The organism is Niallia taxi, assembly GCF_032818155.1.
Taxonomy (GTDB): domain Bacteria; phylum Bacillota; class Bacilli; order Bacillales; family Cytobacillaceae; genus Niallia; species Niallia taxi_A.
On sequence record NZ_CP102590.1, the window covers coordinates 1,210,246 to 1,440,931 of the forward strand.

Genomic DNA, 230,686 nt, shown 5'->3' on the forward strand with positions numbered 1-230,686 from the left:
AATAGAAGAAGCTGATTTTGATAACATTAATCATAAACTTCAAAAGTTGGATGTGAATATTCTTTCTGGTCGTCCAAGAGCCGAAGAGGATGAAAATTCCATATACTTTACAGATCCAGATGGACATAAGTTTGAATTTCATACAGGTACATTACAAGATAGGCTAGACTATTATAAAAGAGAGAAAGCACATATGGAATTTCCTATTGAATAGGAACAAGAGCAAAAACCCGATAAAGATTTTTGCTCTTATTTGTTCTGGAAGCAATCCTATATTAAGTGAGTACTTGCTTATAGAACAAACGTGGCAGCATTCCTGTAATAATTGAACACTAGCTTAAGGAAGAAAAAGGGCAGCATTCCTGTAATAAATGTCAACTAACTTATGGTAGAAAAGTGGCAGGTTAGCATTCCTGTAGAGCGTTATTTTTCAACTTTGAAAAAAATAGGGCTCCTCAGTAAGGAGTCGGCTTTTTTTAAGTCTTTCCCTTATAATACTTGTTTTCTTTATTTTAATTGTTATTCAATAGTATGATTAGGCGCAGCTATAAATATATGAAAAAAAGCTTATAGCAGAAAATTATATATAGTAAATATATTTGCGTGTATAAATTGGTATTAAGTAATAAACAACTGAGAATATAATAACTATTTCCTCAGTTGTTTTCATTACAGGAATATCAATCTAAATTATTTAGAGCTATTACTAATGGATTATAATCTGATAATACTTCAATTACTTCATCACGTGTAATATAAACATGATGTTCTAAATTTGGATGAGTCGAACTATTGAAAAGGGGATTTTGATTATCAAACCAATTAATGTATTCTTAGTTTTTAATTTTAAAAAAGTATGCTTTTCCTTTTTCTTTTAAACTTGATTCATCAACATCTAAATTATATAAGCCAAATCTTCCGATTTCTGTTGTGTATCTAAAGGACCAAACATAATATTCCATAGGCCCGTTTAATTGGTTATAGACAATTTCAGTAATATTGTCATCATAATCTTCCAGTATTATTTTAAAATAGTCATTATGTTTATCTATCCCTTTTAAAAGAATATTAATAGGATGATCAGAGTTTAGGTTTGTTTGTGGCTGCCAAATTTTTAGACTCTCAATGTGCATATGTTGTTCTCCTCTCCTTATTATTCATATCTAATTTTATCCCATGATTTTCCATTACTTGCTGGATATCTTAATGTTGGTTTCTCAGTACTTGTTGACTTCGGATAATAAGTCAATGTTTTCCCTTCAAAAGTTTTTATTAGTACTTCACCACCTCCAGATCGAGATGTTCCTGGCATTCTTGCAAAGTCAAAGCAGCAACAACATTATATGAACTGGCATCGAAAAAAGTTTATTAAAAAGGTTAATGCGCTTGAGTTAGATAACTGACACTGTGAATTTAGAGGATAATATGGATTAGCTAGTTTTCTAGAAGGAAATTTAAGCTAACCAAAATGCATTGTATAAATATACTCAGGTTCCCACACCATTAATGTTCAACCTAAAGATTATTTGCTACTAACTGTAATTAGAGTATGTAATAAATATTCATTTATAAAACAACTAAGAACCTTACAATCATTGAACTGTAAGGTTTTTTATATATTAGTATAGTTAATAATTAGGTCTGTTTTACTTTTATTATGAAGAATTTTAAACTGATTCAGTGGTTCATTAGTACCTTCATCAATTACCTAGCTGTTCTTGAAAGGTTCCTCTTTCACCTTCATTCTTTTGTTCGTAAGCACGTCTTTGTTTTTATTACATAATTCATAATGCAAAAGAGGGGCATTAATTGTAAAACTCTAACCTCTTCTTCCGTTGCGTCTAAAAATTAACTTCAAACTGGTCACTTGCACGTTACCTACTACTGTTCAGTATATCTTCAGTACGCTTAATTCTGTATTTTTTGAATAAATACCAATTCAACAACTATCATACTTGGAGTATCTGAAATCATTCTAGTTTCTGTTTCGTCTAATGGATAAGTGGTAACCTAATCATAAGTGTCCTTTTGTCTTCCTACTCATTACGCAAACCTTATCACCGATAAAAAGTAAAAGTTAAATTTATTCAATCATAAATAATTAAACGAGACTAGTTTACGTTCCTACATAAATCTTACTAAAGTATTCTTCCTATCATGCAAGAATTTAAGTGAATGTGTCATATATTATTAATCTGTTAAACTTCAAGTAGCTTGAGCTAGAATTTTTAGTGGTATTGAGATAGGACCCGTATGCTCTAAGATATTCTGAAACAGGAGTTATGACGGAACTTAAAAAAGATCTGCACTCAACCTTAGTAAATCTTGGCTATTTAATACGTTTACTTCTTTAGGAAAATAATTATCTGAGGAACAGACTGAAAAACTATAATTATCGTCTAAATTATATTGTTGGAAGTAAAACTCCTCTAAACAACTATTCTCATTTTCTAACTGGAAGAAGAATTTTGAGTTTGAATATTTAATGATTGAAAAAGAATTGAGTGGGATAGAAAGCCCTCTGCCTCTAAATTTAATGTAACTCTCCTTTAGTGTCCATAAATCATAGAAACAATTAATCTGTGCCGCTTTACTTCCCAATGAGCATAAATGTTCATATTCCATTGTAGTGAAATAATTTTTAGCTAGTTCAGTGTCCAAATTCTTAATTTTTTCTATATCTATTCCTACTTCAGAATTATTGTATGCTACAACTACCCAATTGCCAGAGTGAGAAATATTAAAAAAGTAGGGGGATTCCAATTCAACTCTTGGTTTACCATATTTATTATATTGAAACACTATTCTATTATTATCAATTTCATGAATTTTACATATATGTAGCCTAATCATGATTTCTCCAATTAAAGTCAGATAAGAGTCTAATTTGTTTTTATATTTAGCAATCTTTAACTTTTTTTCATTAGAGACAAACTGTAGCAAATATTCATATAAGTTTTGTTCCATTTGAGACGGAATATAAAAAGCGTGGATTTCTAGCATTGATTATTTCTCCCATAAGTGTTAAAAATTAGTAAAAATTACTTATTCTTATTTACATAAATGTATATATATGTTAATTATTATAATAGTGTTTTTAATAAGTTGCTATTAATAGATTTAAAATTATTTGTAAATACCGACAATATTAACTACATTCACATAATTTCGACTAATAATACTTTTAAAAATAATTATTAGTTGATTAGCTGTTTCTATTGAAAGAGATTGGAGCAAAACATTATGGAGAAATGCATATTATATTGTATTCCTAACGCAGGGGCATCTTCCGTTATGTATCTTAAGTGGAGAAAGTATCTTAGTGAGCATATAGCACTTCAACCATTGGAGATATCTGGGAAAGGTGAGAGGTTTAAAGAACCATTACTTAATAGTATAAGTGACATTGTGAATGATCTATATGATCAGATAAAGAATAAATTAGATAAAAGTCCATATGCTCTATTTGGCTATAGTATGGGGAGCTTAGTTAGTTTTGAGTTATACCGCAAAATTAAGAAAAATGGACATAAGCTACCAATTCACTTTTTTGCATCCTCTTTTGAAGCTCCACAATATATCTTCAGAAAGTTGCACACTTACAACCTTCCGGACCCTGAGTTTAAGAAAGAAGTATTAAAATACAATGGTTTTCCAAAAGAATTCATGAATGATGAATCCTTTCTAGACTATTACTTAAGAATTTTAAGATCAGATTTCCAGGCAATTGAAACATATAAGTATAAGCCTTCAGATGGCTTGCTAGAATCAAATACTACTGTTTTTTTTGGAGAAAACGATAAAACAGCAACCTACTACAAACTAGAGGGGTGGAGATATTTAACTGACAAGAAGTTTCAAATTTATAGGTTTAGTGGAGATCATTTTTTTATTGATGATTTTTTAAGCGAAGTAGTAACAATTGTAAACAATACATTATATCCATATTAATTATTTACTTTAGGTAAAGTGCTAACTTGTAAATGTAATTCCAATATTTTACTTAAGTGGAATAATATGAACGGAAGGTATGCAGATGATAGAAAATAATAAAATTACTACACTTACAGATATTGTAAAAAATAACAGAAACAACATGAAGCAAGGTATTGTGTTCATAGAAGGTAGCAAAAATGAGAAATTCTTATCTTATCACGATTTATATACTAACTCTTTTTTAGTACTAAATACATTGCAAAATTCTGGTTTAAGACCTGGAGATGAATTGATACTTCAGGTAAATGACAATGAGAATTTTCTCTCTATTTTTTGGGCTTGTTTATTAGGCAGAATTATTCCAGTACCTGTGTCTGTGGGGAATAATAACGAGCATAAAGCAAAGTTGTTTAAAATATGGAAAACATTAAATAACCCGTATTTAATTACGGATCAAAAAACGATTGAGGGTTTAAAACATTTTAATGAAAGCAATTTTGAAATACAGTTTAAAGAAATACTAGACAAAACAATTCTAACTGATGAACATTTGTATGCATCGCAAAAAGGACAAGAATACGAAGCACATCCAGAAAACATAGCTTTTATACAATTTTCTTCTGGATCAACAGGTGATCCTAAAGGAGTGGTTTTAACACATGATAATTTAGTAACCAATATATTTCAAATGATAAAAGGCTCTAATGCTAATAAGGATGATTGTTTCTTAAGCTGGATGCCTCTTACACATGATATGGGAATAATAGGAATGCATCTTGTTCCTTCCATGTTAGGAGCCCTACAGTATTTAATGCCAACATCAGTATTTATTAGACGTCCAACTTTGTGGTTAGCAAAAGTTGATGAACATAATATAACCATAACTTCATCCCCGAATTTTGGATACAGTTACTTTTTAATGCATTTTAAACCTGAAATTGCGAAGCATTGGGATTTATCTCATGTAAGACTTATTTTAAATGGGGCAGAGCCTATCTCTCCTAATCTATGTAAACAATTTTTAGATGCTTTATCTATTTACAAACTCAGTAGAACGGCTATGTTCCCAGTATATGGTTTAGCAGAAGCATCATTAGGCGTAACTTTTCCACCTTTAGAAGAGGTGCTTACTACAAAAACAATTAAGAGACAACACCTGAATATTGGTGAAAAAATAATTAGCAACTCTGATAATATGGAGGGCACTGTAGATTTTGTTGATGTAGGTTATCCTTTAGAAGGTTTAGAAGTTTCAATAACAGATGTAAATGGTGCAAAGCTCGAGGAATGTACTATTGGTAATATTCAAATCAAAGGTAAAAATGTAACAAGAGGTTATTATAATAACACTGAAAAGACATCAGAAACCATCCAAAATGGCTGGTTAAAAACAGGAGACATAGGTTTTATAGAAAATGGTCGCCTTGTAATTACTGGTCGGGCAAAAGATATTATTTTTGTAAACGGTCAAAATATTTATCCGCATGATATTGAAAGAGTAGCTGAATCATTGGAAGAAATTAAATTAGGTTATATTGCGGCTTGTGGAGTGGTTAACGAGCATATACAAAGTGACCAAATTATTTTATTTGTTTTACATAAAAAGGACTTAGCAAGTTTTATACCATTAATAAAAGAATTAAAAGGCCTTATTAGCAAGGAAATGGGAATTAATATTCATAAAATTATACCAGTTAAAAAATTGCCGAAAACGACTAGTGGAAAAATAGAAAGATATAAGTTAGGAAAGGCGTATTCAAATGGTGAATTTAAAGAAATAATTAATCAATTAGATCAGTTGAGTAATAAAATCGAGCATTCAACAGGAATTGATAACATAATTCCAAAAGAAAATAATAACATTCAAGGTATTCTGTTGCAGTTATTAAAGGAAACATTTGAAGTTGAACACGTGAATATTTATGAAAACTTCTTCGAGCTTGGCGGAAATTCACTTCTTTTGACCCGCTTACATGAAAGAATCGAACGGATATATCCAGGAAAGATTCAGATTACCGATCTTTTTACGTATACAAATGTGGATAAACTCGCAAAATATCTGGAAAGTAAAGATGAATCAATGGATATTGAATTTTCACCTATTAAACTGCCTTCTTACTTTTTAAATGCTGAGCATATAAAAAGTGAAAACACATTATTCCAATATGACTTCGATAATACTATGAGTAACGTAATAGTGGAAATTTGTAAGGAAAATGAAGTAACTATATATGAACTGTTTTTATCTTTATACATTTCCCTTTTAGCAAAAGTATCAAATCAAAACGAAATTATGGTACAAGCAATTCTTGCTAAAGATGAAGTTGCACATTCATTAAAAGTAGAATTGAAGGAGAATATTGATTTTTTAGACTTACTTAACTCAATAAAATTAAGAGATGAAAATATTAAACTAATAACAACGTATTCGATTGAGCAAGTACTAAAAATGAAGAATAGTAAAGATTCATCAGGAATAATCCCGTTATTTTCAAAGAGGAATGTACTTTCAACTAAGTATGCTTTGTTAAATTTATATGGTCTTATATTGTATGTGCATCAAGATAATAAAAATATCAATTTAACCCTTGAATATAACAGTTCAATCCTAAACAAAGATTCAATGAGATCTTTTTTCAACAACTATATTAAGCTAGTTACCTTTTTTACTACCAAATATATAGATAAAACGAAAGGTGTGATGAAGTAAGATGACTAAAATAGCTATGCTTTTTCCTGGACAAGGCTCCCAAATAATAGGAATGGGAAAAGAGTTATATCAAGAATATGATATCGCTAAAAAAACATTTGATGAAGCGAATGATATATTAGATTTTAATCTAAAAAGATTGTGCTTTGAGGGAGATTTAATTGAATTAACCAAAACAGAAAATGCTCAACCAGCATTACTTACCACTAGTGTGGCAATGTTTAGAGTATTTATAAATGAGATTGATATAGAACCTTCATTACTCGCTGGGCACAGCTTAGGGGAATACTCAGCTTTAACATGTAGTAATGTTCTTTCGTTTTCGGACACTTTAAAAATTGTAAGAAAACGTGGGTTATTAATGCAGCAAGCAAATCAATTAAGTAAGGGGAAAATGGTAGCTGTAAATGGTATAGCTTTTGAAAGATTAGAAGAGGAGATAAAAATAGCATCTACTGAAGAAGCACCAATTGTAATTGCTTGTCATAACTCACATAGCCAGAATGTAATTTCTGGACAAATAGATGCGGTCGATAGATTTTCAAAGAGACTAGAACATTTAGGTGCTATTGTCATACCATTAAAAGTAAGTGCTGCTTTTCATAGCCCTATGATGAAATATGCTGCTGAAGATTTAAATTTGGAATTAAAAAAATATTCCTATAGAAAACCTGATTGGGAAGTTATTTCAAATGTAAATGGCTTACCTTATGGTGACAGCGATAATGTAATCGAATATTTGACAAAACAAATGACGTATCCTGTATTGTGGGACGAATCAATGAATTATATTAAAAAGCAAGGTGTTGATCTTGCTATAGAATTAGGGCCGAAAACAGTGCTGAAAAATCTTTTAGATACATCCAAAGATAGGTTACCTGTTTTTCAATTCCAAAACAAAAATGAAATCCAGAAATTAAAACATTCAATTGATAATATGGCTAAGCTGCAAAACAAAACTATTACTATAAACAAACTTTGGATTATTTCCCAATGTATAGCTTCGGCGGTAAGTACAAAAAATTTAAATTGGGATTTAAATTCTTATAATCAAGATGTGAGTATGCCTCTTAAAAAACTCAAGAATATGTATGAATCGTTCCAGGAGAATAAAAAAGAACCTTTAAATGAGGATATTATGGTTGCCTTGGATACTTTACGTACCATTCTAGATACAAAGAGAGTATCAACAACGGAACAAGAATGCATCTTTTCTAACATACTTAACAAAATACAGTCTTTAGATTTGCCATCTTATATAAAGAACTATAATGCAAAATGTAATGAAAGCGAGGTATATACAAGTGTTTAAGTTAGATGAATTTGTACTTGATGAGCATGTATCATCTGAATTTTCGGAAATACAAGAGGTTTCAGATAAAGATGTTGCGATAATTGGGATTTCTTTAAAATTCCCTAAAGCAGATACAGTTAATAAATATTGGGATAATCTCAAAGAAGGAATTGATTGTATAGATGAACTATCGGATGAGAGAAAAAAAGATGCTGTTTCTTACCTGAATTCAATAGGTATCGATGAAAATGTAAAGTTTGGTAAAGGTGCCTATATAGATGATATAGATAAATTTGATTTTAAATTCTTTAATATATCTCCCAAAGAAGCGGAATTAATGCATCCAAATCAGAGGTTGTTCTTACAAACCGTATGGAGAGCTATTGAAGATGCCGGTTATAGTGGAAAGCGAATAAGAGGAACAAATACAGGGGTATTTCTTGGGCATAGCGTTGCACCATTTGTAGATACTTTCTATGATTATTCAAGATTTATTATGGAAGAAAATCCATCACTCATATCAATGGCTATTCCAGGGAATTTAAATTCACTAATAGCAAGTAGGATTTCCTATTTATTAGATTTAAAAGGGCCAAGTTTATTAATAGATACTGCCTGTTCCTCTTCACTTGTTGCTATACACACAGCATGTCAAAGTATTAAAAATGGTGAATGTGACATGGCCATTGCTGGTGGGTTAAAGCTGCATTTGTTTCCATTAGAAGATGATCATTACAAACTTGGGATAGAATCATCTGATGATAGAGCCAAAACTTTTGATGACAGTTCCGATGGCACTGGTAAAGGGGAAGGAATTGCTGCAGTAATATTAAAACCATTAAGTAAGGCTGTAAAAGATAGAGACAACATTTATGCGGTAATTAAGGGAAGTGCAATAAATCAAGATGGCAGTTCTGTTGGAATTACAGCTCCTAATGCCTTAAGACAAGAGGAAGTAATTATTGAAGCAATTGAAGATGCTGGAATCAATCCAGAAACAATAGGTTATATTGAAGCACATGGTACTGGTACAAAGTTAGGTGATCCTATTGAAATTACAGGGATCACCAGAGCTTATCAAAGGTATACAGATAGAAAGCAGTTTTGTGCAATTGGATCAGTTAAAACAAATATAGGCCATCTTGATGCTGCAGCAGGAATAGCGGGCTTGGTCAAATCAATACTTGCGTTAAAATACAAAAAGTTACCACCAACACTACATTTTGAATATCCCAACAAGAAAATCGATTTTGAGGATTCCCCAGTTTATCTTAATAATACATTAAGGGAATGGGAGTATGAAGGGTATCCAAGGAGATGTGGAGTAAGTTCTTTTGGCCTAAGTGGGACCAACTGCCACCTCATTTTAGAAGAGGCACCAAATATGGAGACTAGTCAAAAAGTTTATAGTGATGAAAGTTATATCTTCACAGCATCTGCAAAAAGCAAAGACTCTTTAAAAATGTTAATTAATGATTATAAACAATTTCTTGAACAAGAAGAAGAAATTAGCTTAGTTAATCTTTGTTACACCGCAAGTTTAGGAAGAGAGCACTATAATCATAGGTTGGCGATAATAGTTAAAAGTATAGACGATTTAAAAGAAAAACTTTCAATTGTTAACTCAAATAACTTTGACAATAATGATTATATATATATGAATACATTAAATGCTACAAAGAGTAAAATACCAACTTTTGATGAAAAAGCCCCCTTATTAAGCAATAAGATTGATGAAAATATGAAGGGATTATCTACCTTTAATAACGGAAATAACGAATTACTCGAGAAAATATGCTATTCATATACAATGGGAGCAGATATTGATTGGGAGTACTTTTATAAAGATAACTTATTAAATAAAATAGCTTTACCTACATATCCTTTTGAGAAAGAACGTTGTTGGTTTGAAGTTAGTAGAATAAAGAAGGAATTAATAACTTTAGATACTAATAAAATTGAAAACAAAGCAATTGTACATCTTTTAGGAAAGAAAAGAGAAGATTATACAGAAATTGAATTAAAAGTAGCTCAAGTCTGGGGTGAATTCCTAGGATTTAAGGAATTGCGTTTAGAAGATAACTTCTATGAATTAGGTGGAGATTCTATAATTGCCTCTAAGATTGTAAATAGTATTAATAAATTACTTGGCAGCAAATTAGAAGTAACTAGTTTATTAAGGTATTCCACCTTAAAAGATTTCCTTAACTATATTGCAAATAATACAGAAGTAAAAGATGAATATAGCAAAGATATCTTTGTAATAGAGGGTACAGAATATAGAGAGTATTACCCTATTACTCCAATTCAAAGACAAGTATTCACACAAGCTCAATTTAAAGGGATTGGAACCGCACTTAATACTCCAGTAGTGATAGAATTTGAAGGGTTAATCGATCGACATAAATTGGAAGTTGCCTTTAATGAACTTATTCATAGACATGAATCGCTAAGAACAAGTTTTACTATTGCAAATGGAGAAATAGTGCAACAAATTCATAATAATGTTTATTTAAATATAAAACATTTAAATGTTACGGAGAAAGATATAGATGTCGTAATCAATCAACAAATTCAACCGTTTGATTTGCAAAAGGCTCCTTTAGTGAGAGTATCTCTTTTAAGGACGGATAAAAAAGATCGTTTATTCGTAGACTTACACCACATAATTTCAGATGGTACTTCTTACGATATTCTGATAAAAGATCTTATAGACTTATATGAATGTAAGTTGCTATCTCCAGTAGATATTCAGTATAAGGACTATGTTGTTTGGCATGAGAATTTTAAGACCACGCCATATATGCTAAAACAGAAAAATTATTGGAAGATGGTATTGGAAAAGGATATTCCGGAGTTAGAACTTCCTTTAGATTATGAGAGAAAGAAAAATCGCTCTTTCATAGGTAAGACAGTTTCATTTGACATATCAAAAGAAGTTATCGAATCATTGAATAAACTAACAAGAGAATTAAATGTAACTTTAAATACAGTATTATTTGGAGCATACACACTATTACTAAATCAATATAATAATCAACAAGATATAGTAGTAGGCACAGTCGTTTCTGGTAGGACTAATAAGCAAGTAGAGAGTGTATTAGGTGCTTTTATTAATCTTTTACCAATTAGAAATATTGTTAATCCAAATGACAAGTTGAAGTCGTTTATTCAAACTTGTAATGAAAATCTATTACTTGCTTATGACAATCAGGATTATCATTACACAAGTATGATAGAGGATTTCAAAATTAAATTAGACAAGACAAGAAATCCGCTTTTCGATACAGCACTTATTTTTCATAATGAGTATAATCAGAATAAAATATTTGAAATAGATCATTTACCGTTTTCTGTAAATCCAGTGACTACCAACCAATCCCAGTTGGATTTAAAATTAGACTTTTTTATGGATGATGCTCAAGGGTTAAGAGGAATGATGGAATATAAAACAGATCTATTTTCAGAAGAAACTATAAATGAACTGTTGGAGAACTATCAATTTATCTTAAAAGAATTAATAACAAAGTCAGACCATTCAATTAAGAACATATCCATACCTTCAAAAAATAAGATTTCACAATCAAATAGTATAAAGGTAATTGAGGATACTGGTGATGATAAAACAATAGATGTTACTGTTAGTGCTACATTTACTGCAGAACTGATAGAAGAACATATAACATGGTGGGGAAATTCCTTTGATATGAACTTGAATGTGAAATTTGCCCCATATAACCAGGTGTTTATGGAACTACTTCAACCTAACAGCCTTTTATCAACAAATACAGGCGTTAATTTAATTTTAATTCGATTTGAAGATTGGATAAGAGCTGATATGGCAGCAACTGACCATAAAAAGTGTGAAAGCTTACAAAGGAATTATAATGATTTAATTGAAATGCTAAATACTAAACAAAATAATATACCTTACTTTTTTGGTCTTTTCCCTGTATCGACCCATCTTGACTTAAGTTCTATGGTGGTAGAGTTTATCGAAAGCTTGAATTTACAATTGATAAAAGACATAGAGACATTAGAGAACATCTATGTTGTTGATTTCAGAAAGATAAATAAGTTATACAACATTCGAGATGTATTCGATCCTTTAAAAGATAAGGAAGGACATATTCCATTTACAAATGAATTTTATGCAGCACTTGGTGCAACAGTATTTCGGAAAATACATTCTTGGAAAAAACAAACTTTTAAAGTTATTGTATTAGATTGTGATAATACGCTTTGGAAGGGAGTTTGCGGAGAAGATGGTTACCTTGGGGTAGAAGTAGATGAATATTTTACTAAGATTCAAAAGTTTATGCTTCAAAAATATAATGAAGGAATGCTTCTGACGCTATGTAGCAAAAATAACGAACAAGATGTTTGGGACGTTTTTTCAAAAAATCCAGGCATGAAACTGAAAAAAGAACATTTTGTTCATCATAAAATTAATTGGTCCTCAAAATCAGAAAATATAAAAGCATTAGCAGAAGAACTTAACTTAGGTTTGGATAGTTTCATCTTTATTGATGATAATGCAGCTGAGTGTTCGGAAGTAATGACTAATCTTCCTGAGGTACTTACTTTACATTTACCTGTAGATATAAGCCAAATCCCTTATTTTTTACAGCATTCTTGGGCTTTTGATCGCTTACAAGTAACTGAAGAAGATAGAAAACGTTCGCAAATGTATATGTCAGAACAAAAGAGAAAGAGTGTACAAAAATATGCTCAAACTCTTCCCGATTACCTTAAAGGGCTAGAGTTAAAAATGAGCATGAACAAAGTTAAACAATCACAAATTGCTAGGATATCACAGTTAACAAATAGAACAAATCAATTTAACCTTAGTACAAAAAGAAGGTCAGAAGTAGAAATTGAAGATTTAATGAATAGTCCCGATGTAACTGTTTGGGCTATAGAAGTCTCAGATCGTTTTGGAGACTATGGATTAGTAGGAGTAGTTATTTCTAAAGAAAATGGTAAAACTCTTTTCATTGATACTTTGCTATTGAGCTGCAGAGTATTAGGCCGGAATGTTGAGGATGCTATTTTATGTGGGCTGAAGGAGTTTTGTAAAGAAAAGAATTTAAACAAAATAGAAGCAAAATTCTATCCAACAGAAAAGAATATTCCATTTTTGAATTTTATTGAAAAATCCAAGTGGAAGATAAAAAGTAGAGAAGAAAGCTACACTCTCTATCAATTGCAATTAGATGTCATTCCTCCTGTAGATACAATAGAATGTTATTTTAATAGTTGGTATAAATCAGAAGAACATACACTAACTACAAATGACTCAGGAGAATTAAGTAATGGAAATAAAGTGGCGAAATTTGAAGATAAAAAGGATATTCTCCAATCCAATCTAAGCTGGGAAGTTCTAATTACAAATGAAGCAAATTTAATACATCGAAGATTTTTGCTACCCCTGCAAAATTATACAGGTGAATTACTACTGCAGCTAACTCAAGATATCCAACAAAAAAATATTGAAAGGGTTGGAGAATATATTGCGCCAAAAACAGAAGCTGAAAAAATGATTGCTAAAGTTTGGCAAGATGTTTTAGGAGTGGAAAAAGTTAGTATTACTGATAATTTCTTTGAACTTGGTGGTACTTCCTTAGATGGAATACAAGTTATCTCTAAGCTATCAATGGATTTTGAAGCACAGTTAAATGACATTTTTGAATATGATACAATAGAAAGTTTTGCAAAAAATATTTCCTTTAATAAAAATTACTTAATGTCTTTACTTAATAAAAAAGAAAATATCGCCAAATCAAAAGGAAATCACTCTTTTGATTTAGATAGTGAAATACAACTAAAAACAGAGTGGTACGACAGACAAATTACCACATATGAAAATTTAGATGTCTCGGAAAGGGTTGATTATAGGAATATTTTACTAACAGGTTCGACTGGTTACTTAGGTGCTCATTTGTTACATGATCTTTTAATTGAAACAAGCTGTGATATACATGTAATTATTAGAGGTGCAGATGTTCATGAATCGAAAAATAGATTAGAGCAAAAATTATCTTTCTATTTTACTGCTTCTTTATATGAGCAATATAAACATAGAATTTTTGTATATAATGGTGACCTTTCAAAGTCATTTATGGGATTAACAGAATCTATTTATAATGAATTAGCAGATAAGATAGATTGTGTTATTAATCCAGCAGCAAATGTTAATCATTACGGTAAATTTGAAGACTCTTATGAAATCAATGTAAAAGGAACAGAAAGCCTAATTAAGTTTGCCTCCACTGGTATACAAAAGGATATAAATCATATATCTACGCCATTAGTAGCCTTTGGAAGTATTCCGGGGATTGATAATTTCTTATTTACAGAATTTGATTATGATGTAGGGCAAGAAGATGAAAATATTTACTTTAGAACAAAACTAGAAGCAGAAAAATTAATCGTTAAAGCAAGAGAAAGCGGATTGAACGCTAATATATATAGAGTGGGAAATCTTAACTACAATTCAAATACATTAAAATTCCAAGAAAATATATCAAGTAATGCCTTTTATTCGGTAGTTAAGTCATTTATTAAAATTAACATGATCCCAGCATTCGAGGAAAAAGTAATTGATTTTTCTTTTGTGAATGATGTAAGTAAAGCGATAACTTTATTGTTTAATAGAAAGAACTTGAAAAATGAAACACATCATGTATACAACTATAATGGAATCAGTAGTATAGAATTAGGAGAGTTTTTACAGAGGGAAGGTTATTCTGACCTGAAAATATGCGATATAAATGAACTATTTGCCAATTATGAAAATCCTGAATTGCAAGAGCATATAATGAAGATTGTTATTCATGCAGGATTAATGGGGAATATAAGGGATACAAATTTCCGGATGGTCTTTGCAAAAACTAAAGTGCTTTTAGATAAAGTTGGATTTGAATGGCCAGGTATCAATCAGAAAAACATCGCTAATATGTTAAATTATTCTAAAGAAGTACAATTTATTTAATTTATATTCCCGATTATTTAAGTAGAGAAACAGGATGAGAATCAGTTAAATAGTTCTCTTCCTGTTTCTAATAATAAGAGAGAAAATATGCAACATAGCCCTCACTATATTTAATTTAGAAAGAGGAAAACAAATGAAAATTTTAATATTTGGATCTGGTGTTATTGGAAGTATATATGGATACATACTTAAGGAAGCTGGATTCGATATAACTCATTATGTACGATCTAATACGCTAAGGGAAATAGAAAAGGGGATTTCTTTAAATCTATTAGATACACGGAAACGAAAAAAGAGTAATATATCTAAAACATATTTAATGAAAACTGTAGAAGACTTACCTTCTTTTGATAACTTTGATTTAGTAATAGTTAGTGTAAGACACTATCAACTAGATTCTGTATTACCATTACTTTCTAAAAAAATTGGAAGAGCGGATATCTTATTTTTTAATCATTTATGGACTGATTTTGAAACTATAAATAGATATATTCCTAAGGAAAAGTATTTGTGGGGATTCCCTAGTGCGGGTGGAGGATTTGTTGAAAATAATAATTTAAATGGTGTGATAATGAATCAGATTTCATTAGGGGAAGTAACAGGTGAATTGACACCAAGATTAGAGAAAATGAAAAGTATTTTTAAAAAGGCAAATATTGAGGTTAAATGTCAAAAAAACATGCAACATTGGCTCTGGAAACAATTTGCACTTAATGCAGGTATAAGTAGTATGATTGCGAAGTCAGGAGGGGCCGATAAATTTTTAAATAACTTATCAAATTTACATCAAGGTGTTTTATGTATACGTGAAAACTTAACTATCTGTAAACTTAGAGGAATAGAAATAAAAGAGTTCGGAGATGCAAAAGCATTCTTTTTACCTTCCTGGTTAGCAACCTTTGGATTATGGGTTATGATGAAAAAGGATATAGCACAAAGAACTATTTTTCAACTTTACAATGGAGCAGATGAAATAAAAAAGATTTATTCTCATGTAATGGAAAAGGGGAACGAGTTAAATATTAATATGCCTCAAATGAGCTCATTAAAAAAATATATAGATCATGTCGAGGATATTTATCGTTAATAGGCGATAAAAAAGGAGATTACTGAACATGGAGAAAGAATTTAGTAATGTAGATTCAAGCGCAATTCTTGGAGAATTTCCAACTTGTGGGCAGGATTGGGCTAATCATATAGCTGGATTTTATACTGCGGATACACAGTTAAAAGTAGTATTGGAAATGGACGGAAGAATACAGGCGGATAAAATGATTAAAGCTGTGAGACAATCAATTGATGTGGAATCTATCTTAGGATGTTATTTACAAGAAACTGATAGAGACCCAATATGGAAGAGATTTGAACACATTGATGATATGAAATGGTGTTTAGTAGAAGAATGTAAGGATAAGGATTTGGCTCTAAAGAAATTCTTTTCCTCTTTACTTTCTCCGAGTTCAAGACAACTTCAAGCTTATATTTTTCAAACCAATATTAATGATATTCTATGTCTAACATTTAACCATTCATGTACAGACGTTTCTGGTATAAAAGGTTATTTGCATATTTTGTCTAACATTTATAGACAATTATGTAGTAATATAGATTACTATCCCGAATTAAAAAATAATACCAATAGAAGCATTGATCAAATATTTCAAAACCTAGGAATTACAGATCTTAAGAAAGCCTGGAATTCAAAACAAGACAATTCAAAAGCTAACTGGGCTTTTCCATTTACTAATGAAGGTAGACATAAACAACTAGTCTCTATTAGGAAAATTCTTAAAGATGAATTTGAAGAGATCCTTTCTTATATTAAAAGTAATAATGCTACTGTTAATGATTTTATGATGACTGCTTACTATAGAACATTATATAGTCTTATTAAACCTAAAACTTTAGAACCGAAGGAAATTACAACAACAGTTGATTTACGCCGATATCTTCATTCACATAACACAGCAGCTATTTGTAGTAATATGTCTGTAAAAATCAATTCAGTACTCGATTGGATAGAGGGAGAGTCATTTACGACTACCTTAAAACGTGTATCTACCATGATGAAGAAACTTAAACAAGATAATCCAGGAATAAATAGTGCGATTGCAATGGAACTCATCAGAGATATGGGATACAAGAATGTTAAGTCTTTTTTTGGAAATACCAGTAAACTAGCTGTAAAAAGTAGAAAGTCCTCCCCTTTATTAACAAATATGGGTGTTATTGCGGATTACCCGTTTTGTATTGGAGAGACTGCTGTGAAAGATGCCTATATTGTTTCACCAGCAGGGTACGCCCCTAATTTTATACTTGGATTTAGTAGTTATAATAATAATCTAACAATGACGGTGCATTACTTTGAACCAGAGACTAGTTCAAAAGATGTTGATTCCTTTTTTGATTTATTAATAAACGAAATAAGAGTTTTTCAATTATCATCATAATGTTAAAAAAATACTAAGTTATTAAATATCCTAATACAATGGCACTTCTAACACCAATGGAAGCAAATGGTGCTAGAAGTGCCATTGTGACGAGGAACTATTAGTGCAAAAATTTTTAAAAACATAAACTGAATAGAGTAGAAGCCCTTCTCATATGTATGTTAGAGCGTGTTAGAAATTAATTCAATTAGAGAAGTCCAGATATTACGCTGATTGGACAAAGAAGCACTGAATAATAGTACTATCATTGGATTGGTAGATTGATAGTTGGAGTTGCCTCTAAGAGCGTAAATTCAGAGAATACTTTTATGAAAAAAAAGGAGAAGTTCCTAATTTCTTCCTAACTATTGACTAATAAAGAGGTGGAAACATGGCAGAAACAGAAAGTATATGGACTTAATTAAATGTATTTTAGAATGAAGGGGGATGATTTCATCTCCATTTTGGAAAATATCGCAGACGAAAAAGGATATTGAGATGAGTTTACGTGGTTTGTCTTTGCAAGGAGCTATGCTGAATGGGAAGATGAATACTTTGGAGAAGAAGGAGTTTGCTTTTACATCGCTTCTCTATCTGTAAAACAAGACATCGAATCCATTCTAAATTACAATGAATTTTATTGGAAAATGTTGTTAGTTATCTGGAAAAATTTCCTTCTAACCGAGATAAAGTAGAAGATCTGTTGGAGGAGATTAGAAGTAAGTACAATATTTTTATCTTATGAAAGTTTGGGACATACTTGTATATGAAGAAGCTAGAAACAAATGATAAGAGCACCTATGAAATAGGCAAGGTTTTTGTCCCAACATCCTTATTTTAATAGGAATTGTCGATTAAACTGCACTGCTTATTTTTCATATGATTGAATAAGTCTTGTAAGCGCATTTGTACTATATTTAGTTATATAGACATATAACCGTTTTAAAATGATATTCCCTTTAAAGGATTTATTATCTGTAAAAAAACAAAAAAGTTAGTAACCACTATTCCTATCATTAATACTTTACCTTCGTTTTTTCCCTTGTTAATTATACGTACATGCTGTTGTAAAAGCCTCTATACTCATTAGCAGCTACACACTCCTTTCAATTAACGATGAACAATCTAATAGTTTCGTTCTAAGACAATGTTATAGGCTTATTTACACATCGTGCAATCGGTATTAAAGAACCAAAAAAAGGGATTTTGCCCCAATTCCACTTCTTCATTTGGTATAATATGGACAAATTACATACATTTGGGAACTTTAAGTGAAAAAGAAATTAGTAACATCACTAGTATTAGCATCTGGCTTAATTCTTGCTGCTTGTGGCAAGCTCAAGAGCAGGAATGAAAAGACAAGCAGAATATGCCCAGTTTGGCGGTCAGTATATGACTATCTTTAAAGAATCGTTCCCGCTTTTTATTCCATATTTATTCCAGAACCCAAACTAGCATAATGTCCATTCTAGCGCATAGACAAAAGCAGCTGTTATTTATGACATTATGAAACAAGTAGGAAGCTCAGAATCCATCGTGACGTGCGAAACGGATGGTAACACGCAAAAGGTACTCGATTTGGTCCGGTATATCTTAGACGCTTAATTATAATTGGTTGAGCACCGTAAAATTATAAAAACGGTGCTTGTCCCCTAAATTTTGGCAGGTGAATCGTTGTTACATGTAGAATAACTGTAAATTGAAAAGTTTTTGACGATGATTATATAGGGAGAATAATAGATAAAAACTAAATTATTATGGAAAAAAACTTGATGAAGAACTTCTTAGTGATTAAACATGACACGTTTTCAGACTTTTTCCATTCGGTTATAAAGGCAGAATCACTAGACGATGCCTCTACTAAATTCATAGCCTCTAATGATTATGAAGCTTCAATGGCATATTCCGTCTATCCTCTAGTAAACTATACATTTAATGAAAATTATAGGGTATCAGTTCCAGAAAACACACCTAGCAGTTTTGTCTTTACTGTACAAACAGGTAATGATGAACATTATAAGCAAGATGGCATTACTAATCGAGCTTAAAACATAGACCTTAGCCAAACGGAATGGCTTCTCATCATATTAGTACTTTTGCAATGGTAAGATTGCTAATAATTATTTTAAGCATACACAAAGGTTGTCTAACTTAGGTAGAACTATAGATTCTTTAGCTTAGGTTAGTTGATAATTTCCAACCAATTCCCTATTTAAACACCCCTTCATCTTTTTTACAATAAAAGGATATGGGATATACTGGCCATTTATTAACTAAAGGACCTATTATCCGTGTAAAAGAGAGGCGAAAAAATGAAAGTTTTAGATGCATCTAGTTTACGTGATACAATGAAAGGAAGGGCTAAGCACTATAAAGAGCTGCGCACACAGTTTACACAGCTGCACAAAGCCTTCCAGGAGATTGTTCATTTAGATGATTTTGAAGGAAAAGGTGCCGAAGCAATTAAAGGTTTTTATCAGGGCCAGCTGGAAGTAGTAGAAGCATGGCAGCGGCTGATTGACAGACAGATTGCATTCTTTGAAGGAGTAAGCTCAAGGTTAGAAGATAAAGACTTAGGTGGCCATTCTCGTGTGGAAACATCTTTTTTAGAAGAGGAGCTTGCATATAAAGAACGTCAGGCAGACGAAATGATTAGTGAACAACGAAGAGCGCTGGAGCAAATTTTTAGAGACATTGATGATCTAGTGTCTTTAACGCCTTATTCCCGTTCCCAGTTTGACGATCTGATGATGGATGTAAGAAAAAAACGGACCAAAACGATCGATGCAGTTGGGGAAGTCGACCAAGAGTTAAAAGATGAATACCTCTCTTCAGAAGGAGAAGAGCACTATGTTCAAGCTCTTTTCCAATCTTTAATGGAAGCAACAAGACAAGGCAGCAGTATTTCACCCATCCATTTTGATGCAGAAGCCTATCAATCGAGTGATGCATATCAGTCCATGGTAGAAGCAAAGACACAAACTAACAGCTACCTCTCCTATAAAAAGGAAGAGAAAGAAGCAAGGGAAATAGCAAACCGCCCATGGTATGAAGACCTATGGGAGGGTACCAAAACCTTCGCCGGCGAATTAACTGGTTATTATGACTATATACGAGCTAAAGACGGAGTCGACCCCGTTACAGGTGTAAAGCTGACGGAAGGACAACGAGTAGCAGCTGGCGCAATGGCAGCCGCAGGCTTTATTCCAATTGTCGGATGGGCAGGAAGAGCCCTTAAAGGTGGTAAAGGCATCTATTCAGCAACGAAAGCGATTCATACAGCTGATCATGCGCTTGACGCTTATAAAAATGTCCGCACCTTCACGAAACTAGAACAAACAGAAATGGGCATATATGGCCTTATTTCAGCAAATGGACTATCGGAATATATAACAGGAAAAGATATGTTCGGCAACAAGCTCACTAATGAACAGCGCCAAGCAAGTATTACCCAAAGCATGATTGGAGCAATACCATTTGTCCCATATGCCCCTAGCATGATAAAAGAAGGCGTTCGAATTAGTGAAATACCAGTCAATAAAACATACCAGCTAGTGCAAACTGGATTAAGCAAAAGCCAATTAAAATATAAAGGATTCCTGACAAATATATATCAATCTAACAGCCAACTCTCTCCACTTGGTCCAAGTTTGGCTATGTTTAAGTCAGACAATGTAAACAATAACGTAAAGCAAGTTTCCAATCACTCCGTTAAAAGCACCAGCAGAGTAAACACCACTAAGAAAACCGCTGGCAAAACAGAAGTGAAGTATGACTTCAGTCAATACGAGAAAAAGCTCGTAGGCAATACATGGGTCCTCAGCAAAAACGATCGCACAGATCAAGATGCAGCCAAAGCAAGCCTAGCATATAATGAGGCTATAAAAAAGGGAGAAATCAAGTTAGACAACGAGCCTGATTCAGATATTTACCTAGAACAAATCCAAGCAGCAAAAGACGGATACAATCTCTGGACTGGAGAAGAGTTATCGAAGCTAGAATCTAATTCGATTATCTTTAGCAGTTTAATTGGGAGTGTTTATGGTTTTAGAGGTGGGAAGATTACTAGTAGGTCGATTAAGGTTTCTAAGGGTGATTTGAGGAAGATAAAAGAGAAGGTAAAGGGAAATAAGGCTAATACTAAAATTACTAAGGGTACGGTTAATAATAGTAAGCCAGTCAGCGGAGCTAAATCAATTATCACACCTGAAATGAAGGAAAAAATCCTTTTGGGACAGAGAAAGAACCCTAATAAAAATGAAATTATTGGGGGACATTCATCAAACATTAATAATAGCCATTCTAACTATGCTACAGAATCTATTAAAATCAACCCTGATGGTACAAAAGATATCAAATATATAACTCAATTTCCTGATGGGAAACTTTCGAAAATAAAAAATAGTACAATATTTCCTGAAGGTTGGAGTGATATTAAAATCTTAGATAGTATAACTGATATTGGTAATTCTCCTCCAATAAGTATTAGAGGTAGAGATGGAGCAACTTTCCATAGGGGGATTGTTGATGGTGTAGAAATTGATGTTATTAAAATAGGTGATACGGTAGTTAGCGGCTACCCAACAGGACAAATTAATGCTCCATTACCAGGTGGTTTTAGTAAATAGAGGAGGAAAGTGAATGTACGAAAAAGTAGATGAAGTATTATCTGAAAATAGCGCAGATAATTATTTTTATGACGATGAATTTATGTATGTGCAAGAATTGATGAGTGAGTTTACTAATATTGATTGGGAGAATTTAATTCGAGGATTAAAAGATAAAGATGATAAATATAAAATTAGATTAGCCTACTGTATAGATGAAGATAACGGAGTATATGGATTTAATTTATTATTAGATTTACTTAATGAGAGTGATGAAGTAGCTGAATATGCAATAGATTCTTTACGTTCTTTTGATGGTGAAGAGTATAAAAAAATAATTGCTTCTAATAAGCAAATAAAGGACAAAGTAGAGAAATTACTAAAAAATGCTAGTTTACCTATTGAAAGGATTTTAGTAGCATTTTTACAACAAAACAAATTATAAAAATTCGTAAATATTATTAAACTTAAAAAATGTACAAAATCACTTGATTTCCTATAATTTGGGGTGAATTGTAGCTTTATGGTGAAATGTCTCAAATCTTGTGAAAGCTAAAAAGTCATACTATATTATTGAAAAATTAGATGATTATATAGTGAAATTAATTGATAAGCATTATGAAAAAATAGACATAGGTGACTAGTATCTGAGTCAATAAATCTTAATACAATTCTTAAACCTTGATTGGCTAAATGCCTTTCAAGGTTTTTACTTTAATTTATATTAAATCAGCTAATATTTGAGTGAGACAATAAGAAGATGATTTGTTTGAGAATCGAGAGCTCATGATTACCAAAGAAAATTAAAAGAAAGCAAAACAAAGGGCCAAGCATTGGTTTGTATCATGAGAAGGATTGTGAACATTGTTTAGCATGATGAAGCAGTAAACAGCCTATAAATTGCCGTGCACGAGAAAGAAGTAGTTTGATAGGGTGGTAAAATGGCAAAATTTTTTATATTTAGCTTTTAAGATTACAACAAAGGGTACGGATTAATCCGGGCCAGACAATATCGATTACATGCTACATACAAGGAAGTTCTTAAAGTTACTGAGTCAGCTAATCAAAACAAGATAAACTTATATTGGATGTGAGTGCAGTTCAAAATTCAACTGATTTTCATTATTTGTTAAAAAAGAATCTTGATTTACCCGATTTTTATGGAATGAATTGGGATGCATTTTGGGATGCAATTACTGGACTAATTGAATTACCTGAAACTTTGATTTTTGAGGGATGGAGCAACGTTGAAGAGAGGCTACCAAAAGATTCTAAAATCTTCATTAACCTCTTATATGATTTTAACGAACAAAATCCACATTGGAAATGTAAAGTCGTTTATAAATAATATTTTAAAACCTTGATTGGCTAAATGCTTTTCAAGGTTTTTTACTTTAGTTTAGATTAAATTGGCTAATATTTGGATGAGACAATAAGAAAATGGTTAGTTTGAGAATCGAGAGCTTATGTTGGTGGTACCATCAAGGAGTCTTATTTAATACTGGCTAGAAATAATGGTAGAGGAATTATCCATACCTTCGTTGATACCTATATAAAATAATAAATAAGTAAGCAAGAACCATTCTAATAACAATTCGTAATAATTGTTCGTATAATACATATTAACGCTTCATAGATTTCTAATTATAAACGGCTAAAACCTGTGATACATAAGGTTTAGCAGTTTTCTTTTTATACCATATTTAAGGTTAAGAAGGATTAACGCTTATTTAGGGGTTAACGCTTATTTACTGCGTGAAACCTGTATATTTTAGAGATAAGTGTTTGTTTATTGAGGGAGTTTTGTTTGCTAACCATAAAAATAACCCCTACAAATGTTAGGAACTAACCAAATAAACCAATTATTATCTTCAATATATTTTCAAATACCGTTTGGGTTATTTCTATTTGTTTTCATATTTTGCTATAAAAAAGACTCTATAATAAACTAAACTCTTGCAGCAAAGTGCTTTTATTGTTAAATTATTATTAGATAATTTTAGTTAATTTAACTAAAAATAAAAAGGTGATAAATATGGTAACATTAAAGGACATAGCGAGACTTTCCAATGTATCAACTGCAACTGTTTCAAGGATTATTAATAATGACCCTACTCTATCGGTAACAGAGGAAACGAGAAGTAGAGTTATTAGTATAGTTAACGAATTAGATTATAAACCGTTAAGGAAGAAGAGTTCAAAACTAGTAAAGCAAGCTGATGAATTTCATATTGGTCTTATTATGTTAAATGATGAAAATATTGATCCGTATTTTTATTCTATTCGGAATGGGATAGAAAATAGCTGTCAGCAGTATGGCTTAACAATTGTTTCAACTATGATGGTAGGTAAAAATAATATCTCATCTGAAAGTTTAAATGGGTTGGATGGACTGATTGTCATAGGTGATATTGAAATTGACGATCTAAGGAAAATTTATAATAAAAATAATAATATTGTTGCAGTAGATTATCTACCCTTAGATACAAATGTTGATGTTGTTATCTCTGATTTTGAGGGTGCAACCAATCAAGTAATGGAGTTTTTATTTTCACTTGGCCATACCGATATAGTTTATTTAGGCGGTAAAGGTAATGTATATGAATTAGTAGAAACAAAGATAAGGAAAAAAGAGGATATTCGTAAAATTACTTTTGAAAAAAACATGAAAGGAAAAAACTTGTATAACCCTGCTAAAGTCTTAGAAGGTGATTGGGGGACTACAAGTGGATATAATTTAACAAAACAACTAATTGAAAGTAAACTTCTTGGAAGTGCCATTGTAGTGGGGAGCGATCCAATGGCGATTGGAGTACTCCGAGCTTTGCATGAAGCTGATATCGTAGTACCTGATTCAGTTTCTGTTTTTAGTTTTGATGATATTGAGGCTGCTGCATTTATGAATCCTCCTCTTTCTTCTGTTAGAGTACAAGGGGATGAAATGGGGAAAACGGCTGTGAAATTGCTTTTCGATCGAATAAAAGGAAGGGAAATACCATTAAAGGTTATTCTTCCTGCACAATTAATCTATCGAGATAGTGTTGGTGAATGTATTAAATAATTATCTTTAATCTTAATATATATAATGGGTAATATCCTATATAATTTGAGCAGTGTGGTACTACTATAGTATTTATAGAGACAGGAAGGACTTTAGCGACAAAGTCCTTCCTGTTTTTTCATTTATACACAATCAATTCAACAATATAATGTTTCGAAAAATAAGTAATCATTTAACTAATATTTATCAAATTATTATAAAAATAAAAAATATATTGTACGTAAGCGCTTTTTTTGGTAAATTATAAATACGATACTTTACTTAAATTAACTAGTTAACTTAAGTAAAGTGAAAATTTTTCGTATTGTATTTTGGCAAAAGAATAACTTTTAAAGGATTTTGCTGAAAGGGATGTTTTCTATTAAATGAAACCGTTACCAACAATATGGAAATACCAATGGTAAACTTAACGTAATTTTACTAAAAATGTGGAGGGGTTCTAATGAAGAAAACAATCTCATTACTAACGGCAGGGGCATTATCAATCTCATTACTTGCAGGATGTGGTGGAAAAAATGCAAATGGGCAAGATGGAAAGGTTGAAATTGAATTTTTTCATTATAAGCGTGAAGGTATGGAAACGTTTGATAAATTGATTGAGAAATTCGAAAAAGAAAATCCAAATATCGATGTGGAACAAACTAGTCCACCAGAAGCTACTACTGTTTTACGTACAAGAGTATCAAAATCAGATATTCCAGATGTTATGGGAATTGGGGGAGATATAACTTATAAAGATCTATCTGAAACAGGTGTATTCACAGATGTATCAAAAGATAAAAATCTTGAGAACATTCAGCAGGCATATATACAAATGCTAAAAGATGTATCTAACGAGGAAAAAGTTTATGGAATTCCTTATGCAGCTAATGCTGTTGGAGTTATCTATAATAAATCAATTTTTAAGGAGTTGAACCTGGAGATACCAGAAACATGGGATGATTTCATTGCTGTAGCCAAGAAGGTACAGGATTCAGGGCAAATTCCTTTCTATCATACATATAAGGATTCTTGGACCATTTTATCGGCATTTAATGCTCTTGCTGCTAACACTCAGGGAGAAGACTTCTATACTCAGTTAAATAAAGGGAAAATTCTTGCAGGAGAAAGATATAAAGAGGCAGCTGAGAAAATAGTTGATTTAGCTAATTATGGTCACAATAACCAACAGGGTGTTGGTTATAATGATGGGAATACTGCGTTTGCCAATGGAGAGGCTGCTATGTATTTACAAGGTATCTGGGCAATTCCCGAAATAAAGAAAGCTAACCAAAACATTGATTTAGGAGTATTTCCATTTCCAGCAACAAATAATCCAGATGAGACAAAGTTAGTATCTGGTGTAGACTTAATGCTTGCTACGTCAGCATCATCAAAACACCCTGAAGAAGCACAAAAATTTATTGAATTCCTTCTGAAAGAAGAAAATGCCAAGCAATATATTGGTGAACAGAATGCGTTTTCAGCACTTGAAGGAATAACTCAGGATGACCCAACTGTTGCTGAACTAAAAGATAGCTTTGAAAAAGGAGCATTAGCAGACTTTCCGGATCACTACATTCCAAATGGAGTAGCACCTGATAAAACATTACAGACATTGGTAATGGATAAAGATGTAGATGCTTTTCTTGATAAGATACAAAAAGATTGGAAAAAAGTTCAAAATCGTCAGTAGTTTTTTAATAGGGGACTGTCTTTAAGAAGCTATTACTATATATGTTTAATAAAAATGTAATAGCTTATGGGACAGTTCCAACCTTTAAAAAGGAGTGCAACTTTAATGAAAAATAATGAATCGATGGTTGGAAAACTACAAACTTCTACGCCAAACTCTAAACCAGTGATAATTCGTAAGAAGAAAATAAATTCGAGAATGATTACTTTTTATTTAATGGTTATACCTGCAGCCTTGCTTTTCTTTGCTTTTCATACTCTTCCGGCATTAAAGGGGATTTATTATTCATTCACTAATTGGAACGGAATTGCGCTGGATTATGATTTTGTAGGTTTTAAAAACTATATTAACTTATTTAAAGATCAGGCAATTCTAGATTCATATGGGTTTACCTTTAAATTTGCTGTTGTAGGTGCTATTCTTATCAATTTATTCAGTCTAGTTCTAGCAGTTGGATTGAATGCAAAAATTAAAGGTAAAAACTTTTTTAGAGCGGTTTATTTTTTACCGAATATATTAAGTGTATTAATCGTCGGATTTATTTTCAATTTTTTCTTTACTAGTATTCTTCCAGACATCGGAGAAAAATATGGGATTGGGTTTCTAACCCAAAATATACTTGGAAATGCTGATCTTGCTTGGATTGGTATATTGCTTGTTTTTTTATGGCAATCATGTGCTTTTAATATCATTTTGTATTTATCAGGTCTGCAAACTGTGCCAACGGAATTATATGAAGCTTCAAGTCTAGATGGTGCAAATAGATGGCAGCAATTTTGGAAAGTAACGTTTCCGGTAATTGCACCGTTCTTTACGATTAATATGGTGTTATCAATGAAAAATTCACTGATGGTTTTTGATCAGATAGTAGCAATGACAAATGGAGGCCCTGGTTACTCAACCACTTCTATTGCCTTGTTAATCTATAATGGAGGATTTAGCGGCGGGGAGTTTGCCTATCAATCTGCAAACGCTGTAATTTACTTCATTGTCATCATGGCCATTTCTGTGTTCCAGCTTAAAGTACTACAAAAAAGGGAGATGAATATGTAATGAACCAACGTGTGAACTGGCCTATAACAATTCTAATTGCTTTAGGATCGTTAATAATACTTTTCCCATTGTATATTACCATCTCTATTGCGTTAAAAAGTCCGCAGGAATTAGCAGAGTCGGCATTATCGTTTCCTCTTAATTTTCATTGGGACAACTTTACAAGAGCAATTGAAGCAACCAACTTCTTTGCTGCTTTCAAAAATAGTGCACTAATCACTTTCTTTACCTTAGTATTTACTATTCTATCTAATTCACTTGTAGCTTATGCGATTGCTAGGAATATGCATAGAAAGCTTTTTAGAATGTTATATTACTACTTTGTTAGTGCTTTATTTATCCCATTTCCAATTATCATGTTACCTATTGTGAAACAAACCTCTGCAATTGGATTAAATAATCCTATTGGTTTAACTATTCTGTATGTGGTTTATGGTATGGCAATGAATATCTTCATTTATGTCGGATACATCCGTTCTATTCCTGTAGAGTTAGAGGAGGCAGCCATAATGGATGGAAGTAGTACATGGGGAGTATTTTGGAAGGTCATCTTTCCTCTTTTAACACCAATTAACGCAACAATCGGTATTTTGACTTGTTTATGGGCATGGAATGATTTCTTGCTTCCTTTAGTAATTTTGAGCGATTCGGCAGATTACACGCTTCCACTAGTACAGTACGTGTTCCAGACTGAATTTGGTACAGACTATAATTTGGCCTTCGCATCCTATATTTTATCCATGGCTCCAATGGTAATTATCTACTTATTTGCTCAGAGATGGATTATTGGTGGAGTTGTCAAGGGTGCCATTAAATAATTAAACATTAAACATCCAACGCTATCCTATCTAAAATTTTTAGAAGAAAAGTAGTTGCGTATAATAGAGCATTGGAGTTGTGAAAAATGGGGATTTATTATCAAGCATCAGAAAGAACATTTCATTTAAAAGCAAAGGATACAAGTTATGTAATAGGTATCCTACGTGATGGTTACCTTGTGCATTATTATTGGGGGAAAGGGATAGCGAAATATAATTTCGCAAACTATCTTCAATATCAAGACAGGGGTTTTTCCGGTAATCCATATGAGCACAGAAATGACAGAGTATTCTCTTTAGATACGTTACCGCAAGAATATCCACAGTATGGGAACTCTGATTTCCGTAAGCCAGCTTATCAAATTCAATTGGAGAATGGATCAACGATATCAGATTTAAGATATATTTCACATAAGATTTTTAAAGGTAAGCCTAAACTTAATGGGCTGCCCTCAACATATGTTGAAAAAGATAATGAAGCAGAAACACTTGAGATTACAATGGAAGACTCAATAATAGGATTAAAAGTTATATTGTGCTATACCGTTTTCGAACATCTTAACGTAATAACACGTTCTGTACGCTTCGATAATAAGGGAAATGAGTCGGTTACATTGCTTAGTGCCCAGAGTGTTTGTGTTGATTTTAGAAATGCAGATTTCGACTTCTTGCATCTCCACGGTGCACATGTAAAAGAAAGACATATTGAGCGCAAACCGTTGCGGCATGGAATTCAATCTATTGAAAGCACAAGAGGTGCAAGCAGCCATCAGCATAATCCGTTTATTGCACTTCTGAAAAAAGATACTACTGAAGATAGCGGTGAAGTGTTTGCCTTTAACTTCGTGTATAGCGGGAATTTCTTGGCACAAGCAGAGGTAGATCAGTTTAGTAATACACGAGTAACAATGGGGATTAATCCATTTGATTTTCGCTGGAAATTAGAAGGGGGAGAAAGTTTCCAAACGCCTGAAGTAGTTATGGTATATTCATCTGAAGGTATTGGGGAGATGTCAAGAACGTTTCATGAATTGTACCGTAACCGCTTAGTGCGAGGATTATACAGAGATAAGGAGCGACCTATTCTAATAAATAACTGGGAAGCAACATATTTTGACTTCAATTCGCAAAAAATTCTTGAAATTGCTGAAACAGGGCGTAAATTAGGGATAGAATTATTTGTACTTGATGATGGATGGTATGGAAAGCGGGATAATGATAATTCGTCCTTGGGAGATTGGTTCGTTGATCAGAAAAAGCTACCAAATGGATTGGATCAACTTGCACATAGTGTTAAGGATATGGGGATGGAATTTGGTCTCTGGGTTGAACCAGAAATGATTTCTGCTGACAGTGAATTGTATCGACAGCATCCAGATTGGTGCCTACATGTTCCAAATCGAAGTAGGTCTGAAAGTCGCAATCAACTTATACTAGACTTTTCTAGAGAAGATGTTTGTGATGAAATAACGAAACGGATTAGTGATATTCTATCAAGTGCGCCGATTTCCTATGTTAAATGGGATATGAATCGTCATATGACAGAAATTGGTTCTGCTATATTACCAGCTGAGAGGCAAAGAGAAACAGCACACCGTTATATGCTTGGTCTTTATAAAGTCATGGAAAGTATTGTTTCGGATTTTCCGCACATTCTGTTTGAAAGCTGTTCTGGAGGAGGTGGGAGATTTGATCCTGGTATGTTGTATTATATGCCACAGACCTGGACAAGCGACAATACAGATGCTATATCACGTTTGAAGATTCAATATGGCACAAGTCTCGTGTATCCAATTGTTTCAATGGGTGCTCATGTCTCTGCAGTTCCAAACCATCAGGTACATCGCTATACTTCGTTAGAAATGCGTGGAAACGTGGCTATGTCAGGTAATTTAGGCTACGAACTAAATTTGGTAAAACTCTCAAACGAAGAAAAAGAAATGGTTAAAGAGCAGGTGTCAGAATATAAAGAAATTCGTCAATTAATCCAATTTGGTGATTTTTACCGCTTGCAAAGCCCGTTCGAAGGCAATGAAACGTCTTGGTTGTTTACAACGAAAGATAAAACTGAAATTATAGTCTTCTATTTCCGAGTATTAGCTGAACCAGCTGCTCCTTTTACCTTTATAAAGTTAAAAGGAATTGACCCATTTAAGCAATACCAGGTTGTGGGAACAGATAAAGTGTATGGTGGAGACGAGCTTACTTACGCTGGAATTAGTATCCCAGCTGAAATAAAAGGAGATTTCCAAAGTTATGTTTTTAGATTAAAAGAGAGTAAATCCTAAAAAGAGTAAATCTGCTATTACAACGTAATAACCCAGAAGGGTGAAAATCAAGAAAACGTGATGGGAATCGATAAAACATCATTTCCATCATTTTTTTTAGTATGTGTTTTAAATCATTTATTTTATAAGATGGTGGAGGAGATGTAATTGAAAAAACTAAATAAGAGTTATTGGCTTTTCGGAACATTCTTTTTATTATATTTCTTTATTTGGGCTGCATGTACAATGTTTTTATCATTGTGGCTTACCAACATAGGTGGTTTAAGTTCAACAGAAACAGGAATTATATTTTCAGCTATTTCTATATCCGCTATTTGTTACCAGCCCTTTTTTGGAATAATTTCAGATAAGTTAGGTTTGAGAAAGAACTTACTATGGTTTTTTGTTGGATTACTAGTCTTTATTGGGCCATTTTTTGTTTATATACTTCCTGTTCTACTAAAAACAAATATTATTTTGGCGGCTATAATTGGTGGCGCTTACCTGGGCGCTGTTTTTAATGGCGGTGTAGGTGCTATTGAAGCATACATTGAAAGAGTAAGTCACCTAAATAACTTTGAATATGGACGTGTAAGGGTATTTGGTAACATAGGTGCGGCAATTAGTTCTTTTGTTACAGGCCATTTATTTACCTCTAATCCAGACTTGATTTTTTGGATTAGTAGTATGGCAGCTGTTTTATTAGCGATTGTTTTAAGTTTTGCAAAATTAGATAATAATCTCCAAAAAGGTACTAGAAACATTGAATCGCAGGTACCAAAGGGTTCAACCATTGCTTTATTTAAAAATAAAAAATTTTGGTTTTTTGTACTATACGTTTTGGGGGTAGGGTGTATTTATGATGTGTATGATCAACAATTCCCGGTATATTTTACTCACTTCTTTGCAACAGCAGAAAAGGGTACTGAGGTGTTTGGGAATCTTGTAACCCTTCAAATTTTTCTTGAAGCTATTGTTATGATACTAGCTCCATTTATTATTAATAAATTTGGGGCGAAGAAGGCTCTTATTTATGCTGGGTTTGTTATGTCATTCAGAATTTTAGGGTCCGGCATTGCGGACGGCCCTATCTTCATTAGTTTATTAAAATTAATGCATGCCATTGAGGTACCCATTTTATTAGTAGCTGTATTTAAATTTATTTCAGCAAATTTTGATATGAGATTGTCGGCTACCATTTATTTAATCGGATTTCAGTTTTCAAAGCAAGTTGGTTCGATCTTTTTATCGACTATCGCTGGTAATATGTATGATACAGTCGGTTTTAAGAGTGCATATTTGTTACTAGGTAGCATTGCTCTGATCTTTACAATTTTGTCTATGTTTACATTACCAAATAAAACTTCCATAAAAAGTTTAAGAGTAGAAAATATCATCTGAAGTTGATAGTTCAACTGCACCACATAATATGTAGCTTCTCAATAAGATATCACCTAAGCAGAAGTGATAAAGAAATGCCAAATACCCAAACGGACTTTCCATATGCTTTCCCATTCAATCTTATATGTAAAGATATGAAGTATAACTAGTCACTGATAGTAAAGAAAGGCAACTAACTCTTGAACTGCACTGTAAATATTAGTTGCCCTATAGTATTTTTATATTTATACAGTTAATACTCTACTCGTTATATGAACGAAATTTGTTTAGGATCTTCAAACTTTGGAATCCAGTTACCGTGAGCTTCGATTAAATCGTCGCACATCGCAATGATGTCATCTATTGATAATTCGGCAGAAGTATGAGGATCAAGCATGGCTGCCTGATAAATATGTTCTTTCTTTTTCGTTACCGCAGCTTCAATTGTTAAAAGCTGTGTATTAATATTTGAACGGTTAAGTGCAGCCAACTGTTCTGGAAGATCCCCTACATAACAAGGTGTGATTCCGCTCCGATCAGCAATACAAGATACTTCAACAACGGCTTTTTCCGGTAAATTACTAATTAAGCGCCCTGTATTTAAGATGTTTCCGCCAAATTTAAACGGAATATTCGTCTCTATCGCTTCAATAATACGGGAACCGTATTCGTGCGAACGGGTATGGGTTAAATGCTTATTAAAGACCATCTCGTCGCGCATTTTGTCCCATCGTTCAATTTGTTCTATACATCGACGCGGATACTCATCGAGTGGAATGTTAAATTTCTCGATTAAATGCGGATAATTACGTTTAATGAAATACGGATGGTACTCAGCATTATGTTCAGAGGATTCAGTTACATAGTATCCAAATTTGTCCATTAATTCGAAGCGAACCATATCATTATGTTTTGTTTGTTGTTTTTCCCTCGCACGGCGTTTAATTTCCGGATATAAGTCCTTGCCGTCGCGTTTGATTTCAAGAAGCCATGCCAGATGGTTAATACCAGCAATTTTTTCTTCTACTCCTTCGTGATCCATACCTAAGGATTTAAGGAGGTGTTCACTGCAAACTTGCACACTATGGCATAATCCAACAGTCTTAACATTTGTATAGCGCAGCATTGCTCCCGTTAATGTTGCCATTGGATTAGTATAGTTTAAAAGCAGGGCATCCGGACAAACCTCTTCAATATCCTTAGCGAAATCCCACATAACCGGAATGGTGCGAAGAGAACGAAAAATTCCGCCAATCCCGATTGTATCAGCAATTGTTTGACGAAGGCCATACTTTTTAGGTATTTCAAAATCTATGATCGTACTTGGTTTGTAGCCACCAACTTGAATAGCATTAATAATGTATTTTGCTCCTCGCAATGCTTCTTTGCGATTTGAATAGGCTTTCACAACGATGTTTGCCTGTAACCCTTGTTTTAAATTATTTAACATATTTTCCGAGTCTTTTAAGCGTTGGTTGTCTATATCAAATAATGCGAACTCGAAACCAGCTAATGCAGGAACATACATGCAGTCACCTAGAACATTTTTTGCAAAAACTGTACTCCCTGCTCCAATAAACGTAATTTTCGACATTAATTAACCTCCTGTTATAGGGCGACTGATTAAATTTTTTAAAAGAAAAAATTGCTTTAAAAAATAAAAAAAGTGGCCCGTATTCAACTTTATATTTTTGTTGTTATAATAATGATAAACCGCTTACATAACTGTATCAATGGTAAGTTAGTGCGATAGGAGGGTGAAATATTGTCCTTAATTTATAGGGGGAAAGCTGTGAAGGATTATCAGACGTACGGTTTTCGTTTTCAAGATGTGGTTCATATGGCAAATATTTTAGTGCTTGGCCGTGAAGAGATAATGCCTGGAGCAGTTTATGATTGGCATGGGTTAAAGCGGAAAGACGTAGGAACTTTTGTTTTTCAATATACTTTGTCAGGAACGGGTAGGATTGATGTAATGGGCAAAAGTTATACAGTGAAGGCAGGAGAAGCCTTTATTGTCGAGATTCCCAGTGATCATCGATATTACTTTCCAAAGGAAAGTGAGGGTTGGGAGTTTCTTTTTATTACATTAGTAGGAAGAGAAGCCTCCGATTGTTGGCGGCTAATGCAAGAACTGAGTGGTCCTGTCTTGAAAGTACCTCCAGATTCAAAGTTAATCCGGCTTTTGCTGAAAATCTATCAAGAAACATCTGAACAAAAGGTTACAGATGCGTATTATGCCTCAGCGAAGGCTTATGAGTTTGTGATGGAATGTTACCGTTTCATAAGGAATATTGAAAAAACAGCGAAAGGTTTCTCTAGCCAGATTACAGAGGCATTAACCTTTATTCAAACACATTATCATGAACCAATCACACTCGACGAAATAGCAGGCGTATCCGGTTTTTCAAGATATTACTTTATTAAGCAGTTTCAGCACCAACTAAATATGACACCTATGCAATACCTTACCAAAATAAGAATTCAAAAGGCAGTAGAGCTTCTTCGTTCAACAAGAACCCCTGTAACAGACATTGCTACCCAAGTAGGTTATGCAAATGCCAACTATTTTAACAAAGTGTTTCGAAAAGCAGTTGGTGTATCAGCCGGGACATTTCGAGAGAGTAAAGACATTGTTGGAATTGATCATTTAATCATTGATTAAGAGTATATCATTTGATTAGTTTAAAAGAGAAATACCGTTTTAATAAGGGCAAACTATTGTGGAAAGAAGAAGTAAATGATGAGAGCAGATTTATCTAGCACATCTCTCATTTGGTTAGAAGAAACAGGGGAGGTGTTGCCTTTAATAATGGGTGACGCCTTATTAGAATCTGCCTTGTTCAAGAGATGCCTAAATATTTAAAGTTGCTAAGGAATACTGAGGAATTATAATTACAAACAAAATAAGCAACCTTACATCAATTGATAATGAAATAAGGCTGCTTAATACCTTTATTAGTGTCAACCTGGCAGGGAAAAGAGGACCTTCCTTATACTCTTAACCTTATAATGTACACCTTCAATTAAGGTAAGATTATTGAGGAATATTTACAGTAAATCTTCTTCGTTTATTTTTTTGTCTTTATGATAATATTTCATATCATTCTCATTGATTTTTCTAAGTACCCTGCAAGGGCTTCCAATTGCTACTACATTAGGCGGAATATCCTTCGTAACTACACTACCGGCTCCAATTACTGTGTTTTCCCCAATACGAACCCCTGGTAAAATAATTGCTCCAGCACCAATCCAAACATTATCCTCAATTACCACAGGCAGGTTATACTGTGCTGCTTTTCTCCGTAATTCGGGATGAATGGGATGAGTTCCAGCATCAATCGTTACATTAGGGCCAATTAATACATTATTTCCTATATAAATATCGGTGTCATCTACCAATGTCAGGTTGAAATTTGCGTAGACATCATTTCCTAAATGTGTGTGTCTTCCCCAGTTTGCATGAAGTGGTGGTTCGATATAAACATTAGTTCCTATTTCCGCAAACAATTTATGCAAAGTTTCCTTTCTTTTTTCTCGTTCAGAAGGTCTAGTGTGGTTAAAGTCATATAATAACTCTAAACCTTGCGTTTGCTCTTTCCCCAAAGCTTCATCATTGCAGAGATATAATTTCCCGCTTTTCATCTTTTCTTTAATAGACATATATATTCACTCCTATTTTCGATTCTATTTGTTAGACTAACCTTATACCGCATTTTTTTGTAAATGCTAGACTATCTTACTTGCATGTAAAGTGAAACAAGAAACCTTCTATTTTCTGAAAGGAGATAAAAAGAGATTTTAACAGGAAATGATTATTCTGTATTCCCTTTTTGTTTTGATTATTTTAATCGTAAAACGTTTACACGCTAACTACAATGGTAAGTTAGTGTGGTAGGAGGGTAAAATCTTGTCTTCCTCGCAAGATAAATTGAACCTGATCTTCACCTTTAAGCACATCCAGACTCACTGCTGGATTCATTCTAAAATCTCCTTCTCTGAATTTTTTCCAGTAGCCTCGATATCCTTAATGCAGCATCACAGCTTCGCTTGTTATACGAAATCAAGTCTCAACAAGCCTCAAACATGTTTCTAACTTTCAGAAGTTTTAACTTTACTTATCTCTTATACTGTTCAACCTACGATACTCAGAAGGGGTTAAAGTAGTTAACTTCTTGAACTGCCTCATAAAATGCACCTCATTTTCATAACCACATAAATTTGAAATTTCTCCCACCTGTGAATCTGATTCCATTAGCAGCTCCTTCGCATAAGTAATTCTACTTTTGATAACATCAGACATACAGGAGATATGGAAGGTGTTTTTATAGATATTTTGTAAATGACCACAGCTTATATGTAGCTTACTAGCCATTAATGCTATTGACCAGTTGTGTTGAGGGTTGCTGTATATTTCACTTCGAAGTTTAATTAGTTCCTCATGAACTTTTGAGCGCCAAGGTTGGAGAGTATTTGTCTCCACCATTTCTTTCGTCTTTACGAATAAAACACGCATCAAATAATCAATGGTTTGCTCCTTGTAAGAATTGATAGAATAAAATTCATTTGCTATTTTTTGGATTAAATCAGATATATATAAATGGTTTGAGATAAAAAGCGGGGTATTCAAATTAATTGGGTATTGGTCAAAAAAAGACGCATTAAGTTCAAAATGTATCCAGTCATTTTTGTATTCCGCTCCGCTCGATCTGTATTCATGAGGATAATTCTTATCAAAGATTATCAGAGTATTAGCGGGTGTAGATACTGCCTCACCATTTATTATGAAAACTGCCGGAGATTTAACAAACAAGAGAAGACACCATTCATACCCTTTGGGACGATTAACAGAAAAATTGTTGCCATGTGTAGAATTGCAACCCATGCGCAGAATTTTAAACATATCTTTAACACCTCAGTATATATCAGTTTCATCTTATTATATGTTATTGAAGATATGCCTTTAAAGTATTATATTGAAACCATTATCAAGTACTTGATGAAAAGTATGAATCTTACTTTTTATCAGTGTTAATATTTGTAGGAATTTTAAGTGATGTTAATAAAACTAATAAAAAGAAGCTTGGAGGGTCTTCATGTATACGAGGTTATTTCAAAATCACATGGTCCGTAGAGAAGTACCACTTGATCCAATATGGGATTTTCATATCTTAAGTTCATCGGAGAAAAAACAAGAGGAATACAAAATGCTTGTTCCGAGCTGCTGGGAAAGCAATCCAAATCTTGCTTCTTATAAAGGCAAGGCAGTGTATTCAAAGAGAGTAACCTTTGGGGGAAATGCCCGTCTAGTATTTAAGGGAGTCAGCCATACGGCATATGTATACCTGGACAAGAAGCAGGTTGGATACCATTATAATGCTTATACAGAATTCAATATATTATTACAGGATATACCTCATGGTGAACATTTACTGGAGATTATTGTGGATAATTCCTTTCATATGGAGTCTGCTTTGCATGTGAGCAACGATTATCATTCTTACGGTGGAATTACGCGGCCGATAGTAATGGAGGAAATTGGTGAAATGTTTATCAAAAATACTCACTTTATCCCATATCAGGAAAATGGGAAGTGGTATGCATCAATCAGAACTTTGCTAAGTAATCTTTCCAATGAGAAAAAGCTTGTAACGCTGAAAATAAAGGTTGGAGATGATGAGATTTCCTTTGTTGACAAAGTACTTCCTCCTAATGCTGAAACACTATTAGAGAATAGCTTTGAGTTTCCTGCTGCAACTACGTATACATTGGAAAATCCGAAATTATATATGCTGGAGGCAAAGCTGTTTGACAAGGGAAAAGAAGTGGACGATTTAATTGATAGAGTAGGCTTTCGTGAAGTAAAAGTCAGTGGAAAGGACATTTTGTTTAACGGAGAAAAGGTGATTATTAAAGGAGTAAATCGCCATGAAGACTATGCAGAATTTGGGTGTGCACTTCCCCTAGAAGCAATGTATCGAGATATTGAAATGATTAAGTCATTAGGTGCAAATTGTATTCGAACTAGTCACTATCCTAATGATGAGCGTTTTTTAGATTTATGTGATGAGAATGGAATACTTGTATGGGAAGAGTCTCATGCAAGAGGATTAAGTGAAGAACAGATGAGACACAAAAACTTTGAGAAACAAAGTTTGGATTGTATTAAAGAAATGATTGAAAGTCATATAAACCACCCATCTATTTATGTATGGGGGATATTAAATGAATGTGTGAGTAACACAGAGTTTGGGAGATCCTGCTACGCAAAGCAGTTTGAACTTATTAAACATTTAGATTCTAGTCGTCCGGTATCCTTTGCAAGTCTTGAAGCACATATAGGTTCAGATCTGTGCCTGGATTTGGTTGATATAGTATCTTTTAATATCTACCCGCGATGGTATCATGAAACATCAGTTAAGGATTCCTTATACAATCTTAAAAAGTTCGTTAATAGTACTTCTGGTGCAGGTAAACCATTACTAATCAGTGAAATTGGAGCTGGTGCAATTTATGGTTACAGGAATAATAATCAGGAAAAGTGGACGGAAGAATACCAGCAGTCTGCTTTAACTGAACAAGTATCTACCATATTATCGGATGAAGATTTAAGTGGAGTAATAATCTGGCAGTATGCAGATTGTAGGGTAGACAAGGGATGGTTTCATGGAAGGCCGAAATCCCAAAACAATAAAGGACTCGTAGATACTTATCGAAGAGAAAAGCTTGCTTATCATAAAGTAAAGGAAATTTTTCATTCCTATTAAGTTTTTAATCTCCAAACAGCGGTAAAAGAAACAATCATTATAAATAATCTGAATTTCATGGATAATGGACAATTGGTAAGAGTTATCCATAAGAAATATTTATCTTTAGAAAGATGTACTATCGTACAATACGGTACATTTTTTTTATAGACAAAAACCCATCCTTTAAAGAGAATAATGAATAATATATAGTGTCAGCCAGTAATTAAAATTTTCTTTTTCTTCACTAATACGATTTTTGTCAACCTTCATTGGTTGACCCTTTTACATAAATAACCCTCATCCGGTCATTCGAAATGGAAGCGATAGTGAAAAAATTCTTGTTACTTAGTTAATTAAGGTATTAAATAAGTTGCAATGGTTAATCTAATACTAAAATTATAAGGACAGGAAAATCTATGGTATTCCTTTTTATTTCGATTATTCTATTTAATGTTATAGCGTTTAAAAAAAATAAAATACCGACAATGAATAGAAAAGTAAATATATGGACATTTACCATTGCGCTTCAGGTGGTTTTTGATGTGGTGATCGAACTTAAGTTTAAAGGATACTGGTATTTTGATAAAGGCGTAGACTGGATGGGAGTTCTTGCACATACAATTCTAATTCCACCATTCAATATAATGTTATTAAGCTTGTTCCCATTTAACTCCAGTTTTGTTAAAAAAGCAATTTTTATTTCTCTTTGCACAGTAGGTATTATTATTTACGAGGCATTGGTTTTAATTCCTGAACCTTGGGGATTCTTCCATCTAGGATGGTGGAAATTATGGTACGATACATTTTGTGCTCCCATGCTTATACTAATTCTAACAGGTTATTATAGATGGATTTGTAAATTAGAAGAAAAGCTGCTTGATAATCATAAAAATTAAGCATAATGATTTGTTTTTATAATGAAGAGAGCTCACTTTTCAAGGCGAGCTCTTTCTTATGTCAAAAAAGTGGCATGTTTTTATTTGCAATTTAATTTATCTTATAGATCCGTGGGAAATTAATATAAACCTTTTGTTATTTTAGTTAATTTAGAATTAATGGAGAAAATCTTTGCATTGATACCTTTTACTCCTAAATTCACTAATCGTTTAGTGTGCATTTCTAAATAATTTGCTGCGTTTTCCTTTGTTTGAAAGCAATAGATGCCCCCAGCTTCACTTGTTTCCTGATTCTCTGTCCAAATCTTCCAAAGAAATCCTTCTTCTTTGTTAATGCTTTCCGCCAGACCAGAAAAAGCCTGAGCCATCTCCTCTCCAAAGGGACCTTGCATCCTAAAATCAACTTGTAAAATATATGCCATTTTATAATCTCCTCTAATTATTCTGCTTGTAGAAAATAGGACTCACCTAGTATTTCTTTTTTATGATAGCTCTCAGAAGAAAGTTTCTCTTTTACAAATGAAGAAACTTCTGATTGATGAATATCGTACATAACTTCAATTTCCTTCGAGAATAATAACTTTTCTTCCTTCAATAGGCCAGAAAGATTAGGCAGAACTCTAGGTTGAATATTCTCGAGATGGAGTGCTTGTTTTAAACCGTTTATATAGTATTCTAGTTGACGAGCTCCGACAATCTTGACACCTTTATTTTCTTGATTGACCATGATAATAGTGGGAAATCCTCTTACACCCAAACTAGCAGCTAGTCTGAAGTCTTCTTTGAGGAGATTCCTTCCGGTTTCCTGTTGTGCTTCCTCTAAAATGGATGCACCATCTAGGCCTAATTTATTCACTATATCAACGAGCATACCTTGATCCCCGATATTTTGATTGAATGCAAATACGGCTTCCCTTGCACGACGTAAAAACGCATTTGCTAAGGATTTACTCCTTTTTTGAATAACCTTATATACTCTAGATGGTGGGAAAGATGATTGAATGGGGTTATCCAGCCAAAGAGATCCATCTATTGGCATGCGGCTGTGTACACCAACTTCTTTCCAATGTTCTGCAACGTCGGAAGGTTTAGAAATACCATTTGCAGCGTCACCAAAGTCTTCCCATTTCTCCAACAATCCTCCCATAACAGTATGAAAATTAAAGTGGTGACCATATTGAGAGACAAGGCGGCGAAGGACGGGCTCCAGTGCCCAACAATGAGAGCAAATTGGATCTGTTACGTAATATAAATCAATTTTTTTATTGGAATTGGTTAAATCAATCATTTCCATTTCGTTATTACCAGGAACACCGCAAATTCCAGTTTCTAAATCACAAGCCATAGGATTTTTGCTCATACAAACTTCTTCACTCCTCTTATTTCTTAATTAGTTTTAAAGCAGATGACCATGAATTGGTTCATCATAAATTGTCAGGTTGTACTCTTTACGATATAACCGAATCAGCTACTTATCTCCAAGCCTTGTTTGTCTTGTGCTTCCAGTAATTATTCCTATTTCTAACCAACATATATCTCTCCTTCCAAGTCAGTTAGTAAAGTTGATTACGATATCATCTTAGTACATAATAAAAATGAACAATACCAATAGATGTTGTCATTTATCGTATATACGACATATTCGATCATTTGTCTAAAAAGGAGGAGATATAGATGACCGAAGTAAAAAAAGATTTGCGATATATTCGCACTCGAAAATCAATTATGGATGCATTTATGATGATATCCGAGAAAAAAGACTTCAAGGATATTACCGTAAAGGATATTACAACAGAGGCTAGATAAACAGGGCAACATTTTATTATCATTTTGTAGATAAATATGATTTATTGGAAAGGGTATTGTCTGAAGTATTCCTAATTAACTTAAATGATGAAATAATTAATGATTTTGTACTTAATGAAGAAGTAATAGTGAACTTATTTTTAGCTATAACTAGCTTCAATAGTTCTTTATCAAGTCGATGTCATAATGGATATGAAGACACGATAGCACGAATAATCAAGGAACAACTGGAGATTATCTTTTATAAAATGTTACAAAGGCAAAGTGAGGGAGAAGAAAGAAATAGAATTGCGTCAGTTATGTTGAGCTGTGGAATATATGGAGCTGCTATTGCTTGGAGTAAAAACAGTGAGTTACCACCGGAAGAGTATATTAAATTGGTTATTCCTTATTTAACTAGCGGATTTTATATAGAGCATAATAAGAAAGATTAATTTGACATTTAGCAAAATAAATGAAAGTATATGCTATAGCATCTATGTTTCTGCACAAATTAATTGTTATATTTTACTTAGTAATAAATAAAGGGGGTAATGTGACAACTAGTCTAATTGTTATTTACAATTGAAGAAATAATAATTGTTTGTATAATACATGCTATAGCATGTATTAATTCTATTGAAGAAAAAGGTGATTACTATCTCTATTTTAGTAAATGTTGTTCAAGTATTATTATTTATCTTTTTCATTATGACCGGAACAAAAATAATTTCTGGAAAAATGGCTGAAGAATTTAAGCGGTTTGGTTTTCCATCTATTTTTAATTTTCTTACTGGTGCTTTTGAAATAATTGGTGCAATTGGTATGTTAATTGGTATATGGGTTCCGTACGTTTCGTTATTTGCAGGATTACTATTAGGTGGAACTATGTTTGTTGCTGCTCTTACTTTAGTAGTAATAGTAAAAGATCCATTAAAAAAGGCAATCCCAGCAATAATTTTAATGATTTTAAGTTTAGGTGTAAGTTCCTTTTATATTTTTTAATATAAATATTTGCTGAAGACAGAAGAACAGTATATTCAAGAAGGGGTAGCTATTCAGGCTTATATGGTATATTTATTAATTCAGGTTTTGATAAAATGAACAGTATGGTACCCCTAAACCTACAATAAATTTAATTCAAAATTAAAGTATAGGTACCAATTCGTTAATATAATCTTTATAGAGGTGAAGTATGGAATTACATGATTTAATTGGCTATCTTGTTCATCGGACAGATGTAAAGATGACCAATTATTTTACCAAGAGATTAAAGCCCTTTGAAGTTACTCCAGAGCAATGGGGAATCATTAGTGTGCTTTGTAAGCATGAAGGGACAACACAAAAAGAATTGGCTGCAGCAATTGATAAGGATCAGACAACAGTAGCAAGAATGATACAGTCTATGGAGAAAAAAGAAATTATACAAAAAAGAAACAATGCTCAAGATAAACGTTCTCAAAACCTTTACTTAACTGAAAAGGGACACGAAATAAAAACCAAAATATTACCTGTAGTTATGGAGGCCCATCAGTCTGTAACAAGTAATTTAAGTGAGCAAGAAATACAATATTTAAAAGAACTATTAAATAAATTATGGGATACAAAATATTAATCATTTCCTTCATAAATCCTTCCATTTTGTAGTAACTCAGATATTAAATTTGTTATAAAGGATAATTTTCCATCCGTTAATTGTGACTTTTTATAAAATTATATCTAGTATGCACGATTTTTTTTGACTCTTAACAAATAGCCTAACGTTAGAATCACAGATATTGTTTTATGTTAGTTACATGGCAGCATTCATATAATTAAAGTAAATAGTCACTCTTATGTAACATTCGCAGCTGCTATGCGGAAGAAGGATTTTTTTATATCTTGGCGAATTGGTTCAATAGTATAAGAACGAGCTGCCATTTTAAGTATCAATTTTTTAGAGAGAATAGATGTTGATATGAATCAATTGCTCAGGAGGAGGTTAATTACATACATCTTGATACATATGAGATGGAACAACACATTCAGTGGATGTAAAAACATTCGAATGAAGGAAAAGAATGTTAAAGAGGGAAATAGAATTGCAATGGCATAAGTTAGACAAGTTTCTAGAGGAGAAGTAATAAATAAGAAGTGAAATTGGGTCGTAAAGTATGGAGTTCAATAAGTAAAACTAATGAATGAAACTTAAGAAAAAGGTACCGGAAGGATTCTGTTTCTAATAATATTTGGAGGAAAGAATATGACGAAAGATGAAGTACTTCAGTTAGAAAAGGAATTATCCTTTGATTCCTTCAGTAATGAAGATGCTTATAATATAGCCTTAAGTATTGTAAATAGAATAAAGAAAGACCAGTTAAAAAATATAAGAATAAGAGCTGTTTTAGATGGCGAGATAGTATTTCAGTATCTGATGAAAGGCAAAAAAGGTGATATCTGGTTAAACAGAAAACAGAATACTATTGAAAGATTCCATCATAGCGGATACTACATTTTCTTAGATAATGAAGAAAATGGTACCTATGAACAATATAAAGATGATGAAACGATTGTAATTTGCGGTGGAGGCTTTCCAATCATTGTTAAAGATGAGATAGTTGGTAGTTTTATAGTAAGTGGATTAGACCATGTTGAGGATCATCAGTTGATTGTTGATGCTTTTAGGGAATATAAAATAAAAAAAGTTGACGCTTTCATAAAGGGAGTATAAACTAATTAATTAAATAAACAAATTGGACATGTGACTGGTAATGCAGGCAGGATCTATAAATAACAAATAATACTTTTTGTATTTGTTATTTTAGGTCCTGCCTTTTTTTGTTTTAATCCAGCGACGCTACAATACTATTAAAAAGGAGTACACAGGATGAGCTACAAACAAACAGCAGCAGAGGTGTTAAAGTATGTGGGCGGGAATAAAAACGTTTCCCACCTTGAGTATTATTCGACAAGATTACGTTTTTCCTTAAATGATAATAGTAAAGCAAATGTAGATCAGTTAAAAAAGATTCCAGGTGTAATGGCGGTTAAAATGAACGCCCAATGCCAAGTTGTCATAGGTAATGAAGTAGTTGAAGTATATAACGAGGTAAAAAAACTTTTAGTACCAAATGAAGGAGACAGATGATTACATATATGGAAGGAATTAAAAAAGAAGAAATAAAAAACAAAACAATAAAAATAATCGTAAAGTGGAGCGATAACAACACTGAACATGAATCGCATAGTACCTTAAAAAAGAACAAACAGAAAACAGGCATTAAAAGTTTGAAATCTTGACTTCTATGCCTGTTTTCTATGTTTATAAGATAGTGTCTTTCAAGATGGATATATTAACTGCAGCTTAATTACTTTATGAAAAAAAAGGCACAATTTCTGTTATAAATCAAAACTAGCTTATGGAAGAAATGGGGCAGGTGTGCGGCCGAGCCTAGGTCGTACCATTGGGGATACCAGAACATGAGGATAAAATCGTACAAAAAGGCATTTCCAAAGTACTTAATGCAATTTATGAGAATGACTTTCTAAATTCTTCAGTACAATACCGTAAGGTAGAAAGGCTCTCTTCTACTCGACTAGCTCAAGAGGAAAATGAAGTGAGTTGTGCTAAAATTAAAACCAGTCTATTGTTGAGTATCAAAAGAAATGATCATTATATATTTTTTAATGGGGGATTGAAATGCTACTATTTCCTACTGGGAAACAACCAAAATTTATTATGGATTTGAAAGACATTATAGATGCTCCAAAAGAAATTTCATTACAAGTGTCACAAACAGGGCAGCATTCCTGTAATAAATGAAAACTTGTCAATGGAAAAAACATGGAAGGTTAGCTAAAGAATCAATGTAAAAAGGAGGTTAGAATGTTCTAATCTCCTTTTTTATTAACCATTTTTTCTGCTATTAGTTTAAAATCTTTTTCGCTTATTTCTATATGACCATATCGAAAGGAATAACCCCAGTATTTTGTATTTTTAATAAATGACAGTTTTAAAATTAGTGGTTTAATGGGTGTTTCAATGCTAGGAATAAAATCAATATTTCTTCGGAAAGGTACAAAATCATTCCCCATATTCACCTGATAAACATCTTCATCAATAATTTTTCCAATAGCAGTAAATTTTTGATGAGGAGCACTTTCTTTATAATTAACCTTGGGAGAGTAATAAATTATCCAATCACCAGTGCTCATCTTTCTTAAAGGCGCATGTTTGCCATGACAAAGCTGAGCGAATCCACCTTGGACTGCATTTAAAACATGATCACGAGAAGCAACACCAATCCAGTACCTTTTTTCATTATGCATTAGAGTTAGCATCCACAATTATCAGATGGATTAACATTTAGAGGAGCATCTGAGACAGGAAAATTCATTTCTTTCCACGCAGCTATCCCACCAGACAACTCTTTTACTTTATAACCACGCTCTAACAAAAATACTGCTACTTTAGCTGCTGTATTACACCAGACATCCCAACAGTAAACAATAATTTCTTTATTTTTAGGAATTTCATGTATTCGCTCTTGCAACTCTTGTTGAGGAATAATATTAGCATTTTTTATTGTTAGACTTCTTACATGTTCAGGACCGTTTCTTACATCAATTAAGAAGTATCTTTCTGGATCGACTTGTGCCAATCTTAAATAATCCATAGGACTAACAGTTGCTTCCAGACGTGCTTTAAAATAATCGAGTGCATTCATAAATAAATTCCTCCAGTTTTATAGTTAGTTCCAAATTTTTACAAGTAACTCCTTAAGCAATTGTTTTTCTTGATTGTTTAAAGGGGTGAGTACTTCTAATTCCGTTTCAATTAGAAATTCCCAACGTGAATCTAAAACTTGAGTCCCTTTTGATGTGATTAAAAGACTATAGGATCTTCTATCATTAGGATTTCTAGTTCTCTCTACAAATCCTAAAGTTTCTAGGTGATCGATATGGCTAACCATAGTCGTCCGATCAATTTGTAGATTTTCGGAAATATCCTTTTGTGAAGAATAAGGGTTTCCGCTAATAAATAAAAGGACTCCATATTGTCTAGCATTAATTTTATAAGGGGTCAGTCCTTCAGCAAATTTAGTTTCCATTTGTTGAAGAACTTTTCCTAGTAAAAAGCCATAAGATTGATTCCATTTTTCCAAGTGTAATATTCACCTCCTGTATTAATCAGTTTTACTAATAATCAGCATAACTGATTAATTGTTAAAATTCAAGTACTTACGTTCGTATAAAAAATAAATAGTCAGTTAAAGTTTTCCTTTTATCAAATAAAGTTTTTAAGATAAGGTATTTTAACTAGGGGGGACGACTTCTGATTCTCTTTTTTAGGTCATTAAATGACGAAAAAGTATAAATTTGTGAACGATTTCACTTAAACAAACGGGGGCTTTAGTAAAAGAAGAAAGGGATTTACATATAATTCAACTGGCCATAAAAGAAAAGTTAGTTGATGATATATCTTTAATAGTTGTTCCAACATTATTAGGTGTTGGATTGCAGTTATTTAAAGAAAGTGACTTTCAATTAGACTTAACACTTATAAACACAAGAGTCTCTAATCAATTTGTGCAACTAAATTATAAAGTTAAGTAGTGGAACTCACTATTTCCTATATTAAGAGCCCTTGCAGTTGCAAGGGCTTTTTTTTGAGTGTTCTAAGCAAGACTAATCCCTGCTATGGTGGGCCATCGACAAACGGCTAAAAAGGAAGTAGGTTTTTATACCTTTCTTTTCATTGGTCCATTCTTGCGGGACAGATGAGAATCTGCTGAACAACGTACATAAATCAAGAAATCAACCCTCTATTTGCAGAGCCTCTGGGAGCATTAATCAAAAAGAGATTATAGTTCTTTTGTTTGCGAAATAACTCCAAAAGTGACGCTCATCTAGAGTTAGGATGAATTAGTCATTAAATAAGTGATTTTAAATAATTATGATTACGATTATCAATTGAGTATATAGAACTATTAATATTGGTTCATAAATGGCGAAAAAATAGTAGGGGATAAATATACCAACGTTGTTTTTAATTAGTAATGTAAGAAGAATTTGTATGTGAATTTAGGAGTAATAGTGGACTTTGTGCGCGCCGAAGTCCCTTTACATAAATACTTTCTTATTTAGGAGGATACGTTTTGGGTTTCAACAATATATCTAGAAAAATTTTTGCATTTTTATTACTGATCATCCTATCAGTAACTTCTGTTTTACCTAGTAATACTGCTCAGGCAGCTTCTGAACCAAGACAAATGGAGAAATTGGGTAGAGGTGTGGTTGCTGTACGTGATGGTTCAGATGTATTTATCAGTTGGCGCTTGCTTGCTTTGGAACCAACTGAAGTTGGTTTTAATATCTATCGTACTACGAGTGGTGAGAAAGAAATAAAACTTAATTCTTCTGTTCTAACAGAAGGTACCAATTTTACAGATACTAGTGCAGATTTAACCAGGGAACATGATTATACGGTTAAGCCTGTTATCAATGGAAAGGAACAAGAGGAAGATACTGCAAGTTCATCCTTTACTTTTAAAGCTAACACAGCGGATGGGCCTTACTTAACAGTCCCATTAAAAAGTGGAGGACCAATTCGTAATGTTTGGGTTGGGGATTTTGATGGAGACGGTGAATACGATTATTTTGTTAGTCGTCATAAAGAAACACATCAAATAGTGGAAGCATACAAACGTGATGGAACATTCCTGTGGTCTGCAAACCTCGGGCCAAATAGTGAAAATAAAAATAGAATCTCTCCTGGTTCTGCTACATTAGATACCGGCATGTGGGATGGTGCAACGGTTTACGATTTAGATGGTGATGGAAAAGCAGAAGTAATTCTTAAAATTGCCAATGGTGTCACATTAGGAGACGGCCAAGTTTGGAATGATAGTAATAATAATAAGCAGTGGATTGCCGTTCTTGATGGAATGACAGGAAAGATAGAAGCTTCTCACCCACTTCCTGATGATTATCTTTCCATTGGACCTCTGGCAACTCAATTAGGAGTTGGTTATGTGAATGGAAAAACACCAAGTATTGTTGTTTTCGCAAAAAACCGTAACAAGGATAAAACCTTTAATTTAGTTGTTTCTACATACAGCTATAACGGTTCTAATATGAAGATGGATTGGAAATGGTTGCGTGGATCACAGGAAACCATTGACGGACATCAAATGAGGATCGCTGATTTAGATGGCGATGGGAAAGATGAGATAAATGAAGTCGGTTTTGCACTCAACAGTGATGGTAGCTTGCGATATACATTAGCCGACAGTAATGTTAGACATGGAGACCGTTTTTATATTGGGAAATTTGATCCAAACTCTCCTGGTCTTCAAGGATATGGTGTTCAACAGAATAACAAAACTGGTATACTTGAGCATTATTATGATGCTACAACAGGCTTCATGCATTGGCAACATATAGATGAGGCAACAGCTGGATTACAAGATATAGGACGTGGTGATATCGGAGATTTGGACCCTCGATACCCTGGATTTGAGGTATGGTCTTTTTCTGGAATTTATAATGGCCCTACCAATACCCAAATTACAACAAAAGAAAATCAACCATATCCTTCTTTCCGTTTATGGTGGGATGGAGATCTTTTAAGTGAAAGTTGGAATGATGGGAAAATTGAAAAGTGGAACTATGAAACGAGTAAGGTTTCACGACTGGTCACAAATTATAAATTCGAGAATGCTAAAGTTAATGATCGCAGAGCACCTGCTTTTTATGGAGACATTTTCGGAGATTGGAGAGAAGAAGTTGTGATGACAAATAACGACTATTCCAAGCTTGTTATATTCACCACATCTACACCAAGCAATACACGTCTATATACGCTTGCTCAAAATCCAATGTATCGAAATAGCATGACAATAAAGGGATATTATCAATCACACTTACCTGACTACTATCTTGGTAGTGAAATGACTATTCCTTCAAAACCTAATATCTATTTAGCAGAATAGTAAAGTAGTGTAGGTTCACTTTTAGGTGCAGGCCTTGGCCTTGGCCTACATCTGTCAAATCAAACTAAACATGAAGAAAATGAAAAGAGCTTAAGATACTAACTATTTCTTTAGGATAAATCTTGTTAAGGAATATAGTTAATAAGCAAAGACATTAATCATATATGGTTATTGTCTTTTTTTGGAGTTTTATATAAAAAGTTATAAGAAGGATAAAGTGGTTGAAATTGTGAAAGGTTACACTTATAATACGAACGGGGGCATTAATCCAATAAGGGATAATGCCCTTTTTGGCTATGGTACTAACGTGGCAGTTTAGCATAATAAGGATGCTAATAATCCAGGAGACCTTATTTTTCTTTTATTAGTGAGAAAGTCCTCTTGTTTTTTTACCTAACGGTAGGTAAAATTATATCAATTGGGATTTATTTACTGCTAAGGAGTGATACTTATCAATAAAAAAGAATTAACCTCTACTCAAATTCTTGAAGCAGCATTAAGTCTTTTTAAAAACTTCGGTATAGAGAAGACAAGTTTAGCGATGATAGCAAAAGAAGTAGGGATTACAAAACCTTCAATTTACTATCATTTTTCGTCGAAGGAAGAGTTAGTAGAACACTCTTTTAATCATACTCTTAGGAACTATAAATTTAATGCATTTTTCCATATTAATGAACTAAATAAAGATAACTATGGTGAAAAACTGTATCAATTTGGATTAGACTTATTACCAACTACAGTGGATGACAACTATGAATTAGTAAAGGTTTTAAATGAATTCACATTATTATCCAGTCGGAATTCTAATTTTAAACAGCGTCTTGTAAGTGTACAATTCGAGTTTATTAACGGATTTAGAAATATTTTATTAAAAGGAATTGATGAAGGAGTTATTAAAGTTTCTAATGTTGATAATTATGCTCAAATTCTAGCATTAGTCATTGATAATATAGCGAGGAGTATAATGATGGGCTTTGATATTGATTACAAGGAAGTTTGGAAAGAAACAGTTAATAGTTTATTAAAAGAGGAAGAGAGAATATAGGTAATTAAATATTTGAAAGAGAGGTATCTAAATGAGGTATTTTATTATAACGGGAACTTCTAGAGGTATTGGAGAATCATTGGCAAGGATATTGTTAAATGATGAGAATAATCAGGTTATATGTATTTCAAGAGGTATGAGTGAAAATTTAAATTTTCAATCAGGATTAAAACCAGTTAATGTATTTAATTTTTCTTTTGACCTTAATAATTTATCGGATATTGAATCCCTTTTTCAAAGTGTATTTAGTTTTATTAATGAAGATAATGTTGATTCTATTTATTTAATCAATAATGCAGGTATTCTTTCCCCTATTGGACCGATTGAAGAAACTATTAGTGAAGATGTCATTAGAAATATTAATGTAAACTTAATTGCTCCAATTTTGCTAACATCTCATTTTATTAAGTACACAAAAAATTGGAAAATAGACAAAAGAGTATTAAACATCTCTTCTGGTTCTGCAAAATATTTGCTTCCTTCACAAAGCCCTTATAGTACAGCAAAAGCTGGGCTAGATTCGTTTACAAAAAGTATTTATATAGAACAAAAAGAAGAACCTTTTCCAGTAAAAGTTGCATCAGTTTATCCAGGTGTAATTGATACAAAATTACAAACTGAAATACGGTCAACAAGTAAGGAAAAGTTCCCATATGTTGAATTGTTTAATCAATTATATGTAGAAGGAAAGTTACAAACACCTTTAGAGACTGCTGAAAAACTAATTCAACTATTAATGAGTAGTGATTACGGTAAAGAGACTTTAGTAGAAGAATTAACACAAATGTAATTTACATAAGTAAAGCATAATATGGTACTGAATATATTTTGAAGGCAGTTAGAACGTGAAGGAATGAACTTAAACTAACGGGGGCGTTTGTTCCATAAGAGAACTTCAAAATGGTAAATATGTCGTTACATGTGACCTAGTTTTGGATATGTCTCCAAGTCAATTAGCTTAATAATTGCTAATTAAAAAAGTTTGTGGAATACTTATAGAAGTCCTATAAGGACTGATTTTTAGGAGGTACATATATGAACAAAACAGAACTTATTAATGCAGTAGCTGAAAACTCTGAACTATCAAAAAAAGACTCAACTAGAGTAGTTGACTCCTTAATGGAAACAATCACAACAGCATTAAAAAATGGTGAAAAAGTAGAGATTCTAGGATTTGGATCTTTTTCTGTTAGTGAACGTGCTGCAAGAAAAGGACGTAATCCTCAAACTGGTGAAGAAATAGAAATTGCAGCAAGCAAAGCACCAACTTTTAAAGCTGGAAAAAACTTAAAAGATGCTGTGAAAGAATAAGAGCTTTAGTATATGGTAGGGGATTAATCCTCTACCTCTTTTTATATGCCTTTTAATTTCTTTAAGTATTAATTTTTAGTCAGTTTGCTCCGAGTAGCAAAACTAAATATTTATATAACCAGGTGGAATGTTATGACTGGTTCCAAGAACGAATGATTATAGTACCAATTGGAGAAATTAAAACTGCCTAGAAATAGACTGGAGTTTCATTAACGGACAAGAGAAGAAGTATAAACAATTAATATACGAATATATAAATCTGCGTTAATTTCTTATTAACGCTTAATAAATTTTGGTTGAAAGTGCGTCTAATTCCTTGATTTATAAGGGGTTAGGCGTTTTTTTGTTATTTTCAATTTCATACTAAGAGGGATTAACGCTTATATTAGGAGTTAACGCTCATTTCCTTTGTGAAACTGAGTATTTACGAGATAAGTGGTTTGTTTATTGAGGGAGATTAGTTAAGAAGGAAACTAATAAGCGGATACAGTGTATCGTATCCGCTTATTTCTAAAAAAGTTCTAAGGTAAGGGGTATTTGAAGATGGGAGTATTTAATTTTAACTCTTCGGCAAATCATACATTTAAGTCCTTATGCTTTTGTAACTAGACGTTTTTTTTTATATCATGCTTTATCAATGTTTGTCGGTTAAAAAATTTTTCAAAAAGAATTCCTGTTATATAGTAAAACACGAGGCCAAAACAAATATGAATAAGAGTAAATTTAGAGCCAAATGAAGTGATTTCATAGACTATAACTGGTAATTTTACTGTTGACCAAGCACCTAAGAAAAACACTATATAGCGGACGCTGGCTCCTTTTTTTAATAATAGTACTGCAATTGGAAAGGCAATATAAAGAGGGCCTGCAGCCACCGTTGCTAATAATAAGGTGAAGAAAACTCCATATATACCTGATTTTTCCCCCATATACCGAATAAGTGATTCTTTCTTTACCCATTGATCTAATAATCCCACTAAAATGAATATAGGAGGAAGAAGGAATAACATATCTAAAATACTTTTCCCAGTAATCTGAATGGTTTTTAAAGCAATAGAGTGATTAATAAACGCAATTATAAGTAGCCCTAATAATAAAAAGGAAAAGAACCGATATTTTTTTAGCATTGTCATGTCATTGTCACCCCAATAATCAATGCGAATAGAAGAGACATTACTATGGCAGATATATTTCGAGCATAAGCAAATCTTCTTCCAAAAGTTTTTTGTTCCATAGATAAAGTTACAAGTCCTACTGACATCATTGTTGACATTAATACGGCTACTTGTGGAAGCGCAGCACCATTTTGAATTAATGTATTTCCAAGAGGAAAGACAATAAAGCTTGGTACTAAAGCAATAGAGCCGATGATTGTTGAGTAAATGATACCTAGTAACCCGGAACTTTCACCAATAATCGATGAGATAAAAGTCGGTGTAAATAACGATAATGCTAGCCCAATAAAAAGCATAATGGCCAATAAATCCGGTAAAACATTGCAGAACATTTTCCATGAACTCAAAAGGGCAACCTTTGTTTTATGTTTGTCTTTTATGAAAGAAATACCTAAATAAATAGTGGCAATAGTATAGAGAATAATTCCACTAATCATCATATTAATCGTTCCATTCTTTATATCTTTCTAGGAAAAACGATAAATTTTTTATTTTTTCTTCAATATCGATTTGAAACTTCTCTAATTTCCTTTTACCTAGATTAGTGATTTTGTACATCCTTATTGGTTTATCTCGATCAGATACATCAAGATAAGACTCTACAGCACCTTCTTCCTCTAATTTTTTTAGTGTGCGATATAATATCGAACTATCAATTGGATTAATGGGAAGTTCTTCCTCACATTTTTGTAGGAGTTTCCCACCATAGTTATCGCCCTCTGTTAAAAACAGCAATAGAAATGCACCTGTATGTCTCCCTGTATGTTTCATAAATTATATACCTCCCTTTTATCAATAACATAGTACTGTTAATAACAGTATGCTGTAATTAACAGTTCTGTGTCAATTTTTTCTTTATTGAGAATTAAAAACTTTATTTGAAGTATGAAAAGGGGAAAGGGTTAGCCTCAATGAATTTACAAAGTTTTAACTGAGGTGGCAGCATTCCTGTATTAAATAAGAACTAGCTTATGGTAGAAACATGGCACGTTAGTGAAAGATAAATTGTTAAAAGTCCACCTGTATTAAATACCATTAATTTACAAACCGGATGGGGGATTATTGTACTTACTGTCTCGTTAACAATATATCAATAAAAAGGGCAGTGCCCTTTTTTTATTGCGATTTTTTCAATTGTTTACTATATATTTTTGTTGGTCTAACTGGGTGGCTCCTTTAATATAAGGTATCCCTTTTCATATTTTGCTAAAAGGGCAACATTCCTGTAATATCTGAAAATGTGGTTTGAAAGGAAAAAGACCTCTTGATAAGATAAATGTGTCCTGAGCTGGCCAGCAAAAAGGAACAATATATCTATTCGGAGGTCTCACCATGAATTATAACCAAAAACATAAAATAGCTTAAATTACACCTAAAACCTTAGTGATTGGTATTGGTATTGCCAAACATCATCACGTAGCTAGAGCGCAGGATTATCGTGAAATAGAGCTAGGTTCTACTTGTTTGTTTAATAATAATCATGAAGGATTCAGGACTTTTATTAATTGGATTAATCAAATAAAAGAGTCATGTGGAATGGAGTCTGTCATTACTAGAATGAAGCCAACAGGCCATTATTGGCTTAATTTACATATTCTAAAGGAGCAACAGATTAAGCTCGTAACAGTCAAGCATAGTAAGGAGCTAAACGATAACTCTCCAACTAAAAATAATGTCAAAGACGCAAAAGTCATTGCACAACTAGTCAAAGATTGTAGATACGTCGAACCAACGATCAGTTACATATCTTGTACCTGAATTACTTCCGGTGACACTGAGGAAATGCATAATTTTTGTAATAGTAAGTGTGAGATACAAAACATCGAAGTCTAGACTGCGGAACAATTGCTTCTTTCATCATAGGATGCTTTCTTGATGTAAGCCCGGAAGGTGTAGTATGTGTCTAAGTCTAAATTCATTGAAGAGGATCGTAAAAACAAGATAAAAAGGGGAGATTCATAAAATGTATATTTGGGAATGTATGAAATATTATACGTATTTAATGAATGATTTTATATGGTGTCCTATTTTATGTGCATAGTGTGGGTGGAAAATAGGAGTTGTTTTATGTGTGAGATTATTGTTACAAAATGCGTATATTGTGCAAGATGATTTACATTACAATATAAAGATAGAATATTCACTGGGTGTGAAATAAAAACACCCATAGTCATGAAGTGAACCAATTACATATAACAATTGACGTCCATTCATCTAGCTATGGGTGTTTTTCTTTTATATCTTAAATCGCTGAATTAATGATTGTAACTCTGTTGCTAAATTTGCTAGGGTAGTGGCGGATGCGGAGATTTCCTCCATTGATGCCACTTGTTCTTCTGTTGCAGCTGAAATATTACCTGTTTTTGATGCAGCATCTCCAGCCATGTGACTCACTTCCTGTACAGAGTCATTAATCATATTCGTATTGTCTTTTAATTGTTGTAAGGAACCAAATACTTCTTCAATTAAAAGAACTAATTCCCTTACCGAACTTTCAACATGTTTAAAGGATTCTCCCGCTTCATTCACGATAGATAACCCTGATTGTACGTCTGATGTCGCTGTATCCATGGAAGCAGAAGTGGTTTTTGTATCTTCTTGTATTTGAGCAATAAGTGTTGAGATTTGTTCCGCAGATTGAGAAGACTTTTCTGCTAATTTTCTTACTTCCTCTGCAACTACTGCAAACCCTTTTCCTTGCTCACCAGCTCTCGCCGCTTCTATAGCAGCATTTAAAGCTAATAAATTGGTCTGAGAAGAGATATCCGTAATAACTTTCGTAATATCTCCGATTTCATTCGTACGTGATTCTAAGGAACTTACGGATTTCGCTAGATTAATAACATTTAAATTAATAGAGTTCATTTGTTTAGTAGCTTCAATCATGCTTTCTGCACCTTTAGCGGATATCTTAGATGCTTCCTCTGCTGTTACGACTACTTTCTCTGCATGGTGTGTAATAGTAGTTGTGCTATCAGATATTTTGTTGATACCTTCGGAGCTAGAGCCAATTTGCTGCATTTGATTCTCAGAACCAGCTGCTAGTTCTTGGATGGTTTCAGATATGTGTTCACTAGCTCTCGTATTTTCTTCCGCACTTGCACTTAATTCTTCTGAAGAAGCCGCTAATTGTTGTGATGATTCATTAATCGTTTTGACTACTTCTCGTATACCTTCTGACATCCCGTTGAAACTCACTGCCAAGGAACCGATTTCATCTTTAGCATCGTAAGTAGACAGTTCGGTGAAATCGCCATTTTTTCCTTTTTCCATTAATACTTCTAATGTTTTTAGTGGCTTGGTAATCATTCTAGAAATATAAATACCTATAAAGACAGTCACTGCAATAGCTATGATCATGATAATAACAAATGTAATTAAGGCTTTTTGTGCTTCTTCTTTGTTCTCTTTTGCGATTATTTCTGCTGTGTCTAAGTTTATTTTTTGCAAGGCATTCAGTTTTTCATCAATAACTTGCTTTTTAGCTTTTACCTCCGTGTTATAGAGTTTAAAAGCCTCCTCATTTTTATTTTGCATTCCTAATTTAATTGCTGTTAATCTTGCTTCTCTAAAATCATCTAATATTTCATTGTAAGTTTCTAAAGCAGAATGTTCCTCATTGGATAAATCTAGTTTTTCTATTTTACTCTTATACAAATCTATTTCTTCTGTTGATGCGTTAAAAGCATCCATAATATTATTATTTTCTTCTTCACTCTTTGTATTGAATAATTCAAGAACATAAGCATCATTCTGAGTGTTGTTTAGTTGCATTTTAGCTATCCAAGTATTAGGAATAAGTCTATCTTTATACATAGCATTTGTATTCTTTGACATTTGTTGCAACCCATTAACTCCATAAATACCTACAATCAAAAGAAAAATACTACTAAGAATAATTAGTATGAATATTTTTTGCGATACTTTCCTGTTTTTCATAAAATTCATTTCACTATCTCCTTTAATATAATAACTTAGGCCATATGGCAATAATCTCTGTTTCATACTGTCACTTGGTGTGCTTGGTGCATGTGCCAGCATGACCTAAGCGTTTGGAGAGTATGTCCGTAGAAATGAACCAAAACCTTTCTATTGATTTATCGGTAGATTACCCTTGAAAAACAAATGGTAATATTACGCATTAAAGGGATTTTTTATAGGGGGTAAACAGGAGTTTACGCAGCTAATAAAAAAAGGACAAGCATTATAGCTGTCCAATATGTCGGGGTGACCTACTCTATGTAAAACATACATATCTGTAGTCGTTTCAAATATCAACCGAGTATCTTTGTTCACATATACTTCTTGATATGACGTGCTTTTTACAATGTGACACCGCAAAGAAGGTTTTTATTAATCCGTTTACAATTGATAGGGTAGTAACAATCGAGCTTTCATCACCTTCAAGAAGTAGAATGATCGGCATATAAACGAGGTACCCTTTAATTTTTGATTTCACGATGAAGGGGGAGCAATACTCTTTTGGTGTACGTTTATGAGATTGTTCTGGTTCACGAGTAAGTAAGGCTGCTTTATTCATTAAGTGATTATAAAAATCTGGTTTAGGAACGCACTTCGTTTTTTCTATATTTCGTCATCAGAGGGAGGAATGAATCCTGTCCGCATATTAGGCATAATATTATGTAGGGTACACGTAATCACCGGTGTTTACATTCGTTACATACGCAATGACCCCTTGGTAATAAGGAGATCTATCCATGGTCTTGCTCCTTTTCTAAATGTCTTTTTATTATATCGGATGAAATTGGGAAGGTTTTTGTACTTTATAAGGCATAGCGCATTGGCGATATGTCTAATAGGAATAAGTATGTAAACAAAAGGTTTTGTAATTGGAAAAACAATACCAAAGAAGGTGTTGTTATTTGTAATAATTTGGTACCTTAGTATTCTGGTACAAGATTTTTTACAATAGGGAGGAAATACAATGTTTTTTATGCCTTTTTATATGGGTATTACAGTCGGTCTCATCATTTACTTACTAGCATTTATTTTCAGAAAGAACAAAAAGTCAAGTATCGCACTAATCCCTGGATATATTGGTGTTATAGCAGGACTCGTACTATTTTTATATGGCTATATGTTTATCAGAGGATTTGAGGGAGCTGCATACTCCATGATGGGTGTTCCGATCCTCATTATTTCAATTATTTCTATCTTTAGTAAAAAACCAAAAACCGAACCCCATCAGCATTGAGAGTGATTCGTTATTTTTAATAAATTTATAATTTTATCTTATTCATCCTTCTTTCCAATGCAGTTATATTGTCTATCTTTTACCCTAGTAGATGGTTGCGTTAATAAAAAAAACAACGTGGATATACCGCGTTGTTTTTTGCGTAGTTAATTAAGCTTGGTTCCAGAAGTACATTGAGATAAGAGGAATAACACCTGTTACAAGAAGGATAAGGCTATTCCCGATAATCCCTGTTATTTTTAATGATTTAACTTTAGTCCCAATTCCAAGGAACAAGCCAAGTACAGGTAAACCAATACATAGCAGAATCATTACTGGACCAAAGAATAGGTCTCCGCCAGCCATTGAAACTACATACACTACTATTGGAATAATAAAGAAAATGATTGATAGAATTCCTGTTTTCATAATTTTTCCTTTCCACATTAATGTAAAATTATCACGTATTTAGAAAAGTTAAAAAATAGGAAAATAAGGATATATCTTAAAATAGGAATCCTTTTTATTTATACTTTATATTCCTTTCTCCCAGTATCTATTTATGCTGCTGCAGCTTTCCCCAGTATATGTTCCACTGCTTCATTTATGCCATTGCGGTGTATTGATTGATATTACTGACAGCACGACAAATGTAGCGACCACTCGAATATTGAGCGTGAAAGACTAAACCTAAGAAGATGGAAAAAATAACGGGCCTTACAGCATCCGAATATGAAACCGCGTAAATAGAGAAAATGTGGTGGGACCGGAAGCGGCTCAAATAGCAAAGGAATACTATCAAGCAAATAAAGAGACGTTTGTAAAAATCCTGGGCGAAGATACCCTGGACGAGGATTTCTTAAAAGGGATTGACGATAGTATTTATAAATATGATACCGTGCTGAAGAATTTAGCGGATAAATAACAAAAGGTGAACCGATATGGTTCACCTTTTGTTATTGTGAATTACATTAATCAAGCAATAAACCTATTTTCTAGACAGGTAATATAAAGATAACAAACATAAGGAGCTTAATGGTCGTTTTTCTTTTGAAACATACTAGTATTTTAACAAAATTGAAAAGGCAGGTAAAAACATGACGATTGAATGGACAGACCATAATAAAGTTAGTTATTTAGTATAATTATCTCCAGTTTAACCTTACATCGTAGATTAAGATTAGTTATATTTGTATGATTCAAAAAGTATGAACTCATTCAAGCCAAGTTTGAAGAGCTTGAGCAAACTCTGGATACACTACTTCAAGATTTTCCAGGCATTGATCAAATGTTAGAGATAACAGGAATTGGACGCGATACGGTGGCGGGTTTCTTCGCTGAAGTAGGCGATTTGAGTGAATACAATCATCCTCGCCAGATACCCAAACTGGCAGGACTCAGCTTAAAAGAAAATACATCAGGTAAGCATAAAGGGAGGACCAGAATAACCAAACGTGGTCGAAAGAAATTACGAGCATTGTTATTCCCGGCATCTATGATTCTAGTAGCCAAGAATAAAGCCTTTAAAGCCCTACATCTTAACTACACAACGAGACCTGACAATCCGTTGAAAAAGATGCAGTCTATAATTGCTTTGTGTAATAAGCTCAAATGCATTCTATTCTCTATTGGTAAGAAACAGTTTGTATTTCAAGAGGAGAAGATGTTGAAGGACATCCCTCATATGCAGGCATTTATCCAAGAACCAATAGCTGCTTAATCACTATAAAACTAACTTTTAATAAATAGATTTGGAAAGATGAACGGACAAAATCAGCATGGGATTAGTCGGCAATGCAACTAACGTAAGGACTTAGATTCTGCGTGGCAGCATGACCGACATCGACCTTATAGAAAGGTTGAACGAAGGAATGTAGGAGCGTAGACTCTGTGAGACTTGGGAGGGTAGACCCCCGTAAGAGATGTGGATATCCATTGGTGCGTACATACCTATTTATCCAACTTTTTGAAATTAACCAAAGGTTGGCTAGTTTCTTACGCTCATTTTCTTCGTAAACTGCTTAATTGTGTTCTTTTCTCTCTAATCAAATCTGTAAAGTAAAACAAGTTAGATAGCAATATGGTGAAAAACTGCGTAATTAAGAGATACGTGTTTGTTTATTGAGGGAGGATAGTGGAATAAGAAATTCAATGAGATTATGTATCCAAAGAAGAAGATTAGAGCTATAATACCAAGCATAGAGAAGATACTCAACATAGTAAGGTGAAAGACAAATGATGTTACCAGATCTATACTCAAAGTTAGCAATAGCACCTTTATATATTCTTGTATTGATAATGGCTATTCTTTATTTGTTATTAAAGTTTAAAGACAAAGGTTTCTTTGCATTTATGCTTAAAATCTATGCAGTATTTCTTATTGTCAATTATGTAATAGCACTGTATTTTCGTTTCATAGGTTTAAATAAACTGTTTTAATGACCACCTGTAGGTGGTTTTTTCTTTTTACAAAAGTTTTAATCCGATAAGAGGTTGGTCTTTTTTCCATTTATACCTTAGATTATAGAAGGTCATAAAAATCTAATATTTTTCAAACCAAATGAAGGTTAGCTACGTCTATTATATGTGAGAGGGTGATAACAAGATGAATGGACTAAAACAACTGGCGGTGACAGATGAAAGTATGTTGCTTGAGAGAGAGGAAATAATTGATCAATTAATGCAAGAATATAGCGATGATATCCTGCATCTCGTATATACATATGTAAAAAATCGAACGACAGCAGAAGATTTAACACAGGAGATATTTTTAAAATGTTATGAAAAGTTAAATCAGTTTAATCAGCAGGCAACACTAAAAACATGGGTATATAGTATTGCTAGTAATCATTGTAAGGACTACTTAAGAAGCTGGCATTATCGCAAAATAACGCTTAGCGATAAAATTTTGGATTATATACCGTCGAAATCAAAACAGGTTGAAGAAGAGATTATCGCGAATAGTGAAGGAAACATCTTAACAAATGCTGTCATGAATTTACCTCTAAAGTACAGAGAAGTAGTATTTCTGCATTATTATGAAGAACTATCTTTAGCCGAAATAAGTAAGATTACGGCAGTAAATATAAATACAATAAAAACTAGGTTAAAACGTGCAAAAGAATTATTAAAAGACAAGATGATTGAGGAGGTTTAGGAGATGAATGATCCATTTACTAACCTGAAGAGTTCGATGAAAAAATCAATTTTCAAGGATTTTTCTTTTTCCAATGAAAGAAAAAATGCGGTGAAAGAAACCATTCGTATGAGACAATCTCAATCACAATTTCATTCCTGGAAAATAGAAACCATCATAGCTATATTAGAATCGGTTCAGCATGAATCAAAGGATGGCTACAATATTTCTACCCAACTTTTTCAAAAAAGTGAACATACTTTCCAAAAAAATGAAGGGCAGCTTTATTCACTTTTACATCTACTAGAAAATAAAGAAATTCTTATTTCAAAATGGATAAACAAAAAGAAATATTACTCCTTAAATTCCAAAGGGGGAAAATACTTAGCTACCTATAAACAAGATAAATCAAAACAAGAGTTATTCCTTAAACACTTACTAGAGGAGGCGTCCTTATGAGTTCTCCCAAATTTGAAGAATTTTTAAGTAAAGTAACTTCCAAAGTGAAATCTAAGGAAGCCCACAACATGATAAAAAAAGAGCTTATTCATCATCTTCAAGAGTTAAGTCAATCTTACAAAAAGAGAGGGTTTTTTAAAGAGGATGCAGAGGAAAAAGCGATTCAAGAAATGGGAAATCCATTTACTATTGGGGAGAGATTAAATCCTCTACATAAGCCGAAAATGGATTGGGTTCTAATTGTGTTATTTGTTCTTTTTGCTGGTATTAGTTTTCTCCCGTTAGTTGGTGGGATTCCTGAATTTTCACTATCAGGTACCTATTTTATGGGGAGACAGACAATTTGGTACACCCTGGCTATTCTTGTAATCATTGGATTCCTTTTCTTTGATTACCAAAAATTAAAGAACGGATGGATATACTTTTATGCGATAGGCCTATTGATCCATATATATCTTCATCTTTTTGGAATTATGACCAACGGAGCAAAGAAGTGGGTTTCCCTCCCAGGCCTGATGGTCGATGGAACCATGATGAGCTTATTTTTCTTTTTTCTTGCATGGGCTGGTATTTTTAACAAAATAAATGAGTTTCGGAGTTGGAAAAAACAAGGTTTACTTTTTGTATTATTTTGGATTCCCATCTCGCTCTACATGATGGTGCCAGACTTTATGGTTAGTATTATTTACTTCTGCTGCATACTTGGGATGTTTGCTTTCGCTCGAATCCATAAGAAATTAGCTGTAAATTTGATCCTAACAAATCTATTGGCTGGTATTATTTTCATTATTATGTTCTACATGACCTCACGTCAAAGTTATTTGTTAACTAGATTATCTGCTTTTATAAACCCTACTGCCGATTCAAATGGAGCAGGATATATGTATAAAGCGGTTAGGAATGTCCTTTCAGAAGCGGGATGGTTCGGTAACGGACTTTCCAACGAGTTGAATTTTCAATTGTTACCAGAATCACATACAGATTTTGCTTTTCCCTTCCTCGTCTATTCTCTTGGTTGGGCTTTCGGATTCGTTCTATGTTTGATCCTACTGATATTTATTTCAAGGATCTCAAAAAATGCGTTTAAAACACAGGACCTCTATGGGAGATTGATTGTAATAGGTGGTGCTACATTGTTTGCGGTTCCTACTACCTGGAACATCCTGATGAGCTTTGGAGTCGTGCCTATAATGGGAATTTCTCTGCCTTTTATTAGTTATGGAGGCAGTGCGATACTCTTTTACGCTGCTGTTTTAGGACTCATTTTAAATGTTTATCGAAGAAAAGATCTTGTAGAACCCACGATTGCAGATGAAATTAAAAGTTAAAGTCGAACATGTAATTGCTTAAAAAGGGCGACAGCTAAAGTAATAGTTGTCGTCCTTCCTTATTGAACTATTGGGTAGGAATGTCAACAACAAACTGGACAACTTTTATAAGGCCCTTCTCTTGAATTCTACTGGTGTTAAGTAACCGAGTGTTCCATGAATTCGAATATGGTTAAACCAATGAACATAATCATTCCATTCCAGGTTTAGCTGTTCAAGAGAAGTAATATGGGCTCCATTTGCGAATTCCGTTTTGAAGACTTTGAACATGGCTTCGGCGACCGCGTTATCGTATGGACATCCCTTTGTACTCAAAGATCTTTGAATCCCAAATGTTTCTAAAGCCTCTGAAAGTAGTTTATTATCAAACTCTTTTCCTCGGTCTGTATGAAACATTTGAATGTTATGCAAGTTACCTTTAATGCTTGCCAATGCTTTATAATGATTTTCTTTGCGCAATCTCATTAACTCATTCTCTTCCTCTGTACGATTATCTTTCGCAGAAAAGGATCCAGTTTCTTGATGATTTTTAATCCAACGATCTAATGCGGATGGTGTGATTTCATACTCTCGACAGATATCCGCACGGGACTTTCCATTTTCATATGGCTTTACTAATTGAAGCTTAAATTCGCCTGTAAAAGTTCTACGTTGGCGCGGCATTCTACCAATCTCCTTCCGTCCAACTTAATGTAACCTATTCAAGGGAAGAGTTTTTTAGTAAGAGAGGATAGTTATATAAGCTGCTGTAAATTTTATAATCTAAACTTGACTCTCCCCTTTAGGGTAGACATTAAGCTTTATTTGTAAGCTAATTCTAAAGGAGGAAGTTAAAATGAACGTAGTGATTAGAGACATAAGAAAAGAGGATATAGAACCTATTAAAGCAATTATTGCAGATACTTGGAACGCAAAGGATTTTATTGAGTATGATGGCATAATAAATGCAGCAGTTACCATGATGTTTATTAGTCCTATATTAAATAAAAGTACTTTTGGGAGAGTGGCTACATTTGAAGGTGAGGTCATTGGTGTAATATTTGGATCTAGAGATGGTGAAAAACCATCTTATAGATTGCTACAAGAAGATTATACAAGTGAAATGCTACGACTATTAACTTTAAATGACATTGAAAGAAAAGTATTTGTTGAACTCACCTCTATGACTAATGAGGCATATAGCAAATTAATGGGAGGAAAGGAAAATGACTTTCAGGGTTGTTTAGAATTCTTCGCTGTTTCTGAGGAAGCTAGAGGAAAAAAGGTAGGAAAAAAATTGTTTAATGAGCTTATGTCATACTTTAGAGATACAAAAGTAAATAAGATATACGTGTATACAGATACAATGAGTAATTATGGATTTTATGAACATAATGGATTTGTCCGGCTTGATCAGGAAGTGACTGTTTTTAATCTACCTAACGGCAAACTCGAAAACAATAATTTTATTTATGAATACAAACTTTAAGCTAAACGTCAGTCCATCTCATTTATGAGGCGGACTTTAGACTTATTTGATATTGAGAGAAATGGTTATATTGATTAAAAACATCTGTCATTAAATAAAAAAGATATATCTTATCACACGATAAACTATTTTTCTCCAAATATGTTTTTACTGATTGAAATGTTTCCAATTCAGTATTTTTCGTACAATTAACAGTTAAATATTCTCCCTTTGGTAGTACGGAAACATTAGGAGTATCTTTAAGTAATAAATAATCTTCAGTAGTTATAAGACGAAACACATCACTGATTATCCAGTTATCATAATGCCGTGAATGTATTAATCCATACTGAAACGTATTGCTTGAAAATGCATCTAATGTTTCATCTAATTTATCAAATGACTTTATCTCATTAATTTCGCCACCTTGTGTAGGTGAACTGAAGAAATACCTTTCTTCAAAAGTTTGCATATTAAATCCAGTTTTCATAAGTTCATTTTCCGATAAATAGATAGCCTTTTTTAATGTTTCTATTTGTTTATTAAGATGCTTTAATTTCTTTATTTCTTTATAAATATCTTCATTTTTTTGTTCTAGATAAAGCTTAAGGGAATTCGTATCAGCTTTCGCAAATAAATCTTTAATTTCTTTAATACTTACATTACTTTGCCTACAAACCTTTATTATATCCAGGTAGAGGAATTGATTAATTGTATAGAAGCGATAACCGTTATCAGGATTAATATGTGCAGGTATTAATAAGCCAATATTATGATAATAACGTAAGGCTTTTATCGTAACATTTTTTAACTTAGATACTTCTCCAATTGAAAAAAATCTTTTATCCATAAATCCTCCAATAATTTTTGAAAGTCATTCTCTAATAAAAACCTTACCCATCTAATAAATCAAAATTTATTATTACGCTTTATTTTGGAGATACATTGATTTTTTTAATAGTGGATCTATCCAGTGTAAAAGCTAATTGCACAATTGATTAAAGCTATAAGAATAAAAGTTAACAATAAAACCTGTTAAAACGTAATAATTACGTTTTATATATACTAAAATAGTATAAGTCAACCATTGTTAGTGAGTCAAGCTGTAATAGTAAGCATTAGAACTTAATTTACCAATCTTGCTTTGAGCGTGTTAGTCAATTAAAGCAAGTAGCCTCTAATGTTTACTTTTAGGAATGTTAAAATAGAATTTAAATAAATGTAGTATCTAAACTATAGCCTTTTTTGTAATTCAATGTGGTGGTGGAAAAGTGAAGTCCATACTCCTAGAGGAATGTTTTTGGGGTATTAATCTTTTTTATTAACCCCAGTTATTTTTATAGTATTGTAATTTAATATTTAAAGATACACTTGACAGGCAGTAAAGTAATTGGTAAATTATAAATCGTAATAATTTCGATTTACATATAAAAAATTAGGAGGGGAAAAAATGAAAAGATCACTTTTCATCTTATTAAACATTATGCTGCTTTCTATATTTTTAGTAGCATGTGCGGGAACTAAAAATCAGGAGCAAGTAACAGGGTCAGGGGAAACAGACTCAGAAGTACAAGAGAAAAAAGAAGTTAGTAGCGATGAAGTGGATATAAAGAATCTGGATGCACCTGAAGATATAAAAGTTGAAGGGTTAGCAGACCATTATCATACTGGTGACAAAATTAAGTTAACTGCTGTTTTAGATGGAGAGACAGAACAAGACCATTGGCACTGGTACAGTAGAGAAAATCCAAATGAGGATTGGAAGGCAGTAGAAGGACAGGAAGCAAAAGAATTTACAGGTGAAGCATCAGTTAATGGTTTAGAATTAAAGGTTGTCTTGTTTAATAATGACGACAAACCTAGTGCTCAATCTGCATCAGTTAAAATTCTTATTAATGATCACGGACAGGATGAAGTAAGCAAGCTAATATATAAAGGAATTTTTGAAGATAGCCAAGTTAAAGATCGCCCATTGTCTGATTGGGAAGGTGATTGGCAGTCCATTTATCCATATCTATTATCTGGAGATTTAGATGAAGTGTTTGAACATAAAGCAGAAAGTGGAGATATGACTGCAGAAGAATACAAAGACTACTACACTGTAGGGTATAAAACAGACCTTGAACGCATAGTGATTAAAGATAATTCTGTAACATTTTTTGAAAATGGACAGGAATATACCGGGAAGTACGAGTCAGATGGTTACGAAATACTTACCTATGAAAAAGGTAATAGAGGTGTACGCTTTATTTTTAAATTAGTAGATGGCACTGAGAACATGCCTAAATACATTCAGTTTAGTGATCATGGTATATTCCCTGCTGATTCGTATCATTTCCACCTATATTGGGGTGATGACCGTGAGAAACTGTTAGAAGAAGTAACTCATTGGCCAACATATTATCCTAGCAATCTAGATGCTAATGGCATCGTAAATGAACTGTTAGCTCATTAATACTGATTAGCTAACAAAAGTGAAATTCAGTTTTATACAGTACTTAAAGTTAATTAGATTTGGAACGAATGCTAGATTATAAATCGTAATTACTACGCTTTAAGGGAAGTTTTTGGAGGGTGAAAACAAACATGAAAAAAGGCTGGTTGGTTTTCATTTTAATGATATCCACGATTCTATTTGGGTGTCAAAATGGAGAAAAACAAAATGCATCAGAAAAGGTTTCTGTTGTAACATCATTTTATCCAATGTATGAATTTACTAGACAGGTCGCAGGTGATCAAGCAGATGTCACTTTGATGTTATCATCTGGAGAAGATGCACATCATTATGAACCAAGTGCTAAGGATGTCGCTCGAGTCAATAAAGCTGACGTATTTGTCTATAGTAGTGAAGAAATGGAATATTGGGTAGATAGCTTATTAAAAACGATTAACAACGATAAATTAATTGTAGCCCGTACGGCAGATGGTATTGAACCAGACCATCATCATGAACAGGATACAGAAGATAATGATGCAACAGATGCAGCTAATACAGATGATGAAAATGTTAGTGAAGAAGAACTAGAGCACAGCCATGAAGATGGAGAGAAAACTTCGCAAACAAAACAAGTAGAATTGAAGGGATTAGCAGATCATTATCATACAGGTGATGTTGTGACTCTCGCTGCAGAGCTTCAAGAAGAAACTAACTATGATCATTGGCATTGGTATTCACGTGATGATCATAATGAGGAATGGGAATTGGTAACTGGACAAGAGACAGACCATTTTGAATACAAAACAACTGGGAAAAGCTTTGAAGTAAAAGCAGTATTATTGGATGATAAAGATAATACTTATGCTGAATCAGAGTCAGTATCGGTTTTAATTGATAATCATGAAAATCATGATCCACATATTTGGTTAGATCCAGTATTAGCACAGGAGCAGGTTAATATTATTCGTGACTCGCTCATTAAAGCAGATCCAAATGGAAAAGATATCTATGAAAAAAATGCAGAAACCTTTAAAAAAGAACTTCAAAAATTGCATGAAGAATATCAAGATACTCTAGAGAATGCGAAGAACCGTATATTTGTAGTGCAGCACCAAGCCTTCGGATATCTTGCAGAAAGATATAATTTAGAGCAGATTTCTATTGGTGGCTTATCTACAGAAGTAGAACCAAGTGCATCACGAGTTGCCGAGATTGGAAACTTGGTCAAGGTATATAATGTACCAGTAATCTATTATCAACAAGGTGCCAACTCAGCAATTGCAGAAACAGTTGCTGCAGAAACAGGAACAAAAACAGCCAAACTGTATGACTTAGAGGTTTTGTCTAAAGAATTCGAAGATGAAAAATTAGGTTATATAGCTGCAATGCGTGAAAACTTAAAATCCTTACAGCAAAGTATTCAGTAAAAAGAGATAAGTATTAGGTTAAATACTATCGGAGTGTAAATGATTAGAATTTATTTATATCTGATATGTAATGTAATTTAGTAATCTATAGTAAAAATTATGTAGAATAGCAAGAGCATTAATCCTATTTAGATTAATGCTCTTTCCAAATGTTCCTGGTTATTATATTTAGCAATAAAGGGTATGGAGATTAAATAAATTTATTTGCAATTTCTTAGATAATGTCAGGAATTAATTTGATGCATAAGAGAAGAGAATATTTTTAATGGAATTAATGGTAAATAGTAATGATGCATTTCGCCAAAAAATTATATCGAGAAGCAGTATTCAGGTATTAGGATAGACACTTTATCTAGAACTTTGTATAAAGAGAGAAAGTAAGCACTACCAACTGGCTGCTAGCCTTCATTAGATAATGATTATTGGAATTACAGGCGGTTAATTTGAATTATTATATAAGATATGGTTTAATAATAATTGTACTAACAAAACGTAATGATAACTATTATCATTACTGTATATTGTTCCATATCATATTTAAAAAGCATTAAACAAAGGAGATATTAATTATGAAAAAAGGTATACATCCCGAATATCAGAAAGTTGTATTTATGGATACAGTTAGTGGTTTTAAATTTTTGTCAGCTTCTACAAAGAAAAGTAAAGAGACGATTGAATGGGAAGACGGAAAAGTATATCCCTTATTAAAAGTTGAGACAAGTTCAGATACACATCCATTTTATACTGGAGTACAAAAGTTTGGTGAAAGAGGAGGAAGAGCAGAGAGGTTCAATAAGAAGTATAATATTAAGTAATTTGTACTTAAGTCACTTTAAAAGTGGTAATAAAACCACCTAAGCCCTGTTGAATAAGGGATTAGGTGGTTTTTATTTTCTTTAAGAAGGTAGAACGCTTTATATTAGGAGCTAAAACTATTTTAAGAGATAAGTATTTGTTTATTGAGGGTGTATAAGTAGCTTCCTGTAATATATAAAAGGCGCGACCGATTTGGAAGGGCAATGTTTGTTGTTTTTTTGATAATTCTTTCCTAATAGGTGCAAGCGGTGGTTGTTCTAACCATTTATGTTATATGATAAAATCAAACCATTTTTTTGTCACTAAAAGATTTTGTAGAATAGTCTGCTCATAAGTGGCTTCAAGATCTGTCCTCATGGCTGAAGCTAAACCAGCGCCATGATAATTTTGAGCAGATGAAACAAAAAACCATATGAAAAAGAATTAACTTATCAGAGAATAAGCATACAAATGATATAGAAGTATAAATGGGATAAAATTTAACATTTATTCCCTTTTTCTGAAAAACAAATTGCATATAGCCAACTTGTTTTTTTAATTGTTAAAGGTGTCGGTTTTGTTAATTATGTAGCAACACTTTAGATATTGCTTTACCATGGAAAGCCACGAAAGTAAGACAAACAGAATTCAAGAAGCCTTAATTGCTGCCAGCTACATTTGGCAGCATGAACGAATGAGTTTAGCACCAAAAGGGGAAGGATTCTGAGGATAATAAATCAAAAACACCATAAAATAATAGGAGTTATTTAAGTTCTTATTGGGAGTACGAGACATGTCTTGGTCAAAAATAATTATCTTCATCAGTTTACCTTCCTTATTAACAGGCTGTTTGGATAGGAGAGAGTTAATACATGTTTCCTTTAATTCAGAGATTAAAAGAAATGGTTTAAGGAAAGATCGGGTTATTTATAAAGAAGAAAATAAAGTGAGTGCTTCATATTTGCCAGATTGGAAACATGAAGCAATTGAGAAAAAATTTTAATTAACTATGTAAATGGACAGACATAGTTACAATTATGTGGATGTTAATATACATTGATAATAATGGGCTTACCCAAAGCGTTTTAAGTAAATAACTTTAAGTCGGCAGGGAGTATTACTGCCACTGCTCAAAAATGCGGGCGTGCTAAATGGATTTTTCTGTAACTTTACATATCTTACAGGAAATGTTATAGTTAAATAGAATTATTTTTGTTCGGTGTAAAAGTTTATTTTAACTTTACATCTTGATGAACTGAGAGCAAGGATAGTATTACATTGTGTGTATTAACACACTAGGAGGCAATACAAATGGAAAAAGGTAATGTAAAATGGTTTAATGGCGAAAAAGGCTTCGGATTCATCGAACGTGAAGGTGGAGAAGATGTATTCGTTCATTTCTCAGCGATTCAAGGTGAAGGTTACAAAACTTTAGAAGAAGGTCAAGCAGTGACTTTTGATGTGGAGCAAGGTCAACGTGGACCTCAAGCTTCAAACGTACGTAAAGCTTCTTAATTTCACACAAAAAAAGGCAGGCTCTTTTATGGAGTCTGCTTTTTTTCTGTGAAAGAGGAACACCCACTCGTAAAAAAGCAGGAAAATGAAAACAGTAAATCAAATGGTAAACCAAGTGTAGCATGTAATCAAGGATTATCCTAATTTAATGAGAGTGGCTTTTAAAAATGGCTTTTATTTTTATGAACTACTTGAAGGGTATTTTTCTGGTTGAATGCTAATGGACCCTCAAGGTATATGAAGTAAAACAAAAATTGTAATGAATTGCACTTAAGGTAACGTGCGTGATTGTTGAACAAGGTAATGGATTTTTCTGTTATTTTCGTAGGAAGGTATTATATAGAAATATAATATTAAGGTTAATAGAGGTTTCAACATATATACAGGGAGTGAAATTAAACATCCTTTATTAGTAATCCGACGCGATTCCTATTTTTTAAAAATTTTTTTAAAAGTAATTGACTTAGAAAATAAATTTATGGTATTATTATAAATTTGATAAAAAATAGTATATGTGTTAAGGTTAAGAAAGTTATTAAATATGGAGGTGGATTATTTGTTTCAAATTGGTGAAAACATTTTTTATCCAATGCAAGGAGTAGGTATAATTAAAGCCATAGAGGAAAAGGAAATCTCCGGAGTAAAACAACAATATTATGTCATAAACATGGTTATCAGTAATATGGAAGTCTTGATTCCTACAGATAAAATATTGACCTCAAATATACGCCCTATTACAGATATAACTGCATTAAAATACATCATAAACAGTTTTCATTATGGAGAATCAGATGGATTACTGTCTTGGAAACAAAGGTATAAAGTGAACATGGCCAAAATTAAAACGGGTAAAATACAAGAATGTACTGAAGTTGTACGTGATTTAATGCGAATGAAGAAAGAAAAACCACTTATTGCAAGCGAAAAAAAAATGTTAGATAGCGCGCATGAATTTTTAATTAGTGAACTGAGACTAATTAAAGGGATTACAGAAAATCAAATAAACAGTTTCTGTTAAGGTTAATTTGAGATAATGTATTAAACACTCTCGTTTAATATTAATAGTAAATCTATTCAAAGACATTTAAAATTCTCCAACTCACCTTTAGAGTAATAACCTCTTTTTTCTATTATTCCATCTATTCCATTTTATTTTTTACAAATGTCGGAAGTTTTTATTGAATAACTCGATAAAATAGTCCGCTTGATTTTTGAAAACCTGATTCACACTGGCACGGACAAGGATCCGTAAGGATGAAAGAGAGGTAGGGCTTTCATTGTTTTAGGTATACAAGTATACAATAAATTATTTAAGTCATTATATCTAGAAGAAAAAACAATCAATCTCATCTCATCTTCTTTAAGTATTCTTCCATCTTACGAGTTAGTGAATAGTAATTGTTTATCTTCTTTACGTAAAAGAGAATAACGAATAGGTAGCACCATATGGCCAACTACAAAATGGTTTTCAATTTTAGGAAACCATTTTTTGGCGTATACAGTTAGTTAGCGGGCCGAAAGCCATATGGTTGATACAATATGTTACAGGGTATGCATATAACGTACTTCTTTAATGCCTATATTGTGCACCAAATCATTTACGATACCATAGCAAGGCGCATTATATGTGACATAGGATAAAGATAAAAGTCGTGATACGGTACAACATATGATGCATATAACGTGTGCGTGAAATACGATATAAAAGTCACGTCGTATAGGCTTTGAGAAGTTATGTCGAAATTTAAGTGTAAACTTTTACGTCCTGGTATAACGTACGGTGTAAGAATAGAATAAGCAACTACTGTTTGTAACGCAGTAAGAATCGAATAACTCAAAATTCGAAAAGAAACAGCATAATCGAAATAGCTTATACTTGGTTGTCGTTTCTTAAAACTAACAGATTCGTATCTGCTTGATTGAAAACCAGACCGTCTCTCTTACAGATAGAAAAACACTCTCCTGACAACGAAACGAAGGCTTTTAAGGCAAATCCCTTTTTTTGGTCAGTGGTTCCTAAATAGCGGCGGTGAGAGAACGGTTTTACCTAATAGATCACTTGTCTATTGGGTAAGGTGGAGAAATTACAAATTCTTGAATCAGCTTTCTCACGTTCGTTTATATCGCGTGCTACGATTAATTTAGATAGAAAAGGAGTGTTCAACAATGGCTCATATTAATTTTAAAGCAGAATCAAGAACTGAAAGTATTGGAGCTTCTGGAAAACCAAAACTTATAATGGATGTAATAGTCACTGTTGAGGTATTAGGCTTTACATTTCCAGTAACAGCTAGTTATGAAGATGGATTTGTATATTACGATAAAGAATATGTAAGAAAGCAACTTCGGGATGCAAGACTTTCCGCTCTGTTCCGTCCATCCCTCCGTGAATGGATGGAGAAACAACAATAAAATTTTTTTGGTCGCTAGCGAGTTCATACTTGAAATTAAAATTGGTTTGATGGAAGGGATAAAAACTTGGGGAAAATGGAATGACTGGTTCATGGTTGTTTATTGTATATAGATAAAAACTGAATGGATATGAAAGCAAATACCTCAAAGACTGCAATAGCTCCTTTAAAACTTACTGAAAAAAACTGGGCCGTGATTATGATGTCGAATTAAAATCAGCACCTTTTTCTAAGGTTTTTGCATAAAATAAAGAGGATGGATATAAACTACTTTTACAGCTTAGAACTTCTTAGCCCTACTCTTTTGAGTGGGGCAATTTTCATTGCGCTCAAATTCAATTAGCCGAATAAGATAGACTATTTAACAAAAAAATATCCGTAAGTCATGGAACAGGTTCATAAAAGCAGGAAAATGGATTTACTCCATTATTATGGTACTAACGGGAAAGCATTCCTGTAATAAATGAAAAAATAGCCTTTGGAAGAAACAGGGCAGTATAGTTGTGCGAAATGTTCCTAGTTTAAATGGAGGATGGATACATTACTCCGGTAAAGATTAGGCAGTTCCTTTCGGAACTGAAGGGTTATATCAAAGAATCAAATGATGAGGTAACGCTCGGAAGGGTTCTCTCTTAGTCGAATAGCACTGATTTAGTAAGGATGAAAGTGTTATAAGCTCGATGAAAAGGCATGAGAAATTACCGTATCAGTTCGGCTGACGAAAGCCTACTCGATGGAGTGGTGTAATTCATGGTGCTTGAGTTGAATGAATATGGTGAGAATGCGAAAAAACCTAAAAGTAAAGGTTAAGCTGACAAATTTCTGAATGTACGGGTCTATAACTGCGATACATAGAAATGTGTATATCACCAAATTGTGAGGTTAGCTGTGGGTGAGTAAGAATAACTAATATAAAAACCCATGATACGTTACAGGCGTATGAACGTTAACAGGCTTAAAGGAAGCACCTAAGTTCATTCTATAATAGATATAACTCAACGTTGTAAACTGATAACGTGGAGGACTTACTTCTAATGAAACGATGACAAGGAAAGCAATAATGATACTAGTTACTGCATAACTTGTCTTTATATCAGTGAAAGTGGTGGCACAGTACCTATGAAATGTCTAATCCACATGGAGGGATAGCCACTAGACTAATAAAGATTTATTGAACCAAGTAAGGCAGTTCTTTATCGATTAATAAGGTTCTCGTAAGACTAAAAGAGGTTTAACTCCGAAAGGAGTCACCAACTTATTGAAACGGAAGAAATTGAGGCACAGCGAGTATTATAGTATGCAAGATTGTTTTGACAGACTATATTCTCAAAGTGTCAGTGGTCATAGCTTCTATGAATTAACAGAATTAATGAGTTCTCAAGATAATATACGACTTGCCTACCGGAACATTAAAAGGAACACTGGTAGTAAAACTGGTGGAACTGACAAGTTAACAATTAATGATATTTTGCATTTAACAGTAGAAGATGTAATAGCAAAGGTTCAATCTATGTTTAAAAGGTATGAACCACAAACAGTAAGGCGCGTATTTATTCCAAAAGGAAATGGGAAAACTAGACCTTTGGGTATTCCAACCATATGGGATAGAATTTTTCAACAGTGCATACTTCAAATTTTAGAGCCAATTTGCGAAGCAAAATTCCATAAACATAGTTATGGATTTAGACCGAATCGCAGCACGCATCATGCCAAAGCCAGACTTGAGTTTCTCATTAACCAATCGGGCCTATATCATTGTGTTGATGTGGATATTAAAGGATTCTTTGATAACGTTAATCATAGCAAGCTTTTGAAGCAAATGTGGTCTATAGGTATTAGGGATAAATCACTTCTTTCCATTATATCTAGGCTACTTAAAGCAGAGATTGAAGGGGAAGGAGTACCTATTAAAGGTACTCCGCAAGGAGGTATACTGTCACCTTTATTATCTAACATTGTGTTAAATGAATTAGATTGGTGGGTTAGTGACCAATGGGAAACGTTTGAAAGCAGATATACCTATTCCACCTCTGGTAATAAATATCAGCAGCTAAAGAAAACGTCGTTAAAAGAATGTTTTATCATCCGTTATGCGGACGATTTTAAGGTACTGTGCAGAACTAGGTCACAAGCAATAAGAATGAATTACGCATTGAGAGATTTCTTGAGAAAAAGACTGCAGTTGGAAACTAGCGAGGAGAAATCGAAAGTAATAAATCTAAAGAAAAACTCTTCCGAGTTCCTTGGATTCTTAATAAAGGCTGTAAGGAAAGGAAAAACAAGGTTTGGTTATGTAGCGAGGTCTGATATGTCCAAAAAGGCTAAAGAAAATACCTCCCGACAGATTAAAAAGGCTATAAAAGTAGTCAAAAGAAAACCTTGTGCTGAAACTGTTTGGAATTTCAATACTGTCGTTATGGGTATCCAAAACTATTACGCTTTCGCAACAAACATTACTATTAATCTTAATCAGTTAAACGCTCATCTTCGTAAATCGATATATAATCAATTAAAGAACATTAGAACAGAGGCAAGTATTCATGATATGACAAAAACCTTACAGAAGAGGTACAAGGGTTATAATGTGAGACTATTTAAGATACAACAGATGGTATTTGTCCCCATACATGCCCAGCGTTGGAGAACTCCACTGTGTTTCTCGCAAACGATTTGTAACTTTACTACCGAAGGTAGAGATAAAATACACAATAGCCTGAAAGCTATTGATAAAACAACGCTCTCTTATATCATGAAAAACTACATTCCAAACAGAACAATTGAGTACAATGACAACAGAATCAGTAAGTTTATCGCACAATATGGAAAATGTGCCATATTAGATGAAAAGTTAGGAATTAATGAATGGCACTGCCATCATATAACTCCTTTTTCACTGTCCAGAGATGACAGTTATTCAAACTTGATTGTTGTTCATAAAGCAATACATCAGTTGATACATCTAAGAGACAAAGTTAAAATAAAAAATCTTTTACAATCTTTAAATCTAGATAGAAAGCAGAAAGAAAAAGTAAATAAACTACGATTAAAATGTCAAAATGAAATTATCTAACATTGGAATCCAGCACTCTAACTGCTTAAATACATAGAAAACAATAAATTGGTTTAGTTGGAACGCCGTATGCGGTGAAAGTCGCACGTACGGTGTGAACAGGGGGAAAAGGGAGCGATAACCTCAAACCCTTACCTATCTGTATTAAGTGGAAATATTCGCAATATTGTCAGGAGTATAGAATGGTGATTTTAAACTTTATTTCTACTTCACACGATATTCTTATCAATGTAAAGTAGAAATAAACTTTTGATGGAATTAGTTAATAAAACCAGCCATTAATTCTTTAACAATTTCCTCACAGCTCTTTTTTTCTGTAAATCAATAGCCGTGTTTACTGAAATAATTCCCTCATCCATCCGTCCTTCCAGCATCCCTGTGCGAAGGCCGCCATTCTCACTTAACTTTTTATCTACTTGGTTAGAAGTATACATATTCTCAAATTCTTGAGCTGCATTATTAGGTATGGAGTGTTGGGTTGACGATACTGTAAGAAGGTCTGCACCTTTTGAATGAATGATATGTTGTTTTGTAACATCTGAAGCAGGACATTCATTCGAAACAATAAAACGAGTTCCTACATAAACTCCTTCAGCACCAAGAGCAAAAGCAGCCCTAACACCACGAATATCATTGATTCCACCTGTACTATCTACTATTGGTACACCAGTTCACTATATACTACTAAGTGCGGAGATCCCTATTTGTGAAGATATGAGAAACCTACAAGCACTACCACCTAGTGATTTTACCATAACAGCTGTTCTCCAGCAGTAGTGTTTTATAACGTATACAATAAATATAAATCTATATTAAGAAAGGTTTAATTTGGAAAGGGTTCACTTAAACTAGAGGTCTTTAGTTGAATACGGAAAAAGAAAATCACAATAATTAATAGTGTAAGTTTATGCTTTTTTATGTAATAATTATTTTGTAGAAATGTAATGTTACATTTCATACATAATGAAGGTGGGGATCATAATGGCAACGGGAACGCATTCTGTAGTAGTTCCAGTAGATGTACAAGCAGTTTGGGATTATGTCAGTGATCTTGAAAAATGGGCAACGACAGTTCCAGCCTATAAAGAACATCAAATCATAAATGACAAGCAATCGATTTGGACGTTTGAAGGTAGTGTGAAAGGCATTAAAAAAACAATACAAGCACAGGTAGATATTACCGAATGGAATGAGCCTTCAAATATTAAGTTTGAACTAAAAGGTCTATCAGATAATTTTACTGGAAGCGGTCACTTTACTGCAGAAGATGCTAACGGTGAAACAGTAATGACTTGTACTGTGGAAATCCATGCAGGCGGATTATCTGGTGTGGTGTTAACACCAATTATTAAATTGGCTGTTCCAAAAGTAGCATCTCGTTTAACAGAATCTATTGCGCATAAAATAGCCGTATTCTCTTAGTTTAAAAGATTGAGAGCTACTTTTTTTGGTGGTACCTTTTCTGAAGTATAGATGTTTATATGAAGTGAAAATAATGGTAGCAAGCATTACTAGAAATTTAATAATTAGCAAAAAGAGGTTGTCCAGAAAAGGATGGCCTCTTTTTTAATGTTTTAGAATCACTTTTCTTATGAACTGACAAGGCAGTGAAAGGATGAAATAGATAAAAAACTGTGTTTAACCACAGATCTTAAAACTTGACTACATTATTCATTATATTACTTATTGCCATACACTTAAACGAAAGGGGGTGGTAGTTTAAGTACAAAAAAATACTTATTAAAAAAAGGTACGAACTTTTAGATAAGTTGATACCTTTTTTAGTTATCCTTTGCAAATATCTTATAGGCACAGCTTACTTCTTACGCTATTTCTTTTTACTATTGACTTAAGGCCAATATTTATCTTCTTTTTCTTCTTTTTTTTCAATAACTGTTGGTATTGAATTCTTTAATTTTTTATTAATGCTGTTTAATACAAATAATATTCTTATGATAATTCCAATCACTATACCAGTAATTATGATAGGTCCTTCACCTTGACCTAAAAAATAAATAATGTATAAACTAATTGTTGATAATACTATTGACAATAATAGATACAATTCCAAAAACCTCCTGAAAATATATATTATTCCATAATACAAATATAGCTTAATATAAACTTTTCATCTATACATCTTATTTTTATGGTTAATTACTAACCAGACTGTATTCTGTAATAAACAAACTGTATAAATTTGATTCCAGGAGCGGCATTCCAAGAGTGGATAACGTCCTTTTTTGTTTAGAATTTAACTGGACGTATTTTTATATTAAAATTCGATAGCTTATTCTTCTGAAACGAACGAGGTAGCATTCTGTAATAAATAAACTGTAAAGCTTTCCACTACCAAGCTATTCAATAAATTCAAGATAATAGATATTATGAGCTTGTATATGATGGAAGTTAAAGAAGGGATTCAGGTTTTAATAAAGAACTTATTAATTTAAGAATAGCTATTCTTTATGACGTCCTAAAAGATTGAAAATGACAGTTTGATATGGAGTTATCTCAAAATCTATAAAAAAAGCAATTACTATACCTAAAGACACTTTTAGTGAGTCAGCCTTTGTACTAAAAAAAGACAAATAGTAGTTAACAAAAATTATTACTTTAACTGTTTAAAATATTGAAAGCGTTTTATTTTTAGGGAGTTAAGAGAAGAATGCCTTAAAAAAGGAAAATAAATTAGAGGTGGGAATATGAGCAAAATGCATGACAATGAATTGGATGTTAATTTAAGTTTAGCTAGATTTCTAATCAATGAGCAATTCCCTCAATTCTCTATGCTGCCGATAACTCCAGTAAATACAGTTGGAACGGTGAATCATGTATACAGGCTGGGGCAAGAGCTTTATATTCGGCTGCCAAGGGTTAAGGAATGGGCGCATATAGAAAAAGAGTGGAAATGGATTTCCTATCTTGCTCCCAGCTTGTCACTAAAAATACCTAAACCGATTGCTTTAGGAAAACCAACTGCTTCTTACCCTGTGAACTGGGCAATATACAAATGGATTGAAGGCAATAACTATTGTGAGGAGTTAATTCATGACGAAACTGAAGCAGCTAAGGATTTAGCGGATTTTGTAAATGAGCTGCATTCACTTGATGTGCCGGCTGATGCGCCTAAAGCAGGACGATTACCTTTGCTTGAGTTAAATCAAAAAACATTAGAAAGCATTAATGAGGCTGGTGATTTGCTGGACAAAGACAGAGTATTAGCAGCATGGGAGGATGCGTGTAAAGCCTCTGTTTGGAACGGTATACCAGTTTGGATACATGCTGATTTGCTTAGACCAAATCTTTTGGTTCATTCCGGAAGATTGGCTGCAATTATTGACTTCGGAGGAGTTGGAATTGGAGATCCGGCGTTCGACCTCATACCAGCTTGGAGTATATTCAACTCCCAAGGGCGGAAAGTCTTTCAAAATTCGATCAATGCGGATAAAGATACTTGGCTTCGTGCCAGAGGGTATGCACTTCATCAAGCAGTGCTTATTATTCCATACTACCGAGTAACCAACCCTGAATTTGTTACCCAAGCAAAAAGAACTGTGGATGAAATTTTAGCAGATATAGATACAGAGAATAATAAAATTAAATGAAGATATTTAGACTTTTTGACGATGTGCATTAATCTTTGAGCTTACAAGTCCCGTAGCATTCCGCCTTTCTTAAACTTCATGTATCAAAATAATTCCCTGTCAAGTGTTGTCTTGGCAGGGATTTTCTGTTGGGGTAATTATTTAATGAGAAGAATTTAGAGGGAATTCCAACTGTGATAACTATTTTGAGGAGAAGAATATACATCATTTTTTAAAGTTGGAGTGTTTTCTATTGCAATTACAATAGAAACTGAAAAATTGTTTAACCTAGGTAAAAAGATTACTTGTTAAAAAATTAACTTGGCTTAAAACAGGATATCTATCCTTTTTTTAGTACAATATTCTTATTTTTCTACAAAAAGTGACAAAAATCTGTCTTTTTTTTAGTGAATGACTTCACATTTGGTACATATTACCGATATAAAGGAAAAGTGCATATGGAGGAGATTGTTTTATGAATTCTACGATTCAGTCAGTAGTCAATATTGCCCCGATTATAAAAGATACACTTGGACCAACAGCCGCAATGGGTGTGCTGGATACGGAAAAGTTTGTATTTTTCGCCCCATCAACGCTATTAAATCTGGACATTCAAGTCGGAAGGTCAAGACTGGATGAACACGATGTTTATCTGCAAGCACTCAGGGGTGAACATATTATTTCCAAAACAGAAGATGTAAAAATATTCGGTGCGCCAGTCGTAACTTCCATCACGCCAATTAGGGATATTGAAACAAATGAAATCGTTGGACTGTTATCATTATCACGAACATTAGAGCACCAAGATAAGCTAGATAAAGAGCTTAGCAAAATTAATGAGGTAATTGATGCATTGCAAGGTAAGGTACAGTATGTAGCCGCTCAAGCTGAAGAGCTTTCTGCAACTAGCAGTGATATTAATGATCAAGCAAAAAGTGCAAATCAAAACTCCCGCCAAATAGGCGAAGTAGTTCAATTGATTGAACAAATTTCTACGCAGACAAATCTGCTTGGATTGAATGCAGCTATTGAAGCAGCTCGTTCTGGTGAAGCAGGAAGAGGCTTCGGTGTTGTGGCAGATGAAATTAGAAAATTATCTAACAATACAAAGGACGCGGTGAAGACAATTGGTAAATCCTTAACTGAAATCCGGTCCAGCATTGAAAATCTGACCCTTAGTATTAATGAAGTGTCCACGTCGTCAGATGAGCAGTCTGTCATCATGGTCGAATTCATGGATGAAATTAAAGCTTTGGATGAAAAAAGTAAACAAATAATTGAAAATATGAAGAAAGTAACTAACCAGGAATAGGAGCGTATATTATGCATTTAACACTACAAGCGTTGGTTAAACTAGCGCCTGAAATCAAAAAAAACCTTGGTGAAAATTGTGCTGTTGTCGTTACAGATACAGAGAATTTTATTTTCTCTTCTCAGTCAAAAGATTTGGATTATAGTGTTAAGGTCGGTGACTTTGCCTTTACTGAAGATAACGATATACTTCGACAAGCACTTAATGGAAAAAAAATAAAGATACATATTCCAAAAGAACGCTATGGCGTTGGTATGCACTATACGGCCAATCCAATTCGTGATGAAAACGGTGAGATTGTCGGTGTGTTCCAAATAACGAAAACATTGAAGGATGAAGAAATTTTAGATAAGGATTTGGATGAGTTACGTACTATTGTCAGCAGTCTGCAGGGCAAAGTACAGCAAGTTGCCGCTCAAGCGGAGGAACTTTCCGCAACCAGCACGGATATAGATGGCCAAGCAGCACATGCTAATGCGAATTCTCAGGAAATTAGCAAGGTTGTTAAATTGATTGAAGACATCTCAGCACAGACGAACTTGCTAGGTTTGAATGCTGCAATTGAAGCAGCACGTTCTGGCGAAGCAGGTAGAGGCTTCGGTGTCGTGGCAGATGAAATACGCAAGCTTTCCATCGGAACGAAGGATGCCGTTGGCACGATCGGTAAATCACTGCAAGAAATCCAAACAAATATGGAAAATTTGACAGTGAGTATTGGTGAAGTATCTACTGCATCTGCAGAGCAATCTCGTGTAATGGTAGAGTTTATGGAGGATATCCAAAACCTAAATGACCAAAGCAATGAGATCGGACAATACATTAAAACTATTACTTCTTAAAAAGAGTTTTAGATACGTAGGGTTCTATTTGTCTAAAAAATCAATACGCACCGATAGTTATAAGAAGTATGTGACTGGCTAGTCGTATGCTTCTATATAATTACTGTTTTAAAGGAGAAAAATCCTGGTTAACATAATTATTTGCACTGTAAGCGAAAGCTTACAGTGCTTCTAGAACTACTAGTAGTCTGCAGTAATTTTTGAATAATAGATAAACTAGTATTTTTAAGTAAGAGCATGTTAGTTGTATTGAGTAATTTGGTTACATATAATAAGTAAGTATGACTATAGTTAGAAGCGGTAGTCATGGATGGTACGAGGAACAGTTAATAGCATACTCTACTATTTTATGATTACAACTAGTTACTGAGAATGGGGGATAAATAAATGAAGTCTTTGGTCTATTATGGTTCGAAGGATGTAAGAATGGAGGAAGTTTCTTCACCTGAAGTTACAGAAGGAACTGTTAAAGTAAAAGTTAAATTCGCAGGTATATGTGGTACAGATTTACATGAATATTTACATAAAACCTTTGTAACAGAAGATAAAATGATTTTAGGTCATGAATTTACTGGAGAAATTGTGGAAGTTGGCAGTAATGTAACTAAATTTAAAGCTGGCGACAGAGTTGCTATTGAACCTATTTGGGGCTGTGGTGAGTGTGATACATGTAAAACAGGGAATTATAATATTTGTCCTGATATGAAATCATATGGCATTCACGAAAACGGCGGCTTCGCTGAATATGTTGTAGTGAAAGAGGCTAATGTATTTTTATTGCCTGATACACTAAGCTATGAATTTGCAGCTTTAGTAGAACCACTTGCTGTTGTATTGCAGGCAATTAGGAAAAGCAAGTTCAAAATTGGTGATAGTGTCGCTCTTTTTGGGGCAGGACCAATCGGACTACTGTTATCTGAAAGCTTAAGAGCAGCAGGAGCTAGTAAGATTTTCGTAGCGGAGGTTAGTGAGGAACGCAGAAATTTAGCACTGAAAATGGGGGCAGATGTTGTAATCAATCCGCTGGAAGAGGATGCCGTTCAAGTTATTAAAGAACAAACAAACGGTGGAGTGGATGTTTCCTTTGACGTTGCTGGTGTGGAAGCTACCTTCAACCAATCACTTGACTGCATCAAACCTAATGGTGAGTTCATGATTGTAAGTGTGTTCGCTAATCCAATTACGTATCACCCGACAACTCAAGTAGTCAGTGAGAAAAAAATCAATTCCTCTCTAGGTTATAATAATATTTTTGCCCAAGCGATTGATTTGTTATCGAAGGGTTCATTGAATGTTGAACCAGTCATCACAAGTATTATAGAGTTAGATAATATTGTGGAAGACGGTTTTGAGAAACTGATAAGTGATAAAAAAGAATGTAAAATTTTAGTTCGTCCGAGCTAATGAACATAAGTATATAAATCTAGGTTAAAACTGAACTATTTTCTCGAATATCGAATAATAGTTCAGTTTTTTTGATATTTTTAATCTCGAATTCATAATTTATTAAAGTTAGAAAAAATAATTTATTATTCATGTTTAGATAGGGATAGGCTGTATTTTCGTTTCGTCCCAGCTTCTTTTTTATATTGTTTTTTATACAAAAATAAGTGTAATAAATATATTGACTATGTAAAATAGCATAGAAAGTAAGAGGGAATTTAATACCCTTTTCGTTTTGTAAATCAAAAGTATAAAAATAATTGTTACGCTAAGTAAAACTAGGGGATTTAAATATAAAGAAAGCAGTAGATTTTTGCTGATCATTTCTTGTATTAACACTTGAAATGCAGTAATGATAAGATTTATAGAAACTAAATAGTACACAAAATGGGCATTTAACTGTAAATTTAAAACTTTATTGGCTATTATTAAATTAAATTTAATAGAAAAGTAAACAAAAAATAGAACAGTTGCTATTATAAATAGGATTATCATTAACAAGGCAAGTTTATAATAAATATCTGATTGGAACAATTTTATGAAATGATAATATTCATCTTCATCAATTAGCTTATACCTATAACCTAACATAAAGAATTGACATCCCATTAATAGGACAAATATTAAAATATTAGATAATTTTTTCATTTTTTCACCTACCTATTTCCCATTATAGGGATAAATAAAAAAAGATAAATACTTCACTTAGAATGTTTTGAATATTGTCAATCTTTCAAGGACTTTTACTCTAATGTTTAATATTTTTAATGATATTTTAAGACTACTTTCTAGAAAGAGGGCTTTTTCCTTTTAGTTGACTACGCTATTAAAAGGGCATTAACCTAGATTACTTGATTGTATGATAAGGGTTTACTTGCTATGTAGGCAGATGGGATCTATTGGATTCATAGATTATTTAGGAATTGAATGTATTGTTAATTAAAAGTCCTCTTAGAATTGATAATAAATATATTATCTGACAATGTTTTTGTGGAGAATTTGTGAAGAAATGTATTAAAAAATGATAAATTACAAAAAGAGAAAAGAAAAAACACTGTTTCTTTTACAGAAAGGAAAAAGTATATATGAATCTATAAATTAGCATGTAATTTTGGTGATTTGGACATTTTAAATAAAAATAAAAAGCCTTGAAAATCAAGGCTTGTGCATGTTTTAAAAAGGAGACGAACCTCCAACCTACAATCTTTGGAATAGTTACCTTAAGAATACGCTGATTGAAATCAAAGATATAAAAATACGTAAGCTATCTCTTTAATTATCTTGCTATTCCCCAGCATTGCATCAATTGGTGTATGCCTTCCTCGATTTTCTCAAATGGGATGCCGCCAAATCCTAACAAAAACGTTGGATACTTGTATTCTATTGGCTTTAACAGATAATCAGTTACAGGGTAAATGGCAATAGAGCTTTCTGCTGCAATTGTTTGTAGCTCTTTTTCACTTTTTTGGAGGGGAAGGGAAATTAAAATATGCATCCCGGCCTGATCTCCAGTGATGATAACTTCTGGATAATCTGTATGAAAGATATGGGTCAGTTTATCGAGCTTTTTACGATAAATTTTCCGCATTCGGTTTAAGTGTTTGGAAAAATAACCGTCTCTCATGAAGCTTGCTACTATATGCTGATCGAATCTTGGAACTGTTGCTGAATAATAACTGAATGTTTCCTTATATTTTTTCAGCAATGTGGAAGGCAAAACAAAATAGGCAACTCGTAATGAAGGCATTAATGACTTCGTAAATGTACTCAGATAAATCACCTTATCGTTTTGATCCATTCCTTGCAGGGCGGGAATGGGTTTTCCGGTGTATCGAAATTCACTGTCATAATCGTCTTCAATGATGTAGCGATTTTCGAGCTTTGCTGCCCAATGCATTAGCTGTGTTCTTCTTGTGGCGGACAGGACAGCACCAGTTGGAAACTGGTGGGATGGCGTGATGTAAACCACATTTGCATTTGTTTTTTCCAGTTCATCGACAATCAATCCATCTTCATCAACTGGTATCGGAATTGCTTTATTTTGCAATTGAATTCGAGGGATGGCCGAATAGCCAGGATTTTCAAGGGCAAAGTTTGAATCATTTTCAAGCAGTCTTAAAATCATCGGAAGGAGCTGTTCTGTTCCCGAGCCAATGACAATTTGCTCTGGTTTACACACAATTCCCCGTGATTGATACAGGTATTTTGCTATTTCAGTCCTTAATGTGTATTCCCCTTGAGGTTCTCCATTCTGTAACAATTCCTTAGAAGGAAGATCATATAAATTTTTTGCGTATTTTCTCCACACTGGAAAAGGAAAGGAGTCTGTATCAACTTTTCCTGGATGAAAGTCAAATTGAATATTTTGATTTTCTGCATGCTCCACAGGCAACTCAACCTGTTCTGTTTCAATATAAGGTAATTCATTAATATCCTCTACAAAATAACCAATCCGCGGTTTTGACACAATAAAGCCCTCTGCAATCAGCTGAGCATACGATACCTCAATGGTTGTTTGGCTGATGTTCAAAAATTCGGCCAACTTTTTTTTGGAGGGAAGTTTTGTGCCAACTTCAATTTGTTGCCGCAAAATAGCAGTTTTGATACCAATATAAAGCTGTTCATACAAGGGTTTTGTTGTGTTTTTATTCAGTTCAAACATAAGCATATCCATTTGGAACCCTCCGTTCTGACCATGTTATTTTTTGAAAAAGTGGCACTTTTTATATTGTCAGATTTCATTATACTAGTAATCATTAAAGAAGTGGAAATTCTTTTTATAAATTGGAATACAACCATGTGGAAATGACAAGGGGGATTTACATGTTCACGACAGAACAAAACAAAACAAGAATTCTGGTTCTCAATGCACTATTTATTACTTTAACGTTTCTGGCTACAATGTTTATCAATATCAGGCTGCCGCTGATGGGTAATGGGGGACTTATTCATTTGGGTAACGTACCGCTTTTGATTGCTGCCTTTGTTTTTGGCAAAAAATCAGGCGCAATAGTAGGCGCCTTCGGAATGGCTCTGTTCGATATTGTTTCAGGCTGGACATTATGGGCTCCATTTACATTTGTTATCGTTGGAGCAATGGGCTATGTAGCAGGCCTTATTGCTGAAAAGATGCCAGGCAAAAAGGTTTACGTACATGTACTGGCAGTAGCTGTCGCCCTAATTATCAAAGTTGTCGGCTACTATTTTACAGAAGTTGTCCTTTACGGAAACTGGATTCAGCCATTCGGCTCCATCCCAGGTAACATCATGCAGCTCGTCCTTGCTGGAGTCATTGTTGTGCCACTTGCAAATGGATTTATGAAAAGGGTTGGGCGTTCAAATTCCATATAATTAACAGGAATTTATCAAAGTTTTTTTGGGCCTATTTTATACAGGTTTATTTGTAAATCTTCTATAAAAATAATATGGTAATCGAGGGCATAAATCCGACAAGGATTAATGCCCTCTTGCATCCATCCTCTCAATTTAACAGTAATCATTTAGTATTCAATTTGGAATTATACTGAAAATAAACAAGAGAAAAGTACGCGAAACGAGTACTTTTCTCTTGTTTTTATTCGGTTTTATTATTATACTTACATTCTTGTTTGCGAAATGCGACCATGTACTTAAAATTCATCTAGGAGGTATTTCAGATTTTATGGACAATTTTACTTATCGTAATCCCACTAAATTAATCTTTGGAAAAAATCAGCTTGAAGCATTAGCAGAGGAACTTCCTAAATACGGAAAAAATATTTTACTTGTTTACGGTGGAGGAAGCATTAAGCGAAACGGATTATATAATCAAGTTGTTACGTTATTAAAAGATTTAAATGTTAATGTGCTAGAGTTAGCTGGAGTAGAACCGAATCCGAGATTATCTACGGTGAAAAAAGGAATTGCTATCTGTCAAAATGAAAATATTGATTTCTTATTAGCTGTTGGTGGAGGGAGTGTTATTGATTGTACAAAAGCTATCGCTGCTGGTGCACTGTATGACGGTGATGTTTGGGATATCATCAACAAAAAAGTAATAGCTACAAAAGCGCTACCGTTTGGAACAGTCTTAACACTAGCAGCAACCGGCTCTGAAATGAACCCGGATTCTGTAATTACTAATTGGGAAACAAATGAAAAATATGTGTGGGGAAGTGATGTAACACACTCTTCATTTTCCATTTTAGACCCTGTTAATACTAAGTCTGTTCCAAGAGATCAAACAGTTTATGGTATGGTAGACATGATGAGTCACGTATTTGAGCAATATTTCCACAATGTGAAAAACACACCATTACAAGACCGTATGTGCTACTCCGTATTACAAACAGTGATTGAAACAGCACCAAAATTGCTGGAGGATTTACAAAGCTACGAACACCGAGAAACAATTCTATATTCAGGGACAATCGCATTAAATGGCACACTTCAAATGGGTTACTTCGGCGACTGGGCTTCTCATACTATTGAACATGCTGTATCAGCAGTTTATGATATTCCCCATGCAGGCGGATTGGCAATTTTATTCCCAAATTGGATGAGACACGTTCTAGATAAAGATATAGTTCGTATGAAGCGTCTAATGTTGAGTATGTTTGATATTGATACAACAGGAAAAAGTGACAGAGAAATTGCTTTAGAGGGAATTGATAAGCTAAGTGCTTTCTGGTCAAGCCTTGGGGCACCATCAAGATTAGCTGATTACGATATCGGAGAAGAAAGACTTGAAGAAATAGCAGAAATAGCTGCTCGTGAGATGGAGCATGGAGGCTTTGGCAACTTTAAAAAGTTAAATAAGGCAGATATTTTATCTATCCTACAAGCTTCTTTGTAAAATAAGAAATAGAAAAGCAGTAGACATATGTCTGCAGATTTTTTGTGGATATGCAATAGAAATTAAGTGGAAAAAGAGTGTAGGAAAAGCCCTGGCAAATCGAAATAACTAAACTATTTATATAATAGGCTATTCACTAATTAAGGCTAGGTGATAATATGAAACGAATGGGTTTAAGCGTACTTTTTGTAGTAATAATAGTTATCGTAATCCTATTAATTCTTCAACATAATTCTCCTGAAAAATTTTCAGTTTGGGGATTCTTATAATAACCTTGTAAGAATGTGATAACAATGACAGCATTTCCTTTTTTTTAGAATGAAACCGGTAAAGGTGTTTGCAGTAAAAATCAAAAAAAAATGATATAAGCAGCTTAATAAAAAGGGATAGTTAGTTCGGAATAGGAGCTAATTATCCCTTTTTATTTACAGCACAATACTTATGTTTTTTCATCAATCTCAAATTTTCTGAAACCAGAACTTTCTCTCTTGCGTCTTAATATTGGTATGAAAGAAAGAAGAAATTAATTTTTTAATAAAAAAGAGAAAGAGATTTGGATAGGAGAATTGGATTGGCAAGCAGAGATAGAAACAACTTTGATTATTCCTTATTGTTCATCATTATTTTACTTATGGCTATAAGTATTATTAACATTCACAGTGCACAGAAGTACCTGCCATACCATAAAGACTTTGCGGGCATGCAATTATTTTGGTATGCCGTTGGATTGATTGTTACAGCGGTTATTTATTATTTTGATTTGGAGCAGATTAAGAAATTGTCTTTATATATATATTTGTTTGGAGTATTTTTGTTGGTAGTTTTGTTTTTTGCTCCAGAATCAATAGCTCCGTCAACAAAAGGAATTAAGGCATGGTTTAGCATAAAAGGAGTTGGCTCCGTCCAGCCTTCGGAGTTCATGAAAATCTTTTTAATCATGTTTTTAGCTAAAATTACTGTCGACCATAATGATAAAAATATTCATCGTACGATTTCAACAGATATGATATTAATTGGAAAGATAGTAGGAATAACGCTAGTTCCTCTTTTGTTTATCCTTTTGCAACCAGATGCAGGTACGGCTATGGTCATACTTGTAATCATGTTTGGTGTCATTTTTTTATCAGGAGTAAACTGGAAGATACTTACGATATTTTTCTCCACTGTATTGTCGGCTATAGGTGCCTTGGTTGTTATTTATATTTATTATCCGGATACATTGTTGCTGGTATTAGACCAATATCAATTAAATAGAATACATTCTTGGTTAGACCCATTTGAATATAGTGGAGGTATTGGTTATCAGTTAAGTCAATCAATATTAGCGATTGGATCAGGCACCAATTACGGAAAAGGCTATATGAAAGGAGAAGTAAACATTCCAGAAGCACATTCAGATTTCATCTTTTCTGTGGTAGGGGAGGAATACGGATTTCTCGGAGCAAGTGTTGTCGTAACTTTGTATTTTCTCCTTATCTATCGAATAATCGTTATCGCCATAAAAAGTAAAGGAGAATATGAAAGCTTAATAGCTGCAGGTGTTGTTTCTATGCTGACATTTCATATATTTGAAAATGTGGGAATGGTAATAGGATTAGTTCCTATTACCGGTATACCGTTACCTCTATTAAGCTATGGAGGCAGCTCCATCCTAGCCAATATGTTGTCATTAACCTTAATTTTAAATATCTCTGCCAAAACAAAAAACTATATGTTTGAGGGAAATAAATATGCGTGACAGTTTAAGGTTAAGAGTGAAGGTATTTGCTGCTATATGTCTTGGAGCCATTGCTTTTGTTGGTGTACTGGCAATTATAGCAATTGTGAGAGGTGGATAGAGGATATAAGTATTGTTTAAATATATTTATCTAAAGGAAATATACAGAACAGCATGGCAGTGACTTAGTTAAATTGGTCAGAGATATGGAGAAAATACTAGTACATCTTTTGCAGTCGTATTAATGAAGAACCAAACATAAATAAACAGGGGCTTCCTTATGTAATTGGAAGCCTTTTTCACTATTTGAGAGAGTTGATGAAACTAGCAAACTTGAGTAAATAGTAGTGCTACTATGCCATTCCCATTCGATTACTATGGAGAGGGACCATTAGTAATATCACTTTAAATAATGATGCTGGTTCGCTAATCTAAAAATGTTATTTCTGATTCGTGTACTAATATAAACTGAAAGTATTCTAAGGTTTTTAACTCACAATAACCAGTATCATATTTGTGAACTACTATATATTCTTTCCCTTGATACATGACTCTTTTTCCGTTCACTAAAAACACTCCCTTTTGGACAATTTTTAATAAATTAAAACTAGGAAAGTAGGAAATAAGAAATAATATATAATTGTTTTCGGTTTGTGAATAAAGATGGAAAGAAAGAGTTTTATAATTTGAGGTGAAATACTTTAATTTCTTTGAACAAAATAAGCTTAATCAGGACAAAGTAAATTAAGACAAGTAAAGCTGAAAAGGGTAGAAGTATTTATAGAATTTCTAAGGTGGATTTAAGCGGATACTGTCAATTTATACATTGTTTCTTAACATGAGGACAATCTAAGTATGCTTGCTTCCTTCCTTATTAAGGATCTAAAAGGTTATAAGTCCATTCTCCAATCTTAATAAGTTATTTAGTTATTCCACTAACTTTTTAATTTAAAACCAAAGTCCCAAATATTTAAAAGAGAGCTTGTTCAAGTGTCATTGGAATAGAATTTTGATGTTTTTAGGCTTCTTTGCTTGCCAAGTCTGTTTTCGAGTTATTACACTAATACTTATCAATATTAATTCATTTATTTAATAAAAGGAGATTACATGACATGATAGTACTCACAGCAAATTATCAATGTAAGGCTGGTATGTCAGATACAGTTGAACAAGCATTGAAAGAAATGATTTTGTTAGTTAAGGAAGAGAAAGGATGTATTAACTATCTAGTTAACCGCTCGAAAGATGACCCAGATTCTTTTTTATTGTTTGAACAATATGAAGACGAACAAGCACTTGCCGACCACTCAGAAACACCATACTTTAAGCGGATTGTATTAGATACAATCGTCCCCTTACTCGAAAAACGGGAGCGTACTTTTTATACGCCTGTTACGAATCCTTCTTAACTACAACTAGCTGTAGTGGGCTGATAACTAGACTCTGATTACAAAAGTATAGACACTAAAAATATGATTTTATAAATATACGTTAAAACATTTATTTAAACCTAAAGAGCCGTTTAACTGTACCCACCGCTCCCCGAAGTTTGATTTTTACATTAAGTTTCGGGGCAAGGAGGGGAAACAGAATTAGACGGTTTTTTATTTTCTTTAATACGATCGGGGGAGATAGTTAAACAACAGGATCATTAAGTCTTATTTATTATGCAGCACCAGAGAATGCAAGATGCATAAAACAGAAACAAATATTTATTGTATCAACAGAGGAAAGTAAAGTTACCTACAAGGTAAATGCAGCTTCTTATCAAGGCTTTATAAATATGAAAGTAAAACGACTAAATTCTTGGAATATAAGTGTTTAGTCGCATTTTCCATCATTCAATCTAGGAAGGAAGAATGGTTCATTTTTTAATAAACCTAAAAGAGAATAAAAGTGTGTCTGAAAGGACTTGGGAGGATCGAAAGTAAACTCAGTAACATTTAACTAGTATGTCCATAAAGTTTTGATAGTTATCTGCGGTGAGAAGTTCTGATATATTTCCATCTTCGGTCAATATAGTGGCGAGTGAATCGAATATCTCGTGAAAAAGTTTTCGATCATCCTTATTAACGGATATTAGTATAACTAAGTTTACTCTAAAATCCCCCCATTGGATACCATTCTTACTAATTAGAACAAACATACCAGTCTTCGTTGCATTCATTTTTATTGCATGCGGTATGGCAATCCGTCCAAAAGCGGTGGTGGACATTGCCTCACGTTCCATTACATTCAAAACAAAACCAGAATCAACATATTCATATTGTTCCATGATTTCACACATTCTCTTCAAGGCATCTTCTTGGGTTAAAAACTGTTCGGTGTTTTCAAACAGCAGTTTGTCCATAATTCTACTAATATTTTGCTTGAATGAATCTCGCCTTTTCAATTCTTTCAGCTCATTGATTTTATTAGCAACCTTAAAGATATCACCACTAGAAAAAAGAGGATTGATTAGCACAAACGGAACCTTTGGTACTGAATTTAACTGCACAGCTGAGATGATAAGTTCGCTATTTAATGCGTTTAACTCGCTTTCATTTGTGACAACATGTTGAACTAAAAGATCCTCATTAAAGTGTTTTTTTAGTTTGTCCATTAGCTGGGCGTTGAAATTATAATAGAAAGGGAACAAAATGGAACAAGTAATTTTTAAATTGGCTTGCTTTTGCATTTCTAAAGCGTATCCTAAATGAAAAGCAATATAGGCAATCTCATCATCATTTAATGTGAATCCAGTTTCCTTTTTTATAGTAATCGAAACATGCACAGCACAGTCATAAATGGAGGGGGCATTTTGCTTTAATGTTGAAGTTAACGGGTTCTTACTAGTAAATTTATTCTCTAATCGTAATAGTAAATTTTTAATATGAAGAGTAAACCGTATTAAAAAATCTGTATCTTCTATGTCAATATAATAATTATTCCGCAAATCCTCTAAAATCTTTTGTATCAAATTAATACACCGTATTCCTACAACTTCCTCTAATTCTGATAGCTGTAAATGCATAAAGTTGATACTTGTTCCACTGCTTGATATAAGTAGTGCTAGGTCTCTGATTTCACTTTCTGAATACTTTACGCCAAAATTTCTTTCAAGACGGTCGGCAATGATCCGCGCTATGTCATTTTCCGTGTCAAGGTTTGCTGTCCCATCCATTTGCTCTGTAAAGATAAATCCATTTTTCATTCGGTCAATCGCAATCGCAATATGTAAAACAACATTAGTCAGAGCATAGTCGTTAGTGAAAAAATGACAGGTTGAAAATACTTCTGCTATAACATTACGAATACAGTCAATATCAAAACCTTCAAAAGACGCTTTTAGTTTATCAATATCTAAGAAACTATCATTGGCCTCACGATAAAGAAGGGAGCTCATTAATTTTCGTTTATTTTTTTCGTTTCCACTAATTTGAATGGTTTTCCCAGACATATTTAATTCTAATCGGTGTTCTGTTAAGCGCTTTCTTGCTTTGCGTAAATCATTCTTTAATGTAATCTCACTGACAAATAATTCATCACTTAAATCATAAAGATCAAGCGGAACATCTGAATTTACCAGACGCTTTAACAAATAAACGGTACGCTCGCTCGGAGACTGTGGAATGACGTCATTTGTATACACGAAAAAGGAATTTAATTTTTTTAAATCCACTTTATACCCCTTTTTCGATGCAATAATCAAACCTTCTGCCATGGAATTAATATCTGCAATATAGGTTTTCACACTTCGTTTAGAGATGCCATTTGTTTTGGCAAGCTGGGTGGAAGGAGTCCAGTCAGATTGCATACTTAATTGTCGAAGAATATTTCTATATTTAACATTCAACACGTTAACCTCCTTGTAAAGGTTTTAATATTTTTTTATCGTAATATTTATTCACCAAAAGAGACCATACAACTGTTTGCACCATTATAGTGTAAATCGATATTTGAGAGTTGTCGAGAAACAATTTATAGTAATAGCAAGGAATAAAACGCTTACAATTATAGAAGGTGGAGGGAGTAAACATGGTGAAATTAAACGTATTACTGGTGTGTGGGTCTGGAGCTAGTTCAGGTTTTATGGCGGCAAACATCCGTAAAGCAGCCGCAAAGCGGAATCTTGACATTAACATTAAGGCCCGTGGTGAAGCAGAAATTGAAAACTATATTGATGAGATTGATGCCTTAATGGTAGGTCCTCACCTGGCTTATATATTGGATGAAATCGAAGACTATATTGGTGAAACGAATGTGAAGGTTTTGTTGATGAAACCTACCTATTATTCCACTCTTGATGGAGATGCGGCGTTAGAAGATCTTTTAAAGGAATTCTAAATTAATAAGGTCGGGGGGTTAGAGAATGGATAAAATGATTAAATGGCTTGAAAATGATTTTTCCCCAAAAATGAGCAAAGTTAATCATAATGTGTGGGTCGTAACCCTAAAAGATTCGATAATGCAATTACTCCCGTTTATCCTATTAGGTTCTGTATTTTGTTTACTTACCATCCCTGGTGACGTATTCAAGATAAATAATTACCCGAATTTCTGGACATTATTCGGCTGGACAATGGGAGTACTATCCTTATTAATCTCATTCTTAATACCTTTTAACCTAATGGAAAAGAAACGATTGCGTAAACAACGTTTTATTGCAGGTTGTTCAGGTCTTATTACATTTTTAATCACTGTAACTCCTCAAATAGTTGCGGATAAAACAGTTGGTTTTGGCCATGCATCCTTAGGTGCTGGTGGTATGTTCGTCGCGATAGTTGCAGGTGTTTTTACTGGTTGGATAATGGGGATTTTTGGGAGTTTTTCATTCTTTAAAGAGGAATCTATTATCCCTGATTTTGTAAGAGCCTGGTTTGATGCGATGCTTCCTATTGGAGTTGTAATCGTCGCTGCTTGGTTAGTAGTTGATATAGCAGGTTTTGATTTATACAACTCGATTTTAGGCTTCTTTATGCCATTGGCAAACATCATTGAAACACCATGGGGATTCGTACTTGTTAGTTTTATTACCTGTTTCTTATATACAATGGGTATTTCATCTTGGGTGCTTACGCCGGTAACAAAGCCCGTTTTTCTAGCAGCTATTACCGCAAATGCAACAGCTGGCGCTAGCTTCCTTGTTACTTCTGAAACAATCTTTTCTGCTTATCTATGGATAGGTGGTATCGGTGCAACATTACCTTTGGTTATCATGATGGCCTTCTCAAAAAATGCAAAACTGAAAGCACTTGGAAGAGCAAGTATCACTCCTGGTATCTTTAATATTAATGAACCGATAGTCTTTGGAGCGATTGCTTGGAATCCGATTATGATGCTTCCAATGTGGATTATCTCCATTGTATTGCCAACAATCATTTGGATTGGAACAAAAGTAATCAACTTTGCGCCAATTCCTAAAATTGTATTTGACTTATGGTATGTTCCCTTCCCTATTTCTACATGGGTTACAACTGGAACGATTACAGGAATACTATTAATGCTAATTTGCTTAGTTGCAGCTACGTTCATTTGGTATCCATTTTTTAAAGTATATGAACAACAGGAAATGCAAAATGAAACAAAAGAAGAAAAAGCATCACTACGCCCAGCAAAATAATATTTCGAGGAGATTTGAACATGCTTGAAGAAAAAAAGGCTCAAGATGCAATGCAAATCATTCTCCATGCAGGAGATGCACGTCTTCATTGTATGAACGGTTTAAAAGCGATTGAAAACAGTGATTTTAATAAAGCAAAAGACGAAATAAAACGTGCAAATGATGAAATCGTTAAAGCACATAGGATTCAAACAAAATGCATTACAAACGAAACTCAAGGGGAGGCTGGGGAATATTCTGTGCTCTTTGCCCATGCTCAGGATACTTTAATGACAATTTATAGTGAGATTAATATTGCTAAACGTATGATCAAAATATTTGAAGCATATGATGCTCGTTTAACTATATTAGAAAGGTTAAAAAGGGTGAATGAACATGAGTAGAGTACCGACTGGATTTCCAACAGATTTTTTATGGGGTGGAGCTATTGCGGCAAACCAAGCGGAGGGTGCGTATGATGTAGACGGAAAGGGACTAAGTGTTGCAGATATTAACGAATTTCGCGCAGATATTCCTATTGATCAAAAATCAAATAGAGAGCTTGATACAAAATTCATTGAGAATTCTATAAAAAGCACAAATCATATTTTTCCTAAACGTTGGGGAATTAATTTCTATCATACGTACAAAGAAGATTTAAAACTATTGGCAGGCATGGGCCTTAAAACATTCAGGACATCTATTGCCTGGACTCGTATTTTTCCAAATGGGGACGAATTGGAACCGAATGAAGCAGGTTTAAAATTCTATGATGACCTAATTGATGAAATCATAAAAAATGGGATGATCCCAATGATTACTGTTTCTCACTATGAAATGCCATTACACTTAACAACGGCTTACAAAGGCTGGTATTCTCGTGAATTGATTGAATTCTTTACTCGTTTCTGTAATGTGTTGTTTGATCGATATCATACTAAGGTGAAATATTGGATTATCATAAACCAAATTAATTTAATCGGTCACGAATCATTTAACCATTTAGGAATTGCCGAAGATAAAGTTGAAAACCTGATGGAAGCAAAATATCAAGGTGTTCACAATGAAATGGTTGCATGTGGTCATGCGACAAGATACGCTCACGAAAACTATCCGAATTTACAAATCGGAATGATGTTATGTGGTGGTCCGGCATATCCAGCTACAGCTAAACCAGAAGATGTTTTCGCAACTGTGCGTCATAATCAAATGGAATACTTCTTTGCAGACGTATTGCTTCGCGGGCACTATCCTGGTTATGCTTTTCGATATTTTGATGATAGTGGAATAAATATCGAATTCGGTGAAGGTGATGAAGATGCACTGAAAAATACAGCCGACTTTATGTCGTTCTCCTACTATTATACTCGTATTTGTGATGCCGATAGTTTTGCCAATGGTAATGAAAACCATCGTAATCCTCAATTGGATGCAAATCCATGGGGGTGGTCCATTGATCCTGTTGGACTACGAACCTATCTAAATCTTTTCTATGACCGTTATCAATGTCCGATTTATATTACAGAAAATGGTGTTGGGTACTATGACAAATTAGAAGATGGTAAAATTCATGATACTTACCGAATTGACTATCTTCGTTCCCATATTGAACAAATGAAAGAAGCCATCAAAGATGGTGTGGATCTGCGTGGCTATTATGCATGGGGACCTATTGATATTATCAGCTGCTCCTCCTCGGAAATGTCAAAACGCTATGGCTTTATATTTGTAGATCAAGATGACTACGGAGAGGGCACCCAGCAACGCATACTTAAAGACAGCTATTATTGGTATAAAAAAGTAATTGAAACAAATGGAGAAGTATAAGTCGTAGTTCTTTTCTGCTAAGTAGAAGGAAATGAGAAGTTATATAAAATTTAATAATCGAAGATCCAAATGGAATGTTACCTTAATAGGGCGTAACCTGAACTGATATGAGACGCTAAATAATTGCGTCTACTTATTAGGTCGGGTTTTTTTATTGAGATTGTGTGAGGCTTTGTGATTTTCCAAAGTCTTTATCAATAAATATATTGAAATTGGAGGAATAAAAATGAAAAGGAAGTTTTTTTGTGTCATTTTAATGCTAGTAATGATGTTTAGTTTAGCAGCTTGTGCAAGTACAAATCAAAATGTAAACGAGAAATCAAATGAGGAGAATCAAACAGCAGAAGAGCAAAAAGAACCAGGAAATGCAACCATTTATCTTGTGCGCCATGGTAAAACAATTTTAAATAACACCGACCGCGCTCAAGGTTGGGCGGACGGACCCTTAATTCCTGAGGGTGAAGAATTAATTAAAAATGTGGGGAAAGGATTGGCTGAAATTCCATTCATTGCTGCTTATTCAAGCGACAGTGGAAGAGCAGTACAAACAGCTAACTTGATTTTAGCAGAAAATAAAACGGATGCAAAAAGCATAGAATTAGTTCAAAAACAAGGAATTCGTGAAGGTTATTTTGGGACATATGAAGGAGAAAAAAATGAAGTCATGTGGGGAGATGCGGCTAAGCACTTGGGTTTCGATAACCAAGAAGAGCTTTTAGCTAGTGGTGGCAATATTATCGAAAAAATAATGAATGCCGTTGCGGAAATTGATTCTTCTGAAGAAGCAGAAAGCTATGAAGAATTGAAAGAAAGATCGTTCTCGGAGTTTGAATCAATAGCAAATGAAGCCTATGAAAATGGTGGTGGTGATGTATTAGTAGTCTCCCACGGAATAACAATGGGAACAATCCTTGCTCAAATTGACACTAGTATAGTACCAGCAGAAGGGTTTGCTAATGGTAGTGTAACAAAGTTGGAGTTTGATGGAAAGGTTTGGAAGGTGATAGAGGTGAATGAATTGAAGTATGCAGAAGAGGGAAAATCTAGATAGTAAGATGGTTTTCTAGCAGAACTTGAAATTAGCAATGTTTTTTTACTTACCTACTTTAAGCTAGGATATGGTATATAAATGGGTAGGCATTAAAGATAAAGGCCAATATTATAACCAATTATGCTATAAAATCAAGGGCTTTCCTTAATAACAGGAAGTCCTTTTCTTGTGGGAAAACCTGTAAGTTTTATGTAATAAGACTTAATGGTGCAATATTATGCTAATTTTACTTGAAAAGCGTAAATTTTAAACATTTATATTATATGAATTTTGGAATTGTTAAATTATTCGAGTTCGATTGTTGGTTATTTAAAATAACCTATGTTATTATTGATTTGAGATATCGCAATTCAATATATATAAAAGGGGAATGGAAAATGAATTTTCAAGATAAAGTTATTATAGTTACAGGAGCAGCAGGCGGTATAGGGAAAGAAGTAGTGAAGAAAGTAGTTAGTGGCGGGGCGAAGGTCGTACTAGTTGATTTAAACAAAGAAGCAATTGAATCTGTACAATCAGAGCTTCAATTAACTCAAGATAATAGTTTAGTTGTACAAACTGACGTATCGAATGAAGAGAATGTAAAAAATTATGTTGATCAAACAATAGCTAAATTTGGTCGAATTGATGGTTTTGTTAATAATGCAGGAGTTGAAGGACCAGCAAAACCAATCGAAGAAATCACAGAAAAAGAATTTGATTTTGTTTATGGCATTAATGTAAAAGGCGTATTATTTGGTCTAAAACATGTATTGCCTGTGATGAAACAACAGAATGCTGGCTCCATTGTTAATACATCCTCAGTTGCTGGGTTAACTGGAGCACCAAGTATGGTTTTATATAATTCATCCAAACATGCTGTAATGGGTATTAATAAAGTAGCAGCTTTAGAAGCAGCAACTTATAATGTACGTGTGAATACTGTTAATCCAGGTGTCATTAATACGCAAATGATGCGTAATATTGAAGCAAATGTTTCAGAAGATGCTGAAGCAGCAAAACATGCTTATAATGATGCTGTTCCGATGAAACGATATGGTGAACCGGAAGAAGTGGCAAATGTTATTGCCTTTTTACTATCTGATGAATCTTCTTATGTTACGTCATCCTCTTATACTATTGATGGTGGTTTATTTAACGTTTAATATTAATTATCGAAAAATCAAGCAAAAAGGAGTAGTATTTCTACTCCTTTTTTGCGTAGGAAATTTCTTGGGTTTATTAAACACCCTGTCATTGGTATCATTTTAAAAGTTTCATTGATAGGAAGTTTATGGCACAAACAAGGCATTATTCGTAATAAGGAAGCTATGAGTTAGTAGTATAATGAGGATACACAGAGAAATGGTTAATGATACATGGAACAAAATCAGAAGATTTGAGATGTATATGGTTAAAAAATTTAGATAACACAAGAAATATCAAAAAGTAGAGATAAATACTTCTTATTATTTAAATAGGAGTATTACTCTTCACAAGAAGCGTATAGCAGAGCTTTTAAAAATATTTTCGGCATCAATCCCAAAGAATATCAGGTCAACAAGTTTTCTGTTCAATCAGTTGTTAAAACTCACTCTTAATAAAAATGGGGAGTTGTTTAAGATGGATATATCTAAAAAAATGGAGATTGAAAAGTTACGGCATAAGCAAAGTGATCTGCTTGATAAAGACGTATTTCATCTATTGAATGGGCAAGTTATGTATGAGGAATTTAAAGATAACAATCTAATGGGAAATGCTGATTATGCTCCATTTAACGAAGCAATGTGTATAAACAAAACTACTGAGCAAATTTTTGATAAAGAGTTTATAAATATTCGTTCTACTGGTCATCATGACTCAGTAGAAGGATATATGGAAAAAGTTATAGTGCCTTTAGACAATCTATTTAAAAAAGAGTATAAATGTATCGTATTGTGGTTTGGAGAAGATATGTTTTGTCAAATGAATCTACTCACCATACTATCTCATTTGGAACAGTCAGGCTACCAGGGAAAAGTGTTCTTGAATAGTTTCAGAGAGGATGAATTTAAAGTTAATCAAACGGAACTTAAATTAGGTCGTTATTATTCGGTATATAAAGAAGTGTTAGTTAATCATACTAAACCATCTATAGAACTAGTCCCGGTTATGTATCAAGCAATAAGCATTTATTTAGAAATGCTAAAAGAAGATAATGAAGTAGTAAAATATATCAAAAAAAATAAAGATATATCAACAAAAGAGCTAATCCAGAAATTGTTTAATCTATTTCCGACAATAGGTTATGGAGATACACAATATAAAGAGCTAATTAGTAAGATTAGATAAAATAAGAACCAGTAGCAATAACAAAATTAAATAAACTAATTTTTTATATTTATGGGGCTTTCTTTATTAAAAGGAAAGTTCTTTTATTTGTACTTCTTAAGCACGATAGGGGTAAGTTAGTTTATGTGCATTTATTTTTAAAGATATAAAAGTACCTGTGAAACCTGACAAGATATACCTCACAACATAAAAACGCCGATTGACTTTGACATCAATCGACTAAGTTAAAAGGTATGTGAAATTATCCAGTCAGTACCATGTATATTTCTATTATTTGCCCATACGAATATTTTTAACTGTTTTTCTTTCAATGCTTAAGTTTTCATAAATCCTCTTTCCACCACTTCCCAATGGTGCTTGTGCAAGTAATCCTACTTTAACAATTTCATCAACTGGCAAATTGAAAAATCTCATCATAAAATAATTTTCACCGTCTGTAGAATAGTGGAATGCAAAAGATCTTCCACTTCTGCAAATTTGCAGCCAAACAGTATTATTGTCAATATTGGGTCCATTCGCATCATCAGATTCTTCCTTTGTTACAACACTCACTACTGCATGCGTATTAAAATCGGTTAATTCAAAACACGCCTTTGCCCAATTTGTCATATCCTTCATTACCATAATCGAGGCAGAATCGTAAGTATCCTTGAAATCGTGAGAAACTTTTACTCTCATAACAAAATCTCCTGCCACCTCTGTATAATAAAAGGGTGCATTACATAATGATTCTGGAGTAATTCCTTCTTCTCCGATTGCACCATTGTTGCAGAAAAAATCAGTTTCTTTAGGCGCATATAATTCTATTCTTCCATCCTCTTCCGAAATAACGCTTTCATTAATCCAATTGAATTTTAACATGTTACATACCTCCCTAAATCTTAGTTTTATATCTTTGTACTAATAACCATTAATCTCGGACTGTATCTAACTTATATTTTAAATAAGCACATTACTTGAAACAAGTGAAAAAACAGACATAAATTTGTATTTTTTCTATATTTTGAAAAAATATTTCATTCTTGTTTAAATTCGGCATTAAAAATTCTACGTTGACAGGGCATTGTACCAAGCTCATTAGGTAGTATGTTTAGTGAGCTAGCCCTTATAGATTCTGTCCAACTTAGTGTAGCTGATTCAGTCTAATAGGTTAATTGGTGTAAAGGGACTTCAGCTATTTTAAAAGTCCCTTAAAAAGGGGGACTTAAGGTACATTTAACTAACATATTTAATAAATTGGGGGTTAACTCTAGGACTGAAGCAGTGGCAGTTGCTATAGAAAGAGGATATTTAAAGAATAATTGCCCAATCGTACATTTGGATATGCCCTTGTGTACGATTTTTTCTGTTAAAGACTATTTTATACTTAATTTATAAACAAACAGTCATATTATTTTAGAAAATTATGATGTTAGTGTAGGAGGAATTTAAACATGAGAAATAAAACTTTTTATGGCATTGTATTTTCTGGTTCTGTCGTGGCTGGTTTATTTTTGTACTTTGCAGAGAAGAGATACAAAAAAAATCGTAAGAATAATGATTTAGGGAAGAGCTTGGATTAAATAAAAAGAAAGTGTTAATGTTGTACGCTAATAATGCTCAGGTTACAAGTTGGTATTTGAAATACCGAGTGGATGTATATAAATATATAAATTCTCTTGTTTTGGAACCTACTTTAGCCGAGGATCTAATGCAAGAAACTTTTGTAAAAGCATTTTTATATTCTAGTACCTTTGAAGGAAGATCAAGTGTAAAAACATGGTTATACAGTATAGCTTACAATCTAACTATGGACTTTTATAAAAAAAAGCAATCCTTTCAGAAATTTAAAAATAATTATATTAAGAATCAAAATTGGAACAAAGTATTATTGGATATAACGAATTGGGAGGAGTATACAGAATTAATTGATACATTAAATAACCTAAAGGATTCTTATAAGCAAGTAATAATTTTACGAAAGCTTCAGGGATATTCTGTGAAAGAAACAGGAGAAATACTAAACTGGTCAGAGAATAAAGTGAAGGTTACATTAAGCAGAGCAATTCGTTCTTTACGTAACCAATTAATTTAAACTTTCTTAATCTAAGATATAAGACTTTCAAAGAACTTATAAATTTAAAATATGCCCTTTCGTACATGTAGTGATGAACTAATGTACGATTCTTTTTTGCTTTATAACACCTATAATTTGTTATGAGTTAACTATTCAAATAACTATTAAAGGAGAATGAAAATTGAAAAAAGCCCGTCATATACTAGGAACTACAATTATGCTGCCTCTTGCCCGGTGTGACTTGGATAAGGATGTAATAAAACTATTGTAGTAAAAGAAAAGAATTGTCTGAAATGGGAACGGGGGATGAGGAGAATAGTAATGAAAAATTTTCTTATGTTACCAAGATGAGTGGACTTTTGTTTTTTTTGTGAAGGAATATTAAGTGGAAGTATCCTCGTTTCCATAATATAACGATTCTGGAGTAAATATAATGAAAAATAGAATAATAGAGCAACTTGTTTTTTTTATGTCATCTGTACCGAGTGTCAGATTAATTATATCCGTTTGTAACAAAGATAAGTGAGTCGAATCTTAACTCAATATAGCTATCGAAAGTAGAGAGAGCGTGTTCTTTGATATTAAGTTTAAGAATTGGAATCAGTGCACTGCCTTATTAGGCCATGAAGAATAAGGACAAATTAGCAGAATATCTCTTGAAAATAGTGAGTCATGGAATGTCCATAGTTAAAATTACAATGTTTTTTTAAAAAAATTCTCATTTATTTTAAAAATTTTCCCTATTGTACATGGAACTTTGCCTTAAAGTACGATTTTATTAATTACAGATTTTAATACAATAAAAGAAACCAACTGATTAGCCATTTTTTAATTTTAGGAGAAGGTGATAAATATGAAAAACAAAATATTGTGCGTAATGGTATATAGCGCTGCAGCAGTGGCAAGGTTTATTTTATTTTTTGCAGAAAAAAGATATAGCAAGGAGTATAGGGGTAACAATCATAATGTTATTTATAAATAACATTATGTAGTATTTGATTTTACAAAAGGAATCTTTTCTAGTCTAAAAACACTACGTTTTTTTAATTTCTTACAAAAAGCTTAGCAGTAATTATTTGATTAAGTATTGGGAATAGTCTAGAATTTTAATTGTGCATATTTATCACAATTAAAATCTTGGAGGTGAAAATGTAGGTTGATTAAATTAAACGTCAGACTTTACTTTAAATACTGCGGCCGATAGAAGGAATCAGATGTACCTCGAGTTTTTCCAAAAGGTTGAGTAAAATACATTCAATGTTATGCATTTGTCATCAGATGATTTAATACAAGTTAGAGGTGGTTTAATGCAAATATGTCATGGACATTCAGTTCAGCATTTAGAAAAGGATAATGGAGTATTTACTATTCATACTGATAAATAAATATTCAAAATCTATCATTATAACAGCAGGAAACAATGCGTTTCAGCCTAGAAAATCACCTATTAATGTTCCCCAGAAAATAGAAGATAAGGTCCATTCCTTTATCAATGATTTTAGTAAATTCCTAGATAGAAAGGTGCTATCTTCGGTGGAGGGGATTCGGCAGTTGATTGGGCCTTTATGATTGAGCCAATTGCTGAAAAAGTCACTATTGTCCATCGTAGAGATAAATTCCGTGCCCATGAACATAGTGTCACTCTCCTTGGAAAATCTAGAGGGTGTTGTTACGTTACAAAAAGTAATACTTTAAGAATTCAAAGCATTTTTATAAAGGGAAAATTCTTTATAAAATTTAACTTTGAACATTGAGAAGGGATGATTTATATGAACCATACAGAGCAAACAGCAATAGGCCAGGACATACTAGGAGTACTAGGAGGGAAAAATGTAGAGACTGCTTTTCAAATTTTTGCAAAAAGTAGGAAAGTAGGATCAGTGGTACGCCTCCCTTTTCCAATGGAGAATTCTGATAATCAAGCGTGGGCAGTTACACATTTGGATGAGGCGATGAAAGTACTTAAAGATCAGGAACATTTTTGTGTTGATCCAAAGTCAATTGATAAAAGCAGTAATATCAAACAATCTTTGATCGGTAAAAACTCAGATTCATCCAATTCTAGTCTATTTCTATCTAATTCCTTAAATGCGATCGATGAACCTGATCATCGACGACTACGTACTTTAGTATCCAAAGCATTCACACCAAGATATATGGAAAGCTTACGTCCCCGTGTTCAAAGATTAGCTGATGAGTTACTCGACAAGGTTCAAGAAAAAGGAAAGATGGATCTTGTAAAAGACTATGCAAACCCCTTGCCAATCAATGTTATTTCTGACATGATTGGTGTTCCTAAATCGGATCATTTAAAAATACATGAGTGGTCAGAAGGCATCGCTAATGGTCTTGGATTAGGAACATCCAACCCGGAAACAGCAGAAAACCTTAAAGATTTTGGAAACTATATTAAGGAGCTAGTTTTCCATAAACGTAAAAATCCCTCAGAAGATTTAATCAGCCAATTGATCTTAATTGAAGAGGAAGGAAATCGATTGGATGAAATAGAGCTCATATCGATGATTCAATTACTTATTTTTGCTGGGCATGAAACTACCTCTACACTAATATCAACTGGTACCTTAATATTACTCGATAATCCAGATCAATTGGAACTTCTTAAAGGTGACTATAGTTTAGTTCCATCAGCAGTAGAGGAATTGTTGCGTTTTAATGGCCCTTCTACAACTGCGGGTCCCCGATATGCTTTAAAGGACATTGAGCTTGGTGGGGAACAGATTAAAAAGGGTGATATGATTTTTCCATTATTAAAATCAGCAAACCGAGATGAGAAGCATTTTACAATTTCTGAAGAACTAGACATAACACGTAAAATTAAACGGCATCTCGCATTTGGCCAAGGGGTCCATATGTGTTTAGGTGCACCTCTCGCTCGTGTGGAAGGTGATATAGCATTTACTACTTTATTAAAGCGAATGCCAAATCTTCAACTTAGCATCCCACGAGAGGATGTTAACTGGAAATTCAAACTGGCTGCTCAAGGCTTAACCTCACTTCCAATTTCCTTTTAAATGATTAGTATAGACTTGAGTAAATGAGATAAACTAGAATAGTTTATTTTATTATCAACTCTTCAAACTAGTGAGACAAATGATTAAATCCATTTATATACTTAGCTTTAAATAAATATTGAACATAAATTAGAAAAATGAAGAGCTACAATTTAGAGGAATATAGATTATTTAAAATTCAAGATTACAAGAGGTAAAATATGAATATGAAATATACTCTTATTAATCAAGAGACGTGTATTGCTTGTGGTGCATGTGGAGCTGCCGCACCTGATATTTATGATTTTGATGATGAAGGTATTGCTTTTGTATTGTTAGATGATAATAGAGGAACATGTAAAGTACCTGAGGAATTACGAGATGAGATGATTGAAGCTTTCGAGGATTGTCCAACTGATTCTGTTAAAATATCCAGTCGTCCTTTCACTCAAGTAGAGTGAAACTCTAATATATTCTTTAAATATAGAGACTAAAGGATGCAACTTTGGAGGTTGCAATGATGTACAAAGAAATGATAGATATTCAAAAGATAACTAATTTTCAATCTAGGGCTGAAGAATTTTTCCCTTTGAATTGGTACAAAAAAATGCTAGCTAATGATCCTATATACTATCATCAGGAAACGGATACATGGAATGTTTTCAAATATGCAGATGTAAAAGTGGTATTAAGTAAACATGAATATTTCTCAAGTGTAGGAAAAAGAACAACGACTGCGGTAGGTGCTAATAATAAAGAAGGATCGATTCCAGAAAAAATAAATATCTCCGGAATCGATCCGCCCAATCATAAAAAAAATCGTTCTCTATTGTCGGCAGCATTTACTCCACGTAGCCTGAAACTCTGGGAGCCGCGAATTCAGCAAATTGCCAATAATCTTTTAGATAATCTGGAGGCAAACGGTAATATTGATATTGTTAAGCAATTCTCCAGCCTTTTTCCAACAATGGTAATGGCAGATCTCATTGGCGTCCCTTCAACAGATAGTCTTATGTATAAAAAATGGGTTGATGTTCTGTTTCAACCATATATTAGAGGACAAGAAAAAGAAATAGATGAGCAAAAACAAACCGCTGCAAAAGAATACTTTGAATATCTATATCCTTTGGTTGTTCAAAAACATGCAAATCCAGCTGATGATATTATTACGGACTTAATAAATGTTGATATAAATGGAGAAAAATTCACTGATGATGAGATTGTTAGAACAACAATGCTTTTGTTAGGGGCTGGGATTGAAACAACCGGTCATATGATTTCAAGTATGTTTTATTCTTTATTGTATGATGATACAACATTGTACAATCAATTACAAAACAACCTTGCAATCGTTCCGAATGCTGTGGAAGAAATGCTTCGTTACCGATTCCATATATCTAAAAGAGAGCGTTTCGTAAAAGAGGACAACAATCTATTAGGTGTAGATTTAAAAAAAGGGGATGTTGTTATCTCATGGATGAGTGCAGCCAATATGGATGAAACAGTATTTGAAAATCCATTTGAACTACAAATTAATCGCCCTAACAGCAAAAAACACTTAACATTTGGTAATGGACCACATTTTTGTCTGGGAGCACCACTTGCAAGATTGGAATTGAATATTGCTTTAAAAACCTTTTTACAAAAGTTTTCACGTATAGAACCTGTTGAAACCTTTAATCTGGAAGAAAATTTGACAGAGTCAGCAGTAGGGCAATCTTTGGTTTATTTACCTTTAAACTTATACAAATAATAGATATTATTTTCTTTTATTAGCCTAAATTCTACCCGAATATGCAGGTAATATTCGGGTTACTATTCTATATAAAGTGTAAATCTAGACGAACAACATACATAGCTTTGTTTTACATGTATATAATAGAAATTACTCATTCCTACTAACTAAGGTTATTGAATTCATATGAAGGAATAGTTCATGTATCAGCGAATATTATGTTCATGTAAATTTGGAAGGTCGAACATTTAATTGTAATGTTAGCATGTTGAGAAGGAGGAGTAATAATCCTGGTTATTCACGTCAAAATCGGAAGGGGAGTTTATTCCTTTTTAGAAGCTAGGGTCATGATGTTTAGTTGTAATCATAGAGATGGTGGCTATAGTTTCTGTATGGAAACCATCAAATACATGTTCAAAAGTTCTTTTTTAAGGTGATAATAATTGAGCGCGAGTAGGAAAAATGAGTTCAGTCACTCTTTTCCTTTTTGATTAAGATGCTCTTCCTATTTAATATTACAAACAAGAACAAGTATAGGCAGTTTTAATCATAATAAGTATTCTTTATGTCCTCGATGGTATATTTATTTAAGACTTTACTAAATTGACCTTCCGCTTCTAAGATAATTTGTGCTATTAATTGATCGGTTTTATTTTGTAATAATATTTTTTCTTTAATATAACTATTTTTTGTTAAAGCAAGATATACTTCATAAATAGTAGTTTCAGAAGGATTTACCATAATTTTATATCCCCCGTATCGACCACCATATCCTTCAACTAAGTTTGCATCTATTAATTTAGTTAGCACTTTTCTAATAAAACTAGATTCTACCCCTAGTTCTATAGCTAATGTACTACTTGTAATTAGTCCTTTCGTAGAAGCCATAATTGCTAATGATTTAATTGATGTATTAAACCAAGTAGGACCAAGTTCACCGTATTGTGCTACCTCCTGCATAATCTTTTCACCCTAACCTAATATAATAATTATATTGCTTTAAATAGTTTATACCAAAATACTTATGAATCCAATAGTGATGAATTGAAAAATAAATAGTCTAATTTCAAATGAGGTATATAATCACAATTAAAAGGAAGCTTTAACATGGGATGTAACAATAAAGTGCTACTTAGTTAAATAGAGATATAGATTAAATGTAGTAACATATTTGTATAATGAGTAACATAATTCATAAATAACACATTTTAAAACCATTTCTACTATATACAGTGGAGAATAATTTTATTTTACTAAGAAGGTTAAAAAAATTATTTAAAATAGTTTAAATTCTTATATTATGAATATAAGATTTCTAGTATACTTATTACCTATATGGGATTACTCATTTAGTATAAAATGAATGCGGTTACATACTAAGTGCGTACGTATTATATTAATTTAGCATGCGAAATAGCTTACTACAGGTACTTAAATAATATTCATCTATACTTACCAAGGAGAGAGAATGAGATGTATCAAGAACAAATACAGTACCAGGCTGACTTGCCTGTTAAAATATTCACGCAAACTGTAGACAGCTTTCCATATCATTGGCATGAGGATTCGGAAATTTTACTTGTTCTGGAAGGAGAGTTAGAAATACGAATTGATCAAAAGAAATACACCTTATCCTCTGGTGATATTTTTTTAGTTAATGCAAACGAACTTCATTTCACTAATTCGCTTACTGGGTATGAAAATACTCAGGTTTTAGTACTTCAAATGGAGAATAAGTACTTAATAGAACATGGTATAGATATGGAGAAAAGGCGTTTTTATATAAATTCTAGAGAAGAAAGTAATACAGACAAATTGGATGAAATTAAATATATCCTTGCTAAAATGATGGAATTAATAATAAACAAAAGAAGTTACTATAACCTAAAAGTAAAGAAGTTGGTTTTAGAACTTGTAGTAAATCTTATTGAATACTTTGAAATACCACCCATAACAGACTTAAAACAATTAGATAGTGATCAGAGATTATTAGAAATATTAAAGTACATGAATAATAACTGTATGAAAACAAGCTTGAGTTTAAGGGATATTGCAGAGAAATTTGCTTTAAACCCCCATTATCTTTCTCGATATTTTAAGGTGAAAGTAGGGGTTTCAATGAAAAAGAAGTTAGATAGTATGCGATTAAATAAGTCGTTAATGGCTTTGCGAATGACAAATGAAACAGTGACTGAAATTGCATTAAAGTTTGGATTTCCTGATAGCAAAGCATATTATAGGGTTTTCAAGGAAGTATTAGGAACTACTCCTAGCGAATTTCGAAATTTATATAAATTAGAATCAGGAGATTTTATTTCGAAAGATGAGTATCTCGGTATAAATAGCAGTGAATCTCTAGCCAATTTATTTAAGTATCTCGAATGGAAAGGCAAGCAACAAGAAATACTAAAAAAACAGAATCAAGTTGTATATTTAGATTTGTTTCAAGTTCAAAAACCAATAAATCACACATTTACAAATTTGTTGACCTTCGGTTATGCGCCACTGGCTTTAAGAAGTGATTTTAAGTCTCAATTAAATCAAATCCAACAAGAAATAAATTTTAAGTATGTCCGTTTTCATGGTATTTTTGCTGACCAGTTACATGTGTACAATGAAAATCCAGACAAATCCTTGTTTTTTAATTTTAATAATTTAGATATTATATTAGATACCTTGTATGGTGCAAAACTAAAACCTTTTATTGAAATAGGATTTATGCCGAAGGATTTAGCAACAACAGAAGATACTATTTTCTTGTGGGATGCATATATTTCACCACCAAAACAGATGAGTCATTGGAAAGCATTATTAGAGGCATTTTTTAAGCATATCATTAATCGTTATGGACTTAATGAGGTTAGAACATGGTATTTTGAATTTTGGAATGAGCCAGAGGTTCCTTACTTTTGGAAAGGGTCAAGGGAAGAGTTCTTGACATTATATGCTGAGACGTTTAAAACAATTAAATCCATTGATTCGGAAATAAAGGTAGGGGGATTTAGTAGTATTAATTTCAATAACTATCAATCCTTGATAGACGATTTTAATGTTCTTGCGAAAAAAGAGAATATAGATTTAGATTTCTTTACTTTTCATGTTTATAATCTTACTAGGAAACATAACGTTCAAGTGGAGGCTAAAAGGAAATCACTTGTTATAGAAAGTGTTACACAATTTAAAAGTATAATGCTTGGTGATGAACATAACCTTACAAAAAGTATTGATTCTATTATCGAAATTAGTAGTGGATTGCATAAAAATTTTAAGGACATCTGGATTACCGAATGGAACAGTAATAGTGATAGCAAAGACCTACTTCACGATACATGTTATACGGCTGCCTTTATTACCAAAAATGCTATTGAAAACTTTGAAAAAGTAAAAGGAATGGGGTATTGGACATTCACTGATTTATTCGAAGAGTTTAAGCAACAAAAGCACTTATTTCATGGTGGCTTTGGTCTCATGACCTATAACGGTATAAAGAAAGCTGGATATCATGCTTTTTATTTCTTAAGCAAACTTGGAAATGAGCTAATTGAAAAAAGAGAAAATATGATAATTACAAAACGAGGATCAGATTATCAAATATTAATATTTAATTACAGCCACCCTAACTATCTGTATCGTAACTTTGATTATTCACAATTATCATTGACAAATCGCTATACTGTTTTTAATGACGAAAGAGTGCTTTCATTTAAAGTCAATTTGAATGGACTTCATGGAAAATACCGCATGAAAAAACAATACGTTAATCGATTTGAAGGTTCGGCTTATGATGTATGGGCTAATATTGGAGCTCCATTGGACATAGATGAAGAGATAACTCGTTATTTAAAGGGAAAAGCAGAACCTGGAATCCATGTGGAGAATATTTTTGTTGATCAGGATTATGCTTTTACGTCGGAGCTACAGCCTCATGAGATTCAATTAATTGAGATAAAAAAATATTATTAATAAGGGATAAAAGTTACTAAAAAGCCGTTGCTATAAACTGCACCCCAATTGTTAGACTGTGCCTAACGATTAGGGTGCAGTTTTTTTATGATTAAATATACAAGTGATATAAAATTAAAAATTATCCAAGGTTAAGCCCGAAAGTAATTTCTCAAAATGAATATACAAACACACCTGTACAAACTGACCTGTTAGTTTTAAACAAGGCGTACTAAACTATATGTTTCGGTCTGGTGAAATCACTAATGAATACCGCAGCTCTCTTTAAAGTCTCTAGTTATACAATGGTGTATGGTTGGCAGAGAAAAATAAAGGTTGGCGGTATAGTTAAGGCATAAATACTCGGTTGAAGGAACTCGTAAAGCTCGTTGATATTTCACGTAGCACGTATGATGATTTAGTGAAAAAATCAATCGACAAGATGACGTAAAGGAAACTGTTACGATAATTCTGTGATGGAGAATTTCTTTGGGATTATGAAATCAGAATTCTTTTCTATAAGGAATTCGAGGATGTAGAGCATCTTAAACAAAAACTTAAAAATATATGGAATATTATAATACCAAACGGATGAAGGCAAAATTCAAAATGAGTCCGGTACAATACCGAAAATCATTTTGAGCAAGCTGCCTGATGAAATAACCTTGTCTAACTTTTAGTGGTCACTTCAGCCGCTTTTTTATATTTTTTAATGAGTAAATTATTTTAGATGATTTAATTTTTTGTGCTAAGTAAATTTTTATCAGGTTATGTACAATTAATTAAGTCAATAATCGGAATATCAAATCTTAAAAAAGGGAATGTATTCGTTTTTGTTGGATAGTATATTTGAAACAAGAGATGATAAGCGCTTTCATCATGGTGTTTTAATTGTTAGTGTTAGGAGCAAAGATTTTGAAAATGAAATGTTTGCTAATTAATAAGAAAGGAAGTTTATTTTTTTGGGTGAAATGTAAGCGTTATCGAAAGGGAAAAAACATTTTTCACTTATTGTGGCATTACTTTGACATGAATTTAAGTGTACCAAGTGGGGGGAAACATGATGTTTAAAAATTTTAAAAAAAGAAAAAAAAGAAAAAATGAAATACTGCATCAAGTTATACAAGACAAGGCAAATCGAAAAGTAAGAAGGCAGGAACTTGCCGATTTGCCAGAGTCAGAAAGAAAAGAATTAATAAAAAGTGATAAGATTTTTGCCAAAGAGCAAAGGCAACAACGAAAAGAAGAATTAAAATCTTTAAGCCGTAAAGAAAGAAAAGAGGCGAAAAGAGAAGCGAAAATATACAAAAAAATAAAAAATAGACCAATAAGGATGGCGTGCTGGTCGGTTGTATTTCTGCTGTTGCTAAGTACGGGTTTAACTGTAGGACCAGCTGTTGCAAGCATAGTTGGGAACATAACTGGAAAAAATATTACTATTGATACAACAAGTGCGGAAGGTGTCAAAGCCAGAAAAGTTGCTGATATTGTTTCAGAAGAGATTGCTAATGAAGGAATAGTGTTATTAAAAAATGAAAATAACTCACTACCATTAACAGATAAAAAAATAAATGTATTTGGTTCTACTGCTTTTAGTTTTAAATATGGCGGAGGTGGTTCTGGTGCTGCAGATCAAACCCGTGCTGTAAACTTATTTGATGCACTCAAGAATGCTGGTATTAATTATAATCAGAAATTACATGATTATTACGCTGAAATTCCAGAATTAGAAGGGATAACAAAGTCTGAAACTGGTTTTGTGCAAGTAATCAAAGGAATGTTAGGTAATGACGAGTCAGCCAGTGAACCAGATGTAACGGATGCTGCACTTGCTCAAGCGAAAGAGTACTCTGATAATGCGATGATTATTGTTCAAAGTGAAGCTGTTGAAGCATCAGATGTAAGTACTGACCAATTAAAGTTATCAGACGAAATGCATAATTTAATTGAAACAGTGGCTGAGAACTTTAGTAATGTCACCATTATTGTTAACGCTGGTAATACATTAGAATTAGGATTCGTGGATGAATATCCAAGCATCCAATCTGTTCTTTGGGTTGGAACTCCTGGACCATTTGGAACTAATTCAATCGCAAAAGTTTTATCAGGAGAAATAAATCCTTCGGGCCGGATTACTGATACGTATGTCTATGATCTTACATCATCACCCGCTAGTGAAAATTTTGGAAACTACCAATATGATAATTTAGATAAAGCTTATATTAATTATGAAGAAGGAATTTATGTAGGATACAGATTCTACGAAACTTACTATCAGGGAAATGAAGAAGGATACAGAGAAACAGTTCAATATCCTTTTGGGTCTGGTTTAAGTTATACAACATTTGATTGGAAAGTTGTTACTCAAAATTTAAACAAGGAAGCAATTGAAATTAAAGTAGAAGTAAAAAATACAGGAAAAGCTGCAGGAAAAGATGTAGTTCAAGTATACTACTCAGCTCCTTACAGATCAGGAGGAATTGAAAAGTCAGCGATTAACTTAGGTGCATTTGCTAAAACAAAAACACTAAAACCAGGAGAATCTGAAGTAGTAACTATTAAGTACGATACAAGAGATATGGCTTCTTACGATATGGTAAATGAGAATTATATCTTAGAAAAAGGATCATACCAAATTAAACTCGCAAAGAATGTTCATGAAATTATCAGGTCACTGAAGTTTGAATTGCCTGAGAATATTGTATACAAAGAAGATGCTGATACTGGTACAGAGTACAAGAATCGGTTCACTCAATCAGAAAATGAATTAACGGTTCTATCTCGTAACGATTGGGAAGGAACATACCCATCAGATAAGGATGATTCAAAAATTGCCTCTAATAAGGTAATTAAAAGAGTTCAGGAACAGGACTTTAATAATGACCTAAAAATGCCTACAACAGGAGCAAAAAATGGGCTCGAATTGGAAGATTTAAAAGGGCTAGATTACGATGATCCGAAGTGGAACCGATTCCTAGATCAATTAACGGTCGATCAAATGATCAATTATGTAGTTAATGGAGCTTATCATACAAGGGGTATGGATGAACTAGGAATTCCAAATACAGTATTAATGGATGGACCTGCTGGATTTAGTTTCTTCTTCAAAAAATTTGAAGCTGGTGCTTATCCGACGCAAATTGTCATTGCTTCAACTTGGAATAAAGCTCTAGCATACGACATGGGGGAAGCTGTTGGAAAGGAAGCAATTGCATACGGAATTCATGGATGGTATGCTCCAGGATTGAATATTCACCGTACAGCACAAGGTGGAAGAAACTTTGAGTATATGTCAGAGGACCCTGTTTTAAACGGTGCGATTGGTGCCAGCATGTCGAAAGGTGCTCAAGACCAAGATGTCACAGTATTTATGAAACACTTTGTCATGAATGACCAAGAAACAAATGCACGTTCAGGAGTTCTAGTATGGTCAAATGAACAAGCAATGCGTGAAATTTACCTACGTCCTTTCGAAATGACTGTAAAAGAAGCTGGAGTAACTGGTACAATGTCTAGTTTCTCTTATATTGATGGAAAATGGGCAAATCCAGAATTATTAAATGGAATTTTAAGAGAGGAGTGGGGATTTAAAGGTGTAGTATCTTCAGATGCGGTGTTTAATTTTATGGAATCACAAAAAGCAATTACATCTGGTAACGATTTAATGTTAGATATAACAGGAGTTTCAAAAAATAAAAAACGTTTGGAAGAAGCGTATGATGTACATCCGGAAGCTGTTACAGTAGGGCTTCGAAATAGCATGCATAACTCACTATATGCAACATTAAAAACGTACTTATTTGATGAAAAATAAAGAGGGAAGGCAGACTATGTCCGCCTTCTTACTAAAAAAATGTGGTGGTGTATGATGAAACATCAAGATTTAATTGGAAAAATGACATTGGAAGAAAAGGCATCCCTCATGTCCGGGCAAAATTTTTGGAATACCAAGGCAATTGAACGTCTAGGGATTCCATCTATTATGCTAACAGATGGACCGCACGGGCTGCGAAAACAAGGTGGGAGGGCAGATCATCTAGGACTAAACAAAAGTTTACCAGCAACATGTTACCCAACTGCGGCAACGTTAGCAAATAGTTGGGATAAATCACTTATATATGATGTTGGAAAAGATATTGGAAAGGAAGCTCGTAGTGAAAAGGTAAGTGTCTTACTTGGTCCTGGGTTAAATATTAAACGTAATCCATTATGTGGACGTAATTTTGAGTATTTTTCAGAAGACCCATACCTAACTGGTGAACTTGCTAGTGAAATGGTTAAAGGAATTCAGTCTAATGGAATTTCTGCATGCCCTAAGCATTATGCTGTAAATAGTCAGGAACATATGCGCATGACTATTGATGAAATTGTAGATGAGCGTTCGCTTAGAGAAATTTATTTAACAGGGTTTGAAAAAGTTGTCAAAGAGAGTAACCCTTATACAATAATGTCTTCCTATAATAAGGTTAATGGGGAATTTGCAAATGAAAATCAATACTTAGCTAATGACATATTGTACTCTGAGTGGGGATATGACGGTGTTGTTGTAACAGACTGGGGTGGAAATAATGACCGTGTTGCGGGCTTAAGAGCTCATAATCAGTTAGAAATGCCTTCTACTAATGGTATTACAGATAAGGAAATTGTTAATGCAATAAATGAAGGAACATTAGATGAATCAATACTAGATCAAGCAGTAGATCATTTATTATCCTTAATTTTTAAAGTACATTTAGATGATAAGGAGCCTTTGCAAGTTGATTATAACCAGCACCATAACAAGGCAGTTGAAGCAGCGAGGCAGTCAATCGTTCTCCTGAAAAATGAAAGTAACATACTTCCACTTAAAGATGGAAAAAGAGTAGCTGTTATTGGCGATTTTGCAAAAAACCCAAGATATCAAGGAGCAGGAAGTTCATTAATTAACCCTTATAAATTAAGTAACTCACTTGATTATTTACAAGGCTCTAAATTAAATATAGTTGGCTACGCACAGGGATACAAACGAATGGGTGGCAAGAGTAGTAAATTAGTACAAGAAGCAACAAGTCTTTCAAAATCTGCGGAAGTAGTGCTTTTATTTATTGGACTTGATGAAAGCACAGAAGCAGAAGGTGTAGATAGAAACGATTTAAAAATAGCTCATAATCAGTTAGAACTTGTTGAATCTATAATTCAGGTAAATGATAATGTGGTGGTAGTTTTATCTGGTGGTGGAGCACTTGAATTGCCATTTGCAGATAAGGTAAAAGGAATTATTCACACCTATCTATCCGGGCAAGGTGGGGGGGAAGCAGTCGCTGATATACTACTTGGTAATTGCAATCCAAGTGGTAAATTAAGTGAAACATTCCCATTGCATTATTCTGATGTTCCATCCTCTTCATACTATCCAGGACAACAAGCAACGAGCGAACATAAAGAAGGATTGTTTATCGGCTATAGGTACTATGAAACTGCAAATGTACCTGTGCGCTATCCATTTGGCTATGGATTATCTTATACTACATTTGAATTTAGTAATCTTATGATAGATAAATTCACCGTAAGTTTTGATTTGACAAATACAGGTGAAGTTGCTGGGGCAGAGATTGTGCAATTATATATCGAAATGCTAGATTCAAGAATTTTTCGCGCAAGAAAAGAATTAAAAGGCTTTGATAAAGTTTACCTAGACCCAGGCGAAACGAAACGAGTGACACTAACACTAACCAAACGAGATTTTTCCTTCTTTAATCCAGTAATTAATGACTGGGAGGTTGAATCAGGGAATTACAAGATTCAAATAGGTAGTTCCATTCAAAAAATTCATATGGAGGAAACAGTTCAAATGGATGGTGTTTCTCCATCGATATTTATTAAAAGTGAATTTCCACACTATTCAATTGCCGACGTAAAGCAAATTCCTGATTCAGAATTTGAAAAGATATTAGGGAGAAGACTACCATCTAAACATTGGGATTCTAATAAAGATTTAGGAATGAATGACACGATTAATCAAGCGCAATATAAAAACTGGATAGGAAAATTGTTCTATAATAGTATTATGTTCTTTCATTTTTTCTTTAAAAAGATAGGAAGACCATTAACAGCTAATAATGTATACTTTATTATAAATATGCCATTTAGACAGGTCGACCGTTTTACAGGAGGTAAAGTCAGTAAAAAGAATGTAGAGACACTCTTACGATGGATTAATAGATAAGACAATATTAATTCCTTTTCATTAAACGTATTAATATTACACATTCTCCATTCAGGTACCAACTCTGTTAAATGTAAAGAGGTTGGGACAAAACAAAAGATAACCTTTCTAAACACGAATAATAAGATTACATCTAAATTTTAAAAATGAATCACGTGACTAAATAGAATATGGGTTTAATAAGTTCGTTTCATTGCGCTACCGCCACTCGTTTTCCGCTCCATTTCACTAAGATTTCTAATCTTTGTATTAAAACTAAAAACCACAAAAACCGAACTACTTAATCGTTGGTTGATTAATAAGTTCGGTTTTTTCGCAGATTCACATACTTATGTCCCAGCCTCTATTTGTTTGCTTTCAAATATTATTAACCTACTGCTATTCCATATTGGTTTAGAATTACTTCCTCTTAAATCACTTAATATCCTTATCTCCAACTAGTGTAATTTTGTGCTTTGCACTTATGATGGACTCATGGATTTAGGAAATGCTGAATAGTACAATCACTTGCGAGCTAGTAAGGTTTATTTCTCCCTTATAAGTGACATTAGTGAATTTGGAATTCTGTTTCTTTGTCAAAAAAGTGACCACTGTTCATATTAAAGCTTAATTGTACAGTAACTCCTGTTGCCAAATTAGTTCTTGAATCAAGGCGTGCAACGAACTCTTTATTGTCATGTTTGGAATATACTAAACTATCTGCACCAGTTAGTTCAAATACGTCAACTTTTGCATCAAAGCTTGTGTTTTCAGAGCTGTCCATTAGTTGATGATGGATATCTTCAGGTCTGATGCCGAAGATTACTTCCTTGCTAATATAGTTTTGGTCGCGAAGGATTAACAATTTGTCTTCAGGGATTTTAAATGATGTTTCACCGATTATTAATTTGTTGTCAACAATTATTCCATCAAAGAAGTTCATGGCAGGAGAGCCGATAAATCCGCCTACAAATACATTTTTAGGATTCTCATAGACGTCATTTGGAGTACCGATTTGCTGGATAATGCCGTCCTTCATAACAACAAGTCTTGAAGCCATTGTCATTGCTTCAGTCTGGTCATGCGTAACATAAATAGTTGTAGTTTTTAGCTTTTGATGTAGTTTGGAGATTTCAGTACGCATATGTACGCGAAGTTTTGCATCCAGGTTGGAAAGTGGTTCATCCATAAGGAATACCTTTGCATCCCGAACAATCGCACGGCCTAGTGCCACTCTTTGACGCTGACCACCTGATAAAGCTTTTGGTTTCCTCTTTAAGTATTCTGCTAAACCCAGTATTTTAGCTGCATCATTAACTCTTTGATCAATATCAGCTTTTGGGAATTTTCGTAGCTTTAATCCAAATGCCATATTATCGTAGACGGTCATATGAGGATACAAGGCATAGTCCTGGAATACCATTGCAATATCGCGGTCTTTTGGTGGGACATCATTAACACGTTTTTCATCAATAAATAAATCTCCTTTTGAGATATCCTCCAACCCTGCAATCATTCGTAAAGTCGTTGATTTTCCACAGGCATTAATCTAATATAGATTAATGCTTTTTGGACGAAATAAATATTTTGTAAGTTTAATCAATCAAATTTAAGAGTGATTGAATGTTTTCATAAATTACCGAGCTTGTGTTTGGGGAATCTTAATCTTTAAACATTTGCCTGAATTCTAAGGAGAGTAATCTCTCTCCAAAGCGGTCATTACCAAGTCTGTCATGGAAGTCGTAACCGAATAACCCACCATTTTTCCAGAGTGTAAATAACCAGTTAACAGCCTTCTTCTAATTTAGGCGATATCTATAACTCTTTTTCTTTCATTGTGATAAAGAAGTCTCCAACACACAGGTTCTAACTTTCATCACTTTTGTCGGCTGGAGTTAGCGTGATATTTTTATGGTTATCAAAAGGATAGTATCTTTTGTCATGAGTCGTTGTAAACGGTTTAAATTCACAAAGAGACTACTCAGTATTGTTCCAGACTACTTTCTTAATATAACGGTATAAATTTCTTTATTTTCGTAACTTTCACGTTTACGGGTGGACTCTGTTTTTCGTTAGGTATGTTAATAGGTACTTCTCATACTAGTCAGTTGAAGGTACTTGCATTAAAAAACAATGTAAACGATTTAATGTTCAATATTATTTTGATAAAACAGCTAATAATAATGTTTTCGAAACTTATTGACTTACTGTAGTTCTGAAACTACTATTGATAATAGTTATCATTTTCACTTAAGAGGGAGAGTTACTAATTTATGTTAAAACGAATGGACAATAAATTGTTTTTACTTATTATTGCTTTTATTTTTATACTATCCGGCTGCTCCAATGGGTCAGTAAAAGACACAAAGTCGACTGAAAGTAATAAAGACACACTTACAGTGGCATGGCCCAGAGATATTGGTGAAATGAATCCACATATATACAATCCATCTCAATTATTTGCTCAATCTATGGTTTATGAGCCATTAGTGAGCTATGGCGATAACGGAGAACTGGTACCACATTTAGCAAAGTCATGGGACATCTCCAAAGATGGGAAAGAATATGTTTTCCATTTACGTCAGGATGTTGAATTTTCTGATGGTACTAGTTTTAATGCAGAAATTGTAAATAAGAACTTTGAAAGTATACTAAAAAACATAGATATACACAGTTGGTTAGGTTTTATTTCAAAAATTGAAAATACAGAGGTTATTGATGAATATACATTTAAATTTACTTTGACAGAACCCTACTATCCAACTATTCAAGAATTAGCCGTTGTACGTCCTGTAAGATTCCTGGGTGAGGCTGGTTTTCCTAAAGATGGAGACACTTCAAAAGGTGTAGAAAAACCTATTGGTACTGGCCCATGGATTTTAGAAGATTACAAAGTGGATGAATATGCTACTTTCAAACGGAATGATAATTATTGGGGAGATATCCCAAATGTAGAGCAAATTAAAGTTAAAATCATTCCTGATGCAGAAACACGAGTACTAGCTTTTGAGAAAGGGGATTTAGATCTGTTATATGGAGAAGGTGTAATCAGCATTGATTCATATAAGCAACTAGAGGCAACTGGTTCCTATAAGACTAGTATTTCTGAGCCTGTAGCTACGAGACAGCTTGTAATGAACACAACAGTTGAGCAGTTATCAGATGAGCGTGTACGCCAAGCATTGCATTATGGATTTAACAAAGAAGCAATGGTTGATGGTGTGACTTCTGGATTGGAAGAAAAGGCTGATTATATTTTACCGACCAACTTACCTTATACTTCAAATGTCACAGCAACAAAAGTGAACTATAATACAAAAAAAGCAGAGGCATTATTAGATGAAGCAGGGTGGAAGTTAACGAAGGGCAACACTATTCGAGAAAAAAATGGTAAACCGCTAACAATAGAGTTAATGTATAACACTGCTGAAACAATACAAAAAACTATGGCCGAAACACTTCAATCGGAATGGGCTGGAATTGGTGTGCAATTAAATATTGTAGGAGTAGATTTGACCACTCAAGTAGAAAGATTTAAAGCAAATGAATTTGAAATGAACTTCTTTAGTAATTATGGTGCACCATATGATCCTCATACTTTTGCAAATATAATTGCTACAGAAGGTTTTGGATTTAATGAAGCAATTTCAGCGTATTCAGATAAAAATGAACTACTTAACAAGATTGCTATGGTTACAAAAACAACAGATGAGCAAGAAAGACAAAAATTATATACTGAAATTTTAGGTTCATTACAAGAACAGGGTGCTATTGTTCCTATTTCATACATTAAACAAATAGGAATCTATCAAAAAAATATTTCTAACTTTACGTTCTCTGCAAATAGAGACGAAGATCCTTTTAAGGGGATTAAGAAAAACCAGCAATAAGCAGGAGGACCAAATGATTTCTTATGTTCTTAAAAGAATATTAACAGTCGTTCCCATATTTCTTTTAGCTACTCTTATTACATTTGGGATGATTAACTTGTCACCAGTGGATCCAGCTGAAGCATACTTTGCTACAGCCCATATCCAAGCAACAGATGAAATGATGGAACAAAAAAGACATGAGTTAGGTTTAGACCAGCCTTTCCTGGTTCAATATATAAAAACTGTCATTAAGATATGCCAATTTGATTTTGGCATATCTTATATTACGAATAACCCTGTTTGGGAAGAGATTAGTTCTCGGATTGTATCTACCATTCAATTAACAACTGGTAGTCTTTTTATTGCAATTTTTGTAAGCATCCCATTAGGATATCTAGCTGGAGTAAAGAAAAACAGTTTAATTGATCATTTTAGTCGGTTCCTTTCTTTTATAGGCGCTGCTATTCCATCGTTTTGGCTGGGCTATTTATTTATTTTTTTCTTTTCTGTAAAATTGGATATTTTCCCGGTAGAAGGTACAGGAACTTGGAAACATTTAATTTTGCCTTCTATTACACTGGCCTTTCCATTAATAGCCTTGTATACTCGACTGCTACGCAATAGTATTCTTGAAAATTTACAAGAACCTTATGTTCTGTTTGGAAAGACAAGAGGTATTCATGGGGGAATTATTACGGGTAAGCATGTATTAAGGATGTCTATCCCTCCAATGATTACCGGACTTGGAATGAATATAGGAAACTTAATGACTGGAGCTATCATAGTAGAAGCAGTGTTTTCATGGCCAGGTTTTGGCCGTTATTTTATTGAAGCAATTTTTAATAGGGATGTACCTGTAATTCAAGCATATGTATTATTGGCAGTATGTTTTTATCTGATAAGTAACTTATTTGTCGACCTAATACAAATGTATATTGACCCTCGTATTTCTAGAAAAGGAAGGCAGCTTTAATGATTAAGATGTTACATAGTAAACTTAAAGGTAAAAAGATAATTGCCGTTTGTTCGCTCATACTGTGTGGTTTTTTTATGGTCACATTGTTTGCCCCATGGCTAGCGCCTAATGATCCAATCACTGTTAACATAGCCCACAAACTTCAGCCTCCATCATTGGACTATCCATTAGGTACAGATCATCTAGGCAGATGTACATTTTCACGTATACTGTATGGTGCGCGTACTTCTCTTGGATATGCAATACTGATTTTTCTCTCTGCTTTAGGAATAGGTCTTGTGGTTGGGACTATCACTGGATATTTAGGCGGCTGGCTTGATCAACTTCTTATGAGAGTGGGGGAGGGTTTGATGGCTATTCCAAGCCTTCTTTTTGTCATAGGATTTGTTGGTATTTGGGGGACAGGCATTAAACAGGTTATTTTAGGGATGATACTAGTGCAATGGGTGTACTATGCAAGGGTTATTCGAGGCATGGTTTTAAGCTTGAGGGAACAGAATTATGTACTAGCTGCAAGAGTTAATGGGAGTTCTCCTTGGAAAATTATAAAAAAACATATTATACCTAATGTAATACCTTCACTAGCGGTAATGGGAACCTTAGAAATGGGTTGGGCAATAATGAATTTATCATCAATGTCATTTTTAGGCTTAGGAGTCCAACCTCCAACTCCAGAGTGGGGAGCTATGATTCTTGAAGGGAAATCGTATATTAGGACAAATCCAGAGCTGATGATATATCCTGGTTTAATGATTTTATTAATAGTTATTACTTTTAACTTATTAGGAGAAACACTATCTGAAAAATTTGGAGTAAAACGTCGTTAATAAAGAGGGCTGTTGAGGAAATGGAATTAGAAAACGATAATGTCTTAAAAATAAGTGGATTAAATGTAGCGTTGCAAACGGAGGGAGGGCCCTCAAGTCTTGTCCATAATCTTAGTTTTGGAATAAAAAAAAGGGAAATTCTAGGTATTGTTGGAGAAAGCGGTTGTGGAAAAACGGTTACTAGTATGTCTATATTGCAGCTGCATGATAAAAAAACATTGGATGTGACAGGAAGTATTACTTTGCATAATAAGGAATTAAATGGTTTAAAGGAAAGGGATATGCGAAAGATTAGAGGGAAGGAGATTGCATTTATTATGCAAAATCCAATGAATGCCTTTACTCCAGTTTTTACAATTGGCCATCAGTTTATGGAAACAATTAGAGCACATACTTCATTAAATAAAAAGCAAGCAAAAGAATTAGCTATTGATGTTATGACAAGTGTGAATTTACCTGATCCAGATAAACTATTAAAATCCTATCCCTTCCAATTAAGTGGAGGTATGCTTCAACGTGTAATGATTGCCATAGCAGTATCTTTGCAGCCTTCGGTTCTCATTGCCGATGAACCTACTACAGCGCTTGATCTTCATAGTCAACTTCTAGTACTTCGATTATTAGACGAAGTGCGTATTAAATACGGGACATCTATTTTACTTATATCTCATGATCTCGGGGTTATCTCAGAAATGGCAGATAATGTTATTGTGATGCGACAAGGGGAAATTCTAGAATCAGCCAATGTATTAGAATTATTCGATAACCCGCAACATGAATACACAAAAAAGCTGTTAAAAACAAGGCCAACTTTTTATTCTGACAAACAACCGTATACCTATATGTCATAATAGCAAAATTGCAAGGAAGTGAAACGAGTGAGTTTGTTACAGGTTAAACAGGTTTCTTTAAGCTTTCATTCAAATAAGTTTGGAATAGGAAATAAGCAAGCAAAAGAAGTACTTAAAAATATATCTTTTTCCATTGAAGAAGGTACATGTTTAGGCTTAATCGGGACAAGTGGAGCCGGTAAAAGTACATTAGGAAAAGCAATACTAGGAATTCAACCTCCACAAAATGGACAAGTTTTGTTTCAAGGATTTGATATTTATAAAGCTGATAAGCGAACTAGAGAAAAATTACGAAGGGACCTACAAGTTGTTTTTCAAGATTCCTACTCAGCGGTTAATCCTCGGATGACTGCAGAATCAATTATCAGTGAACCGTTGGAAAATTTTGAAAAATTAACATTGGAGGAAAAAAGAAGAAAAGTTATTGGACTTTTAGAAAGAGTTGGATTAAGTGAAAAGGATTTAAAAAAATACCCGCATCAATTTAGCGGAGGTCAACTGCAAAGAATTAATATAGCCAGAGCAATAGCCTTAAAACCTAAGTTAATCATACTTGACGAATCAGTAAGCAGTTTAGATATGGTCACACAAAGTTTAATATTACAGTTACTAAGTGAATTAAAAAAAGATTATTTCTTATCCTATCTTTTTATTACACACGATATTAAAGCTGCATTTTCCCTTTCGGATAAAATTGCAGTATTGGAAAAAGGAGAGTTAATTGAGCAGTATGATTCTAAGAATGAATTCTTCGCTTCAAAAAATCCTATTGTAAAACAAATGAGAGAGTCTGTTCTTTCTGAACATCCTCGATTTGGAATTATTAGACAAGGGGATGAACGTTTTGTAGCTAATGGATTACTTAAGTAAGAATAGTTTTAACCCCTTATCCGTGATCAGGGGTTAAAAACTTTCATTTTTTTCAACAAGTAAAGGATAAACATAGGGTTGTTTTGGTTCATTCACTATTTACCAATCAATAATTTTAATCAATGGAAGTTCTGTATCACTATAGGTTGTTTTACTTATTACTCCTGTTGCTTTTAACCAGGTATCTTTTTCTATCAATTCTGCTTCAGGAAATTCAGATAAGAACCCAATAACAGTAGAATCTGCAATGCAATGAGTAATCAGAAATCTTGAGATACCAATTGGTTGCTACTGAATCCTTCCTCTTTGTAAACAAATCCCTCAAATTCAATGATCTTACCTTCATAAACGTCGATATTAATTTCATCGTAATAGGTTGTAAAAACACGATCTGTCATTTTTATTTGATTACTTTCTCTTAATTTAAGCTGCAATGATTCTAAGTTCTGTTCGGAAATGGGTTTTTGATTAGCTAATTCAGAGTCCATTTCATGGTCATAAGTAGGTAACATTATTATTGAATTTTCATTTATTGTCTGCCTCATTGGCTATTCTTAAATTACTTGCTGGTTAGATAACATTAGTGTTCCGCCTTTCATTTCAGCAAATTTTGCGTCAAGATATTTTGCTGGAAGGAAATAACCGGTTACTAGTGTCCATAAAACTATACTAACTCAAAAATTTATTGAAGAGGTGTACTAAGTGAACAATAATAAAGCACTGTTCCAATCATAGTTTTTCTTACTATCTGCATTATATTTGTATTTATATTTCTTTCTTAGCATTAAGTTTATCCATATTAGCGAGAAATGGAGTGGGACAAGTAATGGAAAAAAGTGGAGTTTCATTATGCAAGAAACAGATAGAAAAAATTATCACATAGGAAAACTATATTGGAAAGGTTCGAAAAAGGAAGAACAATATATTAATATAGTCAGTTTTACATCTAAGATTGATAATAAGGTATATGATGTAATTGAGAGGGAAAGTAATGATGAAGGTGGCAATATAACGGACAAAGATGAAATGACTTTCTAAATTGTTCATTTGGGTTTCGCCCAAATAGAAACATTATTGCCCAAAAGAATCAAACCACATACTTACATCTGCAATGGAGATATATCCTGTCATATTAGTAATAATCTTTCGAAATGGATGTACACGTATTATTAAATTCCTTTTTAGTATTATAAACAGAATATGATTAAGGGCATAGGTTATTTCGCACAGTTTGTAACTATTGTGCACTACTTTAAGAAGTTTGGCAATCGGGGCCCTTAGTTCAAAAAGGATTATTGCTTTAATATCTTATATTTTTTCCGCATTTTGAACTAGTAAAATCTTATCTGTATTTACAATGTTTATATTTTAATAAGGGATTTGTTCCATAATCGTTTCAAAAGCTGGTTTATTAATGATTAGTTTTTTTGGAGAGATTATAAATTATTTTCTACCTTCACCGATTTTCCTTGAAAAATATTTATTAGTACTATATAGTACTAAATATGATGAAGAATAAATTAATGAATCGAAAGCATGTCATTGAAGTAGCAGCAATTTTATTTTTAGAAAAGGGATTTGCATACACAAGCATGGATGAATTGGTTCGAGTCAGTAAAGTGTCCAAGTCAAATGTGTATTACCATTTCTCGAACAAAGAAGAATTATTAGAAGCTGTCGTTGATTATTGGATTGCGAAATACCATTTTGCAATAGAAGAGGTGATAAACCAGCAACAATTTTCGGTCGAGCAACGAGTGACCATGTTTTTAATGCAATTAGCACAAGGTGTGCAAGTGAGGGAGTTTAAAGGAAGTTGTCCATTTATTACACTGGCAATTCAAAGCCCGGCACAAGCTACCCAACTGAAAGAAAGAATTGGCTTGTTTTTTGCTGAATTGCAATCAAAGGTCAGTTTGCTTATTGCTCAAGGAATCGAAAGAGGGGAATTTCGAAAGTCAATCCAGCCAGAAGAAATAGCATCATTATTTATCACCAATTTGGAAGGCGCATTATTTATTGCAGAAACGCAAAAGGATGCAACAATCATTACAAAAACAGCTCAACAATTTATGAAATTGCTTCATTAAAGAGGCAATTTTTTTTACACAAGATTAGGACTGAATAGTACTAAAGTGGAGGGTGAATGATGAAAAGAATTTTATTAATAGGTGGAACTGGTTTTATTGGTAAGCAATTAATGCAACAAATAGCAACGGAGCAGGTCGAGATTTTCCTGTTGGTAAGATCTAAAAGTAAGGCAATCAAGTTGTTTGAAGAAAGTGGGTATCTTCACAGAAATCTATTTCAATTTGTAGAAGGTGATTTAACTAAAAAAGGGTTAGGATTACGTGAAGAGGACCTGCAACAAGTAAAAAAGAGTGATGTAATCATTCATGCAGGTGGACCAATGAATATTAGTATCTCTGAAAAACAAGCGACGTCAGCGTTTTTAAACGGTGCAAAATATGTGAGTGAAATTGCAGAAAGCATACATGTAACAAAAGGTTTAGAACATTTTATCCATGTAGTAGGGTATATGAGTCCAATTAATGATGACAACAGCGATATAGATATTAATGTATTTCAAGATGCATACCAATATTCAGAAATAAAAAATCATTACGAACGTACAAAATTTTTAGCTGATCTCTATATGCGGCAACAGGCAAAAAAAGTAGGTTATCCTATTTCGGTTATTAATCCCCCTACAGTTGTTGGTCCTAGTCAGACTGGGAGTACAGAACAGGTGGATGGGTTAGGGTTGCTTGTAAAAAGTATGCGTAAAGGTCTTATGCCATTTGTACCTGGGGGAGGGGATTATCGACTTCCACTGATTGCAAATGATGCATTAGCAAAATTTATTATCCGAATTTTAAATCAACAGCAGCCGAAGAGCGATACATATACACTCGTCTCAGACCGTCAAATGGATCTAAATGTATCTGAATTACTTCGTATCATGGCGGAAAGTTTGAATGTAAAAGCACCTACTAAGGCTATTCCAATACAGATTATGAAATTATTACTGAATAGCGGAGGAAGTAAGATAACAGGAATTCCAGCAGATAGTTTAAACTTTTTAACGAATAAAGACTTCTCAAATGCCAAGGTGAAAAACGTAATGGGACCAGATTGGTTCCGGACGACGAGTGTAAAGAACTTTTTACCAGTTGTAATTGCAGATATAGATTATCGTATAACGTATCCTCATCAGCAATTAGATTCCAGATTTAATAGAGTACTTATCGGTAATGTCGTTGTTTATCAAACAAGCGGAGAAGGGAAGCCATTTATATTATTCCATGGTTTATTGAGTGATGGAGAAGATTTATTTCCACTAGGGATTCAGTTACATGAAAAAACAGGCCGACCTGTGTGGATTGTTGATTTGCCTGGTTTGGGACGTTCACCTTTTCAAAAGGGGAAATCTATAATGACTGCTTTGCTTCAAACAGTTAAAAATTTATTGTCGCAGGTTGTGGAAGGTGCTCACTTTATTGGTCATTCATTTGGTGCACTTGTGTTAATATCTGCATACAAAGATAATTATTTTCGTCCAGAGGATTCTGTCACACTACTTCAACCGCCTGTGATGAAGAAGGTTACGACAGAATTTCCAATCCTTATAAAAAAGTGGGCTTTAAAGACAGCAAGTTTTAGTCGGTTAGAAAAATATTGCTTGGAAACAGGATTGTTCGCCATCGCTGAGCAAATTCCTGTGCATTATATTGCAAAAGTTAAACGAAGCTTTACCTCCCCTAGAATTTTAAATACGACTGTTTTATTGGATGAGTGGTCATCGAGTAAGGAAGAAAAGGAGATGAACGTTGGTGCAAAAAGTAATCTTGAAATTATTTGGGGTAATCAGGATAAGGCTTACCAGATCCCTATCAAGCTGGGGGAAGTCAAGATGCTTCCATATGGGCATCATTTTCCACTAAGTCACCCAAATGAAACAGCACATGTCATCTTGGAAAATGTGAAAATTTGAAACATCACTTAAAAGCTATTATAAACTGATTTCAGTAAATCTGGCGGTTTATAAGTTACTATGATTATTATCTGAAGCAACTTGATTGAAACTAAAGCCGTCAGCTTTGGTTATTGTGAAAACACTACCAACTCTTTTAGATGATAAAATCGTTACTCTGTTTCAAATATTAAACTTTATTTGCAGCATTTCTTCAGTAAGTTAAGTGATAAATTGACATGTTTGTGAGGAAATATACTTAAAGTAAACCAGCTAATAGTTTGTCAATATTCTTCAAAAAAATCTTTAAATTTTTCATGTTATACTAAATATAATGTCACTTTTGACACCACATTTTGATAAGGCTCCAATTAGCTTAATAATTGCGAATTAAAAAAGTTTGTGAAATACTAATAGTGTCCTATTTGGAGGACTGATTTTTAGGAGGTACATATTTATGAACAAAACAGAACTTATTAATGCAGTAGCTGAAAGCTCTGAACTATCAAAAAAAGACTCAACTAGAGTAGTTGACTCAGTAATGGAAACAATCACAAAAGCATTGAAAAATGGTGAAAAAGTAGAAATCTTAGGATTTGGTGCTTTCTCTGTTAGCGAACGTGCAGCTAGAAAGGGTCGTAACCCGCAAACTGGTGAAGAAATAGAAATTGCAGCAAGTAAAGCACCCACTTTTAAAGCTGGAAAAAACTTAAAAGATGCTGTAAAAGAATAAATATCATAGTCTGGTAGGGGATCAGTCCTCTACCTCTTTTAATATGCTAGTATTACTGAGAATACTACGATTCGGTATAAAGAGCTTATAAATAAAGATAGGTGATTAAATGAAAAGCTTAATATGGGAGTTACTATTTGTTTGGAAAGAGCCTCAGTCTCTTCATAGGTTTGAGGTTGGGAAGTTAACCTATAAAGTGGATGATGACAAATATAGATTCTCTTATTTATCAGATGACTTACAAGGCAGTTGAGGTTGGCTTTAAGAAATATCCGAGTTTTCCTGATTTAAAAGAGCATTATGAAAGCCAAGGTCGACTCTTCCCTGGGTTGATGAATCGTTTGCCCAATAAAAACAGAACCAATTATAGTGAAATTCTTAGCAAGTATAACTTCGATATCACTAGTACTGAAATGGAGATCCTTGAAGCAACTCGTGGTCGTTTATGAACGGATAATCATTTAATGCTTAAGTAAATTTGGCAGCAAAACCGTCTATTCCCTGATATATAGGGAGTTAGACGGTTATTTTTTACGGTTTTATCGCTTTCGTACAAAGTTTTTCCTGATTAATTTATTTAATCTAGTTCTTAAGAGATATTATGTTGTCTCTTTGGTTGATCCACAATATTAAAAGAGAGAAAGTTAATTTGAATCAGAAATTAAGATTTTTTTCCTTTCCGATGTTATTTTTTATGTATTGTTTTGGTGTAAAACCTGTAAATTTTTTGAACACCTTAGTGAAATAGCTTTGATCGGTAAAATTAAGCAGGGTATATATTTCTGATAAAGAGTAATTAGAAAATATCATTAATTTTATTGCTTCATCAATTTTAGATTGCTGAATATATTCCGTAACAGAAATTCCAACCTCTTTTTTAAATAAGTTTGAAAGGTATTTTGGATTCATGGAGACATAGTCAGCAAGGACAGCGAGAGAAATATTTTCGTATATATATTTAAATATGTAATGTTTGCAATCACTTATTGTTTTGGAACTTTGCTGTCTTTTACCTTTATATACTCTTTCAGCAAATTCCAAATAGGCACTTTCAGTAAGTGTCTCAACCTCTTTAATCGTATGAAGTTCTTCAATATCTTGAATATATTTATCTCCTAACGTATAAGCAATTTCAGGATTTAAACCACCAGCAATTGCCGCTCGAGTAGCTAGCGTAATCCCTGCTATTTTTAAGTTCTTATGACTTCTAATTTCACACTGCTTTGACAATACTCCAAATTCAAAATCGGATCTTCGATGAAAGGCTTTATAATAGATGATTAAATCTTCTTTATTTCCATCCGTAATATATTGATACAATTTCTTTTCTGCAGCAGGGTCGTGATGAAAGGAGGAGTTTTGACGTAAATCTGAAATACTTTTGTCTGATACTTGGTGTTGATGGAAACTATCTATTGAATAGAGATTTATTTCCATGATTTCGCTCATATCAAATTTTTCTTTAAATAAAACATAAGAAAGAAGAATACTTGATTTAATTAACTTCCATTTACTTATAACAGGCAAGAAAGAAAAATAGTCTTTTACTTTGGGGGTTAGTTCACCTAAATCATTTGCATAAAATCTGTTGTTTAACATTGCTTCTGAAGGATTTGCGACTACCGTTGGGCCTAAGAAGATTGTCCCGATGTACGTATGGTTTTGAACAATAGGAATTAGAACGAATTGTTCTTGAAATATAGTTGAACACATTATCGGAAGTGTTTTCCCTTTTTCTGATAGATTGATGCTTTTTAAATGCTCCTCATTGGAAGAAAACATTGGATTATGAGGTAGGTTAGAAGAATAATTTAGTATCAATTTACCTTGTTTGTCTAGAACTGAGATTGGGATATTCGTTGTCTCATTAATTAGATTGCAGCCAAATTCCAAACCAATTTCTCTGAATGTTTGATCCAATATAAAATCCCCCTTAACTATTTATAGTGAAATTTGTTAAAGCACAGTTTTACGGTTAAAAACAGTTTGCTCAAACTAGGGAGAATATGAAAGAGATATTCGGTGAGAACGCAAGGTATCCTTTAAGACGGTCATGGAAAAGTAAGCCACTTGAAAAAATAGAATTTTAAAAATGATTAAGTACCATTTTAGTGGAAAATCTACCATAAAAACATTCTGAATAAATATATAATTCTAACCAATACCCCTTGTAATGCTGATTATTTTAAAATGAAAACGCATCCATTACAAGGGTATTATGTTCTAAACAATAAGGGGAGTGAGTGACAAGTGAGAAAGTATTGGTTTATTAGTTTTTTCATGATGATGTCTTTAATACTAGGTGCCTGTAGTAATAGTGCATCGAATTCTGAAGATTTGACCATTCCAGAAAACCCAGAGGATGTAAAAGGGGAAGTTACTGTATGGGCATGGGCGCTAGAAGCCAATTACTTAGAAAAAGATGTAACACCTGCATTTAACAAGATTTATCCAAATGTAAAAGTAACAGTGGAAAATTTAGGTGTAGACCAAGTGTATCAAAAACTAAGTGCTGGATTATCAAGTGGTGGTAGTGGTTTACCTGATTTAGTCCAGGTTGAAAATAATCGTGTTCATTCATTTACTAATAAATTCCCTGATGCTTTCACAAATCTTAGTAAGCTAGGTTATAGCGAGCATGAAGATAAGTTTTCGACTTCTAAGGTGGAAGGTTTGAAGGATCAAGATGGTAACATTATCGCGGCACCAAGAGACTTGGGTCCAGTAGGCGTAATTTATCGCAAAGATATTTTTGAGGAAGTAGGGATAGATCCTGAAAGTATCGAAACATGGGATGACTATATCGAAGCTGGTAAGAAAGTAGTTGCCCATACAGGCAAGGCATTTTTAGGCACTGATAGTGAGGCGCTTTTGCGGATTATGCTGCAACAACAAGGTAAATATTATTTTACGAAAGATGGAAAGTTAGATCTTACTTCACCTGAAGCAGAGAAGGCAGCTGCTATCATCCAAAAAATGAAGGATGCAGGGATTATTACCTATACAACTAACTGGGATGGTCAGGTAGCTGCTATGAAAAACAGTGAAGTTGCGTCACATCCAGGGGCTGTATGGTGGAGTGGAACTATGCTTGAACAGATGCCCGAATTGGAAGGTAAGTGGGATATGTTTAGACTTCCAGCTGTTGATGAAGGTGGAGTTAGGGCTGCAAATGATGGAGGATCTGCTTTAGCGATCCCAAGTTCGTCTGAGAATAAAGTAGCTGCTTACGTGTTTGCAGAATTTGCAACAACTGATGTGGATTCGCAAATTCTAGGTTTAACAAATAGAGGGTTATTCCCATCATTATTAGAAGCATATGATAGTCCGATTCTAACGGAAAACCAAGAGTATTTTAACAATAAACCATTCTTTAAGAATTTTTCAGATACAGTAGCAGACATTCAACCGATTAACCATGCTCCAGCTGAGCTAGAGGTTAGATCAATCATGACAAGTGAATTTCAAGCGTTTTTACTAGAAGATAAAGCGGCGAAGCAAATGTTAATTGATGGGGAAAAACAATCCAAGCAGCAAATAGGAATAGGAGTCTCAGAATAAAAAAGCTAATAGACTAGGCGGACTAGTCCTCCTAGTCTAATTCTAATTATATGGAGGAGTGATGATGTTGCAAACAGGTCGTTCTTTAAAAGAGGAGTCAGAAGCCGTTATACAGCCTAAAAAGAAGAAAAAGCTGCTTACCACTAAAAGTACACCCTATTTCTTTGTTGGGCCAGCTCTTCTGCTGTTTTTAGCTTTTACCGTTTATCCAATTATCGCTTCCTTCTTACTGAGCTTTAAGACAAAGGTTATGGGGGAGTTTACATTTTCTGGTTTGGCAAATTACACTAGACTGTTTAGTGACCCTCTATTTTATAAAGCTTTGGGAAATACATTCATTATTTTAATCGTCCAAGTTCCAATTATGTTGCTGATAGCAGTTATATTAGCTGTTTTCCTTAATTCAACATTACTAAAAATGAAAGGCTTTTACAGAGTAGCCTTCTTCACTCCAGCTGTTACTTCGTTAGTTGCAGCGTCTGTCATATTTGTTCTTATGTTAAATACAGATTATGGATTAATCAATTATTTATTAGCCTCGATTGGGTTGGAGAAGGTTGGTTGGTTAACAGATCCATTTTGGGCAAGGGTTTCCTTAATTGTCGTTACCACCTGGAGATGGACGGGGTATAATATGGTCATTCTTCTCGCAGGACTGCAAAGTATCCCCCACAGTCTTTATGAAGCGGCTAGTATTGATGGAGCAGGCTCAATTCGTAAATTTTTTACGATAACGATTCCACAACTAAAGCCAGTATTATTATTTACTTTCATCCTCTCCACAATTGGATCATTCCAATTGTTTGATGAACCTTATAATTTAACAAGCGGTGGACCAAACAACGCGACACTTACTTTAACCTACTACTTATACAACCAGGCCTTTGGTTACTTTGACTTTGGATATGCTTCTGCGATTGCTTATGTCATTGTAATTTTTATTGCATTCTTTTCTTGGATTCAATTTAAAGTAGTGAGGGATGACTAATGGGAAATCATAAATTGCTGAAAAAAACGACTTTACACATTTTTCTACTAATAGGGGTTGTCATATCTCTAGCTCCTTTTTATTGGATGGTGGTAGGAGCTACTAACCCATCTGGGGACGTGTTATCCTTTCCACCTAAATTGGTGCCAGGAAATTATTTATTTGAGAACTATAAAAACTTAAGTGAATCGATTGATATTGTTCAAGCAGTTCTAAATTCATCTGTCATTTCCATTATTTATGTATTTATGAGTTTATTAGTCTGTTCAACAGCAGGATATGCTTTTGCTAAATATAAATTCAAAGGAAATAATCTGATCTTTGCATCTTTCCTGCTTGCGATGATGATTCCATATCAAGCAACGATCATTCCATTATTCCAAGTATTTGGTTCATTAGATTGGATTAACACCTACCGAGCAGTTCTATTACCACAAATTTGTTATCCTTTTGCCATTTTTTTGATAAGGCAAAATATGAAGGGAATTCCAGATTCATTGTTAGAAGCAGCTAGGATAGATGGGGAAGGGGAATTGTATATATTTTTTAGGATAGTGTTACCAACCATGAAGCCTACTTTGGCTGCAGTCAGTATTTTCTTGTTTACACACCAATGGAATAATTTTATGTGGCCATTAATTGTCATGACAACACAAGAAAACTATACACTTCCTGTTGCTTTATCTACTCTTGCAGGACTAAATTCTATCGATTATGGACAATTGATGTTAGGTACAACTATTTCTGTGCTTCCAATTATGATAGTTTTCCTCATTCTTCAAAAGCACTTTGTATCGGGGATTCTTGGAGGGTCTATTAAGGAATAGAAGGAGTTATGCTTTTATGTAAGATAAAATTAAATCTATGGAGGAATAAATATGGAGAAAAGATTAGTAGAAGATAAATTAAAGCTTGGTGTATGCTACTATCCGGAACATTGGTCAGAGGACCTATGGGAGGATGATTTTAAGCGTATGAAAGACTTAGGTATCACTTATGTTCGTATGGGGGAATTTGCTTGGACAATATTTGAACCGGAAGAAGGGACTTTTTCCTTTAACTTATTTGATCGAGCAGTAGCTAAGGCTCAAGAATTTGGATTAAGTGTCATTATGGGAACACCAACAGCAACACCTCCAGCTTGGCTAACTGAGAAGTATCCTGACGTACTAAATGTTGCTCAAGACGGTATTTCCTATCAACATGGTGCACGGCGCCACTATAATTACAACTCTGAAAATTATCGAAAGCTATCATCGATTATCGTCACCCAAATGGCCCAACATTACAGCGGCAATCCAGCGATCGTAGGGTGGCAAATCGATAACGAATTAAATTGTGAAATTGATGTGTTTTATTCAGAAGCAGATCACAATGCGTTTAGAAAATGGGCAAAAGAGAAGTATAAAACCCTAGATAACTTAAATAATGCCTGGGGAACAGTATTTTGGAACCAAACGTATACGAATTGGAATCAAGTTTATTTAACTCGTAAAACTGTGCCGAACTCACCTAACCCTCATCATATGCTGGATGAAAAACGGTTTATTTCTGACAGTGCCATATCATATGCTGCATTACAAGCAGACATTTTACGTAAACATGCACCGAACCATTGGATTACAACGAACGGTATGTTCAAGCATATAGATAATCACAGAATGACAACTGAAATACTTGATTTCTATGCCTATGACTCTTATCCTAACTTCGGAAGGGTAATCGAAGACCATTCAGAGAAGCCATTGCGAGACAGAAAATGGAGTTGGAATTTAAGTGTTGTAAGAAGTATCTCACCAAATTATGCTATTTTTGAACAACAATCTGGTTCTGGTGGATGGACAACGAGACTTGAACAGCCCTCTCCAAAGCCAGGTCAGTTAAGACTTTGGACATATCAATCTATCGCTCATGGTGCAGATATGGTGATGTATTTCAGATGGAGAACGGCAACGAAAGGAACGGAAATATATTGGCATGGAATCAATGACTATCATAATCAACCAAACCGTCGTGTAAAAGAGGTTGAACAGGTCAGCAGCGAGGTGCAGCAAATTGGGGAGAAAATAGCAGGTTCCTCTTATCAAGCAGAGGCTGCTTTAATTTTAAATTATGATAATGAATGGGATGGAGAGTTTGATCAATGGCATGGGCCATATGCTACTAAAAGTAAGGATGCATGGATTAAAGCTTTTCAATATAACCATATCCCAGTAGATGCCTTTAACCTTAATTCAGAAACTACAGTTGTTGATTTAAAGAGATATAAAGTATTAATTTATCCACATGCCGCAATTGTCACCAAGCAACAAGCTAATCTATTTAGTGAATATGTTCAGCAAGGCGGAAACATTATATTCGGATGCCGTTCAGGCTATAAAGATGAAACGGGTCAAACATATATGAAGCAATTCCCAGGGTATCTTGCTGACTTGGTTGGCGTAACAGTAGAAGAGTTTACGAGAGTTGCTCCTTTTGAACAGGTACCGAGCATTAACTTTAAAGGAGCACATGATATTGAGGCGAATGATTTCAACGAAGTCCTGCAACTAGAAAAAGATGCTGAGGTAATCAGCACATTCTCAGGTGCACACTTTGAAGGAAAACCAGCCTTAGTCAAACGTAATGATGGATTAGGTAGTAGTTATTATTATGGTGGAGTATTTAATTTAGACTTGGCTTCCCTCTTAATCAATGAATTTGAACTTAATAACTATCAAGAAAAATTTGAGCTACCTGAAGAAATTGAGCTAGCTATTCGACAAAAGGATGGGAATGACTATACATTCTTATTAAACTATTCTGATAGACCACAAGAAATTGTTGTCAAAAAAGAGTGTAGAAATATGTTAACAGGTAATCAGGTATCGGGTAAGGTTACTTTAGAGCCTTATGATGTATTGGTGCTGGAATAGAAAGAATAATCTCAGGATAGAAGAGAGTCATAAGTTTAGCTAGTTTATAGGATGTGACTCCTATTCCCATTAGCGCTTTATAAAATAAGTTAGGAGGCCGTCGAAACCACCGTTATATATGGGATTAGACGGTTTTTTCTTTGTGAATTAATCAATCTAAGAAGGATTAACGCTCATTTCAGGAGTTAACGCTCTGTTTCTTGTGAAATTGGCTAATTGAGAGATAAAGTACGTAGGTGAAGGAGTTTTTTCTGTAAAAAGGTATGGCATTCTGTTTATGCAACTATAGTGGCAGGTTTGTTGAATAAGACATCTAATATCCATAAAGCGCATTGAATAAAGGAGGAATAATGGTGGGTTTTATTGAACACTAACTTAAAGCCATTATAGGAGTGAGATTAATGTTAGATAAAATTAAATCATTACCTGCAAAGTTAGCATTTTCGATAGGTTTAACTTTAATAATAGGTAGTCCATTATTGTTATTTTTGTTTTCATCTTTGTTCTCTATTGGTACTTGGACAATTATGATTGTTCAAGGTATTATTTTTTGTATAGCTCTACTTTTTATTGTAAGTGCTGCTGATAAGAGACATTCGTGATTAAAGATACGAATTACACTTTAATAAATGGAGGCTTTCCTTAAATAGAGGGAAGGCTTTTTTCTAATGTAGCTATAATGGCAGGATAGTAAAAAAAAGAAATGAAAAATAACGAATAAAAAAGGTCTTCTTTGACTGATTTTTTTATTCGTTATTTACTGTGTCAAAGATTTTATTGAATTGTTTACATTTGTTTACAATAAAGTTGTTTACAAATGTTTACTTAAGTGGTAATTTTAATGTAAGAGGTGTTTTAATTGTCAGAATATAGAAAGAAAATGTTTAGAGGAGCAAAGATTGAAGATTGTATTATAGATTTTATTGAAATGGAAAAAGAGTTAAGTACATCATTGGAAACCACTGATAAGCAGGAAAGACAAATGCTTCTTGGAATGAGTAAAGCACTTCGGTTAATTGTTAATCGGTTAGTAAGAGAATTTGATTACACTGTGGGAGGCGATATTGTGAATGCCAAGCTTAAGGACTTCATTAGTTCTATTGAAAGAAGAGCAAATGAGGCACACAAACAAGGCAACATTAGTATGAATGAACTTTTAAATAACATGTATTATGATGACATTCCTGATGAGGCTAAGGAAGAAATAGCTAAAATGCCAACTAACTATCAAAAAGGTTTATGGGAAGGTATGGCTTTAGGCTATGAGAAAATTATAGTTGATCTACAAGTAATCCTCCATTCTGATGCGAATAATAAGGTGTCACTGATAAAGATTAACTCTGATAAGTTTGAAGAGCTAGCGGCAATGTTTAAAGATAAATGGAAAGAGGATGAGATGGATTACAGAAGTGGATTTATGCAAGGGGAAATGTCTGCATACACGTTAATCAGCATAGAAATGAAAGAGTTTTTTTCTATATAGTTCCTAAAGTTAAAAGGTTCAAGGAGTGATTAAATGAGTTTCCTACATTGGTATGATTGGATACAACCAACAAATCCGTACGCCTCCTTTTTTTTCGGAATAATTTTTACAATTATCATGGGAATAACAGTTTGGTTTAGTACTAGAAAAAAGAAAAGTGCAGGTTTTGCAGTTTTAACAGGATTTTCTTTTTCAGCAATACTGGTATATATTTTAGTGATAATAGGATTTTATAACTAAATCAATTTTTAGTTATGCCAATAAATTAGAATAAATAGCATTTCAGTAATGAATTTTATAACTTATAAAAGATAAGTTTGTGAAGTATTACACTTAAACTAACGGGGGCGTTAGTAAAATAAGATGTTCAATATAAGAGTATTTTTATTGTAAATTAGCATTGAAATTAAATGAAAAATAACTCCTAAAGTGACAAGTATATCAGTCAGTGTCATAACTTATATCCATATAAATAAAGGAAATTATATATGGAAGCCGTGAAACCTAGCTTATTTCTGTAATTAAATAACAGCTTATGGGAGAAACGAGACAGGTTAGTTGAACAAAATATAATAGGGAGCCTTGATCCAATAGGAGCAAGGCTCTTTTAACGGGAATTCTCTAACAATCTTGGCAGGATTGGACTTGTGTTTTTTTTCTAAGAAAATGCTTTGATTTCTTGTATCTATTAATTTACAAAGAAACTTAAATAATATAGTATCAGTTTATAACATATAAACTCCTTATTTTAAACATATTTGGTTATTAAAGGTATTATTTTAGCTACTATTAACCTATCAATATTTTAAGGAGGCAATTATATGTTATATAACGCTTTTACAGGATCTTCGAGTTTAGCAGATGCAGCATGGTCAATTGCTCAATTAGCATTCAGAAAATTTAATATTGTTGGGGATGTTACTTCACTTTACAACAGCTTACTATGGAAATTTAGAGCTATATACAACTCATTTGGTGGAGACTTCTCTTGGGCTGATTTAGGCGGTGTGATTCTAGACCTAGGTGAATTCCTAGTTGGTTTTATCCCTGCTGGAAGAGTTGCTGATATTGTTACGTTCTTATGGGGAGCAGCTAATATTTTATAATTTATGAGTACAAACAAGCCTAGTTCTAAATTAAGAACTAGGCTTATTTATTTTTATTAGGAGGATTTTAAAATGGATAAGAAATATGGACAACACACTATTAAACATAAGAAAGATGCTGTAGAAGTTTATATTGATCCGAGGATGGTCCTAAGAATTAGAAAAAATAAAAAGGATCCTAGTGAGTTAACCATTGAATTACATAATACTATTAATGGACGTCTAAGCTATGATTTACCAGCATCCCTGTTAAAGAGCTTAATAAATGAAATCGAAGGATAATCTATTTAAATAAAATATACCTATTAAACAACAATTAAACTCCTTGTTTTAAATAGTTTTGGTTATTTTTGTAAAAATATCATTTACTATAAACCTATCAACTATTCAAGGAGGCAATAAAATGTTATATAACGCTTTTACAGGATCATCAAGTTTAGCAGATGCAGCATGGTCAATTGCTCAATTAGCATTCAGAAAATTTAATATTGTTGGGGATGTTACTTCACTTTACAACAGCTTACTATGGAAATTTAGAGCTATATACAACTCATTTGGAGGAGACTTCTCTTGGGCTGATTTGGGTGGTGTAATTCTAGATCTAGGTGAATTCCTAGTTGGATTCATTCCTGCTGGAAGAGTTGCTGATATTGTTACGTTCTTATGGGGAGCAGCTAATATTCTATAATACAAAAAAGTCTAGTTCTTAGAGGAACTAGACTTTTTTGTATTATAAGGCACAATATTCAATTCCATGATTAAAATGAGGATTTGATAAATTTATGTAAACATCCCTATTTAAATAAATATAAGCCATTAAATAATAGATTTAGTTCGCTTTTTGGTAGTAATTGGTTATACATCTAATAATATCAAGTACTATTAACCTATCAACTATTTAAGGAGGCAATAAAATGTTTTATAACGCTTTTACAGGATCATCAAGTTTAGCAGATGCAGCATGGTCAATTGCTCAGTTAGCATTCAGAAAATTTAATATTGTTGGGGATGTTACCTCACTTTACAACAGCTTACTATGGAAATTTAGAGCTATATACAATTCATTTGGTGGAGACTTTTCTTGGGCTGACTTAGGCGGTGTGATTTTAGACTTAGGTGAATTCCTAGTTGGTTTTATTCCTGCGGGAAGAGTCGCTGATATTGTTACGTTCTTATGGGGAGCAGCTAATATTCTATAATACGCTACAACAAGTCTAGTTCTAGAAAAGAACTAGACTTTCTTAATAACATATAAAAAGGAGTGTTAAAATGTTTTATAGCGCATTTACAGGATCAACTAGTTTAGGGAATGCTGCATGGTCAATTGCTCAAATGATTTACAGAGAGTTCAATGTGGTTGGGGATGTTACGGCCTTATATATAAGCATTTTAAATAAATTTAAACAGATTTCAAGTACATTGAATGGGGATATTTCTTGGAACGAATTAGGCTTGATTATAGGTGATTTAAGTAAGTTTTTAATTTCAATTGTACCTACAGCTAGATTATCGGATTTAGTTACTCTTCTTTGGAGTTCATCTAGCATTTTATAAGCATTAGTTCAATTCTCCAATAGTAAGAGCTCTTCCACTCTTGCTATTGGAGAAGCGAAATAAAATCAATCTAGTTGTAATTTCATTATCTTTTTTTTAACTACACTAATATATTCCTCCTTATGGGTTAATTCAAAAATTTTCTCAGCTTTTTTGTAATTAAACTTAGCTAGATCCTTCTGATTTTCTACATCATAATTTTGTCCCAGTTGATAATATAATTCTCCTAATAAATAAAGGCTCTCATTATTAATGCATATTTCTATTCCTCGTTTACTATAATAATTAGATTGTTCTATTTCCTCAATTTTACTCAAGCTTTTAGATATTCCGTAACAAAGTCTTACTTCTAATTGGAAATTTCTTAGTTCGATTAGTAAGTTTAATTCTTTAAATGCTTTATTATATATATTTATGGACTCCAAATAATCTTTTTCTTCATTGTACAAAATAGCCAAGCTATTTAAAATTGCTATACGTTGTACCTTCAAATTGAATATATTGGGGTTTATATCCATATCTATTGATTCCCTTAATAAGCGTATAGCTTCAGAAAAATTCCTTTTATTATAGTATTCTATTAAAGCCCAATGCCATAATAAGAATTGTCTATTCTGATCTACTTTAAATAATGGATTATCAAACTCATCTTTTAAAATAATTTCTACCTTTAAATAATCCCTTTCCCTTATTGCCTTCCTTACTTGTTTTTTTACTTCGGTCATATAGTCAAATCGAATATTATATGCTTGTTCATAAAAATAATTAACATTAACACCTAATTTATTTGCAAGTTCATAAAGTGTAGTACATAAGGGTAATACATTTCCTTTCTCAATATTACTTATTTGAGCCTGAGTAATAATTCCTTCCGCCAACTGAGATTGAGTTAAACCAGCTTGTTTTCTCAAATACTTAATCTGTTCTCCGATTAGTTTTATTTTATCCAAAATAATCCCTCCTAATGTTTAGAATTATTAGTATAGTTATATTTTAAACAAAAATGGCAAGATTTTGGGGAACAAATACTACTAATCACCATAATTAGCCTATTTTCGAATTTTAGGGAAATTTGTTGAAAATGGAAATCAATGTATAATTAAGAAAAAAAAGGGGGTGATGTTCATGAAGAAAATAACACTTAGTTTATTAGTTTTAGCAGCTTTTGTTATTATCCCAGGTATTGATATTTCTGCAGGTATTGAATTTGGAATTGGAACTTTAGATTTACCAAATCAACATTAATTTTAAAGGAGAAATATGATGAAAAAATCATGGATAGCTTTACTAGCTTCTTTTATATTTCCGGGTGCTGGTCATTTATACTTAGGACTAGTTAAAAAAGGGATAATATTGATATTACTTTATATTGTTTCTGTAGTCCTAACATCAGTTTTAATTGGTTTCATCCCTTTAATAATCATATGGATTTATTCAATGGTTGATTCGTATAAATTAGTTCCCAAAATAAATAATGACTATAAAAATAATGTCATAGGTTAATTATGTTTAAAAAGCAGCATATTAAGTATTTTAGCTTTTATATACTAATTTGTTTAATCATTATCTGTATAGGATCAATTACTGGAGATAATGCAAATACAAAGGTTAATGAAGTTTCCTTATTAGGGATAAAGGATGCTGTCTATATATTTATTCTAAATTCTATTCAAATAATATTCTGGTTTTTATTAGCACCATTTGGATTATCAATCCCGTTCATTCTAAAATTTATTTATAGTATGGGATTAGCCCCACATGCTACAGATTTTAATATCCTCTTATACTATTTTAGCTCTGTTACTCATGGTTTGGGAGAAATTATCATTTCGTTTATAGTACTTGTTTTTACAATAAAACATATTTATTATGCTTATCTATTCATAACCACTAAGCAGGCTGAAAAATTAATTGGTCTTTATAAAAGTTTAGTAGTTAAATATATACCTTCATCTTTAATAATTTTGTTAGTTAGTGCACTTGCTGAGGTTTATATATCAAATAGAATTGCCTATCATATGTATTATTCTATAATGCTAGGGTTAGGAGCGAAATAATGAATTATTTCTTTGTACAGCCATTATTAAAACAAACGTTAAAACCTATTGAAGTAAAAAATGAAAATGAAATTCGAGTAGGGTATATTCAAAGATTCTATAAAAATACTTTTCAAAAAATACTGGATTTTATTATTGATGGATTTTATCTACATATAAATGTAAAAGATCCAGAGTCAAATGTAGTAGTAAAAGCTGTCCAACGTTATACACTTAGAGACAGCTGGGAAATACATGAGAATACTGAAGTGTATATATTAAAAGACCAATCTAAAATTAAAACAAATCCAAGATACTTATTTGCTTATAAAGGAAAGGAATACTTAATTTATAAGGAATACTTAGATAAGTATATAAGAATTAAGGATATATCTAATAATAAAATAGTCTCTGAATTTCAATACCATAAGCTTGCTCCTCCAAGGAAAGTTTCGGTTAAATTATTTGCAAATGACATTGATTCACATTTGTCATTCTGTTTGTACACACTAATCTCTTTAAAATATTAGATAAGTGGTGAAAAAATGAAAATTGAGAAGAAGCTAGGAAAACTTATTATAACTAAAAGGAGTAAGATAATTCTGTTGAATTTGGAAGAGATATACTACATAGAGCGAACTGGAACTTTTAGTGTTATCAATACATATTCTTCAGAAATACCCCTTTATATGACTTTAAAGGAATTACAGACTGTATTGTCTGATAATTTCGTAAGGGTTCATCGTTCTTTTATAGTGAATAGATCACTATTAAGAGAATTGAATATTCTAAATGAAAATACTTATGAAGCTGTCTTTACAGAAGATAAAACTGCCTTAGTAAATAGAAAGCTTCTTAATTTAATTTGTTGATTATGACAAGGAGGTTCCATGTCTTTGCCAATTGTTAAAGTATTAAACCTTACCAAAAAAATAAAAAATAAAGAAATTGTCAAAGATGTCAACTTAGAAATTAATAAAGGTGAAATAGTTGGCTTTTTAGGTCCAAATGGATCGGGTAAAACTACTGTGATGAAAATGATAGTAGGATTAATTTCTATTAGTAGTGGTGAGGTTATTATTAATGGCCATAATATAGTTACAGAAAAGGAAGAAGCACTTAAATATGTGAGTGGTTTTATTGAATACCCTGAACTCTATAAATTTATGACCGGTTTTGATAATTTAGTTCACTTTCAGCGTATACTTGGCCCTGTAAATAAAGAAGATATAGCTCGTTTAGCAGATTTAGTTGGTTTAAAGGATGCGCTACACCAGAAGGTAAAAACATATTCTTTAGGGATGAAGCAAAGGTTAGGTATAGCACAAGCTTTGCTTTCTTCCCCTGAAGTATTAATACTGGATGAACCTACTAATGGATTAGACCCTGCAGGTATTATTGAAATTAGAGAATACTTGTTAAAAATAGCAAAAGAACAAAACATATCTATTTTTATCTCTAGTCATTTATTAAATGAAATGGAGATCCTCTGTGATCGTTTAATTTATATTCATAAGGGTGAAATTATTGATGACCAAAAGAATATAGAAACAGAAAGAGAAAGAGGAAAGGTTACTTTCTCTTTACATGTTACACCTACAGAACTAGCAAAAGAGGTACTAAAGGATGTGGTTATAGATATCAATACTCAGCAACAAACCATTATAATTCAATCCTATTTTGGCGATATTCCTTTTCTTATCAAGAAGTTAGTTGAACACGATTTGATGATTTATTCTGTCTCTCCACAAAGCAGTTCTTTAGAAAGTAAATACTTAGCTAAAATATCTGGAGATTACTAGTATGAAACAATTTATTCGTTTAGTAAAAAATGAGCATATGAAGCTCTATAAACAAAAAATGATGTGGATTATAATAGCTATTCTGATTAGTACAATTACACTTACTTTGATTGTAACATTAAATAGCGATGAAGAAGATTCGCCCTCTGATTGGAGAACCAGTCTAGAAGAAAAGAATGCTGTACTACTTAAGCAAATGGCTGATGAAACAATACCAGAAGACTACAAAAAAAATACAATCGAGAAAGAATTGCAACTGAATAATTATCGTTTAGAAAATGATATTAGCCCCTTATATAGCAATACAGCTTCAGGATTCGTTCAGGAAACAGTTGGTTTTACGGGCTTAATTACTTTGTTTATTATTATAATAGCTGCTAGCATTGTATCCCAAGAATATACATGGGGAACAATTAAGTTATTATTAATGCGCCCAGTTAATCGTTGGAAATTTATAATAGCTAAGTTTATGACTGTTGTTTTAAATGCTTTATACTTGTATATCTTATTATTCTGTTTATCCCTTATAGTAGGTACTATTGTATTTGGGTTCAGTGAACCAGGTCTACGTTATGTATTTATGGCTAATGGAGAAATTAAGGATGTTTCGATATTTTACCATTTCCTTCAATACTTTGGTTCCAAGTTTGTTGGTGTTATTATGATAGCTAGTTTTGCTTTTATGATTTCCACTATATTCAAAAAGAACACAATTGCGATAACAATTAGTATCTTTATTCAGTTTGCAGGGACTCTTACTAGTAGTGTGTTATCCTTACTAGATAAAGGTTTTGCTAAATATTTATTTTTTGCGAATACAAATTTATATCAGTATGTGGAAGGTGCTCCCCCAGAAGGCCAAACACTAACGTTTTCTATAATAAATTTAATAATATATTTTATTATCTTTAAATTTATTTCATTCTATATGTTTGAAAAAAGAGATGTAGTAACTTAAATAGATATAAATGTGAGAAGACATTTACGAGTTAAATGTCTTTTTTATAGGGGGCTTATTCGCATTCATATTTGTGAAAAGGAGTTATAGATTTGTTATTTCATAGTAAACTATTTGATCGTACACAAGATTTTCAGTTCTTTTTAGCTCTTCGTGTAGATTGCGTTTCCTTCACCATTTAATCTTTTTGCCTAGCAAATTCTCAAAATCAGCTGCTTCTTCTGGATGTAAGAGTGTATTCTTTCTCAAACCCATCTACATTTATTGAAGAGAATCCTTCTTGTGTCATAAACAGGGCAGGTTTGTTGAAGTGGAAAAGTCTATTTTATAACAAATAATAGGATGTTGAAGTTGGGATTTTGTCGTTATATGGCGAAAGAAAAGTCTTTATTGAATGCGTATACAACTGATAAAATATGTTCTTGTAAATAACAAGAAAAGGATAATGTATATGAATAATCTTTTAGACGAACAAATTAAGATATTAAGAAATAATATGATTAATGTTGGAATGACAAAAGGATTATCTGCTAAGGAAACCATATTACTAAGTAAGAGGTTAGATAATTTGGTGAATTTAAAAATGATTATACTTAGGGAGAAAAATGCTTCCTAAAAAGGAAAATGCTTAAATTATATACATTTGAGTAATCATTAAATAGTCTCGTGATATTATTGATAGTGATCCATAAATTGAGGATCGCCTTGTGTTTGTTTATTGATGGAGGATAGTGATAAAAGTATCAACACTATAGATAACAGCTGTAAAAATAAAAAAATTACCTTTCGGTTACTTAAGATATTAACGCTTTTATTTGTAATTAGTAATCCAGTTAACCAAGTGATCATAGTCGCTTGAGAATCTTATATTTTTTTTAGTATTAGATTGGTTAAAGTGATCTAAAATAACTCCTTCATCTAATAAAAAGGCAATTGCAATGGTATTTTCTAATAGATCATTCGAGAAAAACTTGTCTTTCCACATTTTTTGAACGAAGAAATGTTCTGGTGTATACCCCTTACGATTTACTAACAACTTAAATTTTTTGCCTTGGTTAATGAATACATTACATGTTTGTTCAAATGAATCAAACCACATATCTACATCTATTATAGAGATATAGCCTGTCAAATTAGTAATAATCATATCTTTCGAGATGGATGTACTCGTATTATTAACATTCAAATAAAAATCAACTCCTTATTAGTAGTATAAACCGGATATTAGTTAGGAGCATAGGTTAATTTTTTGATATGAAAGAGTACTTTATAATAATCCAATAATCCCCCGCCAATAGTGAGATCAAACATAATACCTACGGTAAATTCCCATAAGATACTCATTAATTTTATTTCTCTTTTTAACTTATTCGGAGTAAGGAAAACAAACAAATAAGCAGTTGAGTCGTTCAAGGGATGTTGTACTACCCTGAATGGGATTCAAAGGGTTTTATATGGTGCAGGATGTAAAGCTGCAGTCAAAGCACAGCCTTACACCAAATGGAGAAGCTTGCCCGAATACTTTCGCTAAGGCTTTCTAAACAACGATTAGTTAAGATTGTTATGGTTTTACTAACTGCTTATTTTAAAACTCAAACTTTTCGGGGGTGCCTCATTCTTGATCCTAAATGAATGGGTGTTGCTTATTTTTTATAAAGAATATGTCTTGTACAAGAAACTTTAAAGGTATCTCTTTAAAGTTTCTTGTAATGTGCCTCTAGTTTCAGCATCTTGTTGAAATCTTATTCCAGAATGAACCATTTTCTTCACAAGGTCAGGTCTGATTCCAGTAAGTATAGCTTTACATCCCATCATAGAAATACCAGCTAATATTTTTTCAAAGTAACCTATGACATCCATTTCCATCAATGCTATTCCTGAAAGGTCTATAACAAGTGTTTGGATTCTAGATTTAGCTATATCATTTAAAATTTTTTCCTCAATTATTTTAATCCTATACGAGTCAATGGTACCAATCAAAGGCAAAACAGAAAGTATTGAATTTACAGGAATAATCGGAACTGACAAATGTTCTACCAATTCTCTTTGTTGAAGGATCATTTTATCTTTGTAATCTGAATAACTAAGGAAAAAATTGTTTAGGAATTGATCGATTCTGTCATTTATTATTTTTTCAAGTATTGAATATTCCGTTTTCCCTGTTATTATAGCCTGTTTTTCATCTATTAAATTTATAATCTGCCATACCGTTCTTCTAATAGCTTGTACCCATTCTAATTTTAATGCCAGTGTTAAAGAGTAAGTCGCCCAGGCAATTCCCTCCTGTTTAGCAAAAGCAACTAGTTCTGAATCATTCTGTTCAACTACATAAAAAATTAATTTTCTTGCATTTTTTAATAAATCAATATTTCCCTTATCTAATATTTCTTTAATTTTTCCTGAAACGTTTGTTGCTTCAGACAATAGCATATTATCAAAAGTTTCTCCGTTTTGGTTTATATAATCTATTATATCTGTCTTAAAGATGAGTTTTGTCTCCATATTTATGCCCCCAATTTAACTACCTTATAGATACATAAAAATAACATATACCCTTTTTGTAATATTTTTAAACCACCTAGTAGGATGTAAATGATTTAATTTTTTGTTGATTAACTGAAGAAAAATATTAGAGTAAGTTCCAATTCGGTTAACAGGGCACCATACCTGTAATAAATGAAAAACTAGCTTATGGTAGAAACGGGGCAGTTTTGTTGAATATCTGATAAGTAAAATTTATCAAGGATAATAAATTATTAATAATATACTTATTGTTCGAATGATTATAAAATTAATATGAATTTAGAAATAAAAGGAAATTAAAAACATACTTTATTGGAATGAGAGGGGAGCTTTTATGATTATTGGTTTACATCATGCTCAAATAACAATTCCAAAAGGTACAGAGGAAGAGGGGAAAATTTTTATTGTGAAATTCTCGGTTTACCTGAAAAAGAAAAACCTGATTCATTGAAGGAACGTGGAGGATTTTGGATAGAAGTCGGAGATAAAGATGTACATATAGGAACTGAAGATGGCTTTGACAGATTAAAAACAAAAGCCTATTTAGCTAGCCTATCAAGTTGAGGATATTACCTTCTGGAAAAACGTTTTAGGAAAAAATAGTATACAGATAATTGAAGGAGTTCCTATACCAGGTTTTGAGCGTTTTGAATTCAGGGACCCATTTGGAAAAAGAGTGGAAATGATTGAGTGTCTTTCATAAGAAAACAGTTACCGGGGAGGTAGCTGTTTTCTTATGTCACAATAGAGTAGCATTCCTGTAATAACTAAAATAACCACTCATATGGCACAAACGGGCAGGTTATCGGAGTAAGAATAGAGCAAGCAAGTCATCTAATTAGGGAGAGATAAATTTGATTAAGCAAATAGATATTACTAATCCGAAATTCGCTAAAGATGTATTAAAAGTTCAAATACCATCTTATATAGTAGAAGCAGAGTTAATAGATTTTTATGAAATTCCACCATTAAAAGATACAATTGATAGCTTACAACAAAGTGGAGAAACTTTTTATGGCTATTACATAAGTGAAGAGTTAAGTGGAGCTATTTCAATAAAAATAGAAAATAGTGTAATGGATATACATCGACTATTTGTGCATCCCAACCATTTTAGAAAAGGTATTGCCAAGAAGTTATTAGATTTCATTCAAACCAATGGAAAAGAATTTGAAACAATTATAGTATCTACAGGCTCTAAAAATGCACCTGCGATAAATTTTTATCAAAAAAATGGATTTGCGAAGTCAAGTGATATGTTCGTAGATGAGCGTCTTTCGTTAACCATTCTAGAAAAGAAAATTAATAAGGGTTTTTCCAAAAGGGCAGCATTCCTGTAATAAAAGAACTGTAAAAAGGTTCACTTTGTAAAGAAATGTACTTAAGCTATAGGGGGCTTTTCTTAAATAGAAGGGAAGCCTTTTGTTATGTCACAATCGTGGCAGTTTACTTGTGCGAAATGTTCCTAGTTTAAATGGAGGATGGATACATTACTCCGGTAAAGATTAGGCAGTTCCTTTCGGAACTGAAGGGTTATATCAAAGAATCAAATGATGAGGTAACGCTCGGAAGGGTTCTCTCTTAGTCGAATAGCACTGATTTAGTAAGGATGAAAGTGTTATAAGCTCGATGAAAAGGCATGAGAAATTACCGTATCAGTTCGGCTGACGAAAGCCTACTCGATGGAGTGGTGTAATTCATGGTGCTTGAGTTGAATGAATATGGTGAGAATGCGAAAAAACCTAAAAGTAAAGGTTAAGCTGACAAATTTCTGAATGTACGGGTCTATAACTGCGATACATAGAAATGTGTATATCACCAAATTGTGAGGTTAGCTGTGGGTGAGTAAGAATAACTAATATAAAAACCCATGATACGTTACAGGCGTATGAACGTTAACAGGCTTAAAGGAAGCACCTAAGTTCATTCTATAATAGATATAACTCAACGTTGTAAACTGATAACGTGGAGGACTTACTTCTAATGAAACGATGACAAGGAAAGCAATAATGATACTAGTTACTGCATAACTTGTCTTTATATCAGTGAAAGTGGTGGCACAGTACCTATGAAATGTCTAATCCACATGGAGGGATAGCCACTAGACTAATAAAGATTTATTGAACCAAGTAAGGCAGTTCTTTATCGATTAATAAGGTTCTCGTAAGACTAAAAGAGGTTTAACTCCGAAAGGAGTCACCAACTTATTGAAACGGAAGAAATTGAGGCACAGCGAGTATTATAGTATGCAAGATTGTTTTGACAGACTATATTCTCAAAGTGTCAGTGGTCATAGCTTCTATGAATTAACAGAATTAATGAGTTCTCAAGATAATATACGACTTGCCTACCGGAACATTAAAAGGAACACTGGTAGTAAAACTGGTGGAACTGACAAGTTAACAATTAATGATATTTTGCATTTAACAGTAGAAGATGTAATAGCAAAGGTTCAATCTATGTTTAAAAGGTATGAACCACAAACAGTAAGGCGCGTATTTATTCCAAAAGGAAATGGGAAAACTAGACCTTTGGGTATTCCAACCATATGGGATAGAATTTTTCAACAGTGCATACTTCAAATTTTAGAGCCAATTTGCGAAGCAAAATTCCATAAACATAGTTATGGATTTAGACCGAATCGCAGCACGCATCATGCCAAAGCCAGACTTGAGTTTCTCATTAACCAATCGGGCCTATATCATTGTGTTGATGTGGATATTAAAGGATTCTTTGATAACGTTAATCATAGCAAGCTTTTGAAGCAAATGTGGTCTATAGGTATTAGGGATAAATCACTTCTTTCCATTATATCTAGGCTACTTAAAGCAGAGATTGAAGGGGAAGGAGTACCTATTAAAGGTACTCCGCAAGGAGGTATACTGTCACCTTTATTATCTAACATTGTGTTAAATGAATTAGATTGGTGGGTTAGTGACCAATGGGAAACGTTTGAAAGCAGATATACCTATTCCACCTCTGGTAATAAATATCAGCAGCTAAAGAAAACGTCGTTAAAAGAATGTTTTATCATCCGTTATGCGGACGATTTTAAGGTACTGTGCAGAACTAGGTCACAAGCAATAAGAATGAATTACGCATTGAGAGATTTCTTGAGAAAAAGACTGCAGTTGGAAACTAGCGAGGAGAAATCGAAAGTAATAAATCTAAAGAAAAACTCTTCCGAGTTCCTTGGATTCTTAATAAAGGCTGTAAGGAAAGGAAAAACAAGGTTTGGTTATGTAGCGAGGTCTGATATGTCCAAAAAGGCTAAAGAAAATACCTCCCGACAGATTAAAAAGGCTATAAAAGTAGTCAAAAGAAAACCTTGTGCTGAAACTGTTTGGAATTTCAATACTGTCGTTATGGGTATCCAAAACTATTACGCTTTCGCAACAAACATTACTATTAATCTTAATCAGTTAAACGCTCATCTTCGTAAATCGATATATAATCAATTAAAGAACATTAGAACAGAGGCAAGTATTCATGATATGACAAAAACCTTACAGAAGAGGTACAAGGGTTATAATGTGAGACTATTTAAGATACAACAGATGGTATTTGTCCCCATACATGCCCAGCGTTGGAGAACTCCACTGTGTTTCTCGCAAACGATTTGTAACTTTACTACCGAAGGTAGAGATAAAATACACAATAGCCTGAAAGCTATTGATAAAACAACGCTCTCTTATATCATGAAAAACTACATTCCAAACAGAACAATTGAGTACAATGACAACAGAATCAGTAAGTTTATCGCACAATATGGAAAATGTGCCATATTAGATGAAAAGTTAGGAATTAATGAATGGCACTGCCATCATATAACTCCTTTTTCACTGTCCAGAGATGACAGTTATTCAAACTTGATTGTTGTTCATAAAGCAATACATCAGTTGATACATCTAAGAGACAAAGTTAAAATAAAAAATCTTTTACAATCTTTAAATCTAGATAGAAAGCAGAAAGAAAAAGTAAATAAACTACGATTAAAATGTCAAAATGAAATTATCTAACATTGGAATCCAGCACTCTAACTGCTTAAATACATAGAAAACAATAAATTGGTTTAGTTGGAACGCCGTATGCGGTGAAAGTCGCACGTACGGTGTGAACAGGGGGAAAAGGGAGCGATAACCTCAAACCCTTACCTATCTGTATTAAGTACATTATTTCACATACTAGGAATTTTTAAAATGAAAATCACTGTATAATAGAGTTACTAACTATTTTAACTGGGAGAAATTATGGTTGAAGTATGGATTGTAGAATAAAAAGTTACAAACAAATTCTTAGATGATGCGTTGCCGACTAATCCCATGCTGATTTTGTCCGTTCATCTTTCCTAATCTATTTGATAATAGTTAGTTTTATAGTGATTAAGCTGCTATTGGTTCTTGGATAAATGCATACATATCGGGGATGTCCTTCAACATCTTCTCTTACCCGTTATGAAGGGCAAATATTAAAGATAAAGGAGAGTACCATGTATACAATTGGACAAGTAGCTAAATTTTTGGATGTATCTAGAGATACCTTGAAATTCTATGAGGAAAAGAAGTTAATCAAGCCTAAGCAAAATAGTGAGAATGGGTACAGACAATATAATCATTTTGATATATATGATATAACATCAGTCAATTTCTACAGAGAAATTGATATTGAAATAAAGAAAATACAAGAGTTAAAAAGAAGTAAGAGTATAGAGGGAATACAATCATTAATAGAAGAGAAAGAACAAGAGGTTTTGGAAATAATAGAATATAACAAAATGTTGTTAAAAAAGATTCAGAGTGTAAAAGAAGATTGTGAAAAAATAAGGATTTTTTTAAATACATACACAGTAAAAGCAATGAATCCTTTAGAAATAAAAGGCGAAATGAAGCATTATACCTCATATGAAGAATATGACATTCTAAAAGAAAGCACAGAAAGTTTAAAAAAAGCAGTTATTCTCACATCTTTAAGAAGAGTAATAAGTTTCAATGAAGAAGGTATTCTTGAAGATAAATTTATCATTGTAAAAAAAGTAAAAGATGGTGACAAAGCTATAGAAGGTGAAATACTATCTCATCCAAAATGTATTTATACAGTTGTTGAAGATGGAAGATGGTCAACAGGTGGAAAAAACACTGACCATAAAGTGGAAGAAAGTTTAAGGAAAGCAGCAAAAGAACAAGGGTATGAACTATTGGGGCTTGCTTATGTAAATCTATTGCTTACCACTTATGAAGATGGACTTGAACGTATTTTTTTGGAAATGTATGTACCAATAAAGTGAATTTGATTTGAGTAAACTTCATCTACATCCAGATAGAGGAACAAGCAAAGCCTATACTTACTATTATTACTGGAAGAGTCTTATTGCTCACTTATCGAATAAATAATACAAAAAATTTATTGACCTGTGCCTAACCCCTAGGTTTAAGCTGAAGATATTCGTTAATATAAGCGTTATGGTATTGGCGAAATACTTCGTTATAAGCGGGTGATCTGTATGAGTATAGAAAAGAAATTAAAAAAGCCAGTAGCAAGTTTTATTCTGCTAACCAATATCATTTTTTTACCACTTTTTTTTCTGGTAGGGACCATAAAGATATTGGGATTTCCTACATGGGTTTTTGATTTAGCACGCTGTATATCAGCTTGGTCTTCCACCTTTGCTTTTGCAATATTATTTAAAAAAATCTTTCCTGGGCAGAGCTTTATAGATTTTGTTAAAAATAAATTCAAGACTAAGATTAAATTAACTGTAATCCTCTCTGTTTGTATGATTCAATTGGCCCTATTTATGATCATTTTGTTTCTCATAATGAATAAAAGGGAAGTAGAATCTATTTTTACTATATCTTCATGGGGAATGCTGTTCTATTACTTTTTTAGAAACCTACTGTCTGGACCACTAGGTGAAGAATTAGGGTGGAGAGGTTTTGCTCAAGTTGAGCTTCAAAAGAGATTCTCGCCATTAAAAGCTTCAATTATCATCGGCTTTTGGTGGGGATTGTGGCATCTGCCTATGTGGCTGACTACAGGGTATTGGGGCATGGATTTGATTATTTATATCTTATCCTTTATGATCTCAATCATATCTACTTCAATTATCATGGCCGCATTTTATAATTTAAATCAGAATTTAATCATTCCAATCATCGTCCATCAATTCTTTAATTTTTATATTGGCTTAATAAACGGAAACTTAATCCATTTGATTACGTATAACGCAATTTTTTACTTAACAGCAGCAATAATAATTATAATTATTAACCCCAAAAAAGTTTTGTATGGCATGAATGTTCCTAGCATAAATAATGAAAAGGAATACCGTATTTAGTGATCTTATTGTTCAGTTATATGCTTTGGCTATTTTATGCTAATAATTCATGATTAGGCTGCCATTCGAAGGCGTACCAATACCAGGTTTTGAACTTTTTGAGTTCAGAGACCTCCTTCGGAAACAGAGTAGAGAAGATTCAAGATTTAGTTATTACAGGCAATTGAAGTTAGTTTTAATTTAAAAAATATAATTAAAACATAACAAATTGCATTAGAATGTTCTCTTAACTAGCAATAATTATGTATACGTTTAGACACTTAAACGAACGGGCGTTTTTACCTTAGATAATCTTTCTTATGTTGCTATAAATGGCAGGTTAGCGCCGAAAATAATTAGGTAAAAAATTGAAAAAGGTGAAAATCATGAGTGAGGTTATAAGCTATTATAATCAATATGATGAATGGGGAAGACTTGAAAGAGAGCCTATTGAATTCCAAGTGATCTGCTTCCCTAATTTAAGGAATGCCCTCTTTTGTAAAACTGTATGTATTCACAAACTATGCTTATCTCTAAATATTAATTGGCTCTATCCTTAGTCTCGGTATGTCTGCATATGTAATGATAATTCCTAATCCAAATTACTTTATAATTGGTTTTTCTTATTTAATTTCAGTCATTTTAATTGGTTGGGAAATTGCAGATATTGTTAAAAATAAAACTCAACTATACGATTAGATAACGAAATGGGACTTCTATAAACTAGAGAGTTCCGTTTCGTTATTTAATATAAACAATTAACTTAAACCGCCTTGTTATTAAGGTACTATAGTGGCAGCATTCCGTTATTAAATAATCAAAATTTTTCTTGTGTCACAAACGGGGCTGCATTCCTGTAATAAGTGAAAATGCGGTTTGAAAGAAAAAAGACCTCTTGATAAGATAAATGTGTCCTGAGCTGGCCAGCTAAAAGGGACAAAATATCTACTCGGAGGTCTCACTGTGAATTATAACCAAAATCATAAAATAGCTCAAATCACACCTAAAACCTTAGTGGTTGGTATTGATATTGCCAAACATCATCATGTAGCTAGAGCTCAGGATTATCGTGGAATGGAGCTGGGTTCTACTTGCTTTTTTGATAATACCCAAGAAGGATTTAGGACATTTATTGATTGGATTAATCAAATAAAAGAGTCATGCGAAATGGATTCTGTCATTACTGGAATGGAGCCTACAGGCCATTATTGGCTTAATTTAGCTCATATTCTAAAGGAGGAACAGATTAAGTTCGTAACGGTCAACCCTTTACACGTCAAGCACAGTAAGGAGTTAGATGATAACTCTCCAACAAAAAATGATGTAAAAGACGCAAAAGGCATTGCACAGCTAGTCAAAGATGGTAGATACGCCGAACCAACGATACCACAAGGAGTTTTTGCGGAACTACGTGTGGCTAAGAAATTACGTGATCTATTAAATGTAGACTTACACAAGGACAGGTACACAACTGGATTGATCGATACTTTCCAGAGTTCTTTACCGCTTTTAAAAGTTGGGAAGGCAAGGCAGCTTTACATTTATTAAAACTCGAAGCTTTACCTTACGAACTAGGTGAATATACAGATGAAGAACTACTGGATTATCTAAGGCAAGCAGTGAAAAAAAGTGTAGGAATAAAGAAGATTCGTGCCTTAAAAGAAGCCGCCAATCGCTCGATTGGCATTTGTCAGGGTGCCATGATGGCTAAAATGGAATTAAGAACGTTAATTCAAAAGTATGAACTCATTCAAGCCAAGTTCGAAGAGCTTGACCAAACTCTGGATACACTACTTCAAGATATTCCAGGCGTTGATCAAATGTTAGAGATAACAGGAATTGGACGCGATACAGTGGCGGGTTTCTTCGCTGAAGTAGGCGATTTGAGTGAATACAATCATCCTCGCCAGATAACCAAACTGGCAGGACTTAGCTTAAAAGAAAATACATCAGGTAAGCATAAAGGGAGGACCAGAATAACCAAACGTGGTCGAAAGAAATTACGAGCATTGTTATTCCGGGCATCTATGATTCTAGTAGCCAAGAACAAAGCCTTTAAATCCCTACATCTTTACTACACAACGAGACCTGACAATCCGTTGAAAAAGATGCAGTCTATAATTGCTTTGTGTAATAAGCTCATACGCATTCTATTCTCTATTGGTAAGAAACAGTTTGTATTTCAAGAGGAGAAGATGTTGAAGGACATCCCTCATATGCATGCATTTATCCAAGAACCAATAGCAGCTTAATCACTATAAAACTAACTTTTAATAAATAGATTTGGAAAGATAAACAGACAAAATAAGCATGGGATTAGTCGGCAATGCAACTAACGTAAGGACGTAGATCCTGTGGGGCAGCATGACCGACATCCACCTTATGGAAAGGTTGAACGAAGGAATGTAGGAGCGTAGACTCTGTGAGACTTGGGAGGGTAGACCTCAGTAAGAGATGTGGACATCCATTGGTGCGTATATACCTATTTATCCAACTTTTTGAAATAAACCGAAGGTTGGCTAGTTTCTTGCGCTCATTTTCTTCGTAACAGCTTGATTGTATTCTTTTTTCTCTAATCAAATCTATGAAGTTAAATAGGTTAGATAGCAATATGGAGAAAAACTGCGTATTTAAGAGATAATTGTTTGTTTATTGAGGGAGGTTTGTTGAAGAAGGATATTTAGCTGATATTCAATAATCGGGATACATTGTTGAATAACACTTATGAAAGGTTATTCAACAACGCTTGTAAAGAACTAAAGTGAAGCATTTGTTAAATAAATAAACAAAAGAGGGTGTATGATTTGAAATCATACACTCTCTTTTGTTTTAGAAAATCAAATTTGCAACTTTATTAGCCAAATACACCATTTTTGGTTTCATCACTTTATCATTTAACAACTCTTGATAACGCTCGAATATCAGCTGCTCTTTTTGTAAATAGTAAAAATCCCACAGTGCCTGCTCCACGGTATACTGATTTTGTATTAAAAACTTTACGTTAAAAAGTGTCTCAAACAACTGTTGTTGCTGTACAAGTAAATGCGGGTTAAGTTGGCGAAAAAATCCCTTCTCCATCCCAAATCGGTAAAATGCAATTGTCTGCTTATTTCGTTCTTCCGTTGCACGTGCTAAACGACTATGCATTTCTGGATACATATCCTTTAACTGTTGCAGAAATGAATCTGGTACAAGTAGTGCAAGTGAAGTCGATTGCTCAAACACGAGCTGGAAGTACGTCATCAGCGTTTCTTCTGTTACATCGTTTAATTGATTTGCTTCAATATACTGAATTAATCCATTCGTGAAATGTTCAAAAATATCTTCTTTATTTGCAAAATATTTATATAAAGTTGCACGACTAATGCCCATTAACTTTGCCATATCTTCCATATTCATACTAGCAAATTGCTGTTCACGAATGTTGCCAAGTACCTTCAGGATAAGTTTTTCTTGCTGTTGTTGCTTTTTTCGTTCATCCATATGAAACAGCCTCCCCATTGCCTTTATTATAGCAGAAACAAAAAATACATTAAACAAAGTAGACAATAAACACTTTATTTGTCTACTTTGTTATGTTATGATGATTTCACAAACGACAAAGGAGTTGTTCTTAGATGGAAAAACGTAAATTAGGCAATTCAGATATTGAAATTTCACCAATTGGTCTTGGCATGATGGGAATGTCACCGGGGGTATATGGAACAATTGATGACAACGAATCAATTAAAACAATCCACCGTTCATTAGAACTTGGCATTAACTTATTAGACACAGCTGACACTTACGGAAATGGTCATAATGAGGAATTACTTGGTAAAGCGTTACAAGGTGGTAAACGTGAGCAAGCAATCGTTGCTACAAAATTCACATTCGGTCCGAACTGGCAATTTATTGGTGGGCATCCAGACTACGTGAAAAAAGCGATTGATGATTCATTACGTCGTTTAAACATTGATTACATCGACATTTACTATCAACACCGTGTAGACCCAAATGTGCCGATTGAAGAAACTGTTGGCGCGATGGCGGAACTTGTACAAGCGGGTAAAGTGCGAACATTGGGTCTTTCTGAAGCGAATGCAGAACAAATTCGTCGAGCTAACAGTGTCCACCCAATCGCAGCACTGCAAACAGAATATTCACTATGGAGTCGTGACATTGAAGAAGAAATTTTACCGACAACACGTGAATTAGGCATTACGCACGTGGCATACAGTCCATTAAGCCGTGGCTTCATTTCTGGCGAATTAAAATCATTTGAGGATCTAGCCGCTGATGATATGCGACGTAGACTACCTCGCTTCCAACCTGAAAACTTCCAAGCTAATGTAGATGTTGTTACAAAACTAGAAGAAATGGCAGTTGCAAAAGGGGTTTCAGTTGCTCAAATGGCAGTTGCTTGGACAATGGCAAACGGTGCTGTACCAATTCCAGGAACAAAACGAGTGAAATATTTAGAGGAAAATGTAAAAGCAGCTGATATAAAACTAACAAATGAGGAATTAGCAGCACTTGATGCTATTAGCCCCAATGTTGCCGGGACACGTTATTAAATAATAATCAGTTCACCAATTATAAAAATATTAAATAAACCCAACCTTTTATTTAACAAAGGGCTGGGTTTATTTTGTTTGTATTCCTTGAATAGAATTAATGAGATGTTCAACAATCGGGCGTAATTCTTTAATAAGGGATTGTGCCTATTTGAATGGATAATAAAATAAAGGAATTAAGTTTATAATGTCTAAATAAGATTGTGAAGAATTGTAATTAAACTAACGGGTTTCTTTCCTTATATAAAAGGGAAGTCTTTTTCTTATGTCACTATAAGGGCAGCATTCCTGTAATAAAGGAAAGTTTGTGAAACAACGTACTTAAACAATCGGGGGCGTTTGTTTCATAAGAGCTTCCTAAGTGGTACATATTATGTTACATCTGATACTACCTTTTTAATAAGGCTCCATGTCATTAGCTTTATAATTGCGAATTAAAAAAGTTTGTGAAATACTAGTAGTGTCCTATTTGGAGAACTGATTTTTAGGAGGTACATAATTATGAACAAAACAGAACTTATTAATGCAGTAGCTGAAAGCTCTGAACTATAAAAAAAGACTCATCTAGAGTAGTTGACTCTGTAATGGAAACAATCACAACATCATTGGAAAATGGTGAAAAAGTAGAAATATTAGGATTTGGTGCTTTCTCTGTTAGCGAACGTGCAGCTAGAAAGGGCCGTAACCCGCAAACTGGTGAAGAAATAGAAATTGCAGCAAGTAAAGCACCAACTTTTAAAGCTGGAAAAAACTTAAAAGATGCAGTAAAAGAATAAGAACTTTAGTATGGTAGGGGATTAATCCGCTACCACTTTTTATATACCTTTTAATTTCTTTAAGGATTAATTTTTAGACAGAATGCTCCAAGTAGCAAAACTAAATATTTGTATAACCAGGCGGTATGTTATAGCTGGTTCCAGAACGAATGATTATAGTACCAATTGGAGAAAGTAATACTGCCTAGAAAATACAATGGAGTCTCATTAACGGACAAGAGAAGTAGTATAAACAATTATTATGCGAATATATAAGTCTGCGTTAAATTCTTATTAACGCTTAATAAACTCGGTTGAAAATACGTCTAATTCCTTGGTTTGTAAGGGGTTAGACGCTTTTTTGTTAAATTCAATTTAATTCTAAGAAGGATTAACGCTTATTTCAGGAGTTAACGCTCTGTTTCTTGTGAAATTGGCTAATTGAGAGATAAAGTACGTAGTTGAAGGTGTTTTTCTGTAAAAGGGATGGCATTCTGTTTATGCAACTATAGTGGCAGCATTCCTGTAACAAATGAAAACTTGGCTTATGGAATAAACATGCTGATTAGTGATATAAGGTTAAGGCTAATTTGTTAATATATTAAATAAAATGAATTTATTTAGAAGGTGTTTGATTATGTTTTTTAAAAAGAAAAAATTTTATGTATGTTCTGTTTGTGGTTTTGCCAGGTTAAGAGGTCCTTTATATAACAAAGACGGGTTACCTGATATAAGCCTAATTTATGGCTGTTGTGGGTTTCACCCAGGTTATGATGATGATGAATTAGGATATTCCTTTGAGACTTATCGTAATGAGTGGATACAGAATGGCATGGAATGGTTGAGGGAGGAAGAAAAGCCAACAAATTGGGATCCGAATAAACAATTGAGTAATATCAATGTTTCTTATAAAGGCTAACGGGGTGTAATCTTGAAGTAGATGGAGAGAACCTTTTTAATGTTACAAACAGGGCAGCATTCCTGTAATAAATGAAAAACTAGCTTTTGTAGGAAACATGGCAGGTTAGATAATTGAAACTAACACCTAACCTTTTTCGTAAAGTTAATGAAACCAAGTTAAATTGGGAGGTATTAATATATTGGATGTAAGTAATAAAAACCGAAAGAGGTCAGAAGTGATATGGGGAGTGTTTGGTTTAGCTTTTGGATTGGGGATTGGGGCAATATTAGGAATAATTGCTTATAATAATCAATGGTTGGGTTAAAGGAGAAACTATGCAAGTTAGTAGTTATCTGAATGGCTTTTGTTGATGAAGTTTTTTTACATATGGATGGTGCGTTGATCCAGTAGGGATTAAGGCTTCTTTATTTCAATGGTGCTAACGTAGCATTCCTGTAATATATTAACTCTAAAAGGCCGAGTTTGTGAAGAAATGTACTTAAACAAAACCAGCTAATAGTTTGTCAACATCTTTCAATAAAAACTTAAAATTTATCGTGGTATACTAAAAATATGCATGCCAAATAACCATCCTGTATCCTTAGCTTGGAAGGTTTTTCATAGTCTTGATGGGTTGGTTACTATGCTATATTTTGGAAAGTGGTTCTGTTCTTTAATAGGGCAAATATCCATTGTAAAAGTTTATGGGGGCATTGCCCTCCTTCGATTAATTTAATCAATAATGTGTCCATTTTCGACTTTTACTTTTTAGAACCATTACCGATGTCACAAGATGATATTTTTGGTTGGTAATGAAATAAAGAACTCGTATCGATATAGTGCGGGTTCTTTCTTGCTAAATACTGCGTATTATTTAATGATAAAGGGAGCAAATGCATTAAATAATAAAGGAGATATTATGTTTTTAATAATGTTTTTAATAAAATATATCACGGAGCAAGTGTATTTAAGCTCAGGGACATTACTTCTATCTATAATAGGCATTATTTTATCCTGTATAGGATTAAAAAAGAAACAATTAGGGCTGGTTGTTCAAATAAGCCGCATTTTGCTTTGTTTGGTATTACCGATTGAAAATTTCCTGATGTATTTAGGGAATTTTGATGGGAATGCTGCAGACGGTTTTGAATTCATTCCTTTTAGTGATGGGGAGAAATTAAGAGTAGCATGTCAAGTTTTCTTTATCTTCTTGCCGGAAATGATTTATGGTATTTCTAAAAGAATTAATGTGAGAACCATTAAGTGGCTACCTTGGATTTACCCTATTGGTATTATAGTTTTTCATTTACTTCTACCATTATAGAACGGAAGGGGAATGTTTCAATAAATCATTACTAGATAGTTTAACAATGTAGTATTACCATTTATGGTCATATATTCCTCTTATGAAGTATAGTTAATTGCGAGATTAGCGGATGAGCAAAGAAATAATGTAGTCCCATCAAATTCTTATATAAAAAAAGCATTAACATTTATTCATCAGCACTATGATTGCGATATCCAGGTGAAAGATATCGCTTCGATCTTGAATTTACATCCGGGATATTTTCACCGGATCTTTAAACAGCATATTGGCTGTACAGTTATGGAATATTTGTCTTCTGTACGAATGGACAAAGCCAAAATGCTCCTATCCGATACGGATATTTCAATCAGTGATGTACCTGATTACGTAGGCATCAACAGCACACAGTATTTTAGTGCACTATTTAAAAAGCATACACTGGAAACACCTTTATTATATCGGAGAAAACATCAAACAATACGCAATACGATACCGCGGGACGATGTCATTATAGAAAATTCAAGTGATAATTTTACACCATTTTGAAGTGAATACGTAAGAATTTTGATAACGGTTACGCTAGCAATTTTGTTGCGATTTTTGTAAGCAAATATAAAGGAGAGATGTATATGTCAGTGAAGGTTGCGTTTATCGGTGCGGGGAGTATTGGTTTTACCAGAGGCCTATTGAAAGACTTATTGTCAGTGCCAGAATTGCAGAATATCGAAGTGTCATTTACTGATATAAATGAGCGTAACCTGGATATGGTGACGCAATTATGCCAGAGGGACATAGATGAGAATAACTTAAATATTAAAATACATTCAACAACAGTCCGGCGGGAAGCGCTCCGCGATGCAAAGTACATTTTTTTAGTTGTACGAATTGGCGGGCTAGAAGCTTTCGAGCATGATATTGAGATTCCCCTTAAGTATGGAGTGGATCAATGTGTAGGGGACACGCTCAGTGCTGGAGGCATTATGTATGGCCAGCGCGGCATAGCGGCAGTAATGGAGTTCTGCAAAGATATTCGCGAAGTAGCTGCACCAGACTGCCTGCTCATGAATTATGCAAACCCAATGGCCATGATCACATGGGCTTGCAATAAATATGGAGGCGTGAGAACGATTGGTTTGTGTCATGGCGTACAGCACGGTCATCAGCAAATCGCAGACGTCTTGGGCCTTGAGAGAGAAGAAGTTGATATTATTTGTGCAGGTATTAATCATCAAACATGGTATGTACAGGTTAAACATAACGGTCAAGACTTAACAGGGGAACTGCTCGAAGCATTTGAAAAGCACCCTGAATATAACCAGACTGAGAAAGTTCGCATCGATATGCTACGCCGATTTGGCTACTACAGCACCGAATCAAATGGTCATTTAAGTGAATACTTGCCGTGGTATCGGAAGCGTCCGGAAGAGATTAAAGACTGGATTGACTTAGGCAGTTGGATTAATGGGGAAACGGGCGGCTACTTAAGAATTTGTACGGAAAGCAGAAATTGGTTCATGAATGACTTTCCTAACTGGATGAAGGATTCGGCGCTGGTATATGAATTAACTGACCGCAGTGAAGAGCATGGTTCATACATTGTGGAAGCGTTAGAAACAGGCAGAGTGTATAGAGGGCATTTTAACGTAATAAACAATGGCATTATTTCTAACTTACCGGATGATGCGGTTATTGAAGCGCCTGGTTATGTTGATGGGAACGGCATCAGCATGCCTACTGTAGGAGACTTGCCTTTAGGTTGCGCAGCAGTATGCAACGTCAGTATTTCTGTACAAAGGCTCGCTGTTGAAGCGGCAATCCAAGGCAATGACAATCTGCTTCGTCAAGCAATGATGATGGACCCGCTAGTTGGTGCTGTGTGCAACCCGAAAGAAATTTGGCAGATGGTTGACGAAATGCTGGTAGCCCATGAGACATGGCTACCTCAATATAGCGAGGCCATTGCTAAAGCAAAAGACCGCTTAAAAAATGAACCGCTAATCCCGACAAAACAAACGGATGGAGCGGCACGAATCCCAGTAAAATCAGTTGAAGAAATGGCTTTAAATCGCGACGAAATTAACCGAACTGCTGGAGCTGCGGATAAAGCCAAGAACAGACAACCGGCTAGTTAATAATGAGAAGGGTACAGCTTATGAGCTGTACCCTTCAGACTGTAGACAAAGTCTTCATTTAGAGGATAATGTCTGCAAATAAATTAGTAAATTATACTTTTATTATTTCTGAATTCCTCGCCAAAATACTTGCCACATTTGTTTTAGTCTTGTTTCATAATGCTCCCGAGAGTAATTGACCATATAGAGGAGCATACCATCTAGGTTGCAGAAAAAGGATACTAAAATTAAGTCTATAGATATAAATTTTTCAGCCTCAGGATTTAATATCTTAAGTAGTACTTTTTTAATTTCTTCTTCACATTCTAGACATAGTTGAACTAATTTCTCTTTAAATTGTTCTGATGGTACAATAAAATATCTATTTATGAAGTGTCCTAGCTCATTTTCAAAAAAATAATCGTTTAAAGATTTCATTAAGGCATATAAATTTTTTTCAATGGATTGATTCTCCATAATGAAGGAATGATTTTGTACAAAATTAATATAGTCCTTCATTGCAAACTCACTTACACTTATAAATAATTCTTCTTTACCTGAAAAATAAGCATAAATAGAGGGTGCTTTAATATTTACTTCTATTGCTATATCCCGAATTGATGTCTGTTCATAACCTTTAGTAGAGAATAAGCTAAGAGCACTCCTAAGTATTTTTTTTCTCGTTTCTTCACCTTTACTCACAAATTTTGCACCTCAATGCACCTCAATAAATGTGTTTAAGAGACTAGTTTTAAGCCTACTATGCTTATAATTATACCACCAACTAAAGCTAATCTTTTAATGTTTTTCGATTCTTTGAAAACGAACATTCCCAATAAAACGCTCCCAGCTGCTCCAATCCCTGTCCATATCCCATATCCAATACTAACCGGTATTTCTCTTAAGGACAAGGAAAGTAGGAAGAAACTAAGCAACATAAAGACAATTAAACCTATTGTGGGTTTGATCTTCGAAAATCCTTCCGAATACTTTAAGCATATAACTCCACCGACTTCCATCAATCCTGCTAAAACGATAAAAATCCAACTCATATTATATACTTTCCTCTCTATTAGGTTCATTAGATACAGTTATACTTTCCTCTCTGTCATGTTCATTAGATACAAACTTTAATCCGATAATACAACAAACTAAGGTTATAACAAATAGTAGTTTTAGCGGACTTACAGAATCACCTAAAAATACCATTCCTACAATTGCAGTACCAAATGAACCGAGACCAGTGAAAACGGCATATGCAGTGGATATTGGTAATAATTTCAATGATTTGGAGAAAAAGTAAAAACTGAATGCCAATAATATTAACGTGGGTATAAGAACTTCTATTTTTGTAAAACCATCAGAATAAGACAATCCTAATGCCCAACCTACCTCCAAAATACCTCCAATAATTAGATAAAACCATGCCATAAGTATTCCCCTTTCCAAGTACACTAAAAATCTAACTAACGTTAGTTAGATTTTTAGTGTAATGTAGAATAAGATTATATGCAAGTAAAAAAAAACGTTAATGAGGCTTTCCTTAAATTTTAAGGTGCCTTTTCTTATATCGCTATAGTGGCAGGATAGTTTAAGTTAAATTATTCAACAAACAAAAACTATTTTAAGGAAAATAAAACTTACCTTGATGTAGACTCGTCTATTAATTGGAAGGGAGTAAACAAAATGAAACAAGTAAGTATATGAAACATATTAAGTAATGGGGGAAAGAAGTAAAATGAAAAAAATAATAAAAGTAATTCTAAATATAAGCTTTATATTTTATTTATCAGCTTTGGTATATTTACTGTTTTTAGGCTCAAGAGGATATTTATGGCCAGAAATATCTTTGATAGAATATTTAAAGTACTCATCTAATTTTGTTCCATTTAAAACTATTAGTACGTATATTATGGCAATGTTCGACGGAAGTATGAACATGGATATACCTATAAAAAACCTTTTTGGTAACTTATTTATGTTTTTACCAATGGGTATTTATCTGCCTTATTATACAAAAAAGTTATCAAAATTATTTACTTATAGTATATCGATGACGCTATTGTTATTTTTGATTGAATTAATACAAGTAATTACAAGATTAGGAAGTTTTGATATTGATGATTTCATTCTAAATATGTTTGGTGCTTTAATGGGTTTTTGTATTTGCAATACAAAAGTTGTTCAGAAGTACTTTGCCATAGTATAGAGAATAAAACTTGAATTTAACTAGAGGGGATAATGTGATTGGGACTTAAATAGTGAATTAATTTCCTTAATAAATTAGAATCAAAAAATATATTTTACAAGCTAAACAAAGTTAGAGATCAAGCTATATGGAAATTGCAGTTCTAGGTCAACGTTGGGAAGTGGAGTTTATGATGGTACTGTAGAAATTGAAAAGTTCATTATCGATGGAGACTTTTATGATGGTAAGGAAATAGAAACCCTGATAAAAGATTTTAGTGATTAGTTCAAAACGTCATATCACTAACGTGGCAGGATAGTTGAATAAACAAAAAAGAGCATGCCTATTAAGGTGACATGCTCTTTTTTTTATTTGTTGTACTAGTATGGAAGTGTGCCTAGTTATGCCTTTTTGCTACTTTGAAAATATTGTGTACCTTTTAGAGTCGTTTAACTTTCTTTTACGAAGAAAATTTTTTTGATTTTAAAAGCTATAATTGCAACATATAGAATAATCACTGTCCATAAGTAAACTGCAGGAGTATCATCTTTAAGAAACCAGAAGATAAAGAAAACTAAAAATATAGAGTACATAAGTAAATCAAATAAATTTTGTTTTATGGATTTCATTTTAGCAATACCCCTTGTTGTTTCAATATCTAATTTTAACATATTTTGGTTTTTATGAAAATAATATGGAAAGGTTTCAAGTGAAGGTGATTATATGAAATAATGCTGTAATAAAAGTCACGTATACATGTGAATAGAGGGAAATCAGTGACATTCATCTATTTAATAACGCAGCATTATGTAATAAATAAGGTTATTAAGAAATTAGACTTATTTTCTCTGGTACAAACGTGGCAGGATAGTTGAATAACTTCGCGAATAACTCATCTATGGATTATTTACAAAGTTCTTAAATTAAATTAAAACGTTAGCTGAAAGAAGTTTAGTTTAGGAGGAGTCTATATGATATTAGAAAAAGTCATAAATAGAATTGTAATACAAAGTGAGTATAAGCATTTTGTTGATAAGTATATAGATAATATACTTATCGAATTTAATGATAAGATTCATAGCATTTATATGTGTGGCTCGATTCCAAAAGGAACTGCTAAACCTTTTAAGTCAGATGCAGATTTTACTATTGTATGTGTAAACACCAAAGATATCGATTACGAAAGGTTGTCAAATATTAAAGACAGGCTTTTGGAAGAATATCCAGTAGTAACTAAGATTGATACGATAATTTGTTCGATTGACGATGTATTAAGTAAACCGAATGAGTGGGGTTTTTGGGTTAAGATAATTTGTGTTTGCATATATGGTCGTGACGTTGGTGAAAAAGTACCACCGATAATTATTTCTCCAGAGTTCATTTTAGACTTAAATACAGAGACCAAGGCGGAAGTAAATCGTATACATAATTTCCTTTGTAATGCTAGTGATAACACAATGAAAAATAGATATATTAAAGGTTACTCTAAGAGATTAATTCGTGCATTGTACTCTTTGGTATTAGAAGATACAGGTGTATGGCAAGATGACGTTATTAAGATGAAGAATGCCATCTTAAACTATTGTGAGATTGACTCCGCTTTAGTTGATTATCTGTATGCTTGTTACTTGGATAGTAATGTACTTGTTGAAGAGTTTCTGGGAATTGCAGATAAAGTATATAGCTATTTTGAGAACGCCTTAAATGCAATGGCTGCTTCCAGAACTTCCTTCAACTAACACTTTGGATAGTTTGCGCAGTTGCCCGAAAAAAGGACCTTCAAATGTAAAAATGAAAATTATGATCCTAACGGGGGCTTTTCTTATATAAAAGGAAAGCCTATTTCTTATGGTGCTATAGTGGCAGCATTCCTGTAATAAATGAAAACATAGCTTATGGAAGAAACGTGGCAGGATAGTGTAAGTACATCACAAACTACATCATAGAACTGAAATCTCTAATAAAAAGTGCCATGCCCAAAAAGCGACCTTAATAAAAATAAGATCGCTTTTTGGCTATCTAATTGAAATAGTTTCTGCAATTTTTCTATAATAGCAGAATTTCTATAATAAATGAAAAACCCTTTTTTTAGAGTGTTAATTAGACTATACTCTTCTTCCTGGTATTATTAATCCGATTATGCTTTTTCTCCCATTTCTTTTCGATATAACCTGTCCCAAATAGAACTCCAGCTACAATAAATAAAAATCCAATTAATTGTGAAGATTCAATGGTTTCTTTTAAGAATATTGCAGAGAACACAAGACCAAAAAAAGGAACAAAGTTATTAAATATGGCTGTTTTTCCTGCTCCAATTTGCTGAATCGAAGCATTAAAAACAATATATCCAACTCCTGTTGCAACTACCCCCGACAAAATGAATAGTAAGTAAATATATATATTGGCGGAACCCATCTCACTAACGCCTTTAGGTTCGGTTATAAAACTAATAATTAATAAACCTATTGAACCTACTGAGTACATTATTGTTGTTACCTGTTTTGAATCAAGTGTTGCTGTTGCCTTTTTTACAAAAATAAAACTAATTGCTTGAACTAACATTGCAATAAATATAATCAATTCTCCGTGAGAGAATTGTATGTTATTGATTGAACCACCTTTAATAAAAAATACACCAATTATTGCGAGGATAAAACCTATCGTTCGTAGTGTGGTTAATTGTTCACCTAAAAAAAGGACAGCTAGGACTGCTGTTGTAAGCGGTACTAGTGCAAGAATTAAGGAAGCATTCGAAGCATCAATCATTGTTAAACCTACAGCTATAAGTCCATGATGAAGAATGACACTAAATAGCATTCCAAGTAGTGTATAAAGCCATTCTCTTTTCGTTAAACGACGGAAGGATTTCCCAATTGCAATTAATATTAATGCTGTAATTCCAGCCATCATAATTCGAAAAGCCGTCATGGTTTGTGGAGGTAATGCCTCCACCAAAACTTTAATTAAAACCATATTAAGTCCCCATAAAGCAGTGACAAAAACTAATAATCCATAATTTAGTAATAGTCGCTTTTGATTCATCCTATTCCTCCTTCTAACTTATTATTATTTTATCTACTTCCAATCAAATGCGAAAAAGTTTATTAGAACTAGAATTAACTATTTAGAACAACTTTTTCTTAATATTACATTTCAATAATAATAGGAATGTGCTTTGTATAGGTAAGGAAGTTATTGACAATTAAGTTTGTTTTAACTTTTAAATATCCAGTTGTCGTTCCATCACTACATCCATACCACTCGTCTAAAAGCACATCTTTATCAATAGCAACCTTAACAAGATTTTCCTGATCCATTAATACACCGAATACAGTAGCAGCCCCGACTTTTACGCCCAATATATGTTCCATTAGCTCTACTGGAGCAAAGGATACACGTGATATGCCAAGTACATTGCTGAAATTTTTTGACTTGAATGGTTTATCGGCAGTAGTAATAAATAAATAAAATTCATTTTTTTTGCTATTGCAGAGGAACAGTGTTTTTACCATTTTCATATCCAATTTGTTATTAATCTCGATACAATCATCCATTGAAATGGCTTCATCTGTATGGACTCGTTCAAATGAAATTTGTAACTTTTCCAATGATTTATAGACCTTTTCTTGAAGTGGAGTCTTATAGCTATCTGGAGCTTTTTCTATAATATCACTCACAAAAAACATCTTTATATCCCTTTCCTTTCTTAACTTGAATTATTAATAGTAATAACATATCATGTTCACATGTATTACAAAAACGAATATTTCGCATGATATGTATGACAATAACAGATGAGGTAGGGAAGAGAATGAATATCCAAAAATATAAGGCATTTGTAAAAGCTGTAGAATTTGGCAGCTTTACAAAAGCTGCCGAAGTATTGGGCTACACGCAATCTGGAATTAGCCGTATGATTAACGACTTGGAGACGGAATGGGGAGTTTCCCTATTTGAAAGAGGAAGGACTGGTATCAATTTAACAGCGGATGGATTAAAGTTACTGCCTCAATTAAAAAGGATTTGTAATGAGCATGAAATACTAATGACACAGATCGAAGACTTACTTAATATGGAGTCTGGTATGATTCGTATTGGAACAATTTCTAGCATAGCATCTCACTGGATTCCTAACATTATTAGAGTTTTTAAGAAGGATTACCCCAAAATTGATTTTGAAATTCTGCTTGGTGATTATACAGAAATTGAAAGTTGGGTTTTAAACGGTCGTGTTGACTTCGGTTTTTTGCGATTACCGTCAAAAGCAGAACTTGAAACAACTTTTTTAGAACAAGATCGATTGCTCGTGGTGATTCCGCAAGATCATCCTCTTGCTAATCAGGAAAAGTTTCCAATTGAGGAATTACTGAATAACCCTTTCATGCTATTGGAAAAGGGAGCAAAAGCAGAAATTTCCGAGATTTTTGAGAAACATCATATTTCTCCACAAATCAATTTTACCACATGGGATGATTATGCCATTATGTCAATGGTGGAAAATGGGCTAGGAATCAGTATACTACCAGAATTAATATTGAAGCGTATCCCTCATAAAATAATAGCAAAAGAGCTTGAAACTCCTGCTTTTAGAAAGATTGGTATTGCAACTAGAGAGCATAAGTCACTTTCCCGTGCGTCCAAAAAGTTTTTAGAATACTTATCATATAGAACTGTTAGTGAATAGGTGTGATGGATACAAACGTAAAATACACTTCACATTCTTAATTGTATTTAAATTAGAGAAGGTTGTTCCAGTAATGGATTAATGCTTTTTTTGAGGCACTAACGTGGCAGTTTACTTTAATAAATATAATAAATAAAGCTAAAGCAATTTATTAAAAAATCAAAAATCAGATTAATCAAATGTTACACGAAATTATGTTCCGTTCTGACAAGATAACATATAATCCCCACTAGCATGCTAGTGGGGATTATATAAGTCAAATTAATAAGATCAAGTATCATCGTGATTAAAAACTACCTCTAACAAGTTATGTGCAGGTTGTAAGAGAGTATCATTTTTTCTTGTACATAAAGAGATCGGGTTTTTTAATTTAATACCATCAATATTTACTTTTGCTAATTCTCCACGTTCTATATACTCCTTTACTTCAAGAGAGGAAACAAATGTTACTCCGTACCCTTCAATCACCGTTCTAATGGTTTCATTTAATCCATTAATCTGTACTCCAACGATTGGTTCCTGTATATTGTTCATTTTACATAGCGACACTAACTGTTCTCTTGAAAAGCTTCCTTCTTCTCGAAACACAAAAGGCTCTTTTACAATCTCAGCTAATGTAATATTTTTGGATGCAAACTTATGATCTTTATGTACTACGAACAACATATCATCTTCAAATAACTCTATACTACTAATGAGTAGATTAAACTCTTTTCTTCCACCAATAAAAGCAACTTCTGCTTCATAATTGATTAGTTGCTCTATTGCTCTTTGTGAATTAGTTGTCGTTAATCCCACTTCAACATCAGGGTATTTTTGTTTATAACGGCCAATCCACTTTGGCAATACAAAATTTGCGGGAAGATAAGTTGCTACAATACGTAGCTTTCCAACAGAACCATTTTTATAATGATTAATAAAATCTTCCACTTCTTCTTCAAGAGAAAACAATCTTTTTGCTTGCTTAGAAAGATGACGGCCAGCCTCAGTTAATAAGATACCTCTCCCTTTGGGAGCTAATAACAATAACCCGATCTCTTGTTCTAGTTTTTTTATTTGAGCTGTTACAGCAGGCTGACTTATATTTAGTTCTTCAGCCGCACGGGTAACATTTCCTTTTTCGGCAACCATATGGAATAGTCGCAATGCATGAAGATTCATTATTTCATCACTCCATTCATAAATTTAACCTATGAATACCAAAAAAATATATATTAGATTTATTAGAAAGTTTTCTCTATTCTAAAATTGTAAAAGATAATTATCAAGAAATTTATTTGTAGAGAGGTGAGAGGGCATCAAGAGCCCTGAAAATAATGAGAATAGTGTGTACTGATTGTGGTGAAAAATTATTATCCGGTATTTTTAAATATAATTGTAAGTGTGGTGGATTATTTGATGTAGTACACGATTTTAATAAATATGATACCGAATTATTGAAAAGGTTGTTTACGGAACGGCTTTCAGAACGGATGACTCCTTATGCGAGTGGAGTGTGGAGATACAAAGAACTAATTGCCCCTGAATTACCAAATGACTGTATCGTTACAAAATATGAAGGGAATACAGGACTCTACTCTTCTGAATTATTACAAAAGTATACCGGGGTAAGAAAATTATATGTAAAAGCACAAAGTGAGAACCCTAGTGGTTCATTTAAAGATAATGGAATGACTGTAGCTGTTTCTCATGGGAAATCATTAGGATATAAGAAGTTCACATGTACCTCAACAGGAAATACCTCATCTTCATTGGCTATGTATGCTTCCATTACTGGTGCAGATTCCTATGTATTTGTTCCTAATAAAGACGTTTCCTTAAATAAAGTACTACAGACCCTGGCATATGGCGCAAAAGTATTTAGCGTGGAAGGAAATTATGATGATGGGATTCAGTTTTTAGAGAAGTATAGTAGTGATCTGGGTCTATATATTTGTAACTCTGTTAATCCATTCCGAATTGAAGGACAAAAAAGTATTATTTATGAAGTAGCTCAATATTTAAACTGGAAGTTACCAGAATGGATTATCGTACCCGGAGGTGCTTTAAGTAACGCAACAGCATTAGGTAAAGGATTGCAGGATTTGTTTACGCTTGGATTTATAGATAAAATGCCGAAAGTGGCAGTTGTTCAGGCGGAGGGAGCAAGTCCATTTCATAAGATGTTCGTTCAAAAAAAACATGAACTTACCCCTGAGCGTTTCCCATACACTCGTGCTTCTGCCTTAAATATTGGTAACCCACCGAGTTGGAAAAAAGCTCTAAAAACGTTAACACAAACAAAAGGAGTTTCCATTTCGGTAACAGATGAAGAAATTCTTGACTCAAAAGCTGTAATTGACAAATGTGGCATTGGGTGTGAACCAGCGTCAGCAGCAACTATTGCAGGACTTCGTAATTTAATTTCACAGAAAGTGATAGATAAAGACGAATCGGTACTATGTATCTTAACGGGGAATATTCTAAAGGATACAGAGGTCTTGAATTATTATCATTCCAGTGAAAGTGCTACTTCAACTTTTAAAAATACGTTACAGGATGTTGTTTTATCCTATAATAATATTAAAGATTTTGTTGTATAGTGTATTCATAAATAATTGAAAGACCTTTTCTTATTAAATAATCGGAGCAGGTTAGTGCAAGCAAGAAGGATAAGCTATTTATGGTAAAATACAGGTAAAGAAGCTTAACTTTTGTTCATAAACGGGACATCTAGCGGAATAAATTTATCTATTTAAAACATTACAGGTAAGGCATCGGATTGTAAATAATGGGTTTTGAATAAATTCCAAAATGTGATTTTATTAATTCGGAGGGATTAGATGAATTTAAAATTCGATCAATACAACGTCGTTATTAAACTCTGTATGAGTGGGATGACCATGGAAGATGGCGGAAATGATGAAGGTGCAACCACAATGTTTCATCAAGCATGGCAGGAAGCAAAAGACGACTATGAAAGGTTTATTGCAGCTTATCATTTGGCTCGTATACAAAAGAGTATTACAGATAAATTGAAATGGATGGAAACCTCTTTACAGTGTGCACTAAATATAAATGATGATAATGTTAAGAGTGCATACTCAACGTTATATTTAAACATTGCCAAATGCTATGAGGAGTTATGTGATTCTGATCATGCAATAAGAAATTATGAATTATCCAACTCATATAACGGTGCACCTACTGATGAAGGACCATTTTATCATGGGACAAAGGCTGATTTACAGGTTGGTGATTTGCTGACAGCGGGTGGAAATTCAAATTACAAACCTGGGCTTAAAATGAACCACATATATTTCACTGCTAATGCCAATGGTGCAGGACTTGCAGCAGCATTAGCAAAAGGAGAAGGAAGAGAACGCGTTTATAAAATAGAACCAACAGGTGAATTTGAAAACGACCCAAATGTTACTGACAAAAAGTTCCCGGGTAACTTAACACGATCTTATCGTTCTCAAGAACCTTTAAGAATTATTAGTGAAGAAACTGAGTGGGCGAAAATGACACCTACGGAGCGAAGTGAATGGCGCAAAAATTTAGCCAAAAACAAGGGCGAAATTATTAACTGAACATATTTCAAATGAAGTGAAATAGTTATTTTTTTCAATTACCAATATTCAGCAATCGGGTGCTTATGTTTTAGAAAAGCTGCCAAACCAGGCAGCTTTTCTTATTCCATAAAAGGGGCAGGTAAGCACGAGTGAAAAGAGAAAATAGAGAAAAGATCTGTGTTTAACCACAGATCTTAAAACTTGACTACATTATTCATTATAATGCTTATTGCCTCAATAGACTTAAGTACATCGTTATCAAATTCTAAATTATGATTAGTACCTTCTATTAAAATTGGTTCGATATTTTTATTTGTTTTAATATCATTAAACTTGCTGCTATCGTAGGTTGGATCAATTCCTCCAACAATGCAAAGCCCCTTACTCTTTAAAGTTAATAAAGCATTATAAACATCATTTCTTTTAATCAATGGAGTCAACCAAATAGATTTAGCATTACTAAACTCAGGTTTTGTTATGAAATAAGATAAAGCTATTGTACCCATGGATTTAGCAATAAAAACAAAATTACTATATGTATTATCTGTTAGAGCTTTTTTTAGTACAGATTCTACATCTGAATAAAAATCTTCCTCGCTAAGATTTGCTATAATTTCTCGAGGGTAATTATAATTTACTTGCAGTATATCGTATCCTTTTTTGAAATAAATACCACAACTGTAATGAAGTAATGGAGCTTGAGCAGTATAGCCCACACCAGGAAATATAATGGCTAATGAATTTGGTTGTTCTTCGTGTTTGAAAATAGTAAATGCAACCTTTTTATTAGGAGAGGTTGCAAAATCATTAATTATTTTCATTTTTTTCACCCCTATGATAGGTATTCAATAAATTCAAAAATTATCCTTTTTATTTCCAAATTAAACTTTAAATTTAGCTATTGTGAAATAAACGGATTGAAATCCGGTAATTTAAAGGAACTGCAAATAGGAGTTTGTGAAAGAATACACTTAAACTAACGGGGGCTTTTCTTAAATATAAGGGAAGCATTTTGTTATGTCACAATCTTGGCAGTTTAGAGAAATAAGTATATTATGATTTTTACAATTTTTTCTTCACGTTTTATAATGGAAGTATTCTTTCAAATGAGGTGAGTGGAATGTCTTTCCGACATGTTCGAAGTAATTAGTTTTCGGGCTGGAAAAAACGCGTACCAGCTAAAAAGGGAGAAGTATGCCCTTTTTCAGAACTAAAACTTTGAATATTATTAGTCAGTCATTCCAATTGTTAGTCGAGTCACTGTTTGGCTTTTAAATTTGAAAGGTAGGTTCAAAAATGGATGAGTTAGAATTTTATGATAAGGTTGGAAAGTTAAACGGCTGGGATTTTAGTAAATTAAAAGTTACAACTGAAGGGATTAAGTGGGATTTTTACGAAGAAGTAACGAAGAGAGGTAAAAGTTCGGATATTCTTTTGGACGTTGGAACTGGTGGAGGAGAAAATTTATTAAGAATTGCTTCTTCATTGCTTTTTCTGGTTGGAATTGATTTCTCAAGAGGAATGATTGAAACTGCTCAATCTAATTATAAACAGTCAAAAGTGTCAAACGTTCGATTTTTCCAAATGTCTTCTGATAATTTACAATTTCCAACTGGTTTTTTTGATCTCATCTCAAACTGCCACGCACCGTTTGCTTCAATGGAAATAGCCAGGGTTATAAAAAATGAGGGCCTTTTTTTAACACAACAGGTAAGTGAAGCTGACAAATTAAATTTAAAGGAAGCTTTTGAGCGGGGTCAAGGTTTTGGAGAAGCTGATGGAGCATTAAAAGAAAGATATATAAAGGAACTCAAGTCAGCAGGTTTTACTGAAGTTCAATCTTTTGAATACGACGCTAATGAATACTATCAAAGAGCAGAGGATCTAATTTTCTTACTTAAACATACACCTATTATTCCTGATTTTGGTCAGGGAGAGAAAGACTTGGATATTCTGGGTAGTTTCATTGAAAACAATAGAACCGAAAAAGGAATCCACACAAATTCCAAAAGGTTTTTGATAATAGCAAAAAAATAAATGACAATAGAAAAGTTAAATAATAAGGTCGTCTTTTGACGACTTTATTTCATTAAGAGTAGTCTTGACTTCATATTCTATAAATTACGAATATTTTTGTGAATTGATTCACTTAAACAGACGGGGGCTTTCTTCTATATGTTTACTAGTAAATACTGATTAATAAAAAGATAGGAAATATGAATATGATTTTATCTGAAGCCTGGCAATTATATAAAGCAGATAAACAGATTCAAGGATACTCTTCCCAGACATTGAAAGCTTATAAGATTCAATCTGCCTTGTTCATAAAGCACCTAGGTAATGTTGAGATAGAAGAAATTACAACGGAAACTATCAAACTGTATCTTGGTGAAGTTGCGAGTGATTTAAAGGCATCTAGTTTTATGTCATCGCATTCGTTTTATTAAGTCGAAATATATTACTTTTAATCCAAGTACGGCAATAAAAGAACCTAAATTAGAGAGTAAAATTCCAAAGTTTTTGACGGAGGAAGAAATAGAGCTATTAAGAGAAGCATGCCTCAGTCCCTTTGAAAAAGCATTATTTGAATTTATGTATTCTACCGGTTGCAGAATAGGAGAAATGGTTAACTTAGATCGAAGTTCTATCAACTTCTCCGAGCAATCCGTTATTGTATTTGGTAAAGGGAAAAAGGAAAGAGAAGTTTATTTTAATACTCGATGTAGTATTTACTAAAAAGATATATAGAAAACCGAACAGATAGTGAAAAAGCTCTATTTGTAACGGTCCGAGCTCCACATCGAATGAGCATTGCACAGATGAGATATGTCATTAAGCAGATATCCAGAAGAGCTAATATTAATAAGTGTATCCATCCACATCAGTTAAGACACAGTTACGCAACCAATTTAATTAATAATGGAGCACCATTAGAAGTTATTCAAAATTTAATGGGCCATGAAAAAAGTGAAACTACTAGGATATATGCTTATATAAGTGGTCAATTAAGACGTGAACTTTATAATAAGTATTTCTAAAAGAACTGTAGGGAATTTACAGTTCTTTTTTGTGTAGCCTCATCCTTTGTTAGAAAGGGGACAGTTTTTTGGAATAAGAAGGATGTAAAGGTATTAGCTTTGATATTGTATATTTCAATCTCAGTTCCGTTGAATAGATGGAACTTTTTACCTTTGTACACGTATAAATTTTTGTGTGAAAATTATTAGAAGGAGTGAGATAAATGTACAACTTAGGAATTGAGATTAAAAAAACAGATATAGAACTACTTATTAAGTGGCAGCTAACTGAGGTGGCAATTCTTAATGAGGATATACTGGAAGTTGTTGAAGATGAAACTTATGCAGGAGAAGATACTAATGCTATAAGAATAGGGACACCATATGGGACAACTGATCGTATTTACATAAAAACAAAGAAACGAAATTATATACTTTATACTACTAATAAAATTGCTCTACTTAAGAAAATTAATGGATTAATATGAATAAGAAGAAAGTAATAACTAATACATTCATAACGGTTATAGCTGGTTTACTAGCACTTTTATTTTATAGTTTCCATATTAATGATAAAAATTTCTCTAATAAAATTAACATAGAAGATAGTGAAATTAATTCAATTGAAGTGACAAAAATAAGTCGTAATAGTGGTGAAAGACCAGTTATAAATGTTACTAATCAAAAAGAGATAAAAGCAATAAAGGATGTTCTTAGAGACTCAAAATGGGTTAAAGAGTCCAAGAGCTTTAAATCAGAAGATTTTTATAGTGTCATTATAAAAAAGGATAATTATACTTTGGGAGAAGTGTTTATCATTGGCAATCAGTCCTTTTTATTATCTAATAATAAGGACCTGAATAGTTATTCAGATAATTATATTTTTAAGGATAATTCATTAGTGATAGAAAACTTATTTAAGTAAGTAATATTTAAGGTTACTCTACGATTTCAAATTTTTCAAACAGGGCAATACTACCAGTGAAAATCCCCATCTTAATAGAAATGGTGATGTTAATCCATTAAGGATTACTGTTCTTTGAATGCTTAGCCACTAATATGGCAGCATTCCTGTAATAATTGAAAACTTAGCTTATGGAAGAAACAGGGCAGGATAATCACATAAGAACAGTCGGGCTCTGATGTTGCAAAGATAAAGTTTGTATGTTTAGAAAGAGTTTTTACATATATTTAGCAAGTTTACTTTTGACTTCTGGATTATTTTCATCCACAAATAAGAAAAAATGCTAAAGAAAAAGGCGTACATATAATTGTAATCGCCTCATTGGATATTCATTATGTTTATTAATTTAATTATTTTTTCATCATCATCTGTATCAACATACAATAGCTCAGTATCATTTATAAAAAAATCTATGTAAAACTGTTTACCAGCAGGATATTTTCCATCCCATCTATGAGGAACTTTGTATATGTTAATTGTTCCATCCCCGTTACTACTATAAGTAACTGAGCCATCCACTAAACGTGAACCAGATAAATGAACAACATCTTCTGGATAATTAGCACTTGTCTCATCGTTTGGGTTAATTGGTTCGCCTGCATTAATATGTGTAATATATAATTCATCGATGTCCTGATTTGGCCCGAGTTGCAACCAGATTCTAGCATATTCTATTTCTTGAGCAGAATACTTAGTCAATGTATTGGCTACCCTATTTTCAGATGTGTTATTAGGTTTTTGGGAATCATAATCTGATGTGGAATTCTGTTGAATTATATCTTTATCTTTCTTTGTATTACCTATATTTTCATCTTCTGAGGGTGTAGAAGTATCCGAAGTTGAATTAGATTCATTTATTTCAGTTTCATCATTTTTTATAGTAGATTCAGGTATTTTGGAATTATTATCAGCAGAATGCTTACTTGGATCATTTGTACAACCAAAAAGTAATAAAGTGAATAATAGCAATGATCCCTTAAGGAGATGAACTCTTTTCATTTAACCATTCCTTTCAATAAAATACATTAGAAGTATATCACACTAGTGTTGGGAAATGCTGTAATTAAATATTTAGATACTTTTAAGATCTTTTCACCATTTATAAGGTTTTAATGCTCTTTTTGCTCTGGCACTGACGTGGCAGCATTCCTGTAAGAAATGAAAAAAGATTATGGAAGAAGATGCCGGGATAGTGGAAGAATTTTATATATCTAAACAAAAACAATAAATTCAATTTTAAATAAAGGGTGATCCTCTTGAGTAAAGTGGAATTTTCATATTTCTATGGTCAAAAACTTATTGATATTGATACAGAAAAAAGGAGTTTCCTTCGATTAATTTTTAATAACTCCCAGTTATCAGTTGAATGTCCTTGGAGATTAAGAAGTAAAAAGGAAATACTTATTGGTGAATCGGATTGTATCTCAGCTCCTGATAAATTTTCTAGATTAAGCTTGAAAAAGATAATTAAGGATAAGAAAATTGTGGAAATTAAATATTATGAACACTTATTTTTGCTTACGATTGAATTGGAGAATGGCCTATACTTTGACTTGTTTCATAGCAGTAGTTATTTTGAAGGATGGGTTCTGCATGGGGATAACGGTGTAGATATATTTACTATGCCTGGGGGAGAAATTTCAGATTAACAATTTTAACTTATCATTCAATGGACTCTTTTTATTCAATACGTATTACATAAAGCAAAAAAGGAAGAACAGGCATAAATTTATATATTGTGTTAATGGAGGCTATGATCCTATAAGGATTATTGCCCTTTTGTTTTAATTTCATATGGCACTATAGTGGCAGCATTCCTGTAATAAGTGAAACCTTCTTATGGTAGAAAAAGGGAGTTTAGTTCGACAAGGATAAGTGAATTTTAAACTTTATTAGCTTATTCAGGACTAAATTGATTGCTAATGTTTATACGGAAAAGTCGGCGTTATCCAGCACAGTTTCCTTATTTTCCATAACTTAAATAATACAGCTGTATTATGAAGAAGGAGTATCGCGGTTTTTCTTGAATAAATATATAGGGGTAGATTAAACCATAAAATAAGGAGGTTTGCATGGAAATTTTCCTTTGGATAATGATTGTATTTGTGTTACTATATGAGCCAATTTACGGATATTATGATTTTCAGAAATTTAAGGTAAATGTCACAACAAATCCACATGCCAGAGAGAAGTATTATATTAATTCTATTGTAGGTTTGTGGGCTCCTACTCTCTATATCATCCTCTTAGTCCTTTTCACAGAACTTACCTTTAATCAAATAGGGTTTACCTTACCTTCCATTAACACAAATGCATTTGGCCCTATTATTACCTACACCGTATTTGCCTTAACTGGTATTTATATTCTTGCTATCCTATATTATATGATAGGATACCATGTCAGTATTAATATTCGTACAAAATTCACCGAAGCAAAAAACAGAGAAAAAGAAAAATCAGAGTACCTCGCAATAATGCCTGTAAGCAAAAGAGAGAAGAAGTTATGGAATTACGTTTCTATTACGGCTGGACTTACGGAAGAAATAATATACAGAGGCTTTTTAATCTTTGCTTTTTCTTATTTTTTCCCAAACCTGTCCGTTTGGTTTGTTGTCATTTTTGCGTCTCTTTTGTTCGGACTTGCTCATACGTATCAGGGGCTATTATCAGGCGTATTGCGGACAGCAATAGTTGGCTTGATTTTCTCCGTTTTATATATGGGACTTAATTCAATTATCCCCCTTATTCTTCTTCATTTCTTAATAGATTATATGGCAAAGCTTGGGGAGGATGAAAATTCTATTCAAGATTCTCGAATTACAAAAATCCCATAACTAAGTATGGGGCTTTTATTATAGAAGACTTAATTCACTCAAAATCTGCTCTTTCGTAAGGATAGTCGCAAATTCATGATTGGGAATGGACTGGACTCTGCATCATAAATATTTACCTAAATGCTCAGTGGTTTCAAATGCAGCTGCAGCATCCGATACTAGGAAAGTGTGATAGCCCAAATTTCCACTCATACGCGTCGTAGAAGATATACAGCGCTGCGTTGAAGGGCCTGTTATAACGACAGATTTATTAGTTGAACTTTAAGATATGTTTCAAAACCCGTATCAATTTAGGCGCTGTTTATATTTTTTTGAAATACAGTATCCATTTCTCTTGGACTTATTGTGTCTTTAAATTGTGTTCCAACTTTATTTTTATAATGAAGGGAGAATCCGGCTGACAGACATATGCTGAGAAAAAATGATTCGGCCATTCCTATTTCTCCATTCAGATAGAAGCCGTGCTATATTTATTTTTGCCTGTGGAATATTTCGCTTACCCAAATACGGGTCGTCAAATCCTTTTTGGACATCTAATACAATAAGTGCTGGCAGTTCTTTAGTGTTCGCCAAATAGTTATTTTATTAGTTTTCACTGTTGAAAGCATTTCGCTACAAGAAAGTGCATGATTGTAACGGAAGAGAGTGTCTACAACATCTAATGAAAAAATTAGAGTTGTGAGCAAAGAAACTGATAATTATTTTTATTCAATAAGACAGCTAAAGAATTACAGATTGAAGATGGTGGTTACTCATTTGTCGAAGGAATAGGAATTGGTTTATCCCTTTACCTTATAAACCATACTACGAAAAATAAGGTAAGGGCGATGATTCTAATAATCGATTTAGTACTTTAATTAATTAAATTAATATTAAATACTTTACTTAAACAAGGGCATTGATCCATTAAGGATTAATGCTTTTTCTTTAGAACTAACGTGGCAGTTTAATTTAAGTTTACTATTTCACAAACTAATGAATTTATAAAATAAAAATCACTGTATAATAAAGTTAGTAGCTTTTCTAACTGTAGGAAAATATGGTTGAAGTATATGGATTGTAGAGGAAAAAGTTACAAACAAATCTTAGATGAATCAGGGCATCATATGAAATGAATTTTTAAGTGAAGGATTACGAGAAGAGGTAAAAAAATGTTTGATGTTGGTATAAGCATATATTCCCCATACGTTAAAACTTTTAGTCCGGTGGATTTCAATTGTAAACTTTTTAGAAACATACTCATAAGTAAGGTCTCTAAGAAAGAGATTTTCAGTAATTGTACGCAAGTTGATTTTAATAAATGTTAACAAGAGATATAGTCAAAAGATTAACTAGATTTTATATAGTGTTTAAAGGGAAATATTTTATAAAGGAGTAGTTTATATTTATATGAAAAATAAAGTTTTATAATTCTTTTCAGCGTATGCTGTAGTTTTCTTCATTGCTATTCCAGTGTGTACACGTAACAGTACACTCTTCAGAGTAGTAGAGGCTTGGGAGACATATACAGTAAAATACCTGTTGAAAAGGAAGTACTTCTAAGGTAACGCTTAAAATACCGGAAAATGTAAACTTTGAAATGTATGAGCCGGTAAATGGGATGGAAAGTAACCACCGAAACTAATGATAGTGATAAAGTAACCTCTATTCTAGGGGAAGCATTTCATACTATGCTGATGGTAGCATAGTAGAGTTAGACAGGAGTCTTAAGGAGGATTTATTTTTTATTCTGTATATTAGTGCTACTATAGGAAAGGGGTTAAATCTATTCGAGTTTATCTCCATTTAACTTTACCGGTTTCTAATTTTAGTCTACAAAAATCCACTTATTCTTCTAAAATTTTAACTATTTTTCAGGATGTTCATAATTCCATAAAGTGAGGATGGAATCTATAGGTTCAGTTCCATTAGCAACAGCATTTACTTTATCAATAAATTTTTCGTGTATCAAATATTGTAGTGGTTGGTCTACCTTATTGAAATACTTAAAAGCCTCTTTTGCCATGTTATCCCACTCTTTATAATAAGTTAAATAGTCATTTGAATACACTCTTGTTCTTGATGATCCTTCTGCTGGTGGACTTTCAAACTTTTCGTCGCCACCCAACGTTCCATAATCACATGTTAATTGTTCGCCAGGTTGAATGTCTCTAGCTGCTAACTCAAAGTCATATGCTGTATCTACAATATTTGGATTAAAACTATGATTAATATACTTTGCGTGATCCCAATTAAGAACATACTCGATGTCATTATCTTCATATGCGTATTTATATATTACCTTTTTTCGTGCATCATCAAGACTTTCAATATACTCTTTTTTTAGAATGATATCTAATTCATCTTTAATCCAGGTAATGGTTCCTTTAGGGATTAATTTTGTTGCAAACAGACCAACGCCTATTTCCTCACTTACGAACCGAATTTCTGTATCAGGGTGCATCATGGTTTTATTCCTCCTTAAAATAGTGGGAATTTTCAGCTAATATTCACTGACTAACATATTTATGTAAATAGTTATCGATAGGAGTAGACTCTAATCATGTGTCCATTACATTTTTTTAATTCAATATTAAAATAAGTATTTATTCCTACTTAAAAAATTTATTTTATGATACTGATAGACAAGGGCCGTCACCGGTTTACTTATTGTTCATATGCTATTAAATCTAAACTTAGATAATTTACTTTCAAAGGATGAATGATATGCGTGATATTGGTGGAGCAATTTCAATTTTTGGAAGTGCTGGTGGTGTTGCGAGGGCATTGTTGTCTTTGTTAAATAAATCTATTACAGACTCAACTGATCCACTACACAAATTTTCAAAGCAAAGTATGTTGCACTTAATTGATATAAAACAAAAGGATATTGCTTACTACAATGAAATATGTCCTAATTTGATTAATCAAATAGTTCTAAAACAGATCGATCTTACAGACTTAAAAGAGGTACGTAAACATATCTCCGAAACTGAAACTTCGTTAATTGTTGACTTATCTTGGGCAGATACAATAGATATTCTAGATATATGCAACGAATTTGGGGTTTTTTACGTAAATTCAGCTTTAGAAAATATAGAAGTAAATGAAGACGAAAATCTAAAAGGATTTACTTTACTAGAACGTTTTTATCGATTTGAAAATGCTAAAAATAGGTTTACAAATATGAAAGGGATAGTGTGTTCTGGAATGAATCCTGGGGTTGTGCAATGGATGGCTTATTCCATAATGGCCATGCATCCTAATGAAAAACCACTAGCATGTTATATTGTCGAAAAAGATACCACGTTCTACAAGGATAAGTCACTTCTGGACAAGGATATTATATATTCTACCTGGTCACCTGAGTGTTTTTTAGATGAGGCAATATTAAACTATCCGATGATAGTTAAGGGAAAAGTGCCTCTTCATCTATATAAAGAGGTTTATGCTCAAGAATTTAAGGTTACATTAGGGGATACCCAATTTTATGGATGTTTAATGCCACATGAGGAAGTTTTGAGTTTAGGAACCCTTTATGATATGGAAACTGGGTTTATATATAAAGTAAACGATTATACAACACAAATAATCCGGGATAATCTTGGATGTACAGACGATTTATTGAATTGGAATTTAAAAGTTTTAGATCCTTCGGAGGCTGAATTAGAGGGTGAAGACCTGGTAGGAGTTCTACTTGTATACAAGGACAAAGAGCGATATATGTATAATGTTATGAACAGTCAATTTACATTTGAAAAATATGGAATAAACGCTACTTATATACAGGTTGCTTGTGGTGTTTATGCAGGGATTTGTACGTTGTTATTAGATAAAATTTCGAATGGTGTATTTTATGTCGAAGAATTGCTGGAAAAAGATAAGAGCGCTGGTTACGGTAAATATATCACTCAATATATGAAAGAATTTGTAATAGGTGTGAACCAAGGGTCTGATGGTCTTATTTTAGACAGAATGAAAAAAGTTTGAAGTAATAAAGAAGTACAAAAAGATTTCCCAGGCGGTAAACAAGCATTAGGAAAAACGCCTTTGGAATGCACAAAACGGGTGATTCTGTTAGTAGTGTACCCTTTATAAAGAAACTTGATTAATAAAGGGAATCAGTTTTGTAGGGGTATTAATCCAGTAAGGATTAATGCTTCTTTATTACTCTGGTAATAATGTGGCAGCATTCCTGTAATAACTGAAAATGCGGTTTGAAAGAAAAAAGACCTCTTGATAAGATAAATGTGTCCTGAGCCAGCCAGCTAAAAGGGACAAAATATCTATTCTGAGGTCTCATCATGAGTTATAACCAAAATCATAAAATAGCTCAAATTACACCTAAAACCTTAGTGATTGGAATTGATATTGCCAAACATCATCACGTAGCTAGAGCACAGGATTATCGTGGAATAGAGCTAGGTTCTACTTGTTTTTTTGATAATACTCATGAAGGATTTAGGACTTTTATTAATTGGATTAATCAAATAAAAGAGTCATACGAAATGGAGTCTGTCATTACTGGAATGGAGCCAACAGACCATTACTGGCTTAATTTAGCTCATATTCTAAAGGATGAACAGATTAAATTTGTAACAGTCAACCCTTTACACGTCAAGCACAGTAAGGAGCTAGACGATAACTCTCCAACTAAGAATGATATTAAAGATGCAAAAGTCATTGCACAACTAGTCAAAGACGGTAGATACGCCGAACCAAGTATACCACAAGGGGTTTTCGCGGAACTGCGTGTGGCTAAGAAATTACGCGATCTATTAAATGTAGACTTACAAATTGTGCAGGGGCAAGTACACAACTGGATTGATCGATACTTTCCAGAGTTTTTTACCGTCTTTAAAAGTTGGGAAGGAAAGGCAGCTATTCATTTATTAAAGCTTGAAGCATTACCGGAAGAACTGGTGAGATATACAGAAGAAGAATTACTAGAATACCTTAGGCAAGCAGTGAAACGTAGTATAGGGATTAAGAAGATTCAAGCTTTAAAAGAAGCCGCCAATCGCTCGATTGGCATTCGTCAGGGTGCCATGATGGCTAAAATGGAATTAAGAACGTTAATTCAAAAGTATGAACTCATTCAAGCCAAGTTCGAAGAGCTTGACCAAACTCTGGATACACTACTTCAAGATATTCCAGGCGTTGAACAAATGTTAGAGATAACAGGAATTGGACGCGATACAGTGGGGGGGTTCTTCGCTGAAGTAGGCGATTTGAGTGAATACAATCATCCTCGTCAAATAACCAAATTGGCAGGACTTAGCTTAAAAGAAAATACATCAGGTAAGCATAAAGGGAGAACTAGAATAACCAAACGTGGTCGAAAGAAATTACGAGCATTGTTATTTCGGGCATCTATGATTCTAGTAGCCAAGAACAAGGCCTTTAAAGCTCTACATCATCACTACACAACGAGACCTGACAATCCGTTGAAAATGATGCAGTCTTTAATTGCTTTTTGTAATAAACTTATACGTATTCTCTTTTCAATTTGGAAGAAGCAGTTTGTGTTTCAGGAAGAAAAGATGTTAAAGGACATCCCCCATATGCATGCATTTATTCAAGAATCAATAGCAGCTTAATCACTATAAAAACTAACTTTTAACAAATAGATTTAAATAGATGAACAGACAAAATAAGCATGGGATTAGTCGGCAACGGAACTAAAGTAAGGACAATGATCCTGCGTGGCAGCATGACCGACATCCACCTTATGGAAAGGTTGAACGAAGGAATGTAGGAGCGTAGACTCTGTGAGACTTGGGAGGGGTCTATATGGAAAATACATTAGAGATGAGAATAGAGGCATCTTTTTCTTTGAATTTTCTAGTTTACATTCAAAATATATATATAAATCAAAATCAAAATAAAGACCAATTGAAATTTCCATACTAGCATTGAAGTATGAATTCCCAAAAGACTTCGAAAAGCGTTATAGAGAGTTATGGAGTGAAATATCGAAGCGATTTTCCTCTGAGCATCCAATGAATGATATTCCCAATGAAGAAAAAAACATAATTAATCAGAGTTAGTTCACGGAAGACGATGTTACCTTAAATGAATTTAAAGAGATTTATTTATCCTTCAAAGTATGGTGGAACAGTTTAGCTGGTCGTTTTTCAATAGAACGGTCTATTGATGCTCCTTTAGATGAAGTTTATAGATTATTGGCGAATTTACTTATAGAAAAAAGAATCAAACCTAAAAAATCCTTGGATATAAGTTTAATTTATGATGAGTGTTTATTAGCTGATATAGAACCAACATTTTACTTTTCTATTTTTACTATAGATGATTGGTTTATAAACCGTAAAAAGTTAATTCCTAAATTACAGTTAAGTATTCATTAATTAATTAATTAATTAATTAGTATTTAGGTTCAAAATAGCTACCAACCAATTCAAAATGATGTTTTTAATGCATAAGGGACAGCATACCAATAATAAATGAAAACTAACTTATGGAAGAAACGGGGCACTATGCTAAAATGAATGAACTACTAGTTGTGGTGAGGGTGTTCGTAAAGTAAATGATAGATAAACATTTTCTTATTAAAAAATGTGAAGGAAATAACTGTAAGTTAAGAGGTAGCCGCCCCTTAAAGAATTGGAAGAGGACAGAAATGAATTGGTATTGTGAAGAACACTTTCATGAATATGTTGCATTAAGAAAACAAAAGTTAAGTGCTTTTATTGAAAAAAATAGAGATCCTGAACAGAGGAAAAGTCTTAGTGAAGAAGAATTAAATTTGTACAAACATTACACGGAAGAAAATTCTTAATGCCAATTATTATAATTGGCATTTTATTTGTATTATGAGTGTCATAACTTAATGGTTACTGAGGATGTCTTGTGGTATTAATAGGGCAGTTTTGTTTAAGTGAATTCTTTCACAATGAAATAAAAGGAGTCTGTTTTTGGCTATAAGTTTATGATAATATTTCAGATAATTCTTTTTTAAAGAGTTTTTAATGTAGGAAAACAAATATTGACTAATCTTTTGTTTGTATGTAGTATTCATTCTATCTTAAAATATATAGTATATGGTGAACAGTCAGGGGGAACTATGATGCAAGAAGGAAATACAAATTTTGTAATTGATGATTTAATCTTTTCTCAGAAAAATTTGGGATTTAGTAGGATTATACATGATTTGGATAAAGTAATGTTTAGGTATTTAACTGATCGTTTAGATGTATTGGATATAAGTCATATTCAAGCGTTAGTAATTATCTACTTAATGAAAAATAAAGAGAAAGATAACTATCAGAAAGAAATTGAAACAACTTTTGGTTTAACAAACCCTACTTTAACAGTTAGTATTAAATCTATGGAAAAAAAAGACCTAATTATTCGTAAAAAAAGCATGAAGGACGGTAGATATTATAATTTAAACCTAACGAGTAAAGGTGAGAGTTTATACGAAGCTTGTTGTGATATATATATTGGTATTCAAAAGGAATTTGAAAAAATATTAAGTAAGGAAGAGGAAGAAAAATTTAGAGAAATTGCTGAAAAAATTATGAATTATTTTAAAAATTTATAAAATATATTGACGAAAACGTTTACATAGTATACTATGTAAACGTAATCACTGGTTTTATACGCCGATTTTTTGCTTTTAAAAACATAGCGTATTTTTTATAGCGTAATTTTACTCCTATACATAGCATACTATGTATAGGAGTAAAATTAGTTATATACATAGTATGCTATGTAAATTCGATAAGGGAAGAGGATAGAAGTTATGGCGAAAAATTATAAGGTATTAGCAGAAGAAATTATTAATCTTATAGGAGGAAAGGAAAATGTTGAAAACGTATTTCATTGTGCTACCCGTTTAAGATTTAATCTGAAAAATTTAGAAAAGGCTCGAGGAAATACGGAAGCAATAGAAAAAACTGAAGGTGTTATTCAAGTAATTGTTCAAAATAGCCAATACCAAATAGTCATTGGACCTGATGTTAGTAAAGCATTTGCAGAAGTTAGGAAAATATTAGGTGAAAATCAAATGGAATCTACCAACTTAGAGGAGTCTTCTAAACAAGATAAAACAAAATCTGATAAATTCTTCGAAGCAGTTTCAGGCATATTTACCCCAATTGTTCCAGTATTAATGGCTTCCGGAATGATGGGCGCTCTTGTTACTATCTTAAAGCTAACTGGCGTGGTAACGGAAACAAATCCAACATATTACCTAATGAATATAGTATATGAAGCTGGATTTTATTTCTTGCCTTTCTTTATTGCATTTTCCTCATCTAGAGTATTTAAGGCAAATCCATTTTTATCTATGCTTTTAGCAGGGATTATGTTACATCCAAATGTTTTAAATTTTGCCGATCATGGAGTAGAAAGTTTAAACTTCCTATCAATTGCAGTTCCAACAATAGATTATAGTCGTGCTGTATTACCGGTTATTTTAGGAGTCTGGCTTTTATCTTATCTAGAACGACTCTTTAATAAGTTTTATCCCGATATAGTTCGAGCGTTTATGGCTCCGTTATCTGTTATGCTTGTAATCTTGCCGATCCAATTGATTGTTATTGGCCCGTTAGGTCATTATATTGCTGGATTCTTAGGTTCTGGTGTGGTGTGGTTAGGCGATAACTTAGGTTTCTTTGCAGTTGGTATTCTTGCATTCTTTACACCACTAATGATTGTAACAGGAACTCATTCTTTTGCATTCCCTGTAATTGTTGCCACACTAACGAGTATAGGTTATGACCAACTGTTAATGCCTAGTATGCTAGCAGAGAATCTTGCTATGGCAGGATCTGCATTTGCTTGTGCACTGATTGCAAAGGATAAGAAAAAGCGTTCAGAAGGTTTATCAGCTTCTTTAACCGCAGCATTAGGAATTTCAGAACCAGCAATGTATGGTGTTAACTTACCATCAAAGTATGGTTTTATAGGAGCAATGCTTGGAGGATTAGTAGGTGGTATATTTGCAGGAATATTTAAATTTAAAATGTTTATGATAGCTTCGTCGAGTATAGTAGGGATTCCAGCAATGATTAATGACGAAGGAATTCAAAACTTAATTATAGGTTTATTAACCATTGTTATTTCATTTGTTGCCAGTGCTTTATTTACCTGGGGTTTAGCAAAATCAAGTTTTGACTTTAATAAAATTATGAAGAGAAGAGGTAAGGATTATGGAATGTAATTTCCTTTGGGGAGGATCAACTTCAGCGTTTCAATATGAAGGAGGCGGTAAAGAGGGTGGAAAAGGGTTAAGTATATACGATATTCGAGAACAAAGAAAAGGGGTTAAATATTCAGAAGCTTCGGAATTCTACTATCATTTTATGGAAGATATTGCCCTAATGGCTGAGATGGGTTTTAAAGCATTTAGAATGTCTATCTCTTGGACTAGAATATATCCTAATGGGACAGAAAAGGAACCAAACAAAGAAGGAATTAAATTTTATATTAAAGTTTTTCAAGAATTAAAAAAATATAATATTGAACCTGTAGTAACACTTTTTCATTGGGATATGCCACAGGAGTTAGTAGAAAAATACAATGGGTTCAAAGACAAGGGATTTATTGAACATTTTGAAAGATATTGTAGGACTTGTTATGAAGAATTCGGAGCATACGTAAAGTACTGGTTAACGCTTAATGAAAATAATCTAGGATTATTGATTCCTAATATGTTCCTGGATGAAAAAGTCTCACCAGAAGATGACCAGTTTGAACAAATAAAATGGGATATATATATCAATTCTTTAATCTGCCATTTCAAAGCTGTCCAACTAGGGCATGAGTTGGTACCAAATTCTCAAATAGGTTGTATGTTAGCTAGTGCTTTTGCTTATCCCCTTACTTCTGATCCTGTAGATGTACTAGAAGCACAAAAACATAATCGGGAAACGATGTGGAATGATCTAGATATTCTAACAACTGGTAAAATCGATGAAACACTTTACACAAGACTTAGTGAAAGAAAGGTAAACATTAAACTTAGCAAAGCTGAAAAGGAATTAATGAAAGACCCAAATACCAAAATTGATTTTATTTCTTTTAGTTATTATTTCAGTATTTGTATGCAGGATAGAGACCCTAAGAAAGTAAAAGAGGCCGAGACTGTTCAGTTGCTTTATCAGGCTTATCACAATCCATACTTACCGAAGACATCCTTCGGGTGGCAAATTGACCCCCTTGGACTCCGAATATTTATGAATGAACTATATGATCGTTATAAGCTTCCACTAATGATTGTTGAAAACGGTTGCGGTGTTGAAACAGATCAATTAACGGAAGATAAAAAAGTACATGATGATTATCGAATAGAATATCTTGAAAAGCACATTAAACAGGTATTATTGACTGTAGAAGAAGACCATATACCTGTTCTTGGCTATTTACCATGGGGATGTATTGATTTATATAGTGCTAGTGGAAATAGGAATAAGAGATATGGATTTGTATACGTTGATTATGATAATCAATTTAAACGTTATAAGAAAGATAGTTTTTATTGGTACAAAGAAGTTATTAATTCTAATGGATTAAATGTAAAAGGAGACATGAAATGATTATTCAATTGGTAGAAAATACAGTTAAACCAGGAAAAAAAGAGGAGTATATAAAAAATGCAAAAGAATTTTGTAAAGCAAATAAAGAGAACGTTGATGGCTGCCTAGAAGCTTACGTCCTTACAGATAGTGAGAAAGAAGATAGTGTGTATATTGTGAATGTATGGGAATCTCAAGAACGGATGGATAGTGAAAAAGCTGGCGGAATTTTCCTGAAACATAAACCATCCTTAAAACCTTACTTCGTAAAAAATGAAACTACATTACTTGAACTGGTATAGAGAGGTATAGGTATGTTATTTAAACGGAAAAGTAAAAGTGTTGAACTGTATTCGGTTGGTAATGGGGATTTAATAGATATAATAGATGTTAAAGACCAAGTGTTTTCAAGTAAACTAATGGGAGAAGGATTTGCTGTTCTACCTTCAGATGGAAATATATTTTCACCAATTGAGGGTGATGTTGTCAGCATATTTAACACGAAGCATGCTATAGGACTTAGATCTAAAAATGGAATAGAAATATTAGTTCATATGGGTTTAGATACTGTTGAGCTTAATGGTGAAGGGTTTGAGTTATTTATTTCTGAGAATGAAAAAGTAGCAGCAGGGCAACATATTGCTAAAATGGACTTGGACTTAATTAAAAGTAAAGGCAAACAAACGGATATTATTGTTGTTGTTACAAATTCATCTGAAATAAAAGACCTTTCATTATTTAATTTAGGGAATAATGTTAACAATAGTCAAATAGTTGGTCAAATTGATCTCTGATATTAATTCTAATATAAAGGTTTTATGATAGTAATATTACAAAGGATCGTCAGTAGCGGTCCTTTTTTTGATACAAATATGGTGTAATACTTGTAATATATTATGTGTGATAACAATTAAATTTGTGAAGTTTATCACTTAAACAAACGGGGGCTTTAATTATATAAGAGTAGTGGGCTATATTAAAATAAAATGCAAGGAAATAGAAGTTCCTTGCAATTTTATTTACATTATAAATAAATTCACCGTCAAAATTGACGAATTTAAAAGTTGTGACGAACTCTATATTAGAGTGTATATTCCAGGAAGGTTAAAAAAACAGTTATTGATTATAGGATGTGGACATTTGATAAAAGCTTTGTTTACAATCCGGAAGGTTACTGTATGCTAGTCTTTCTATCTTCTTTTGGTGGCAGTAATGATGTATCATGCTCAAGTTTGTAATCAATCATTTTTAAAATTTGTTCTAGGTTATTCATTTGAGCTAAAACTTTTAATCTATATTCTATAAGTGCATTCTTTAGTTCGGGAACAGCATTTACATTTTCTTTAAATGGAAGTTGAATGTAAGGTTTCATTTCATGTAATGCCATACCAGCCTTTTTTAGACAGTTAATTAGCTCTAACATTTCCTGATCTTTTTTAAAGTAGATTCGGTGACCATTTGATTTTCTTTCAGGTGGAGGAATTAATCCTATCTTTTCATAATGACGGATGGCATCTTCTGTTAACCCTGTTTCTATTGCTACCTGCTTAATTGAAAAGGAACTTGTCATAATAGGTTTTCTCCTTTCTATATTATATCAATCGTCCATTATTCATTATATAGGAATGAAATCCTTCAGGAGTTTCCGTTTATATAATCCTCTTGATAAATCTTATCCATTTGTTTTAAGACAAATGAAGCCTGTTCCTTAAATTTAAAGGGAGTATCTTTTCCTTTATTGATAAAAATACCAGTATCAGAAAAATATAACGCAGCATCATACAATCTAGATGCACCTTTACTTGGATGCGAAAACAAAAAATTCCGAAAAGGTAATAAGTAAAAGGGAATTCTATCTCCTGTTGTTAGCTGTGTTTTACTAGGTCCTGGGCAAACACTTCGAATTTTTATTCCTTCTGTAATTAATTCTGTTGCTAGTTCGTTTGTCCATAAAGATAATGCTAACTTACTTAATGCATAGGATCCAGTAACTTTCTTAAAGTTAGATTTTGGGTAAATTAAGCTATTTAAGTCGAACTTATTTAAGAATAAGTGAGAGTTAGAAGAAGTATTTATTATTGTCTTTTTCTTTCCTTTCAATAAAAGATCTTTTAATTCCCTTATAATAATATATGGAATTAAAGTATTAACCTCAAAATGGACCTCCCGACCTTTATTGGTATAATGATATTCTCCGAATGAGACTCCTGCATTGTTAAATAGAATATCAATATACTTTTCTTTACTCTTAATTTCAATTAAAGTACTTTTTAATTCAAGAAAATCCTTAAAATTAGCATGGTAAGTTCTTAATTGATTATTTTGTAATGCTTCCTTGATTTGTAAGTCTTTAAAAAAATTAGAGCGAGTAAGTGCAATTACCTCCCAACCTTCAATTAATAATTTTTTTGTTAATTCTAAGCCAACTCCTGAGTTGGCACCAGTAATAAGTGCAATATTTCTATTTGTCATTCTACTCTTCCTTTGCTGATAGTTTAAATACATAATAAAACTTGGTGTAAACACCAAGTCAAGAGTATTTTTAATTTAATTAATAAGCAATTCTACTTTTTTAAAAAAATTTAATAATTTGCTTCCTCTGGTTAATTTTGTTTCTTTATTGATATAAAACCAACTTCCTTAAATAAATGAAGAAGTCTTTTCTTATGGAAGAAACGTGGCAGCATTCCTGCAGACTTGACTATATAACAAGTAAGGAAGAATAGTGAAAAATTCATATTTTTACGCAAAAAAGATAGCCGAGTTGTCTCGACTATCTTTTTAGATTTTCAAGTTTATCAGAAATGTTTTTCAAGATATTATTTTTCTCTTTTTGTAATTTAAGAAAATAAATTAGATACCAAACTATAAAAGCTATAGGGATTAAATAAAGTAAGATAGGAAGAAAAATAAATAAATTCAAAGACAATTCTCCTTATAATTGGATGATAATCCCAAATTTAATTCTTGCCTGTATATATGTTTGATTAAATTATACAATTAATCCATCCAATAGGGGTTTTAAAGAAGAAGCATTATGCCCACTTTTTATACAAGTTAATTCAGGAATAGTCCAGATTCCTTGTAAAAATATCATATTGAGGTAGCAAAGACACAACAAGGTTTTAATGAGCCGGTGCTAAATTTTCCTATTTCTGTAATAAATAAACTGAGAAAAAGGGATAACTTTGTGAAGGAATGTACTTAAACAAACGGGGGCTTAGTTCAATAAGAGCATCATTATATGACCTAAATTAGTCGGAAAACGGTTTAACGCTCATATACTGAATAAAATTATCTATATAAGCAAAGTACTGATTTATTGAGGTTAAATAGTCATTAATGGTTATATTTGTAATAAGTGAAACTTCCAGATGCGTATAAACGTATATGATATTAGAACTAATTTTAAGGACGGCATAAATATGATTGAAATGATTAGTAGTTTATTTGAAGGAATACTTTTAGCGATCCCATCAAGTGCTGATAAAAAAATCAACAAAAATTTCAAGTTGCTTCAAAAAGAAGTATGGTATAGGAAATTACTTTATCGTCATGGTACGTTAATACAAATGAATAATTCCTTACGACATTTTATAGGTCAATATGATATAAAAAGTATCTTAAATGACTCTGAAAAATTAAAAATATTTCAGGCTGATTTAAAAAAAATATTAGTAGATGAGAACCTGTAACAAAAGCATAAGCGATTCATTATTAATATAGGTAAAGATAAAAGGAAACTTTTTTCTGAACAAATTTTATCGTTATAGCCATAATATTTTGTCGTTCACATTGTAAAAAGGGTGGATATGAGTGGGTACTTTATTGTTTAATATTTTACTAATTTTAGTAGCTTTATACGGTTTAAGTTTCTTATTAGAGAAGGGGATATATAAATTATTAGGTGTTGAAAAGAAAGAGGTTTCAGAAACCTCTGGTAAAAAGATAGATCAATGGGGTAGAAGAATTATCATGATTCTCTTTTTATCTACTATTCCAATCTACACATTTTATGCCTTAAAAGATACCACCTTTATAAAATGGTATTGGATCCTATATTTGACTGCATTATTAGGTTTTCAGTCTGTTATGGAATGAAAATATCTGAAGAATTCCAAGCAGTATCTTGCTACCCTGATTTTTTTAGTATTAGGTATCGTTTTTCTTTATAATGTTGAGTATTTTATATAATTACTTGGTTGAACTTAATTCTCTGAAAAGAGCGCAAAATAGTATCCTAAAATTACCTGGTGCTTTCCTTTAACTAAAGTGAGAGCCTTTTTAACTTGATAAATGCACCAGCATCCAAAAAGGATTAGTTAATTTAATTATTTAAATGATTGGGAGTTTCCTTTTACTAAGGGAGCATAATCTGATAATACTTCTATTACTTCATCACGAGTAATATAAACATGATGCTCTAAATTTGGATGTGTCGTGCTATTGAAAAGGGGATTTTGATTATCAAACCAATTAATGTACTCTGAGTTTTCCATTTTAAAAAATAGGCTTTTCCTTTTTGGTGTAAACCTGATTCATCAACCTCTAAATTATATAAGCCAAATCTTCCAATCTCTGTTGTATATCTAAAGGACCAAACATAATATTCCATAGGTCCGTTTAATTGGTTATAGACAATTTCAGTAATATTGTCGTCATAATCCTCCAGTATTATTTTGAAATAGTCATCATGTTTAATTAAACCCGTAAAGAGAATATTAACTGGATGATCAGAATGGAGGTTTGTTTGAGGTTGCCAAATTTTTAGACTCTCAACGTGCATATGTTTCTCTCCCTTATGATTAGATTTTAAGTTTATTCGACGATTTACCGTTAATTGCTGAATAACTTAGTGTTGGCTGTGAAGTACTCGTTTACCTCCGCGGTTTATATAACTATTTTACCAATGTAATTGTTTATTCGTTAGTCCAGGTGAGCAATTATTGCTGCACCAAATATGAAAAAAGATTTCTAAAGTAGTGACACTTAAGCAACAGGGGCTATTGGTTAAATATATATCTTGGCTTAATATCTATGCTAATTTTAGTCCTAATAATTTTTAAACTCACTTACTTTACAGGTGAAATGGTACACAATAAAAAGTCGCTTTCTCGTAAATAAAGGAAAGCGACTTTTTTATTGGTTTGGCTCAAAAAGCTTATTACTGTGTATTTTTTACAAATTTTGAGAATGTTATTGACTATTCAGTTGAACTGTATTAAAATCTTATTAAGTTGAACTATATAGCTGAACTGAATAGAGGTTGAGATATGAAACATAAATTATTACCGTTGTCTGAAACCATGCATTATATTTTATTAGCTCTTCGTGAGCCGCTCCATGGCTATGCAGTCATGCAGAAGATTGAAACACTAAGCAAAGGTACTGTTATTTTAGCTGCGGGTACATTGTATGGTGCACTTGAAAACTTGAATAAGCATGGGTGGATTGAACCGGTTGGAGAGTCGGGGCGTAGAAAAGTGTATATGATAACTGCGGAAGGAAGCGCAATTCTGCAAGTGGAACAAAATAGGTTATTGCATATTTTATCCTTGTATGAAGGAAGTGAATCGAGTGAAGAAATTTAAGGTCTTTTTTGATATGGAAAAAGAGGAGCAATGGCTGAACAGGCAATTACAAAAAGGCTATCGATGTACAAATATTAGTGGGTTAGGAATATACACTTTCGAAAAAACCGACAAGAGATATGTAATGAGATTGGACTATCAGGATTATTTATCGAAGAAAAAGTTTAAAGAATACAGAGGGATCTATGAAGACTTCGGTTGGAGCTATATAAATGGCTCATGGCTTGGTGGGATTAAATATTGGCAAAAAGAAGCGGATGAACAAAAGGAAATCTTTTCAGATCGCCAATCAATGAGAAATTATTATAAACGGGTGATGGGTTATTCATCTGGTTTAGGTTTAATGTTATTGTTTATGTCTTTTATGCTTTACAAAGATTCCGGTTTATATTTAACCGAAGGTCTTTGGAGTATGAATGGGGCATTATTTTGGAAAGCGTTTTTGTTTGAAACTCCATTTGCCCTTTTGAGGTCGATTCCTGCCCTAATGGCTGTGCTCTTTGTTAGCAGTTATTTTAAGGCTTATCGAAAGTATTCCATGTTAAAAGAATAGCTATAATATATCTAACAGTGTCGGCGCTTTTTTATAAGAAAGCGTCTTTTTTGATTGGGTAGTACATGTAAGGAATTGAGAAGTAACGTAATTTTACTTTTGAAACAGTGGCAAATTCCTGCTGAAATGCCTAATCCTTATGGTGTTTGAGGCATTCTGATAAACTTTTTTTTAAAAAACAAATAAAATATGAAAATAGTTGTTGACGAAATTAGTGTAATTTATATATAATAAATCTTGTCGCTAAAACAGGTAAATAAATAACTGCAAAGCTACTACAGCATTAATTACATAAAGGCCCATTGGTCAAGCGGTTAAGACACCGCCCTTTCACGGCGGTAACACGGGTTCGAATCCCGTATGGGTCACCAATATATGGAGGATTAGCTCAGCTGGGAGAGCATCTGCCTTACAAGCAGAGGGTCGGCGGTTCGATCCCGTCATCCTCCACCATATACGCCGATGTAGCTCAATTGGTAGAGCAACTGACTTGTAATCAGTAGGTTGGGGGTTCAAGTCCTCTCGTCGGCACCATCTTTTTAAAATGAGATGAGTCATTAGCTCAGTTGGTAGAGCATCTGACTTTTAATCAGAGGGTCGCAGGTTCGAATCCTGCATGACTCACCATTTAATTTAATAGCGAGCGGAAGTAGTTCAGTGGTAGAACATCACCTTGCCAAGGTGGGGGTCGCGGGTTCGAACCCCGTCTTCCGCTCCAAATATGAAAACAATGCCGGGGTGGCGGAACTGGCAGACGCACAGGACTTAAAATCCTGCGGTAGGTGACTACCGTACCGGTTCGATTCCGGTCCTCGGCACCATTGTTTTTTCAAAAATATTTTGCGCCCGTAGCTCAATTGGATAGAGCGTCTGACTACGGATCAGAAGGTTATGGGTTCGACTCCTTTCGGGCGCGCCATATATAAACGGGAAGTAGCTCAGCTTGGTAGAGCACTTGGTTTGGGACCAAGGGGTCGCAGGTTCGAATCCTGTCTTCCCGACCATGAATGCTTTTTTTGAAAATTGGGGCCTTAGCTCAGCTGGGAGAGCGCCTGCCTTGCACGCAGGAGGTCAGCGGTTCGATCCCGCTAGGCTCCACCAATATGGAGGGATACCCAAGTCCGGCTGAAGGGATCGGTCTTGAAAACCGACAGGCGGGTCAAACCGCGCAGGGGTTCGAATCCCCTTTCCTCCTCCATTAAACTTAATATGAATATTATTATCGCGGGGTGGAGCAGTCTGGTAGCTCGTCGGGCTCATAACCCGAAGGTCGCAGGTTCAAATCCTGTCCCCGCAATCTGGTCCGGTAGTTCAGCTGGTTAGAATGCCTGCCTGTCACGCAGGAGGTCGCGGGTTCGAGTCCCGTCCGGACCGCCATTTATTATAGGAGTATAGTTTAAAGGTAGAACAGAGGTCTCCAAAACCTCCGGTGTGGGTTCAATTCCTACTACTCCTGCCAATAATATAATTCTTAATGCGGGTGTAGTTTAATGGTAAAACCTCAGCCTTCCAAGCTGATGTCGTGAGTTCGATTCTCATCACCCGCTCCAAAATAATATGGGCCTATAGCTCAGCTGGTTAGAGCGCACGCCTGATAAGCGTGAGGTCGATGGTTCGAGTCCATTTAGGCCCATCCTTTATAATACATACTTTTTTGTTCCGCAGTAGCTCAGTGGTAGAGCAATCGGCTGTTAACCGATCGGTCGTAGGTTCGAGTCCTACCTGCGGAGCCATTTTTTATTCTATTTAAAATACTGAATATTCAGTATTTTTTTGATAAGCATCTTTAATTTTAAGAGGTCTATCAGTAATGAAACATTCAGATTTAGTGCTGAGTTAGCATAGGTTAGTTTCATTTTTATTTAATGTATCCTTATGTCTCCATTAAATAATCCATCTCCTTCATTCATACCTTCCCATCTGCCTACATCCAGAATATTGATTTATCACTAGCTATCCACATGAAAAGAAGAAATTAGATTGATAGTATTTCAATTCCTAATAGTTATAGTAAGCTTAATGCAGCGGCTGTATTTCACACGTTTCTGTAAAGAAGGATAATCGACAAAAAAAGGTAACTTAAGCAAAAGTAGTTCATATCTTGAGAAGAGGCTCAGCTGATCGACATAATTAGAAATATCACGAAGGAGTAAAGTATTGAAAAAATTTATTATAGTAATATTATTTTCTCTGTGTGTTTTAATTGGAATAACCTTTGTCAGTAAAGATTCTAAAGCGGATAAGCCAATGATACTTGGCTATACATTAGGGAGCAGTAATTCGGATAAATCATTAACTTCCTTTAACGAGTATTTTAATACAATAGCTACAGATACATTTTCCTTTGACAAAAATGGGAATCTTATTGGGGAAGCGCCGAAAGAACAGCTTTCATATGCTAAGAAGAAAAAGATAAACACATATGCGGTTATTTCCAACTTTGGGGAACAAGATTTTGATGCCGACTTGGCACATCAAGTAATGACAGACAAATTAGTTAAAAACAGCTTTATTAAACAAGTAGCCAAGGTGGCAGAAGACAATGGCTATTCAGGGGTTAATATAGATTTAGAGGCAGTTTATCCAGAAGATCGCTTAAATTTATCAAGCTTAATAAAGGACATATCTGCTGTTTTGCATAAAAAACAACTAAAATTAATGGTATCTGTACCTGCAAAAACTAATGATGATAAAGACAATGCATGGACTTGGCCGTATGATTACAAAAAAATCGGTAACTATGCTGATTATATTCAGGTTATGACCTACGATGAACATGGTTCATGGGGAAACCCTGGGTCTTTAGTTAGTATGAAGTGGCTTGAGAATACATTGTCCTATACCACTAACAATATAAAAGCAGGCAAGGTGATAATGGGGATTCCAGCTTATGGTTATGACTGGAATTTGACAGATGCTAACAGGAATAGAATGGTGCAGTGGGACGAAATACAGGAGTTAACAAAGAATAATAAAATAAAGCCAACCTATAATAAAAAGACAGACTCCGTAATGTTTAATTATTTGGATAAAAACAAGCAAGAACATGTTGTTTGGTATGAAAATGAGACAACAATCGAGAAGAAATCAAAACTTGTAAAAAAGTATAAACTCGGTGGTGTCAGTGTTTATGCACTCGGCAATGAGACTCAAGCCTTTTGGGGTGCAATTAAGAACGGTGTTAAATAAGTGATCGGCAAGGTGGAAAAATAGTTTGGTACTATAGCAAAAAAATGCTTTCCATTAATTTTGGAGAGCATTTTTTATTTGTGTGAAAAATGAGTTAGCAGGTAAAAAAATTTGCTGCTTAAAACCATGCTTTTGCAAGCAGCTTAACTCCCTCTTGAATCCTTTTTTCATCAAGTCCAGCGAATCCTAACAAAACCTGAGGATATTTATGAGCTGGTCTTTGTTCATAGAAGGTGCTAACGGGATACACTAAAACGCCATTTTGTTTAGCTGCTTCGATGAGCTCTTGTTCTGACATGTCATTTCGTGGCTCAAGGACTATGTGTAATCCGGCGCCTAATCCCATGATTCTGACTTGATTATTCATGCTTGCTTTAATCGAGGTAATTAAGGCAGTATGTCTTTTTTTATAGACATTTCTTACTTTATTTAAATGCCTTGCCCATTGTTCGCTTTCCATGAAGAGCTTTAATGTATATTGATGCTGTCTTGATACAGTTTGCTTATAACCAATATATTTATCGTGGTATCTAGCTAACAAAGGTCTTGGTAGCACCATATAACTAAAGTCTAATGATGGAATCAATGATTTAGCAAATGTCCCCATATAGATAACTTTTTCATATTGATCAAGACTTTGCAGAGCGGGAATCGGTTTTCCTTCATATCTGAATTCACTATCGTAATCATCCTCAATAATATAGCCCTCCGTATCCTTTGCCCATTGAATTAATTCTAATCTTCTTTGGAGTGGCATAACAATTCCAAGGGGAAATTGATGGGCAGGTGTGACAAAAACAGCTCTTACCTCACTTGATGTTAATGCCTTTATATCGACTCCATAATTATCAAGAGGAATAGGTTGGACAGCTTTACCATATTCTTTTAATACAATGCGCACTCTATTGTATCCAGGGTCTTCAATTCCATAAGTGTATTCTTTGCCGATTATTTTACAAAGCATACTCATAAGGTATTGAGTGCCTGCACCGATAATAATTTGGTGTTCTGAACATTTAACACCTCTTGATTCAAAAAGGTATTTTGTTATTTGCTTGCGAAGATCAAGATCTCCTTGTGGGTCGCCATATAATAAAAGCTGTCCTTGCTCAGCAAAAATACTTTTCATCGTTAATTGACTCCATAATTTAAATGGAAAGTGCTTTAGGTCTATTTCGCCATATTTAAAATCATAAAAAATCTCAGATAATTGGTGTTCTGAATTTTTACAGCTATTATCCAGGATTTCTGCATTTATTGTATTCATGTTCTTGTCTAAATATAGCTCATGCTTAATATCTTCCACAAATAGACCTTTTCTTTCTTCACTTCTAATATAGCCTTCAGCTAGAAGCTGCTGATATGCGGCATTAACAGTGTTTCTACTTAGACTTAAATGCTCTGCTAATTTCCGTTGAGAAGGTAATTTACTATGAGGAGGAATAGTATCTGATTGTATTTCATTTTTAAGATAACGATAGAGCTGCATATAAACAGGATCTTCTTTTTGGGAATCTAAAATGGGAGTTATTTCAAACAAGTTTCTGACCTCCATTAAACTGGTACCTGAATAAATTTAAAATCTGGCTCTTTCAAAGGTTCCAGATATATAACTATAATTAGTTTACAATGCAAATTAGCAAAATAAAAGGTTTATAAGTACATATTTTTTAATAATTGGAGGCATTAGGATGAAAACTGGTACTGATAGAGTAAAACGCGGGATGGCTGAAATGCAAAAAGGCGGCGTTATTATGGACGTTATTAACGCAGAGCAAGCAAAAATTGCTGAAGAAGCAGGCGCAGTAGCGGTAATGGCGCTTGAAAGAGTGCCTTCTGACATTCGTGCAGCAGGTGGAGTAGCGAGAATGGCAGACCCAACTATTGTAGAAGAAGTAATGAGTGCAGTTACGATTCCTGTTATGGCGAAAGCACGTATTGGTCATATTGTGGAAGCAAGAGTGCTTGAAGCAATGGGTGTTGATTATATCGATGAAAGTGAAGTTTTAACTCCTGCAGATGAAGAATATCATTTGAATAAAAATGAGTATACAGTTCCTTTTGTTTGTGGTTGTCGAGATTTAGGGGAAGCTGCAAGACGTATTGGAGAAGGAGCTTCTATGCTGCGTACGAAAGGAGAGCCGGGCACAGGTAATATTGTCGAGGCAGTCCGTCATATAAGAAAGGTAAATGCTCAAGTTCGTAAAGTGGTACATATGGATGAAGATGAACTAATGACAGAGGCGAAATTACTAGGCGCTTCATATGAGCTTTTATTAGAGATAAAAAAACTAGGACGCTTGCCAGTAGTAAACTTTGCAGCCGGCGGTGTAGCAACACCAGCAGATGCAGCATTAATGATGCAACTCGGAGCAGATGGAGTTTTTGTTGGTTCAGGTATTTTCAAATCTGATAATCCTTCTAAATTTGCAAGAGCAATTGTGGAAGCAACGACTCATTACCAAGACTATCAACTCATTGCTGAAATATCCAAGAATTTAGGAACTGCCATGAAAGGGATTGAAATCTCTAATTTAGATCCAGATCAACGCATGCAAGAACGCGGATGGTAAGTGAAAAATGTCTATTGTAAAGGTTGGTGTGCTTGGATTACAAGGAGCTGTCAGAGAACATATTCGTGCCTTAGAAGCAAGTGGAGCAGAAGCTGTCATAGTGAAAAACAAGGAACAGTTAGTTGATGTGGATGGCTTAATTATTCCTGGTGGAGAAAGTACTACCATACGGCGGCTTATAGATAAATATGAATTTATGGAATCCCTTAGAGAATTTGCAGCCTCAGGTAAACCGATGTTTGGAACCTGTGCAGGTCTGATTCTCCTCGCAAAGTCTATCGAAGGATATAAAGAGCCGCATATTGGTGTTATGGATATTCAGGTTGAACGTAATTCATTCGGAAGACAGAAAGAGAGCTTTGAAGCTAATATAGACATAGTTGGTATTGCCGATCAGTTCCCAGCTGTATTTATCCGTGCGCCACATATCGTAAGTGCAGGCGAAAATGTTGAAATATTAGCAAAACATAACGGACGTATTGTCGTAGCGAAAGAAGGGCAATTCCTAGGATGCTCTTTTCATCCAGAAATAACAGATGATATACGGTTCACGGAGTACTTTATAAATATGGTTAAAATAGCGAAAGTATATTAAATAAAAGCTAAAACTGATATTATCCCCTTTAAGTAGATAGTGTAAAAAACCACAAAATCTTTTGTGGATGATACACTTAACTTGGAGGGGATTTTATTATGGCTAAAAAAGGACAAGCGTTTCAGAATTATACAGATGAGTTTAAGCTAAAAGCAGTAATGAAGTACATAAATGGCAATAAAAGTTATGCCGTCTTATCAGAAGAACTTGGAATTAAGCATTGTACACAGCTTAAAGTATGGGTTAAAAAATAGAAAGCTGGAGAACCCTTTGATAGAAGATCAATAGGTAGTGGTTCTAATACTAATCCATGAAGAAATAAAACAAGCAATTGAAGACTATATTTATCATTACAATTATAAACGCTCTCAAAAAAGACTAAAACAACGCGCGCCAGTTGAGTACCGACACGCGTTATTGTATAGCTTTTTTGTGCTGTCTACTTGACAGGGGGAAGACCAAACAGTCGGTTTCACATAAAGAAACCACCCGTGCAAACGGGTGGTTTACCTCAAACAGCTTTATCGTTCTTTTTATCCTGCTTAATCCAAAAATCTGCATTTTTAATGCCTAATGGTTCAGGATTAAAAACAGGGTCTAAACCTTGCTTTTTCTGTTTTTCATAATCTTTAAGTGCGATGATGGCTGGTTTGGCCAGTATTACGATAGCAATCATGTTAAGCCATACCATTAAACCTAAACCAACATCTCCAAGAGCCCAAGCAAGACTCGCTGTTTTTACAGTTCCATAAAAAGTAGTAGCCATTATAACAAGTTTCAGCAAGTCAGAGAATAAACGGTTATTTTTATTGCGGAGCAAATAAGTCAAGTTTGTTTCTGCAATATAATAGTAGGCCATGATTGTCGTGAAAGCGAATAAGAATAGAGCGATTGCTACAAACCCGGAACCAAAGCCTGGGATGATGCTGTCAATCGCAGCTTGGGTAAACCCTGGACCTGGCTCAACGCCTTCCACGTTATTGACAATCATTGTTCCGTTGGGTGATTCTGTATTGTACATGCCAGTAAACAAAATCATAAATGCAGTAGCCGAGCATACAAGTAATGTGTCGATATAAACAGAGAATGCCTGAACAAGCCCTTGTTTGACAGGATGAGACACTTCTGCAGCTGCTGAAGGATGTGGTCCTGTTCCTTGTCCTGCTTCATTGGAGTAAATACCCCGTTTAACACCCCATGCAATGGCCATACCCATCATGCCGCCAAATGTAGCTTCCAAGTTAAAGGCACTTTTAAAGATTAGTGCAAAAACACTTGGCAGTTCTTGAATGTTAAGAACAACAATGATGATGGATAAAAGGATATATCCAAGAGCCATAATTGGAACGACTACTTGTGCTACATTTGCTATCCGTTTGACACCGCCAAAAATGATAAACCCAAGAAGTAAGACTACCAAAATTCCTGTTATGTATGTTGGTAGATTAAAGGCATTTTTCATCCCTGCTGCGATTGAGTTTGACTGAACACCAGGCATTAATATTGCCATTGAAATGATGGCTGCTCCTGCAAAAAGAAAGGCAAACCACTTAGAGCCAATTCCCTTTTCAATATAGTAGGCAGGTCCCCCTCTATATTGGCCATCGTGTTTTACTTTATAAATTTGTGCAAGTGTTGATTCTATAAATGCTGTGGAAGCCCCAATAAAGGCCATAAACCACATCCAGAATACAGCGCCAGGTCCCCCGAATGCTATTGCCGTAGCAACCCCAGCGATGTTACCTGTCCCGACTCTTCCAGATAATGCGATGGAAAGTGCTTGAAAGGAGGAGACACCTGCATCTGAGCTTTTCCCTTGGAACATTAGGACAATCATTTCCTTCACATGTCTGATTTGCAGGAATTTAGATACAAATGTAAAAACAAGGCCGACTATTAATACAATATAAATGACTGGTGTACTCCATAATATTCCGTTCAAAAAAGTTACTATTTCTTCCATATAATACACCCCTCGATAAACATTGTTTTTAAAATTCTGAATTATATTATATTTTACAACATGGTATAAAACAATAAAAATTATTGCTCTTTTGCCGAATTTTCGAACTTTTATACTGTATTTTTAAATTATTACAAAAAAGTGATAGAAAAAATGAATAAAAAGGAGTTGTTTAATAGTAATACGAGATAAACAACCTATCATTGTATTTAGAAGGGTGAAGAATAATATAAAATAAATCTGCCGCATTAGGATACAACAGATTTATTGCTTTACAAAAATAACTGGTCGGACTATAAGAATTGCAAAGTCAGGTAAAAAAGATCTGAACACAACGGCAAAAGCATAAAATTTAATTATGAGGAAGAGGGGACACAGTAGATAAAGCTGAATTTAAACCGAACTAAAATGGTTCTAGCCGGTTTTTTCCTTTTCTGTTTTCTATTGCAGGTTTTAGTATACATAATAAGGGGGAAAAATTTTATACTTGAACGGAGGTTAGTTTTACGTTAAAATGGTGCAGATAACAATTAGTTAAATGATAAATGTGAGTAAAAACTGGAGGAGCCTGTCACTAGGGGATAACTATGCCCTAATGACAGGCTTTTTTTAGTTTATGATACTCTATCAACTCTAACGTATTCTCTAGGGTGAAATGCTTCTGTTTTATTTTGGAAAGTCTTTTCTAGTTCATTATTAATTGGGATTAGTTCTTTTATTTCTATGTCAAGTTCGTTTAGAAAAAATTCTCTTTTTTCCCTATGGTCTAATTGCCAAAAACTAAGAAAAAGTAAACCGAATATAGAAAGTGAAATAGAAATTTTCATCTTCATTAAGCAACACCACCAATATTAGGGTGGGTAAAATGGCAGTAATTTATACAGGTTACCAACTAAATGAATTTAAAATAAGAGTATTTCACATATTTGGTAAGTCTGGAGAGGACACTATTTGTATTAACGCAAACATAATTCATTTAATGCAAAAAAAATAGATATTATTCAATAGGGGGGATTTCTATGTCATTACTTCATTTCGCCATAATTTCACCGTTCTTATTTGCTATTTTTGTACCTTTTGTTTTTAAGCATTTTAGGCGAATGCATACAGGCTGGTTTGTTCTTTTATTACCAGTGCTTTTGTTTATTTATTTCTTATCCTTTATTTCCATCACCTCTGCCGAAGAAATAGTCACCAAAACTATTTCGTGGATTCCTTCTCTGGGAATCGACTTTACGGTTAAAGTCGATGGGTTAGCTTTATTATTTGCACTTTTGATTACAGGGATTGGCTCATTAGTTGTTCTTTATTCTGTTTATTATTTACAGAAGGATAAAGAACAGCTAAATAATTTTTATGTATATTTGCTGCTGTTCATGGGAGCAATGCTTGGTGTTGTTCTTTCAGATAACTTAATTGTTTTATATACTTTTTGGGAATTCACTAGTTTTTCGTCCTTTTTATTAATTGGTTATTGGTATAAACGGGAAAAATCACGGTATGGTGCACAAAAATCAATGCTGATTACTGTTTTTGGCGGACTTTCCATGCTGGGAGGGATTATTCTTCTTTATTTAATGACTGGAACCTTCAGCATTGCAGAAATCATTCAGCAAACGAATGAAATCATGACACACCACTTATTTATACCAGCAATGCTTTGTATTTTACTTGGTGCCTTAACAAAGTCAGCACAATTTCCGTTTCATATATGGTTACCTGATGCAATGGAAGCGCCAACCCCAGTCAGTGCTTATCTTCATTCAGCAACAATGGTGAAGGCAGGAATTTACTTAGTCGCCAGAATGACTCCAGTATTTGCTGAAACTGCGCTTTGGGTATGGTTAGTAGCAGGGTTTGGGATTATTACATTGCTTTGGGGCTCTTTCTCAGCTGTAAAACAAACAGACTTAAAAGGCATTCTTGCTTTTTCAACCATTAGTCAACTTGGGATGATTATGACATTACTTGGTATTGGAGGAGCTGCGTTACACTTCGATTCTGTTAAGGATAGTTATTATACAGTCGCTATAGTAGCGGCAGTTTTCCATCTCATTAATCATGCCACCTTTAAGGGTGCTCTTTTTATGGTTGTTGGCATTATCGATCATGAAACCGGCACTAGAGATATTCGGAGGCTCGGTGGATTAATGCCTTTTATGCCAATTACGTTTACTGTTGCGATAATTGGAACATTTTCAATGGCAGGTCTTCCGCCTTTTAATGGGTTTTTAAGTAAGGAAATGTTTTTTACGGCAATGGTACGTGTTCTTAGCATGGATATTTTAAATATGGAGACAATCGGCATCCTGTTTCCTGTTCTCGCTTGGATTGCCAGTATTTTTACTTTTGTTTATAGCATGATTATCGGTTTTAAAACGTTCACTGGTAAACTTCAGCCTGAGAAGCTCAAGAAAAAGCCGCATGAGGCGCCAATTGGTATGTTAATTCCACCAATTGTTTTGGCTTCACTTGTTCTTGCAATTGGATTTTTTCCTAACGTCTTAGCCAATACGATTATTGCCCCAGCCGTTGCAGCTATCATGCCTGCTTTTACAGTGGATGTTCATATTTCATTCTGGCATGGCTTTACTCCAGAGCTTTATATGACTTTTGGTGTGATTGCGTTTGGATTCTTGCTGTATAAGACTTATCCAAAATGGAGAGGGGTTTATAAGATTTTTCCTGAGAAGCTATCACTGAATTCTCTTTATGATGGTGCATTAACTAATACAGAAAGAGCGTCTCGCCGATTAACCAACACTATCTTAACGGGATCTTCTAGAACGTACCTACTCTATTTATTTATCTTTTTTATTATCATGTTAGGCTCCACTTTATTTATAAAGGATGCCTATACGTTTGATATAAGTAATATCTCAAGCATTCATATCGCTGAGGTCATCCTCGCAGTTGGAATATGCATTGTGGCAATTAGTATTCTTTTCGTTAAATCACGTTTAACTTCTATTATATTATTGGGTGCTGTTGGCTACTCTGTGTCTTTATTTTTTGTTATATACAGAGCACCAGATTTGGCATTAACTCAGCTTGTTATCGAAACAATTTCCGTTGCGTTATTTTTGCTGTGTTTTTATCACTTGCCTAAGTTGAAAAAGCGTGAAGAACGAATTTCCTTTAAATTAACAAATGCCCTTATCTCTGTTGGTGTCGGAGCGATTGTCATCCTAATAGGTTTATCGGCACACAGTAATAAGCTATTTGAATCAATTTCACACTATTATATCGAAAACACCTATAAAGAGGCCGCAGGAAAAAATATGGTTAACGTCATTTTAGTTGATTTCCGTGGGCTTGATACGATGTTTGAAATTACGGTCCTTGCTATTGCAGCAATTGGGATATTTGGATTAATTAAGCTTCGCCAACAGGGAGGGAAGAAAACTGAAAACAAATGATGTCATCTTACAAACGACAACGAAAATTGTATTATTTATTATCCTAATCTTCTCTGTGTTTATTTTCTTCACAGGTCATTACACACCAGGAGGAGGCTTTATCGGGGGACTATTAACATCTGGTGCAATAGTGTTATTACTATTGGCTTTTGACTTAAAGACAGTTAAGAAGATATTGCCATTTAATTATATGTACATGATTGCGACAGGTCTCCTTTTTTCCATTGGAACGGGAGCAGGGGCGATGCTTTTCAACGTGCCATTCCTAACACATGCGTATACTCATATAGATATTCCAATCCTGGGCGAGCTTTCGCTCCATACAGCTACGATATTTGACTTAGGTGTGTTCTTAGTAGTTGTAGGAGTAACAATGACGATTATTCAAACGATTGGAGGAGATGAATAATGGAAATAATCATGATCTTTGTTATTGGGATATTGTTTATGTGTGCAACCTATTTAATGCTTTCCAAAAGCTTGCTGCGGATTATTATTGGAACTGGGTTATTAAGTCATGGAGCCCATTTGCTTATTCTAACAATGGGAGGCTTAAAAAAGGGAGCCGCGCCATTGCTTGGGGAAAATGCAGAAGCCTATACAGATCCAATCCCACAAGCATTAATTTTAACAGCTATTGTCATCAGCTTTGGGGTGACAGCCTTTTTCTTAGTTTTAGCCTATCGTGCCTACCAAGAGCTTGGCACTGACAATATGGAAAAATTGAGAGGAATGGATGGCAATGATTAATTTTTTACTTTTACCCATACTAATTCCGTTAATTACTGGAGTTATTCTGATTTTCTTTTCAAAAAATATTATTGCCCAAAGGTGGATTTCCGGAATATCCTCGATTTCTAATATTGTTGTTTCTGCCATATTAGTTCAAAGGATTAGACAGGACGGCATCCAAACATTGGATGTTTCTAGCTGGGATGCTCCATTCGGGATTACGCTTGTATCTGATATGCTATCAGCATTACTTGTTCTTACTACCAGTATTGTTGCATGTACTACTCTCATTTACTCTTTCCGGGGCATTGGACAAGAGAGGGAGAGATTTTATTACTACCCATGTTTTAACTTTCTTATTGTTGGTGTTAATGGTGCATTTACAACAGGGGACATATTCAATCTTTTTGTATTTTTTGAAGTAATGCTGATGGCATCTTATGCACTTATCGTACTTGGAGGAACAAAAATACAGCTGCGTGAATCTATTAAATATCTTCTTGTGAATATTATTTCTTCCGCATTATTTGTCATAACAGTAGCTTATTTATATTCAGTTGTTGGTACACTTAACATGGCACATATATCAGAAAGAATTAGTGAAGTGGATCAGCCCGGAATTATAACGGTCATTGCCATTTTATTTTTAGTTGTATTTGGTCTAAAAGGAGCTGTTTTCCCGTTATCGTTCTGGCTTCCGGGGTCTTACAATGCACCTCCAATTCCAGTAATGGCTTTATTCGGTGCGTTGCTGACAAAGGTAGGGGTGTACTCCATTATGAGAACATACACGTTACTTTTTTATCATGATACAGGCTACACTAGCAAAATATTAGCCACTTTAGCTATATTGAGTATTATCTTTGGTTTGATTGGCGCACTTGCTTTTGCAGACATTAAAAAAATTATTATCTACAACATAATCGTTGCTGTGGGAGTAATTCTTTTCGGTGTTTCTGTGATGACAACAGATTCGCTAACTGGTTCTGTGTTTTATTTAATCCACGATATGCTTATAAAAACGACTCTATTTTTATTAATAGGAATTATTATAAGTATTACTGGCACGAGTAAATTAAAAGAGATTAGTGGATTGATCAAAAAATATCCTGGGTTAGCGTGGACCTTTTTCTTAAGTGCGTTGTCCCTTGCAGGAATTCCTCCTCTAAGTGGTTTTATCGGAAAGCTGTTAATTGTTAAAGGTGGTTTTGAAGCGGGGGATTACCTTGGTGCTGCTATTGTATTAATCTCTAGTCTGCTTATATTACTCTCCATAATGAAAATCTTTATAAATGGATTTTGGGGTACACCTCGTTCCTATGAAGGGGAAAAGAAGGCACCAGTGAAAACTTTAATAATTGCACCAATAATCCTAATTAGTATCTCTATTCTTTTGGGGGTAGGAGCGGAAGCTGTTTATCCGTATATCTCACAGGCAGCTGAGACATTGGTTCAACCAGAAATTTATATTGATGCAGTCTTAAAGGAGTGATACGTGTGGCTTTTCAAATATTGTTAAATGTGTTTCTTGGTTTTATGTGGATGGTTATGACCGTATCATTTGAACCTGCAGCTTTTCTTAAAGGATACCTATTGGGTTTGCTTATTATCTATATTTTTAGGAATTTCTTTACTTCTCGTTTTTACCTATTAAGAATAGTTGCTGTATTAAAGCTCACCTATATTTTTATTAGAGAATTAATCAGCTCAAACATAGCCGTTGTAAAAACAGTCTTAAAGCCAAAATTAGATATGCAGCCAGGGATTTTTGCCTACCCGACGATTTTAGAGAAGAATTGGGAGATAACCCTTCTGGCAAATTTGATTACCTTGACACCTGGAACACTAGTGATTGAGGTATCTTCAGATAATAAAATATTATATGTTCATGCTTTAGATATTAATGATGCACAGGAATCTATTGACTCTATTAAAGATACATTTGAGAAAGCAATTTTGGAGGTGGGCAGGTAATGTTTCAAGCGTTTATGTATATGGCAATCCTCTTAATCGTCATTGCGATGATAGGATTTACCTACAGAGCAATTAAAGGCCCAACAACCCCTGATAGAGTCGTTGCTTTAGATGCTATTGGTATTAGCTTAGCAGGCTTGACTGCTCTAATATCGATTGTCCTTAACACGAGTGCTTTTCTTGAAGTAATTTTAGTAATTGGCATCCTCTCATTCATTGGAACGGTAGCCTTTTCTAAATTTTTAGAGAAGGGAGAGGTGATTGAAAATGACCGAAATCGTTAAGGGAATAGTTGGCTTATTAATAGCAGTTGGAGTTCTTCTTCATTTAGTCGCTGCAATAGGAGTCATCAGACTTCCAGATGTTTATACGAGAAATCACGCAGCATCTAAAGCAGCAACGCTTGGAATAATGGTCATTCTTCTTGCTACTTTTTTGTATTTTTATTTAATAAATGGTCAGTTTAATTCAAGAATTTTACTTGGGATTGCTTTCTTCTTCCTAACTTCACCTGTTGCAGGGCATCTTATTGGCAGAGCAGCCTACAATTCAGGCGTGAAATTATGGGATAAAAATGTCCGCGATGATTTAAAGACGAGTAGAAGCAGCAAAAAAGAGTAATGGATGATAAAGAGCGTAAAAAAATGATTAATTGATGTAAAAAAACCTTCCGTATTTCACAAATTGCGGAAGGTTTTCTTGTTATCACTATTTATCTAGTAGGTTGTAGGCTTCCTCAACGGAATCAACAAAAACTCCAGGGAAGTTAATTTTATTAACGCAATTTTCAACCTGTATTCTTGAAGCAGGAAAGGTAGGACTAATAATAATCAGCGTTTTAAAATTAGCCATCCAATATAGCTTCAAAACGAAAATGATATCATCCACCACATCACTAGGTACTTCCTCTTGTCCGCGTCCATCTATAATTAACGTATATCTTGAAGGATTAATACTATTAACGACGGTCTGAAACTCACTTAAATATATTTTTGCATCTTCCTCTTTAAAAAAACCGTCTACTTTCACAAAGAAAATGCTCTTTTCTTCATCCAATGCAAAGGAATATAGCTTCCTCATTTCTTGTTCCCCCAAAGTGTAAAAAATAACTACTGTCTTCATAATACATAAAACGACTCAAATCGACAATCCTAGAATTTATCCTAGTTTATAAGAATTACTAGTAGCCAAAGACGGGGTAGAATATATATGCTCAATAAGTTATTACAAGTTACTTTCAAACGAATGTACAGTCATAATAGGCGGTGATACCACTCACTAATTAGAGATTCTTATATTGAACTAAACCCTTCACCAAAGACATCTCTTACATCATGAATGGTAATAAAAGCTTCATTATCTATTTGCTTAATGATCTTCTTTAATTTTATAATTTCTTGATTGTTAATTACTATATACAAAACTTCTTTATTCTCTTTCGTGTAATACCCATGTCCAGATATAACTGTTATTCCGCGCTCCATTCTAGTACTGACTTCAAAAGCAATTTCCTTCGAATTGGCAGAAATAATTGTAACAGCTTTTTGGCGATTAGCTCCTTCGAGTATGAATTCCATAGTTTTCGTTGCGACATATAACATTACGATTGTAAGCATAACTCCTTCTATGCCAATAATAAAATAAGACAAAAACACGACTATTAAATCTAAAATAAGTAAACTATAGCTTACACTCCATCCTAAATATTTGTGGATGATTTTCGCTAATATGGTAGAACCTGCCGTAGTTCCTCCCACTCTTATGATTAAACCAATACCGACTCCAGTAAGCACACCACCAAATAAAGCATGTACAATAATCTCTTCAGATGGAATAGACCATGATTCTGTTACATGTAAAAACAAGGAATTAAAACAAACCGCAATAATGGTATAAAGCGCTGTTTGTTTACTTAAGAATTTTAGTCCTAACACTATTAATACAGCATTTAACAGGAAACTAACGATACTTGGTGACCATTCAAATAAATAATAACTAATAATCGTAAGCCCTGTTACTCCACCTTCACCTAAATCATTTGGGATAACAAATACATTTACCGCAATAGCAAAAAGAAGTGATCCTAACGCAAGTAAAAGTATATCAACTGAGTATTTCTTCATGTTGTTTCTCCTTATCTAATCACATATGTATAATAAATTGTTGCAATACTAAAGTATAACAGACGTATTAAGGAGAAATAATCATTTTTTGAAAAAATATTCTAGTATTATTATATGAAGTGATTTTTAAGGGAATATGATTGAATCAAATATGTGGTTTTTATATTTTCATACAACAGTGGCAGCTAATTATGAAAATATATTTTTTTTTGGAACCATACTCTAAAAATTCCGTATAAAGGAATAGAAATAATAGATTACTGTCAGTAATTAATAAATTTTGAAATTATGGACACTGCAACTAATGCTAAGGTTTGTTGTCAGTAAATAAAGGTGTGGATAGTTGTGAAGATCGTTAAAGAAGCGGGCATTATTAGTTTATTTATAGTTATTTTTAATCTTGTTATTAGATTCATTACACGACCAATTCATTCTATCAATCAATTTAAGGGGGAGTTTTGGTTTGAATTAACAGTATACCTAGTCGCATTAGTAGCTATTTTCATTGTTGTTTATTTAATTTTAGTTATAAAAAAATCTTTGATAGAAAGAAATGGATAAAATGAAAACTAGGTGAGATGTATGAAAAAAGTACCTTCAAGAAGGTACTAGAAGTAAAGGATATTAAGTTAATTTACTTGGCTTTACAATTTTTATTGAATTAACTTCTCCACAATCAACACAGAATGTATAGATTTTTTCTGAACCGATAGTTAGTTTATTATCAAGTGGCCTTAAGTTTATGTAATCAGTTCCTTGAGCAAAAGAAGTACCACCACAATCTGAGCATGCTTTATTTTTTTGGTCCATACTGTCACTTCCTTTCAAATATAAATACGATTTATGTAGGAAAAAGTTTCATAATATTGTAATTTTTTTGTAGAATGCAATTTTTAAAAATTGCACGTTAGACGATCCTCAACATAAAAAACCAAACTATTAATAAATAAAGAATTAAATAGCTTGGTTTTAAAGTTGACGACTTACTTATGTCGCGTTTTCTTTAGAAAAAGAAGTTAATTGGGCCCGATTTTATCATTGAAGTAACTCCAAGCAGACATTGCCCATGCTGCACAAAGATTACCTACAAAGGTAAAAAGTCCAATTAGTAACTCCATGGTTTAATCAACTCCTTTTTTTCTTTATTATCGCACTTCCTTTGTGTTTAATCCATTTATTTCCTTATTTTGAGTGTATGCCATTTACTGTCACTAACTATACGGGAAGTTAACAAGGGAACTTTCATACAGCTGAAACGTATATAAATTGTACAGGCATTAACAAGACTGATATGTAGAAGGAAAGGAATGTTTATATTATGTTATGGATTATGTCTCAAGATAAACAAAGTTTGATAAATGTGAAAGAAGTTGCTGTAGAAGGGAAGAAGATAGTAGGTACCTCAAATGAATGGAATAAGGCTTTAGGCAAGTATGATTCAAATGAAAGAGCATTAGTAATTCTTCATGAGATTCTCACGAAAATAGAAGAAAACAGTGGTTTTTCTGTGACGTTCTCTATGCCTATAAAATAGAAGTCAACTTATCTATGTAACAGGGGTATTCATCTAAGAACGATAAATGCTCTTGTTTCTCCTATACTCAAAATGCGATTAATTCCAATCATACAATATTCTTTAACATTCGCCATAATGCTTTTAATTGCATTGTTGACTGATCGTTACAAAATGTATATACTGTGTTTATTATTACTTTTTATGTAAGGAGACAGTATGAGTAAAAGTGGAAGACCTCGTGAATTTAATAAGCCTGAGGTGCTTGATGCAGCAATGAATGTTTTTTGGTTAAAAGGGTATGAAGCATGCTCCACGGAGGATTTATGCAGCAGTACAGGGCTTGGTCGAGGAAGCTTATATAATACGTTTGGAAGTAAGCACGAATTGTATGAGCAAACACTTCAACGTTATCATGAGCACTGGATCGAGGTGCAGACATCCATACTGGAACGTCCTGTCCCTGTTAAAGAAAGATTGCGCGGTCTGCTGGAATGGGCTGTGGAGAAGGATTTTGAGGATTCGAGTAAAGGGTGTTTCTTAATTAATGCCACGATGGAGCGTGGTCGAAGCGATTCCATTGTTGAGATTTGGTCGAATCGTCATGTAGAACGTCTGGAAAGTGTTCTGCTTTGTGTGATAGAGAATGGGAAACAGGCTGGAGAGATTACATGTAATAGACCTGCACTCGAGTTGGCAAGAACATTTATATGTAGTTACTATGGTCTCCGAACTCTCAATGTCACTACACGAAATCGTGATATGGCGGAACAAATCGTTGAGGGTACTATGGCAAGCATCTATTAATGAAGTTTGCCGTTTTTTTGCAATAGTTTTGTACTGTTCGTTCAAAAAGTACGTGAAGTTTAAAAAATTCCAAAGTACAAGGAGAAATTTAAAATGAACCAAACTATCGAAACGATTTTAAACCATGTGTCTGTCCGTTCTTTTACAGAACAAGCTTTAACAGAGGAGCAAATAAAGCAATTAGTTACTGCTGCACAAGCAGCCTCATCCGCAAGCTTTCAACAAGCGTATTCGATAATTGGTGTAACTGATCCTGACCTTAAACAAAAAATAGCAGAACATGCTGGGAATCAACCATTTATAACAGAGGGCGGTCACTTTTTCGTATTTTGTGCAGATGTAAATCGTCATAAGCAATTGGCAGAAGACCTAAATATGGATATTTCAGAGACAATTGAGGGAATAGATGCTGCATTGGTTGGGGCTATAGATGCTACCTTGGCAGCTCAAAACCTGGTCATTGCCGCAGAATCCATGGGGTTAGGTGTTTGTTATATTGGTGGAGTTAGAGATGGAATAATAAAAATATCAGAGTTACTTGATATTCCTGAATATGTTTTTCCTGTATTTGGACTTGTCGTAGGATATCCAAATGAACGAAATGATAGTAAACCCAGAATCCCATTTGAAGGTATTTACCATACAAATCGTTATAACAGCAATACGAAAGAGATACTAAAACAGTATGATGAAACGACTAAATTATATTATGAAAATCGTTCAGGACGAAAGTCAAGTCGCACATGGTCGGAAACAGCAATTGGTAGTTTTGCTCGCCTTCCAAGATCATTTATGAAGGATTTCTTAAATGGTAAAGGATGGGCAAATCGTTAACATTTTAAGATTAGGTCAAAGGTTCGTTGTCAGAAGCAGCAGCTGCCATAGGTAGCTGCTTTTTTATGTTCCGAATAGGTACAAATGATGAAGCAATGTCTTCCCTCTAATATAAGAGACCTAAATTTTATTCCTTTTGTTGACTGTGTGGTTACCACATGGTTTATGCTATTGGTATCAAAGGAGGAGAGATGGATGGAATATTTAACAAGTGGGGAATTAGCTAAATTATTCAATATAACTAAATATTTGCTTCGGCATTATGAAGAACAACAATTAATACAGCCTGCATTTAATGAGGTGAATGGTTATCATATGTATGGTGAGGCAGAGGTATATGCGATGTCGCATATTTTGTTGTTAAAACAATTAGGTTTTTCATTAAAAGAAATAAAAAAAATATTAGATAAGGAAACGAATTATACGGAAGCTTTATCTGATGTTCTTATAAAGGTAGAAAATGACATTAAACAGCTTAATGAACTAAAAACGAATGTGCAAACAGTCTTAAAGCTGAACCAAACAGAGAATTACAAGTTAAATATAGAAGCAAAAGAAGATCGGTATTTTACTTTTTTTAATGATGAATTTGTTGATGATTCATACAATATTAAGTTAAAAAAGCTAGCAAATTGGAAAGATGGCACCATGAACATTAAGGATGAAATCTCTTATTTAATTCCTGAGGATGAAAGTAAGGTCAAAGTAATGTATAGATCAAGTATGTTAGAAGGTGATTATTTATTTTCAGCAGGAACCTATTATTGTAAGAAAGTCTGTATAAAACACGAAAAGGAGTTGCTTCAAGAAATTGAGCATTTTTATGGGGAGCTCGCTCAGATAGGCGCCAAGTATGAAGAGCCTTTATTATTAACGGAGGAAGCGCAATTATCTGCCTTCTATATGGAAGCAATGGTATATAGTTTAGAGGTCATGAGGAAATGAATAGGGAAATTACAAATTCACAAAAAGAGATAGAGGCAGTAGCTGTTCTATTAATGGACGGATTCGCAGGAAAGTTTCAAATATTAAATTTACCAAAACGGGAACAGCATTATTTATTACATTGTCTTGCAGAGCACATAATAAAAAATCATAGACAAAAATTGCTGATAATAAGAGATAAAAGCATTAAGGGTATTTTGTTTATAAAACCGAAAAGATGGCACTTAATAGAATTCTTAATCATTTTGTGCAAACAGCTTAGTTGTAAATCAATATTTAAGACATTCGTCTTTTATTGTGCACTTGATCACAGTAAGAAAGATAACGAAATTCATATAGACTTTATTACCGTATCTAAAGCATATCAAGGAGTGGGAATTGGAACACAACTTATAGAACTAGTTAAAAGCTCAGCAGTAAACGGTCAGTCTGTAACATTATATGTATCAAAAGCCAATATTGCTGCTAGAAGACTTTATGAAAGACTTGGATTTCAAATAAAGAAAGAAGGAAAAAGTATAGTAGGAAGGCACTTACATGGAATTAATCAATGGTATCTTATGGAGTGGAAAGGTTCTAATAATCATGAAAAAGAGATTTAAACTACTCATTAGTATAGCATTGATTCTATTAGTGTGTATTGGATGCTTCATCTATGAAAATAGTTACGAGATGTTAGAGCAAAGGGTAACGATTAAAACGGAGCAAGGAAAGTTAGCTGGTTATCTAGCCCTTCCCAAAACAGAGCAGAAGGGAGTTGTTATATTCGTTCATGGTGATGGTGCACAAAATGCAACTCAGGATGGTGGTTACAAGCCATTAATGGAACGTTTTGCAAAACAAGGCTTTGCTTCAATTTCTTGGGATAAACTCGGTGTAGGGAAATCATCCGGGAATTGGTTAAATCAATCGATGGATGACCGAGCGAAAGAGGTAGAGGAAGTAATTGACTGGGCAAAAGAGCAAAAAAATATAAGTACAAATAAAATTATCATTTGGGGGGCTAGCCAAGCTGGCTGGGTAATTCCTAAAGTTCAGAAGAATCGAGACGATATCACTGCTTCTATAATAGTAGCCCCCGCCATTAATTGGCTTAAGCAAGGGCAATATTATACTACAATGAAAATGAAACGCGAGAACAAAACTAATCAGCAAATAAGCAATGAACTAATAAAAGACGCAGAGGAGTCAAAGATTATTGAATCTGGCAGCTCTTACGAGGAATACAAGCAAATAACTGGAGATAGTGGAATGTCTAATGAAAGATATTCATTTGTTCAAAAGAATATTTCGTCAGATGCAACAGAAGATATCAAAAAAATTAAGTCTCCGGTATTTCTAATATTAGCTGAGAAGGATGAAAATGTAGATTCAGATGAAACAGAAAGGATTTACAAGCGATTGTTGTCAGATAAGCAATTAAAAGTCAAAACAATAACTGGAGTTGGCCATTCTATGTTAAATCCAGTTTTGTTTAATTCAGATTTTTTAATTTATCTAAGTGCAATAATAGCTCCAAAAGATATGCTGATAAGTAAAGAGTATCTTGGTTATAGTGAGGAAATTGTCCGTAACATATCAAATTTGAATTAAGGATCAGGGCCTGTACCCTTTATTGTTAGTAGACTAGTTTGACCTTACAACACGGAAAATTTACTTACAATCACCGTTATTTCGGCTTTCCTGTCCAACTTAGTCTAGCAGACCTATTTATGACCTACCCTTGACGCTCTCAAGAAAAACCCTATAAAATGGACAAAAGTGACCGTTGCAACGGTCATTTTTCAGTGAAATGCTTTTTAAATATTGTGTTAATATCAAATCAAGGAGGCAAAGAGATGAGTTCTAAAAGCAATCATGAACAAGAACTGTTATTATTTCTTTCCAAACATCAAGGGTATGTGACATCGAAGGAACTCCTTGAAGTACTTAATGTTTCTCAAAAAACTGTATATCGTTTAATAAATAAACTTAATAATGAGTACGAGGATGGTCCTTTAATCATATCTGAAAGAGGGAGAGGATATAGACTAGACTACGAGAAATTTATTAATTCGCAAAAAAGTAATGCTAAAGATAAAGAAATGCAATTTTCTCCGAGTGAGAGACGTAAACGAATTATGGAAGAATTATTGTTGTCTTCACCCAAGCCTATAAATGTTTATCATTTATTTAGTCACTATTATGTTGGCGATTCTGCAACATTCAATGATGAGCAAATAATGAGTGAAGAGCTTAAAAAATACAATTTGGTTTTAGAGAGAAAAAATAGAACATTAGCGATCCTTGGGGAAGAAGTTAATATTCGGAAAGCTATTAAAGATATTATTGAAATCTTTAATATTATCGATATTGATGATTTAAAGAGGAATCCAAAACTGAATTTTAATCAGTACGATGTTTTATTTATCTTGGATCAATTAAGAAAGATTGAAGAAGATTTAAATATAACGATTCCTTACCCATACAATGTAAACATTTTTTCACACTTATATATACTGCTAAGCAGATCAAGAATAGTTCCTACTAGAAGGTTTGCTGAGATTTCTAAAGAAGAAATGGAAAATATGAAGCGAGATATTTTGTATCCGGTTGCTAAAATGATTGTCTCAAATATTGAGAAATATTTAAACAGTCCTTTGCCAGATATTGAGATATATTTTCTTTATCAATATTTAGTGTCATCGAGAATGCAGGGATCTCATGCTATTACTTCCACTTTTTCATCAGAAGTGATTCAAGTAACAAAAGCGTATATTGAAGGAATGAGTACTAACTTAGGAATCGACATTGACAGTCAGTCAATATTTATCGATTTAGCCAACCATATTAAACCGATGCTTAACAGATTAGAGCATAAGATTCGGGTTAAGAACAGTTTGTTAAGTCAGATTAAGGTAACGTATGAAGATGTATTTATGGGCGTAAAGAAGGTTTCGGAATTGGTTAGTGAGAAATTCAACCTATCAGCCATAAACGAGGATGAGATTGGGTTTATCACCCTCTATTTTGCAAAGGCAATTGAAACAGGTCAGCATCATCGTCCGATAAAAACACTTATAATGTGTACAACAGGAATAGGAACTTCAGAGCTTTTAAGAGCAAAAGTTTCTAAAAAATTCCCAGAGTTGGAAATTGTTGATGTGGTAGCATCCCGAGACACTCAAATGCTAAAAGAGAAATATACAGATGCTGAATTGATTTTGAGCACTGTTCACATTAAGGAGGATGTACCTATTCCTTTCCTATTAGTAAGTGCGATGTTTACCATTGATGACCAAAAGAGACTTCAGGGAAAGATAGAGGAAGTATATCATGGAAATTAATTCACTCTATCAAATGTATTTTAATTGTGAGTTAAATACAAAAGATGAAGTACACTCTTTTATTGCAGAAATTGTAGGTCGAGACAATCCTTTATCAACGGAGGAAGTCATCCAGCAATTAAAGGATAGAGAAAAAATCGGCAGTACAATGATCGCAGAGCATGTCTTATTGCCTCATATTGAAAGCGAACAACTAGAGAGAAGTCAAATTTTATTTCTTCGTTTAGCAAAACCAATCGAGACTTGGGATTTTCAGACAAAAAATATTTGTCTCGTAATTGTGATTTTATTAAAGAAAAATGAAAGCGTTAATATGAAGAAAAGAATAGCCTTATTTACTAGATCTTTGGCAGATGAAGAGTATCTTGACCGCTTAATAAACAGTCAAGAAAAAGAAGCCTTTATAAATGAAATTATAAAATATTAGGAGGAATAATCATGAAAATAGTAGGAGTTGCAGCTTGCACAGTTGGGATCGCACACACATATATCGCACAGGAAAAATTAGAGAATGCTGGTAAAAAAGCAGGTCATGAAATTCATATTGAAACACAAGGAACAATTGGAACAGAAAATGAATTGAGCCAACAACAAATCGCAGAAGCAGACATCGTTATTTTAGCGACAGATGTGAAAATTGCAGGAAGAGAACGCTTCGACGGGAAAAGAATTATCCAAGTTACAACAGAAATAGCGGTTAAATCACCAAATAAACTAATTGAAAAAGCAGCAGAGGTTATCAACCAACAGAAATAAATAAAAAAGGAGAGATAATCATGGAAGTAAAAAATATTGTAGATTTAAACACAATTAAAACGAATATGACTGCTAAGAGTAAGGAAGAAGCTATTCAGGAATTAGCTCAGGTCCTTCTTGAAAACGAATACATTAAGGATATTGAAGAATTTACAAAGGATATCTATGCTAGGGAAGCGATTGGACAAACTGGAATCGGAAATTATATTGCTATTCCTCATGGGAAAAGTGATTCTGTAGAAAAAATAGGCGTAGCGATTGGAATTACTCAAGAAGAAATTGCTTGGGAAACTCTCGACGGAAAGGGAGTTAAGGGAATCATTCTGTTTGCGGTTGGAAACGATGATGGAGCACAAAGTCATCTGAAATTATTATCATTATTTGCTAGAAAGCTAGGAAATGATGAAGTGATTGAGAAGATGCTGCAATCCAAAAACGCGGAAGATGTTAAAGAGGCTTTATGTAGCTAAAAAAGCAAATAGTAGATTTATTGAATGAGGTCTTTTATAGGAGGGGTAAAAAGTGAGTGCATTAAAAAAATTAAATCTTAAAGGCCATTTATTAACAGCCATTTCATACTTAATTCCAATTGTGTGTGGAGCAGGTTTCTTGATTGCAATTGGTATGGCTTTTGGAGGTACTAGTCAAGGTTCTTTAGTACAAGGAGAGTTTTCCATATGGGATGCGTTAGCAACAATGGGTGGAGCAGGTTTAGGTTTACTACCTGTCGTTATCTCAACAGGAATTTCTTATTCTATTGCTGGTAAACCCGGGATTGCTCCAGGATTCATTATCGGATTAAGTGCTAATGCAATCGGAGCAGGCTTTATTGGTGGTATTTTAGGAGGATTTTTATCTGGTTATCTTGCTGTAGCTATTATTAAACATTTTAAAGTTCCTAGCTGGGCTAAAGGCTTAATGCCGACATTAATTGTACCATTTTTCACCTCCATTATTGGTGGACTAATCATGGTTTATATTATTGGAATTCCTGTTGCTGCACTTACATCCTTATTAACAGATGGGTTAAACAGCTTAGGAACCTCTTCCTTACTTGTATTTGGTGGAATCGTAGGTCTATTGAGTGGAGTTGACTTTGGTGGACCGATCAACAAAACGGTATTTGCCTTCGTATTGACAATGCAAGCAGAAGGAATTAATGGACCGATCACAGCTTTACAATTAGTTAATACAGCAACTCCAATCGGATTTGGATTAGCTTACTTTATTGCTAAAATCTTTAGAAAAAATATTTATACACGATCAGAAGTAGAAACATTGAAATCAGCAGTGCCAATGGGTGTTGTTAACATTGTAGAAGGTGTTATACCAATTGTTATGAATGATATTGTTCGTACTGTAACTGCTGTAGCCATCGGTGGAGCAGCTGGTGGAGCAGTAACGATGGTGTTAGGAGCAGATGCAACTGTACCATTCGGAGGCGTATTTATGCTACCAACGATGTCAAATCCATGGGCTGGTGTTGCAGCTATCTTAGTAAACGTTGTTGTGACAGGTGTAGCCTTGGCTTTAATTAAGAAAAATGTAAAAGAAGATGAGGAAATAGAAGTAGAAGAAGAAGATATTGATTTAGATGATATTCAAATTCTATAAAAATGTAAGCGTGTCAAATTTAGCAGTCAATTAATGCCGTAGTCAAAAAATTTAGGAATAATAAAACCAAACATTTTATTATTCCTAAAGAAACTAGAGTTGTTATGGAGGATTAATAGAGTATGAAAAAAGTAGAATTTTCACCATCACTAATGACAATGGATTTAGATAAGTTTAAAGAGCAAATTACTTTTTTAAACGATCATGTAGGTTCTTATCATATTGATATTATGGATGGACATTATGTCCCTAATATCACATTATCCCCATGGTTTATGCAAGAAGTCCGAAAAATAAGTGACTTACCGATGTCTGCCCATCTAATGGTAACCAATCCAAGCTTTTGGGTCCAACAATTAGTGGATTTGAAGTGTGAATGGATTTGTATGCACGCAGAAGTACTGGATGGCCTTGCTTTCCGATTAATTGACCAAATTCATGATGCTGGACTAAAAGCAGGGATAGTATTAAATCCAGAAACTCCTATTGAAACAATTTTCCCTTATATTGATTTAGTGGATAAAATCACTATCATGACAGTTGATCCAGGTTTTGCTGGACAACGTTTTATTGAAAGTACCCTAGATAAAATTGTCGCATTAAGAGAATTACGTGACGAAAAGGGTTATCAATATGTTATTGAAATGGACGGATCATCTAGTAGAAAAACATTTAAAAGAATTGATGCAGCAGATCCTGATATTTATATTATCGGTCGAAGCGGTCTATTTGGATTAGATGAAGATATTCAAAAATCATGGGAAATAATGTGTAAAGATTATGAGGACATGACTGGGAAAGTAGTAGAATAACGATTCAAAGAGGCTGGGAGAGAATACCCACCTCTTTTTTATGGTCCAAGATTCCGTATATAATAAGAAGCAATGAAAGCAAACTGTCGTTTATAATATCTTGTTGTATTTTTAGTTTTGTCATTGTAAAACCAATCAATTTTTAAGATACCAAAAAAAAAATCACAAAAAGGTTTCAAGAGAATCCAAAAAGGGTAATAGTAAAAATGCACTTATATATTGTGTGAGACAAATACCAAAAGGATGGTTAAATACCTATCCGGATTTTTTTGTTTTAGAGGTTTAATTTGTTGATCTTTACCTAAAATTGTGGGCTTAGATAGCTGCATGTTGACAACGAACCTTTATCACTTGATAATAAAGTTGTTTGTATTTCACCTTATCACTTGATAAGGTGAAATGTTTTACAGTCACTTATCAAACGATAAGTGACATATTCATCCAGCTTATCAGTTGATAAGTAAGATGTTTAGTGATTTGATTTATCACTTGATAAGGAAGGGTAAATCAGGATTTTCTTGAAAAACTTAATTTTTTACCAGAAGTAATGATAGGGGGCAATTTACGAAAATGACTAAAAAAGTGGCTGTTATTGGTGCAGGTGTTGCTGGATTAGCAAGTGCTATCCGTTTGCAGCATGCTGGATACGATGTTGAAATATATGAGAAAGAAGCTATTGCAGGAGGAAAAATGCATCGCATCGAAAAGGATGGCTTTCAATTTGACCTAGGACCATCCATTGTGATGATGCCAGAGTTGTATAGGGAAATCTTTGAACTGGCTGGACGCAATCCTGATGATTATATACCGATGGAAAGATTAGATCCGATGTATTCCGTTTTCTTTGGAAGTGGCAAGCAAGGGTATCATGAGGTCTCCTCTGATTTAGTGGAATTAATGAAGACCTTTGAACATGCTAGTGAAAAGGATGCAGAAGGGTTTTTAAAATATTTGCAGTTGATTTATGAACGTTTTATGGTTGCGAAAAATCATTTTCTGCAGCGTCCCTTCCGAAATAAAAGGGACTTCTATAATCCGTCAACATTGTATCAGGCATTAAAGCTAAAGACCTTTGACAGTGCCGACAAATTTATTAGTAAATATGTCAAAAATGAGCAGTTAAAGCAAATGATCAGTTTTCAAACATTATATATCGGTGTGTCTCCATATAACGGTCCGTCATTGTACTCGATGATTCCGATGATTGAGTTTTTCTATGGCATTTGGTTTATTAAAGGCGGTATGTATACGATGGCTAAGTCAATGGAGCGATTATTTCTAGAGCTTGGGGGCAAGGTTTTCTATCAATCCTCTGTAGAAGAAATTAGGATTGAAAATCAAGTCGCAACAGGAATTAAGGTAAATGGAAAAGAAATTTCTGCCGACAAGGTTATATGTAATGCTGATTTTCCTTATGCCATGAAAAATCTCGTAAAAGAAGACAAAGCAAAAGGAAAATATACAGATAAAAAGATTGATAGTATGGATTATTCCTGCTCTTGTTTCATCATGTATCTAGGCATGAATAAAAAATATGAAGAATTAAAAACCGCTCATAGCTTTTTCTTTGGAGAGGAGCTGAAAAAGAATCTGGATGATATATTTGCAGGGGAAAAACTGGAAAATCCATCTTTTTATGTATACACTGCTTCCAAGCTAGATCCATCATTAGCACCAGAAGGGAAGGATGGACTATATATACTTGTCCCGGTATCCGATTTATCTACAGCTAAGTATGAATGGACAGATGAAACAATTTCCTATTACCGATCTCAAGTCCTTCATACGCTTAGTCAAGTTGAGGGGCTAGCAGGAATAGAAGAGGATATTATCTCCGAAACCTATATGACGCCAGTGGATTTCGCTGAAAGGTTCAACGCATATAACGGCGCTTGCTTTGGATTACGTCCTACGTTAACTCAAAGCAACCATTTAAGACCGCAAAGCAAAGCCAAAAATTGTGAAAACCTCTATTTCACTGGAAGCAGCACACACCCTGGGGCAGGTGTTCCAATTGTATTGCTATCAGCAAAAATTGCAAGTGATGAATTAATTTTAGATGATTCTGTTTCCATGAAAGCAACGAAGGCACAGACAGTCCATTCAGCAGGAGGGGTTGCAAATGAGGGAAGCTAAAGCTATTGATTCGCTTCAAAATGACTATCAATACTGTGAAAATGTGATTAAACACAATTCGGCAAGCTTTTATCATGCCTTTAAAAAGCTACCAAAAGATAAGGCTAATGCTGTGTATGCCATCTATGCATTTTGCCGCTATGCAGATGACAGTGTTGATGAAACTGGAGATAAATCTGTACAAGAAAAAAATTGGCAGAACTTGTATCATCAGCTAAAGCTTTTTGAGAAGGGCAAGGAAATTTCTTCACCGCTTTGGAGAGCGTTACGAGATGTTTTTACCCGTTATGAGATGGATATTAAACCTTTCTACGAGCAATTAGAAGGACAGAGGATGGACATTAACTTTAAACAGCCTAATACATTAGCAGAGTTAGAGCGGTATTGTTATTATGTAGCTGGAACAGTTGGCTTAATGCTTCTTCCCATTCTAGCAACTAAAAACCATCGGCATTTGCATATGTATGCTGTTCAATTAGGTGTAGCAATGCAATTAACTAATATTCTTAGAGACGTTGGCGAGGATTATCAGAATAACCGCATCTATTTACCAGTTGATTTGCTTGAAATGGAAAATTACAAACAAAAGGACTTGGAAGCCAGCAATATTAACCCAGCCTTTATAAGGGTTTGGGAGAAAATAGCGAATCGATCAGAACATCTTTATGCCGTATTTCAAGAGGGAATCGATTATTTTGATAAAGCCAGTCAATTACATGTTCTTTTATCAGCACTTATTTATAAAGAAATATTAAAAGTTGTCCGAGAAAACGGATATGACTGCTTGCAAAAACGAAACTATGTATCTGAAGAAAATATGGTGCGATTAAAGCAAGCGGTAGAGGGATTAACAGTAGGTTTGTAACTCATTAATTAGAGGATTTGGGAGCTGTATTAGTTTATGGACACAATTAGACAAAATCGAAAAACAGAGCATATTAACCTTGCATTAACATCACCATTTTCACTTAGTTCTGATTTTGATGAGCTGTCATTCATTCACCGTTCCTTGCCGGAAATGGGGGTGGATGACATTCAGCTCCAGACCAATATCGGTCCTTTAACGCTTGATTATCCAATTTTTATCAATGCGATGACAGGTGGGAGTGAGAAATCAGCAGTAATTAATGCATCTCTGGCAGAAGCTGCTCGGGAAACTGGTGTTGCAATGGCAGTCGGTTCTCAGCATGCTGCCATTCGAAATGAAGAGCTTGCACATACATTTAACGTTGTTCGGAAGAAAAATCCGAACGGTCTTGTATTTGCAAATATTGGGGCAGATGCACCACTCGATTATGCATTAACAGCCATTGATATGTTGGAGGCTGATGCGCTCCAAGTTCATTTGAATGTGCCGCAGGAGTTGGTTATGCCAGAGGGAGAGCGTAATTTCACTAATATTCTTGCTAAATTAGAAAAATTATCGTTGAAACTGCAGGTGCCAGTTATCGTCAAGGAAACAGGGTTCGGCATGAGTACAGAAACGCTCAGGCAGCTCCATAGTGCTGGTATTCAATATGTTGATTTAGGAGGGAAAGGGGGGACAAATTTCGTCCATATTGAAAATGAGCGCAGAAGCAAACGAGACTTTGCGTATTTAAAAGATTGGGGCCAATCGACTGTCATTTCGTTGTTAGAAGCGCAGTCCGTATTAGGTAAGCTGACAATCATCGCATCAGGTGGAATACGTAACCCGCTTGATGCAGTAAAATCCTTTTCCTTAGGAGCAGCTGCTGCGGGAATTGCCGGACCATTTTTAAAAACACTCCATGATCAAGATGTTGATGGATTAATAATGGAGCTGGAGGTGTGGAAGGAACATTTAAAGATGCTGCTGCTTCTCCAAGGGGCGAAATCTCTTCCAGATCTCCAGAACTGCCCAATGATAGCAGGCGGGAAGGTTAGAGAATGGTGTGAAGCAAGGGACCTTGACTGGCAAAGTCTTGCGAGAAGGCAGCTGTAATGAGAAGGAGAGTTTTATGAATTTTGAAAATGTCCTATTTCGTTTTTTTATCATTTGGTATATTTGCGGAGTGATTCTTCTCACCTTTGATCTGCTGCCTGCTTGGCTTGAATGGGCGAACGCTGTATTTTTGATTTTAAGCGGCCTTTTGGCAATTGTTTATTTCTCTAAAGCCTTTGGAAAAAAAGCGGGATATGTAATCTGCATGGTTATTTTCCTATTTTCCTATCTTGCAGAATTTATTGGATCGTCTTTTGGAATTTTATTTGGAGATTATTATTATACCAATCGGTTTGCTCCTAATTTATTTGACGTACCGATAGCCATTGGTTTTGCCTGGCTAATGGTAATGGGGACATCACATGCCCTGGCAAATGCAATCTCAGCCAAAAAGTGGATGCAGCCGATTATTGGCGCCTGTATTGCTGTAATTATTGATTTAATTATCGATCCAGTTGCATTTAAACTAAAGCAATATTGGATTTGGGAGGAGGACGGGGTCTACTATGACATTCCATTCAGCAATTTTTTCGGGTGGTTTATTGTCGCACTTGTCCTTCATGTATTTATCTTATTTTTCTCACAAGAAAAAAACATACTGTGGGAAAAGCGAATGTTTTATCTATTTGTCCTAACAATCACGATGTTTGTTTTGCTTGCAGCAACAGGTGAGCTTTGGCTTGCAGGCATCCTGACAGCTTGCTTGGCAGGACTGACACTATATGCTGCTA

General features: G+C 33.5%; 201 protein-coding genes, 16 tRNA genes and 14 pseudogenes (2 of these 231 running past the window's edge). 181 read left to right on the forward strand and 50 right to left on the reverse strand.

Annotation, left to right across the window (positions count from 1 at the left end; translation table 11 throughout):
- Window positions 1-214 carry the 3' portion of a FosM family fosfomycin resistance protein gene (fosM, locus tag NQZ71_RS25005; protein ID WP_317011990.1) on the forward strand. 212 nt of this gene lie to the left of the window's left edge, so the window shows 214 of its 426 coding nt (coding positions 213-426); its start codon lies off the left edge, out of view; it ends in the stop codon at window positions 212-214.
- A gap of 619 nt (window positions 215-833) precedes the next feature.
- Here fosM and NQZ71_RS25010 read toward each other — a convergent pair.
- A complete protein-coding gene (locus NQZ71_RS25010) occupies window positions 834-1,133 on the reverse strand; it encodes a hypothetical protein (protein ID WP_317011991.1) in 300 nt (99 codons plus the stop codon).
- Window positions 1,134-2,292: 1,159 nt separating this feature from the next.
- Window positions 2,293-3,003, reverse strand: coding sequence for a 4'-phosphopantetheinyl transferase family protein (locus NQZ71_RS25015; protein ID WP_317011992.1), 711 nt, complete (start codon window positions 3,001-3,003; stop codon window positions 2,293-2,295).
- Window positions 3,004-3,243: 240 nt separating this feature from the next.
- Between NQZ71_RS25015 and NQZ71_RS25020 the strand changes: the two genes are divergently transcribed.
- The 17 genes from NQZ71_RS25020 (at window position 3,244) to NQZ71_RS25100 (ending at window position 32,245) form a co-directional block, all read left to right on the forward strand.
- A complete protein-coding gene (locus NQZ71_RS25020) occupies window positions 3,244-3,951 on the forward strand; it encodes a thioesterase II family protein (RefSeq protein ID WP_317011993.1) in 708 nt (235 codons plus the stop codon).
- 85 nt (window positions 3,952-4,036) lie between these two features.
- Complete coding sequence (locus NQZ71_RS25025; RefSeq protein ID WP_317011995.1) at window positions 4,037-6,646, forward strand: non-ribosomal peptide synthetase; 2,610 nt, start codon at window positions 4,037-4,039, stop codon at window positions 6,644-6,646.
- A 1-nt stretch (window position 6,647) separates the two neighbouring features.
- Window positions 6,648-7,958 (forward strand): ACP S-malonyltransferase, encoded by a 1,311-nt coding sequence (gene fabD / locus NQZ71_RS25030; RefSeq protein WP_317011996.1) that lies wholly within the window; start codon window positions 6,648-6,650, stop codon window positions 7,956-7,958.
- Window positions 7,951-14,934 carry an HAD-IIIC family phosphatase gene (locus NQZ71_RS25035; RefSeq protein ID WP_317011997.1) on the forward strand — a complete coding sequence of 2,328 codons (6,984 nt, stop codon included), beginning with the start codon at window positions 7,951-7,953 and terminating at the stop codon, window positions 14,932-14,934. The genes fabD and NQZ71_RS25035 overlap by 8 nt, the downstream gene beginning before the upstream one ends.
- 133 nt (window positions 14,935-15,067) lie before the next feature.
- On the forward strand, window positions 15,068-16,021 hold the full coding sequence (locus tag NQZ71_RS25040; RefSeq protein ID WP_317011998.1) for a ketopantoate reductase family protein: 954 nt from the start codon (window positions 15,068-15,070) through the stop codon (window positions 16,019-16,021).
- Window positions 16,022-16,049: 28 nt separating this feature from the next.
- Entirely contained in the window at window positions 16,050-17,384 is a 1,335-nt protein-coding gene (locus NQZ71_RS25045) for a hypothetical protein (protein WP_317011999.1), read from the forward strand.
- A 1,250-nt stretch (window positions 17,385-18,634) separates the two neighbouring features.
- Window positions 18,635-18,769: a hypothetical protein gene (locus NQZ71_RS25050; RefSeq protein WP_317012000.1), complete on the forward strand. Its 135-nt coding sequence runs from the start codon at window positions 18,635-18,637 to the stop codon at window positions 18,767-18,769.
- Window positions 18,770-19,135: 366 nt separating this feature from the next.
- Complete coding sequence (locus tag NQZ71_RS25055) at window positions 19,136-19,411, forward strand: hypothetical protein (RefSeq protein WP_317012001.1); 276 nt, start codon at window positions 19,136-19,138, stop codon at window positions 19,409-19,411.
- A 264-nt stretch (window positions 19,412-19,675) separates the two neighbouring features.
- Window positions 19,676-21,991 carry a T7SS effector LXG polymorphic toxin gene (locus NQZ71_RS25060; RefSeq protein WP_317012002.1) on the forward strand — a complete coding sequence of 772 codons (2,316 nt, stop codon included), beginning with the start codon at window positions 19,676-19,678 and terminating at the stop codon, window positions 21,989-21,991.
- 13 nt (window positions 21,992-22,004) lie between these two features.
- Entirely contained in the window at window positions 22,005-22,415 is a 411-nt protein-coding gene (locus tag NQZ71_RS25065) for a hypothetical protein (RefSeq protein ID WP_275008725.1), read from the forward strand.
- A gap of 645 nt (window positions 22,416-23,060) precedes the next feature.
- Complete coding sequence (locus NQZ71_RS25070; RefSeq protein WP_275008726.1) at window positions 23,061-23,318, forward strand: barstar family protein; 258 nt, start codon at window positions 23,061-23,063, stop codon at window positions 23,316-23,318.
- A gap of 687 nt (window positions 23,319-24,005) precedes the next feature.
- Complete coding sequence (locus NQZ71_RS25075; protein ID WP_317012003.1) at window positions 24,006-25,031, forward strand: LacI family DNA-binding transcriptional regulator; 1,026 nt, start codon at window positions 24,006-24,008, stop codon at window positions 25,029-25,031.
- A gap of 442 nt (window positions 25,032-25,473) precedes the next feature.
- A complete protein-coding gene (locus tag NQZ71_RS25080) occupies window positions 25,474-26,706 on the forward strand; it encodes an ABC transporter substrate-binding protein (protein WP_317012004.1) in 1,233 nt (410 codons plus the stop codon).
- Window positions 26,707-26,892: 186 nt separating this feature from the next.
- Window positions 26,893-27,759 (forward strand): carbohydrate ABC transporter permease, encoded by an 867-nt coding sequence (locus NQZ71_RS25085; protein WP_260054470.1) that lies wholly within the window; start codon window positions 26,893-26,895, stop codon window positions 27,757-27,759.
- Window positions 27,759-28,577: a carbohydrate ABC transporter permease gene (locus NQZ71_RS25090; RefSeq protein ID WP_317012005.1), complete on the forward strand. Its 819-nt coding sequence runs from the start codon at window positions 27,759-27,761 to the stop codon at window positions 28,575-28,577. The genes NQZ71_RS25085 and NQZ71_RS25090 overlap by 1 nt, the downstream gene beginning before the upstream one ends.
- An 86-nt stretch (window positions 28,578-28,663) precedes the next feature.
- The gene (locus NQZ71_RS25095; protein ID WP_317012006.1) at window positions 28,664-30,865 is read left to right on the forward strand and encodes an alpha-galactosidase; all 2,202 of its coding nucleotides are present in this window, start codon (window positions 28,664-28,666) and stop codon (window positions 30,863-30,865) included.
- A 147-nt stretch (window positions 30,866-31,012) separates the two neighbouring features.
- Complete coding sequence (locus NQZ71_RS25100) at window positions 31,013-32,245, forward strand: MFS transporter (RefSeq protein WP_317012007.1); 1,233 nt, start codon at window positions 31,013-31,015, stop codon at window positions 32,243-32,245.
- Between the two features lie 247 nt (window positions 32,246-32,492).
- On the opposite strand, the gene melA (NQZ71_RS25105) is transcribed toward NQZ71_RS25100, so the two are convergent.
- Window positions 32,493-33,818 (reverse strand): alpha-glucosidase/alpha-galactosidase, encoded by a 1,326-nt coding sequence (gene melA / locus NQZ71_RS25105; RefSeq protein WP_260054429.1) that lies wholly within the window; start codon window positions 33,816-33,818, stop codon window positions 32,493-32,495.
- A 171-nt stretch (window positions 33,819-33,989) separates the two neighbouring features.
- Between melA (NQZ71_RS25105) and NQZ71_RS25110 the strand changes: the two genes are divergently transcribed.
- Complete coding sequence (locus NQZ71_RS25110; protein WP_317012008.1) at window positions 33,990-34,889, forward strand: AraC family transcriptional regulator; 900 nt, start codon at window positions 33,990-33,992, stop codon at window positions 34,887-34,889.
- Window positions 34,890-35,275: 386 nt separating this feature from the next.
- Here the strand turns inward: NQZ71_RS25110 and NQZ71_RS25115 are convergent, their stop codons facing one another.
- Window positions 35,276-35,887 (reverse strand): sugar O-acetyltransferase, encoded by a 612-nt coding sequence (locus NQZ71_RS25115; RefSeq protein ID WP_317012009.1) that lies wholly within the window; start codon window positions 35,885-35,887, stop codon window positions 35,276-35,278.
- A 451-nt stretch (window positions 35,888-36,338) separates the two neighbouring features.
- Entirely contained in the window at window positions 36,339-37,127 is a 789-nt protein-coding gene (locus NQZ71_RS25120; RefSeq protein ID WP_317012010.1) for an AraC family transcriptional regulator, read from the reverse strand.
- Window positions 37,128-37,320: 193 nt separating this feature from the next.
- Between NQZ71_RS25120 and NQZ71_RS25125 the strand changes: the two genes are divergently transcribed.
- A complete protein-coding gene (locus tag NQZ71_RS25125; RefSeq protein ID WP_317012011.1) occupies window positions 37,321-38,991 on the forward strand; it encodes a glycoside hydrolase family 2 protein in 1,671 nt (556 codons plus the stop codon).
- Window positions 38,992-39,515: 524 nt separating this feature from the next.
- Window positions 39,516-39,869 carry a hypothetical protein gene (locus NQZ71_RS25130; protein WP_317012012.1) on the forward strand — a complete coding sequence of 118 codons (354 nt, stop codon included), beginning with the start codon at window positions 39,516-39,518 and terminating at the stop codon, window positions 39,867-39,869.
- A gap of 119 nt (window positions 39,870-39,988) precedes the next feature.
- Here NQZ71_RS25130 and NQZ71_RS25135 read toward each other — a convergent pair whose 3' ends face one another.
- Complete coding sequence (locus tag NQZ71_RS25135) at window positions 39,989-40,291, reverse strand: monooxygenase (RefSeq protein WP_144455229.1); 303 nt, start codon at window positions 40,289-40,291, stop codon at window positions 39,989-39,991.
- 17 nt (window positions 40,292-40,308) lie between these two features.
- Window positions 40,309-41,229 (reverse strand): DsbA family oxidoreductase, encoded by a 921-nt coding sequence (locus NQZ71_RS25140; RefSeq protein WP_144455227.1) that lies wholly within the window; start codon window positions 41,227-41,229, stop codon window positions 40,309-40,311.
- Between the two features lie 314 nt (window positions 41,230-41,543).
- Here NQZ71_RS25140 and NQZ71_RS25145 point away from each other — a divergent pair.
- The 5 genes and pseudogenes from NQZ71_RS25145 to NQZ71_RS25165 all read left to right on the forward strand — a co-directional run bounded on the left by NQZ71_RS25145 (window position 41,544) and on the right by NQZ71_RS25165 (window position 44,781).
- Window positions 41,544-42,109: pseudogene (locus tag NQZ71_RS25145) on the forward strand (TetR/AcrR family transcriptional regulator).
- 199 nt (window positions 42,110-42,308) lie between these two features.
- On the forward strand, window positions 42,309-42,659 hold the full coding sequence (locus NQZ71_RS25150; protein ID WP_275008757.1) for a DoxX family protein: 351 nt from the start codon (window positions 42,309-42,311) through the stop codon (window positions 42,657-42,659).
- Between the two features lie 190 nt (window positions 42,660-42,849).
- Window positions 42,850-43,269 carry a MarR family winged helix-turn-helix transcriptional regulator gene (locus tag NQZ71_RS25155; protein ID WP_144455225.1) on the forward strand — a complete coding sequence of 140 codons (420 nt, stop codon included), beginning with the start codon at window positions 42,850-42,852 and terminating at the stop codon, window positions 43,267-43,269.
- Between the two features lie 627 nt (window positions 43,270-43,896).
- Entirely contained in the window at window positions 43,897-44,364 is a 468-nt protein-coding gene (locus tag NQZ71_RS25160) for a heme-binding protein (protein WP_275007520.1), read from the forward strand.
- Window positions 44,365-44,520: 156 nt separating this feature from the next.
- Window positions 44,521-44,781 carry a PTS sugar transporter subunit IIB gene (locus NQZ71_RS25165; protein WP_275007519.1) on the forward strand — a complete coding sequence of 87 codons (261 nt, stop codon included), beginning with the start codon at window positions 44,521-44,523 and terminating at the stop codon, window positions 44,779-44,781.
- 743 nt (window positions 44,782-45,524) lie between these two features.
- Here NQZ71_RS25165 and NQZ71_RS25175 read toward each other — a convergent pair.
- Genes NQZ71_RS25175 through NQZ71_RS25185 form a run of 3 tightly spaced genes read right to left on the reverse strand, consistent with a single transcriptional unit; the run spans window position 45,525 to window position 46,798 of the window.
- A complete protein-coding gene (locus NQZ71_RS25175; RefSeq protein WP_317012014.1) occupies window positions 45,525-45,962 on the reverse strand; it encodes an EVE domain-containing protein in 438 nt (145 codons plus the stop codon).
- A 5-nt stretch (window positions 45,963-45,967) separates the two neighbouring features.
- Window positions 45,968-46,360 (reverse strand): rhodanese-like domain-containing protein, encoded by a 393-nt coding sequence (locus NQZ71_RS25180; protein ID WP_317012015.1) that lies wholly within the window; start codon window positions 46,358-46,360, stop codon window positions 45,968-45,970.
- A 24-nt stretch (window positions 46,361-46,384) separates the two neighbouring features.
- Entirely contained in the window at window positions 46,385-46,798 is a 414-nt protein-coding gene (locus tag NQZ71_RS25185) for a MarR family winged helix-turn-helix transcriptional regulator (RefSeq protein ID WP_317012016.1), read from the reverse strand.
- Window positions 46,799-47,791: 993 nt separating this feature from the next.
- Between NQZ71_RS25185 and NQZ71_RS25190 the strand changes: the two genes are divergently transcribed.
- The 4 genes from NQZ71_RS25190 to NQZ71_RS25205 all read left to right on the forward strand — a co-directional run bounded on the left by NQZ71_RS25190 (window position 47,792) and on the right by NQZ71_RS25205 (window position 51,983).
- Complete coding sequence (locus NQZ71_RS25190; protein WP_317012018.1) at window positions 47,792-49,627, forward strand: rhamnogalacturonan lyase family protein; 1,836 nt, start codon at window positions 47,792-47,794, stop codon at window positions 49,625-49,627.
- 442 nt (window positions 49,628-50,069) lie between these two features.
- Window positions 50,070-50,672: a TetR/AcrR family transcriptional regulator gene (locus tag NQZ71_RS25195; protein ID WP_260055944.1), complete on the forward strand. Its 603-nt coding sequence runs from the start codon at window positions 50,070-50,072 to the stop codon at window positions 50,670-50,672.
- Window positions 50,673-50,703: 31 nt separating this feature from the next.
- Window positions 50,704-51,462, forward strand: coding sequence for a (S)-benzoin forming benzil reductase (locus tag NQZ71_RS25200; protein ID WP_317012019.1), 759 nt, complete (start codon window positions 50,704-50,706; stop codon window positions 51,460-51,462).
- Between the two features lie 245 nt (window positions 51,463-51,707).
- Entirely contained in the window at window positions 51,708-51,983 is a 276-nt protein-coding gene (locus tag NQZ71_RS25205; protein WP_275007504.1) for an HU family DNA-binding protein, read from the forward strand.
- Window positions 51,984-52,588: 605 nt separating this feature from the next.
- On the opposite strand, the gene NQZ71_RS25210 is transcribed toward NQZ71_RS25205, so the two are convergent.
- From NQZ71_RS25210 to NQZ71_RS25220, 3 genes are read right to left on the reverse strand one after another with little or no spacing between them, the layout of a single operon-like run.
- The gene (locus NQZ71_RS25210) at window positions 52,589-53,116 is read right to left on the reverse strand and encodes a permease (RefSeq protein ID WP_275007503.1); all 528 of its coding nucleotides are present in this window, start codon (window positions 53,114-53,116) and stop codon (window positions 52,589-52,591) included.
- On the reverse strand, window positions 53,113-53,595 hold the full coding sequence (locus tag NQZ71_RS25215; RefSeq protein WP_275007556.1) for a hypothetical protein: 483 nt from the start codon (window positions 53,593-53,595) through the stop codon (window positions 53,113-53,115). Before NQZ71_RS25215 ends, NQZ71_RS25210 begins: the two co-directional genes overlap by 4 nt.
- 4 nt (window positions 53,596-53,599) lie before the next feature.
- Complete coding sequence (locus NQZ71_RS25220) at window positions 53,600-53,929, reverse strand: PadR family transcriptional regulator (RefSeq protein WP_317012020.1); 330 nt, start codon at window positions 53,927-53,929, stop codon at window positions 53,600-53,602.
- 594 nt (window positions 53,930-54,523) lie between these two features.
- Between NQZ71_RS25220 and NQZ71_RS25225 the strand changes: the two are divergent.
- Window positions 54,524-54,895: pseudogene (locus NQZ71_RS25225) on the forward strand (IS110 family transposase); the annotation flags it as partial.
- 498 nt (window positions 54,896-55,393) lie between these two features.
- Here the strand turns inward: NQZ71_RS25225 and NQZ71_RS25230 are convergent.
- Window positions 55,394-57,106 (reverse strand): methyl-accepting chemotaxis protein, encoded by a 1,713-nt coding sequence (locus NQZ71_RS25230; protein WP_317012022.1) that lies wholly within the window; start codon window positions 57,104-57,106, stop codon window positions 55,394-55,396.
- 997 nt (window positions 57,107-58,103) lie between these two features.
- On the opposite strand from NQZ71_RS25230, the gene NQZ71_RS25235 reads away from it, so the two are divergent.
- The gene (locus NQZ71_RS25235) at window positions 58,104-58,373 is read left to right on the forward strand and encodes a YesK family protein (protein ID WP_275007497.1); all 270 of its coding nucleotides are present in this window, start codon (window positions 58,104-58,106) and stop codon (window positions 58,371-58,373) included.
- Window positions 58,374-58,523: 150 nt separating this feature from the next.
- Here NQZ71_RS25235 and NQZ71_RS25240 read toward each other — a convergent pair whose 3' ends face one another.
- Window positions 58,524-58,781, reverse strand: coding sequence for a hypothetical protein (locus tag NQZ71_RS25240; RefSeq protein ID WP_317012024.1), 258 nt, complete (start codon window positions 58,779-58,781; stop codon window positions 58,524-58,526).
- A 331-nt stretch (window positions 58,782-59,112) separates the two neighbouring features.
- Between NQZ71_RS25240 and NQZ71_RS25245 the strand changes: the two genes are divergently transcribed.
- From NQZ71_RS25245 to NQZ71_RS25265, 5 genes and pseudogenes are all read left to right on the forward strand, one after another.
- Entirely contained in the window at window positions 59,113-59,277 is a 165-nt protein-coding gene (locus NQZ71_RS25245; protein WP_275007495.1) for a hypothetical protein, read from the forward strand.
- A gap of 279 nt (window positions 59,278-59,556) precedes the next feature.
- Window positions 59,557-60,072, forward strand: a pseudogene (locus tag NQZ71_RS25250) (transposase); the annotation flags it as partial.
- An 885-nt stretch (window positions 60,073-60,957) separates the two neighbouring features.
- Complete coding sequence (locus NQZ71_RS25255; RefSeq protein ID WP_144455211.1) at window positions 60,958-61,509, forward strand: sigma-70 family RNA polymerase sigma factor; 552 nt, start codon at window positions 60,958-60,960, stop codon at window positions 61,507-61,509.
- 3 nt (window positions 61,510-61,512) lie between these two features.
- Window positions 61,513-61,947, forward strand: a complete 435-nt coding sequence (locus tag NQZ71_RS25260; protein ID WP_144455210.1) for a PadR family transcriptional regulator — start codon at window positions 61,513-61,515, stop codon at window positions 61,945-61,947.
- Window positions 61,944-63,275 (forward strand): FtsW/RodA/SpoVE family cell cycle protein, encoded by a 1,332-nt coding sequence (locus NQZ71_RS25265; protein WP_317012025.1) that lies wholly within the window; start codon window positions 61,944-61,946, stop codon window positions 63,273-63,275. Before NQZ71_RS25260 ends, NQZ71_RS25265 begins: the two co-directional genes overlap by 4 nt.
- Before the next feature lie 105 nt (window positions 63,276-63,380).
- On the opposite strand, the gene NQZ71_RS25270 is transcribed toward NQZ71_RS25265, so the two are convergent.
- Window positions 63,381-63,938: an IS3 family transposase gene (locus NQZ71_RS25270; RefSeq protein WP_317012026.1), complete on the reverse strand. Its 558-nt coding sequence runs from the start codon at window positions 63,936-63,938 to the stop codon at window positions 63,381-63,383.
- Between the two features lie 172 nt (window positions 63,939-64,110).
- On the opposite strand from NQZ71_RS25270, the gene NQZ71_RS25275 reads away from it, so the two are divergent.
- Complete coding sequence (locus NQZ71_RS25275; protein ID WP_317012027.1) at window positions 64,111-64,743, forward strand: GNAT family N-acetyltransferase; 633 nt, start codon at window positions 64,111-64,113, stop codon at window positions 64,741-64,743.
- 22 nt (window positions 64,744-64,765) lie between these two features.
- Here NQZ71_RS25275 and NQZ71_RS25280 read toward each other — a convergent pair whose 3' ends face one another.
- On the reverse strand, window positions 64,766-65,572 hold the full coding sequence (locus NQZ71_RS25280; RefSeq protein ID WP_260054448.1) for a MerR family transcriptional regulator: 807 nt from the start codon (window positions 65,570-65,572) through the stop codon (window positions 64,766-64,768).
- Window positions 65,573-66,172: 600 nt separating this feature from the next.
- Between NQZ71_RS25280 and NQZ71_RS25285 the strand changes: the two genes are divergently transcribed.
- The 3 genes from NQZ71_RS25285 to NQZ71_RS25295 all read left to right on the forward strand — a co-directional run bounded on the left by NQZ71_RS25285 (window position 66,173) and on the right by NQZ71_RS25295 (window position 69,401).
- The gene (locus tag NQZ71_RS25285) at window positions 66,173-67,177 is read left to right on the forward strand and encodes a metal-binding protein ZinT (protein WP_317012028.1); all 1,005 of its coding nucleotides are present in this window, start codon (window positions 66,173-66,175) and stop codon (window positions 67,175-67,177) included.
- Window positions 67,178-67,308: 131 nt separating this feature from the next.
- Complete coding sequence (locus tag NQZ71_RS25290; protein ID WP_317012029.1) at window positions 67,309-68,586, forward strand: metal ABC transporter solute-binding protein, Zn/Mn family; 1,278 nt, start codon at window positions 67,309-67,311, stop codon at window positions 68,584-68,586.
- Between the two features lie 569 nt (window positions 68,587-69,155).
- Complete coding sequence (locus tag NQZ71_RS25295; protein ID WP_144455196.1) at window positions 69,156-69,401, forward strand: type B 50S ribosomal protein L31; 246 nt, start codon at window positions 69,156-69,158, stop codon at window positions 69,399-69,401.
- A 274-nt stretch (window positions 69,402-69,675) separates the two neighbouring features.
- Here NQZ71_RS25295 and NQZ71_RS26305 read toward each other — a convergent pair.
- Window positions 69,676-69,841 (reverse strand): annotated as a pseudogene (locus NQZ71_RS26305) (DUF3231 family protein); the annotation flags it as partial.
- A 333-nt stretch (window positions 69,842-70,174) separates the two neighbouring features.
- On the opposite strand from NQZ71_RS26305, the gene NQZ71_RS25300 reads away from it, so the two are divergent.
- The 5 genes from NQZ71_RS25300 to ltrA (NQZ71_RS25320) all read left to right on the forward strand — a co-directional run bounded on the left by NQZ71_RS25300 (window position 70,175) and on the right by ltrA (NQZ71_RS25320) (window position 76,377).
- On the forward strand, window positions 70,175-70,384 hold the full coding sequence (locus NQZ71_RS25300; protein ID WP_317012030.1) for a hypothetical protein: 210 nt from the start codon (window positions 70,175-70,177) through the stop codon (window positions 70,382-70,384).
- 308 nt (window positions 70,385-70,692) lie between these two features.
- Window positions 70,693-70,896 carry a cold-shock protein gene (locus tag NQZ71_RS25305; protein WP_144455195.1) on the forward strand — a complete coding sequence of 68 codons (204 nt, stop codon included), beginning with the start codon at window positions 70,693-70,695 and terminating at the stop codon, window positions 70,894-70,896.
- A gap of 541 nt (window positions 70,897-71,437) precedes the next feature.
- Complete coding sequence (locus tag NQZ71_RS25310; RefSeq protein ID WP_317012031.1) at window positions 71,438-71,914, forward strand: CarD family transcriptional regulator; 477 nt, start codon at window positions 71,438-71,440, stop codon at window positions 71,912-71,914.
- A gap of 1,148 nt (window positions 71,915-73,062) precedes the next feature.
- Complete coding sequence (locus NQZ71_RS25315; RefSeq protein ID WP_144455193.1) at window positions 73,063-73,308, forward strand: hypothetical protein; 246 nt, start codon at window positions 73,063-73,065, stop codon at window positions 73,306-73,308.
- 1,257 nt (window positions 73,309-74,565) lie between these two features.
- A complete protein-coding gene (gene ltrA / locus NQZ71_RS25320; RefSeq protein WP_455710047.1) occupies window positions 74,566-76,377 on the forward strand; it encodes a group II intron reverse transcriptase/maturase in 1,812 nt (603 codons plus the stop codon).
- A gap of 278 nt (window positions 76,378-76,655) precedes the next feature.
- On the opposite strand, the gene NQZ71_RS25325 is transcribed toward ltrA (NQZ71_RS25320), so the two are convergent.
- A complete protein-coding gene (locus NQZ71_RS25325) occupies window positions 76,656-77,036 on the reverse strand; it encodes a nitronate monooxygenase (RefSeq protein WP_317012538.1) in 381 nt (126 codons plus the stop codon).
- A gap of 322 nt (window positions 77,037-77,358) precedes the next feature.
- Here NQZ71_RS25325 and NQZ71_RS25330 point away from each other — a divergent pair, with 322 nt between their 5' ends.
- Window positions 77,359-77,799 carry an SRPBCC family protein gene (locus tag NQZ71_RS25330; RefSeq protein WP_127739362.1) on the forward strand — a complete coding sequence of 147 codons (441 nt, stop codon included), beginning with the start codon at window positions 77,359-77,361 and terminating at the stop codon, window positions 77,797-77,799.
- A gap of 427 nt (window positions 77,800-78,226) precedes the next feature.
- Here the strand turns inward: NQZ71_RS25330 and NQZ71_RS25335 are convergent, their stop codons facing one another.
- The gene (locus NQZ71_RS25335; RefSeq protein WP_260054452.1) at window positions 78,227-78,442 is read right to left on the reverse strand and encodes a hypothetical protein; all 216 of its coding nucleotides are present in this window, start codon (window positions 78,440-78,442) and stop codon (window positions 78,227-78,229) included.
- 640 nt (window positions 78,443-79,082) lie between these two features.
- On the opposite strand from NQZ71_RS25335, the gene NQZ71_RS25340 reads away from it, so the two are divergent.
- From NQZ71_RS25340 to NQZ71_RS25355, 4 genes are all read left to right on the forward strand, one after another.
- The gene (locus NQZ71_RS25340) at window positions 79,083-79,985 is read left to right on the forward strand and encodes an aminoglycoside phosphotransferase family protein (protein ID WP_317012033.1); all 903 of its coding nucleotides are present in this window, start codon (window positions 79,083-79,085) and stop codon (window positions 79,983-79,985) included.
- A gap of 454 nt (window positions 79,986-80,439) precedes the next feature.
- Entirely contained in the window at window positions 80,440-81,276 is an 837-nt protein-coding gene (locus tag NQZ71_RS25345; RefSeq protein ID WP_317012034.1) for a methyl-accepting chemotaxis protein, read from the forward strand.
- A gap of 11 nt (window positions 81,277-81,287) precedes the next feature.
- Window positions 81,288-82,115 (forward strand): methyl-accepting chemotaxis protein, encoded by an 828-nt coding sequence (locus tag NQZ71_RS25350; protein ID WP_275007481.1) that lies wholly within the window; start codon window positions 81,288-81,290, stop codon window positions 82,113-82,115.
- Between the two features lie 387 nt (window positions 82,116-82,502).
- Window positions 82,503-83,519 carry a 2,3-butanediol dehydrogenase gene (locus NQZ71_RS25355; RefSeq protein WP_317012035.1) on the forward strand — a complete coding sequence of 339 codons (1,017 nt, stop codon included), beginning with the start codon at window positions 82,503-82,505 and terminating at the stop codon, window positions 83,517-83,519.
- A 1,315-nt stretch (window positions 83,520-84,834) separates the two neighbouring features.
- On the opposite strand, the gene pdxR (NQZ71_RS25360) is transcribed toward NQZ71_RS25355, so the two are convergent.
- The gene (pdxR, locus tag NQZ71_RS25360; protein WP_317012036.1) at window positions 84,835-86,232 is read right to left on the reverse strand and encodes a MocR-like pyridoxine biosynthesis transcription factor PdxR; all 1,398 of its coding nucleotides are present in this window, start codon (window positions 86,230-86,232) and stop codon (window positions 84,835-84,837) included.
- Between the two features lie 149 nt (window positions 86,233-86,381).
- Here pdxR (NQZ71_RS25360) and NQZ71_RS25365 point away from each other — a divergent pair, with 149 nt between their 5' ends.
- The 4 genes from NQZ71_RS25365 (at window position 86,382) to NQZ71_RS25380 (ending at window position 91,518) form a co-directional block, all read left to right on the forward strand.
- Entirely contained in the window at window positions 86,382-86,909 is a 528-nt protein-coding gene (locus tag NQZ71_RS25365) for an ECF transporter S component (RefSeq protein WP_144455187.1), read from the forward strand.
- A 310-nt stretch (window positions 86,910-87,219) separates the two neighbouring features.
- On the forward strand, window positions 87,220-88,392 hold the full coding sequence (locus NQZ71_RS25370; protein WP_317012037.1) for an iron-containing alcohol dehydrogenase: 1,173 nt from the start codon (window positions 87,220-87,222) through the stop codon (window positions 88,390-88,392).
- Between the two features lie 571 nt (window positions 88,393-88,963).
- Window positions 88,964-90,130, forward strand: coding sequence for an FtsW/RodA/SpoVE family cell cycle protein (locus NQZ71_RS25375; protein ID WP_275007476.1), 1,167 nt, complete (start codon window positions 88,964-88,966; stop codon window positions 90,128-90,130).
- A 1,091-nt stretch (window positions 90,131-91,221) separates the two neighbouring features.
- A complete protein-coding gene (locus NQZ71_RS25380) occupies window positions 91,222-91,518 on the forward strand; it encodes a putative quinol monooxygenase (protein ID WP_317012038.1) in 297 nt (98 codons plus the stop codon).
- 524 nt (window positions 91,519-92,042) lie between these two features.
- On the opposite strand, the gene NQZ71_RS25385 is transcribed toward NQZ71_RS25380, so the two are convergent.
- Window positions 92,043-93,944 (reverse strand): BglG family transcription antiterminator, encoded by a 1,902-nt coding sequence (locus NQZ71_RS25385; protein ID WP_317012039.1) that lies wholly within the window; start codon window positions 93,942-93,944, stop codon window positions 92,043-92,045.
- Between the two features lie 182 nt (window positions 93,945-94,126).
- Between NQZ71_RS25385 and NQZ71_RS25390 the strand changes: the two genes are divergently transcribed.
- The 7 genes and pseudogenes from NQZ71_RS25390 to NQZ71_RS25420 all read left to right on the forward strand — a co-directional run bounded on the left by NQZ71_RS25390 (window position 94,127) and on the right by NQZ71_RS25420 (window position 100,878).
- A complete protein-coding gene (locus NQZ71_RS25390; protein WP_127739349.1) occupies window positions 94,127-94,435 on the forward strand; it encodes a PTS sugar transporter subunit IIB in 309 nt (102 codons plus the stop codon).
- A gap of 25 nt (window positions 94,436-94,460) precedes the next feature.
- Complete coding sequence (locus NQZ71_RS25395) at window positions 94,461-95,711, forward strand: PTS sugar transporter subunit IIC (RefSeq protein ID WP_275007474.1); 1,251 nt, start codon at window positions 94,461-94,463, stop codon at window positions 95,709-95,711.
- A gap of 20 nt (window positions 95,712-95,731) precedes the next feature.
- Entirely contained in the window at window positions 95,732-96,094 is a 363-nt protein-coding gene (locus tag NQZ71_RS25400; RefSeq protein ID WP_144455182.1) for a PTS lactose/cellobiose transporter subunit IIA, read from the forward strand.
- On the forward strand, window positions 96,087-97,517 hold the full coding sequence (locus NQZ71_RS25405; RefSeq protein WP_317012040.1) for a glycoside hydrolase family 1 protein: 1,431 nt from the start codon (window positions 96,087-96,089) through the stop codon (window positions 97,515-97,517). The genes NQZ71_RS25400 and NQZ71_RS25405 overlap by 8 nt, the downstream gene beginning before the upstream one ends.
- A 226-nt stretch (window positions 97,518-97,743) precedes the next feature.
- Window positions 97,744-98,568: a histidine phosphatase family protein gene (locus tag NQZ71_RS25410; protein WP_317012041.1), complete on the forward strand. Its 825-nt coding sequence runs from the start codon at window positions 97,744-97,746 to the stop codon at window positions 98,566-98,568.
- Window positions 98,569-98,945: 377 nt separating this feature from the next.
- Entirely contained in the window at window positions 98,946-99,713 is a 768-nt protein-coding gene (locus NQZ71_RS25415; protein ID WP_144455179.1) for an SDR family NAD(P)-dependent oxidoreductase, read from the forward strand.
- Window positions 99,714-100,073: 360 nt separating this feature from the next.
- A pseudogene (locus NQZ71_RS25420) lies at window positions 100,074-100,878 on the forward strand (AraC family transcriptional regulator).
- Between the two features lie 270 nt (window positions 100,879-101,148).
- On the opposite strand, the gene NQZ71_RS25425 reads toward NQZ71_RS25420, so the two are convergent.
- Window positions 101,149-101,739 carry a DUF1349 domain-containing protein gene (locus NQZ71_RS25425; RefSeq protein WP_275007471.1) on the reverse strand — a complete coding sequence of 197 codons (591 nt, stop codon included), beginning with the start codon at window positions 101,737-101,739 and terminating at the stop codon, window positions 101,149-101,151.
- 342 nt (window positions 101,740-102,081) lie between these two features.
- Between NQZ71_RS25425 and NQZ71_RS25430 the strand changes: the two are divergent.
- From NQZ71_RS25430 to NQZ71_RS25460, 7 genes and pseudogenes are all read left to right on the forward strand, one after another.
- Window positions 102,082-102,162, forward strand: a pseudogene (locus NQZ71_RS25430) (LuxR C-terminal-related transcriptional regulator); the annotation flags it as partial.
- A 149-nt stretch (window positions 102,163-102,311) separates the two neighbouring features.
- Window positions 102,312-102,440: a hypothetical protein gene (locus NQZ71_RS25435; RefSeq protein WP_275007470.1), complete on the forward strand. Its 129-nt coding sequence runs from the start codon at window positions 102,312-102,314 to the stop codon at window positions 102,438-102,440.
- A gap of 17 nt (window positions 102,441-102,457) precedes the next feature.
- Window positions 102,458-102,952: an RNA polymerase sigma factor gene (locus tag NQZ71_RS25440; RefSeq protein ID WP_275007469.1), complete on the forward strand. Its 495-nt coding sequence runs from the start codon at window positions 102,458-102,460 to the stop codon at window positions 102,950-102,952.
- Between the two features lie 1,368 nt (window positions 102,953-104,320).
- Window positions 104,321-104,595 (forward strand): annotated as a pseudogene (locus tag NQZ71_RS25445) (NAD(P)-binding domain-containing protein); the annotation flags it as partial.
- Between the two features lie 108 nt (window positions 104,596-104,703).
- Window positions 104,704-105,966, forward strand: a complete 1,263-nt coding sequence (locus NQZ71_RS25450; protein WP_317012042.1) for a cytochrome P450 family protein — start codon at window positions 104,704-104,706, stop codon at window positions 105,964-105,966.
- Between the two features lie 206 nt (window positions 105,967-106,172).
- Window positions 106,173-106,406, forward strand: a complete 234-nt coding sequence (locus tag NQZ71_RS25455; RefSeq protein ID WP_260055649.1) for a ferredoxin — start codon at window positions 106,173-106,175, stop codon at window positions 106,404-106,406.
- Between the two features lie 59 nt (window positions 106,407-106,465).
- Window positions 106,466-107,698 carry a cytochrome P450 gene (locus NQZ71_RS25460; protein WP_317012539.1) on the forward strand — a complete coding sequence of 411 codons (1,233 nt, stop codon included), beginning with the start codon at window positions 106,466-106,468 and terminating at the stop codon, window positions 107,696-107,698.
- Window positions 107,699-108,223: 525 nt separating this feature from the next.
- Here NQZ71_RS25460 and NQZ71_RS25465 read toward each other — a convergent pair.
- Window positions 108,224-108,640, reverse strand: coding sequence for an Rrf2 family transcriptional regulator (locus tag NQZ71_RS25465; protein ID WP_144455174.1), 417 nt, complete (start codon window positions 108,638-108,640; stop codon window positions 108,224-108,226).
- Window positions 108,641-109,153: 513 nt separating this feature from the next.
- Between NQZ71_RS25465 and NQZ71_RS25470 the strand changes: the two genes are divergently transcribed.
- From NQZ71_RS25470 to NQZ71_RS25485, 4 genes and pseudogenes are all read left to right on the forward strand, one after another.
- The gene (locus tag NQZ71_RS25470; protein ID WP_317012043.1) at window positions 109,154-111,643 is read left to right on the forward strand and encodes a GH39 family glycosyl hydrolase; all 2,490 of its coding nucleotides are present in this window, start codon (window positions 109,154-109,156) and stop codon (window positions 111,641-111,643) included.
- Between the two features lie 425 nt (window positions 111,644-112,068).
- Window positions 112,069-112,264, forward strand: a pseudogene (locus tag NQZ71_RS25475) (IS3 family transposase); the annotation flags it as partial.
- Between the two features lie 418 nt (window positions 112,265-112,682).
- Window positions 112,683-115,436 (forward strand): glycoside hydrolase family 3 C-terminal domain-containing protein, encoded by a 2,754-nt coding sequence (locus tag NQZ71_RS25480; RefSeq protein WP_317012044.1) that lies wholly within the window; start codon window positions 112,683-112,685, stop codon window positions 115,434-115,436.
- A 51-nt stretch (window positions 115,437-115,487) separates the two neighbouring features.
- On the forward strand, window positions 115,488-117,827 hold the full coding sequence (locus tag NQZ71_RS25485) for a beta-glucosidase family protein (protein ID WP_317012045.1): 2,340 nt from the start codon (window positions 115,488-115,490) through the stop codon (window positions 117,825-117,827).
- 547 nt (window positions 117,828-118,374) lie between these two features.
- Here NQZ71_RS25485 and NQZ71_RS25490 read toward each other — a convergent pair.
- Window positions 118,375-119,352: pseudogene (locus NQZ71_RS25490) on the reverse strand (ABC transporter ATP-binding protein); the annotation flags it as partial.
- 727 nt (window positions 119,353-120,079) lie between these two features.
- Between NQZ71_RS25490 and nikA the strand changes: the two are divergent.
- From nikA to nikE, 5 genes are read left to right on the forward strand one after another with little or no spacing between them, the layout of a single operon-like run.
- Entirely contained in the window at window positions 120,080-121,696 is a 1,617-nt protein-coding gene (gene nikA, locus NQZ71_RS25495) for a nickel ABC transporter substrate-binding protein (protein WP_317012046.1), read from the forward strand.
- A 13-nt stretch (window positions 121,697-121,709) separates the two neighbouring features.
- Window positions 121,710-122,651 carry a nickel ABC transporter permease subunit NikB gene (gene nikB / locus NQZ71_RS25500; RefSeq protein WP_317012047.1) on the forward strand — a complete coding sequence of 314 codons (942 nt, stop codon included), beginning with the start codon at window positions 121,710-121,712 and terminating at the stop codon, window positions 122,649-122,651.
- Entirely contained in the window at window positions 122,651-123,481 is an 831-nt protein-coding gene (gene nikC / locus NQZ71_RS25505) for a nickel ABC transporter permease subunit NikC (RefSeq protein ID WP_144458181.1), read from the forward strand. The genes nikB and nikC overlap by 1 nt, the downstream gene beginning before the upstream one ends.
- A gap of 20 nt (window positions 123,482-123,501) precedes the next feature.
- On the forward strand, window positions 123,502-124,332 hold the full coding sequence (locus NQZ71_RS25510; RefSeq protein ID WP_317012048.1) for an ABC transporter ATP-binding protein: 831 nt from the start codon (window positions 123,502-123,504) through the stop codon (window positions 124,330-124,332).
- 27 nt (window positions 124,333-124,359) lie between these two features.
- Complete coding sequence (nikE, locus tag NQZ71_RS25515; RefSeq protein WP_317012049.1) at window positions 124,360-125,202, forward strand: nickel import ATP-binding protein NikE; 843 nt, start codon at window positions 124,360-124,362, stop codon at window positions 125,200-125,202.
- Between the two features lie 99 nt (window positions 125,203-125,301).
- Here nikE and NQZ71_RS26285 read toward each other — a convergent pair.
- A pseudogene (locus NQZ71_RS26285) lies at window positions 125,302-125,747 on the reverse strand (TIGR03943 family putative permease subunit).
- A 304-nt stretch (window positions 125,748-126,051) separates the two neighbouring features.
- On the opposite strand from NQZ71_RS26285, the gene NQZ71_RS25525 reads away from it, so the two are divergent.
- The 5 genes from NQZ71_RS25525 (at window position 126,052) to NQZ71_RS25545 (ending at window position 130,161) form a co-directional block, all read left to right on the forward strand.
- On the forward strand, window positions 126,052-126,240 hold the full coding sequence (locus NQZ71_RS25525) for a DUF4944 domain-containing protein (protein ID WP_317012051.1): 189 nt from the start codon (window positions 126,052-126,054) through the stop codon (window positions 126,238-126,240).
- 485 nt (window positions 126,241-126,725) lie between these two features.
- On the forward strand, window positions 126,726-127,292 hold the full coding sequence (locus NQZ71_RS25530; protein ID WP_275007553.1) for a TetR/AcrR family transcriptional regulator: 567 nt from the start codon (window positions 126,726-126,728) through the stop codon (window positions 127,290-127,292).
- 59 nt (window positions 127,293-127,351) lie between these two features.
- Window positions 127,352-129,196 carry an alpha/beta fold hydrolase gene (locus NQZ71_RS25535; RefSeq protein ID WP_317012540.1) on the forward strand — a complete coding sequence of 615 codons (1,845 nt, stop codon included), beginning with the start codon at window positions 127,352-127,354 and terminating at the stop codon, window positions 129,194-129,196.
- Window positions 129,197-129,632: 436 nt separating this feature from the next.
- Window positions 129,633-129,908, forward strand: a complete 276-nt coding sequence (locus tag NQZ71_RS25540) for an HU family DNA-binding protein (protein ID WP_144458173.1) — start codon at window positions 129,633-129,635, stop codon at window positions 129,906-129,908.
- A 109-nt stretch (window positions 129,909-130,017) separates the two neighbouring features.
- Window positions 130,018-130,161 carry a hypothetical protein gene (locus NQZ71_RS25545; protein WP_275007457.1) on the forward strand — a complete coding sequence of 48 codons (144 nt, stop codon included), beginning with the start codon at window positions 130,018-130,020 and terminating at the stop codon, window positions 130,159-130,161.
- Window positions 130,162-130,562: 401 nt separating this feature from the next.
- Here the strand turns inward: NQZ71_RS25545 and NQZ71_RS25550 are convergent, their stop codons facing one another.
- Window positions 130,563-131,828, reverse strand: a complete 1,266-nt coding sequence (locus NQZ71_RS25550) for a helix-turn-helix domain-containing protein (RefSeq protein WP_260055633.1) — start codon at window positions 131,826-131,828, stop codon at window positions 130,563-130,565.
- 330 nt (window positions 131,829-132,158) lie between these two features.
- Here NQZ71_RS25550 and NQZ71_RS25555 point away from each other — a divergent pair, with 330 nt between their 5' ends.
- The 11 genes from NQZ71_RS25555 to NQZ71_RS25605 all read left to right on the forward strand — a co-directional run bounded on the left by NQZ71_RS25555 (window position 132,159) and on the right by NQZ71_RS25605 (window position 141,515).
- On the forward strand, window positions 132,159-133,469 hold the full coding sequence (locus tag NQZ71_RS25555; RefSeq protein ID WP_275007454.1) for an ABC transporter substrate-binding protein: 1,311 nt from the start codon (window positions 132,159-132,161) through the stop codon (window positions 133,467-133,469).
- Between the two features lie 64 nt (window positions 133,470-133,533).
- Window positions 133,534-134,457 (forward strand): carbohydrate ABC transporter permease, encoded by a 924-nt coding sequence (locus NQZ71_RS25560; protein ID WP_275007551.1) that lies wholly within the window; start codon window positions 133,534-133,536, stop codon window positions 134,455-134,457.
- Window positions 134,457-135,284: a carbohydrate ABC transporter permease gene (locus NQZ71_RS25565; RefSeq protein ID WP_317012052.1), complete on the forward strand. Its 828-nt coding sequence runs from the start codon at window positions 134,457-134,459 to the stop codon at window positions 135,282-135,284. The genes NQZ71_RS25560 and NQZ71_RS25565 overlap by 1 nt, the downstream gene beginning before the upstream one ends.
- Before the next feature lie 51 nt (window positions 135,285-135,335).
- Window positions 135,336-137,372 carry a beta-galactosidase gene (locus tag NQZ71_RS25570; protein WP_317012053.1) on the forward strand — a complete coding sequence of 679 codons (2,037 nt, stop codon included), beginning with the start codon at window positions 135,336-135,338 and terminating at the stop codon, window positions 137,370-137,372.
- A gap of 401 nt (window positions 137,373-137,773) precedes the next feature.
- The gene (locus NQZ71_RS25575; protein ID WP_317012054.1) at window positions 137,774-137,974 is read left to right on the forward strand and encodes a hypothetical protein; all 201 of its coding nucleotides are present in this window, start codon (window positions 137,774-137,776) and stop codon (window positions 137,972-137,974) included.
- 257 nt (window positions 137,975-138,231) lie between these two features.
- The gene (locus NQZ71_RS25580; RefSeq protein WP_317012055.1) at window positions 138,232-138,855 is read left to right on the forward strand and encodes a hypothetical protein; all 624 of its coding nucleotides are present in this window, start codon (window positions 138,232-138,234) and stop codon (window positions 138,853-138,855) included.
- Between the two features lie 821 nt (window positions 138,856-139,676).
- Window positions 139,677-139,961 (forward strand): hypothetical protein, encoded by a 285-nt coding sequence (locus NQZ71_RS25585; RefSeq protein WP_237944219.1) that lies wholly within the window; start codon window positions 139,677-139,679, stop codon window positions 139,959-139,961.
- 72 nt (window positions 139,962-140,033) lie between these two features.
- Window positions 140,034-140,243, forward strand: coding sequence for a hypothetical protein (locus tag NQZ71_RS25590; protein ID WP_317012056.1), 210 nt, complete (start codon window positions 140,034-140,036; stop codon window positions 140,241-140,243).
- Window positions 140,244-140,364: 121 nt separating this feature from the next.
- Entirely contained in the window at window positions 140,365-140,649 is a 285-nt protein-coding gene (locus tag NQZ71_RS25595) for a hypothetical protein (RefSeq protein ID WP_237944219.1), read from the forward strand.
- Between the two features lie 226 nt (window positions 140,650-140,875).
- Window positions 140,876-141,160 (forward strand): hypothetical protein, encoded by a 285-nt coding sequence (locus NQZ71_RS25600; protein WP_317012057.1) that lies wholly within the window; start codon window positions 140,876-140,878, stop codon window positions 141,158-141,160.
- 70 nt (window positions 141,161-141,230) lie between these two features.
- Window positions 141,231-141,515 (forward strand): hypothetical protein, encoded by a 285-nt coding sequence (locus NQZ71_RS25605; protein WP_317012059.1) that lies wholly within the window; start codon window positions 141,231-141,233, stop codon window positions 141,513-141,515.
- 65 nt (window positions 141,516-141,580) lie between these two features.
- Here the strand turns inward: NQZ71_RS25605 and NQZ71_RS25610 are convergent, their stop codons facing one another.
- Window positions 141,581-142,465 carry a helix-turn-helix domain-containing protein gene (locus NQZ71_RS25610; RefSeq protein ID WP_317012060.1) on the reverse strand — a complete coding sequence of 295 codons (885 nt, stop codon included), beginning with the start codon at window positions 142,463-142,465 and terminating at the stop codon, window positions 141,581-141,583.
- A 555-nt stretch (window positions 142,466-143,020) separates the two neighbouring features.
- On the opposite strand from NQZ71_RS25610, the gene NQZ71_RS25620 reads away from it, so the two are divergent.
- The 6 genes from NQZ71_RS25620 (at window position 143,021) to NQZ71_RS25640 (ending at window position 146,927) form a co-directional block, all read left to right on the forward strand.
- The gene (locus tag NQZ71_RS25620) at window positions 143,021-143,572 is read left to right on the forward strand and encodes a hypothetical protein (RefSeq protein WP_317012061.1); all 552 of its coding nucleotides are present in this window, start codon (window positions 143,021-143,023) and stop codon (window positions 143,570-143,572) included.
- Window positions 143,572-144,081, forward strand: a complete 510-nt coding sequence (locus NQZ71_RS25625; protein WP_317012062.1) for a tubby C-terminal domain-like protein — start codon at window positions 143,572-143,574, stop codon at window positions 144,079-144,081. Before NQZ71_RS25620 ends, NQZ71_RS25625 begins: the two co-directional genes overlap by 1 nt.
- A 15-nt stretch (window positions 144,082-144,096) precedes the next feature.
- The gene (locus NQZ71_RS26290) at window positions 144,097-144,423 is read left to right on the forward strand and encodes a LytTR family DNA-binding domain-containing protein (protein WP_394374144.1); all 327 of its coding nucleotides are present in this window, start codon (window positions 144,097-144,099) and stop codon (window positions 144,421-144,423) included.
- A 24-nt stretch (window positions 144,424-144,447) separates the two neighbouring features.
- A complete protein-coding gene (locus tag NQZ71_RS25630) occupies window positions 144,448-145,353 on the forward strand; it encodes an ABC transporter ATP-binding protein (RefSeq protein ID WP_317012063.1) in 906 nt (301 codons plus the stop codon).
- Window position 145,354: 1 nt separating this feature from the next.
- Window positions 145,355-146,311 carry an ABC transporter permease gene (locus NQZ71_RS25635; RefSeq protein ID WP_317012064.1) on the forward strand — a complete coding sequence of 319 codons (957 nt, stop codon included), beginning with the start codon at window positions 145,355-145,357 and terminating at the stop codon, window positions 146,309-146,311.
- A 511-nt stretch (window positions 146,312-146,822) separates the two neighbouring features.
- Complete coding sequence (locus NQZ71_RS25640; protein ID WP_317012543.1) at window positions 146,823-146,927, forward strand: hypothetical protein; 105 nt, start codon at window positions 146,823-146,825, stop codon at window positions 146,925-146,927.
- 195 nt (window positions 146,928-147,122) lie between these two features.
- Here the strand turns inward: NQZ71_RS25640 and NQZ71_RS25645 are convergent, their stop codons facing one another.
- Together NQZ71_RS25645 and NQZ71_RS25650 are read right to left on the reverse strand one after the other, a co-directional pair.
- Window positions 147,123-147,497 (reverse strand): STAS/SEC14 domain-containing protein, encoded by a 375-nt coding sequence (locus NQZ71_RS25645; RefSeq protein ID WP_317012065.1) that lies wholly within the window; start codon window positions 147,495-147,497, stop codon window positions 147,123-147,125.
- Window positions 147,498-147,991: 494 nt separating this feature from the next.
- A complete protein-coding gene (locus NQZ71_RS25650) occupies window positions 147,992-148,813 on the reverse strand; it encodes an STAS domain-containing protein (protein ID WP_317012066.1) in 822 nt (273 codons plus the stop codon).
- A gap of 355 nt (window positions 148,814-149,168) precedes the next feature.
- Between NQZ71_RS25650 and NQZ71_RS25655 the strand changes: the two are divergent.
- The 6 genes and pseudogenes from NQZ71_RS25655 to NQZ71_RS25680 all read left to right on the forward strand — a co-directional run bounded on the left by NQZ71_RS25655 (window position 149,169) and on the right by NQZ71_RS25680 (window position 157,399).
- Window positions 149,169-149,537 (forward strand): annotated as a pseudogene (locus NQZ71_RS25655) (VOC family protein).
- 151 nt (window positions 149,538-149,688) lie between these two features.
- On the forward strand, window positions 149,689-150,174 hold the full coding sequence (locus NQZ71_RS25660) for a GNAT family N-acetyltransferase (protein ID WP_317012067.1): 486 nt from the start codon (window positions 149,689-149,691) through the stop codon (window positions 150,172-150,174).
- Between the two features lie 867 nt (window positions 150,175-151,041).
- Window positions 151,042-152,853 (forward strand): group II intron reverse transcriptase/maturase, encoded by a 1,812-nt coding sequence (ltrA, locus tag NQZ71_RS25665; protein WP_455710047.1) that lies wholly within the window; start codon window positions 151,042-151,044, stop codon window positions 152,851-152,853.
- 470 nt (window positions 152,854-153,323) lie between these two features.
- Window positions 153,324-154,118 (forward strand): MerR family transcriptional regulator, encoded by a 795-nt coding sequence (locus NQZ71_RS25670; protein WP_317012068.1) that lies wholly within the window; start codon window positions 153,324-153,326, stop codon window positions 154,116-154,118.
- A gap of 216 nt (window positions 154,119-154,334) precedes the next feature.
- Entirely contained in the window at window positions 154,335-155,168 is an 834-nt protein-coding gene (locus NQZ71_RS25675; RefSeq protein WP_317012069.1) for a CPBP family intramembrane glutamic endopeptidase, read from the forward strand.
- Window positions 155,169-156,110: 942 nt separating this feature from the next.
- A pseudogene (locus NQZ71_RS25680) lies at window positions 156,111-157,399 on the forward strand (IS110 family RNA-guided transposase).
- A 577-nt stretch (window positions 157,400-157,976) separates the two neighbouring features.
- On the opposite strand, the gene NQZ71_RS25685 reads toward NQZ71_RS25680, so the two are convergent.
- The gene (locus tag NQZ71_RS25685) at window positions 157,977-158,630 is read right to left on the reverse strand and encodes a TetR/AcrR family transcriptional regulator (protein WP_317012070.1); all 654 of its coding nucleotides are present in this window, start codon (window positions 158,628-158,630) and stop codon (window positions 157,977-157,979) included.
- Window positions 158,631-158,764: 134 nt separating this feature from the next.
- Here NQZ71_RS25685 and NQZ71_RS25690 point away from each other — a divergent pair, with 134 nt between their 5' ends.
- The 7 genes and pseudogenes from NQZ71_RS25690 to melA (NQZ71_RS25720) all read left to right on the forward strand — a co-directional run bounded on the left by NQZ71_RS25690 (window position 158,765) and on the right by melA (NQZ71_RS25720) (window position 164,797).
- Window positions 158,765-159,703 carry an aldo/keto reductase gene (locus tag NQZ71_RS25690; RefSeq protein ID WP_317012071.1) on the forward strand — a complete coding sequence of 313 codons (939 nt, stop codon included), beginning with the start codon at window positions 158,765-158,767 and terminating at the stop codon, window positions 159,701-159,703.
- 501 nt (window positions 159,704-160,204) lie between these two features.
- Window positions 160,205-160,479 (forward strand): annotated as a pseudogene (locus tag NQZ71_RS25695) (HU family DNA-binding protein).
- 616 nt (window positions 160,480-161,095) lie between these two features.
- The gene (locus NQZ71_RS25700; protein ID WP_275007445.1) at window positions 161,096-161,377 is read left to right on the forward strand and encodes a hypothetical protein; all 282 of its coding nucleotides are present in this window, start codon (window positions 161,096-161,098) and stop codon (window positions 161,375-161,377) included.
- Window positions 161,378-161,558: 181 nt separating this feature from the next.
- Complete coding sequence (locus tag NQZ71_RS25705) at window positions 161,559-161,684, forward strand: hypothetical protein (RefSeq protein WP_260055866.1); 126 nt, start codon at window positions 161,559-161,561, stop codon at window positions 161,682-161,684.
- 477 nt (window positions 161,685-162,161) lie between these two features.
- Window positions 162,162-162,683 carry a hypothetical protein gene (locus NQZ71_RS25710; RefSeq protein WP_317012073.1) on the forward strand — a complete coding sequence of 174 codons (522 nt, stop codon included), beginning with the start codon at window positions 162,162-162,164 and terminating at the stop codon, window positions 162,681-162,683.
- Window positions 162,684-162,905: 222 nt separating this feature from the next.
- On the forward strand, window positions 162,906-163,211 hold the full coding sequence (locus NQZ71_RS25715; protein WP_317012075.1) for a helix-turn-helix transcriptional regulator: 306 nt from the start codon (window positions 162,906-162,908) through the stop codon (window positions 163,209-163,211).
- Window positions 163,212-163,294: 83 nt separating this feature from the next.
- Window positions 163,295-164,797, forward strand: coding sequence for an alpha-glucosidase/alpha-galactosidase (gene melA / locus NQZ71_RS25720; RefSeq protein WP_260055867.1), 1,503 nt, complete (start codon window positions 163,295-163,297; stop codon window positions 164,795-164,797).
- A gap of 102 nt (window positions 164,798-164,899) precedes the next feature.
- Here melA (NQZ71_RS25720) and NQZ71_RS25725 read toward each other — a convergent pair whose 3' ends face one another.
- Genes NQZ71_RS25725 through NQZ71_RS25735 form a run of 3 tightly spaced genes read right to left on the reverse strand, consistent with a single transcriptional unit; the run spans window position 164,900 to window position 166,207 of the window.
- On the reverse strand, window positions 164,900-165,478 hold the full coding sequence (locus NQZ71_RS25725) for a TetR/AcrR family transcriptional regulator (RefSeq protein ID WP_317012076.1): 579 nt from the start codon (window positions 165,476-165,478) through the stop codon (window positions 164,900-164,902).
- A 35-nt stretch (window positions 165,479-165,513) separates the two neighbouring features.
- Complete coding sequence (locus NQZ71_RS25730) at window positions 165,514-165,828, reverse strand: DMT family transporter (RefSeq protein ID WP_260055869.1); 315 nt, start codon at window positions 165,826-165,828, stop codon at window positions 165,514-165,516.
- A 1-nt stretch (window position 165,829) separates the two neighbouring features.
- Window positions 165,830-166,207: a DMT family transporter gene (locus tag NQZ71_RS25735; RefSeq protein ID WP_260055870.1), complete on the reverse strand. Its 378-nt coding sequence runs from the start codon at window positions 166,205-166,207 to the stop codon at window positions 165,830-165,832.
- A gap of 307 nt (window positions 166,208-166,514) precedes the next feature.
- On the opposite strand from NQZ71_RS25735, the gene NQZ71_RS25740 reads away from it, so the two are divergent.
- Window positions 166,515-166,985 carry a VanZ family protein gene (locus NQZ71_RS25740; RefSeq protein WP_317012077.1) on the forward strand — a complete coding sequence of 157 codons (471 nt, stop codon included), beginning with the start codon at window positions 166,515-166,517 and terminating at the stop codon, window positions 166,983-166,985.
- A gap of 950 nt (window positions 166,986-167,935) precedes the next feature.
- Window positions 167,936-168,703, forward strand: coding sequence for a nucleotidyltransferase (locus tag NQZ71_RS25745; RefSeq protein WP_317012078.1), 768 nt, complete (start codon window positions 167,936-167,938; stop codon window positions 168,701-168,703).
- A gap of 361 nt (window positions 168,704-169,064) precedes the next feature.
- Here the strand turns inward: NQZ71_RS25745 and NQZ71_RS25750 are convergent, their stop codons facing one another.
- The gene (locus NQZ71_RS25750; protein WP_260055873.1) at window positions 169,065-170,006 is read right to left on the reverse strand and encodes a DMT family transporter; all 942 of its coding nucleotides are present in this window, start codon (window positions 170,004-170,006) and stop codon (window positions 169,065-169,067) included.
- Between the two features lie 104 nt (window positions 170,007-170,110).
- Window positions 170,111-170,650 carry a prolyl-tRNA synthetase associated domain-containing protein gene (locus NQZ71_RS25755; protein WP_260055874.1) on the reverse strand — a complete coding sequence of 180 codons (540 nt, stop codon included), beginning with the start codon at window positions 170,648-170,650 and terminating at the stop codon, window positions 170,111-170,113.
- Between the two features lie 125 nt (window positions 170,651-170,775).
- Between NQZ71_RS25755 and NQZ71_RS25760 the strand changes: the two genes are divergently transcribed.
- A complete protein-coding gene (locus tag NQZ71_RS25760) occupies window positions 170,776-171,648 on the forward strand; it encodes a LysR family transcriptional regulator (RefSeq protein WP_275007550.1) in 873 nt (290 codons plus the stop codon).
- 270 nt (window positions 171,649-171,918) lie between these two features.
- Here the strand turns inward: NQZ71_RS25760 and NQZ71_RS25765 are convergent, their stop codons facing one another.
- Window positions 171,919-172,809, reverse strand: a complete 891-nt coding sequence (locus NQZ71_RS25765; protein ID WP_275007443.1) for a LysR family transcriptional regulator — start codon at window positions 172,807-172,809, stop codon at window positions 171,919-171,921.
- Between the two features lie 155 nt (window positions 172,810-172,964).
- On the opposite strand from NQZ71_RS25765, the gene thrC reads away from it, so the two are divergent.
- Window positions 172,965-174,230, forward strand: coding sequence for a threonine synthase (gene thrC / locus NQZ71_RS25770; protein ID WP_260055877.1), 1,266 nt, complete (start codon window positions 172,965-172,967; stop codon window positions 174,228-174,230).
- 240 nt (window positions 174,231-174,470) lie between these two features.
- Entirely contained in the window at window positions 174,471-175,220 is a 750-nt protein-coding gene (arr, locus tag NQZ71_RS25775) for an NAD(+)--rifampin ADP-ribosyltransferase (RefSeq protein WP_260055878.1), read from the forward strand.
- A 176-nt stretch (window positions 175,221-175,396) separates the two neighbouring features.
- Here the strand turns inward: arr and NQZ71_RS25780 are convergent, their stop codons facing one another.
- Window positions 175,397-176,023, reverse strand: a complete 627-nt coding sequence (locus NQZ71_RS25780) for an alpha/beta hydrolase (RefSeq protein WP_317012079.1) — start codon at window positions 176,021-176,023, stop codon at window positions 175,397-175,399.
- A gap of 475 nt (window positions 176,024-176,498) precedes the next feature.
- Here NQZ71_RS25780 and NQZ71_RS25785 point away from each other — a divergent pair, with 475 nt between their 5' ends.
- The 4 genes and pseudogenes from NQZ71_RS25785 to NQZ71_RS25800 all read left to right on the forward strand — a co-directional run bounded on the left by NQZ71_RS25785 (window position 176,499) and on the right by NQZ71_RS25800 (window position 179,144).
- Window positions 176,499-177,239: a class I SAM-dependent methyltransferase gene (locus NQZ71_RS25785; protein ID WP_275007440.1), complete on the forward strand. Its 741-nt coding sequence runs from the start codon at window positions 176,499-176,501 to the stop codon at window positions 177,237-177,239.
- Between the two features lie 185 nt (window positions 177,240-177,424).
- Window positions 177,425-178,240, forward strand: a pseudogene (locus tag NQZ71_RS25790) (tyrosine-type recombinase/integrase).
- A 203-nt stretch (window positions 178,241-178,443) separates the two neighbouring features.
- Window positions 178,444-178,707 (forward strand): SunI/YnzG family protein, encoded by a 264-nt coding sequence (locus NQZ71_RS25795; protein WP_144457795.1) that lies wholly within the window; start codon window positions 178,444-178,446, stop codon window positions 178,705-178,707.
- Window positions 178,704-179,144: a hypothetical protein gene (locus NQZ71_RS25800; protein WP_317012080.1), complete on the forward strand. Its 441-nt coding sequence runs from the start codon at window positions 178,704-178,706 to the stop codon at window positions 179,142-179,144. The genes NQZ71_RS25795 and NQZ71_RS25800 overlap by 4 nt, the downstream gene beginning before the upstream one ends.
- Before the next feature lie 357 nt (window positions 179,145-179,501).
- Here NQZ71_RS25800 and NQZ71_RS25805 read toward each other — a convergent pair whose 3' ends face one another.
- Window positions 179,502-180,182: a hypothetical protein gene (locus tag NQZ71_RS25805; RefSeq protein ID WP_275007438.1), complete on the reverse strand. Its 681-nt coding sequence runs from the start codon at window positions 180,180-180,182 to the stop codon at window positions 179,502-179,504.
- Between the two features lie 266 nt (window positions 180,183-180,448).
- Here NQZ71_RS25805 and NQZ71_RS25810 point away from each other — a divergent pair, with 266 nt between their 5' ends.
- Window positions 180,449-180,832: a hypothetical protein gene (locus NQZ71_RS25810; RefSeq protein ID WP_260055885.1), complete on the forward strand. Its 384-nt coding sequence runs from the start codon at window positions 180,449-180,451 to the stop codon at window positions 180,830-180,832.
- Between the two features lie 423 nt (window positions 180,833-181,255).
- The gene (locus tag NQZ71_RS25815; RefSeq protein ID WP_144457789.1) at window positions 181,256-182,017 is read left to right on the forward strand and encodes a CPBP family intramembrane glutamic endopeptidase; all 762 of its coding nucleotides are present in this window, start codon (window positions 181,256-181,258) and stop codon (window positions 182,015-182,017) included.
- 102 nt (window positions 182,018-182,119) lie between these two features.
- On the opposite strand, the gene NQZ71_RS26295 is transcribed toward NQZ71_RS25815, so the two are convergent.
- Together NQZ71_RS26295 and NQZ71_RS25820 are read right to left on the reverse strand one after the other, a co-directional pair.
- Window positions 182,120-182,209, reverse strand: a complete 90-nt coding sequence (locus NQZ71_RS26295) for a hypothetical protein (protein ID WP_394374145.1) — start codon at window positions 182,207-182,209, stop codon at window positions 182,120-182,122.
- 1,654 nt (window positions 182,210-183,863) lie between these two features.
- Window positions 183,864-184,463: an SET domain-containing protein gene (locus NQZ71_RS25820; protein WP_260056023.1), complete on the reverse strand. Its 600-nt coding sequence runs from the start codon at window positions 184,461-184,463 to the stop codon at window positions 183,864-183,866.
- Between the two features lie 260 nt (window positions 184,464-184,723).
- Here NQZ71_RS25820 and NQZ71_RS25825 point away from each other — a divergent pair, with 260 nt between their 5' ends.
- The 8 genes from NQZ71_RS25825 (at window position 184,724) to NQZ71_RS25860 (ending at window position 193,331) form a co-directional block, all read left to right on the forward strand.
- Entirely contained in the window at window positions 184,724-185,986 is a 1,263-nt protein-coding gene (locus tag NQZ71_RS25825; protein ID WP_260056024.1) for an S-adenosylmethionine decarboxylase related protein, read from the forward strand.
- Between the two features lie 314 nt (window positions 185,987-186,300).
- Complete coding sequence (locus NQZ71_RS25830) at window positions 186,301-187,596, forward strand: IS110 family RNA-guided transposase (RefSeq protein ID WP_317012082.1); 1,296 nt, start codon at window positions 186,301-186,303, stop codon at window positions 187,594-187,596.
- Between the two features lie 947 nt (window positions 187,597-188,543).
- The gene (locus NQZ71_RS25835; RefSeq protein ID WP_317012083.1) at window positions 188,544-188,795 is read left to right on the forward strand and encodes a hypothetical protein; all 252 of its coding nucleotides are present in this window, start codon (window positions 188,544-188,546) and stop codon (window positions 188,793-188,795) included.
- Between the two features lie 285 nt (window positions 188,796-189,080).
- Window positions 189,081-189,560, forward strand: a complete 480-nt coding sequence (locus tag NQZ71_RS25840) for a MarR family winged helix-turn-helix transcriptional regulator (protein ID WP_260056027.1) — start codon at window positions 189,081-189,083, stop codon at window positions 189,558-189,560.
- Between the two features lie 201 nt (window positions 189,561-189,761).
- Entirely contained in the window at window positions 189,762-191,183 is a 1,422-nt protein-coding gene (locus NQZ71_RS25845) for a PTS transporter subunit EIIC (protein WP_260056028.1), read from the forward strand.
- Window positions 191,173-192,558 carry a glycoside hydrolase family 1 protein gene (locus NQZ71_RS25850; protein ID WP_275007433.1) on the forward strand — a complete coding sequence of 462 codons (1,386 nt, stop codon included), beginning with the start codon at window positions 191,173-191,175 and terminating at the stop codon, window positions 192,556-192,558. Before NQZ71_RS25845 ends, NQZ71_RS25850 begins: the two co-directional genes overlap by 11 nt.
- Window positions 192,555-192,839 carry an antibiotic biosynthesis monooxygenase family protein gene (locus NQZ71_RS25855; RefSeq protein ID WP_260056030.1) on the forward strand — a complete coding sequence of 95 codons (285 nt, stop codon included), beginning with the start codon at window positions 192,555-192,557 and terminating at the stop codon, window positions 192,837-192,839. The genes NQZ71_RS25850 and NQZ71_RS25855 overlap by 4 nt, the downstream gene beginning before the upstream one ends.
- 12 nt (window positions 192,840-192,851) lie before the next feature.
- On the forward strand, window positions 192,852-193,331 hold the full coding sequence (locus NQZ71_RS25860; protein WP_317012084.1) for a PTS sugar transporter subunit IIA: 480 nt from the start codon (window positions 192,852-192,854) through the stop codon (window positions 193,329-193,331).
- Between the two features lie 377 nt (window positions 193,332-193,708).
- On the opposite strand, the gene NQZ71_RS25865 is transcribed toward NQZ71_RS25860, so the two are convergent.
- Together NQZ71_RS25865 and NQZ71_RS25870 are read right to left on the reverse strand one after the other, a co-directional pair.
- Complete coding sequence (locus tag NQZ71_RS25865; RefSeq protein ID WP_260056032.1) at window positions 193,709-194,107, reverse strand: MerR family transcriptional regulator; 399 nt, start codon at window positions 194,105-194,107, stop codon at window positions 193,709-193,711.
- A 65-nt stretch (window positions 194,108-194,172) separates the two neighbouring features.
- Window positions 194,173-195,009 (reverse strand): SDR family NAD(P)-dependent oxidoreductase, encoded by an 837-nt coding sequence (locus NQZ71_RS25870; protein WP_317012085.1) that lies wholly within the window; start codon window positions 195,007-195,009, stop codon window positions 194,173-194,175.
- Window positions 195,010-195,962: 953 nt separating this feature from the next.
- Between NQZ71_RS25870 and NQZ71_RS25875 the strand changes: the two genes are divergently transcribed.
- Window positions 195,963-196,232, forward strand: a complete 270-nt coding sequence (locus NQZ71_RS25875; RefSeq protein WP_317012086.1) for a hypothetical protein — start codon at window positions 195,963-195,965, stop codon at window positions 196,230-196,232.
- Window positions 196,233-196,353: 121 nt separating this feature from the next.
- Window positions 196,354-196,638, forward strand: coding sequence for a DUF4181 domain-containing protein (locus NQZ71_RS25880; RefSeq protein ID WP_317012087.1), 285 nt, complete (start codon window positions 196,354-196,356; stop codon window positions 196,636-196,638).
- A 322-nt stretch (window positions 196,639-196,960) separates the two neighbouring features.
- Here NQZ71_RS25880 and NQZ71_RS25885 read toward each other — a convergent pair whose 3' ends face one another.
- A complete protein-coding gene (locus tag NQZ71_RS25885) occupies window positions 196,961-197,323 on the reverse strand; it encodes a hypothetical protein (protein WP_317012088.1) in 363 nt (120 codons plus the stop codon).
- Between the two features lie 487 nt (window positions 197,324-197,810).
- Between NQZ71_RS25885 and NQZ71_RS25890 the strand changes: the two genes are divergently transcribed.
- The 19 genes from NQZ71_RS25890 to NQZ71_RS25980 all read left to right on the forward strand — a co-directional run bounded on the left by NQZ71_RS25890 (window position 197,811) and on the right by NQZ71_RS25980 (window position 201,870).
- The gene (locus NQZ71_RS25890; protein WP_317012089.1) at window positions 197,811-198,128 is read left to right on the forward strand and encodes a PadR family transcriptional regulator; all 318 of its coding nucleotides are present in this window, start codon (window positions 197,811-197,813) and stop codon (window positions 198,126-198,128) included.
- Complete coding sequence (locus NQZ71_RS25895; RefSeq protein ID WP_317012090.1) at window positions 198,115-198,681, forward strand: DUF2812 domain-containing protein; 567 nt, start codon at window positions 198,115-198,117, stop codon at window positions 198,679-198,681. Before NQZ71_RS25890 ends, NQZ71_RS25895 begins: the two co-directional genes overlap by 14 nt.
- Window positions 198,682-198,977: 296 nt before the next feature.
- Window positions 198,978-199,052: transfer RNA gene (locus tag NQZ71_RS25900), tRNA-Glu, on the forward strand.
- A 6-nt stretch (window positions 199,053-199,058) separates the two neighbouring features.
- Window positions 199,059-199,134, forward strand: a tRNA-Val gene (locus NQZ71_RS25905).
- A gap of 5 nt (window positions 199,135-199,139) precedes the next feature.
- A tRNA-Thr gene (locus NQZ71_RS25910) sits at window positions 199,140-199,215 on the forward strand.
- Between the two features lie 17 nt (window positions 199,216-199,232).
- Window positions 199,233-199,308, forward strand: a tRNA-Lys gene (locus NQZ71_RS25915).
- Window positions 199,309-199,324: 16 nt separating this feature from the next.
- Window positions 199,325-199,399: transfer RNA gene (locus NQZ71_RS25920), tRNA-Gly, on the forward strand.
- Between the two features lie 14 nt (window positions 199,400-199,413).
- A tRNA-Leu gene (locus NQZ71_RS25925) sits at window positions 199,414-199,502 on the forward strand.
- A gap of 21 nt (window positions 199,503-199,523) precedes the next feature.
- Window positions 199,524-199,600 (forward strand) — tRNA-Arg (locus tag NQZ71_RS25930).
- Window positions 199,601-199,608: 8 nt separating this feature from the next.
- Window positions 199,609-199,685, forward strand: a tRNA-Pro gene (locus NQZ71_RS25935).
- 21 nt (window positions 199,686-199,706) lie between these two features.
- Window positions 199,707-199,782 (forward strand) — tRNA-Ala (locus NQZ71_RS25940).
- A gap of 4 nt (window positions 199,783-199,786) precedes the next feature.
- A tRNA-Ser gene (locus NQZ71_RS25945) sits at window positions 199,787-199,879 on the forward strand.
- A gap of 25 nt (window positions 199,880-199,904) precedes the next feature.
- A tRNA-Met gene (locus tag NQZ71_RS25950) sits at window positions 199,905-199,978 on the forward strand.
- Window positions 199,979-199,981: 3 nt separating this feature from the next.
- Window positions 199,982-200,058, forward strand: a tRNA-Asp gene (locus NQZ71_RS25955).
- An 8-nt stretch (window positions 200,059-200,066) separates the two neighbouring features.
- Window positions 200,067-200,140: transfer RNA gene (locus NQZ71_RS25960), tRNA-Trp, on the forward strand.
- Between the two features lie 17 nt (window positions 200,141-200,157).
- Window positions 200,158-200,231: transfer RNA gene (locus tag NQZ71_RS25965), tRNA-Gly, on the forward strand.
- A 9-nt stretch (window positions 200,232-200,240) separates the two neighbouring features.
- Window positions 200,241-200,314 (forward strand) — tRNA-Ile (locus NQZ71_RS25970).
- A 25-nt stretch (window positions 200,315-200,339) separates the two neighbouring features.
- Window positions 200,340-200,414 (forward strand) — tRNA-Asn (locus NQZ71_RS25975).
- 424 nt (window positions 200,415-200,838) lie between these two features.
- The gene (locus NQZ71_RS25980) at window positions 200,839-201,870 is read left to right on the forward strand and encodes a glycosyl hydrolase family 18 protein (protein WP_317012091.1); all 1,032 of its coding nucleotides are present in this window, start codon (window positions 200,839-200,841) and stop codon (window positions 201,868-201,870) included.
- A gap of 118 nt (window positions 201,871-201,988) precedes the next feature.
- Here the strand turns inward: NQZ71_RS25980 and pdxR (NQZ71_RS25985) are convergent, their stop codons facing one another.
- A complete protein-coding gene (gene pdxR / locus NQZ71_RS25985) occupies window positions 201,989-203,410 on the reverse strand; it encodes a MocR-like pyridoxine biosynthesis transcription factor PdxR (protein ID WP_144457004.1) in 1,422 nt (473 codons plus the stop codon).
- 151 nt (window positions 203,411-203,561) lie between these two features.
- On the opposite strand from pdxR (NQZ71_RS25985), the gene pdxS reads away from it, so the two are divergent.
- From pdxS to NQZ71_RS26300, 4 genes are all read left to right on the forward strand, one after another.
- Window positions 203,562-204,443 carry a pyridoxal 5'-phosphate synthase lyase subunit PdxS gene (gene pdxS / locus NQZ71_RS25990; RefSeq protein ID WP_317012092.1) on the forward strand — a complete coding sequence of 294 codons (882 nt, stop codon included), beginning with the start codon at window positions 203,562-203,564 and terminating at the stop codon, window positions 204,441-204,443.
- 13 nt (window positions 204,444-204,456) lie between these two features.
- On the forward strand, window positions 204,457-205,038 hold the full coding sequence (gene pdxT / locus NQZ71_RS25995; RefSeq protein WP_275007549.1) for a pyridoxal 5'-phosphate synthase glutaminase subunit PdxT: 582 nt from the start codon (window positions 204,457-204,459) through the stop codon (window positions 205,036-205,038).
- Window positions 205,039-205,136: 98 nt separating this feature from the next.
- Window positions 205,137-205,292: a transposase gene (locus NQZ71_RS26000; RefSeq protein ID WP_275007423.1), complete on the forward strand. Its 156-nt coding sequence runs from the start codon at window positions 205,137-205,139 to the stop codon at window positions 205,290-205,292.
- A 37-nt stretch (window positions 205,293-205,329) separates the two neighbouring features.
- Complete coding sequence (locus NQZ71_RS26300; RefSeq protein ID WP_375545239.1) at window positions 205,330-205,485, forward strand: IS3 family transposase; 156 nt, start codon at window positions 205,330-205,332, stop codon at window positions 205,483-205,485.
- A gap of 64 nt (window positions 205,486-205,549) precedes the next feature.
- On the opposite strand, the gene NQZ71_RS26005 is transcribed toward NQZ71_RS26300, so the two are convergent.
- Together NQZ71_RS26005 and NQZ71_RS26010 are read right to left on the reverse strand one after the other, a co-directional pair.
- Complete coding sequence (locus tag NQZ71_RS26005) at window positions 205,550-207,001, reverse strand: alanine/glycine:cation symporter family protein (protein WP_275007422.1); 1,452 nt, start codon at window positions 206,999-207,001, stop codon at window positions 205,550-205,552.
- A 614-nt stretch (window positions 207,002-207,615) separates the two neighbouring features.
- Window positions 207,616-207,834: a hypothetical protein gene (locus tag NQZ71_RS26010; RefSeq protein ID WP_317012093.1), complete on the reverse strand. Its 219-nt coding sequence runs from the start codon at window positions 207,832-207,834 to the stop codon at window positions 207,616-207,618.
- A gap of 186 nt (window positions 207,835-208,020) precedes the next feature.
- Between NQZ71_RS26010 and NQZ71_RS26015 the strand changes: the two genes are divergently transcribed.
- From NQZ71_RS26015 to mnhG, 7 genes are read left to right on the forward strand one after another with little or no spacing between them, the layout of a single operon-like run.
- Window positions 208,021-210,420 carry a Na+/H+ antiporter subunit A gene (locus NQZ71_RS26015; protein WP_317012095.1) on the forward strand — a complete coding sequence of 800 codons (2,400 nt, stop codon included), beginning with the start codon at window positions 208,021-208,023 and terminating at the stop codon, window positions 210,418-210,420.
- Window positions 210,407-210,829 carry a Na(+)/H(+) antiporter subunit B gene (locus tag NQZ71_RS26020; RefSeq protein WP_275007548.1) on the forward strand — a complete coding sequence of 141 codons (423 nt, stop codon included), beginning with the start codon at window positions 210,407-210,409 and terminating at the stop codon, window positions 210,827-210,829. Before NQZ71_RS26015 ends, NQZ71_RS26020 begins: the two co-directional genes overlap by 14 nt.
- Window positions 210,829-211,170 carry a Na(+)/H(+) antiporter subunit C gene (locus NQZ71_RS26025; protein ID WP_275007420.1) on the forward strand — a complete coding sequence of 114 codons (342 nt, stop codon included), beginning with the start codon at window positions 210,829-210,831 and terminating at the stop codon, window positions 211,168-211,170. The genes NQZ71_RS26020 and NQZ71_RS26025 overlap by 1 nt, the downstream gene beginning before the upstream one ends.
- The gene (locus NQZ71_RS26030) at window positions 211,163-212,644 is read left to right on the forward strand and encodes a Na+/H+ antiporter subunit D (RefSeq protein WP_275007547.1); all 1,482 of its coding nucleotides are present in this window, start codon (window positions 211,163-211,165) and stop codon (window positions 212,642-212,644) included. The genes NQZ71_RS26025 and NQZ71_RS26030 overlap by 8 nt, the downstream gene beginning before the upstream one ends.
- Window positions 212,645-212,649: 5 nt before the next feature.
- Complete coding sequence (locus NQZ71_RS26035; protein ID WP_144456994.1) at window positions 212,650-213,126, forward strand: Na+/H+ antiporter subunit E; 477 nt, start codon at window positions 212,650-212,652, stop codon at window positions 213,124-213,126.
- A 14-nt stretch (window positions 213,127-213,140) separates the two neighbouring features.
- Complete coding sequence (locus tag NQZ71_RS26040; RefSeq protein ID WP_375545240.1) at window positions 213,141-213,410, forward strand: Na(+)/H(+) antiporter subunit F1; 270 nt, start codon at window positions 213,141-213,143, stop codon at window positions 213,408-213,410.
- Window positions 213,394-213,747: a monovalent cation/H(+) antiporter subunit G gene (gene mnhG, locus NQZ71_RS26045; RefSeq protein WP_275007419.1), complete on the forward strand. Its 354-nt coding sequence runs from the start codon at window positions 213,394-213,396 to the stop codon at window positions 213,745-213,747. The genes NQZ71_RS26040 and mnhG overlap by 17 nt, the downstream gene beginning before the upstream one ends.
- An 87-nt stretch (window positions 213,748-213,834) precedes the next feature.
- On the opposite strand, the gene NQZ71_RS26050 is transcribed toward mnhG, so the two are convergent.
- Both NQZ71_RS26050 and NQZ71_RS26055 read right to left on the reverse strand, forming a co-directional pair.
- Complete coding sequence (locus tag NQZ71_RS26050) at window positions 213,835-214,206, reverse strand: hypothetical protein (protein ID WP_275007418.1); 372 nt, start codon at window positions 214,204-214,206, stop codon at window positions 213,835-213,837.
- Between the two features lie 212 nt (window positions 214,207-214,418).
- A complete protein-coding gene (locus NQZ71_RS26055; RefSeq protein ID WP_317012096.1) occupies window positions 214,419-215,249 on the reverse strand; it encodes a YitT family protein in 831 nt (276 codons plus the stop codon).
- A 345-nt stretch (window positions 215,250-215,594) separates the two neighbouring features.
- Here NQZ71_RS26055 and NQZ71_RS26060 point away from each other — a divergent pair, with 345 nt between their 5' ends.
- Entirely contained in the window at window positions 215,595-215,810 is a 216-nt protein-coding gene (locus tag NQZ71_RS26060; protein WP_317012097.1) for a hypothetical protein, read from the forward strand.
- Between the two features lie 63 nt (window positions 215,811-215,873).
- Here NQZ71_RS26060 and NQZ71_RS26065 read toward each other — a convergent pair whose 3' ends face one another.
- On the reverse strand, window positions 215,874-216,059 hold the full coding sequence (locus tag NQZ71_RS26065; RefSeq protein ID WP_144456983.1) for a hypothetical protein: 186 nt from the start codon (window positions 216,057-216,059) through the stop codon (window positions 215,874-215,876).
- Window positions 216,060-216,567: 508 nt separating this feature from the next.
- Between NQZ71_RS26065 and NQZ71_RS26070 the strand changes: the two genes are divergently transcribed.
- From NQZ71_RS26070 to NQZ71_RS26145, 16 genes are all read left to right on the forward strand, one after another.
- Window positions 216,568-216,783: a hypothetical protein gene (locus NQZ71_RS26070; protein WP_260054861.1), complete on the forward strand. Its 216-nt coding sequence runs from the start codon at window positions 216,568-216,570 to the stop codon at window positions 216,781-216,783.
- 198 nt (window positions 216,784-216,981) lie between these two features.
- Window positions 216,982-217,569 carry a TetR/AcrR family transcriptional regulator gene (locus NQZ71_RS26075; protein ID WP_317012098.1) on the forward strand — a complete coding sequence of 196 codons (588 nt, stop codon included), beginning with the start codon at window positions 216,982-216,984 and terminating at the stop codon, window positions 217,567-217,569.
- Window positions 217,570-217,662: 93 nt separating this feature from the next.
- Entirely contained in the window at window positions 217,663-218,403 is a 741-nt protein-coding gene (gene nfsA / locus NQZ71_RS26080) for an oxygen-insensitive NADPH nitroreductase (RefSeq protein WP_260054863.1), read from the forward strand.
- A 195-nt stretch (window positions 218,404-218,598) separates the two neighbouring features.
- Window positions 218,599-219,348, forward strand: a complete 750-nt coding sequence (locus NQZ71_RS26085; RefSeq protein WP_317012100.1) for a MerR family transcriptional regulator — start codon at window positions 218,599-218,601, stop codon at window positions 219,346-219,348.
- Window positions 219,345-219,950 carry a GNAT family N-acetyltransferase gene (locus tag NQZ71_RS26090; RefSeq protein WP_317012101.1) on the forward strand — a complete coding sequence of 202 codons (606 nt, stop codon included), beginning with the start codon at window positions 219,345-219,347 and terminating at the stop codon, window positions 219,948-219,950. The genes NQZ71_RS26085 and NQZ71_RS26090 overlap by 4 nt, the downstream gene beginning before the upstream one ends.
- Window positions 219,886-220,941 (forward strand): alpha/beta hydrolase family protein, encoded by a 1,056-nt coding sequence (locus tag NQZ71_RS26095; protein ID WP_317012102.1) that lies wholly within the window; start codon window positions 219,886-219,888, stop codon window positions 220,939-220,941. The genes NQZ71_RS26090 and NQZ71_RS26095 overlap by 65 nt, the downstream gene beginning before the upstream one ends.
- Window positions 220,942-221,186: 245 nt before the next feature.
- The gene (locus tag NQZ71_RS26100) at window positions 221,187-222,674 is read left to right on the forward strand and encodes a BglG family transcription antiterminator (RefSeq protein ID WP_144456972.1); all 1,488 of its coding nucleotides are present in this window, start codon (window positions 221,187-221,189) and stop codon (window positions 222,672-222,674) included.
- Window positions 222,664-223,101, forward strand: coding sequence for a PTS sugar transporter subunit IIA (locus NQZ71_RS26105; protein WP_275007411.1), 438 nt, complete (start codon window positions 222,664-222,666; stop codon window positions 223,099-223,101). Before NQZ71_RS26100 ends, NQZ71_RS26105 begins: the two co-directional genes overlap by 11 nt.
- Before the next feature lie 11 nt (window positions 223,102-223,112).
- Window positions 223,113-223,430 carry a PTS fructose transporter subunit IIB gene (locus NQZ71_RS26110; protein WP_127739281.1) on the forward strand — a complete coding sequence of 106 codons (318 nt, stop codon included), beginning with the start codon at window positions 223,113-223,115 and terminating at the stop codon, window positions 223,428-223,430.
- Between the two features lie 20 nt (window positions 223,431-223,450).
- A complete protein-coding gene (locus NQZ71_RS26115; RefSeq protein ID WP_127739280.1) occupies window positions 223,451-223,900 on the forward strand; it encodes a PTS sugar transporter subunit IIA in 450 nt (149 codons plus the stop codon).
- Between the two features lie 52 nt (window positions 223,901-223,952).
- On the forward strand, window positions 223,953-225,044 hold the full coding sequence (locus NQZ71_RS26120; protein WP_144456968.1) for a PTS fructose transporter subunit IIC: 1,092 nt from the start codon (window positions 223,953-223,955) through the stop codon (window positions 225,042-225,044).
- Window positions 225,045-225,166: 122 nt separating this feature from the next.
- The gene (alsE, locus tag NQZ71_RS26125; RefSeq protein ID WP_127739278.1) at window positions 225,167-225,856 is read left to right on the forward strand and encodes a D-allulose 6-phosphate 3-epimerase; all 690 of its coding nucleotides are present in this window, start codon (window positions 225,167-225,169) and stop codon (window positions 225,854-225,856) included.
- 570 nt (window positions 225,857-226,426) lie between these two features.
- A complete protein-coding gene (locus NQZ71_RS26130; protein ID WP_275007409.1) occupies window positions 226,427-227,992 on the forward strand; it encodes a phytoene desaturase family protein in 1,566 nt (521 codons plus the stop codon).
- Window positions 227,979-228,857, forward strand: coding sequence for a phytoene/squalene synthase family protein (locus NQZ71_RS26135; protein ID WP_317012104.1), 879 nt, complete (start codon window positions 227,979-227,981; stop codon window positions 228,855-228,857). Before NQZ71_RS26130 ends, NQZ71_RS26135 begins: the two co-directional genes overlap by 14 nt.
- Before the next feature lie 36 nt (window positions 228,858-228,893).
- Window positions 228,894-229,955: a type 2 isopentenyl-diphosphate Delta-isomerase gene (fni, locus tag NQZ71_RS26140; protein ID WP_275007407.1), complete on the forward strand. Its 1,062-nt coding sequence runs from the start codon at window positions 228,894-228,896 to the stop codon at window positions 229,953-229,955.
- Window positions 229,956-229,971: 16 nt separating this feature from the next.
- Window positions 229,972-230,686: the 5' portion of a carotenoid biosynthesis protein gene (locus tag NQZ71_RS26145; protein WP_275007406.1), read on the forward strand. It continues 20 nt past the right edge of the window; 715 of the gene's 735 nt are visible here — the first part of the coding sequence; it begins with the start codon at window positions 229,972-229,974; its stop codon lies off the right edge, out of view.

Coding starts and splice junctions, on each gene's coding strand:
- NQZ71_RS25010 (WP_317011991.1), bottom strand. CDS start 1,133: ATGCACATTGAGAGTCTAAAAATTTGGCAGCCACAAACAAACCTAAAC.
- NQZ71_RS25015 (WP_317011992.1), bottom strand. CDS start 3,003: ATGCTAGAAATCCACGCTTTTTATATTCCGTCTCAAATGGAACAAAAC.
- NQZ71_RS25020 (WP_317011993.1), top strand. CDS start 3,244: ATGGAGAAATGCATATTATATTGTATTCCTAACGCAGGGGCATCTTCC.
- NQZ71_RS25025 (WP_317011995.1), top strand. CDS start 4,037: ATGATAGAAAATAATAAAATTACTACACTTACAGATATTGTAAAAAAT.
- fabD (WP_317011996.1), top strand. CDS start 6,648: ATGACTAAAATAGCTATGCTTTTTCCTGGACAAGGCTCCCAAATAATA.
- NQZ71_RS25040 (WP_317011998.1), top strand. CDS start 15,068: ATGAAAATTTTAATATTTGGATCTGGTGTTATTGGAAGTATATATGGA.
- NQZ71_RS25045 (WP_317011999.1), top strand. CDS start 16,050: ATGGAGAAAGAATTTAGTAATGTAGATTCAAGCGCAATTCTTGGAGAA.
- NQZ71_RS25055 (WP_317012001.1), top strand. CDS start 19,136: ATGAAGAACTTCTTAGTGATTAAACATGACACGTTTTCAGACTTTTTC.
- NQZ71_RS25060 (WP_317012002.1), top strand. CDS start 19,676: ATGAAAGTTTTAGATGCATCTAGTTTACGTGATACAATGAAAGGAAGG.
- NQZ71_RS25065 (WP_275008725.1), top strand. CDS start 22,005: ATGTACGAAAAAGTAGATGAAGTATTATCTGAAAATAGCGCAGATAAT.
- NQZ71_RS25075 (WP_317012003.1), top strand. CDS start 24,006: ATGGTAACATTAAAGGACATAGCGAGACTTTCCAATGTATCAACTGCA.
- NQZ71_RS25080 (WP_317012004.1), top strand. CDS start 25,474: ATGAAGAAAACAATCTCATTACTAACGGCAGGGGCATTATCAATCTCA.
- NQZ71_RS25090 (WP_317012005.1), top strand. CDS start 27,759: ATGAACCAACGTGTGAACTGGCCTATAACAATTCTAATTGCTTTAGGA.
- NQZ71_RS25095 (WP_317012006.1), top strand. CDS start 28,664: ATGGGGATTTATTATCAAGCATCAGAAAGAACATTTCATTTAAAAGCA.
- melA (WP_260054429.1), bottom strand. CDS start 33,818: ATGTCGAAAATTACGTTTATTGGAGCAGGGAGTACAGTTTTTGCAAAA.
- NQZ71_RS25115 (WP_317012009.1), bottom strand. CDS start 35,887: ATGTCTATTAAAGAAAAGATGAAAAGCGGGAAATTATATCTCTGCAAT.
- NQZ71_RS25120 (WP_317012010.1), bottom strand. CDS start 37,127: ATGTTTAAAATTCTGCGCATGGGTTGCAATTCTACACATGGCAACAAT.
- NQZ71_RS25125 (WP_317012011.1), top strand. CDS start 37,321: ATGTATACGAGGTTATTTCAAAATCACATGGTCCGTAGAGAAGTACCA.
- NQZ71_RS25135 (WP_144455229.1), bottom strand. CDS start 40,291: ATGGCATATATTTTACAAGTTGATTTTAGGATGCAAGGTCCCTTTGGA.
- NQZ71_RS25140 (WP_144455227.1), bottom strand. CDS start 41,229: ATGAGCAAAAATCCTATGGCTTGTGATTTAGAAACTGGAATTTGCGGT.
- NQZ71_RS25155 (WP_144455225.1), top strand. CDS start 42,850: ATGGAATTACATGATTTAATTGGCTATCTTGTTCATCGGACAGATGTA.
- NQZ71_RS25160 (WP_275007520.1), top strand. CDS start 43,897: ATGACGAAAGATGAAGTACTTCAGTTAGAAAAGGAATTATCCTTTGAT.
- NQZ71_RS25165 (WP_275007519.1), top strand. CDS start 44,521: ATGAGCTACAAACAAACAGCAGCAGAGGTGTTAAAGTATGTGGGCGGG.
- NQZ71_RS25175 (WP_317012014.1), bottom strand. CDS start 45,962: ATGCATAATGAAAAAAGGTACTGGATTGGTGTTGCTTCTCGTGATCAT.
- NQZ71_RS25180 (WP_317012015.1), bottom strand. CDS start 46,360: ATGAATGCACTCGATTATTTTAAAGCACGTCTGGAAGCAACTGTTAGT.
- NQZ71_RS25200 (WP_317012019.1), top strand. CDS start 50,704: ATGAGGTATTTTATTATAACGGGAACTTCTAGAGGTATTGGAGAATCA.
- NQZ71_RS25205 (WP_275007504.1), top strand. CDS start 51,708: ATGAACAAAACAGAACTTATTAATGCAGTAGCTGAAAACTCTGAACTA.
- NQZ71_RS25210 (WP_275007503.1), bottom strand. CDS start 53,116: ATGACAATGCTAAAAAAATATCGGTTCTTTTCCTTTTTATTATTAGGG.
- NQZ71_RS25215 (WP_275007556.1), bottom strand. CDS start 53,595: ATGATTAGTGGAATTATTCTCTATACTATTGCCACTATTTATTTAGGT.
- NQZ71_RS25220 (WP_317012020.1), bottom strand. CDS start 53,929: ATGAAACATACAGGGAGACATACAGGTGCATTTCTATTGCTGTTTTTA.
- NQZ71_RS25230 (WP_317012022.1), bottom strand. CDS start 57,106: ATGAATTTTATGAAAAACAGGAAAGTATCGCAAAAAATATTCATACTA.
- NQZ71_RS25235 (WP_275007497.1), top strand. CDS start 58,104: ATGTTTTTTATGCCTTTTTATATGGGTATTACAGTCGGTCTCATCATT.
- NQZ71_RS25240 (WP_317012024.1), bottom strand. CDS start 58,781: ATGAAAACAGGAATTCTATCAATCATTTTCTTTATTATTCCAATAGTA.
- NQZ71_RS25255 (WP_144455211.1), top strand. CDS start 60,958: ATGAATGGACTAAAACAACTGGCGGTGACAGATGAAAGTATGTTGCTT.
- NQZ71_RS25260 (WP_144455210.1), top strand. CDS start 61,513: ATGAATGATCCATTTACTAACCTGAAGAGTTCGATGAAAAAATCAATT.
- NQZ71_RS25265 (WP_317012025.1), top strand. CDS start 61,944: ATGAGTTCTCCCAAATTTGAAGAATTTTTAAGTAAAGTAACTTCCAAA.
- NQZ71_RS25270 (WP_317012026.1), bottom strand. CDS start 63,938: ATGCCGCGCCAACGTAGAACTTTTACAGGCGAATTTAAGCTTCAATTA.
- NQZ71_RS25275 (WP_317012027.1), top strand. CDS start 64,111: ATGAACGTAGTGATTAGAGACATAAGAAAAGAGGATATAGAACCTATT.
- NQZ71_RS25280 (WP_260054448.1), bottom strand. CDS start 65,572: ATGGATAAAAGATTTTTTTCAATTGGAGAAGTATCTAAGTTAAAAAAT.
- NQZ71_RS25285 (WP_317012028.1), top strand. CDS start 66,173: ATGAAAAGATCACTTTTCATCTTATTAAACATTATGCTGCTTTCTATA.
- NQZ71_RS25290 (WP_317012029.1), top strand. CDS start 67,309: ATGAAAAAAGGCTGGTTGGTTTTCATTTTAATGATATCCACGATTCTA.
- NQZ71_RS25295 (WP_144455196.1), top strand. CDS start 69,156: ATGAAAAAAGGTATACATCCCGAATATCAGAAAGTTGTATTTATGGAT.
- NQZ71_RS25300 (WP_317012030.1), top strand. CDS start 70,175: ATGTCTTGGTCAAAAATAATTATCTTCATCAGTTTACCTTCCTTATTA.
- NQZ71_RS25305 (WP_144455195.1), top strand. CDS start 70,693: ATGGAAAAAGGTAATGTAAAATGGTTTAATGGCGAAAAAGGCTTCGGA.
- NQZ71_RS25310 (WP_317012031.1), top strand. CDS start 71,438: ATGGAGGTGGATTATTTGTTTCAAATTGGTGAAAACATTTTTTATCCA.
- NQZ71_RS25315 (WP_144455193.1), top strand. CDS start 73,063: ATGGCTCATATTAATTTTAAAGCAGAATCAAGAACTGAAAGTATTGGA.
- NQZ71_RS25330 (WP_127739362.1), top strand. CDS start 77,359: ATGGCAACGGGAACGCATTCTGTAGTAGTTCCAGTAGATGTACAAGCA.
- NQZ71_RS25340 (WP_317012033.1), top strand. CDS start 79,083: ATGAGCAAAATGCATGACAATGAATTGGATGTTAATTTAAGTTTAGCT.
- NQZ71_RS25345 (WP_317012034.1), top strand. CDS start 80,440: ATGAATTCTACGATTCAGTCAGTAGTCAATATTGCCCCGATTATAAAA.
- NQZ71_RS25350 (WP_275007481.1), top strand. CDS start 81,288: ATGCATTTAACACTACAAGCGTTGGTTAAACTAGCGCCTGAAATCAAA.
- NQZ71_RS25355 (WP_317012035.1), top strand. CDS start 82,503: ATGAAGTCTTTGGTCTATTATGGTTCGAAGGATGTAAGAATGGAGGAA.
- pdxR (WP_317012036.1), bottom strand. CDS start 86,232: ATGGATATGCTTATGTTTGAACTGAATAAAAACACAACAAAACCCTTG.
- NQZ71_RS25365 (WP_144455187.1), top strand. CDS start 86,382: ATGTTCACGACAGAACAAAACAAAACAAGAATTCTGGTTCTCAATGCA.
- NQZ71_RS25370 (WP_317012037.1), top strand. CDS start 87,220: ATGGACAATTTTACTTATCGTAATCCCACTAAATTAATCTTTGGAAAA.
- NQZ71_RS25380 (WP_317012038.1), top strand. CDS start 91,222: ATGATAGTACTCACAGCAAATTATCAATGTAAGGCTGGTATGTCAGAT.
- NQZ71_RS25390 (WP_127739349.1), top strand. CDS start 94,127: ATGGTGAAATTAAACGTATTACTGGTGTGTGGGTCTGGAGCTAGTTCA.
- NQZ71_RS25395 (WP_275007474.1), top strand. CDS start 94,461: ATGGATAAAATGATTAAATGGCTTGAAAATGATTTTTCCCCAAAAATG.
- NQZ71_RS25400 (WP_144455182.1), top strand. CDS start 95,732: ATGCTTGAAGAAAAAAAGGCTCAAGATGCAATGCAAATCATTCTCCAT.
- NQZ71_RS25405 (WP_317012040.1), top strand. CDS start 96,087: ATGAGTAGAGTACCGACTGGATTTCCAACAGATTTTTTATGGGGTGGA.
- NQZ71_RS25410 (WP_317012041.1), top strand. CDS start 97,744: ATGAAAAGGAAGTTTTTTTGTGTCATTTTAATGCTAGTAATGATGTTT.
- NQZ71_RS25415 (WP_144455179.1), top strand. CDS start 98,946: ATGAATTTTCAAGATAAAGTTATTATAGTTACAGGAGCAGCAGGCGGT.
- NQZ71_RS25425 (WP_275007471.1), bottom strand. CDS start 101,739: ATGTTAAAATTCAATTGGATTAATGAAAGCGTTATTTCGGAAGAGGAT.
- NQZ71_RS25435 (WP_275007470.1), top strand. CDS start 102,312: ATGAGAAATAAAACTTTTTATGGCATTGTATTTTCTGGTTCTGTCGTG.
- NQZ71_RS25440 (WP_275007469.1), top strand. CDS start 102,458: ATGTTGTACGCTAATAATGCTCAGGTTACAAGTTGGTATTTGAAATAC.
- NQZ71_RS25450 (WP_317012042.1), top strand. CDS start 104,704: ATGAACCATACAGAGCAAACAGCAATAGGCCAGGACATACTAGGAGTA.
- NQZ71_RS25455 (WP_260055649.1), top strand. CDS start 106,173: ATGAAATATACTCTTATTAATCAAGAGACGTGTATTGCTTGTGGTGCA.
- NQZ71_RS25460 (WP_317012539.1), top strand. CDS start 106,466: ATGTACAAAGAAATGATAGATATTCAAAAGATAACTAATTTTCAATCT.
- NQZ71_RS25465 (WP_144455174.1), bottom strand. CDS start 108,640: ATGCAGGAGGTAGCACAATACGGTGAACTTGGTCCTACTTGGTTTAAT.
- NQZ71_RS25470 (WP_317012043.1), top strand. CDS start 109,154: ATGTATCAAGAACAAATACAGTACCAGGCTGACTTGCCTGTTAAAATA.
- NQZ71_RS25480 (WP_317012044.1), top strand. CDS start 112,683: ATGATGTTTAAAAATTTTAAAAAAAGAAAAAAAAGAAAAAATGAAATA.
- NQZ71_RS25485 (WP_317012045.1), top strand. CDS start 115,488: ATGATGAAACATCAAGATTTAATTGGAAAAATGACATTGGAAGAAAAG.
- nikA (WP_317012046.1), top strand. CDS start 120,080: ATGTTAAAACGAATGGACAATAAATTGTTTTTACTTATTATTGCTTTT.
- nikB (WP_317012047.1), top strand. CDS start 121,710: ATGATTTCTTATGTTCTTAAAAGAATATTAACAGTCGTTCCCATATTT.
- nikC (WP_144458181.1), top strand. CDS start 122,651: ATGATTAAGATGTTACATAGTAAACTTAAAGGTAAAAAGATAATTGCC.
- NQZ71_RS25510 (WP_317012048.1), top strand. CDS start 123,502: ATGGAATTAGAAAACGATAATGTCTTAAAAATAAGTGGATTAAATGTA.
- NQZ71_RS25525 (WP_317012051.1), top strand. CDS start 126,052: ATGCAAGAAACAGATAGAAAAAATTATCACATAGGAAAACTATATTGG.
- NQZ71_RS25530 (WP_275007553.1), top strand. CDS start 126,726: ATGAATCGAAAGCATGTCATTGAAGTAGCAGCAATTTTATTTTTAGAA.
- NQZ71_RS25535 (WP_317012540.1), top strand. CDS start 127,352: ATGAAAAGAATTTTATTAATAGGTGGAACTGGTTTTATTGGTAAGCAA.
- NQZ71_RS25540 (WP_144458173.1), top strand. CDS start 129,633: ATGAACAAAACAGAACTTATTAATGCAGTAGCTGAAAGCTCTGAACTA.
- NQZ71_RS25545 (WP_275007457.1), top strand. CDS start 130,018: ATGAAAAGCTTAATATGGGAGTTACTATTTGTTTGGAAAGAGCCTCAG.
- NQZ71_RS25560 (WP_275007551.1), top strand. CDS start 133,534: ATGTTGCAAACAGGTCGTTCTTTAAAAGAGGAGTCAGAAGCCGTTATA.
- NQZ71_RS25565 (WP_317012052.1), top strand. CDS start 134,457: ATGGGAAATCATAAATTGCTGAAAAAAACGACTTTACACATTTTTCTA.
- NQZ71_RS25570 (WP_317012053.1), top strand. CDS start 135,336: ATGGAGAAAAGATTAGTAGAAGATAAATTAAAGCTTGGTGTATGCTAC.
- NQZ71_RS25575 (WP_317012054.1), top strand. CDS start 137,774: ATGTTAGATAAAATTAAATCATTACCTGCAAAGTTAGCATTTTCGATA.
- NQZ71_RS25585 (WP_237944219.1), top strand. CDS start 139,677: ATGTTATATAACGCTTTTACAGGATCTTCGAGTTTAGCAGATGCAGCA.
- NQZ71_RS25590 (WP_317012056.1), top strand. CDS start 140,034: ATGGATAAGAAATATGGACAACACACTATTAAACATAAGAAAGATGCT.
- NQZ71_RS25595 (WP_237944219.1), top strand. CDS start 140,365: ATGTTATATAACGCTTTTACAGGATCATCAAGTTTAGCAGATGCAGCA.
- NQZ71_RS25600 (WP_317012057.1), top strand. CDS start 140,876: ATGTTTTATAACGCTTTTACAGGATCATCAAGTTTAGCAGATGCAGCA.
- NQZ71_RS25605 (WP_317012059.1), top strand. CDS start 141,231: ATGTTTTATAGCGCATTTACAGGATCAACTAGTTTAGGGAATGCTGCA.
- NQZ71_RS25620 (WP_317012061.1), top strand. CDS start 143,021: ATGTTTAAAAAGCAGCATATTAAGTATTTTAGCTTTTATATACTAATT.
- NQZ71_RS25625 (WP_317012062.1), top strand. CDS start 143,572: ATGAATTATTTCTTTGTACAGCCATTATTAAAACAAACGTTAAAACCT.
- NQZ71_RS26290 (WP_394374144.1), top strand. CDS start 144,097: ATGAAAATTGAGAAGAAGCTAGGAAAACTTATTATAACTAAAAGGAGT.
- NQZ71_RS25635 (WP_317012064.1), top strand. CDS start 145,355: ATGAAACAATTTATTCGTTTAGTAAAAAATGAGCATATGAAGCTCTAT.
- NQZ71_RS25640 (WP_317012543.1), top strand. CDS start 146,823: ATGACAAAAGGATTATCTGCTAAGGAAACCATATTACTAAGTAAGAGG.
- NQZ71_RS25650 (WP_317012066.1), bottom strand. CDS start 148,813: ATGGAGACAAAACTCATCTTTAAGACAGATATAATAGATTATATAAAC.
- NQZ71_RS25670 (WP_317012068.1), top strand. CDS start 153,324: ATGTATACAATTGGACAAGTAGCTAAATTTTTGGATGTATCTAGAGAT.
- NQZ71_RS25675 (WP_317012069.1), top strand. CDS start 154,335: ATGAGTATAGAAAAGAAATTAAAAAAGCCAGTAGCAAGTTTTATTCTG.
- NQZ71_RS25685 (WP_317012070.1), bottom strand. CDS start 158,630: ATGGATGAACGAAAAAAGCAACAACAGCAAGAAAAACTTATCCTGAAG.
- NQZ71_RS25690 (WP_317012071.1), top strand. CDS start 158,765: ATGGAAAAACGTAAATTAGGCAATTCAGATATTGAAATTTCACCAATT.
- NQZ71_RS25700 (WP_275007445.1), top strand. CDS start 161,096: ATGTTTTTTAAAAAGAAAAAATTTTATGTATGTTCTGTTTGTGGTTTT.
- melA (WP_260055867.1), top strand. CDS start 163,295: ATGTCAGTGAAGGTTGCGTTTATCGGTGCGGGGAGTATTGGTTTTACC.
- NQZ71_RS25730 (WP_260055869.1), bottom strand. CDS start 165,828: ATGAGTTGGATTTTTATCGTTTTAGCAGGATTGATGGAAGTCGGTGGA.
- NQZ71_RS25735 (WP_260055870.1), bottom strand. CDS start 166,207: ATGGCATGGTTTTATCTAATTATTGGAGGTATTTTGGAGGTAGGTTGG.
- NQZ71_RS25740 (WP_317012077.1), top strand. CDS start 166,515: ATGAAAAAAATAATAAAAGTAATTCTAAATATAAGCTTTATATTTTAT.
- NQZ71_RS25745 (WP_317012078.1), top strand. CDS start 167,936: ATGATATTAGAAAAAGTCATAAATAGAATTGTAATACAAAGTGAGTAT.
- NQZ71_RS25750 (WP_260055873.1), bottom strand. CDS start 170,006: ATGAATCAAAAGCGACTATTACTAAATTATGGATTATTAGTTTTTGTC.
- NQZ71_RS25755 (WP_260055874.1), bottom strand. CDS start 170,650: ATGTTTTTTGTGAGTGATATTATAGAAAAAGCTCCAGATAGCTATAAG.
- NQZ71_RS25760 (WP_275007550.1), top strand. CDS start 170,776: ATGAATATCCAAAAATATAAGGCATTTGTAAAAGCTGTAGAATTTGGC.
- NQZ71_RS25765 (WP_275007443.1), bottom strand. CDS start 172,809: ATGAATCTTCATGCATTGCGACTATTCCATATGGTTGCCGAAAAAGGA.
- thrC (WP_260055877.1), top strand. CDS start 172,965: ATGAGAATAGTGTGTACTGATTGTGGTGAAAAATTATTATCCGGTATT.
- arr (WP_260055878.1), top strand. CDS start 174,471: ATGAATTTAAAATTCGATCAATACAACGTCGTTATTAAACTCTGTATG.
- NQZ71_RS25780 (WP_317012079.1), bottom strand. CDS start 176,023: ATGAAAATAATTAATGATTTTGCAACCTCTCCTAATAAAAAGGTTGCA.
- NQZ71_RS25785 (WP_275007440.1), top strand. CDS start 176,499: ATGGATGAGTTAGAATTTTATGATAAGGTTGGAAAGTTAAACGGCTGG.
- NQZ71_RS25795 (WP_144457795.1), top strand. CDS start 178,444: ATGTACAACTTAGGAATTGAGATTAAAAAAACAGATATAGAACTACTT.
- NQZ71_RS25800 (WP_317012080.1), top strand. CDS start 178,704: ATGAATAAGAAGAAAGTAATAACTAATACATTCATAACGGTTATAGCT.
- NQZ71_RS25805 (WP_275007438.1), bottom strand. CDS start 180,182: ATGAAAAGAGTTCATCTCCTTAAGGGATCATTGCTATTATTCACTTTA.
- NQZ71_RS25815 (WP_144457789.1), top strand. CDS start 181,256: ATGGAAATTTTCCTTTGGATAATGATTGTATTTGTGTTACTATATGAG.
- NQZ71_RS26295 (WP_394374145.1), bottom strand. CDS start 182,209: ATGAGTGGAAATTTGGGCTATCACACTTTCCTAGTATCGGATGCTGCA.
- NQZ71_RS25820 (WP_260056023.1), bottom strand. CDS start 184,463: ATGATGCACCCTGATACAGAAATTCGGTTCGTAAGTGAGGAAATAGGC.
- NQZ71_RS25825 (WP_260056024.1), top strand. CDS start 184,724: ATGCGTGATATTGGTGGAGCAATTTCAATTTTTGGAAGTGCTGGTGGT.
- NQZ71_RS25830 (WP_317012082.1), top strand. CDS start 186,301: ATGAGTTATAACCAAAATCATAAAATAGCTCAAATTACACCTAAAACC.
- NQZ71_RS25835 (WP_317012083.1), top strand. CDS start 188,544: ATGATAGATAAACATTTTCTTATTAAAAAATGTGAAGGAAATAACTGT.
- NQZ71_RS25840 (WP_260056027.1), top strand. CDS start 189,081: ATGATGCAAGAAGGAAATACAAATTTTGTAATTGATGATTTAATCTTT.
- NQZ71_RS25845 (WP_260056028.1), top strand. CDS start 189,762: ATGGCGAAAAATTATAAGGTATTAGCAGAAGAAATTATTAATCTTATA.
- NQZ71_RS25850 (WP_275007433.1), top strand. CDS start 191,173: ATGGAATGTAATTTCCTTTGGGGAGGATCAACTTCAGCGTTTCAATAT.
- NQZ71_RS25855 (WP_260056030.1), top strand. CDS start 192,555: ATGATTATTCAATTGGTAGAAAATACAGTTAAACCAGGAAAAAAAGAG.
- NQZ71_RS25860 (WP_317012084.1), top strand. CDS start 192,852: ATGTTATTTAAACGGAAAAGTAAAAGTGTTGAACTGTATTCGGTTGGT.
- NQZ71_RS25865 (WP_260056032.1), bottom strand. CDS start 194,107: ATGACAAGTTCCTTTTCAATTAAGCAGGTAGCAATAGAAACAGGGTTA.
- NQZ71_RS25870 (WP_317012085.1), bottom strand. CDS start 195,009: ATGACAAATAGAAATATTGCACTTATTACTGGTGCCAACTCAGGAGTT.
- NQZ71_RS25875 (WP_317012086.1), top strand. CDS start 195,963: ATGATTGAAATGATTAGTAGTTTATTTGAAGGAATACTTTTAGCGATC.
- NQZ71_RS25885 (WP_317012088.1), bottom strand. CDS start 197,323: ATGCACGTTGAGAGTCTAAAAATTTGGCAACCTCAAACAAACCTCCAT.
- NQZ71_RS25890 (WP_317012089.1), top strand. CDS start 197,811: ATGAAACATAAATTATTACCGTTGTCTGAAACCATGCATTATATTTTA.
- pdxS (WP_317012092.1), top strand. CDS start 203,562: ATGAAAACTGGTACTGATAGAGTAAAACGCGGGATGGCTGAAATGCAA.
- NQZ71_RS26000 (WP_275007423.1), top strand. CDS start 205,137: ATGGCTAAAAAAGGACAAGCGTTTCAGAATTATACAGATGAGTTTAAG.
- NQZ71_RS26005 (WP_275007422.1), bottom strand. CDS start 207,001: ATGGAAGAAATAGTAACTTTTTTGAACGGAATATTATGGAGTACACCA.
- NQZ71_RS26010 (WP_317012093.1), bottom strand. CDS start 207,834: ATGAAGATGAAAATTTCTATTTCACTTTCTATATTCGGTTTACTTTTT.
- NQZ71_RS26015 (WP_317012095.1), top strand. CDS start 208,021: ATGTCATTACTTCATTTCGCCATAATTTCACCGTTCTTATTTGCTATT.
- NQZ71_RS26025 (WP_275007420.1), top strand. CDS start 210,829: ATGGAAATAATCATGATCTTTGTTATTGGGATATTGTTTATGTGTGCA.
- NQZ71_RS26030 (WP_275007547.1), top strand. CDS start 211,163: ATGATTAATTTTTTACTTTTACCCATACTAATTCCGTTAATTACTGGA.
- NQZ71_RS26040 (WP_375545240.1), top strand. CDS start 213,141: ATGTATATGGCAATCCTCTTAATCGTCATTGCGATGATAGGATTTACC.
- mnhG (WP_275007419.1), top strand. CDS start 213,394: ATGACCGAAATCGTTAAGGGAATAGTTGGCTTATTAATAGCAGTTGGA.
- NQZ71_RS26050 (WP_275007418.1), bottom strand. CDS start 214,206: ATGAGGAAGCTATATTCCTTTGCATTGGATGAAGAAAAGAGCATTTTC.
- NQZ71_RS26055 (WP_317012096.1), bottom strand. CDS start 215,249: ATGAAGAAATACTCAGTTGATATACTTTTACTTGCGTTAGGATCACTT.
- NQZ71_RS26065 (WP_144456983.1), bottom strand. CDS start 216,059: ATGGACCAAAAAAATAAAGCATGCTCAGATTGTGGTGGTACTTCTTTT.
- NQZ71_RS26070 (WP_260054861.1), top strand. CDS start 216,568: ATGTTATGGATTATGTCTCAAGATAAACAAAGTTTGATAAATGTGAAA.
- NQZ71_RS26075 (WP_317012098.1), top strand. CDS start 216,982: ATGAGTAAAAGTGGAAGACCTCGTGAATTTAATAAGCCTGAGGTGCTT.
- nfsA (WP_260054863.1), top strand. CDS start 217,663: ATGAACCAAACTATCGAAACGATTTTAAACCATGTGTCTGTCCGTTCT.
- NQZ71_RS26085 (WP_317012100.1), top strand. CDS start 218,599: ATGGAATATTTAACAAGTGGGGAATTAGCTAAATTATTCAATATAACT.
- NQZ71_RS26090 (WP_317012101.1), top strand. CDS start 219,345: ATGAATAGGGAAATTACAAATTCACAAAAAGAGATAGAGGCAGTAGCT.
- NQZ71_RS26095 (WP_317012102.1), top strand. CDS start 219,886: ATGGAATTAATCAATGGTATCTTATGGAGTGGAAAGGTTCTAATAATC.
- NQZ71_RS26100 (WP_144456972.1), top strand. CDS start 221,187: ATGAGTTCTAAAAGCAATCATGAACAAGAACTGTTATTATTTCTTTCC.
- NQZ71_RS26105 (WP_275007411.1), top strand. CDS start 222,664: ATGGAAATTAATTCACTCTATCAAATGTATTTTAATTGTGAGTTAAAT.
- NQZ71_RS26110 (WP_127739281.1), top strand. CDS start 223,113: ATGAAAATAGTAGGAGTTGCAGCTTGCACAGTTGGGATCGCACACACA.
- NQZ71_RS26115 (WP_127739280.1), top strand. CDS start 223,451: ATGGAAGTAAAAAATATTGTAGATTTAAACACAATTAAAACGAATATG.
- alsE (WP_127739278.1), top strand. CDS start 225,167: ATGAAAAAAGTAGAATTTTCACCATCACTAATGACAATGGATTTAGAT.
- NQZ71_RS26130 (WP_275007409.1), top strand. CDS start 226,427: ATGACTAAAAAAGTGGCTGTTATTGGTGCAGGTGTTGCTGGATTAGCA.
- NQZ71_RS26135 (WP_317012104.1), top strand. CDS start 227,979: ATGAGGGAAGCTAAAGCTATTGATTCGCTTCAAAATGACTATCAATAC.
- fni (WP_275007407.1), top strand. CDS start 228,894: ATGGACACAATTAGACAAAATCGAAAAACAGAGCATATTAACCTTGCA.